General features: G+C 32.3%; 206 protein-coding genes, 2 tRNA genes and 1 pseudogene (2 of these 209 running past the window's edge). 84 read left to right on the top strand and 125 right to left on the bottom strand.

Features of this window, described 5'->3' with window-relative positions; genetic code table 11:
- From MW871_RS02225 to dnaE, 5 genes are all read right to left on the bottom strand, one after another.
- Positions 1-342, bottom strand: partial view of a DUF58 domain-containing protein gene (locus tag MW871_RS02225; protein ID WP_248427402.1) — the 5' portion only. The gene continues 597 nt to the left of window position 1, outside the view; 342 of the gene's 939 nt are visible here — the first part of the coding sequence; it begins with the start codon at positions 340-342; the stop codon falls past the left edge of the window.
- Positions 339-2,909, bottom strand: coding sequence for a M1 family metallopeptidase (locus tag MW871_RS02220; protein ID WP_248427401.1), 2,571 nt, complete (start codon positions 2,907-2,909; stop codon positions 339-341). The genes MW871_RS02225 and MW871_RS02220 overlap by 4 nt, the downstream gene beginning before the upstream one ends.
- An 82-nt stretch (positions 2,910-2,991) precedes the next feature.
- Entirely contained in the window at positions 2,992-3,309 is a 318-nt protein-coding gene (gene trxA / locus MW871_RS02215; protein ID WP_072945763.1) for a thioredoxin, read from the bottom strand.
- A gap of 314 nt (positions 3,310-3,623) precedes the next feature.
- Positions 3,624-4,580: an outer membrane beta-barrel protein gene (locus MW871_RS02210; protein ID WP_248427400.1), complete on the bottom strand. Its 957-nt coding sequence runs from the start codon at positions 4,578-4,580 to the stop codon at positions 3,624-3,626.
- A 175-nt stretch (positions 4,581-4,755) separates the two neighbouring features.
- Positions 4,756-9,306, bottom strand: coding sequence for a DNA polymerase III subunit alpha (dnaE, locus tag MW871_RS02205; protein WP_248427399.1), 4,551 nt, complete (start codon positions 9,304-9,306; stop codon positions 4,756-4,758).
- Between the two features lie 653 nt (positions 9,307-9,959).
- Between dnaE and leuC the strand changes: the two genes are divergently transcribed.
- The 7 genes from leuC to leuB all read left to right on the top strand — a co-directional run bounded on the left by leuC (position 9,960) and on the right by leuB (position 19,494).
- Positions 9,960-11,354 (top strand): 3-isopropylmalate dehydratase large subunit, encoded by a 1,395-nt coding sequence (gene leuC, locus MW871_RS02200; protein ID WP_248427398.1) that lies wholly within the window; start codon positions 9,960-9,962, stop codon positions 11,352-11,354.
- Positions 11,355-11,551: 197 nt separating this feature from the next.
- A complete protein-coding gene (leuD, locus tag MW871_RS02195) occupies positions 11,552-12,148 on the top strand; it encodes a 3-isopropylmalate dehydratase small subunit (RefSeq protein WP_248427397.1) in 597 nt (198 codons plus the stop codon).
- Between the two features lie 338 nt (positions 12,149-12,486).
- Complete coding sequence (locus tag MW871_RS02190) at positions 12,487-14,007, top strand: alpha-isopropylmalate synthase regulatory domain-containing protein (protein WP_248427396.1); 1,521 nt, start codon at positions 12,487-12,489, stop codon at positions 14,005-14,007.
- A 73-nt stretch (positions 14,008-14,080) separates the two neighbouring features.
- The gene (locus tag MW871_RS02185; RefSeq protein ID WP_248427395.1) at positions 14,081-15,379 is read left to right on the top strand and encodes a M48 family metalloprotease; all 1,299 of its coding nucleotides are present in this window, start codon (positions 14,081-14,083) and stop codon (positions 15,377-15,379) included.
- Between the two features lie 24 nt (positions 15,380-15,403).
- Entirely contained in the window at positions 15,404-16,888 is a 1,485-nt protein-coding gene (locus MW871_RS02180; protein ID WP_248427394.1) for a DUF6770 family protein, read from the top strand.
- Between the two features lie 32 nt (positions 16,889-16,920).
- A complete protein-coding gene (locus tag MW871_RS02175) occupies positions 16,921-18,387 on the top strand; it encodes a DUF6770 family protein (protein WP_248427393.1) in 1,467 nt (488 codons plus the stop codon).
- 45 nt (positions 18,388-18,432) lie between these two features.
- On the top strand, positions 18,433-19,494 hold the full coding sequence (gene leuB / locus MW871_RS02170) for a 3-isopropylmalate dehydrogenase (protein ID WP_248427392.1): 1,062 nt from the start codon (positions 18,433-18,435) through the stop codon (positions 19,492-19,494).
- A 190-nt stretch (positions 19,495-19,684) separates the two neighbouring features.
- Here the strand turns inward: leuB and MW871_RS02165 are convergent, their stop codons facing one another.
- Positions 19,685-20,047 (bottom strand): RNA-binding regulator, encoded by a 363-nt coding sequence (locus tag MW871_RS02165; RefSeq protein WP_121924530.1) that lies wholly within the window; start codon positions 20,045-20,047, stop codon positions 19,685-19,687.
- 474 nt (positions 20,048-20,521) lie between these two features.
- Here MW871_RS02165 and MW871_RS02160 point away from each other — a divergent pair, with 474 nt between their 5' ends.
- From MW871_RS02160 to MW871_RS02150, 3 genes are all read left to right on the top strand, one after another.
- The gene (locus tag MW871_RS02160; protein WP_188049482.1) at positions 20,522-21,079 is read left to right on the top strand and encodes a 30S ribosomal protein S16; all 558 of its coding nucleotides are present in this window, start codon (positions 20,522-20,524) and stop codon (positions 21,077-21,079) included.
- Between the two features lie 15 nt (positions 21,080-21,094).
- Complete coding sequence (rimM, locus tag MW871_RS02155; protein ID WP_210645480.1) at positions 21,095-21,619, top strand: ribosome maturation factor RimM; 525 nt, start codon at positions 21,095-21,097, stop codon at positions 21,617-21,619.
- 156 nt (positions 21,620-21,775) lie between these two features.
- Positions 21,776-22,438, top strand: coding sequence for a tRNA1(Val) (adenine(37)-N6)-methyltransferase (locus tag MW871_RS02150; RefSeq protein WP_248427391.1), 663 nt, complete (start codon positions 21,776-21,778; stop codon positions 22,436-22,438).
- Positions 22,439-22,510: 72 nt separating this feature from the next.
- Here the strand turns inward: MW871_RS02150 and MW871_RS02145 are convergent, their stop codons facing one another.
- A complete protein-coding gene (locus tag MW871_RS02145) occupies positions 22,511-24,088 on the bottom strand; it encodes a vitamin K epoxide reductase family protein (RefSeq protein ID WP_248427390.1) in 1,578 nt (525 codons plus the stop codon).
- A gap of 798 nt (positions 24,089-24,886) precedes the next feature.
- Positions 24,887-26,617, bottom strand: a complete 1,731-nt coding sequence (locus MW871_RS02140; RefSeq protein WP_248427389.1) for an AraC family transcriptional regulator — start codon at positions 26,615-26,617, stop codon at positions 24,887-24,889.
- Between the two features lie 393 nt (positions 26,618-27,010).
- On the opposite strand from MW871_RS02140, the gene MW871_RS02135 reads away from it, so the two are divergent.
- On the top strand, positions 27,011-28,189 hold the full coding sequence (locus MW871_RS02135) for an acyl-CoA dehydrogenase family protein (RefSeq protein WP_188049478.1): 1,179 nt from the start codon (positions 27,011-27,013) through the stop codon (positions 28,187-28,189).
- A gap of 71 nt (positions 28,190-28,260) precedes the next feature.
- Here the strand turns inward: MW871_RS02135 and MW871_RS02130 are convergent, their stop codons facing one another.
- From MW871_RS02130 to MW871_RS02095, 8 genes are all read right to left on the bottom strand, one after another.
- Positions 28,261-28,578, bottom strand: coding sequence for a 2Fe-2S iron-sulfur cluster-binding family protein (locus MW871_RS02130; protein ID WP_035668621.1), 318 nt, complete (start codon positions 28,576-28,578; stop codon positions 28,261-28,263).
- Positions 28,579-28,635: 57 nt separating this feature from the next.
- The gene (locus MW871_RS02125) at positions 28,636-28,875 is read right to left on the bottom strand and encodes a NifU family protein (RefSeq protein ID WP_188049477.1); all 240 of its coding nucleotides are present in this window, start codon (positions 28,873-28,875) and stop codon (positions 28,636-28,638) included.
- A 39-nt stretch (positions 28,876-28,914) separates the two neighbouring features.
- The gene (locus tag MW871_RS02120; protein ID WP_188049476.1) at positions 28,915-30,051 is read right to left on the bottom strand and encodes an Mrp/NBP35 family ATP-binding protein; all 1,137 of its coding nucleotides are present in this window, start codon (positions 30,049-30,051) and stop codon (positions 28,915-28,917) included.
- Between the two features lie 345 nt (positions 30,052-30,396).
- Positions 30,397-30,723: an MGMT family protein gene (locus MW871_RS02115; protein ID WP_188049475.1), complete on the bottom strand. Its 327-nt coding sequence runs from the start codon at positions 30,721-30,723 to the stop codon at positions 30,397-30,399.
- Positions 30,724-30,764: 41 nt separating this feature from the next.
- Positions 30,765-31,400 (bottom strand): LysE family transporter, encoded by a 636-nt coding sequence (locus MW871_RS02110; RefSeq protein ID WP_248427388.1) that lies wholly within the window; start codon positions 31,398-31,400, stop codon positions 30,765-30,767.
- Between the two features lie 46 nt (positions 31,401-31,446).
- Positions 31,447-32,124 (bottom strand): tRNA (guanosine(46)-N7)-methyltransferase TrmB, encoded by a 678-nt coding sequence (gene trmB / locus MW871_RS02105; RefSeq protein WP_188049473.1) that lies wholly within the window; start codon positions 32,122-32,124, stop codon positions 31,447-31,449.
- Between the two features lie 118 nt (positions 32,125-32,242).
- Complete coding sequence (locus MW871_RS02100; protein ID WP_248427387.1) at positions 32,243-32,755, bottom strand: nuclear transport factor 2 family protein; 513 nt, start codon at positions 32,753-32,755, stop codon at positions 32,243-32,245.
- Between the two features lie 14 nt (positions 32,756-32,769).
- On the bottom strand, positions 32,770-35,226 hold the full coding sequence (locus MW871_RS02095) for an AsmA family protein (RefSeq protein ID WP_248427386.1): 2,457 nt from the start codon (positions 35,224-35,226) through the stop codon (positions 32,770-32,772).
- Between the two features lie 517 nt (positions 35,227-35,743).
- Between MW871_RS02095 and MW871_RS02090 the strand changes: the two genes are divergently transcribed.
- Positions 35,744-37,333, top strand: a complete 1,590-nt coding sequence (locus MW871_RS02090; protein ID WP_248427385.1) for a L,D-transpeptidase family protein — start codon at positions 35,744-35,746, stop codon at positions 37,331-37,333.
- Positions 37,334-37,480: 147 nt separating this feature from the next.
- Here MW871_RS02090 and MW871_RS02085 read toward each other — a convergent pair whose 3' ends face one another.
- The 7 genes from MW871_RS02085 to MW871_RS02055 form a co-directional block, all read right to left on the bottom strand.
- Positions 37,481-37,795: an HPF/RaiA family ribosome-associated protein gene (locus MW871_RS02085; RefSeq protein WP_188049469.1), complete on the bottom strand. Its 315-nt coding sequence runs from the start codon at positions 37,793-37,795 to the stop codon at positions 37,481-37,483.
- A gap of 382 nt (positions 37,796-38,177) precedes the next feature.
- A complete protein-coding gene (locus MW871_RS02080; protein WP_427854617.1) occupies positions 38,178-40,280 on the bottom strand; it encodes a prolyl oligopeptidase family serine peptidase in 2,103 nt (700 codons plus the stop codon).
- A gap of 138 nt (positions 40,281-40,418) precedes the next feature.
- Positions 40,419-42,626 carry a TonB-dependent receptor gene (locus tag MW871_RS02075; protein ID WP_248427383.1) on the bottom strand — a complete coding sequence of 736 codons (2,208 nt, stop codon included), beginning with the start codon at positions 42,624-42,626 and terminating at the stop codon, positions 40,419-40,421.
- Between the two features lie 127 nt (positions 42,627-42,753).
- Complete coding sequence (locus tag MW871_RS02070; protein WP_248427382.1) at positions 42,754-43,101, bottom strand: hypothetical protein; 348 nt, start codon at positions 43,099-43,101, stop codon at positions 42,754-42,756.
- 77 nt (positions 43,102-43,178) lie between these two features.
- Positions 43,179-44,174: an aspartate-semialdehyde dehydrogenase gene (locus MW871_RS02065; RefSeq protein WP_248427381.1), complete on the bottom strand. Its 996-nt coding sequence runs from the start codon at positions 44,172-44,174 to the stop codon at positions 43,179-43,181.
- A gap of 200 nt (positions 44,175-44,374) precedes the next feature.
- Positions 44,375-44,791: a large conductance mechanosensitive channel protein MscL gene (gene mscL, locus MW871_RS02060; protein WP_188049464.1), complete on the bottom strand. Its 417-nt coding sequence runs from the start codon at positions 44,789-44,791 to the stop codon at positions 44,375-44,377.
- Between the two features lie 94 nt (positions 44,792-44,885).
- Positions 44,886-47,330, bottom strand: coding sequence for a bifunctional UDP-N-acetylmuramoyl-tripeptide:D-alanyl-D-alanine ligase/alanine racemase (locus MW871_RS02055; protein WP_248427380.1), 2,445 nt, complete (start codon positions 47,328-47,330; stop codon positions 44,886-44,888).
- A gap of 222 nt (positions 47,331-47,552) precedes the next feature.
- On the opposite strand from MW871_RS02055, the gene MW871_RS02050 reads away from it, so the two are divergent.
- A complete protein-coding gene (locus MW871_RS02050) occupies positions 47,553-48,158 on the top strand; it encodes a hypothetical protein (protein ID WP_248427379.1) in 606 nt (201 codons plus the stop codon).
- On the opposite strand, the gene MW871_RS02045 is transcribed toward MW871_RS02050, so the two are convergent.
- From MW871_RS02045 to MW871_RS02015, 7 genes are all read right to left on the bottom strand, one after another.
- Positions 48,153-48,854, bottom strand: coding sequence for a porin family protein (locus tag MW871_RS02045; RefSeq protein WP_188049461.1), 702 nt, complete (start codon positions 48,852-48,854; stop codon positions 48,153-48,155). The genes MW871_RS02050 and MW871_RS02045 overlap by 6 nt on opposite strands.
- Before the next feature lie 389 nt (positions 48,855-49,243).
- Positions 49,244-49,328: transfer RNA gene (locus MW871_RS02040), tRNA-Ser, on the bottom strand.
- Between the two features lie 60 nt (positions 49,329-49,388).
- Positions 49,389-50,417, bottom strand: a complete 1,029-nt coding sequence (locus MW871_RS02035; protein ID WP_188049460.1) for an asparaginase — start codon at positions 50,415-50,417, stop codon at positions 49,389-49,391.
- A complete protein-coding gene (locus tag MW871_RS02030) occupies positions 50,407-51,543 on the bottom strand; it encodes a 1-acyl-sn-glycerol-3-phosphate acyltransferase (RefSeq protein ID WP_210645441.1) in 1,137 nt (378 codons plus the stop codon). The genes MW871_RS02035 and MW871_RS02030 overlap by 11 nt, the downstream gene beginning before the upstream one ends.
- A 65-nt stretch (positions 51,544-51,608) precedes the next feature.
- Positions 51,609-52,376 carry a TatD family hydrolase gene (locus MW871_RS02025; protein ID WP_248427378.1) on the bottom strand — a complete coding sequence of 256 codons (768 nt, stop codon included), beginning with the start codon at positions 52,374-52,376 and terminating at the stop codon, positions 51,609-51,611.
- A gap of 170 nt (positions 52,377-52,546) precedes the next feature.
- Positions 52,547-53,269 carry a tetratricopeptide repeat protein gene (locus MW871_RS02020; RefSeq protein WP_248427377.1) on the bottom strand — a complete coding sequence of 241 codons (723 nt, stop codon included), beginning with the start codon at positions 53,267-53,269 and terminating at the stop codon, positions 52,547-52,549.
- Positions 53,270-53,271: 2 nt separating this feature from the next.
- Positions 53,272-53,856 (bottom strand): RNA polymerase sigma factor, encoded by a 585-nt coding sequence (locus MW871_RS02015; protein WP_248427376.1) that lies wholly within the window; start codon positions 53,854-53,856, stop codon positions 53,272-53,274.
- A 169-nt stretch (positions 53,857-54,025) separates the two neighbouring features.
- Between MW871_RS02015 and MW871_RS02010 the strand changes: the two genes are divergently transcribed.
- From MW871_RS02010 to MW871_RS01985, 6 genes are all read left to right on the top strand, one after another.
- The gene (locus MW871_RS02010; protein WP_248427375.1) at positions 54,026-54,337 is read left to right on the top strand and encodes a hypothetical protein; all 312 of its coding nucleotides are present in this window, start codon (positions 54,026-54,028) and stop codon (positions 54,335-54,337) included.
- An 11-nt stretch (positions 54,338-54,348) separates the two neighbouring features.
- Positions 54,349-55,395 carry a hypothetical protein gene (locus MW871_RS02005; RefSeq protein WP_248427374.1) on the top strand — a complete coding sequence of 349 codons (1,047 nt, stop codon included), beginning with the start codon at positions 54,349-54,351 and terminating at the stop codon, positions 55,393-55,395.
- A 101-nt stretch (positions 55,396-55,496) separates the two neighbouring features.
- The gene (locus MW871_RS02000) at positions 55,497-56,477 is read left to right on the top strand and encodes a hypothetical protein (protein ID WP_248427373.1); all 981 of its coding nucleotides are present in this window, start codon (positions 55,497-55,499) and stop codon (positions 56,475-56,477) included.
- A 230-nt stretch (positions 56,478-56,707) separates the two neighbouring features.
- Positions 56,708-58,660: a DUF7849 domain-containing protein gene (locus tag MW871_RS01995; RefSeq protein WP_248427372.1), complete on the top strand. Its 1,953-nt coding sequence runs from the start codon at positions 56,708-56,710 to the stop codon at positions 58,658-58,660.
- Entirely contained in the window at positions 58,648-61,389 is a 2,742-nt protein-coding gene (locus MW871_RS01990; protein WP_248427371.1) for a CHAT domain-containing protein, read from the top strand. The genes MW871_RS01995 and MW871_RS01990 overlap by 13 nt, the downstream gene beginning before the upstream one ends.
- 315 nt (positions 61,390-61,704) lie before the next feature.
- Positions 61,705-62,145, top strand: coding sequence for a retropepsin-like aspartic protease (locus MW871_RS01985; RefSeq protein WP_248427370.1), 441 nt, complete (start codon positions 61,705-61,707; stop codon positions 62,143-62,145).
- A 61-nt stretch (positions 62,146-62,206) separates the two neighbouring features.
- Here the strand turns inward: MW871_RS01985 and odhB are convergent, their stop codons facing one another.
- Together odhB and MW871_RS01975 are read right to left on the bottom strand one after the other, a co-directional pair.
- Positions 62,207-63,436: a 2-oxoglutarate dehydrogenase complex dihydrolipoyllysine-residue succinyltransferase gene (odhB, locus tag MW871_RS01980; protein ID WP_188049449.1), complete on the bottom strand. Its 1,230-nt coding sequence runs from the start codon at positions 63,434-63,436 to the stop codon at positions 62,207-62,209.
- 160 nt (positions 63,437-63,596) lie between these two features.
- Positions 63,597-66,371, bottom strand: coding sequence for a 2-oxoglutarate dehydrogenase E1 component (locus tag MW871_RS01975; RefSeq protein ID WP_248427369.1), 2,775 nt, complete (start codon positions 66,369-66,371; stop codon positions 63,597-63,599).
- Positions 66,372-66,489: 118 nt separating this feature from the next.
- On the opposite strand from MW871_RS01975, the gene MW871_RS01970 reads away from it, so the two are divergent.
- Positions 66,490-67,032, top strand: a complete 543-nt coding sequence (locus tag MW871_RS01970; protein WP_210645421.1) for a hypothetical protein — start codon at positions 66,490-66,492, stop codon at positions 67,030-67,032.
- A gap of 56 nt (positions 67,033-67,088) precedes the next feature.
- Here the strand turns inward: MW871_RS01970 and MW871_RS01965 are convergent, their stop codons facing one another.
- Entirely contained in the window at positions 67,089-67,442 is a 354-nt protein-coding gene (locus MW871_RS01965; RefSeq protein WP_210645419.1) for a hypothetical protein, read from the bottom strand.
- An 88-nt stretch (positions 67,443-67,530) separates the two neighbouring features.
- Positions 67,531-68,505 carry a polyprenyl synthetase family protein gene (locus tag MW871_RS01960; RefSeq protein WP_248427368.1) on the bottom strand — a complete coding sequence of 325 codons (975 nt, stop codon included), beginning with the start codon at positions 68,503-68,505 and terminating at the stop codon, positions 67,531-67,533.
- Between the two features lie 265 nt (positions 68,506-68,770).
- On the opposite strand from MW871_RS01960, the gene MW871_RS01955 reads away from it, so the two are divergent.
- From MW871_RS01955 to MW871_RS01925, 7 genes are all read left to right on the top strand, one after another.
- Positions 68,771-69,292 (top strand): YceI family protein, encoded by a 522-nt coding sequence (locus MW871_RS01955; protein WP_188049444.1) that lies wholly within the window; start codon positions 68,771-68,773, stop codon positions 69,290-69,292.
- A 132-nt stretch (positions 69,293-69,424) separates the two neighbouring features.
- Positions 69,425-70,021 (top strand): TetR/AcrR family transcriptional regulator, encoded by a 597-nt coding sequence (locus tag MW871_RS01950; RefSeq protein WP_188049443.1) that lies wholly within the window; start codon positions 69,425-69,427, stop codon positions 70,019-70,021.
- Positions 70,021-71,385 (top strand): TolC family protein, encoded by a 1,365-nt coding sequence (locus MW871_RS01945; protein WP_188049442.1) that lies wholly within the window; start codon positions 70,021-70,023, stop codon positions 71,383-71,385. Before MW871_RS01950 ends, MW871_RS01945 begins: the two co-directional genes overlap by 1 nt.
- A gap of 4 nt (positions 71,386-71,389) precedes the next feature.
- On the top strand, positions 71,390-72,457 hold the full coding sequence (locus MW871_RS01940) for an efflux RND transporter periplasmic adaptor subunit (RefSeq protein ID WP_188049441.1): 1,068 nt from the start codon (positions 71,390-71,392) through the stop codon (positions 72,455-72,457).
- A gap of 45 nt (positions 72,458-72,502) precedes the next feature.
- Positions 72,503-75,679 (top strand): efflux RND transporter permease subunit, encoded by a 3,177-nt coding sequence (locus MW871_RS01935; RefSeq protein ID WP_210645413.1) that lies wholly within the window; start codon positions 72,503-72,505, stop codon positions 75,677-75,679.
- A gap of 172 nt (positions 75,680-75,851) precedes the next feature.
- Positions 75,852-76,049, top strand: a complete 198-nt coding sequence (locus MW871_RS01930) for a hypothetical protein (protein WP_188049439.1) — start codon at positions 75,852-75,854, stop codon at positions 76,047-76,049.
- Positions 76,037-76,360, top strand: coding sequence for a hypothetical protein (locus MW871_RS01925; RefSeq protein ID WP_188049438.1), 324 nt, complete (start codon positions 76,037-76,039; stop codon positions 76,358-76,360). The genes MW871_RS01930 and MW871_RS01925 overlap by 13 nt, the downstream gene beginning before the upstream one ends.
- A 96-nt stretch (positions 76,361-76,456) precedes the next feature.
- On the opposite strand, the gene MW871_RS01920 is transcribed toward MW871_RS01925, so the two are convergent.
- Complete coding sequence (locus MW871_RS01920) at positions 76,457-76,897, bottom strand: LexA family protein (RefSeq protein ID WP_248427367.1); 441 nt, start codon at positions 76,895-76,897, stop codon at positions 76,457-76,459.
- A complete protein-coding gene (locus MW871_RS01915; protein ID WP_210645411.1) occupies positions 76,888-78,162 on the bottom strand; it encodes a Y-family DNA polymerase in 1,275 nt (424 codons plus the stop codon). Before MW871_RS01915 ends, MW871_RS01920 begins: the two co-directional genes overlap by 10 nt.
- 403 nt (positions 78,163-78,565) lie before the next feature.
- Between MW871_RS01915 and MW871_RS01910 the strand changes: the two genes are divergently transcribed.
- Positions 78,566-79,156, top strand: a complete 591-nt coding sequence (locus tag MW871_RS01910; protein ID WP_248427366.1) for a hypothetical protein — start codon at positions 78,566-78,568, stop codon at positions 79,154-79,156.
- Positions 79,157-79,248: 92 nt separating this feature from the next.
- Here MW871_RS01910 and MW871_RS01905 read toward each other — a convergent pair whose 3' ends face one another.
- From MW871_RS01905 to MW871_RS01880, 6 genes are all read right to left on the bottom strand, one after another.
- Positions 79,249-79,965 (bottom strand): DsbA family oxidoreductase, encoded by a 717-nt coding sequence (locus MW871_RS01905; protein WP_210645408.1) that lies wholly within the window; start codon positions 79,963-79,965, stop codon positions 79,249-79,251.
- Between the two features lie 250 nt (positions 79,966-80,215).
- A complete protein-coding gene (locus MW871_RS01900; protein ID WP_188049433.1) occupies positions 80,216-80,815 on the bottom strand; it encodes a lipoprotein signal peptidase in 600 nt (199 codons plus the stop codon).
- 113 nt (positions 80,816-80,928) lie between these two features.
- Positions 80,929-81,309, bottom strand: a complete 381-nt coding sequence (locus MW871_RS01895) for a TraR/DksA family transcriptional regulator (protein ID WP_188049432.1) — start codon at positions 81,307-81,309, stop codon at positions 80,929-80,931.
- Positions 81,310-81,316: 7 nt separating this feature from the next.
- On the bottom strand, positions 81,317-84,775 hold the full coding sequence (gene ileS / locus MW871_RS01890) for an isoleucine--tRNA ligase (RefSeq protein ID WP_248427365.1): 3,459 nt from the start codon (positions 84,773-84,775) through the stop codon (positions 81,317-81,319).
- Positions 84,776-85,094: 319 nt separating this feature from the next.
- The gene (locus MW871_RS01885; RefSeq protein WP_248427364.1) at positions 85,095-85,619 is read right to left on the bottom strand and encodes a hypothetical protein; all 525 of its coding nucleotides are present in this window, start codon (positions 85,617-85,619) and stop codon (positions 85,095-85,097) included.
- Positions 85,620-85,861: 242 nt separating this feature from the next.
- The gene (locus MW871_RS01880; RefSeq protein ID WP_188049429.1) at positions 85,862-87,754 is read right to left on the bottom strand and encodes an outer membrane protein assembly factor BamB family protein; all 1,893 of its coding nucleotides are present in this window, start codon (positions 87,752-87,754) and stop codon (positions 85,862-85,864) included.
- 270 nt (positions 87,755-88,024) lie between these two features.
- Between MW871_RS01880 and MW871_RS01875 the strand changes: the two genes are divergently transcribed.
- Entirely contained in the window at positions 88,025-89,158 is a 1,134-nt protein-coding gene (locus MW871_RS01875; protein WP_248427363.1) for a WG repeat-containing protein, read from the top strand.
- A gap of 3 nt (positions 89,159-89,161) precedes the next feature.
- Here the strand turns inward: MW871_RS01875 and recO are convergent, their stop codons facing one another.
- The 4 genes from recO to gdhA (MW871_RS01855) all read right to left on the bottom strand — a co-directional run bounded on the left by recO (position 89,162) and on the right by gdhA (MW871_RS01855) (position 95,423).
- On the bottom strand, positions 89,162-89,875 hold the full coding sequence (recO, locus tag MW871_RS01870; protein ID WP_248427362.1) for a DNA repair protein RecO: 714 nt from the start codon (positions 89,873-89,875) through the stop codon (positions 89,162-89,164).
- A gap of 49 nt (positions 89,876-89,924) precedes the next feature.
- Positions 89,925-92,213, bottom strand: coding sequence for a type IX secretion system anionic LPS delivery protein PorZ (porZ, locus tag MW871_RS01865; RefSeq protein ID WP_248427361.1), 2,289 nt, complete (start codon positions 92,211-92,213; stop codon positions 89,925-89,927).
- Between the two features lie 126 nt (positions 92,214-92,339).
- Positions 92,340-93,683 carry an NADP-specific glutamate dehydrogenase gene (gene gdhA, locus MW871_RS01860; protein WP_248427360.1) on the bottom strand — a complete coding sequence of 448 codons (1,344 nt, stop codon included), beginning with the start codon at positions 93,681-93,683 and terminating at the stop codon, positions 92,340-92,342.
- A gap of 396 nt (positions 93,684-94,079) precedes the next feature.
- Entirely contained in the window at positions 94,080-95,423 is a 1,344-nt protein-coding gene (gdhA, locus tag MW871_RS01855; protein WP_188049423.1) for an NADP-specific glutamate dehydrogenase, read from the bottom strand.
- A gap of 277 nt (positions 95,424-95,700) precedes the next feature.
- On the opposite strand from gdhA (MW871_RS01855), the gene MW871_RS01850 reads away from it, so the two are divergent.
- The gene (locus MW871_RS01850; protein WP_210645394.1) at positions 95,701-96,501 is read left to right on the top strand and encodes a THC0290_0291 family protein; all 801 of its coding nucleotides are present in this window, start codon (positions 95,701-95,703) and stop codon (positions 96,499-96,501) included.
- Between the two features lie 76 nt (positions 96,502-96,577).
- Here MW871_RS01850 and MW871_RS01845 read toward each other — a convergent pair whose 3' ends face one another.
- Positions 96,578-97,732 (bottom strand): cystathionine gamma-synthase, encoded by a 1,155-nt coding sequence (locus tag MW871_RS01845; RefSeq protein ID WP_345799444.1) that lies wholly within the window; start codon positions 97,730-97,732, stop codon positions 96,578-96,580.
- 91 nt (positions 97,733-97,823) lie between these two features.
- Between MW871_RS01845 and MW871_RS01840 the strand changes: the two genes are divergently transcribed.
- The 7 genes from MW871_RS01840 (at position 97,824) to nadD (ending at position 102,817) form a co-directional block, all read left to right on the top strand.
- Positions 97,824-98,567: a DUF3298 and DUF4163 domain-containing protein gene (locus MW871_RS01840; RefSeq protein ID WP_248427358.1), complete on the top strand. Its 744-nt coding sequence runs from the start codon at positions 97,824-97,826 to the stop codon at positions 98,565-98,567.
- A 274-nt stretch (positions 98,568-98,841) separates the two neighbouring features.
- Entirely contained in the window at positions 98,842-99,198 is a 357-nt protein-coding gene (locus MW871_RS01835; protein WP_188049419.1) for an arsenate reductase family protein, read from the top strand.
- On the top strand, positions 99,191-100,087 hold the full coding sequence (locus MW871_RS01830; protein WP_248427357.1) for a DMT family transporter: 897 nt from the start codon (positions 99,191-99,193) through the stop codon (positions 100,085-100,087). The genes MW871_RS01835 and MW871_RS01830 overlap by 8 nt, the downstream gene beginning before the upstream one ends.
- Positions 100,088-100,268: 181 nt before the next feature.
- Positions 100,269-101,129 (top strand): YicC/YloC family endoribonuclease, encoded by an 861-nt coding sequence (locus MW871_RS01825; protein WP_210645384.1) that lies wholly within the window; start codon positions 100,269-100,271, stop codon positions 101,127-101,129.
- 128 nt (positions 101,130-101,257) lie between these two features.
- Entirely contained in the window at positions 101,258-101,836 is a 579-nt protein-coding gene (gene gmk / locus MW871_RS01820) for a guanylate kinase (protein ID WP_210645382.1), read from the top strand.
- Positions 101,837-101,957: 121 nt separating this feature from the next.
- The gene (locus MW871_RS01815) at positions 101,958-102,053 is read left to right on the top strand and encodes a four helix bundle protein (RefSeq protein WP_317192519.1); all 96 of its coding nucleotides are present in this window, start codon (positions 101,958-101,960) and stop codon (positions 102,051-102,053) included.
- A 182-nt stretch (positions 102,054-102,235) separates the two neighbouring features.
- A complete protein-coding gene (nadD, locus tag MW871_RS01810; RefSeq protein WP_248427356.1) occupies positions 102,236-102,817 on the top strand; it encodes a nicotinate (nicotinamide) nucleotide adenylyltransferase in 582 nt (193 codons plus the stop codon).
- Here the strand turns inward: nadD and MW871_RS01805 are convergent, their stop codons facing one another.
- Positions 102,818-103,714, bottom strand: a complete 897-nt coding sequence (locus MW871_RS01805; RefSeq protein WP_248427355.1) for a LysR family transcriptional regulator — start codon at positions 103,712-103,714, stop codon at positions 102,818-102,820.
- 86 nt (positions 103,715-103,800) lie between these two features.
- Here MW871_RS01805 and MW871_RS01800 point away from each other — a divergent pair, with 86 nt between their 5' ends.
- From MW871_RS01800 to MW871_RS01785, 4 genes are all read left to right on the top strand, one after another.
- Positions 103,801-104,571, top strand: a complete 771-nt coding sequence (locus MW871_RS01800; RefSeq protein ID WP_188049413.1) for a type 1 glutamine amidotransferase domain-containing protein — start codon at positions 103,801-103,803, stop codon at positions 104,569-104,571.
- A gap of 5 nt (positions 104,572-104,576) precedes the next feature.
- Positions 104,577-105,740: an iron-containing alcohol dehydrogenase gene (locus MW871_RS01795; RefSeq protein WP_248427354.1), complete on the top strand. Its 1,164-nt coding sequence runs from the start codon at positions 104,577-104,579 to the stop codon at positions 105,738-105,740.
- 316 nt (positions 105,741-106,056) lie between these two features.
- On the top strand, positions 106,057-107,052 hold the full coding sequence (locus MW871_RS01790) for an NAD(P)H-dependent glycerol-3-phosphate dehydrogenase (RefSeq protein ID WP_248427353.1): 996 nt from the start codon (positions 106,057-106,059) through the stop codon (positions 107,050-107,052).
- Positions 107,053-107,086: 34 nt separating this feature from the next.
- Positions 107,087-107,302, top strand: a complete 216-nt coding sequence (locus MW871_RS01785) for a hypothetical protein (RefSeq protein WP_188049410.1) — start codon at positions 107,087-107,089, stop codon at positions 107,300-107,302.
- Between the two features lie 111 nt (positions 107,303-107,413).
- Here MW871_RS01785 and MW871_RS01780 read toward each other — a convergent pair whose 3' ends face one another.
- The 3 genes from MW871_RS01780 to MW871_RS01770 form a co-directional block, all read right to left on the bottom strand.
- Complete coding sequence (locus MW871_RS01780; RefSeq protein ID WP_188049409.1) at positions 107,414-107,821, bottom strand: hypothetical protein; 408 nt, start codon at positions 107,819-107,821, stop codon at positions 107,414-107,416.
- Between the two features lie 182 nt (positions 107,822-108,003).
- Positions 108,004-109,023: a phenylalanine--tRNA ligase subunit alpha gene (gene pheS / locus MW871_RS01775; protein WP_188049408.1), complete on the bottom strand. Its 1,020-nt coding sequence runs from the start codon at positions 109,021-109,023 to the stop codon at positions 108,004-108,006.
- 111 nt (positions 109,024-109,134) lie between these two features.
- Entirely contained in the window at positions 109,135-109,491 is a 357-nt protein-coding gene (locus tag MW871_RS01770; protein ID WP_188049407.1) for a hypothetical protein, read from the bottom strand.
- 147 nt (positions 109,492-109,638) lie between these two features.
- Between MW871_RS01770 and MW871_RS01765 the strand changes: the two genes are divergently transcribed.
- Complete coding sequence (locus MW871_RS01765; protein ID WP_248427352.1) at positions 109,639-110,145, top strand: CvpA family protein; 507 nt, start codon at positions 109,639-109,641, stop codon at positions 110,143-110,145.
- A 49-nt stretch (positions 110,146-110,194) separates the two neighbouring features.
- Here the strand turns inward: MW871_RS01765 and MW871_RS01760 are convergent, their stop codons facing one another.
- The 8 genes from MW871_RS01760 to MW871_RS01725 all read right to left on the bottom strand — a co-directional run bounded on the left by MW871_RS01760 (position 110,195) and on the right by MW871_RS01725 (position 119,581).
- On the bottom strand, positions 110,195-110,938 hold the full coding sequence (locus MW871_RS01760) for an SH3 domain-containing protein (protein WP_248427351.1): 744 nt from the start codon (positions 110,936-110,938) through the stop codon (positions 110,195-110,197).
- A gap of 106 nt (positions 110,939-111,044) precedes the next feature.
- The gene (locus MW871_RS01755; protein ID WP_248427350.1) at positions 111,045-112,790 is read right to left on the bottom strand and encodes a BatD family protein; all 1,746 of its coding nucleotides are present in this window, start codon (positions 112,788-112,790) and stop codon (positions 111,045-111,047) included.
- Between the two features lie 20 nt (positions 112,791-112,810).
- A complete protein-coding gene (locus MW871_RS01750) occupies positions 112,811-113,575 on the bottom strand; it encodes a tetratricopeptide repeat protein (RefSeq protein WP_248427349.1) in 765 nt (254 codons plus the stop codon).
- Between the two features lie 46 nt (positions 113,576-113,621).
- On the bottom strand, positions 113,622-114,656 hold the full coding sequence (locus MW871_RS01745) for a vWA domain-containing protein (protein WP_248427348.1): 1,035 nt from the start codon (positions 114,654-114,656) through the stop codon (positions 113,622-113,624).
- 162 nt (positions 114,657-114,818) lie between these two features.
- Complete coding sequence (locus MW871_RS01740; RefSeq protein ID WP_248427347.1) at positions 114,819-115,820, bottom strand: vWA domain-containing protein; 1,002 nt, start codon at positions 115,818-115,820, stop codon at positions 114,819-114,821.
- Entirely contained in the window at positions 115,820-117,451 is a 1,632-nt protein-coding gene (locus tag MW871_RS01735) for a hypothetical protein (RefSeq protein ID WP_210645361.1), read from the bottom strand. Before MW871_RS01735 ends, MW871_RS01740 begins: the two co-directional genes overlap by 1 nt.
- A 129-nt stretch (positions 117,452-117,580) precedes the next feature.
- On the bottom strand, positions 117,581-118,444 hold the full coding sequence (locus MW871_RS01730; protein ID WP_188049397.1) for a DUF58 domain-containing protein: 864 nt from the start codon (positions 118,442-118,444) through the stop codon (positions 117,581-117,583).
- Positions 118,445-118,576: 132 nt separating this feature from the next.
- Positions 118,577-119,581 (bottom strand): AAA family ATPase, encoded by a 1,005-nt coding sequence (locus MW871_RS01725; RefSeq protein ID WP_188049396.1) that lies wholly within the window; start codon positions 119,579-119,581, stop codon positions 118,577-118,579.
- A 211-nt stretch (positions 119,582-119,792) separates the two neighbouring features.
- Between MW871_RS01725 and MW871_RS01720 the strand changes: the two genes are divergently transcribed.
- The 5 genes from MW871_RS01720 to MW871_RS01700 all read left to right on the top strand — a co-directional run bounded on the left by MW871_RS01720 (position 119,793) and on the right by MW871_RS01700 (position 124,590).
- Entirely contained in the window at positions 119,793-120,665 is an 873-nt protein-coding gene (locus MW871_RS01720; protein ID WP_248427346.1) for an aldo/keto reductase, read from the top strand.
- Positions 120,666-120,922: 257 nt separating this feature from the next.
- Positions 120,923-121,675 (top strand): SDR family NAD(P)-dependent oxidoreductase, encoded by a 753-nt coding sequence (locus tag MW871_RS01715; RefSeq protein ID WP_248427345.1) that lies wholly within the window; start codon positions 120,923-120,925, stop codon positions 121,673-121,675.
- An 85-nt stretch (positions 121,676-121,760) separates the two neighbouring features.
- Entirely contained in the window at positions 121,761-122,900 is a 1,140-nt protein-coding gene (locus MW871_RS01710) for an ATP-binding protein (RefSeq protein WP_210645357.1), read from the top strand.
- 424 nt (positions 122,901-123,324) lie between these two features.
- Positions 123,325-124,050: a metallophosphoesterase family protein gene (locus tag MW871_RS01705; RefSeq protein ID WP_248427344.1), complete on the top strand. Its 726-nt coding sequence runs from the start codon at positions 123,325-123,327 to the stop codon at positions 124,048-124,050.
- A gap of 42 nt (positions 124,051-124,092) precedes the next feature.
- The gene (locus MW871_RS01700; RefSeq protein ID WP_210645353.1) at positions 124,093-124,590 is read left to right on the top strand and encodes a DUF6646 family protein; all 498 of its coding nucleotides are present in this window, start codon (positions 124,093-124,095) and stop codon (positions 124,588-124,590) included.
- A gap of 91 nt (positions 124,591-124,681) precedes the next feature.
- Here the strand turns inward: MW871_RS01700 and amaB are convergent, their stop codons facing one another.
- From amaB to MW871_RS01685, 3 genes are all read right to left on the bottom strand, one after another.
- Positions 124,682-126,229 (bottom strand): L-piperidine-6-carboxylate dehydrogenase, encoded by a 1,548-nt coding sequence (gene amaB, locus MW871_RS01695; RefSeq protein ID WP_188049390.1) that lies wholly within the window; start codon positions 126,227-126,229, stop codon positions 124,682-124,684.
- Positions 126,230-126,532: 303 nt separating this feature from the next.
- A complete protein-coding gene (locus tag MW871_RS01690) occupies positions 126,533-127,063 on the bottom strand; it encodes a 3-hydroxyanthranilate 3,4-dioxygenase (protein WP_210645351.1) in 531 nt (176 codons plus the stop codon).
- Between the two features lie 38 nt (positions 127,064-127,101).
- Positions 127,102-128,211, bottom strand: coding sequence for an endonuclease/exonuclease/phosphatase family protein (locus MW871_RS01685; protein ID WP_248427343.1), 1,110 nt, complete (start codon positions 128,209-128,211; stop codon positions 127,102-127,104).
- A gap of 264 nt (positions 128,212-128,475) precedes the next feature.
- Between MW871_RS01685 and MW871_RS01680 the strand changes: the two genes are divergently transcribed.
- From MW871_RS01680 to MW871_RS01665, 4 genes are all read left to right on the top strand, one after another.
- Positions 128,476-129,372: a S66 peptidase family protein gene (locus MW871_RS01680; protein WP_248427409.1), complete on the top strand. Its 897-nt coding sequence runs from the start codon at positions 128,476-128,478 to the stop codon at positions 129,370-129,372.
- 159 nt (positions 129,373-129,531) lie between these two features.
- Positions 129,532-129,891, top strand: a complete 360-nt coding sequence (locus tag MW871_RS01675; RefSeq protein WP_188049387.1) for a YraN family protein — start codon at positions 129,532-129,534, stop codon at positions 129,889-129,891.
- A 110-nt stretch (positions 129,892-130,001) separates the two neighbouring features.
- Positions 130,002-130,658 (top strand): aspartate kinase, encoded by a 657-nt coding sequence (locus MW871_RS01670; protein ID WP_188049386.1) that lies wholly within the window; start codon positions 130,002-130,004, stop codon positions 130,656-130,658.
- A gap of 63 nt (positions 130,659-130,721) precedes the next feature.
- Positions 130,722-131,330 (top strand): hypothetical protein, encoded by a 609-nt coding sequence (locus MW871_RS01665; RefSeq protein WP_248427342.1) that lies wholly within the window; start codon positions 130,722-130,724, stop codon positions 131,328-131,330.
- 54 nt (positions 131,331-131,384) lie between these two features.
- Here the strand turns inward: MW871_RS01665 and mfd are convergent, their stop codons facing one another.
- Positions 131,385-134,753 carry a transcription-repair coupling factor gene (mfd, locus tag MW871_RS01660; RefSeq protein WP_248427341.1) on the bottom strand — a complete coding sequence of 1,123 codons (3,369 nt, stop codon included), beginning with the start codon at positions 134,751-134,753 and terminating at the stop codon, positions 131,385-131,387.
- Positions 134,746-135,351 (bottom strand): hypothetical protein, encoded by a 606-nt coding sequence (locus MW871_RS01655; RefSeq protein WP_248427340.1) that lies wholly within the window; start codon positions 135,349-135,351, stop codon positions 134,746-134,748. The genes mfd and MW871_RS01655 overlap by 8 nt, the downstream gene beginning before the upstream one ends.
- A gap of 221 nt (positions 135,352-135,572) precedes the next feature.
- Here MW871_RS01655 and MW871_RS01650 point away from each other — a divergent pair, with 221 nt between their 5' ends.
- Positions 135,573-136,511: an L-threonine 3-dehydrogenase gene (locus tag MW871_RS01650; protein WP_188049383.1), complete on the top strand. Its 939-nt coding sequence runs from the start codon at positions 135,573-135,575 to the stop codon at positions 136,509-136,511.
- A 318-nt stretch (positions 136,512-136,829) separates the two neighbouring features.
- On the opposite strand, the gene MW871_RS16385 is transcribed toward MW871_RS01650, so the two are convergent.
- From MW871_RS16385 to MW871_RS01635, 3 genes are read right to left on the bottom strand one after another with little or no spacing between them, the layout of a single operon-like run.
- Positions 136,830-137,081, bottom strand: a complete 252-nt coding sequence (locus tag MW871_RS16385; RefSeq protein ID WP_248427339.1) for a transposase — start codon at positions 137,079-137,081, stop codon at positions 136,830-136,832.
- Between the two features lie 18 nt (positions 137,082-137,099).
- The gene (locus tag MW871_RS01640) at positions 137,100-137,678 is read right to left on the bottom strand and encodes a hypothetical protein (protein WP_248427338.1); all 579 of its coding nucleotides are present in this window, start codon (positions 137,676-137,678) and stop codon (positions 137,100-137,102) included.
- 9 nt (positions 137,679-137,687) lie between these two features.
- Positions 137,688-138,749 carry a hypothetical protein gene (locus tag MW871_RS01635; protein ID WP_248427337.1) on the bottom strand — a complete coding sequence of 354 codons (1,062 nt, stop codon included), beginning with the start codon at positions 138,747-138,749 and terminating at the stop codon, positions 137,688-137,690.
- A gap of 538 nt (positions 138,750-139,287) precedes the next feature.
- On the opposite strand from MW871_RS01635, the gene MW871_RS01630 reads away from it, so the two are divergent.
- Positions 139,288-140,493, top strand: coding sequence for an NAD(P)/FAD-dependent oxidoreductase (locus MW871_RS01630; protein ID WP_248427336.1), 1,206 nt, complete (start codon positions 139,288-139,290; stop codon positions 140,491-140,493).
- A gap of 58 nt (positions 140,494-140,551) precedes the next feature.
- Here the strand turns inward: MW871_RS01630 and MW871_RS01625 are convergent, their stop codons facing one another.
- The 4 genes from MW871_RS01625 to MW871_RS01610 all read right to left on the bottom strand — a co-directional run bounded on the left by MW871_RS01625 (position 140,552) and on the right by MW871_RS01610 (position 145,477).
- Positions 140,552-140,953 carry a hypothetical protein gene (locus tag MW871_RS01625; protein WP_248427335.1) on the bottom strand — a complete coding sequence of 134 codons (402 nt, stop codon included), beginning with the start codon at positions 140,951-140,953 and terminating at the stop codon, positions 140,552-140,554.
- A gap of 28 nt (positions 140,954-140,981) precedes the next feature.
- Positions 140,982-142,853 carry a M1 family metallopeptidase gene (locus tag MW871_RS01620; protein WP_248427334.1) on the bottom strand — a complete coding sequence of 624 codons (1,872 nt, stop codon included), beginning with the start codon at positions 142,851-142,853 and terminating at the stop codon, positions 140,982-140,984.
- A gap of 67 nt (positions 142,854-142,920) precedes the next feature.
- The gene (locus tag MW871_RS01615) at positions 142,921-144,543 is read right to left on the bottom strand and encodes a S8 family peptidase (protein ID WP_248427333.1); all 1,623 of its coding nucleotides are present in this window, start codon (positions 144,541-144,543) and stop codon (positions 142,921-142,923) included.
- 73 nt (positions 144,544-144,616) lie between these two features.
- Complete coding sequence (locus MW871_RS01610) at positions 144,617-145,477, bottom strand: MBL fold metallo-hydrolase (RefSeq protein WP_210645330.1); 861 nt, start codon at positions 145,475-145,477, stop codon at positions 144,617-144,619.
- A gap of 245 nt (positions 145,478-145,722) precedes the next feature.
- Between MW871_RS01610 and MW871_RS01605 the strand changes: the two genes are divergently transcribed.
- The 8 genes and pseudogenes from MW871_RS01605 (at position 145,723) to sufD (ending at position 150,618) form a co-directional block, all read left to right on the top strand.
- Complete coding sequence (locus tag MW871_RS01605) at positions 145,723-146,052, top strand: HesB/IscA family protein (RefSeq protein ID WP_188049374.1); 330 nt, start codon at positions 145,723-145,725, stop codon at positions 146,050-146,052.
- Between the two features lie 18 nt (positions 146,053-146,070).
- Positions 146,071-147,519, top strand: coding sequence for a Fe-S cluster assembly protein SufB (gene sufB / locus MW871_RS01600; protein WP_210645324.1), 1,449 nt, complete (start codon positions 146,071-146,073; stop codon positions 147,517-147,519).
- Between the two features lie 25 nt (positions 147,520-147,544).
- Positions 147,545-147,751 (top strand): DUF2683 family protein, encoded by a 207-nt coding sequence (locus MW871_RS01595; RefSeq protein WP_248427332.1) that lies wholly within the window; start codon positions 147,545-147,547, stop codon positions 147,749-147,751.
- Positions 147,742-148,014, top strand: a complete 273-nt coding sequence (locus MW871_RS01590; RefSeq protein WP_210645322.1) for a Txe/YoeB family addiction module toxin — start codon at positions 147,742-147,744, stop codon at positions 148,012-148,014. Before MW871_RS01595 ends, MW871_RS01590 begins: the two co-directional genes overlap by 10 nt.
- 11 nt (positions 148,015-148,025) lie before the next feature.
- Positions 148,026-148,778 (top strand): Fe-S cluster assembly ATPase SufC, encoded by a 753-nt coding sequence (sufC, locus tag MW871_RS01585; RefSeq protein WP_188049370.1) that lies wholly within the window; start codon positions 148,026-148,028, stop codon positions 148,776-148,778.
- Between the two features lie 165 nt (positions 148,779-148,943).
- A pseudogene (locus MW871_RS16380) lies at positions 148,944-148,994 on the top strand (four helix bundle protein); the annotation flags it as partial.
- Between the two features lie 17 nt (positions 148,995-149,011).
- Positions 149,012-149,173 carry a four helix bundle protein gene (locus MW871_RS01580; RefSeq protein WP_370566799.1) on the top strand — a complete coding sequence of 54 codons (162 nt, stop codon included), beginning with the start codon at positions 149,012-149,014 and terminating at the stop codon, positions 149,171-149,173.
- 128 nt (positions 149,174-149,301) lie between these two features.
- On the top strand, positions 149,302-150,618 hold the full coding sequence (gene sufD / locus MW871_RS01575) for a Fe-S cluster assembly protein SufD (protein WP_248427330.1): 1,317 nt from the start codon (positions 149,302-149,304) through the stop codon (positions 150,616-150,618).
- Between the two features lie 67 nt (positions 150,619-150,685).
- Here the strand turns inward: sufD and MW871_RS01570 are convergent, their stop codons facing one another.
- Positions 150,686-152,050, bottom strand: a complete 1,365-nt coding sequence (locus tag MW871_RS01570; RefSeq protein ID WP_248427329.1) for a serine hydrolase domain-containing protein — start codon at positions 152,048-152,050, stop codon at positions 150,686-150,688.
- 164 nt (positions 152,051-152,214) lie between these two features.
- On the opposite strand from MW871_RS01570, the gene MW871_RS01565 reads away from it, so the two are divergent.
- The 7 genes from MW871_RS01565 (at position 152,215) to MW871_RS01535 (ending at position 156,900) form a co-directional block, all read left to right on the top strand.
- Positions 152,215-153,429, top strand: coding sequence for an aminotransferase class V-fold PLP-dependent enzyme (locus tag MW871_RS01565; protein ID WP_248427328.1), 1,215 nt, complete (start codon positions 152,215-152,217; stop codon positions 153,427-153,429).
- Between the two features lie 13 nt (positions 153,430-153,442).
- Complete coding sequence (locus tag MW871_RS01560) at positions 153,443-153,877, top strand: hypothetical protein (protein WP_248427327.1); 435 nt, start codon at positions 153,443-153,445, stop codon at positions 153,875-153,877.
- Between the two features lie 23 nt (positions 153,878-153,900).
- On the top strand, positions 153,901-154,320 hold the full coding sequence (locus MW871_RS01555; RefSeq protein ID WP_210645312.1) for a SufE family protein: 420 nt from the start codon (positions 153,901-153,903) through the stop codon (positions 154,318-154,320).
- Between the two features lie 155 nt (positions 154,321-154,475).
- The gene (locus MW871_RS01550) at positions 154,476-154,889 is read left to right on the top strand and encodes a GxxExxY protein (RefSeq protein ID WP_248427326.1); all 414 of its coding nucleotides are present in this window, start codon (positions 154,476-154,478) and stop codon (positions 154,887-154,889) included.
- Positions 154,890-155,079: 190 nt separating this feature from the next.
- Entirely contained in the window at positions 155,080-155,403 is a 324-nt protein-coding gene (locus tag MW871_RS01545) for an SUF system Fe-S cluster assembly protein (RefSeq protein ID WP_248427325.1), read from the top strand.
- Positions 155,404-155,473: 70 nt separating this feature from the next.
- Entirely contained in the window at positions 155,474-155,986 is a 513-nt protein-coding gene (locus MW871_RS01540) for a DUF2480 family protein (protein WP_248427324.1), read from the top strand.
- A 65-nt stretch (positions 155,987-156,051) separates the two neighbouring features.
- Positions 156,052-156,900 carry a DUF3078 domain-containing protein gene (locus MW871_RS01535; RefSeq protein ID WP_210645306.1) on the top strand — a complete coding sequence of 283 codons (849 nt, stop codon included), beginning with the start codon at positions 156,052-156,054 and terminating at the stop codon, positions 156,898-156,900.
- Between the two features lie 122 nt (positions 156,901-157,022).
- On the opposite strand, the gene hflX is transcribed toward MW871_RS01535, so the two are convergent.
- The 8 genes from hflX to MW871_RS01495 all read right to left on the bottom strand — a co-directional run bounded on the left by hflX (position 157,023) and on the right by MW871_RS01495 (position 168,421).
- Complete coding sequence (gene hflX, locus MW871_RS01530) at positions 157,023-158,273, bottom strand: GTPase HflX (protein ID WP_210645304.1); 1,251 nt, start codon at positions 158,271-158,273, stop codon at positions 157,023-157,025.
- 221 nt (positions 158,274-158,494) lie between these two features.
- A complete protein-coding gene (locus tag MW871_RS01525) occupies positions 158,495-159,361 on the bottom strand; it encodes a hypothetical protein (protein WP_248427323.1) in 867 nt (288 codons plus the stop codon).
- 201 nt (positions 159,362-159,562) lie between these two features.
- Positions 159,563-160,012 carry an FKBP-type peptidyl-prolyl cis-trans isomerase gene (locus tag MW871_RS01520; RefSeq protein WP_248427322.1) on the bottom strand — a complete coding sequence of 150 codons (450 nt, stop codon included), beginning with the start codon at positions 160,010-160,012 and terminating at the stop codon, positions 159,563-159,565.
- Between the two features lie 100 nt (positions 160,013-160,112).
- The gene (locus MW871_RS01515) at positions 160,113-161,468 is read right to left on the bottom strand and encodes a DUF5689 domain-containing protein (RefSeq protein WP_248427321.1); all 1,356 of its coding nucleotides are present in this window, start codon (positions 161,466-161,468) and stop codon (positions 160,113-160,115) included.
- A 10-nt stretch (positions 161,469-161,478) separates the two neighbouring features.
- Positions 161,479-164,316, bottom strand: a complete 2,838-nt coding sequence (locus tag MW871_RS01510; RefSeq protein ID WP_248427320.1) for a carboxypeptidase-like regulatory domain-containing protein — start codon at positions 164,314-164,316, stop codon at positions 161,479-161,481.
- A gap of 436 nt (positions 164,317-164,752) precedes the next feature.
- Complete coding sequence (locus tag MW871_RS01505; RefSeq protein ID WP_188049355.1) at positions 164,753-165,964, bottom strand: MFS transporter; 1,212 nt, start codon at positions 165,962-165,964, stop codon at positions 164,753-164,755.
- Positions 165,965-166,206: 242 nt separating this feature from the next.
- Positions 166,207-167,247: a Gfo/Idh/MocA family oxidoreductase gene (locus tag MW871_RS01500; protein ID WP_248427319.1), complete on the bottom strand. Its 1,041-nt coding sequence runs from the start codon at positions 167,245-167,247 to the stop codon at positions 166,207-166,209.
- A 106-nt stretch (positions 167,248-167,353) separates the two neighbouring features.
- Positions 167,354-168,421 (bottom strand): NADH:flavin oxidoreductase/NADH oxidase, encoded by a 1,068-nt coding sequence (locus tag MW871_RS01495; RefSeq protein WP_248427318.1) that lies wholly within the window; start codon positions 168,419-168,421, stop codon positions 167,354-167,356.
- Between the two features lie 189 nt (positions 168,422-168,610).
- Here MW871_RS01495 and rseP point away from each other — a divergent pair, with 189 nt between their 5' ends.
- The 8 genes from rseP to MW871_RS01455 all read left to right on the top strand — a co-directional run bounded on the left by rseP (position 168,611) and on the right by MW871_RS01455 (position 179,423).
- Entirely contained in the window at positions 168,611-169,954 is a 1,344-nt protein-coding gene (gene rseP, locus MW871_RS01490; RefSeq protein WP_210645287.1) for an RIP metalloprotease RseP, read from the top strand.
- Positions 169,955-170,057: 103 nt separating this feature from the next.
- A tRNA-Asn gene (locus MW871_RS01485) sits at positions 170,058-170,131 on the top strand.
- Positions 170,132-170,540: 409 nt separating this feature from the next.
- Entirely contained in the window at positions 170,541-171,125 is a 585-nt protein-coding gene (locus MW871_RS01480; protein WP_188049335.1) for an NUMOD4 domain-containing protein, read from the top strand.
- A 305-nt stretch (positions 171,126-171,430) separates the two neighbouring features.
- Positions 171,431-172,903 (top strand): PhoX family protein, encoded by a 1,473-nt coding sequence (locus MW871_RS01475; RefSeq protein WP_248427317.1) that lies wholly within the window; start codon positions 171,431-171,433, stop codon positions 172,901-172,903.
- A 67-nt stretch (positions 172,904-172,970) separates the two neighbouring features.
- A complete protein-coding gene (locus MW871_RS01470; protein WP_248427316.1) occupies positions 172,971-174,788 on the top strand; it encodes a cytochrome c peroxidase in 1,818 nt (605 codons plus the stop codon).
- Between the two features lie 298 nt (positions 174,789-175,086).
- Positions 175,087-176,115: a hypothetical protein gene (locus tag MW871_RS01465; protein WP_248427315.1), complete on the top strand. Its 1,029-nt coding sequence runs from the start codon at positions 175,087-175,089 to the stop codon at positions 176,113-176,115.
- A gap of 15 nt (positions 176,116-176,130) precedes the next feature.
- Positions 176,131-176,970 (top strand): polysaccharide deacetylase family protein, encoded by an 840-nt coding sequence (locus tag MW871_RS01460; RefSeq protein ID WP_248427314.1) that lies wholly within the window; start codon positions 176,131-176,133, stop codon positions 176,968-176,970.
- Positions 176,971-177,176: 206 nt separating this feature from the next.
- A complete protein-coding gene (locus tag MW871_RS01455; RefSeq protein WP_210645277.1) occupies positions 177,177-179,423 on the top strand; it encodes an inorganic phosphate transporter in 2,247 nt (748 codons plus the stop codon).
- A 287-nt stretch (positions 179,424-179,710) separates the two neighbouring features.
- Here the strand turns inward: MW871_RS01455 and MW871_RS01450 are convergent, their stop codons facing one another.
- The 14 genes from MW871_RS01450 to MW871_RS01385 all read right to left on the bottom strand — a co-directional run bounded on the left by MW871_RS01450 (position 179,711) and on the right by MW871_RS01385 (position 194,602).
- On the bottom strand, positions 179,711-180,964 hold the full coding sequence (locus MW871_RS01450; protein ID WP_427854613.1) for a murein hydrolase activator EnvC family protein: 1,254 nt from the start codon (positions 180,962-180,964) through the stop codon (positions 179,711-179,713).
- Positions 180,965-180,986: 22 nt separating this feature from the next.
- Positions 180,987-181,775 carry a lipoprotein insertase outer membrane protein LolB1 gene (gene lolB1 / locus MW871_RS01445; RefSeq protein ID WP_210645518.1) on the bottom strand — a complete coding sequence of 263 codons (789 nt, stop codon included), beginning with the start codon at positions 181,773-181,775 and terminating at the stop codon, positions 180,987-180,989.
- A 23-nt stretch (positions 181,776-181,798) separates the two neighbouring features.
- Positions 181,799-183,148 (bottom strand): tetratricopeptide repeat protein, encoded by a 1,350-nt coding sequence (locus tag MW871_RS01440; protein ID WP_248427312.1) that lies wholly within the window; start codon positions 183,146-183,148, stop codon positions 181,799-181,801.
- A gap of 42 nt (positions 183,149-183,190) precedes the next feature.
- Positions 183,191-184,201 carry a sugar phosphate nucleotidyltransferase gene (locus MW871_RS01435; RefSeq protein WP_248427311.1) on the bottom strand — a complete coding sequence of 337 codons (1,011 nt, stop codon included), beginning with the start codon at positions 184,199-184,201 and terminating at the stop codon, positions 183,191-183,193.
- 208 nt (positions 184,202-184,409) lie between these two features.
- Positions 184,410-184,844: a dUTP diphosphatase gene (gene dut / locus MW871_RS01430; protein ID WP_248427310.1), complete on the bottom strand. Its 435-nt coding sequence runs from the start codon at positions 184,842-184,844 to the stop codon at positions 184,410-184,412.
- Positions 184,845-185,058: 214 nt separating this feature from the next.
- Positions 185,059-186,531: a lipopolysaccharide biosynthesis protein gene (locus tag MW871_RS01425; RefSeq protein ID WP_248427309.1), complete on the bottom strand. Its 1,473-nt coding sequence runs from the start codon at positions 186,529-186,531 to the stop codon at positions 185,059-185,061.
- Positions 186,532-186,640: 109 nt separating this feature from the next.
- Positions 186,641-187,012 carry a hypothetical protein gene (locus MW871_RS01420; protein WP_248427308.1) on the bottom strand — a complete coding sequence of 124 codons (372 nt, stop codon included), beginning with the start codon at positions 187,010-187,012 and terminating at the stop codon, positions 186,641-186,643.
- 92 nt (positions 187,013-187,104) lie between these two features.
- Complete coding sequence (locus MW871_RS01415; RefSeq protein WP_248427307.1) at positions 187,105-187,548, bottom strand: GNAT family N-acetyltransferase; 444 nt, start codon at positions 187,546-187,548, stop codon at positions 187,105-187,107.
- Between the two features lie 228 nt (positions 187,549-187,776).
- The gene (locus MW871_RS01410) at positions 187,777-188,361 is read right to left on the bottom strand and encodes a hypothetical protein (RefSeq protein WP_248427306.1); all 585 of its coding nucleotides are present in this window, start codon (positions 188,359-188,361) and stop codon (positions 187,777-187,779) included.
- Positions 188,362-188,912: 551 nt separating this feature from the next.
- Positions 188,913-189,650, bottom strand: a complete 738-nt coding sequence (locus MW871_RS01405) for a DUF542 domain-containing protein (protein WP_248427305.1) — start codon at positions 189,648-189,650, stop codon at positions 188,913-188,915.
- Between the two features lie 20 nt (positions 189,651-189,670).
- On the bottom strand, positions 189,671-190,570 hold the full coding sequence (locus tag MW871_RS01400) for a hypothetical protein (protein ID WP_248427304.1): 900 nt from the start codon (positions 190,568-190,570) through the stop codon (positions 189,671-189,673).
- Positions 190,571-190,615: 45 nt separating this feature from the next.
- On the bottom strand, positions 190,616-192,205 hold the full coding sequence (locus MW871_RS01395) for an MFS transporter (protein WP_248427303.1): 1,590 nt from the start codon (positions 192,203-192,205) through the stop codon (positions 190,616-190,618).
- On the bottom strand, positions 192,205-193,269 hold the full coding sequence (locus MW871_RS01390) for an HlyD family secretion protein (protein ID WP_248427302.1): 1,065 nt from the start codon (positions 193,267-193,269) through the stop codon (positions 192,205-192,207). The genes MW871_RS01395 and MW871_RS01390 overlap by 1 nt, the downstream gene beginning before the upstream one ends.
- 1 nt (position 193,270) lies before the next feature.
- Positions 193,271-194,602 carry a TolC family protein gene (locus MW871_RS01385; protein ID WP_248427301.1) on the bottom strand — a complete coding sequence of 444 codons (1,332 nt, stop codon included), beginning with the start codon at positions 194,600-194,602 and terminating at the stop codon, positions 193,271-193,273.
- Between the two features lie 184 nt (positions 194,603-194,786).
- Between MW871_RS01385 and MW871_RS01380 the strand changes: the two genes are divergently transcribed.
- The gene (locus MW871_RS01380) at positions 194,787-195,584 is read left to right on the top strand and encodes an AraC family transcriptional regulator (protein WP_188049317.1); all 798 of its coding nucleotides are present in this window, start codon (positions 194,787-194,789) and stop codon (positions 195,582-195,584) included.
- 1,052 nt (positions 195,585-196,636) lie between these two features.
- Positions 196,637-196,951 (top strand): hypothetical protein, encoded by a 315-nt coding sequence (locus MW871_RS01375; protein ID WP_248427300.1) that lies wholly within the window; start codon positions 196,637-196,639, stop codon positions 196,949-196,951.
- 174 nt (positions 196,952-197,125) lie between these two features.
- Here MW871_RS01375 and atpG read toward each other — a convergent pair whose 3' ends face one another.
- From atpG to MW871_RS01275, 20 genes are all read right to left on the bottom strand, one after another.
- A complete protein-coding gene (gene atpG, locus MW871_RS01370; RefSeq protein ID WP_188049315.1) occupies positions 197,126-197,986 on the bottom strand; it encodes an ATP synthase F1 subunit gamma in 861 nt (286 codons plus the stop codon).
- A gap of 99 nt (positions 197,987-198,085) precedes the next feature.
- Positions 198,086-199,663: a F0F1 ATP synthase subunit alpha gene (atpA, locus tag MW871_RS01365; RefSeq protein ID WP_188049314.1), complete on the bottom strand. Its 1,578-nt coding sequence runs from the start codon at positions 199,661-199,663 to the stop codon at positions 198,086-198,088.
- Positions 199,664-199,701: 38 nt separating this feature from the next.
- Positions 199,702-200,235 (bottom strand): ATP synthase F1 subunit delta, encoded by a 534-nt coding sequence (atpH, locus tag MW871_RS01360; protein WP_210645248.1) that lies wholly within the window; start codon positions 200,233-200,235, stop codon positions 199,702-199,704.
- A gap of 4 nt (positions 200,236-200,239) precedes the next feature.
- The gene (locus MW871_RS01355; RefSeq protein ID WP_188049312.1) at positions 200,240-200,731 is read right to left on the bottom strand and encodes a F0F1 ATP synthase subunit B; all 492 of its coding nucleotides are present in this window, start codon (positions 200,729-200,731) and stop codon (positions 200,240-200,242) included.
- 82 nt (positions 200,732-200,813) lie between these two features.
- The gene (gene atpE, locus MW871_RS01350; protein ID WP_086453039.1) at positions 200,814-201,017 is read right to left on the bottom strand and encodes an ATP synthase F0 subunit C; all 204 of its coding nucleotides are present in this window, start codon (positions 201,015-201,017) and stop codon (positions 200,814-200,816) included.
- A 40-nt stretch (positions 201,018-201,057) separates the two neighbouring features.
- Positions 201,058-202,200 carry a F0F1 ATP synthase subunit A gene (gene atpB / locus MW871_RS01345; protein WP_248427299.1) on the bottom strand — a complete coding sequence of 381 codons (1,143 nt, stop codon included), beginning with the start codon at positions 202,198-202,200 and terminating at the stop codon, positions 201,058-201,060.
- Positions 202,201-202,333: 133 nt separating this feature from the next.
- A complete protein-coding gene (locus MW871_RS01340; protein ID WP_210645242.1) occupies positions 202,334-202,717 on the bottom strand; it encodes a hypothetical protein in 384 nt (127 codons plus the stop codon).
- The gene (locus tag MW871_RS01335) at positions 202,717-202,941 is read right to left on the bottom strand and encodes an AtpZ/AtpI family protein (protein ID WP_188049309.1); all 225 of its coding nucleotides are present in this window, start codon (positions 202,939-202,941) and stop codon (positions 202,717-202,719) included. The genes MW871_RS01340 and MW871_RS01335 overlap by 1 nt, the downstream gene beginning before the upstream one ends.
- Positions 202,928-203,320 carry a bactofilin family protein gene (locus MW871_RS01330; protein WP_188049308.1) on the bottom strand — a complete coding sequence of 131 codons (393 nt, stop codon included), beginning with the start codon at positions 203,318-203,320 and terminating at the stop codon, positions 202,928-202,930. The genes MW871_RS01335 and MW871_RS01330 overlap by 14 nt, the downstream gene beginning before the upstream one ends.
- A gap of 2 nt (positions 203,321-203,322) precedes the next feature.
- Entirely contained in the window at positions 203,323-205,953 is a 2,631-nt protein-coding gene (gene porW / locus MW871_RS01325) for a type IX secretion system periplasmic lipoprotein PorW/SprE (RefSeq protein WP_345799442.1), read from the bottom strand.
- Positions 205,954-206,152: 199 nt separating this feature from the next.
- A complete protein-coding gene (locus tag MW871_RS01320; protein ID WP_210645236.1) occupies positions 206,153-206,848 on the bottom strand; it encodes an ABC transporter ATP-binding protein in 696 nt (231 codons plus the stop codon).
- Positions 206,849-206,892: 44 nt separating this feature from the next.
- Positions 206,893-208,356: a DUF5687 family protein gene (locus MW871_RS01315; protein ID WP_248427298.1), complete on the bottom strand. Its 1,464-nt coding sequence runs from the start codon at positions 208,354-208,356 to the stop codon at positions 206,893-206,895.
- A 48-nt stretch (positions 208,357-208,404) separates the two neighbouring features.
- Positions 208,405-209,112: a cupredoxin domain-containing protein gene (locus tag MW871_RS01310; RefSeq protein ID WP_248427297.1), complete on the bottom strand. Its 708-nt coding sequence runs from the start codon at positions 209,110-209,112 to the stop codon at positions 208,405-208,407.
- Positions 209,109-209,780 (bottom strand): hypothetical protein, encoded by a 672-nt coding sequence (locus MW871_RS01305; protein WP_248427296.1) that lies wholly within the window; start codon positions 209,778-209,780, stop codon positions 209,109-209,111. Before MW871_RS01305 ends, MW871_RS01310 begins: the two co-directional genes overlap by 4 nt.
- A gap of 3 nt (positions 209,781-209,783) precedes the next feature.
- On the bottom strand, positions 209,784-210,446 hold the full coding sequence (locus MW871_RS01300) for a hypothetical protein (protein WP_248427295.1): 663 nt from the start codon (positions 210,444-210,446) through the stop codon (positions 209,784-209,786).
- Between the two features lie 125 nt (positions 210,447-210,571).
- Positions 210,572-210,883, bottom strand: coding sequence for a GIY-YIG nuclease family protein (locus tag MW871_RS01295; RefSeq protein WP_248427294.1), 312 nt, complete (start codon positions 210,881-210,883; stop codon positions 210,572-210,574).
- Positions 210,884-211,055: 172 nt separating this feature from the next.
- Entirely contained in the window at positions 211,056-211,469 is a 414-nt protein-coding gene (locus MW871_RS01290; protein ID WP_248427293.1) for a hypothetical protein, read from the bottom strand.
- 45 nt (positions 211,470-211,514) lie between these two features.
- The gene (locus MW871_RS01285) at positions 211,515-211,730 is read right to left on the bottom strand and encodes a hypothetical protein (RefSeq protein WP_248427292.1); all 216 of its coding nucleotides are present in this window, start codon (positions 211,728-211,730) and stop codon (positions 211,515-211,517) included.
- Positions 211,731-211,733: 3 nt separating this feature from the next.
- Positions 211,734-212,387 carry a hypothetical protein gene (locus MW871_RS01280; protein ID WP_248427291.1) on the bottom strand — a complete coding sequence of 218 codons (654 nt, stop codon included), beginning with the start codon at positions 212,385-212,387 and terminating at the stop codon, positions 211,734-211,736.
- Between the two features lie 10 nt (positions 212,388-212,397).
- The gene (locus MW871_RS01275) at positions 212,398-212,739 is read right to left on the bottom strand and encodes a PadR family transcriptional regulator (protein WP_072989747.1); all 342 of its coding nucleotides are present in this window, start codon (positions 212,737-212,739) and stop codon (positions 212,398-212,400) included.
- Between the two features lie 314 nt (positions 212,740-213,053).
- On the opposite strand from MW871_RS01275, the gene MW871_RS01270 reads away from it, so the two are divergent.
- Entirely contained in the window at positions 213,054-214,106 is a 1,053-nt protein-coding gene (locus MW871_RS01270) for a ferredoxin--NADP reductase (RefSeq protein ID WP_248427290.1), read from the top strand.
- 272 nt (positions 214,107-214,378) lie between these two features.
- Positions 214,379-214,645, top strand: coding sequence for a hypothetical protein (locus MW871_RS01265; RefSeq protein ID WP_248427289.1), 267 nt, complete (start codon positions 214,379-214,381; stop codon positions 214,643-214,645).
- Between the two features lie 34 nt (positions 214,646-214,679).
- On the opposite strand, the gene MW871_RS01260 is transcribed toward MW871_RS01265, so the two are convergent.
- Complete coding sequence (locus MW871_RS01260) at positions 214,680-215,690, bottom strand: glycosyltransferase family 9 protein (RefSeq protein ID WP_248427288.1); 1,011 nt, start codon at positions 215,688-215,690, stop codon at positions 214,680-214,682.
- A 203-nt stretch (positions 215,691-215,893) separates the two neighbouring features.
- The gene (locus MW871_RS01255; RefSeq protein ID WP_188049294.1) at positions 215,894-216,499 is read right to left on the bottom strand and encodes a DUF4254 domain-containing protein; all 606 of its coding nucleotides are present in this window, start codon (positions 216,497-216,499) and stop codon (positions 215,894-215,896) included.
- A gap of 87 nt (positions 216,500-216,586) precedes the next feature.
- On the opposite strand from MW871_RS01255, the gene upp reads away from it, so the two are divergent.
- The gene (gene upp / locus MW871_RS01250; protein WP_248427287.1) at positions 216,587-217,240 is read left to right on the top strand and encodes a uracil phosphoribosyltransferase; all 654 of its coding nucleotides are present in this window, start codon (positions 216,587-216,589) and stop codon (positions 217,238-217,240) included.
- On the opposite strand, the gene MW871_RS01245 is transcribed toward upp, so the two are convergent.
- Positions 217,235-218,164 (bottom strand): DUF6427 family protein, encoded by a 930-nt coding sequence (locus MW871_RS01245; protein ID WP_188049292.1) that lies wholly within the window; start codon positions 218,162-218,164, stop codon positions 217,235-217,237. The two genes, upp and MW871_RS01245, sit on opposite strands and share 6 nt — an antisense overlap.
- Positions 218,165-218,305: 141 nt before the next feature.
- On the opposite strand from MW871_RS01245, the gene MW871_RS01240 reads away from it, so the two are divergent.
- A complete protein-coding gene (locus tag MW871_RS01240; RefSeq protein WP_188049291.1) occupies positions 218,306-218,536 on the top strand; it encodes a DUF6341 family protein in 231 nt (76 codons plus the stop codon).
- A gap of 32 nt (positions 218,537-218,568) precedes the next feature.
- Here MW871_RS01240 and purD read toward each other — a convergent pair whose 3' ends face one another.
- Positions 218,569-219,843, bottom strand: coding sequence for a phosphoribosylamine--glycine ligase (gene purD, locus MW871_RS01235; RefSeq protein WP_248427286.1), 1,275 nt, complete (start codon positions 219,841-219,843; stop codon positions 218,569-218,571).
- Positions 219,844-219,995: 152 nt separating this feature from the next.
- On the opposite strand from purD, the gene MW871_RS01230 reads away from it, so the two are divergent.
- On the top strand, positions 219,996-221,306 hold the full coding sequence (locus MW871_RS01230) for a phenylacetate--CoA ligase family protein (protein ID WP_248427285.1): 1,311 nt from the start codon (positions 219,996-219,998) through the stop codon (positions 221,304-221,306).
- On the opposite strand, the gene MW871_RS01225 is transcribed toward MW871_RS01230, so the two are convergent.
- The 6 genes from MW871_RS01225 to MW871_RS01200 form a co-directional block, all read right to left on the bottom strand.
- Positions 221,290-222,063, bottom strand: a complete 774-nt coding sequence (locus MW871_RS01225; RefSeq protein ID WP_248427284.1) for a glycosyltransferase family 2 protein — start codon at positions 222,061-222,063, stop codon at positions 221,290-221,292. The two genes, MW871_RS01230 and MW871_RS01225, sit on opposite strands and share 17 nt — an antisense overlap.
- Positions 222,064-222,065: 2 nt before the next feature.
- The gene (locus MW871_RS01220) at positions 222,066-223,415 is read right to left on the bottom strand and encodes an exopolysaccharide biosynthesis polyprenyl glycosylphosphotransferase (RefSeq protein WP_248427283.1); all 1,350 of its coding nucleotides are present in this window, start codon (positions 223,413-223,415) and stop codon (positions 222,066-222,068) included.
- Complete coding sequence (locus MW871_RS01215; RefSeq protein ID WP_188049286.1) at positions 223,415-224,398, bottom strand: UDP-glucuronic acid decarboxylase family protein; 984 nt, start codon at positions 224,396-224,398, stop codon at positions 223,415-223,417. Before MW871_RS01215 ends, MW871_RS01220 begins: the two co-directional genes overlap by 1 nt.
- A gap of 129 nt (positions 224,399-224,527) precedes the next feature.
- On the bottom strand, positions 224,528-226,207 hold the full coding sequence (locus MW871_RS01210; RefSeq protein WP_188049285.1) for a DUF6909 family protein: 1,680 nt from the start codon (positions 226,205-226,207) through the stop codon (positions 224,528-224,530).
- 36 nt (positions 226,208-226,243) lie between these two features.
- On the bottom strand, positions 226,244-227,731 hold the full coding sequence (locus MW871_RS01205; RefSeq protein WP_248427282.1) for a GH3 family acyl-acid amido synthetase: 1,488 nt from the start codon (positions 227,729-227,731) through the stop codon (positions 226,244-226,246).
- A 51-nt stretch (positions 227,732-227,782) separates the two neighbouring features.
- Positions 227,783-228,301 (bottom strand): peptidase, encoded by a 519-nt coding sequence (locus tag MW871_RS01200; protein WP_210645204.1) that lies wholly within the window; start codon positions 228,299-228,301, stop codon positions 227,783-227,785.
- Between the two features lie 212 nt (positions 228,302-228,513).
- On the opposite strand from MW871_RS01200, the gene tatA reads away from it, so the two are divergent.
- Positions 228,514-228,690 carry a twin-arginine translocase TatA/TatE family subunit gene (gene tatA / locus MW871_RS01195; RefSeq protein ID WP_188049282.1) on the top strand — a complete coding sequence of 59 codons (177 nt, stop codon included), beginning with the start codon at positions 228,514-228,516 and terminating at the stop codon, positions 228,688-228,690.
- Positions 228,691-228,764: 74 nt separating this feature from the next.
- Here tatA and MW871_RS01190 read toward each other — a convergent pair whose 3' ends face one another.
- Positions 228,765-230,686: the 3' portion of a Tex family protein gene (locus MW871_RS01190; RefSeq protein WP_248427281.1), read on the bottom strand. It continues 202 nt past the right edge of the window; 1,922 of the gene's 2,124 nt are visible here — the last part of the coding sequence; its start codon lies off the right edge, out of view; it ends in the stop codon at positions 228,765-228,767.

Raw genomic sequence — 230,686 nt, 5'->3', positions numbered from 1 at the left:
AGCTAATACTGAGAACCCTATTTTGTTATCAAAAAAATTTTGATTTTCTTTTAGCTTTGGATAATGCATTGACGATGAGTTATCAATAATAATATGACATCGTAAATTGGTCTCTTCCTCAAAGCGTTTGGCATACAGGCGATCCGTTTTGGCAAAAAGCTTCCAATCAATATGTTTGGTGCTTTCGCCAACATTATACACTTTATGCTCCGCAAATTCAGCAGAAAAGCCATGAAAGGGACTTTTATGCATTCCTGAAATAAAGCCTTCGACCACTTGATTTGCTAATAATTCTAGATGTTGAAAACTGGAGATTTTCTCTATTTGGGATTCGATTTTCATTCTATTTCCTTTTTAATTTCCTGAGCGCGCGCTAAATTATCAGTAGCCTGCAATAATTTTCTCTTTAGAATTGGACTGAAATTAGGGTTTTCTTTCAAAAAATCACTTACGATTTGGAAGGCTTCTACAGAGGAATATTTACCCACACTGTTAACCAACCAACCTTTTGGAAAAAATATATCTCCTGTAAGTTGTACTTCTTCTATTAAATCTAAACACTCTTTTAAATATTTTTTTGAACTATCCTGACGCAATGGATGATGAATATTTGCCAAAGCTATTTGTACCCAAGCTTCTTTTTCTCTATTCTTTTGCAGTTTGAGTGATTGCATAAAAGAATCTCTAACAGTTACATCATTAGACAATGAGGGAAGAAGAAAATCAAAACGTTTTTGTTTATCCGAGCTTGTTATTGCTTGTCTCGTTTTATACAATATGCCATCTGATTTATCATGCTGATATATTGCTAAATCCATAGCCGAATTGGTGTAGTCGTCTTCGTTTAACTTGAGATTTGGAATGTTAACTTCTTTATTCCAAATTTGATATAACTTTTCTTTACCCGATTTAGAGTAAGCGACATTTTCAAACAAACCAAATAATGTCTTTTTGATATTCGAAGGTAAATCAGCTTGCAATCTGTTATAAATCAACACTTCTAATTCTGCTTGCGCTTTATTTTGTTGCTTTACAGTTAGAAAATCCCAAAACAATGTACTCAACTGATTGGACAACAACTTCACAATTAACTCATTTTCCTCTACCGCAATTGCTTTTGAAAAACTATCAAAAGCTATTAAGGGTTTGATTTTGCCAATTAATGTGGTTTCATAGATATTAATATAACTATAAGCTCTAGCTACTTCGTCCTTTGTATTTTGAATTGCATCAATATTTTTAGTATCAACTGGAAAAACACCATAACCTAAACCGTCATAATTGTAAATAATAGAGACTGGTTTTATCATACCAATTGCTTCAGCAACATTTGTAATCCGATCTTTTACATTCACCTTAATAGTTTTGATAGCATCAGGATATACCAATCCAATTTCAAAAATTTGTGGCCATACGTTCTGCGAACCGTCTTCGGCTTGTTGCTCAATTAAGAAATTCTTTATCTCACCAGTTTCACCATATTCAATTTGATCCTTAAATAAAGCTCTACCCGATTGATTTACCCAAACATCACTCCATTTTTTTATATTAATTGGAGTTTCATGGTCTAAAATTACTACTAAATTTTCCCAATCTGCATTTGAGTTTGCATATTTCTGTATGTATTTCTGAATTCCTTTTTGAAATACTTCTTTTCCCATCGTTGCTTCTAATTGTCGCATCATAATAGGAGCTTTATTATAAATGATGTTTCCATAAAGAGAACCTGCATCTTTAAGATTCGCTAAGTTCTGACGAATAGGATGCGTTCCTTTGGTTCGATCTTCGTCATACGCACTAGAGTAATGTGTTGCCAAAAACTGCAACTTGTGATTGATTTTTGGAAAAGCTGGATTCATTATTTTATCGGCCATAAAATTAGCAAACACTTCCTTCATCCACACATCATTAAACCATTTCATAGTGACCAAATCGCCAAACCACATGTGTGAACTTTCATGCGCAATAAGCTTTCCTCTACTTAATTTTTCGCTATCCGTTGCGCTGTTGTCCAAAAACAACTTCGATTCTCTATATTGAATCGCACCTACATGCTCCATGCCACCATATTGAAATACTGGAATTGTAGCAAAATCCATTTTTTGGAATGGAAAAGGATGTTGAGTATATTTTTCTAAAAAGGAAATCGATTGTCGGTGCAAACTAAAAATAGCATCTGTACTCTCGCTAATTTTTTCGTTATTACTTTCTCGATACAACATCGTCATCGGAAAATTATCTAAATTCTGAGAAACACTTTTAAATTCACCAGCGACAAATGAAAATAAGTATGTGCTCATGCTATCGGATTTGCCAAACTGGTATTGCTCAAAATCTCCTTTCTCTATTTTATTGATTAGCGGAGCGCCAGCTAAAACAGACCAACCTTTTGGTGCCGTTATAGAAAGTGTGTAAGTAGCTTTTATATCAGGCTGATCAAAACACGGAAATAAAGTACTTGCTCTATCTGGAACCAATAAAGTGTATAAAAAATCATAGTTTCTATTTAATGATAATTCTCCTGCTATAAAATCAACCTCAACCCTATTTTTACCTTTTACCAAAAACTCTTTAGCTATAATCAAATGCTCTTTTTCGTGAATAATAGCAACTGTTTTTCCATTGACTACAACTGATTTTAGATTTTCTTTCTTTTCATTAAAATCTAAATACAAAGACTGCTGAGTATTGGTAAGATTTAAATTCAAAACAAGATGCGATAGAATAGGGCTTTCTTTCTCTTTCGGAATAGCAAATGCTAAATCATAAGAAACGGCAGACACTTGGCTCTTGCGATAAGTTGCTAGTTCTTTAGAAATTCCAGTTTCTAAAGTTACAGTAGTTTTCTTAACCGATTGACAGGAATAAAATACTAAAACAAAACACAATACAAACAAATTGATTTTCATTACAACAGAGATTGGTGTGGGTTAAAAATAAGAAAAGGCTTGACTTTCGCCAAACCTTTCTATATAAATTATAATCTACCGATTACAACAAAGCGTCTAAACTATCTGCGTAAGTTTGTTTAGGAGCAACTCCTACTTGTTTTCCTACTACTTCTCCGTTATGAAAAACCAATACTGTTGGTATGTTTCTCACTCCGTATTTTGCAGCAAATTCTTGGTTTGCATCAACATCTACTTTCCCAATTACTACTTTACCTTCGTATTCAGTACTCAATTCGTCAATGATTGGACCAACCATTCTACAAGGTCCACACCATGCTGCCCAAAAATCTACCATTACTGGTTTGTCTGATTTCAAAACTACTTCTTCAAAAGTAGCATCTGTTATTGCTAATGCCATATTGTTTTTTTTTAGATTTTAAAAGTCCTGAGCGCGTTCAGAACTTGGATACAAATTTAGAAATTAAAAACAAATCAAACACTATTTAAAAATTAGTTTTGATTATAAGTGTATTGTCATTCTTTATAAAAAATGTTTTTTAAATCTATTTATTCAAAATTAGGAGCTATTCCTGCTCTACGCTATATCTTTTAGTATCTTATTGCTTGTTCCTCGCAACAAGATACTAAAAGGATGCCGCTTCGATCAGGGCTAAAAAAAAGAGGTTGCCAAAAGACAACCTCTTAAATATATTGTTTAAAACAAGTATTAGATTATAGAGTGTATTTCAAACCTAAAGTTAAACCTAAACCTGAAATACCAACATAAGAACTTAGTTCGTCAGTTGGTTTACTTGAATTAAAACCAGTAGCGTTGTATTCTTGATTATTAGAACTTCCGTTTAAACGATCTACGTAATTAGAATGAGTGGCTGAATAAGAAGCTTGTCTGTAATTAGTATTAACATTAAGTTTATCAACACCATTCTCAGTGTAAATTTCTGTTTCTTTAGTTTTACCATGAACAGTGAAGTTACGGTATTCCAATTCAGCATAAGCAGAAATATTTTTACCTAACTTGTAAGATGTTCCTAAAGCAGACATAAAACCAAGAGTTGGATTAGGCTTAACAACATCTTTAGAATATGCATCAGTATTGGCAACCTTATTAGTCCCAACAAAAGTTGAGTAATTTCTATCTGTTTCAATATCTAATGTACCATGCACTGGAACAATTACACCAACTTTAGTATAAGGTTCAAAACCTTTATGTTCTCCTAAAAATAAGACAATTGCTGGAGCAAGGTCAAAAGCTGTAATTTGACCATTTGCAGCAAAACTAAGATAAGTTGCAGCAGTAGTTGCAGGATCATATTTCACTAATCTGTCAGTTGTTTGAGCCATTGTTTTATCATTACTAGAATAGTAATTAATACCCATTTCTACCCCTAAACGAGTATTAAAGCGGTAACCTGCAGTTAAGCCAGTTCTAAAACCTTCTCCAAAAGATCCTGTTACACTTTCTCTTGAAGCTAATTTATTAGACCCAACACCTCCAACATAAACATCTCTGTTGGGCAATTGTCCACCAACAACTGGAAATTCCGTAGCTGCAGTTTGTGTAAAGTAAGATCCGCCTAATTTAAAATACCAGCTTTCTTGTTTGTCAGTTTGCCCCATCATAGTCAAAGAGCAAGCCATAAATCCTAATAAAAAAAGGTTCTTTTTCATAATTTTATTTTTTGTTTAACACAAATTTAATTAATTTCACTCATAGCGCATCTGCATTTACTAAATAAATACACACATAAAAACAAATTAATATGCATGCATATTAAAATCAGCTCTTTAGGTCGAAAAAATTAACATTTACAACTATAAATAAAAGAGCTATTTGCATTTAAAATTAATTTAATTTGAAATTTATTTGCATTTTTTCTAATTCTAATAACAATTCATTAGAAATATTAATTTTTAATTTTCTGCTTGGCATTGCTAATTTAGTAACAACTTTAATCTCCTCAATTTCTTCTACTTTTGCCTTAACTACAGCATTTGAATTTGTCATAATATCAGCTTCAATTTCAGAATCCTCATTCTCCTCCACAAAAACTTCTTCGTCATTTTCTATTTCTGGAGCAGCGACTTCAACAAGCCTTTTCGTTTTTTCGATTTCCATCACTTCAAAAGAAACCGTATTATCTCCTTTATTTTCCTGAAAAAGACGACTTAGTTTATGAATAAATTCTGCTTCTAGATCATTTATATTCAATAGTAAAATTAATTTCTTAGCAAAAATACTTAGTACATCTTGCAACTGTTTTGCATCCGTAAATTGCATTCTTGGTTCTGATTTTTTACCTGTATCTCTGTTTACCCATCCGTCTTTTATCAAAATTTTAAAATAAACAAAATTATTAGGAAGCAAATAGCGGTGAAAATTTAAGTATTCTTCATTAAATATTTTAAACTCAAAACTTTCATCAAAACCTTCTAGATTAAAAATCGCCCATTCCTTTCCGTTTTTAGCAATACGTCTTTGTACATTAGAAACTATACCTCCAAAAGCAAGTGTTTTGCCTACATGAGCTTCCATATTTTTGAGCGCTTCCAATTTAGAATTACAGAAATACTTCATTTCAAATTTAAAATCATCCAAAGGATGTCCAGAAATATAGATTCCAACCACCTCTTTCTCTTTCGCTAGCTTTTCCATAGTACTCCAGTCTTCGCAAGGTGGCACAACAGGTTCCTCAATTTGTACATCGCTGCTTTCGCCAAACAAACTTACTTGAGATGAATTTTCATTTTCTTGGTATTTAGAACCATATCGAATCGCTTTTTCGTAAAAAGTAATTCCGTCGCCATCATCATGAAAATATTGGGCTCTTGTTGTGTTTCCAAAAGAATCAAAACCACCCGCTAAAGCTAGATTTTCAATTGCTTTTTTATTGGCGGCACGCAAATCAATTCGTTTGGCTAAATCAAAAATAGATTTGTATTTACCATCTTTTCTGTTTTCTACAATAGTTGCTACTGCTCCAGAACCTACACCTTTGATAGCGCCCATTCCAAAACGGACTGCATAATCGTCATTTACAGTAAATTTATAAAAAGACTCATTTACGTCTGGTCCTAAAACCTGCAATCCCATTCGCTTACATTCCTCCATAAAAAAAGAAACTTGCTTGATATCACTCATATTATTAGACAAAACTGCCGCCATATATTCCGCAGGATAATTGGCTTTTAAATAAGCGGTTTGATACGCAATCCATGCGTAACAAGTCGAGTGTGATTTGTTAAAGGCATATTCTGCAAAGGCTTCCCAGTCTTTCCAAATTTTTTCTAGTTTATCTTCGGCATGACCTTTGGCGGCAGCTTGATTGATAAATTTGGGTTTCATTTTATCCAAAACATCTTTTTGCTTTTTTCCCATCGCTTTACGTAAAACGTCAGCATCACCTTTAGAGAAATCGGCTAGTTTTTGGGACAAAAGCATTACTTGCTCTTGGTAAACTGTAATTCCGTACGTATCTTTTAATAATTCTTCGCACGCATCTAGATCATAAATAATCTCTTCTTCACCATTTTTTCGCTTGACGAAACTCGGAATATAAGCAATTGGTCCCGGACGATACAAAGCATTCATGGCAATTAAATCCGGAAAAACCGTCGGCTTTAATTCCTTCATGTATTTCTGCATTCCTGGACTCTCATATTGAAAAATTCCCACCGTTTCTCCACGTTGAAAGAGTTCGTATGTTTTTAAATCATCAATAGGAAACGTATCCGGATCAAGATCGATTCCAGTTCTATATTTTACTAATTTAACAGTATCTTTTATCAAAGTCAGGGTTTTCAAACCCAAGAAATCCATCTTCAACAAACCGGCACTTTCTACCACCGAGTTGTCAAATTGTGTTACATACAAATCTGAATCTTTAGCAGTAGCCACAGGAACAAAATTCGTAATATCGCTTGGCGTAATAATTACTCCACAAGCGTGAATACCAGTATTTCTAAGATTTCCTTCTAAAACTTTAGCTTGCTGAATGGTTTCTCCACCTAGATCATCTTCACCGGCAAGACCAATTAATTCTTTAATTTTATCGTATTCCTCTGGACGAACTGCCTTTTTAATTACATCTTCCTTTTCATTTAAAAAACGAGCTAAATTCCATTTAGATGGCATCATTCCTGGAATCAACTTGGCGATTTTATCTGCTTCAAATAAGGGTAAATCTAAAACTCTCGCCGTATCTCGAATGGCAGATTTCGTCGCCATTTTACCATAAGTGATAATTTGTGCCACTTGTTTTGAACCGTATTTTCGAATCACATAATCCATAACGCTGCTGCGACCTTCATCATCAAAATCGATATCAATATCGGGAAGGGACACACGATCGGGATTCAGGAAACGCTCAAAAAGCAGGTTGTACTTTAAGGGATCTATATTCGTAATCTTCAAACAATACGCAACAACTGAACCCGCTGCAGAACCACGACCGGGTCCAACAGAAACTCCCATGCTTCGTGCCTCAGCAATTAAATCCTGTACAATCAGGAAATATCCAGGATAACCAGAATTCGAAATCGTTAATAATTCAAAATCGAGTCGTTCTTGAATTTCTTCTGTGATCTCTGCATATCGTCTTCTAGCACCTTCAAAAGTAAGGTGTCTTAAATACGCATTTTCTCCACGAACTCCTCCATCTTTTGCATCTTCAGGATCATTGAACTCTACTGGAATTTCAAATTTCGGAAGTAAAACTTCTCGAGCCAAGTCATAAATTTCAATTTTATCTACAATTTCTGCTATATTAGAAATTGCTTCTGGCAGATTAGCAAAAAGTTGCTTCATCTCGTCTCCCGACTTGAAATAATATTCCTGATTCGGCAATCCGTATCGATAACCACGACCACGACCTATAGGTGTAGTTTGCTTTTCGCCATCGCGCACACAAAGCAAAATATCGTGCGCATTCGAATTTTCCTTATCTATATAAAAGGTGTTGTTTGTAGCAACAATTTTAACATCATGTTTTTTAGCCAATGAAACTAAAGAAGCATTTACTCGATTTTCGTCTTCTTGATTGTGACGCATCACCTCAATATAAAAATCATCTTTGAATTCGTTCTTCCACCAAATTAAGGCTTCTTCGGCTTGATTTTCACCAATGTTTAAAATCTTATTTGGAATTTCTCCATACAAGTTTCCAGACAAAACGATAATATCTTCCTTATACTGCTGAATTACTTTTCTATCAATTCTTGGAACATAATAAAATCCTTCTGTATAAGCGATCGATGACATTTTGGCTAAATTATGATAGCCTTTTTTGGTCTTCGCCAAAAGTACTATTTGGTAGCCATTATCCTTGACCGACTTGTTTTTATGATCATCACAAACAAAAAACTCACAACCTACAATCGGTTTCATCGTAACTTCTGTAGGTTCCTCACCATTTTCGATTGCCGCTTTATTTTTGGCTTCAGCCGCTTTATTATGGTATAAAATATCACGCACAAAGTGAAAAGCGCCCATTAAATTGGCGTGATCGGTCATGGCAACAGCAGGCATTTTTTGTTGTGCCGCCGCTTTGACTAATGCTGCAATACTAATGGTAGATTGCAATACTGAGAATTGGGTATGGTTGTGTAAGTGCACAAACTGTGTGTCTACCAACACTTTTTTATTCTCCGAAAGCTCTTTCTTTGAAACCGCTGGTTCCTGTTTCTCTCCAAATTGCTGACGAATTTTATCCGAAGCCGCTTTGAGATTGATATGTTTTAAACCAATTAGCTTTATTTCGGAAGGATTTCTGTTTTGAAAGTCTTTGAAATAACCTGGCTCCACATCAAGTTCTTCCTTTGTGAAAATTTCACGTCTTATTAATTCTAGAAAACAACGCGTAGTTGCCTCTACATCGGCAGTAGCGTTGTGCGCTTCACCAAAAGGCTTATTGAATAAATAACTATGTAATTCTGTAAGTGTTGGTAATTTGAATTTTCCACCACGACCTCCAGGTAATTTTAATAAAGAAGCAGTAACCTCCGTACAGGTATCCAGAATTGGCATGGAACTCATTTGGCTTTCTACTCCCAATCTATAGAATTCACAACCCATAATATTGATATCAAAACCTAAATTCTGACCTACAATATATTTGGCTTTGCCTAAAGCGATATTAAATTTCTCTAAAACTTCGGCTAAAGAAATTCCTTCGGCTTCGGCCAATTCTGTAGAAATTCCGTGAATACGTTCGGCATCATAAGGAATATTAAACCCTTCTGGTTTAACCAAATAATCCTGATGTTCGATGAGCTTCCCCATATCATCATGCAACTGCCAAGCGATTTGAATACAACGTGGCCAGTTGTCTGTATCAGAAATAGGTGCGCCCCAACGCTTAGGTAATCCTGTAGTTTCGGTATCAAAAATTAAGTACATAGCTGGAATTGAAGTGATTGTAATTATTTAAAATTACAAAAATTGAATTTCAAATTTAGGTTATTTTTAGACAAAAAACAGAAACCAACTTGTTAATAAAGAAAGAAAAAATACACTGTCTCTTTTGTGACAGATTCTCTGATGTTTTTTAAATCTCTCGACAAAAAAACATACACTTTTAAACCTTGAAAAATAACTATACTATTTTTTCTACAATCTGGATGTCGTAAAATAAAGTACTCGAAAAATAGATTAATAATACAATATTCAAAAAATATCAATGTAACGTAATGAGAAAATATAGAAATAAAAATGACTAAGAATTATCTAATCAAAAAGTGTTTTATTATTAATTTATCAAAAATTTTATTTAAAACAAGTCTAATTATAGCAAATCTCTAAATTTTCAAACAAACACTACATGCCAATAAAAGAAAAAATTCTAGTAATTAAAGACAAAACAAAAAGCATCACAAAACAACATAAATTAAAAAAGCATCTCTAATACCACGTAAAATTAGTTTGGGTATCGTATATAATCAATAATCGAAATTTGCTGCTTTATGTGTTTTTATAAATTTGTTTTTATTACTACAATTCCATAAAATAATTGGGTTGTAAAATCAAGAAATACACTTAAAAAAACAGTTAAAATGAGTACTACATTATTTGATAAAGTATGGGATTCGCATGTGGTGCGAAAAATTGATGATGGACCAGATGTATTTTTCATTGATCGCCATTTTATTCATGAAGTTACGAGTCCCGTTGCTTTTTTAGGTTTAAAAGAAAGAGGAATTACCGTTTTGTATCCGGAGCGCACTTTTGCTACTGCCGATCACAACACACCAACTATAAATCAACATTTACCTGTTGCAGACCCTTTATCAGCGAATCAGCTGAAAGCATTAGAAGATAATGCTGCCGAATACGGCATTTCGCATTGGGGATTAGGACATCAAAAGAACGGAATTGTTCACGTTGTTGGACCTGAAAACGGAATTACATTACCCGGAGCAACAATCGTTTGCGGAGATTCTCATACCTCGACACACGGTGCTTTTGGAGCGATTGCTTTCGGAATTGGAACTTCGGAAGTAGAAATGGTACTAGCCACGCAATGTATTATGCAACCTAAACCAAAGAAAATGCGGATCAACGTAAATGGAACTTTGAGTAAAGGTGTTGGTCCAAAAGATGTTGCTCTTTACATTATTTCTAAACTGACCACTTCTGGTGGAACGGGATATTTTGCTGAATACGCTGGAAATGTTTTTGAAGACATGTCTATGGAAGGTAGGATGACGGTTTGTAATTTAAGTATCGAAATGGGTGCTCGTGGTGGAATGATTGCTCCTGACCAAAAAACATTCGATTTCCTTGAAGGACGATTATATGCTCCAAAAGGAGAAGCGTGGATCAAAGCAGTTGAATACTGGAAAACTTTAAAAACTGATGCTGATGCAATTTTTGATAAAGAATTAAACATTAAAGCAGAAGATATCGAACCCATGATTACTTATGGCACAAATCCGGGAATGGGAATTGGTATCTCAAAAAACATTCCAAAAGCCAACCAAGTAGAAGGCGGGGAAGAAACCTATAAAAAATCATTAGCCTATATGGGCTTCGAAGAAAATGATGTCATGATTGGCAAACCAATTGATTTTGTTTTCTTAGGAAGTTGCACCAACGGACGTATTGAAGATTTTAGAGCTTTTACAGAAATTGTAAAAGGTCATAAAAAAGCAGATAATGTAACCGCATGGTTAGTTCCCGGTTCACATGTTGTTGAAGCTCAAATAAAAGAAGAAGGTTTACTAGACACTTTAACAGCAGCAGGTTTTGTATTACGTCAGCCAGGTTGTTCAGCTTGTTTAGCGATGAACGATGATAAAGTTCCTGCTGGAAAATATGCAGTAAGTACTTCAAACAGAAACTTTGAAGGTCGTCAAGGTCCGGGTTCAAGAACCTTATTAGCAAGTCCAATTATGGCAGCAGCAGCGGCAGTTACAGGAAAATTGACCGATCCAAGAGAGCTTTTTTAAAAGATTTAAGAATGTAGATTAACGATTTTTGACCCGAGCGCTAGCGAATTGGCGTAGCATTTCAGATTTCGTTAGAATACTAAATTTTTTATTAAAGTGACATTTTACAATATATTACATAAAAAATAGCGATTAAAAATAGGTCTCTTCGCAGAAATCAACAATCTAAAATCGTTAATCTAAAATCTAAAATTCCCATGGCTTACGATAAATTTAATATTCTTACCAGTAGCGCAGTGCCGTTACCAATAGAAAACGTAGATACAGATCAAATTATTCCAGCTCGTTTCTTGAAAGCAACAGAGCGTGTCGGTTTTGGAGATAATCTTTTCCGGGATTGGCGATACCATCCAGATGGATCGAAAAAAGCAGATTTCGTTTTGAACAATCCAACTTACTCCGGAAAAATTCTTGTTGGCGGAAAAAACTTTGGCTCGGGTTCTTCTCGTGAGCATGCTGCTTGGGCGGTTTACGATTATGGTTTTAGAGCCGTTGTCTCCTCTTTTTTTGCTGATATCTTTAAAGGAAATTGTTTGAATATTGGTGTTTTGCCCGTTCAAGTAAGCCCTGAGTTTTCTAATAAAATTTTTGCTGCAATTGAAGCTGATCCTAAAACAGCATTCGAAATAAACCTTCCTGAGCAAACAATTAAAATACTACAAACAGGGGAAACAGAAACGTTTGACCTCTCTGGTTATAAGAAAGAAAATATGATTAATGGTTTTGATGATATTGATTATCTACAAAACATAAAAGAGGAAATAGTAGAATTTGCGGATAAACTGCCGTACTAAAAATTACAAAGCAGCACTATTTACTATCTATCTCTTGCCTTGTTGACTAATAAATTGATTGCTTTTTAAAAATAACAAATCAATTATAAAGGAATAAATAGTGGTGTTTTATTACTCAATAAAAATAATAAATCTGGATTTGTTATGCTGTTACGAGCTCGCGTGAGGGATTGCAGTAGAAATCCTTTTTTATAAAATGCAGCCTTTCGGCAAATTTTATAAAAAAGATTGTAGCGGAAAGCCCGACAGCAATAAAAAACGGCTAACGATAATGTGGCTTTTGCCGTTTTTTTATTGGTGACACGCCCCAAAAAAAATAAGTCAATACGAAAACCATAATGGAAAAAAGAAAAATTGAAATAATGGATACGACACTTCGAGATGGGGAACAAACCTCTGGAGTTTCGTTCTCGGCTGCAGAAAAACTAACCATTGCGCAATTATTACTCGAAGAATTAAATGTTGACAGAATCGAAATTGCTTCGGCACGTGTTAGCGAAGGCGAATTTCAAGGTGTAAAAGGTATTATGGCGTGGGCTGAAGAGAAAGGATATAGCAATAGAATTGAGGTTTTGACTTTTGTTGACGGTGGCCTTTCTATTGAATGGATGAAGAATTCTGGAGCTAAGGTTCAAAATTTATTGACGAAAGGCTCGCTAAATCATTTAACGCATCAATTAAAGAAAACACCCGAACAACATTTTGAGGAGATTGCTCAAACCATTGCATTGGCTCAAGCAAATAATATTGACACTAATGTTTATTTAGAAGACTGGAGCAACGGAATGCGTAATTCACCGGAATATGTTTTTCAGTATTTAGATTTTTTGACGCAACAACCAGTAAAACGTATCTTACTTCCTGATACTTTAGGCGTTCTTATTCCTTCAGAAACTTTCAGTTTTATTTCTCAAATAACGACAAGATATCCTGATACTCATTTTGATTTTCATGCACACAATGATTATGATTTAAGTATTGCTAATGTGATGGAAGCTGTAAAAGCGGGGATAAATGGTCTTCACGTAACGGTAAACGGGATGGGAGAACGTGCTGGAAATGCTCCTCTTGAAAGTACTGTTGCGGTTATCAATGACTTTATGCCAGAAATAGAAATGAGTGTAAAAGAGTGTTCTTTGTACTCTGTGAGTAAATTGGTAGAGACATTTACAGGCTATAGAATTCCAGCTAACAAACCTATTGTTGGTGATAATGTTTTTACTCAAACAGCAGGAATTCATGCGGATGGCGACAACAAAAACAATTTATATTTTAATGATTTGCTTCCTGAACGCTTTGGCAGGCAACGAAAATATGCATTAGGAAAAACATCAGGGAAAGCCAATATCGAGAAAAATTTGCAAGAATTAGGTTTGCAGCTTAATCCCGAAGATTTGAAATTAGTAACACAAAGAATTATAGAATTGGGTGACAAAAAAGAAACCGTTACCAAGGAAGATTTACCTTATATTATATCGGATGTTTTAGACAGTCAGACTTATCAAGAAAGAATTGTAGTTGAATCGTATATTTTATCTCATGCAAAAGGAATGCGCCCTTCGACCACTTTGTCTTTAAAAATAGAGGGAGAAATTATTGAAGAACACGCGCAAGGAGACGGACAATTTGATGCTTTTATGAATGCTTTAGCCAAAATTTATAAAACCAAAGATTTAGAATTACCAAAATTAATTGATTATGCTGTTCGAATCCCGCCAGGAAGTAGCTCTGACGCATTGTGTGAAACTATCATTACATGGACAAATAAGGGAAAGGAATTTAAAACAAGAGGACTAGACTCTGACCAAACCGTTGCTGCGATTGTTGCTACACAAAAAATGCTAAATGTAATGTTGTAGCAAAAATCTTAATTAAATTTTAATAAAAATAAAACATTAGTATATTTGCGCTCTTAAATTCTAAATTTAACAAATGAAATACTATTTTTTTACTACTCTTTCTATTTTATTATTTATTTCAGGTCACGCCCAAAATTATACTCCATTTGATACGACTTCCTTTTCTAAACGTAAACTTTTTATCGAAGAATTTTCAAATCGTCATAAATTAAAGATTAAAGAAATTAAGAAAGCTTATTCTGGTAATACGAGTAAAGAGATTCAAGAAAGTTATAGCAACCAATTTGAATACATAAAAAGAAAAATTGACAAAAAAGAACTCTACTTTGATGATAAAATACAAAGCTACATTGATAAAATTGTTACCGAAATCATCAGCAACAATCCTGTTTTAGCTGATAAAAAAATCCAGGCTTATTTTTCTAGGAATTCAGAACCGAACGCTTTTAGCATAGGAGATGGTACTATTATTTTTAATTTGGAACTTTTAAAATATTTAAATGACGAAGCAGAAATAGGATTTGTTTTGTCTCACGAAATAGCACATTATGTTTTAAATCATCGGGATACTAGTATTCAAAAATCGATCATTGCCCAAAATAGTGATGAAAATAAAAAGGCTGAAAAAGAGATTAGAAAATCAAAATACAACAAACAAACTAAATCGGATGCACTTGTAAAAAAATATGTGTACGACGGCAAGTACAAATCTCGTTATCATGAATTTCAAGCTGATTCATTGGGATTAGTTTTCTACAAAAACACCAATTACAATTCTGCCTCAAGTGTTGATTTATTAAAACATCTTTCTAAAACAGATACAGAAAGAGATAGTTTAAGTAGAAAAAGTTACGTTAAAAATTTTACTACCAAAAATCAACCGTTTCTTAAAGATTGGATTGTAATGGAAGATTTTTCTAAATACAATTATTCAAAAGATCATATTTTTAATTGGAATATCGACTCGCTAAAAACCCATCCGAATTGTGATGAGCGAATAGAAAGAATAAGCAGCAAAATTGGAACGAAGAAAAAAGATTTTTATACTGATAAAATATTCTTTACTGACTTAAAAAAAAGAATTGAATACGAGCAGATCTATAATGATTATTACATTGAAAACTATGGAGAAAGTTTGTACAATTGTTTGAAACAAAAAGAAAAAGATCCAAAAAACATTTTCTTAAATAAGATCATTGCCGCTAATCTAGAAGCGTTGGCTAAAGCAAAAAAGGAAATGAGAATAAACACTTATATTCCATCTATAAATCCCAAAGCACACACTAAAAGCCAGCAATACTATTACGGCTTTATGTCTAACTTGACTTTAAGCGAACTTACCCAATTAGCAACTGACTATAAAAATCTATAATCCAAAATTACTTTAATCACAATTATGAAAAATACTTACTTATTCTTTCTTTTCCTTTTAAGCACCGTAAGCTTTGCACAATCTTACGCAATATTGAATTCAGCTGATGGAGAACTAATGACTTTTAAGCCAATTTACGATAAGGAATCGCTGTACGGATATGTCGAGGTTCGAAAAATGAATATAGACGAACAGCGCAATGTCACCTTTAAATATATTGTATTAGATGTAAACTTTAATAAATTATGTAGCGGAGATCTTGTAGAAAAACAATCTCCCAAGGCAACCAAACGCGATTTAAATGATATTAGTTTTAATAATGGTTACTTACGTTTTGATTTCACGGAACGTGTATACGCATTAGGCTCCTATCAATATTCCGCACAAAATATAGATTATTTCTTTAAGACTTATCAAGTGGTTGACATTAAAGAAAATGTCATTGTAAGTAAAGGAGTGTATAATACCGAAGTTCAAGATTTTACTTTTAAAAATAGAAAAAAAGATAACTATGTCTATACTACTTACGATTTACAGAATACTGGCTTTTTAATCGAAAAAGATGATTTTTATGATTTAGGTAAGCCAAATGAAAAAGATACTTATTATGCTGTAAATTATAAAAATGAAAAAATCTGGGAATACAATAGCACTCGTTCATTCAAAAAATATATTTTAAATTATTCCGTTTTCAGTACTTCAGAAAAGTACATCGTACTGAAAGGTTACTTTTCAAAAGGATCAAAGAAAGCAGATATTCATTTTTTGATTTTAGATGCTAAGACCGGAAAAGAGTTACTTTATTTACCGCAAACAAGTAAATATACTATCACCAGCGAATACATTTATTTATTAGATGAAAAACTATATACAGGCGGCTGTTATTACAAGAAAGATAAAAAAGAACAATATAATTCTGATGAATCTTTAGGTATTTATCAAACCGTAATTGATCTTACAAAAAAAGAAGTGATTCAGGATAAATATGTAGCTTACAGTGAATTTCCTAATCTAAAAATAAACAAATACGGAAAGGTTCGAGGAGAAGGATATTTAAATTTCCAAAAAAGAGGAATAAATACGGATGGCACTTTCTTAATCTTAGCCGAGTCGTATTGGCAAAAAAAGACGTACCGCGCCTATACCAATCTTTACACTTTTTCATTGGATAAAGATTTTAATCCTACTAAAACTGTTGAATATGATGTGAAACGAACTAGAGGATATAAATATGATTTTACTCAAACTTTACCAAATAAAACCGGTAGAGCTTATTTCTTTTTTGACAAAAACGACGATAAAGATTTGGAATTAAACATCTTAAATTACTACTATAAATCTAAAAAAGAAGTCATTCAAAAAATACCAATCACCAACGATGATAGTGTAATTTCTGTTTTTCCAGCAAAAACAGGTTATGTCGCAATTGCAGAATATTTTAAAAAACCCAAGAAAAGTGGTAAACATATGGAAATACGCTTGGAAAAACTAAACTATGACCGAGAGTAATCATAATAGAAAAAAAAACAAAAAATTACTTTATGAAAAAAATTATATTTCTATTTATTCTTATAACTCAATTTAGTTTTGGGCAATCCTACTCCGTTCTCAAACAAGCTGATGGTGATTTTGTTTCTTTTGATCCTTTTTACGAAAATACAGATTTATTTGGTTATGTAGAATTACGAGAAATGAATACAGATGAAAATTTAAATGTCGCTTTTAAGTATATAGTCTTAGATAAAAACATGAACAAAATTTGTTCAGGAGAAATAAAACAAAAAAAAGCAGACAACGCTAAAAGTACAAAGGTAATTTTAGATGACATTAATTATGCTAACGGCTTGCTTAGATTTGATTTTTATAATGTTTTTATAAGCGGATCTAGAAATTTTAAAGCCTATACCACACTTAATATAACAACAAACACAATTGTTAATACTGGTATTTACAATCCTGAAATAAAAGCAATATCAAAAGAATATAAAAACAATAGTAGGTCTTTATTTAATACTTCCTCTTTAGGTAAAAATGGATTCTTAATCAATGAGAGGAGACTATTTGCAAGTAATAAAGAACCATTTTATAATAAAATCCATGCCGTAGATACTAAAAATGAAACGATTTGGGAATTTACTAGTAGTCACGTTTTTAAAGATAAATATATTTTATACAAAACTTTAGCCACCGATGACAACTACATTTTGATGGAAGGTCACGCATACAAAGGAAATAACGACAACAATCATAAAATTGTACATTATATTGTTTTAGATTCTAAAACAGGTAAAGAATTACTTTTTGCTGAAGTTAGCGAAAAGTATACTCATATTTTTGATTATCATTTTATTCAAAATGGTCTACTATATATGGGAGGAAAATATTATGAAAAAAACAAAAACAATAATTACAATAGCCTAGCATCAATTGGCTTAAACCAAACCGTTTTTGATATTAAATCGAACTCCCTCTCAAGAGAAACTTACCTTCCTTATGAAAAATTTAAAGATGTAGAAATTAATAAAAGTGGAAAAGTGAGCAAAGAAGGTTATTTAACTTTTCAAAAAACTAGTTTAAACCCTGATGGGACTTTCTTCGTTCTCGCGGAGTCGTATTGGCAAAAAAGTAATTATCGTACCTATACTCAACTCTATACATTTATGATGGATAAAGACTTTAATCCTATAAAAACAGTAGAATATAATGTGAAACAGACAAAAGGATACAAATACGATTTCTCACAACGTTTACCAGATACAACTGGTAGAGCTTATTTCTTTTTTGACAAAACTGATGATAAAGATCTGGAATTAAACATCCTAAACTATTATTATAAATCTAAAAAACAAGTAGTCCAAAAAATGAACATCAGTAATGATAATAGTACAATTAGCATTTTTCCTGCAAAAACTGGTTATGTTGGGATTGCAGAATACTATAAAGATCAAAAAAAGCAAGGAAATTATATGGAAATACGCTTAGAGAAACTAAATTATGAGCGAGAGTAAATTCTTTACGACAAAAACTATTAACTAAACCTAAACTACACCAGCATGAAATTTAAAATAGCGCTTTTAGCCGGAGACGGAATTGGACCAGAGGTCATAAATGAAGCTGTAAAAGTATCTGATGCTATTGCAAAAAAATTCAATCATGAAATTATTTGGACACCTGCCTTAACAGGAGCTTGCGCCATTGATGCTGTTGGTGTACCTTATCCTGACGAAACTCATCAAATTTGTATGGCTTCAGATGCCGTTTTGTTTGGAGCCATTGGCCATCCAAAATATGATAATGATCCAACAGCCAAGGTAAGACCAGAACAAGGATTATTGTTAATGCGAAAGAAATTAGGTTTGTTTGCTAATGTACGTCCTACCTTTACTTTCCCTTCTTTAATCGATAATTCACCCTTAAAAAGAGAGCGTATCGAAGGAACCGATTTAGTCTTCTTAAGAGAATTAACCGGTGGAATTTATTTTGGAGAAAAAGGCCGAAGAGACGGAGGAGAAACAGCGTATGACAATTGTGTGTATACAAGAGCTGAAGTACAAAGACTAGCTAAGAAAGGATTTGAACTAGCGATGACACGTTCTAAAAAATTATGTTGTGTAGACAAAGCAAATGTTTTGGAAACTTCCCGTTTATGGAGAGAAACAGTACAAGCCATGGAGAAAGACTATCCCGAAGTTACCGTTTCATATGAATTTGTAGATGCAGTTGCGATGCGATTGGTACAATGGCCCAACACTTATGATGTATTGATTACAGAAAATTTATTTGGAGATATCTTAACAGACGAAGCCTCAGTCATTTCAGGATCTATGGGACTCATGCCATCAGCATCTGTGGGAGAACACACTTCATTATACGAGCCAATTCACGGTTCCTATCCACAAGCAACTGGTTTGAATATTGCAAATCCATTGGCGACAATACTTTCTGCAGCGATGATGTTTGAAGATGCTTTTGGTTTGAAAGAAGAAGCTGAAGCCATTAGAAACGTAGTTAATAAATCATTAGAACAAGGAATTGTAACAGAAGATTTAGTTGCTAAAGGCGTAAAAGCATACAAAACTAGCGAAGTTGGCGATTGGTTGGTTGCTAATCTTTAATATATATTTAAATTATAAAAGCCATTCGTCTACTCGGATGGTTTTTTATAAATTTCATTCTATCGCTACAAATCACGAAAGTGAGTAGAATTAAAACCGAAATAGTTTTAGCGAGACAAATTAAATTCATAGAAACAAAAAAGGTGTCAATTTGCATTGACACCTTTTTTTATAGTTGTAGAAAAAAATATTAATATCCTCCTCTGTTTCCACCACCACGGTTTTCTCCACCACGGCTGTTTCCACCACCATAACCACCGCGTGAATCTCCACCACGACTGTTATTGTTAAAACTTCTTCTTTCGCCTTCTGGTTTTGGCTCAGATTTGTTTACAACGATTGCACGTCCTTGAACAGTTGCACCGTTCAATTCGTCAATTGCTTTTTGAGCTTCGTCATCATTTGCCATTTCAACAAAACCGAATCCTTTACTTCTTCCTGTAAATTTATCAGTAATAATTTTAACTGAATCAACTGCTCCGTAAGCCTCGAAAGACTCTCTTAAATCTGCTTCCTCAATACTGAATGGAAGGCTTCCAACAAAAATATTCATATGTACTTATTTAAATAATACAACAAATGTAGTGCATTTAATTCGTAATCTACTATATATTAGCTTATTTATGATTTTTATTTAAATTCATACGAAAAACACAGCATCTTTAACAAAAAATTTAGAAAAACTATAACCATTAAAAAAGAACTATTGATGAATTTTATATATTGAAAAGTATAATTTAGCGTAACCAAGTTCTAAATTTAAGATCGCATTTATTAAATAGATCAATTTAAAATTAAGAGTGTAGGATTTATCAAAACGATTTAAAAAATCTAAATCCAAAAAAGACTTCTGTAAATAAAGTAAGAGTACTTAAAAATAAAAAGTAATATAAAAACAATACTTGATCTTTACTAATCAGCCCTTCATAATTAAAACACAGCACGAATTAGTAGATATCAATAAAAAATGTATCTTTGCACCCTTAATTAATCGAGGTCGAGTACCTCAAAATTTAATCACAAGATTATGTCAGTAAAAATTAGATTACAAAGACACGGTAAAAAAGGAAAACCTTTTTACTGGGTTGTAGCTGCAGATGCACGCTCAAAAAGAGATGGTAAATACCTAGAAAAAATTGGTACTTATAATCCAAATACAAACCCAGCAACTATCGACTTGAACCTTGATGCTGCAGTAAAATGGTTGCACAATGGTGCTCAACCAACTGATACTGCAAAAGCGATTCTTTCTTACAAAGGAGCTTTATTGAAACATCACCTTGATGGTGGTATCCGTAAAGGAGCTTTAACTCAAGAACAAGCTGACGCAAAATTGGCGACTTGGTTAGACGCAAAATCTGGAAAAGTTGATGCTAAGAAAGATGGTTTAACTAAAGCACAAGCTGATGTTAAAGCAAAAGCTTTTAAAGCAGAACAAGATGTAAATGCAAAACGTTTAGCTGCAGCTGCACAAGCTGAAGCAGATGCTATTGCTGCTGCAACTCCAGCTGTAGAAGAAGAAGTTGAAGCTGCGGCTGAAGAAACTCCTGCTACAGAAGAAAATAACGAAACAACTGAAGCATAATTTTAATAGCGAGAAATGCGTAAAGAAGATTGTTTCTATTTAGGTAAAATCGCTAAAAAATTTAGTTTCAAAGGGGAAGTTCTTGCCTATTTAGATACGGACGAACCTGAGTTATATCAAAATTTGGAATCAGTGTTTGTTGAATGCAACAAACACTTGGTTCCATTTTTTATTGAAAGTAGCTCTTTGCACAAGAATGATTTCCTCAGAATCCGATTTGAGGATATGAATACCGAAGAAGACGCTGATGCTGTAATAGGCAACGACTTGTATCTTCCATTAAAAATGTTGCCTAAACTTACAGGTAACAAGTTCTACTTTCACGAAGTAATAGGCTTTGAAGTCGAAGACAAACGCCTTGGTGTAGTTGGCAAAATCGAATCTATTAATGACACTACAGCCCAACCTCTTTTTGAAGTTTTAAATGGTGAAGTTGAAATTCTTATCCCTATGATTGATCATTTCTTGGTGAAAATTGACCGAGAAAACAAAAAAGTAATCATGGATTTACCTGAGGGACTTATTGAAATGTATCTTTAGAGAAAATGACAACTGGATCGTTAGTAGCAATTTGTTTTATAAAATCTAAAATGCTTTGCCAGTTCGCTAACGCTCGGGTCACTATCTATTAATCCTCAATATTCAATCACTTTGTTTCAATTCAAACAATTTTCTGTAAATCAAGACCGCTGCGCGATGAAAATCGGGACTGATGGTGTTTTGCTTGGTGCTTGGACACCAATAAGCAACAATCCTTATAGTATTTTAGATATTGGAACAGGAACAGGAGTTATCGCCCTAATGCTTGCACAAAGAAGCCATGCAGAGCAAATTGACGCTTTAGAAATTGACGAAAATGCTTATGAGCAATCTGTAGATAACTTTGAAAATTCCCCTTGGAGTGATCGTTTATTTTGCTATCATGCAGGTTTAGATGAATTTATCGAAGAGCCAGAAGACGAATATGACCTAATTATTTCTAATCCTCCATTTTACAGTGAAGATTACAAATCGGATAATGAGCAACGTGCTTTAGCTCGTTTTCAAGAAGCCATGCCTTTTGAAGATTTAATCGAAGCTGCTGATTTACTATTATCTGAAAATGGAGTTTTTTCAGTAATTATACCCTTTAAAGAAGAGCGTAGTTTTTTGGCTTTAGCCAAAGAATATGAATTATATCCTTTCAAAATTACGCGTGTAAAAGGAACACCAACTTCTGAAACCAAGCGTACTTTATTGGCATTTAGCCGTAAAGAAATTTTAGATTTCGTTATTGATGAATTAATTATTGAAACTGCTAGACACGCTTACACGCCAGAATATATTGAACTAACTAAGGATTTTTATTTGAAATTTTAATCCGCCTTCAGAATATCTTTAAACTGATATAATATTCTTTCTAACAATCTCAAATACTTTAAAATTATAATACTACGCTCTGACTTCTTGAGTTAAATTAGCCAATTGATAAAACTCTCTTTCCATTTCAAAATCATTAAAAAAATACTTCAATTCATTTATTTCATAACCAGAAGGCAATAATTTATTATTTACAATTTTGACTGGGGAATAATTAAATTTATTTTGAAGACACCAATCGTACTGCTTTTGGATTTCATCTTTAAATTTTGTGGTTATAGTTTCTACTCCCCATTTAATTTTCCATTCTTTTAATCCAATTTGTTTCAAATGCCAATCGGTAATCGCTTCATGCATCCTATCCGGATTAACATCATTAATAGCGAGCAAACTCTCGACAACAATAGTATAGGGATTATCGTTATTAAACGGATTAACATTGAACAAAACATTTAAAAAGATCTTTTTTGGATATTTCTTTACTAAATCAAGCCCATCTTTAAAGGCTGCATGACAAAGGCTAGAATTAGGGCTAAGAATCAAAGTAAGTTGAACAGAGGCTTCTTTATTACCAAAAGTTAATCCTTGCAAAACTTCAAATCCTTTTAATGTTGGTACATCTTGTAGTAAAAAATCAAATATCATATAATTCCGCTTAAATTTTTTAAGCTCCTTTATAGATTTTTTACCTTCAATAATATTTTCTAAAATTGGTTTAATAACTATCCAAAAAGAGGAAATAAATATTAAGGAAATAATATAGGCAAAAGGAAACAAAATAGTCTCTAAATTAAAAGCTTCCGTTACAAAAAACCAAGCTAAACCTTGGATTAAAATAATAGACGCCACAACTAAACACAAAACACACCATTTTTCTAATATTAATCTTCTTATCCATAATCTATAAACTATTAATGGAATAGCAAAGAGACTAAGTGCTCCAATTAAAACACATGAATTTGTGGGTTCTAAAACTATTGACAAAAGGTTTATACTAAAAAAAAGCATTGGCAAATCAGAGTAATTTAGCCACTTTCTTATCGTTCTGTTTTTAGACTTGATAGGGGATGTACACGAAGTATTCGAACTTTCATTACAAAATTTAGAGATCAACTCATTTTGGTATCCCAATTTTTCTTGAGTGATAAGAGTGCTGAAAAACAGTCCTACAATACTTGTTGAAAGTAGAAAGTAATCATAAAAAGTATATTTATTGTAGAAAAAAGAAATTGCAATTATTAATAAAACGGGAACAATACATTGGAGTAACTTGACATGAACATTAGATTTTTGGTTTAAAATAATCTCGTTTGGCTCAATGACAATAACTAAACCGCTCCAGCCCTCTATAAATTCATCGAAGGTCAAATGCTTTTTTTCTCCCTTAACATTAAGAAAAACAAGGCTACTTAAAGTTTTAGAAACTAAAACTAAACTTTGTTTGAATACAGCCAAAAAAGAATCAGGTAATTCATTAAAGTTTTCTTTAGGGATAGTATCTACTTTATTGGGGATAGAAAGTAAGGCTAATGAATCCGTTATCGCAAACAAACTTGGAAAATTAGGATGAGACTGAAATAAATCCTCAAATTCTAATTTCTCTTGCGAATAATTATTTCTTTCTAAATACTTTTCAACTAAATTTATCATATTATTCTCTGTCAAAAAAAATAGATTGATACAATGCTTTTTACAAATATGAAGTTTTTTTGTTTTGCTAAATCTATTTATGCCAATAATTCAACAATTTCACACTTACAATTTATAAATTATCATACTGCAATAATACTATTAAATATTTGAAATACAATTACTTGCGGGTAAAAACATAGTAGATAAAAATAATAAAAAATAAAGCAGTCTTTAAAACCAGTAATTTGAAAAAATTTAATAATCTTTCTATTTTTTCATTAAAATACAGTAATAAAAATAGAAGATTAAGTTCAAAAGGCACTATGAAAATTAAAACTCTAATACAATTATTATGAAGTTGATTAAACCAATTTATAAATATAAATTTTGGCAACATCATGAGAATACTTGTAAAAAACAAATCAAAACTTAAAAAATGAAACTCAAAATGAAGTTGTTATTTATTGTATTAACATCATGAAATATAATGTTAATGTAGATTACGGTGATAATGTCAAATAATTATGGAATTCAAAATAACAAAACCAATCATATGATGGATTTTTTAAATATTAATAGGAGGAAACTAAATTTTAAAGAGAATGTAATAAAAGAAAGTTTTCAAAATTAATATTGAAGAGCAAAAAAATGGAAACACAAAACCCTTTATTTTTTTGTCGGTTCTGAATGTCATTATTATATATTCTCTGTAATAATATTATTTTTTAATTAATGATGGAAAACTAAAAGTATTCATTACACGTAAAAACTTTTACAGTAAGAAATCTTGATTAAATCTAACTAATTTTTAACGAATTAAACAATTTCTTTTTCAAGTCCTTTAATAAATTGAATCGGTGTAACTCCTGTTCGTTTATTAAAGGATTTTGTAAATGAAACGGCATTTTTAAATCCTACACTTTCCGCAATTGCTTGAGTAGAATATTTTCTATAAGTTGCATTAGAAATCATTTCCTCAATTACATAATTTATTCTAAGTTCATTTAAATACTCACTAAACGTTTTATTATAATGATTATTAACTACGCTAGAAAGATAAGAGGTGTTAGTTTTGATTTTTTTTGCGGCAGATTGTTGGGTAAAATCAGGTTTTAAATATTCTAATTTTTTTTCTAAAAATTTTAATTTTTCTAAAATTTCATTTTCTTTTTCAATACTAATTACAGTAGAAGTGTTTTTGACAATTTCTTGATTGATTATAATTTCTTTCTCTGAATTAATTCTATTCATTCTGTATTCCTCAATCAAATCAGCTACTTTACGTTCCGCTATTTTTTTCTTTTTGAAACCTCTTACTGCAAGAAAACCTAAAAAAACAACTAAAACACATAAAACTAAAACAACCAAAATAGTAAGATTCTTTTTGTATTTATAGTCTTCTTGAATAATTTTCATTTCCGTTTTTAATTGTTCCTTACTCTTTTTAAAATTAACTTCAGCTATTTCTTTATTCAGCTTAAATTCATTTTTTTCATAGTTTTCTAAATATATTTCCGAATATTTAGCCGCCTCTTCTTGATTTTTTAGAGCTTGGTATATTTTAGCTTGATAATAATTAGATTTTAGGAATTCTATGGGATTCGCTTTATCGGCATAATAAATTGAATCTACTTTTTTAAAATACACTAGAGATTGTTTGTATTCTTTTTTATAATAATACAAATCTCCTAGATTATATATGATCTTAGAATATTCAAGAAAAAAACCATTTTCTTTTGAGCTATTCAAAATACTTTGATATCCTTTTTCGGCTTCTGAAAAATTTTTCTTGAGGTAATAAATATTTGCTAAATTCATCTGAGCTAACATTTTATTATAATCTAAAGATTTAGAATAAATAATAGCTTTAACATAATAAAATTGAGCAGAATCTAAATATTCGGTTTTATCTATTTTACTTTTGTAGAAATCCTCATAATATTTACCTAAATTCAAATTTATTGCACTTTTATACATATTAAATTGCTCATCTGAAAATAGATATCGCATTTTATCAATCATCAGGTCTGATTGTTTAGAAATAGAAATAGCTTCTTTATAATTTCCTACCTCATTATTTATTAAGCCTATGTTTATATTAAATTTGAGTGCTTGTACACGATCATTGATACTGATAGACAATTTTCTCCCTTCTTGAAACTGATCTAATGCATGGCTAAAATCACCTCTTTTCCAAGAACTTAAACCGCCACAATTTAGCAAATAGGCATTCATTTCTATTTTATCTTTAGAAGAAGAAATCTTTTTTAAACTTTCATAGGCTCTATCCAATGAGAATTTTGAGTTCTGAACATCACCCTTAATTTGATACAAGTAGGATTTGGTTCCTTGAGCAAAAGCTTGATGCAAATGATTATTAGAAGTTTCTAATTTATCGGTATAAATAAAAGCGCTATCAATATTAGAACTTGATAACAATCTAATTTTATTTTTAATAATCGTATATTCCTGCTCTGACAAATTAGATTTGCTTTGGGAATACGATACCGTTATCATTAAAAAAAAACAATAAAATAGATAACGCATTTCAGGTTTGGTTTAAAAAAATTAAAACCCAAATGTAAAATTAATAGATGAACAATTGAGAATAAAAATTTCAATATTTTTAAAAATGTCAGCAATAGCAATAATCTATTATATAAAATTAAAGAATAATTTATTTTTTTAGCATCAATCGCTTACTCTAGAAATCCAATAATGAAATTATTCAACCACTATAATTAAAAACAACTTCTATTTTTTTATTAGGAGAAGATTTTTTAAAATTTAAAATTCACTACATTTATATATAGCAATTTTCAAATAGCTTCGTACAAGCTTAAAAAAGCTATGTTTTTCACAAAATAGAAAAAATATAACATTTGTTAATGCATTTGTTATATTTCTTTGTGTAGATTTGTTCTTTTAAAATTAGCTAACATGAAACCAGATTTATTTCAATCCCCTGATTATTACAACCTAGACGATTTACTAACAGAAGAGCACAAATTAGTTCGTGATTCTGCGCGTGCTTGGGTTAAGAAAGAAGTATCGCCTATTATAGAAGATTTTGCTCAAAGAGCAGAATTTCCGAAACAAATCATAAAAGGTTTGGGCGAAATTGGCGGATTTGGCCCTTATATTCCTGAAGAATATGGAGGAGCTGGATTAGACCAAATATCATACGGATTGATCATGCAAGAAATTGAACGCGGAGATTCTGGTGTTCGTTCTACCTCTTCTGTACAATCTTCATTGGTCATGTATCCTATTTGGAAATACGGAAATGAAGAACAAAGAATGAAATATTTACCCAAATTAGCTACGGGCGAATTCATGGGATGTTTTGGATTAACAGAACCTAATTATGGTTCTGATCCAGGAAGCATGATTACCAATTTTAAAGATATGGGTGATCATTATTTGCTAAATGGTGCCAAAATGTGGATTTCTAATGCACCTTTCGCAGATATTGCCATAGTTTGGGCTAAAAATGAAGAAGGTAGAATACACGGTTTGATTGTAGAAAGAGGAATGGAAGGATTTTCTACTCCAGAAACACATAATAAATGGTCGCTTCGTGCTTCCTCAACAGGAGAATTAATTTTTGACAATGTCAAAGTACCAAAAGAGAATTTATTACCAAACAAATCGGGATTAGGTGCGCCACTTGGTTGTCTTGATTCTGCTCGTTACGGAATTGCTTGGGGTGCTATTGGTGCTGCTATGGATTGTTATGATACTGCTTTACGTTATGCAAAAGAAAGAATTCAGTTTGATAAGCCTATCGCAGGAACACAATTACAACAAAAGAAATTAGCCGAAATGATTACTGAAATCACAAAAGCACAATTGCTAACTTGGAGATTAGGAGTGTTAAGAAATGAAGGAAGAGCTACAACAGCACAAATTTCAATGGCTAAAAGAAACAATGTAGATATGGCCATTCATATCGCTCGTGAAGCAAGACAAATGTTAGGCGGAATGGGAATTACAGGAGAATACTCGATTATGCGTCACATGATGAACTTAGAGTCTGTAATTACTTACGAAGGAACACATGATATTCACTTATTGATTACAGGAATGGATATAACTGGAATTCCAGCATTCAAATAAGTCATTCAATATTAGATAATATGCTTATTAATAAAGCAAAAAAAATCCCGATAAATATCGGGATTTTTTATTTAATTTTCTGGAGCTAGTTCTAACTCTAAACCTTCTAGACTTTCAGTAATCGGGATTTGACAACCCAAACGACTATTTGATTTTACATAAAATGCTTCGGAGAGCATCGCTTCTTCATCATCACCCATTTCTGGTAATGCTACATCGTTTAAAACATAACACTGACAAGAAGCACACATTGCCATTCCGCCACAAGTTCCTTCAACTGGTAACTCGTATGCTTTACACAACTCCATGATATTCATCGCCATATCTGTAGGCGCTTGTAATTCATGAACAACTCCTTCTCTATCTTTAATTTTTATTAATACATCCATCAATTGGTTGTGCGTTTAAAGTTTTATTTTTTAATGTATAAAATTCAAATAAACAAATTATAAAATATTTACAACCGTTTCTATTTGTGGCGCAAACTTTTTAATAGTAGTTTCTACTCCAGCTCTCAATGTCATTTGATTTACACTACAACTAGTACAAGCCCCTTCAAGACGCACTTTTACATGCTTGCCGTCCTCGATAGAGATTAATGTAATATCACCGCCGTCAGAAACCAAAAAAGGTCTAATTTCTTCTAATGCTTTTTGAACTTCAATTGTTAATTCTTCTGTTGTCATATTAATTTTATTATTGCTAATTGCAGAGCCATTAATCGATTACTTTTTAACTGATGAGCAACCCGCCATAGTTGTTATTTTTACAGCTTCAGTGGCTGGTAAATTTTCATTTCTGCTAATCACTTCGCGTACTACATTTCGCGTAATTTCTTCAAAAACAGTAGCTGTAACTGAACCAGTTTGCATGGCCGCTGGACGACCATAATCTCCTGCTTCACGAATAGACTGCACAATTGGTACTTCTCCTAGAAAAGGAACCTCAAGATCTTCAGCAAGATTCTTAGCTCCTTCTTGTCCGAATATGTAATATTTGTTTTCTGGTAATTCCTCGGGTGTGAAATAAGCCATGTTTTCGATAATTCCCAAAACTGGAACATTAATCGCATCAGACATGAACATCGAAACTCCTTTTTTAGCATCTGCTAATGCCACTGCTTGTGGTGTGCTTACAATTACAACTCCTGTAATCGGTAAGGCTTGTACAATTGAAAGGTGAATATCGCCCGTTCCTGGAGGTAAATCTACTAGCATAAAATCTAATTCTCCCCAGTCTGCATCAAAAATCATTTGATTTAAAGCTTTAGAAGCCATCGGACCTCTCCAAATAACTGCCTGACTTGGTGAAGTAAAAAATCCAATAGAAAGAATTTTTACTTCATAGCTTTCCACCGGTTTCATTTTTGATTTCCCATCAATAGTTACAGAAACTGGTTTTTCGCTTTCTACATCAAACATAATTGGCATAGATGGACCATAAATATCAGCGTCAAGAATCCCTACTGAGAATCCCATTTTTGCTAATGAAACCGCAAGGTTTGCTGTAACAGTAGATTTTCCAACTCCTCCTTTACCAGAAGCTACTCCGATAATATTTTTTATTCCTGGAATTGCTTTTCCTTTAATCTGATTTGGATTTTCAGCAACTGCAGCTTCTACTTTAGTATTAACCTTAACTTTAGCATCAGGAGAAACTAAATCATGGATGGTTTTCTTGATATCTTCTTCTGCTCTTTTCTTAATGTGCATTGCTGGCGTATGTAACACTAAATCTACCACTACTTCATCTCCAAAAGTGATCACATTTGCAACTGCTCCGCTTTCTACCATATTTTTTCCTTCTCCAGCTACAGTAATTGTTTCTAAAGCTTTTAGGATGTCTTTTCTATCTAATTTCATTTTGAATTTACTTTTTTCTGTTGGTATTTTACACCAAAATATTATCTTTATTTAAACTGATTTCAGATTACAAAGATAACAGATTAAGTTCTTAAAATAAAGGAATTACATCGGATTTATTGATGATAGAATTGCGCGTATTTATTTGATTTTTCACAAGAAAAATAACACGTAGTACTTTTAGAAAAGCAAAAAGGGAAACTACTGAATTTTAATACATTTAAATTTTCAATGTTCATGGATTGGCACTAAAACCCTTATTTAAAAACCATACCTATTGATAAATATATAAAACTATTTCAGAGTACAAGGATTCCAAAAACATCTAAAAAAACAATTAATGTATTACAATCGCACTTCTGGAATCCAAAGCACCTTATCGAAATCCACGATCTGATTGTTGACAATTACTATTCCTTCATTTTCAAGCAATTGTTGCATCAAATTGGTACCGTCAAAGTGAAGTTTACCCGTTAACAACCCATTTCTATTAACAACTCTATGTGCTGGAACATCGTCTAGATTATGGGAAGCGTTCATTGCCCAACCTACCATTCTTGCTGAACGTGCAGTTCCTAGTGCTTTGGCAATAGCACCATAAGATGTCACTTTACCGTAAGGAATTTGTCTAACGACTTCGTAAACCCTTTCAAAAAAGTTGTCGTTTGTCATGGCTTGAGGATTAAAAATATATTGAAAGTTTATTTTAGAAATTAACTCCAATAATACTTTATAATATTAAATAAGGTAAGTGCTGATATTAAACCGGTTATGCTTCCTATAATAGTATTCACATTGCGCATAAAATAATCGGTTTTGTGTTGGATTTTTTGAAAGAAGGTGATGTAAAAATAAAACACTAAAAAAGAACCCAATACTACACCCGTAACAAAAACAAAAATAGAGGTAATATCAAAATAAAATAAATTGTAAGAAGCTAAGGTTACGCTAACAAAAACGTAATAGGGAATGGGGAAAAAGTTTAAAACTGAGAGCAACATCCCTAGAAAAAAACGTGTAGAGGTACTTCTTTTCTTTATTTTACCTTTTTTCTTTTTGGGCTTTTTAGCAATAAACAAAAAGTAAATCGTTAATGCCAAAAATATACCCAATCCTACTTCTCTCAATAAAACAATTACCTCTGGACGGCTTTTGATATATTGTGCGAAAAAAATAGCCAATGTAGCTTGAAAAAAAATCACCAAAATTGCACCTAAAACAAACCAATATGCACTTTTTTTACCTTCTTTTAAATTCACTTTGGTAGCCGTCATATTGATCAAACCTGGAGGCGTAATCCCTATAACAGCAGTAACAAAACCCAAGAACAAAGAAGTGATTAAATTCATAGTCAAAATGCGGATGTCATAACGAAGATATGCTCTTCAAAAAAAATTATTGTTTGATTTTGAATCGAATATACGTAATTGCTTTGTTAACTTCCAAATATTGTTTTTCGTAAAAAGTTTGAAAAGCAGTTACTTCTTCTGGACTTCCTTCGTTAACATAAACATTATGATTGGCGTATAAAACTTCGTGACCTTCTCCATGAAGCAACCCTAAAGTATAACCATGCATAAACTCACTGTCTGTTTTTAAATTAACAACGCCGTCTTTTTTAAGGATTTTTTTATACAATTGTAAAAACTCAGAGTTAGTCATCCTATGTTTGGTACGTTTGTATTTGATTTGAGGATCTGGAAAAGTAATCCAAATTTCGTCTACTTCATTTTCTGCAAAAATATGATTGATCAATTCGATTTGGGTACGAATAAAAGCAACGTTATGTAAACCTGTTTCTACAGCAGTTTTTGCACCACGCCAAAAACGAGCTCCTTTGATATCAATACCAACAAAGTTTTTGTTAGGATACCTTTCGGCAAGTCCTACTGAATATTCTCCTTTTCCACATCCTAATTCTAGGACTAATGGATTTTCATTTTTAAAGAATTCAGAATTCCATTTTCCTTTTAACGGAAATAAGTCTCCCACTACTTCCTCTCTTGTAGGTTGAAAAACATTTGTGAACGTCTCGTTTTCTTTGAATCTCTTTAATTTATTTTTGCTTCCCACTTTTTTATAATATTTCGGCAAAATTAAGGAATTATATATGACTGAACGATTAGTAAGCAAAATTTAATTCCGACTCATAATACTTAACAACTATAAAGGCAGTTTTATAACCAAAAAACTATAGCTTTTTCTTTTCTAATTCTTTTATCAATTGTTCTTCTATACCTTCTTTGATCTTTATAACTTCACGGCTCGTAGCATTAGGAATCGTCATAGAGAGCACATATTGTTGTATTTTCCATTTTTTCCCTATTTTGACTAGTATTCCTGAACCGCGACAAATTTTCATCTGTGTATTTAACAACTCATCAAACCAGGCCGTTTTACCAGAATTATCAAAGAAAACATGACGTTCTAAAGTGGTAAAACCCCATGCTTTTCCTTTATCAAAATGAGGTTTAGCATACGCCTGAAATTCTTGTTTGTTCCAATTTTCTGTAGCATCTGTTCCAATAAAAACAGCATCATCAGCCATCAATTCGAAATAGCCATTATAATCTGCATTAGCTGCAGCTTTATGCCAAGCATCCATAGTTTCGTTAATTTCAACTACAGCAGTTGCTTTATTTTCTTGTTTACTTTTGCAACTTAATACCAATAAAGCGACTAGAATAACACATAATTTCTTCATAATACAATAGATTTTTAGTTGTGGTTTTTATTCCATCTAATTTTAATTTTCCCTCCTTCATCAATAGCTAGTAAATACAGTACGACACCATTATATCGTTTCTCCTCTTTTTCTATATTACTGGTAATGAGTTCATCTTTTTTTGGATTTCTAAGAGGAATAGTCATTGCTAAATTGGTTCCTGCTCCAAAAGAATAGACTCCATCGACATCAAAATTCAGAATATTAGAACTTACCTTCAAATCTTTTACGGTTACTAAATCGCCATTAATTTTAAAATTTCCTGATAAATCGCTAAAAACAACGTTGTTTACCTCTCTAAATGGAAAAGCGAATTTACCTATATTTGTTAAAGGCTTAAAATCAATTAGAGCACCATTTTTCACATCAAACTTGGCTGTTCCTCCAAGAGAATTTGTCTTAAGTTGTCCGCCAGAAAGCAATCTGCCCGAAACAGAAGCGGAGGCATTTAGTAATCCTTTTAAATTTTTTGGTTGAAAGGATTGAATTCCAAAATTATTAAACGCTGCCAAAAATTTAGCAATATCTACTTTATTGATTTGTGCGTTAGATTGCATCAAAAAAGTATCAGAATCAGGAGTTAGTTTTCCATCAAATGTAATCGTTCCACCTGCACTTGCTACCGAACCGTTTTTTACAATTAGTTGATTATTAGCTAATAAAACCAAGGCATTTGCATTCGTAGCCTCTAACTTGCTATAAACCATTTTATCTGCTTTTAGGTTTAATAGCACTTGGCATTTATCAATTACAGAATACATTTTATCAGAAAAATTGTTGTCGTCTTTTTTGGTAATTATTTTTTTATGATTAGCATTCGTAATTACTCCAGCAAATTGTTTCACATCAAGAAATGGAGCATAAATATCCCAATTCACAATCATTTTTTCAGGATTATCGTAATAAAGAGTCAGGAAGTTATCTATTTTTCCATGCATAAAAACGGCGTTGCGACGGTCGTTAAAATTTATTTTTTTTATTATAAGTGCTTTTTCAGTAAAATCAAGATCAATATTGGTTTTTACAAAAGTTAGATTTCTTGGTCCGTAATATATCACTGCATTTTTGACGGTTGTATTTCCGGTAAATAGAGGTTTTTGAATTCTTAAATTGGAAACACCAAATTTAAAATCTAGATTCACATTGGCTTGACCATCAGAAAAATGCATAAAATCTTTGGGAATAATTTCATTCAACCGCGAAACTTCAAAATCTGATTTAAAAGTGCCCGCAACAATTGTCTTTTCAAAATTCGCAATAATCCCAATTGGAATTTTAAAAGGAATCGTTTTGTATTTCCCCTCAAAATTAGTTAATGTAATAGTCGAATTTACATCATTACAAGCGGTAGTTTTTACGTATTGATTGGTAAAGCTAGCCTCAAAACTACAGTCGTTAATTATACCATCTGGAATTTTAAGTTTATTATTTTTTATTTTTGTTATTACCTTAATTTCAGGATCTCCAACAGCATTCATATCACCAATAATAGTACAAAGAACAGGAATTGGCTTTTTTAAATCAAACTGATTAATTCTGTTGCTGATATTTGCACTTAATAAAGCAGAAGCATTCTGCCATAAAATGGTCGTTTTTATAGCAATATCAAACGGTGATTTGTTTTTATCTAAACTAAAATTTGCTTTGATATTAAAGATTTCTTCACCAATTAAAAGTTTATCTGTAGCCACACTAATTTTATTTTTAGCTTCGGAAAAACTAACTTTTAGCACGCCTTCAACTATTTTATCCCTGACAAAACTACCTCTTTGAGTATTGAATGCCATGCTTTTTGCAAGCGTTTTTAAATACAAATTGGTGTTCCAATTTTCGTTATCAAAATCTATTCTGCTGCGAAGTGCAATGATATTAAAATCAAATAATTTATTTCCGAGTTGGTTTTCTGAAATGAAATGAACCTCATCAAAGACAATTTCGTTAAAGGTGGAAGTGGCAGCGCTTTTAGACTTATCAATTTTTGCTTTGGGTCTAAAAATAGCTGTATTTACAATTCCGTCTTTTCCCTTGTACAAATGGATTGTCGCCCTTTGAATTTCAATTTTATCGATACTAATTTCATTATGCAGCAAACCCAATACATTCATTCGAACCTCAATTTCATCTGCTTTCAGCAAAGTGCGTTTATGCAAAAAATACAAACTATCTCTTAATTCTACTTGACTTAAAGCCAAAGTCATATTTGGAAATCCTTTTAGAAATTTATAATTGATATCATTGATGTGAATTGTTCCGGTGATATTATCGTTAATCTTAGCATTAATTTGTGTAACTATTTTTGCTTTATTATGATTAAAATAAAAAGCAAGACCTATAGCAGATAGAAAAAAAAGGAGGACCAATCCTAGAAAAAACAATACAGTGTATTTAATTATTTTTCTAAAACTTGCTCCTTCACTATAAACTGAGCTATGCTTCCAAAATTGTTTCATCGATGCTTGTTCTCTAATTTGAATACAAGGTAGCTAAATTTAGTAGCTTATGACGTTTGAGAGCTAGAAACTGTTCTCTAAAATTATTTTTACCTAAGCTTTTTAATTATTTAATGTCAAAAAACAAATCATGAGTATGACAGTAAATAACTTATTACCAATTAATTAAAACAAGACAAAGTTTTTGCTATTTTTATATCTTTAAAAAAAATGCTGGAATCCGTTTAAATCATTTGAGAGTTATTTTTTTTTTATATAATGTGGAACAGACATTACATAATTATTGGATTCTAAAAACCTAAATGCGCTATTAAACGTATCATTTTCTTGGCTTATTTTTAAAGTAATTATTGATAACCAGTTGCTTAAGTTAAAAAAAACATTCGGATTAATTGGTATTCAATAATTAATTTTTAAGTTGAAAAATTGGCACTATTTTAAACAAGTAATTCAGCACTAGATTTGATGTACTTTTGCTATTGATTTAGTGTATTCTAAACACATTAAAATTAGATTTATGAAGAAAAAAATTACTCCTATACTCCTGATTACTTTTACATTTTTATTTGTTTTGGTTTCTTGTAAAAAGAAAATTGAGAGTCAACCTGCAATAGTTCCAGCTACTATAAACACCATTGAAGTTGCTTTTGATAGCACACAGATTAAAACTTTTTTCCAGAAATATCCGGATCTAATTTCCTATCAAGCAGAAGTAGAAGAGCTTTATCGCAAGCATCAATCTCATTATATTTGGTTTGATAAAGATGGTCTTAACGAATTTTCTGGTTTGCTTTATAACAAAGTAAACAATCTAAGTTCAGAAGGCGTAGAGACTGTGATTCCTTATAAAGAAAAATTTGATGCAATTTATAGCAATCCAGAAAACAATAAAAAAGCCAATGTAGATACCGAGTTATTAAGTTCGTCATTGTACTTTTTCTACGCACGAAAAGTCTATGCTGGTATCGACAATCAAAAAACTAATGATTTAGAATGGTTTTTGCCTCGAAAAAAACAAAGTTATGTTCATTTTTTAGACTCTTTATTAGTAGATCCATCTTTGATTAATAAGGAAGAGAAAGGCGTTTTAAAACAGTATTATCTTTTAAAAGATGTATTGCAAAAATACCAAAAAATAGAAAAAAAAGGAGGCTGGGACACGATCTCGCTAAATCCTAAAGTAAAGTCGTATGTACCAGGCGATAGTGCAACAGCAATTGCACAAATAAGAAAATATTTATTTGTTACCGATGCCATTTCTAGTGATTCTAAAAGTATGGTTTATGATGAAGAATTAGCAGCGGGCGTTTTGAACTTTAAAAAGAGTAGCGGGAATGCTATAAATAAAACGATTTTGCCAGAACATATTAAATACATGAATGTTCCTATTAGCCAACGCATCAAAACGATTATGGTAAATATGGAACGTTGCCGATGGATTTCGAATGATATTACTAAATCGAAAGAATTAATCGTGGTTAATATTCCTGCCTTCGAATTAACTTTTTTTAGAGACGGTAAACCCGAATTACACTCTAGAGTTGTTGTGGGCAAGACTATGAATAAAACCGTTATTTTTAGCGCTCCAATGAAATACATTGTTTTTAGACCTTACTGGAATGTACCAACGAGTATTTTGAAAAAAGAAATTCTTCCTGCTATCGAAAAAAATCCAAATTATTTAGCACAACATAATATGGAATGGAATAATAATTCTGTGAGGCAAAAACCGGGAACATCAAATTCATTAGGATTAGTGAAATTTCTATTTCCCAATTCGAATGATATTTATTTGCACGATACTCCCTCAAAAAATTTGTTTAATAGAGACACTCGCGCCTTTAGTCATGGATGTATCCGAGTGGCAAAGCCAAGAGAACTTGCCGCTGCAATCATGAAATACGACACCAAATGGAATGCAGAAAAAATTAATGCCAAAATGGATAGTGGAGACGAATATTGGTATACGCTTAAGAACAAAATTCCAGTTTATATTGGTTATTTTACATCTTGGGTAGGTGATGATGGCATTATCCGATTTTATGATGATGTGTATAAAAGAGATGATAAGCTAGCCTCCATTTTATTTGAAAATAAAGTTAAATAAGAGTTTTACAATTAATTGAAGAAAAAATAGTGACCAAAAATCTATTTTCTAAAATCTAAAGTTTAATCACTTCTTGATTCCATAAAAAAAATGACACGATCTAAAAGTAAGATCGTGTCATTTTTTTTATACCAAAAACAGTACTTTTTAATACGTTTTCTTTTTTTCAAAAGTGGTTTCTAATACTTTTTTGATTTTATCCAATGCACCATGAAATGCTTTTTCAGTAGTGTCGGCATGATTTGTAACCGCAACAGGCTGCATATTTATCGGACGCGCTTCAATAAGGCAACGTTTATCGTTGGTTCCTGATTTATCACTATTCTCATCACCAAGATGTACTTCTAAACGAGTTATTTTATCTTCAAAACGAGCTAAAGCAGTTTGTAATTCTTCTGAAATATATGCTTTTAAACGTGCGTGTCCTTCTACGTTATTGTCTGTGTTGATTTGTACTGTCATGTTCTATTTATTTAATGTTTGTCTCTCAAATTTACCGAAAAGGTTATCAAAAAACGACTGCATTAATAAAACATTGTGAAAAAATTAAAAGAAAATAATGATTTTTCCGAAAATGAAAAAACAATGCTTATTGTATTTGTTTTAGAGTGTAAATTGGATAATATACCTCAGCTGTTTTAAAATTATAAATAGCTAAATCAAAATAAGAAAGCCATATTACATAAAACAAAAAACGCCATTCTTACGAATAGCGTTTTATTGAAAACTAAAATTGTTTTAAGCAAAAGACCCTAGCCCTGATGGAAACGGCATCCCCCGCTTTTTAGCGGGGATACAGTGTACAGCAGGAAATAGCTCCTTAAAAAAGTAAAACTAAGGAGAATTATTTAGACTCTGGCAATTTTTGAATGCCCATATTATAAAGTGTGAATGCCTGAATGTCTACGTTTTCCTGAATAGTTGCTGCAACAGATTTTCCGGCTCCATGTCCTGCATTGATATCAATACGAATTAGAACTGGATTTGTTCCTGCTTGCTTATCTTGTAATTCAGCTGCAAATTTAAAACTGTGTGCTGGTACCACTCTATCATCATGATCGCCAGTAGTTACCATTGTAGCTGGATATTGAATGTCTTTTTTTACATTGTGAACTGGAGAATAGCCTTTAAGATAATTAAACATCTCTTTGCTGTCTTGGGCTGTTCCATAATCATAAGCCCAACCTGCTCCAGCGGTAAAAGTATGATAACGCAACATATCCATAACGCCCACTGCTGGTAAAGCTACTTTCATCAAATCTGGTCTTTGTGTCATAGTTGCCCCTACAAGCAAGCCACCATTTGATCCGCCACGAATGGCAAGATACTGAGAAGATGTATATTTTTGAGCTATTAAGTATTCTGCCGCTGCGATGAAGTCATCAAATACATTTTGTTTTTGCATTTTAGTTCCTGCATCGTGCCATTTTTTTCCGTATTCTCCACCACCACGTAAATTAGGTACTGCATAAACTCCTCCGTTTTCCATCCAAACGGCATTGGCAATACTAAAACTTGGAGTTAAGCTAATATTAAAACCACCATAAGCATATAGAATTGTTGGGTTTTTTCCGTCCAGTTTTAATCCTTTTTTATGAGTGATAATCATTGGAATTTTGGTTCCGTCCTTAGAGGTATAAAACACCTGTTTTGATTCGTATTGTTCACTCTTAAAATCTACTTTTGGTCGTTGATAAATGCTAGAGATTCCTGTTTTTGCATCAAATGAATACGTAGAACCTGGCGTAATATAATTGGTAAACGAATAGTAAAGTATATTCTCTTTTTTCTTACCACCAAAACCTCCTGCAGTTCCTACTCCTGGCAATTCGATTTGACGAATTAGTTTCCCTGAATAATCATATTGTTTTACTACCGAAACGGCATCTTGCATGTAATTGGCAAAGAAATAACCAGCACCCGTTGAAGTCGTTAATACGTTTTCTGTTTCTGCGATAAAGTTTTTCCAGTTGGCTGGTTTTGGATTATTTACATCAACCGTTACAATGCGTTTGTTAGGCGCATTCCAATCTGTATCTATAAATAATTTTGTGCCTTCGTTTTCAATAATAGCATTACTGCTTTTGAAGTTATCAACGATAGTTACAATAGGACTATTGGCTTTTGTTAAATCTTTAATGTACAATTCGTTACCATAAGTAGAATTTGCTGCTGTAATTACCAAATAATGATCATCTTCTGTAACGCTTCCGCCAACATAACGGCGTTTTTTATCTGCCCCAAAAATAACCTTATCTGTTTTTTGTGCCGTTCCTAATTTATGAAAATACAGTTTGTGTTGATCTGTTTTTGCCGATAGCTCGCTTCCTTTAGGTTTATCATAACTAGAGTAATAAAATCCTTCATTCCCTTTCCAAGAAACGCCGCTAAATTTTACATCCACAATAGTATCTTCGATAATTTTTTGAGAGATTGCATCCATAATAATTACTTTTCTCCAGTCACTACCGCCTTCAGAAATTGCATAAGCTACTTTAGATCCATCTTTAGAAAAGTCTAAACCTCCAAGTGAAGTAGTTCCGTCTTTAGAAAAAGTATTTGGATCTAGGAAAATAGTTTCGTTTCCTTTGGCATCTTTTCTGTACAAAACCGATTGGTTTTGCAAACCATTATTTTTATAGTAATACGTAAATTCACCTTCTTTGAATGGTGCACCTATTTTCTCATAATTCCATAATTTTTCCATGCGTGATTTTAGCGCATCTCTGAAAGGAATTTTAGACAAATAATCGTAGGTAACTTCATTTTGAGCTTTTACCCAAGCTCCCGTTTCGGCAGATTTATCATCTTCTAGCCATCGATAGGGATCAGCTACTTTAGTATCAAAATAAACGTCGACAGTTGTCCCTTTTGTGGTTTGTGGATATTTCATTGTAGTTGCTTTTTGATCTTGACCAAAAGTTGCCAATGTAGAAGACACAGCCATAATTAAAAAAGTTTTTTTCATTAGATTCTGTTTTAGGTTGTTACAAACATAGGAAAATTGTGCCTGCGGTTTGTATGTGAAAGTCTTAAATAAAACCAAAAAGCGCTTTCTTTTGAAAAGCGCTTTTTTTGTATTACTCTATAAATTAAAATTGATTCCCAAAACGATGTTGCGTCCTATATTAGGAATTCCATCGGTTTTAAGACGAGAAAGGTGTGCAATGTATTTTTTATCCAGTAAATTATTACCGTTGATATTGACATCAAATAGTGTTTTTCCTAATTTGACTGTTCCGCCCAATCCTAAATTTACTAAAGTGTAACCGTTTGATTTCGTTTCAAAACCACTCACGTTTTTTTGATTAAAAGTACTTGAAACATTCAACGTAGCAAATCCTTCCTCCAACCAATTCTTAATTTTAAATTCGGTTCTAATGGTATTATCCCAATTATTAGCGGGTATTAATGGCAAGTATTCTCCATTTTCTTTTTCTCCAGTTACGGTTTCAAAACTAGTTTCGAAATGCAACCAATCTAATGGATGTGGATGAAAATGCAAACCTATTTCACCTCCGTACAATTTTGCGTTATTTTGTATGTAATCAAAAACTAAATTAGAATCGATAATTTCTCCTGTTGGAGAGGTATAAATGTAATTATTGATGTGATTGTAAAAACCATTTACAAAAAACTCAAAATGACTGTTTTTATATTCTAAATTCACATCTGTTTGTACGTTTTGTTCTGTTTTTAAATCGCTATTTCCTACTTCATAACGATTGGTTCCTTCATGAACTCCATTAGAAGTTAACTCCGCTAAATTAGGCGCTCTAAATCCAGAAGCCACATTTAAACGTAAAGTCAAATCATCTGTCAAACTTGTTTTGTATCCCAAAGAAGCATTAAAACTATCGTAGCTTTTATTAATCGCTTCAAAAGAGCCCTCTTCTCCTGCAATTCCTTGAGCATCTGTTGTAATGTTTCTATTGTCGAAACGTAATCCTGCTTGCAAGACATTGGTATTCCATTCGTAATTCGCGGTTCCAAAAACTCCAAAATCATTAGTCACAGCATCAGGAATTAAATATTCTTCTCCGGAGTTTCTATTGGTTTGATGCATTCCTTGAAGCCCAACAATCGTTTCTATACTTCCTAGTTTTGGTAAATGATATTTTGCACTATAGTTAAAGGTTTTCAATTTCATGTGTAAGGCAGCTTCATTACTGTCTTCAAACTCGCTTCTGTCATTGGCAATGTAACCCAAGTCAAGATCCAACTTTGAATTTTTAAAATAAAGTATTGAATTTAAACTCAACAAATGATTGAAGATTCCTTGTTTTGGAAATTCTGTTTTCTTACTTGTCGTTTGTTCTTCAATTCCCTCTTCTGGAATCCCTAAGTCCAACTTATTATAATTGTATCGCAATACAGTAGAAAAACTAGAGTTATTATATCCTACACCTGTCTTGAAATCAGTTTCGTTGTATCGTGTATTAGTTACTCGGTCGCCATTGGCAATTTTATAATCAGAATGCGTATTATAACTTCCGCGTGTCATAAATTTCCAATTATCGGTACTTGTTTTTAGTCCCAAAGAAGAATTACTTCCTTGAGTATTAGCAAAATATTTTTGACTAAAGTTGGCTTTAAAAGTATTGGCATTGGCAAATTTTTCTGGGTTAAAATATAAAACACCACCCAAAGCATCAGAACCATAAAGTAAAGAAGCTGGACCTTTGATTACCTCAACACTTTCTATACCCGAATCATTTAAACCCAAACCGTGCTCATCTCCAAATTGTTGGTTTTCTATTCTAACGCCTTGCGAATATACTAGTACACGGTTTCCACTTAAACCTCGAATAACAGGCTTCCCTATAGAAGTTCCTGTTGAAACTTGAGAAACTCCAGGAATGGTAGCCAATCCTTCGATTAGAGTTGCTGTTCCTTTGCGTTGTAGGTTTTTGATGCTTTCATGCTCCACTTTCATCACGTTTTGTGATTGAATCTTATTAAAAGCCGTTGAAACGATCACCTCGTCCATTTGAAAAATTGCTTCTTCAAGTGTTATATTTAGTTCATTTTCTTTAAGAGCAGTTCTTATTGTTTTATTTTGCGTTGCAAATCCCAAAAAGGCAAAAGTGATCCTAAGATTTCTATTGGGTAAATCCGAAATTAAATATTTTCCGTTTTCATCAGTAGTCGCCTCTTTATGCAATTCTGACAATGAAACTGAAACTCCTTTTATGGGTTGGTTTGACAAATCAGTTACGGTTCCAGAAATAGAATTTTGAGCCTGTAATATAGCAGACAGCCCTAAAAATAAGGCTATAATAAATTTTTTCATTAAAATGATTGTAATTTACCTACGATCGAAGTATTCAAAATGTATCTTCGAAGTAGGAATGATTTAGTAAATAATAAAAATATCCCACAAATTCAGAGTAATGATTTTGTGTAGAAATAAAATGATTTTAGCTATTTACAGGAGGACCACGAAGGGAATAGTTGCTACCAGAGAACGAAATAACAGTTTCTATCTTACTTTTAAAATAGGGTATTTCGCCAGCAACAGAATATAATTTATAAGAAAAATCTAAGGGAGTAAGATAGCTGCTTGTAATAAAATGACAAACATAACAATGGTCTGCATTATGATGCTGATGGGTTATTTCTGTACCTGAAACGTTGTATTTATGATCGCAATGCTTTTCTGAAAGTTGTTTTGCAATATGCTCATAGGTATGCACTGATTGAAACAGTATCGAGAACAATACTGTAATAACCAGAGAAAGACTTACTATGAGTTTATTCTTTTTCATGTTTGGCAAATGTAGTAAAACAAAAAACTACAACCGTAAAAGTTGTAGTTTTTTAATATTTTCTTAATCTCGTTGTTTTATACTAACTTGTTTGCAACTAAATATTCCGCAATTTGTATTGTATTAGTAGCTGCACCTTTTCTTAGATTATCAGCAACAATCCACATATTTAATGTGTTTTCCTGACTTTCGTCACGGCGAATTCTACCTACAAATACATCATCTTTACCCTGAGCATACATAGGCATTGGATAGGTAAATGTGTCATTATTATCCTGAACTACAATCCCATCAGTATGATGCAAAATACTTCTGACATCGCTTAAATCATAATCGTTTGCAAACTCTATATTTACAGCCTCACTATGACCACCAACGATAGGCACACGAACAGCGGTTGCTGTTACAGCAATAGTATTATCACTTAGAATTTTTTTAGTCTCACGAACTAATTTCATTTCCTCCTTTGTATATCCATTTTCTTCAAATGAATCACATTGTGGAATTGCGTTTCTGTGAATTGGGTACTTATAAGCCATTTCGCCTTTAACACCTGCATATTCATTTTCTAATTGTTGTACCGCTTTTACACCTGTTCCTGTAATGGATTGGTAGGTAGAAACGATCACGCGTTTGATTTTGTATTTTTTGTGCAAAGGAGCCAGAACTAAAACCATTTGGATGGTAGAACAGTTTGGATTTGCAATAATTTTATCTTCTTTTGTCAATTCACTAGCGTTGATTTCTGGAACTATCAACTTTTTGGTAGCATCCATTCTCCATGCAGATGAATTGTCAATAACGGTTGTTCCTGCAGCTGCAAATTTTGGAGCCCATTCTAATGACGTTTCGCCACCTGCTGAAAATAAAGCAATATCTGCTTTGAGATCTACAGCAGTTTGTAAACCCACCACTTTGATTTTTTTCCCATTAAATTCTATTTCTTTTCCTACTGATCTTTCAGAAGCAACAAGAATTAAATCATCATTATCGGAAATAAAATTTCTTTCGGCCAGGACTTTTAACATTACTTCGCCAACCATACCGGTAGCACCAACAACAGCTATTTTCATAGTATCTTTTTAATTTTGAACATCAATTTAAAAAAACAAAAGTAAGTAATATTAAAATCAAAACAAGGCGGTTAACAAAAAATAACAAATTGTTTAAAATGTAACAACTGGATTTAAATACAGTTTCTCTTACTTATTTAAAAAAGTAAAGCCATCTCGTTGAGATGGCTTTACCAATGCTATTTAGTTTAAAAAAAAGATTATTTTTTTAACAAATCTCTAATTTGAATAAGCAATTCTTCTTGTGTAGGTCCTGCTGGAGGAACAACTACTACAACTTCTTTTTTTCTTGCTTTTTCAGCAGCTCTTAAAACAATAAAAATAAAGAAAGCAATAATTACAAAATTGATAATTGCTTGAACTAAATTTCCGTAGGTAATCACTGCAGCTCCAGCCGTTTTTGCAGCCGCTAAATCTGGATAAGAATTTCCGTCAAGAGTAATAAATTTTTGTGTAAAATCAATTCCTCCTGTTAACAAACCAACAATTGGCATAATAACATCATCTACAGCAGATCCTACAATTTTACCAAATGCACCACCCATTACTACAGCAGTTGCTAAACTTAAAACGTCACCTTTCATTAAAGATGCTTTAAAATCGCTAAAAAATCCCATACTTTTCTTTTTTTTGTTATACCTAAATTTACTTTGCGTAAAAACAAAAATAGTTAAAAATTTAACATTTGATTATTTTATATCTAAAAAAAACCTACTCCCTGTAAAATATTCGCTTAACTCGTTGAGAAATACTTGTCAGAATTTCATAAGGAATGGTATTTAATTGTTGAGCCATAAAATTCACTGAAGGATTTTGTCCGAAAATAATAACTGAATCTCCTTCTTTACAATCTATATCTGTACAATCGACCATCAACATATCCATACAAATGCTTCCAACAATGGTAGCTTTTTTGTTTTTAATAGTCACAAATCCAACTTCATTACCCCAAGCTCTTGAAATCCCATCGGCATAACCAATAGGAATAGTGGCTATTTTGGTAGATTTTTGAGCTCTATATTTCCGACCATAACCCACGCTTTCTCCTTCAGAAACAATTCTAATTTGAGAAATAATAGATTTTAAAGTCCCTACATTCTCCAGTTTTTTTTGCTCTTCTGGATCATTAGAAACTCCGTAAATACCAATTCCTAGTCGAACCATATCATACTGGGAATTCGAAAAATTACTAATCCCTGAGGTATTTAAGATGTGACGAATGGGCTTAATTTTTAATTCCGACATTAATTTAGAAGATAACTTTTCAAACAAATCAATTTGTGATTGCGTAAAGTCTTTTTGTGAAAAATCATCACTTGTGGCCAAGTGAGATAAAATACTTTTTACTTTAACGGTAGCATTTCCTTTTAAAGTAGTGATTAACTCATCGATAGTATTGGCTTCAAAACCTAAACGATGCATACCCGTATCTATTTTTATGTGAATTGGAAATTCTTTCAACTCTTTTTGAGCAGCCATTTTAAGAAAAGCACGAAGCCCTTTAAAACTGTAGATTTCGGGTTCTAATTGATGCTGTATGATTGCACTAAAACTAGTGTTTTCAGGATTCAAAACCATGATTGGCATTTGTATTCCCATCGATTTTAGTGCGATACCTTCATCGGCAAAAGCCACTCCAAGATAATCAACTTTATGATGCTCTAGCAATTTGGCAATTTCAAATCCACCATTACCATAACCAAAAGCTTTTACCATTACCATAATTTTTACATTTGGTTGCAGTTTTGCTTTAAAAAAATTTAAGTTATAACTTATTGCATTTAAGTTTATCTCTAATACAGTTTCATGTGTTTTCTCTTCTAATAGCGAAACTATTGCTTCAAATTCAAAAGATCGCGCGCCTTTTATTAAAATAGTTTCATTATTAAAATCTAAATTATCATAGTCTGCTATAAAATCTGCCGAGTTCTTATAGGTAATACAATTGGCAAATTTGTCTTTAAATTCTGAAATCGTTTCTCCTATTCCTATAACACGAGTTATATTATTAGAAACAATCAAATCGGCGACTTTTGAATACAACTCTTCTTTATAAAGACCACTCTGAAAAATATCTGATAAAATAACTGTTTTATTATCGGACTGTTTTTGGCTTTCTAGAAAATCTAAAGCGATTTTTAGTGATTGAAAATCAGAGCTGTAACTATCATCAATAATATTACAATTGTTAATTCCATTTTTTACTTTCAGTCGCATTTCTACAGGATATAAAAGCTGCATTCTATTTTGAATCGTAATCGGATCGTACTTAAAATACAATAAAACCATTAAACAAGAAATGGCATTTTCTATAGAAGCTTCCTCTTGAAATGGGATGAGCAAATCAAAATATACATTACCATAATAAACTTTTAATTCGGTTTTGTCATTACTCTTTATTTTTTCGATAAAAACGCTAGCCTGATTCTTTTCAAAACTCCAAGTGAATGCATTTTGTTTTGAAAGGATAACCGAAACATCATTCTGTTTAATTTGATATATGACAACCTCTGAGTTTTTGAAAAGCAACATTTTCTCTTTTCTCTTCTCCTCTAAATTGAGAAAACCTTCATCATGAGCAGAACCTACATTAGTTAATAATCCTATGGTAGGTTGAATTATTTTTTCTAAACGACTCATTTCTGAATTAGTAGAAATTCCAGCCTCAAAAATCCCTAAATTATGTTGTTCATTTATTGCAATAACAGATAGCGGAACTCCCACTTGGGAATTGTAACTCTTGGGGCTCCTAATCACATTGTAATCTGGGCTTAACAGGAAATTAAGCCATTCTTTTACGATAGTTTTACCGTTGCTTCCTGTAACTCCAATAATCGGGAAATCAAACAAAGCGCGGTATTGAGCAGCAAACTCTTGCAAAGCGATCAGGGTATCTGCGACAAGATAAAAATTGGCCTTTTTTTCGCATCCTTCCGGAATATGATTAACAACAAAGTTACGAACTCCGTTTTTTATTAAATCATTTACATATACGTGTGCGTTTGTATGTGAACCAACTAAAGCAAAAAATAAAGTTTGGGAGCCATTTTGTAAAGAGCGGCTATCAATAGAAACGGTCTCTAAACTAGTATCAAACTGATTGTCTACAAATGTTGTTGCTATTTTTTGAATGCTATTAAGAATTTTTGAATTCATTACACTATGAGATTGGTGTGTGTGTTTATTTTATAAGAGAAAAAAATTCCTCTTTGAGATCAACTTAAAACTTTATCAAAAATAAGACTTCTTTTTAAAACCAAGACTTACATTTCCTAGAATTACCGTTGCAAAACCTTATTTAACAACTCTAAAGAAGACTCACAAATTGTGATTTTTTTGACAGATTACTTATATTTGCTAGTTAAAGAAACAAAAAGCTTGAAAAAAATACTTCCCTCATTTTCTTATATTTTCCATCCGATATTCATACCGGCTTTGGCAACGCTATTTTATCTTTTTTACAATGATGCTAATTTTGTAATACAAGAAAAAATATTTGTTTTTTTTCAGGTCACAATTGTTACCCTTATTATTCCAGCACTAGTATTTTTACTTTTGCGAGCCACGGGAAACATTGATACAATTATGATTGCCAAAATATCTCAAAGAAAGATTCCATTAATTGTGCATTGCTTCTTGATTATATTATTAGTACGAAAAAGCATTACTATAGATCGCTATCCCGAATTGCATTTTTTCCTATTAGGAGGATTGATGAGTACTCTTTTAGCTCTAATCTTATTATTTCTAAAAAGCAAAGCCAGCCTGCACATGATAGCCATTAGTTCTATAACCGTTTTTGTAATTGGATTGAGCATGCACTTTCAAGTTCAAAGTATAATTTTTATCTCCTTATTAATTTTACTCAATGGCATTATTGCTTCATCTAGGCTAGAGATGAATGCACATACGCACAAAGAACTAGTTGTAGGATTTTGCATTGGCGCTGTACCGCAATTATTGTTATTGCTCCTTTGGTTATAAAATATAGAAAATAATTCCAAAATTAAGTGCCTTCATTTTAAGATCTTCACCATCTATTTGGGCTGATTTAAACAGGGGATTTAAACCATAATACACGTAAAGATTTATTGTGTTATATCCTGATGAAATGTACGCTCCATACTGCAATTTATCAAAATCGCTATTTCCAGTAATTTTGTCTTTACCACCACTACCGTTAAAAACCGACTTGTCGTACAAAAGATAACTAAACTTTATCCCTGTATAAATTCGCCAAAATTTATGACTTTCAAAAGTAGATGTTCGCCATCTAAATTCTACAGGAACATCAAAAGTAAGTAGCGAAAATTTATTTTTAGAGTAATTTACATCACTGTCTATGATGGAATATAAACGAGTATCTGAAGAAGAAGTAATCGATAAATTCTGATTATAATTGGAATAAGAAAGCCCTATTCCAGAAGCAATAGCTACCGTTCTTGACTTATTGATTGGCATGTCTCTCAAAAATCCACCAGAAAACCCAGAGGAGAATTTACTTTTAGACAAACCCGATGGTTTATTAGCTAGCGTGTTATAAGTAACTGCAAAATAAAACTGATCTTCTCTATACAAGGAATCTACTTTGACAATCGGAACCAGTTCAGGAGCTGAATTTTCTTGCGCAAAGACAGAAAAAAAAGAGAGAAAAAGAAAACAACTTATAAATAACCGCATATGTTTATGTTTTTAAAATGATTGATTCTCTTTATAATTCCTTTAGAACAGTACAAATATAAGATATTGGAGTTTTTAAATGGTTTTAAATTAAATATATAAAACTTACTAAGATTGAAGCATTATTTAGAAAACGGCAGTTCAGTAGATTTGGTATTTAAAATTGAAAATTCATGATTTTTGACTTAGGTTAAAGCATTTATTCAACTTTAAAAAGGAAAAGCTTTAAAAGGATTACAGCGTTAATACCACAAAGTATTCTATACCCAATAAATAAAACGTAGCATTCGATACTCAAACCTTTTTAGTCTTATAGTTTTGCTAAACTAAAAAGTTTGACACGTTCTAAAACAAAAAATGCTTCCCTATCAGGAAGCATTTTATCTTTGCAGAGAGGAAGGGATTCGAACCCTCGATATGTTGCCATATACACGCTTTCCAAGCGTGCGCCTTCAGCCACTCGGCCACCTCTCTATTTTATTACGGCTGCAAAGAACACGAAAAAAAATGAGTTAGAAAAGTAAAATCTAATTATTATATCATTTCACCTCTTAACGAAGTTTCAAAAACAGTTTTGAAGTCTTTTACTGCTATGTTCTGACTTAATAAAAACATTAATTTTGTAATTGCAGCTTCGGTAGTAATGTCTTTACCAGAAATCACTCCTATTTCTTTCATTCCTGTACTCGTTTCATATTGTCCCATACTCACACTTCCTGCAGCACATTGCGTAACATTTACCACATACAAACCAGCCGCTATTGCTTTTTTTAAAAGATTTAAAAACCAATCTTCGGTAGGAGCATTTCCTGATCCATAAGTTTCTAAAACAATCCCTTTAAGACTTGGAATATTTAAAATAGCTGACAATACAGCAGTGGTAATCCCAGGAAACATTTTGACAACAGCTACATTGCTGTCTAAAACCTTATGCACTCTAAGTTCACTTATTTTATTACAAGGTAAAAATAGTTCTGAATTCAGTTTTAAATGTACCCCAGATTCAACTAAATCGGGATAATTAGGCGAGGTAAACGCTTTAAAATGTTCTGCATTTATCTTTGTAGTTCTATTTCCTCGGTATAATTTGTATTCAAAATAAAGACAAACTTCACTAACAACAGGCTTGTCGTCTTTTCTTAAGGAAGCAATTTGAATTGCCGTTATTAAATTTTCTTTAGCATCGGTACGTAAATCACCAATAGGCAATTGCGAACCCGTAAAAATTACTGGTTTAGCCAAATTCTCTAGCATAAAACTCAATGCCGATGCTGAATAAGACATGGTATCAGAACCGTGAAGCACCACAAAACCATCAAATGAACTATAATTGTCCTCTATAATAGTGGCAATTTTAGCCCATTCTTTAGGATTCATATTCGAGGAATCAATAGGATGTTTGAAAGAAAGCGTTTCGATCTCACAGTCTAATTGTTTCAATTCTGGTATGCGTTGCAATAATTTACTAAAATTAAAGGCTTTTAATGCACCGGTTTCAAAATCTTTCCTCATACCAATTGTTCCACCGGTATAGATTAAAAGTATCTTAGATTTATACGACATCGTGGTATTTCAATTTATTCACAACAGGATTCGCATACATTGCTAGAAAACCCTCTAAAGCCACTGGATTATCATGATCGATTCGCATTTCTAGTCGGCGTTCGAACAGAGATTTTTCATTTTCAGTGTATAGATGTGCGTATTTATTGGTTTTATTTACAATGTCATAAGCGATAAAATTAGTAGGCCATAATTTATAATTGCTTAATATAGCATCATCAATCACTTGAGCCAAAGTAACTATTTGCTTATTTGAACTTTCGCCAATAGCTTTTATTTCTTCAATTTCCTTATCTAAAACAGTTCCAATGTGAATATGAATTCTTTTCTTTTGGCCTAGAGCACCGCTCAAAATGGTCATAAAGTCTTCATTTTTCTCCTTTACATAAACTTCATTATTGGCTTCTGCCATTAACTGAGGCATCTTTAAAGCGTCTGTAGGATCATATTCATAGGAAATAGAGACAGGAACGATCTTAATTTTCTTAAAATAATCCATCAAGTTTTTCTCATCAGATCCCATTCCAAGCATTTTTAAAATACCAGGATTAGTTTCATCATTTCCATCTTTTGTTCTTCCTTCACGTTGTGCGATCCAAACAGAACGGTTTTCGTGTTGCAACAAATGCCCTATATATTCTGATAAAAGTTTTGAACTTTGTAGCATTTCCCTTGGCGTTAAGCCTCGTTGTACTAAAAAATTTCTGTTTAATTTAGCTAATGTATTCAAGAATGACATTTTAACTAAATTATCTCCAATTGCTGATGCGGTCATCACCAATTTATTCTCAAATAAAGCCGTATTCAATAAAGTGGTATCCAAAAGAATATCGCGATGGTTCGAAATAAACAAATAGGAAGTGTTGGGTTGAAGGTTTTCAAAACCGGAAGTAGTTAGTCCATCCGAGCTTTTTTCTAAAACTCTTTGCACGGATTGATAGATAACATTACACTGAAAATCGCGGATAGAATGCGTTTTATGAAGTTGTTCTTTCCATACTTCATCTGCAACCTCGGGAAAAGTAAAATTCATCAAGGCTTTCATCATTGGATGATTACTAACTTTTTGAAGTGCTTCGTTTATTTCGGAATCATAAAAAGGCCGAATAGCGTCAAATCTCTGCATTTTGGTTCTCAATTATTTAATTGGCAAATGAACAAAAAAAATATCTAAATAATGTCAATTCTACTTTAAATCCCAAAAACAGCTTTGGAATTCTCAGTAGTTTGCAACGCAATTTCATTAGCCGAAAGGCTGTATATTTGCGCCAACTTTTCAACTACAGCTGATATATAACTGCTTTCATTTCTTTTTCCTCGATAGGGAATGGGAGCCAGATAAGGAGAATCTGTTTCTAGAACAATATGTTTTATATCAATTTGATCCAGGAATTGGTCTATTTTACCATTTTTAAAAGTCACCACACCACCAATTCCTAATTTCATATTATAGGAAATTGCTTTTAATGCTTGTTCGTGTGTTCCTGTAAAACAGTGAAAAATACCAAATAGTTCCTCTGACTTTTCATCTTCTAAAATTTGAAAAATTTCATCAAAAGCTTCCCTACAATGAATAACAATAGGAAGTTTGTATTTTTTTGCTAATCGTATTTGACTTCTAAAAGCGATTTTTTGTTCTTCAAGATGCGTTTTATCCCAAAACAAATCAATACCAATTTCTCCGATAGCATAAAACTTTCTTTTCTCTAATTCAGATTCTACATGCAGTAACTCTTTTAGATAATTTTCCTTAACATAGGTTGGATGCAAACCCATCATCAAAAAGACATTCTCAGGATAGTTTTTTTCTAATTCGTACATACTTTCGGTGCAAGTAGAATCTATAGCTGGAATAAAGAAACGGGAAACGCCGGCTGAAAGTGCGCTTTGCATCATTTCGTCTCTATCTTGATCAAATTCTTCGCTGTAAAGATGCGTATGTGTATCGGTTATTATCATTAGGTATCAAAAATATTAGCTTACAAAAATACAACTATTACCTAAAAATTCCCAATGTAATTAAAGGCAAATACTGTTGGTTTATAATTTATACCGAATACAAAAGGCACTCCTTTTTAAATAAAGAATGCCTTTTGTATCTTAAATAATTATTCTTTTATCTTAAAAAATTAATCTAACTTGTTTAATAAGTCTTGTACTTGCTCATAATTCTCATCATCCGAAGGAATTGTCAACAAGATATCTTTACAAACTTTAAATTCTTTTTGTTTTAATTGGATTAATGCCAAACCCCAAAGTGCTTTATTTTTAAACACCGAACTTCCTAATTTTAACCCATTAAACACGCCTTCTGCTTCCTGAATTTTATTAGTTTGTAATAATGAAATACCATAAAAATATTGAATTTCAGCAGTTTTATTCTGTTTTAAAATCGATTCGAAAATCGGTATTGCTCTTAAATAATCTTTGGCATTGTATGCTTCTTCAGCTTGTTTCAAAGATGTAGTTTCATGACCTCTTTCTACAAAATGAGCTGTTTCAAAATGATTGTAATCTTCAAAATTTGGATTTGAATTGGCATTAAAAACAAACAATCCCAACAAAAGAACTACAGAAGCCGCAACTAAATACAACCACGGTTTTAGCTTAATTACCTTTTTATTCGGTTTAAAATGCGTTCTCGCAATTGACTTTACATTTTCTTTAAATGCGTTGCGTTCTGCATCAACTGTAAATTTATTTTCTAATTGGGCTTGTACTTCTTTAAAATTTTGAAAATCTGCAGCAACTTCTGGTTCTTCAGAAAGTTGCTTTTCAAAAGCTATTTTTTCCGTAAGTGTCATTTCATTCTGAAGATATTGATCAAATACAATATAGTTTTCCTCCTTCATAATTAGTTGATTTTAAATGATTTAAAAAGACTGTTTTCTCGAATCCATTGTGTTAGTTGTCCGGTACATAATGATTTTTTCTTGCGAACATAACCATAAGTAACTTGCAATTTTTCAGCTACTTCTTCCATCGATTTTAATGTAAAACTCAACTTTAAAACTTCTTGGCATTTGGCACCAAGCTTCTCGAACATTAGATCAAAAAGTTGCTGTTTTTCTTCAAAGATTTCAGTTTGGGCGAGTAATTCCTCGACAGGTTCGTTAGTAGATATAAATTCATCACTAATTGTTACCCCTTTATTAGAAGATTTTTTCAGTTCATTCAGCCATTTTCTTTTACACAATAAAAAAAAATACGCATCAAACGGACAAGTTAGTTGCAGTTTATTAGCCTTGGCTTGATTAAAAATCACAATAAGAACTTCTTGTATCACATCTTGGGCTTGATCTTCATCTCCTGAATTATTCCTAATGTAAGAAACCACTTTTGGAACAAATTTTTTATAAATAGATTGAATAATTGCCGAGTTATTACTCGCAAGCCCATCTATATACATCTGATCGCTATGAATTATGTTATTCGCCATACAGAAAAATTTTATTGGCTAATGTAAAAAAAGAATCTGAAACAAATCAATAGCAACAATCTGAAATACAGTTGTATTATATTTTTTTTTAAAAAAATGGGGTAACAATTTTTAAACTTAATTGATATTGTAATAACAAAGAGTAGCAAACCTTTTAAAAAAAATAGAAATGAAAAGTCAACAATTAAATTCAGAAGCTGATTTTGTTAAGTTTCACAAAAGGCTTTCTGACAAACTACATTCTGGTTTTAAAATCATAGAACAAAACAACAAATTGCCATATGTGGTTTTAGCTAAAGAGACAAAAAACATTGATCATTCCTTTCATCTTTTTCTTTCCTGCATCACGATGGGAATTTGGTTTTTTGTCTGGATCTATTTAATTATCAACTACAGGCAAAAAAAACAAATCTTGATGGCACTCGATGAAGATGGAAATGTTTTTGAAGACAGATGCTTGCTCTTAAAAAAAAAAAATTAAAATTAAAAATCATGAAAAAAAACAACCACTCTAGGAGTCTTTTACAAATTCGTAAAAATTCTACTCGCCTTTTCTTTTCGCTTATTGTATCCATTTTCTTTTTCAGTTGTGATACAGAAGATGAAAAACCTGCCGGATGTGCCGATGTCGAAATATTAGGTTACAATATAGAACAAGGATCTCAAAATGGTAATTTTGGTTCTTCACTAAATTCTTTAGCTGTACCAAATTTCACAGTACTTACAGCGGTTACACAACCCGTGAGCTTTCAATCTTCGGGAACAAATAATGCCGTTTTTAATCCTTTGACAAATGAATACCTATTAATTTCTGGTGAAAAAGGAATACTAACAAAAGTAAACGCTGCAACAAATACTTCTAGCGCAACTGCTATTCCTTTATATTCAAACACTACCTTATTGTATCGAGTGGTTAATGCACCCGTAATTGTTGGCGGCGTTCTCTACTATGGTTGCTACGATTTTACAAATCAAATCTTCTCCTTGGTAGATGCTAATTTTAATATTATTCCAAGTTCTTCAACTCCAATTCCTCAAAACACATTAGCGGGTTATAATTTGCAAACCTTTACGGCGGCAACAGATGGTGTAAATGCGATTTATTTTTTATTAGGAAACCGAATCATTACTTACAACAATTCAAATATATCAACCGCAATCGTTTCGGCTGCGATAGCCTTACCAGCTGGTGGAAGTAGCGGATTATCCTTTATTTCTTTAGAGTTCAAACAAACAAACATCCTTTATGCCATAATGGAAGACGCCGGAGTATCAAACTCAAAATTGTATGAACTAAATGTTTCAAACCCATTACTAATCTCAAAAACACCTATTTATAGCTTTGCATTTAATATAAATTCTGAATTCTATAGTACCGTTTATGACGACTGTAACAAAATTTTTTATGTTTCTACATTACAAGGAATCTCTGGCTATCCAAACGGACAAATCAGCAAAATTGATGTTTCTGGAACTCCAACTTTGTTAAGCACTACTCCCACAACCTTTGTAGAATTAGGACTAACACTAAAAAAATAAAAAAATGGGGTAACAAAAACACAATGCTATTGATATACCTATATAATTCAAAAATGAGAGTCCTAAGAGTACTCTATAAAACAACCTAAAAACTAGAAATTATGAAATCAAATTTAAAAAACATCAGTCTGTTAATCTTAGCTACTATTCTATCGGTAAGCTGTAATGAAGATAACAATGACACTTTAACGACAGTGCCAACCGCAACAAAATTTGCTACTGTGCGCAAAGCAGCATTAGATAAAATGACCCAAAAATTTACAATTACAGCAGGATCTGGCGTGACTACACTAACTTCGGCTAATGGAGTAAAAATAAATATAAACGGAAATTGCTTAACCAAAAACGGAAATCCCGTGACAGGAATAGTTGACATCGAATATGTAGAAATCTTCAAAAAAGGAAATATGTTAGTGACTAACAAACCTACGATGGGAATTATGCCAAATGGCGACAGAGCGCTACTAATCTCAGGCGGAGAATTCTTCATAAAAGCGACTCAAGGCGGAGTAGATTTAGCCACAGGCTGTAACATGTCGTTACAAGTTTCCACAAATTTAACTGGCGGACTGGATAATGCCATGATATTATGGAACGGAATTATAGATGCTAACGGTAATTTAGCATGGAAAAATGCTGTTAATGCTACAGGAGCAAATGGCGGACAAGGAGGAGTAAAAGGCGAAGGAAATAATTACTTCGTAAGTTTTGGTCACTTTGGTTGGACTAATGTGGATCGTTTTTATAGTGATCCTAGACCAAAAACTACAATTTTAGTAGCTGCTCCACAAGGATACGACAATACAAATAGTGCCATTTATCTTTCTTATGATGGCGAAGGTCAAAATGCTTTAGCACACTTAGACACCTTTACAACCGCAGGTTTGTTTAGCGAACATTATGGTCAAATTCCAATAGGTTTAGCTTGTCACGTTATTTTTGCTACCGAAGATAACGGACAATGGAGATATGCTATCAAAGCCGTAACTGTACAAGCAAATGACATTTACACCTTTACTTTATCCGAGACTACCGTAGGAAGTGAAGCTCAACTAATAGCTGCAATCAATGCAATACAATAACTTACAGTAACATTTTTTTGTAAAGTGGTGATTTGCTCACCACTTTTTTCTATATTTAAATGATTTTCAAATCAATAGAAATTAATTCTAATGAATAAATAAGCTAATTATCTGGAGCTATTCCTGCTATTCGTTACAATCTTTTTAGTAACATTACAGTTCCGAAACCGGCACTGTAATACTACTAAAAAGGATTTTCACTGCTATCAGGGCTAAAAAAACATCCGATTATGAGAACATTTTTAGTAATTTTAATCTGCTTTTGCACTCATACAAGTTTTTCGCAAACTAAAGTAAAAGACACCATCACCCGACGCGCCACTATTCTTTACAATCAAAACGGAAATAGGGTTTCATACAAACCAGAAACACCACCATTAATACCCATTGCTGGAGCGCCAAAACCCAGCTTTTCTTATTTATGGGAACTTGGAGATGGACATTATAGCAAAGAAGCCGAACCCAAACACGTTTATAAAAACAAAGGAACTTATAGCGCCAGACTCACCATAACTAACAATTACGACAATGGGAAACCACCTGCAACGCGACCTAAAAAAGTAGTTATCAACGAGATTTCTAGTACAGAATATAAAGACATCGCTTCGATAGCGGACCAAAACGGATTTTCCATTCAAAAAAATTGCGATCCCATTCCAGAGCAAGAAATAGTTGTAATCCTAAGTTATCAAAATCTCGAAAACTATGTTAGTAATGGTAAATTATATTTGTTTTACAACGAAAAGCAATTCAAAAATAAAAATTTCGAATTAGTCGATTTTAGAGCACATGCTGGCGAGAGAGAAATCAAAGAAAACAACATTGCAGCGATAAACGATCTTGAAAACTCTGGTTCTTATTTAGCTTCTAGCGAAAATTCGGCTCCAGCCAAAAAACACAACAACACATCTACGGAAGAAGACCTAGAGGCCACTTTAAAAACGGCATACGAAAACTTTACAGATGTTTCTATATTAGAATTTGACGACTGCAATCCATTAGAAACGCGAAATATTTTTTATACGTTCCAAACAACCCCCGAAATGATAAAAGATACTAGTGCCACGGTAACCATGCGCGGTATATTTATCCCCAATCGAAGTTTTAAAAACCATAAAATAAAAAACTTAGAAATGGAAATTGTCACTTCACACGATCCAAATAAAATGGGCTCTAATGGCAGTTTTATGAATTATAGATTGGTCCGTTTTAAAAGAGTCAATTTTAAAACTCGTTTTCAAAACAACGGAGAAGGTCCCGCTCGACTAATACGTTTAGAAACTGACATACCTGATATGTTTGATAAAAAAACATTTCAAATTGAGGATATGTACCCCAAATGTCCTATTTGTCCAAAAGATGAAATTCCCACTACAAGTTGTTTAGACACTATTATTAAACAAAAACAAATCATATTTACTTTCAAAAACATCTATTTACCTGGAAGCGAGCAAAAAAATGTAAAAGAAAAAGACAGCACCAAAGGATTTGTAAAATATTCAATGAAATTCAATGAGGATTTCCACAAAATAAAGACAAAGAGTCGAACAGCGATTATCTTTGATAAAAACGAACCAATCATTACTAATTACGCCACTACGCGCTTCCTTCCTGGAATTTCTATTGGTGCAAAAGCAGGTTACAATTTATACCCTAGTTTAAAAAATTCTAAAAGCTATTTTGCTGGCGCCACCATTTCTCCTTTTAAATCGTACCGTTTCTATTGGCAAGCAGAGTTTGTTAACAGTTTGCATACTTATGATAGCAAAATAAAAATAGCCGAAGATTTTTTAGACAATGCTAATGGAACAAGACAGCTACGGCGCACCACAACACAAAATAGTTATAGTAATATAAATTGGGAAATCCCAGTTTTAATACGTTACAACATCAATAACTATGTAGGAATTGGTGCTGGTGTACAAGTAAATACAAATGCATCAGAAAAACAAAAACAAGAAATAACTATAGAAACTTTTGAAAGTGTCAAGGGTAATTTTTTGATCAATACAAAAAATGATTCCGCTTCAAATTCTACTACATTTAGCAATTTCAAAACAGGATTGCTTTTTGACTTAACAATTGGCGCAGCAAGAATAGGCCCTAGTTTAGGAGCGAGATATGTGGTAAATTTCAAAGAAAACTTTAACTATTTTCAGTTTTATGGAATATGGAAATTCTAACATTCTTTAAGCATAACAAAGATTTGTCATTCCTAATAAGGAGGTTTTTCAATAAATGGTATTTTTACTATACTAGCATTAAAACTTACTGCGAATCCATTTTTACTGTTTTCCTATTTCTTATTTCATTTTCAATTTCAGCACAAAAATCAGTTTCTCAAGAAGATAAAATATACTTGGCCGTAGATAGCTTTGTAACAAATCCTACTGAAGAAAATTTAAATGAATTAGTGCTTTTTTCTCAAACTGTTTTTCCAAAATTGGACTTAAAAAACAAAGACGAATTACTGTCTTTCGTTATTTTAAATTGCAATAAAGGGTATTATGAGAACCAATTTGGCAAAATAAACAAAGCAATTTCCAGCTATGAAAAAGCATGGCGAATGTATCAAACCAATAATTTAAAAAACTATGAAATAGTTGAATTCTGTTTAAAGCCACTTGGAAATTTATACACTACTATTGGTGATTATGATAATGCTGAAAACACAATAAAACAATATTATTATATTGCGACAAAAAGCCATAATGAACAACAGCAATATGCGGCAGTACTCAATTTGTCAAATGTTTATCAAAATACAGGAAGAATAAATGAGGCAATTGATTTGCTTGAAAAAACGATTCATTCACAAAAACTAAGTGACAATCAGAAAGGAAATTTATATAATAATTTAGGCTCTAATTATTTATTACAAAAATATAGTCCTGCAAGTTCTGAAAGTAATAACAATGCTGAAAAAGCCTTTTTAAAAGCACTTTCGTTATTAGAAAAAGATAAAACTAACAATGAGTCTTTGGTGAATACCTTTCGTAATTTATCAAACTTAAAATTACAACACAACGATACTAAAACAGCCTTAGCATATTTTGAGAAGGCTAAAAATACCTTTGAAAAAATTCGCAATGACAATCCAAGAAAAAAAGCGCAACTATATTACGACCACGCCAATCTTCTTTTTAGAACTGGGAATATAAAGTATGCTAGCGCGTTAATTTCAGAAATTTTTAGAAATTTAATTCCTAATTATTCCAATCCTGTCAATCAGTTACCGGAACAAAAATCTCTTTATGCAGAAACCGTTTTACTGGATGCTTTAGATTTACAAGCAGCAATTTACGAAGCAGAAAACCAACCTGAAAAAGCACTTCAAAGTTATAAACTCGCTTTTTATATAGAGGAACTCTTTCAGTCCTTACTTATTTATGAAAACTCTAAAATAATTAGCCAAATACGAAATCGGAATCGTACTGAAAAATGCCTTGCTATTTATGAATCTTTATTTAAAAAAGACACCAAATTAATTCACCTAGAAAATGCGTTTTTACTAACTGAAGAGACAAAATCTGCTGTTTTAAGGCAAAGTTTAGTCACTTTTAAAAACCAATCAGCGATTCAAAAACATATTTCTGAACAACTGCAGATAGAAAATAACTTCATCTTAAAGGAACAACAAAAAGGCAATTTAGCTGATATTACAAAAATTAACGAAGCCATTAAAAAACAAAATAAATGGATGTTGCAACTAAAACAAACGACACCAGAAGCAGAAAAAAAAGTAAACCCAAAGCTCCGTTTAACTGATTTGTATAATAAGCTAGAGAAAGACAAAACCATATTGGTTGAATATTTTTCTGGAATTGAAAAAATATATTCTTTTACGATAGAAGATAAAAAAATACACTTCAATTCTTTTAGTAACAACGCCAATACTTCTGCCAAAATCACCCAATTCATCGACTTTTTCAATAATGCAAATGCTATTGCAAATGCACCAAGTAAATATAATACAAGTGGTAATATTGCTTATGAATTATTGAAATTACCGAAAAATTCTGAATATAAAAATTTATTAATAATTCCTGATGGTCTATTGTATTTTTTACCTTTTGAAGCCTTAATTACAAAACCTACTGAAACTACCAATTTCTCCAAAATGAATTATTTACTCCATGATTACAACATTGGTTATCAAAATTCAGCCCAGTTCTATTTAGCTTCAAGCACGAAAAAAAAGCAAGAAAGTGTTCTAGGTATTTTTCCCGTATTTGACAAAACATCTTATGCCTTAACTTACTCCAAGGACGAAATGCAATACATTCAAAAAAAATTTGAAGGGAATTATTTGGAAAACAGCAAAGCTACATTTGCTAATTTCAAAAAAAATGCAAATAACTATTCGATTATACATCTTTCTACGCATGCCTCTTCCGGCGATCTAGAAACTCCCGCTAGTATTAAGTTTTACGATCAAGAAATCCTATACTCAGAGTTATACTATTTAAATATTCATCCCGATTTAGTGGTTTTAAGTGCTTGTGAAACTGGAATTGGAAAATTATTTAAATCGGAAGGAGCCATGAGCGTGGCTAGAGGATTTCAATTGGCAGGAGCGCAAAATTTATTGTTTTCCTTATGGAAAGTAAACGATTACACTACTTCAGTCTTCATGGATTTGTTTTATAAAAACATCAAAAACAAGCAATCTTATCTAGAAGCGAATGCCAATGCTAAAAGAGAATTTTTACAAAACTCTTCAATTTCAAACGCTAAAAAATCACCTTATTATTGGAGTGCATTTGTTTATTATGGTACTATTGAGAGTTCAGAAAATAATAATTACTTATTGTATTCGCTGTTGCTTCTAAGCGGAATTGGATTACTTTTCTGGATCAATTTATTTCTTTCGAAAACAAGAAAAAAAATAGAAAACACTAAGTTAAAATAGACAAAAACACTATTTTCTTAAAGTATCTTTGTTGATAAGCTAGTTAAAATCATAAGGCATATTGATTTTTGGGTAAGGTTTCAAAAATCTTGTAGGTCTATTTTAAAAGAAATACCTACAAGGTCGGAAAAAGACTTTGCACGAAAAAATATATTAGTGAATAATGTGAATTTAAGGTAAAAAACAAAACTTAGTAATCAACCGATTAAATCTATGAATTTTAGAAACCTCATAAGTTTTGACATGAAATTCAACTTTTGATTGGCCTAAAACCTTTAGTGAATTCATACCCATAGAAAAATAATAATACCACAAATGAAAAACCTACACAATATCCTCAAAAAGGAAAACTATAAAAAAGTTAAATTTAAGATTACCAAAACCCAACATCTTTTGATAAAAGCTAAAATAAATGGTGTTTTAGGCAATTTTATCTTAGACACCGGAGCCTCTAATAGTTGCATCGGATTTGAAAGTGTAGATTTCTTCATATTGGAAGCTAAAAAATCAAAAACAAAAGCTGCTGGTGCTGGAGCAACAGGAATGTTTACCCAAATGGCCACAGGAAACCATTTGCAATTAGGCCATTGGAAAGATACTTCTTTTGATCTCGTCATATTTGACTTGTCACATGTTAATGAAGCACTTATGCAGTATAAAGCAAAACCAGTTCATGGCATTATTGGCGCTGATATTCTGATGAAAGGAAAAGCAATTGTAGATTACTACAACCATTATTTGTATTTGTTGAAATAAAAAAAATCCCATTTAACAATTTTTGTCAAATGGGATTTTAAAATTATAAAAAAAACAATTACTACAATTCGAATGCTTTTTTAGGATTGTTATCCAATAACAATTCCATTGGGTTTTCTAGAGCTTCTTTTACTGCTACTAAGAAACCAACTGACTCACGACCGTCAATAATTCTGTGGTCATAAGAAAGTGCTACGTACATCATTGGGTGAATTTCTACTTTACCATTTACAGCAATAGGACGCTCGATAATGTTGTGCATTCCAAGAATTCCTGATTGTGGAGGATTGATAATTGGAGTAGATAACATAGAACCAAATACACCACCATTAGTGATTGTAAACGTTCCACCTGTCATATCATCAACAGTAATTTGTCCGTCACGTGCTTTAATCGCTAATCTTTTGATATCAGCTTCTACACCACGGAAAGTCAAATTCTCAGCGTTGCGAACAACAGGAACCATTAATCCTTTTGGTCCTGAAACCGCAATAGAAATATCGCAAAAATCGAAAGCAATCTTATGATCGCCATCCATCATTGAGTTTACGTCTGGATATAATTGTAAGGCTCTAGTAACTGCTTTTGTAAAGAAAGACATGTATCCTAGACCAACACCATTATGTTTTGCCTTGAAGGCATCTTTATATTCATTACGAATCAAGTTGATTGGCGTCATGTTTACTTCGTTGAAAGTAGTTAACATAGCCGTTTCGTTTTTAGCAGCCACTAATCTTTCGGCTACTTTACGACGCAACATTGATAATTTAGTTCTTTCTGAACCACGAGATCCACCAGTAGGAGTTCCCATTGATGGTACTGCATTTACAGCATCATCTTTAGTAATTCTTCCGTCTTTACCAGTTCCTGTTATAGAAGCTGGAGCTATATTTTTCTCGTCTAATATTTTTCTTGCAGCTGGAGATGGAGTTCCAGAAGCATAAGTTGTAGTGGCTGCTGGAGCTGCTTTTGGCGCTTCTGCTTTCACTTCTGCTTTTGGTGTTTCTACCGCTTTTGCAACTTCAGCTGCTGGTGCATCACCTGATGGTTTTGCAGCTGCTGTATCGATGTGACATACTACTGCTCCTACTGCAACAGCATCACCTTCTTCTGCTTTTAACGTAATAATTCCGCTAGCTTCTGCTGGCAATTCTAGTGTTGCTTTGTCTGAATCAACCTCAGCAATTGCTTGGTCTTTCTCAACATAGTCTCCGTCTTTTACTAACCAAGTTGCAATTTCAACTTCTTTGATTGATTCCCCTGGTGATGGGACTTTCATTTCTAAAATCATGTTCTATTATTTTAAATTATGAATTTTAATTTTATGTAACTGTTGTAAAACAACGTGTATTTACTCTTTATACTTTTTTAGCCCTGATAGTAGCGGCATCCTTTTTCTTTTTCCTTAAAAAGAAAAAGATACAGCGGATAGCAGGAAACAGCTCCTTATATTATCTAAATAAATCTTTATCAAATACCATTTGAATGGCATCTGCATGACGACGTTTTGCACGGGTATAACTTCCTGAAGCAGGAGCAGCATACGCTTTTAATGAAGCTAATCTCCATTTTACAAGGTCGAAATTCATTAACATAAAGCTATAAGCTCCCATATTTTTAGGCTCCTCTTGTGCCCAAACGTAATCATCAGCATTTGGATAACGTGCAATAATCTCTTTTAATTGCTCTAATGGTAGTGGGAACAATTGTTCGATTCTTACAACAGCCACATCTTTGCGTCCGTTATTTTCTCTTTCAGCGGTGATGTCATAGTAAAATTTACCGGTACAGAAAACTAATGTTTTCACGTCCGCTTTATTTACGGTTTCGTCATCAAAAGTTTCTTGGAACGATCCGTTAGTAAAATCTTCTATTGGAGAGACACATCTTGGATCACGCAACAAACTCTTTGGTGTAAAGACAACAAGTGGTTTACGGAAAGTTGTTTTCATTTGTCTTCTTAACAAGTGAAAGAAGTTGGCTGGCGTAGTACAATCTGCTACATACATATTGTGTCTAGCACAAAGTTGCAAGTATCTTTCCATTCTTGCTGAAGAGTGCTCTGCTCCTTGCCCTTCGTATCCGTGAGGCAATAATAAAACAATTCCGTTTTGGTTGTTCCATTTATCTTCTCCACAAGAAATATATTGGTCAATCATAATTTGGGCTCCGTTAGAGAAATCTCCAAATTGTGCTTCCCAAATTGTTAATGTATTTGGATTCGTTAATGCATAACCATAATCAAAACCTAATACTCCGTATTCTGACAATAAGGAATTAAAGACATTGAATTTTCCTTTTTTACCTTCTAGATTATTGATAAGAATTACTTCTTCTTCAGAATCTTCAACTTTTACAACAGCATGGCGGTGAGAAAAAGTTCCTCTTTCTACATCTTGTCCAGAAATACGAACGTCGTATCCTTCCTGTAACAATGATCCGTAAGCTAAGTGTTCTGCCATTCCCCAGTCTAATTTATTGGTGTCAAAAAACATTGTTTTTCGATCGTTAATTAGTTTCTGGATTTTGTTTATGAATTTTTTATCTGTTGGCAAATTACAAACTGCATTGGCAACAGTTGTAAGTCCTTCTTTAGTAAATGAAGTATCTACTTTTTGAAGCATTTCTACATTAGAAACTCTTGTAAAACCTTCCCATTCATTTTGCATAAATGGAGTGATAATCGTTAAATCTTTCTTACGTGATTCTTCAAGATTCACTTCAAGATTAGATTTATATTCTACCTCTAATCCTTTTACAAAAGTAGAATCAATTACTCCTTCTGCTAATAATTTATCTGCATAAATATCTCTTGGATTTTCATGCTTAGCAATTAATTTATAAAGTACGGGTTGGGTAAAACGAGGTTCATCACCTTCATTGTGTCCGTATTTTCTGTATCCTAATAAATCGATAAATACGTCGCTACCAAATTGCATTCTGTAATCTAATGCAAAAGACATGGCGTGTACAACCGCTTCTGCATCATCTGCATTAACGTGTAGCACTGGCGAAAGGGTAACTTTGGCCACATCCGTACAATATTTAGACGATCTAGCGTCTAAATAATTAGTAGTAAAACCCACTTGATTATTAATTACAATATGTATTGTTCCTCCAGTTTTATATCCATCTAACTGTGCCATTTGCACAATTTCGTATAAAATTCCTTGTCCAGCAATTGCAGCATCACCGTGAACGGCAATAGGCAATACTTTAGAAAAGTCATTAGGGAAATATTTATCTTGTTTTGCTCTAGTAATACCCTCAATAACAGCCCCTACAGTTTCTAGATGTGAAGGATTTGGCGCTAGATTAATGTTTATAGTTTTTCCAGATTTAGTTACTTTTTCAGCAGTTAATCCTAAGTGGTATTTTACATCACCATCAAAATACTCTTGATCGTAATCTTTACCATCAAATTCTCCAAAAATATCTTGAGTAGATTTTCCGAAGATATTTGCTAACACATTTAAACGACCACGGTGTGCCATTCCCATAACAAATTTCTCAACTCCTTTTTCAGCTGCTTTTTCAATCAAAGCATCTAGTGCAGGAATGATAGATTCTCCACCTTCCAAAGAAAAACGTTTTTGTCCTACATATTTAGTATGCAAGAAGTTTTCAAAAGAAACCGCTTCATTTAATTTGTAAAGAATAGATTTTTTTTCTTCGCTAGAAAATTTAGGTTGGTTATCATTAACGCCTATTTTCTTTTGAATCCATGACACCACTTCTGGATTACGAATATACATATACTCGACACCAATGTGCTGACAATAAATAGAGTCTAAATGATTTATAATTTCCTGAAGAGTACAAGGGGAAATATTAATCGCTTTAGCGGCATCAAAAACAGTGTTTAAATCTGTTGATGAAAGTCCAAAATTAGCAATATCAAGTGTTGGCGATGCTGAACGTCTCTCTCTTACGGGATTTGTTTTAGTAAACAAATGTCCACGAGAACGATAGCCATCAATTAATTTTAATACATTAAATTCTTTTTGAAGTTTATCAGAAACCAAACTGCAATCGGTATTGCTTGCGGCAAAATTTGCAATCTGCTCTACTTTGTTTTCGTCATTATAAGTTGTCATTCCAAAGTCAAAACCTTGAAAAAAACTTCTCCAACTAGGCTCAACGCTATCTGGATTTTCTAAATATTGATCGTATAATTGAGCGAAAAATTCGGTGTGTGCTGCGTTTAAAAATGAAAACCTATCCATAATATTGAGTGAATATACTTTATTGTTAAAATAGTTTGGCAAAAGTACAATAATACAATAAGTTTATACTTTTTTTTAAGATACTTTTACATTGAATGTTGTTAAAAATTTAAAACTCATGAAAAAGAGATACATTTTAGAGAATTCCAAGTCTTTATTAGTGCTATTAGTGCTGTTTTTTTCCAGTTGTGTTTTTGCACAACAAAATAATACAACTCCAATAATGGAAAATCAGTTTTGGAAAAACGTTCAATTTGGTGGTGGTTTAGGCTTAGGTTTTGGATCTGGTTACACCGATATTTCTGTAGCGCCAAGTGCAATTTATAACTTTAATGAATATGTTGCTTTAGGTATTGGTGCTCAATACAAATACTTAAAACAAAAAGATTACTATGCTTCTCATTTGTATGGCGGGAGTTTGATTGCCTTACTAAATCCTATTAGGGAAATTCAGCTATCGGCTGAATTAGAACAACTAAGAGTCAACGTAAATCTAGAGGGTTCCAATAGCAACTCTTTGGATTATTGGAATACTGGTTTATTTGTTGGTGCGGGTTACCGCTCTGGAAGTGCAACAATTGGTGCACGCTACAACGTTTTGAATGATAAAAACGGGATTTACGGCAGTGCCTTTATGCCTTTTGTGAGGGTTTATTTTTAATAGCATCTTACCGATTAGTAAAAACAAAGGAAAATAGACCATTAAAGGTTTATGCTTTAACGGTATTTATTTCTAAACCATACTTTTTGCCATTCTCTTTTTAAAATTAAAAAAGCAACTTGCTCCGCTAAAACTACTAAATCAGATCCGTCTAGTTTTTTTATTTCTTCTTCAGAAACATCAATTATATAAAGTAAATTAAGGTATTCAGCAAACTTATATTGAATAAGTCGATACACTTTTTCATGCAATTGAATTTTCAACTCACTAGGCGTAATATTCAAAGGAAAATCTATCGCTTCGTTCGCCAGATTAAAATCTTTATTAAGTTGTTCGACTAACTTAAGATATAAAGTTTCTTTTTCTGCTTCTGATAATAAGGAATCCGTATTGATTGGAGCTATATACATGTAATTTTTGATTTAAGATCGCAGTTTTTAGTTTTTTGATTTACAAAATTCACAATCCTAATTAAAATTGATTTTGCTGTTGTTTTATTTACACTTTTCTTCCCATTAAATTTTCACCAAACGCTTTTAACATCTCTTTTTTGTCAGCACTAATGTTCATTTTATCCAAGGTTTGAAAAGCTTTAAAAGTAAAATCGTGAATTGCATCTTGAGTGGACTGAGAAACTCCAGAAGTATTAAAAAGCGCTTTTACAACAGCTATTTTATCTGAGCTATCTTCGGGATGAATAGAAAACAAACGACTTAATTCGGCAGCATCTTCTTCATTTGAAAAAGCCATTGCTTTGAGATACAAATAGGTTTTTTTATTTTCTATAATATCGCCACCTACTTGTTTACCAAAGGTTTCTGGATTACCAAACGCATCTAAATAATCATCTTGCAATTGAAAAGCCAAACCTAAATTTAAACCAAAATCATATATTAAATTGGCATTTTCTTCTGAGGTTTCTGCTATAATAGCCCCCATTTTCATAGCAGCAGCAACAAGAACAGCTGTTTTGTATTGAATCATTTTTAGATATTCCGGAATGGTAACATCATTACGACTTTCAAAATCAACGTCCCATTGTTGTCCCTCACAAACTTCCAATGCTGTTTTACTGAACAATTTTGCTAAATCTCTAAAAACAACTGGTTCATATTGCTCAAAATACTGATACGCTAATATTAGCATTGCATCACCAGATAAAATCCCAGTATTCAAATCCCATTTCTCATGTACTGTTTCCTGACCTCTTCGCAAAGGTGCATCATCCATGATGTCATCATGAACTAAGGAAAAGTTATGAAAAACTTCTACTGCTAGAGCCGCAGGAAGTGCTTTTTTATAATCAGTATCAAATACTTCGGCAGCCATTAAGGTAAGCACTGGTCGGATTCTTTTTCCACCAAGGTCTAAAATATAATGTATGGGTTCGTATAAATTTTTAGGTTCTTTAGATTCGTACTGAGATTGTAAATAATCAGAAAGAAATTCTTGATACTGATAAATAGTATGCATTATTTTTTTGTTTAAAGTTTACAGTATAAAAAAATCAGCAAATGCTACTTCATTTTTACTCTATTTACCGCAAAGAAACTCAAAAAACTTCAAACTTGAAACTTTAAAATTTTGCAAATGTTAAAAAAAATAAAAATACACAGGAAACTTGTTGGGTATTCAAAGTTTCCGTTTTACATTTGCACGAAAATTAACAATTGACCGACTTGCGATTTACTTAAATGAAAGAGTGATCAATTATATGCTAAAATATAATAATGAAATTATGAAAACGAAATGGACAATTGATTCCAGCCAATCTGATGTTTTAATCAAAATGAGACACTCAATAATAGCTTACTTAGCAGGTAATATTAACAAATTTAACGGTCATATCGACATTGATAATAATGAGATAGAAGATGCTTCTCTTGAATTTTCGTTAGATGTTAATAATAAAGACACGAAATTGGAGCAGATTGACACTCACTTGAAAATGAATGATTTGTTTGATGTCAATGAATATCCTATTATTAGTTTTAAATCGACTTCATTTGAAAAAATAAATAAGAATATTAATTTTTTAAAAGGCAACTTAACTATAAAAAACATTACTCGAACAGTAGAACTTGATGCTGAATTTATGGGAATTAATGCCTACAATGGCGACGAAAAAGCAGCATTTGAAATAACAGGAAAAATAAACCGAAAAGATTTTGGTCTTACCTTCAATTCTTTCAACCAAACTGGCGGAATAGCTTTAGGTCAAGATATTAAGCTTATTGCAAATCTTGAATTTACAGTTTAAACTAGCAGACGATCAAATGTTAAATAATTGTAAATTTTACGGAAACTATTTTAGTTTTCAAAGTTTCCTTCTTACATTTGCCAAAGATTTTAACTCAATTAAAAAATACTGAAATTATTTCAGCATCTAAAAATGAAAGAAAAAATTATATCTAAAGCTAGCGAAATGTTTTTAAAATTAGGTTTTAAAAGCGTTACCATGGATGATATTGCAGGCGAAATGTGTATTTCTAAAAAAACAATTTATAAATATTTTTGCAACAAAGAAATACTCATCGCCGAAAGTACCGAAACAGTACACAAACAAATTCATGAGATCATTGACACCATTATTTCAAAAAATTACAATGCAATCGAGGAGAATTTTGAAATTAGAAAAATGTTTAAGGAGATGTTTCAATCCTCAGACAATTCTCCTATTTATCAATTAAAAAAACATTATCCAGAAGTATACACAACAGTAATGGATCGTGAAATTAGAGAATGTAACACTACTTTTGAAAAAAATATAATAAAAGGAATTCAACAAGGGTTGTATAGAGAAAGCATTAATATCAAAAACTACATTCAATTTTACTACCATCTTGTTTTTACTATTAGAGAAAACATAAGCTCTGAAAAAGAAAGTCAGAAAATCGAATTAGAAATTTTAGAATACCATACAAGAGCAATGGCAACCGCTGCCGGATTAATCGAATTAGAAAATCAATTACTAAACTATACTATATAATGAAGAGAATAATTTTAATAACCATACTAACTTTTGCAATTTCAGCTCAGTCTCAAACTGTGACTCCTGCTGAAACTGGTCTTGTAAAGACGCTAACGTTAAAGGAAGCGATTCACTACGCTTTAGAAAATAAAGCGGAAGCTAAAAAATCTAAACTTCAGGTAGAAAACAGCGAATACCAAATTCAGGAAGTACGTTCTAGAGCGCTACCTCAAATATCCGCAAACGGAAGTTTGACTTACAATCCTGTGATTCAAACTACTGTAATTGATGGTGCTGGATTTGGACAACCAGGAACCGTTATACAAGCCGCTTTTGGACAAAAATGGAGTTCGACTGCAGGAGTTTCATTAACACAAGCCATCTTTGATCAATCTGTTTTTACAGGTTTGAAGGCAGCAAAATCGACTAGAGAATTTTATCAAATTAATAATCAATTGACAGAGGAACAAGTAATTGAGCGCGTTGCAAACAATTATTATCAAGTATATGTGCAGCGTCAAAAATTAATTGTTATCGATAGTACTTTTAAAAACACTACTAAAGTAAAAGACATTATAAAAGGACAATTTGATAATGGTTTAGCTAAGAAAATTGATTTAGACCGAATTTTAGTAAAAATATCAAACATCAATACGATGCGTCAGCAAGTATTGAATGCAGTACAAATTCAGGAAAACGCATTGAAATTTTACATGGGTATGCCTATAGAAACTCAAATTGAGATTCCACAAACTGCTTTTGAAGTAAGTCCACAATCACTATCTGAAGTTCCTAACACAGCCAATAGAACAGAGTATTTACTTTTGAAAAAACAAGAAGAGCTTTTAAACTTTCAGAAAAAATCTATCGAAGCGGCTTACTATCCAACATTATCTTTGAGTGCAGGCTATAATTATATTGGTCAAGGACCTAAAATGCCAATTGGTGCTAAACCATCTGATGGCGTATATTGGTCTGATTTCTCGTCTATTGGTTTGAATCTTAGAGTTCCTATCTTTACAGGATTTAGTACTCGTGCCAAAGTAAGACAAGCTGATGTAGAACTAAAATCGGTTAAAGTAGGTCTTGATGATACAAAACTTGCGCTAGATTTGGCTTTTGCTAATGCTAAAACGCAAATTGATAATAGCTTAATCACGATTACCAATCAAAAAGACAATGCACAATTAGCGAAAGAAGTTTTAGACAACACTAGAAATAACTATTTACAAGGTCTTGCCTCGCTAACTGATTTACTAGATGCAGAAAATTCATTAACAGAAGCACAGAACAATTATACCTCAGCAATATTAGATTACAAGCTGGCAGAAATTCAATTAATCAAATCAAAAGGAGAATTAAAATCATTATTAAATAACTAGTAACATGAAAAAAATTATAATAACCGTACTAATAATTGCAGTATCACTAGGAGCAATCGCATTAGTTTTGACCAATAACAAGAAAGAAAACGAAGCTAAAATTGCTGTTGTTGCAGAGAAAAACACAACAGTATCGGTTAGAACTGCTACCGTAAAAACGGAAGAAGTTTCATTAGATTTTACATCAAATGGAAATTTTGAACCTGTACAAGAATTAAAATTTTCTGCTGAGAAATCAGGTAAAATTACAAATGTTCTTGTAAAAGAAGGAGATTATGTTTCTGTAGGACAAACGCTTGCCATTGTTAGAAGCGACGCTATAAATGTAAGTGCTCAAAATGCAAATGCAGTATATCAAAATGCAGCTTCAGATTACAGCCGATTTGAGAATGCTTTCAAAACAGGCGGTGTTACTAAACAACAATTAGACCAAGCTAAACTAGCGATGGTAAATGCTAAATCTCAATTGACTCAAGCTAACATTAACGTTGGTGATACCCGAATTAAAGCACCAATAAGTGGTTATATTAATGCTAAATATATAGAAATAGGATCAATTGTAACAGGAATGCCTGCTACTCAATTATTTGATATTGTAAATGTTTCTAAATTAAAACTAAAAGTAAATGTAAGCGAAAGCCAAGTAGCAAGTTTAAAAGTAGGAAGCGCCACTAATGTAAAAGCAAGCGTTTATCCTGATAAAACATTTTCAGGTAAAATTACTTTTATTGCAGCAAAAGCAGACGAGAGTTTAAACTTCCCAGTTGAAATTGAAATTACCAATAATGCTTCTGCTGACTTAAAAGCAGGTATGTATGGAACTGCAGAGTTTTCATCAAGCAGACAAAAACAATCTTTAAAAATTGTTCCAAGAAATGCCTTTGTAGGAAGTGTAAGTAGCAACCAGATTTTTGTTATCGAAAACGGAACTGCAAAATTAAAAACAGTTACTGCTGGTAGAATTCTTGGTGATCAAGTCGAAATTCTAGAAGGATTAAATGATGGTGAAACTGTAATTATCACAGGTCAAATTAACCTTCAGGACGGAACAAAAGTGGAAGTTATAAAATAAGCTATTGGCTTTGAGCTATTAGTTAGCTACATAAAAAATATAAATATGAAATTAGCAGAAATATCCATAAAACGTCCGTCGCTGATCATTGTATTATTTACAATTTTGACACTTGGTGGGCTTTACAGTTATAGTAATTTAGGTTACGAATTGATTCCGAAATTTGAAACTAACGTAATTTCGATAGCAACCATTTATCCGGGTGCTTCGCCAAATGAGGTAGAAAATTCCGTGACTAAGAAAATAGAGGATGCAATCGCTTCATTAGAAAATATTAAAAAAATAGATTCTAAATCGTACGAAAGCTTATCTACGGTTGCCATTACATTGACTTCTACAGCCGATGTTAACATATCGATGAACGACGCACAACGTAAAATAAATGCCATTATTAGTGATTTACCAGACGATGCTGAAACACCCTCTTTAAGTAAATTCTCTTTGAGTGATTTACCTATTATGACTTTAGGTGCTTATGCAAAAATGGATGAAGTTGCCTTTTACGATTTGATTGATAAAAAATTAGTTCCGGTTCTTTCTCGTGTTCAAGGTGTTGCTCAAGTAAACATCATTGGTGGTCAAGAAAGAGAAATTCAAGTTAATCTTGATGCGGCTAAAATGCAAGCTTACGGACTTTCTATTCCGCAAGTACAACAAAATATTTTATCTTCTAACTTGGATTTCCCAACAGGAAACATTCAAACGCGTGAACAAAAAATATTAATTCGTTTGGCAGGGAAATACAAAAGTGTAGACGAATTAAGAAACCTAATTGTATCGTCTAAAAACGGAATTCAAATCCGTCTGAAAGACATTGCTGATGTACAAGATACTCAGAAAATTACAGAGAAAATAGCTCGTGTAAACCAAAAAAGTGCAATTGTTTTACAAATCATCAAACAATCGGATGCGAATGCGGTTGCAGTAAGTGAAGAAGTAATCAAAACCATTGCTAAACTAGAAAACGATTATAAAACGAGTAGTTTAAAACTACAAGTAGCAAAAGACAGTTCTGTTTTTACGTTAATGGCTGCTGATGCCGTTGTACACGATTTACTTATAGCAGTGCTTCTAGTAGCTTTAGTAATGTTGTTTTTCTTGCATAGTATTAGAAACTCGTTAATCGTAATGGTTACGATTCCAGCTTCGTTAATTGCTACTTTTATCGGTATTTACTTGATGGGGTATACCTTAAACTTAATGAGTTTATTAGGACTATCGCTCGTGGTTGGGATTCTGGTCGATGATGCCATTGTGGTACTTGAAAATATCTACAGGCACATGGAAATGGGCAAGAACAAAGTTCGTGCTGCGTATGATGGAACAGCTGAAATTGGTGGAACCGTGGTATCTATTACTTTAGTAATTGTGGTGGTATTCTTGCCTATCGCAATGAGTACGGGATTAGTTTCGAACATTATTACACAATTTTGTGTTACTGTAATTATATCTACTTTATTATCATTACTTGCTTCGTTTACCATCATTCCTTGGTTGTCGTCTCGATATGGTAAATTAGAACATATTCAAGGGAAAAATCTTTTTGGACGTATTATTCTTGGTTTCGAAAGTTATTTAACTCGTTTTACCAACTGGATTTCTGGATTGTTAACGTGGTGTTTAGATCATTATATTAAAACAATCTTAGTGGTTCTAGTAATTTTCTTTACTTCGACCGTAGGATTATTAGGTGGTGGTTTTATTGGTGGTGAGTTCTTTGCAGCATCAGATAGTGGTGAGTTTTTAGTTCAAATTGAAATGCCAAAAGACGCCTCATTAGAACAAACCAATTTCATGACTCAAAAAGCAGAAGAGTTTTTGAGCAAGGAAGAATATGTATTCAGTCAAATTGCAACTGTAGGTCAAACTAGTGGTGGACTTGGAGCTGCTCAAGCTACCGCTTACAAATCTGAGATCAACGTTAAAATGGTTGATTTAGACAAACGTAGCGAAGCTGCAAATGTGTATGCAGCCAAAACAAAACGTAAACTAGAGAAAATACTAGTTGGTGCCAAAGTTAAAACGGTTCCAGTAGGTATTTTAGGAACGGCAGAAGATGCTACTATTGGTCTGATCGTGACAGGTCCTGATGTAGAGAGCGCTATGAAATTTGCAAAAGCAGCCGAAAAAGAATTACGTACTATTCCGGGTGCTACAGAAATCGAATTATCTGTAGAAGATGGAAATCCTGAAGTAAACGTAAAAGTAGACCGTGATAAAATGGCTGCGCTAGGGTTAAGTTTACAAAGCGTAGGTATGACGATGCAAACTGCTTTTAGCGGAAATACCGATGGAAGATATAGAGCAGGTGAATACGAATATGATATTAACATCAAGTACAATGCTTTCGACAGAAAAAGTATTGCAGATGTAAGTAATTTAATTTTCATAAATGACCAAGGTCAGCAAATTAAGTTAAGTCAATTTGCCTCTGTAAACGAAGGTTCAGGCCCAAGTCAATTAGAGCGAAGAGACAAATCAGCTTCTGTAACCGTAAAATCTCAAAATGTTGGGGTACCATCAGGAACTATTGTATCGCAATGGGAGCAAAAAATTGAAAAATTGAACAAACCAACAGGTGTAAACTACATTTGGGGTGGACAAAAAGAAAACGAAACCGAAGGTTTTGGAACACTTGGAGTCGCTTTATTAGCTGCAATTATATTAGTTTACCTAGTTATGGTATCGTTATATGATAGTTTTGTGCATCCATTCGTAGTATTATTTGCAATTCCACTTTCGTTTATTGGAGCAATGTTAGCTTTGGCTTTGACCAATAATACATTGAATATCTTTACTATTTTAGGTATCATCATGCTAATTGGTCTGGTTTGTAAAAATGCGATTATGCTTGTCGATTATACCAACCAAAGACGTAAGGCTGGCGAGACAATCAGAACGGCATTAATCCAAGCGAATCATGCGAGGTTACGTCCTATTTTGATGACTACTATTGCAATGGTTTTTGGAATGGTGCCAATTGCCTTAGCTTCTGGAGCTGGAGCAGAATGGAAAAATGGATTAGCTTGGGTAATTATTGGTGGATTAATCTCCTCATTATTCCTAACACTTATCATTGTGCCTGTAATTTATGAAATCATGGAGAAAATTATTGCCAAGTTCTCTAAAGATGAAAAAGTAGATTATGAAGCTGAAATGATTGCTGATTATGACCATCAAGAATTAAGTGAAGATGGATTTAATCCGAAACATACGGTGTAAATTTCTTCTTATAAAAATAAAAACGACCTGTTCATCAGTTTGAGCAGGTCGTTTTGTTTATAATTGATTTTCGCAGCATATTATCTTGCGTCTTTTACAATCACTAAGCATAAATTGAAATTCCTTTTTAAAGTACAAAAATTTGTATATTTGTATACTAAATTGAATAAAGATGAGTGTTATTTCACAAAAATCGGAATTAATAAAATGGATTTCTAGCATAGAAGACCCTTTCATTTTGGAGCAAATAAATCAGTTCAAAAAACAAAAGCAAGTTCAATTTGAAAATGAATTGAAAACGGCAATTTCAGGTGAAGAATTAAAAAAACGTACTACGCATTTTTTAAAATCGCTAGATTGGAAAAAATAAGTATTTACTACAAATCAGAAGTTTCAGACTACATCAATGATTTGATTTATGCTGTTTACAAGGAAAAATATTTTAGTTATTTAGAGAATGCAATCGACTACAAAGATAAAATAATTGATTTTATCGAAAATAATATTGCTCAATTTCCGTACAAGAATACTCCTCTAGAGTTAAATCATTTAGGTTCTAAATACTTGTTTTATAAAAGTAATAACCGAACAACTTGGTTTGTGTTTTTTGAAAACCACAATAATGATTATTTAGTAACTTACATTACGAACAATCACTCACCAACTGCTGGAAAATTATAATTTTGTTAGAGCAGAGGAACTTATTATCTTTTTTAAGTTTACTATTAACAAATCCCTCGGTAGCGTTACAGTATACAAGCTACTTCTTCTTAAAATTTAAACTTTCTTAATCACATACGTGACGATTCCCCAGATAATTAATTGATTTTCTTCAGTCACTTTTATTGGAGAATAATTGGGGTTTTCAGGCATTAAGTACAAACAATCTTTTTCTAATTGAATGCGTTTTACGGTAAATTCACCATCGATAAAACAAATCGCAATTTTATTATTTTGAGGTTCTAAACTTCGATCTACAACCAGAACATCTTTGTCATTGATTCCCGCATCGATCATAGAATTCCCTTTGACTTTGATGTAAAAAGTAGCTATTGGATTTTCACTTAACTCCTTATTCAAGTCAATATTCGTTTCCATAAAATCAGCAGCGGGCGAGGGAAATCCTGCCGAAACTCCTTCGTTTATATAAGGAATTCTTAGCTCACTTTCAAAATCAGGTTTGAAAAAAGATATTTTTTGATTTTTATTTATTGACATTTTATTTCGAGAATATCTTTAAAATTAGTAGTGTATTTTGGTGATAAATGGTTCTGATTCATATTCCAAGTCAAACTCAAATTCTGAGTAGCCATTTTTACTTTTTTAGTTCCAATTTTTGTATTCAAACGATCCATTGCTTTCATTAAAGCTAAATGTTTTGGATTTTCCTCATCAAAAAGCTGAAATTGTTTTTGATTCTCATCAATTAATTCGGTCACAATTACGCCTGCTTTTTTAAATTTAAGATGCTCATTTCCTTGGTGTAATTTCTTTAATAACTCGATTGCAGCATTCGAAATCGTCAAGGTTGAACTGGTAGCAAAAGGTAATGTAATGGCACTATTAAAATAATATTTCGCCGTTTCGACCGTGTGCTTATCAATTACGAGCAAAACAATAATGGTATAGCAACAGGAATTTTGTTTACGTAATTTCTCTGCACAAACAGAGGCAAAAGTAGCAACCCGTTCGCGTAATAAATCAAAATCAGTAATTTGTTTGGGAAAACTTCGAGTGGTAGCAATACTTTTCTTTTGGTCCACTACAGGCTCTAAATCCAGAACTGATCTGCCTTCTAATTCGCATTTTAAACGCAATCCAATGACACCCATTTCCTTTTTAATCCAAGCTTCATGTTGGGGTTGAATAAAATCTAAGGCAGTAACAATATTTCTAATTCTTGCTTTTTTTTGGGTCCGATACCCAACGCCCCAAACATCTTCAATCTTTGTCCATTTTAGCGCTTTAATGCGTTTTTCTTCGCTATCAATCACATAAACACCTTGTGTTCTTTCTTGAAATTTTTTGGCAATTTTATTGGCTACTTTAGACAACGCTTTAGTAGGTGCAAAACCAATACAAACGGGAATTCCGGTCCATTTTTGAACTCGATTCTTCATTTGAATACCGTAATTGTGGTAATCGGAAACCTCCAAGCCATCAAAATTCATAAAGGCTTCATCGATACTATAGATCTCCAGATTTGGTGTAAACTGTTCCAAAATTTTCATCACTCTATTACTCAAATCACCATAAAGCGCATAATTTGATGAGAATAATTTGACGTTTTTTTCTTTGACTAATTCCTTAATTTGAAAGGCTGGCGCACCCATCTTAATCCCTGCTGCTTTTGCCTCGTTACTTCTAGATATTACACAACCGTCATTATTTGACAATATGGCGACAGGTTTTCCTGCGAACTGTGGCTGAAAAACCCGTTCACAAGAAGCATAAAAGTTATTACAATCGACTAAAGCATACATGGTGCAAAATTAGCCAATATGCATTGATGCAGGTTGCTTACTAAAGTTAATTTTAGAGGATTGTTGATAAGTAGTTTGGCAATAGAAAGCTAATTCAAATCTAAAACTGATGCTATTATAAAACTTTTTTTCTGTTTAGAACTAAAACAAAACTTGAAAAAAAATTACGGTTTATTAAAAAAAACATAAAAATTCCTTTTTTAAAATAATTTTAGGTGTTTAAAAAACAACTTAACATGCTGTTTTTATGAATTTTAAAAATTAAAAAACAAACTAAATATTATAGTGAAAGATTTACACTTTCAATTTCTGGCATGCTACTTGAATATCCCTAATCAAATAAGTTAAAAAAAGCGAAAGCCGAAAAGCTCAAGAGTAGGCAACAATCCAAAATATATGTATCATGAAAAAAATTACTTTATTAGTAGCTAGTATCTTTCTTTTTGGAGGTAGTATAGCTAACGCAGCAGAAAAAATCGCTTTTTCTGTAGAAAAAAAATCTCTAGTAGATTATAGAAAATTAGAACCAATTGTATTCACAGAAAGAGGCATTGAGTTTTATTTGTTTCCTGACGGACAATTAGATTTTAATACACGTCCAACAACTGGTCGAGATATGCATTACAAATCCAATAGCAGAGGTGACGTAAATAGAACCTATGTAGCATCTAACCCATATAAAAACAAAAATTATGGTGTAAAAGTAGAATACGATAAAAAAGGTAGAATAAAACGTGTTGGAGATGTGTCGGTTAATTATGATTCAAGTGATCGTGTAAAAAGAGTAGGATCAGTGAACATGACTTACAACCGTTATTCATTAGAACAAGTAGGTGGTTTAAAAATATTCTACAACAACCGTGGTCAAATTGTTAGCACTAAAGGTATGGTGAATGGTACAAAAGCCTACGCTTATAACAATAGTAATGATGATTACTACAGAAAAAACAATTCAAGAGAAGAGAAACTAAATGTAACGGTCATTAAAAGATAAAATAATTTTGAATTAGTAATTAAAATTATCAAAAAAATCCCGCTGGTATTCGTACCAACGGGATTTTTGCATTACTATAAGACAGTTAAATTTTAGTCACAACCATCAATCCCACAAGAATCACCTTCTGTTGTATTCAGTAAAGTCACTTTAGAATCAAATTTTCCTTCTTGCCATACTTTTTGTAAAGTTTCTAAAAACGCAGTTGCCGGTTGCGCTCCTGAAACTGCATATTTATTATCAAAAACAAAGAAAGGCACCCCTTGCACCCCAATTGAATTTGCGTTTTCAATGTCTTTCTTAACAGCTGCACCATAAGCATCAGAAAGTAATACTTCATCAATTGCATCCGCATTTAAGCCGACTGAAATGCCCAATTGTTTTAAAATGCTTTTGTCATTTATATTTTTACCCTCGGTCAAATAGGCTTTGAACAAAAGTTCTTCTAAATCATTTGCTAAATTATGTTTTTTAGCCAAATGCAATAATCGATGTGCATCAAAAGAGTTAGCCAAAATTGCTTTTTCGAAATGAAAATCTAATCCTGCATTTTTAGCGTTTTGCGTCATATTATCTAGCATTCCTTGAGCCCAAGCTGTATCTTTTCCATATTTATGTGCTAGATGTTCTACCATATTATCGTTAGGAGAAGCTACAAAGCTGGCGTCTAACTGATAGCTTTTCCATTCAATGTCAACATTATCTTTATGCTCAAAAAGGCTCAATGCTTCTTCAATTCTTCTTTTTCCGATATAACAAAACGGACACATGATATCCGACCAAATTTGTACTTTTAGGGTGTTTTCCATAATTACTTTTTTTTGACAAAATTCACAATAATTCTGTTGCACAAAATTAAGGAATTCCTACTGTAGCTAATTGTATTTTAGCTTTATATTAGCAAATGCTATCGAGTTGGCAATAGAAACACAGCAGTAGTAAGTTTACCAATGATACACGTATTTAAAAATAAAAAGCAAGCCCTCTAGATTTAACTCAAGAAGGCTTGCTTTTTATAGTGTACTATAACCAATCTAAATCTTTAAAAAAGGATTGATTTTATAATTGATTATGAAATGCTTTTTTATTAAAAACAATTAATATTCCGACTCCTGTAGAAATTGCCATATCGGCAACATTGAAGATGGCATTGAAAAAAGTAAAATCATTTCCGCCCCAAAATGGGAGCCAAACTGGTAATTTTCCGTGCCATATAGGAAAATAAAGCATGTCAACTACTTTTCCATGAAACCATGTTCCATAGGGTTGATCTGAAAATAACTTTGCTACTTCATAATGACTATCATTAAAAATAACTCCGTAAAAAACAGAATCAATAATATTTCCAAAAGCTCCTACTAAAATTAAGGAAATGGCAACAATTAAATAATTTGAGGACTTATTTCTTACGGAATCCCATAGCCAATATCCTATTCCTCCAACGGCTGCAATTCTAAAAAGAGTTAGAAACAATTTTCCGTATTGTCCAGGAATTTGAACTCCCCAAGCCATTCCTTCATTTTCTATAAATAAAATCTTGAACCAGTTGAACACCTGAACTTCTTCTCCTAAAATAAAATTAGTTTTAATGTAAATTTTGGAAACTTGATCAACAAGCAAAAGAATAAAAATAAGGAGATACGCTTTTCGTAATGACATTTTATAAAATTTAATGGGCAAAAGTAGGTAAATTCTAAAAACTAAATTCCAAATCCCAATAATTTTATAAGTAAATTATGGAATTTGGAATCTAATACTAAACTATAAATTTCTTATCGTTGCAAATTTTTTGCTTCAATACTCATTGTTGCGTGAGGGACGATTCTTAATCTATCTTTCCCGATTAATTTTCCAGTCACTTTACAAACGCCGTATGTTTTATTTTCTACACGGAAAAGTGCATTTTTTAAATCGCGTATGAACTTTTCCTGACGGATTGCTAATTGTGAATTTGCTTCTTTTGACATTGTTTCGCTTCCTTCTTCAAAAGCTTTAAATGTAGGCGAAGTATCATCAGTCCCATTATTCAAGTCATTCATATAAGCGCTTTTGATTAAATCTAAATCTACTTGTGCTTTTTGAATCTTGCCTTGGATTATTTCTTTGAACTCTGCTAAATCTGTATCAGAGTACCTTGCCGTTTCGTCTACCATTTTCGTATTATTTTGAAATTAATATCATTGTTTTTATTTCGTCAAATTCAATTTCCGTACCGTTTTCTATTTCATCCACAAAAACCAACTCGCTCGTTAATGTTTCGGATTTAATATAATCTTCATTTTTAAGAATGGCAGTTTCTAAAATTCCATCTCTTTTTAATTGTACTTTAATCTTGTCTGTAACTTCAAATCCAGAATCTTTACGGATGTTCTGAATTCTATTTACTAACTCTCTTGCAATTCCTTCTTGTTTCAACTCTTCAGAAATTGTAATATCAAGCGCAACCGTTATTCCGTTTGAGTTTGCTACCAACCAACCCTCAATATCTTGAGAGGTTATTTCTACATCTTCTAGGGTTAAAAGTACATTATTTCCTGCAATAACAACCTCTAAGCTTCCTTTCTTATCTAATGTACTAATTTGCTCTTTTGAAAACCCTTGTATTTCCTTAGAAACCAAGCCCATCTCCTTACCAAAACGAGGTCCTAGTGTTTTAAAATTAGGTTTAATTTGCTTTACTAAAACACCCGAAGCATCATCTAAAAGTACGATTTCTTTCACGTTTACCTCTGCTTTTATCAAGTCAGAAATGGCTTCGATTTCAGCTCTTTGACTCTCGTCAAGTACCGGTATCATTACCTTTTGTAAGGGTTGGCGTACCTTAATCATTTCCTTTTTACGCAATGATAAAACTAGTGACGAAATTGTTTGTGCCTTCTGCATTTTGCTCTCTAACGACTTATCAACAAAGTTGTCAACGTATTTAGGAAATTCGGCCAAATGTACACTACTAAATTCCTCTGATTGTGTTGCCAAAGTTAAGTCTCTGTAAAGTTTGTCCATGAAGAATGGCGCAATAGGCGCTCCAAGCTTACTAATAGTTAGCAAACAGGTATATAAAGTTTGATAAGCTGCAATTTTATCTTGTGCATATTCTCCTTTCCAAAAACGACGACGACACAAACGAACGTACCAGTTACTCAAGTTTTCTTGTACAAAATCAGAAATAGCACGAGCTGCTTTAGTAGGTTCATAATCCGCATAAAAACCATCTACATCTTTTATCAATGTATTCAATTCTGAAATGATCCATTGATCGATTTCCGGTCTTTCGTTCAACGGAATTTCTGCTTCTTCGTATTTAAAACCATCAATATTAGCGTATAAACTAAAAAACGAATACGTGTTGTAAAGCGTTCCAAAGAATTTACGGCGAACCTCAGCAATTCCTTCTAGGTCAAATTTCAGGTTATCCCAAGGATTTGCATTCGAAATCATATACCAACGCGTTGCATCAGGACCATATTCTTTTAAAGTTTCAAAAGGATCGGCAGCATTTCCTAAACGTTTAGACATTTTTTGTCCGTTTTTGTCCAGAACCAAACCATTTGAAACTACGTTTTTATAGGCAACTTTATCAAAAACTAAAGTTCCAATAGCGTGCAAAGTATAAAACCAACCACGCGTTTGATCGACTCCTTCTGCAATAAAATCAGCTGGAAAATCTTTGTTTTGATCAATTTTATCTTTATTTTCAAAAGGATAATGCCATTGTGCATAAGGCATTGAACCCGAATCAAACCAAACATCGATCAAATCAGCTTCGCGCTTCATTGGTTTCCCAGAAGCAGAAACTAAGGTAATTTCATCTACTACATTTTTATGTAAATCAATCAAATCATAATTTGATTCGGCCATATTTCCAATTTCAAAACCTTTAAAAGGATTCTCTTTTTGGAAACCAGCAGCAATAGATTTTTCTATTTCGTTATATAATTCTTCAACCGAACCAATCAAAATTTCTTCTTGTTTGTCTTCAGATCTCCAAATTGGTAACGGAATTCCCCAATATCTAGAGCGAGATAAATTCCAGTCATTTGCATTTTTCAACCAGTTTCCAAACCTTCCTTCACCAGTCGCTTTCGGCTTCCAGTTGATGGTTTCGTTCAAGTCGAACATACGATCTCTAATTTCTGTGATTTTTATAAACCAAGAATCTAAAGGATAATATAAAATAGGTTTATCAGTTCTCCAACAATGAGGATAACTGTGAACATATTTTTCTACTTTAAAGGCTCTATTTTCCTCTTTTAATCGGATGGCAAGTTCCACATCTATAGATCGTTCTGGAGCTTCACCGTCGTTATAATATTCGTTTTTTACATACTTACCTGAATATTCACCTACATGAGAAGTGAATTTTCCTTGTAAGTCGACTAAAGGAACTGGAGTTCCATTTTCGTCTAAAACTAACATGGGTGGAATTTCAGGAGAAGCTTCTTTGGCTACTTTTGCATCATCTGCACCAAATGTTGGTGCCGTATGTACAATTCCTGTTCCGTCTTCGGTAGTTACAAAATCACCTGCAATTACTCTAAACGCATCTTCAGCATTTTGGTAAGGCAAAACAAATGGCAATAATTGCTCGTAACGAATATCAACCAAATCAGCACCTTTGCATTCTGCAAGCACCTGGTATGGAATTTTTTTATCTCCTTCTTTGAAATTTTCAAAATCAGCAGGTTCCGTACTTTCAAAGAAACCTTTACCAAATTGTTTTCCGACTAAATTTTTAGCTAAAATTACGGTTGAAGGACGAAATGTATATTGATTGAAGGTTTTAACTAAAACATAGTCAATTTTTGGCCCAACGGTCAAAGCGGTATTGGAAGGCAAAGTCCAAGGCGTTGTCGTCCAAGCCAAGATGAAAATCTCCTCTAAATCTAATGCATCTAATTTGTAATGCTGTAAATTTTTTGATGTAATATAATCGTAAAACTTAGCAAATACTACCTCTTTGTGCGCTTCAATCACTTTAAACTGAGCTACAACAGTTGTGTCGGTTACATCTCTATAACTTCCGGGTTGGTTTACTTCATGAGAAGACAATCCTGTTCCCGCTTTTGGCGAATAAGGTTGAATCGTGTAGCCTTTGTACATCAAATCCTTATTGTAGATTTGTTTCAAAATCCACCAAACGGTTTCCATGTATTTGGATTTATAAGTCACATACGGATCTTCCATATCCACCCAATATCCCATTTTCTCGGTCAAATCATTCCATACATCGGTATAACGCATTACGGTTTTTTTACACGCTTCGTTATATTCTTCGATAGAAATAGTCTTCCCAATATCTTCTTTCGTAATTCCTAATTCCTTCTCTGTACCTAATTCTACAGGCAAACCGTGAGTATCCCAACCTGCTTTACGCTTTACTTGAAACCCTTTTTGAGTTTTATACCGGCAAAAAATATCTTTAATAGCACGCGCCATTACGTGGTGAATTCCAGGTAATCCATTTGCCGAAGGTGGCCCTTCAAAAAACACGAATGGTTGGTTTCCTTCACGAGTGGTTACACTCTTCTCGAAAATGTTTTCTTTCTTCCAAAAATCTAAAACTTCTGACGCTACTGTAGGTAAGTCAAGTCCTTTGTATTCAGTAAATTTTGTGCTCATTTTATCCTTTTCTTTAATCGATGTGCGAAAGTAATAAATTAAAATCGAAAGTTGAAAGTCGCAGCTAGAAAGTTACGAGTTAACCAACAATCCAATCTCTTAAATCTCTTATTCAAGTTAAAAAAACACTTATTTATTATTTTCTAATTCAAAAAAAATACTGATTTTCCAATCCTTTTTATAATTCCAACAGCCTAATAGCTAAAAATAAAAAAGTCTTAATGGCAGTTTTACAATTAAGACTTCTTATTTAGTTATTTAAAACCTCCAGCGTAAACTTCCTTGATGAAAATCCTATTTGAAAAAGCAGAGTTTATTTCTACTTTTTCCCGAGTTTCTTAATAAAAAGTATCTCCATAAAAATCTTCAAATTCGTACAAATTTTATGTGGTATTTTACCCTTATTTACTATTGTAATTCTTCTATAATATTGATACACTTTTCTTTCGAATGAGTTTCTATTTCCGTCTTCAAATGTTGTTTTTTCTGATGAAACTAACTGAAAATTTTCTTTATCAATAAAAAAATGATATTCTGTTTTTGGAATTACTCTATTTTTAGCATTGACTATTTTTTCGGTATAACTCAAATGATAACAAAGTCTGCCATCCGAAGTTTCATCTGGTAACAATTCTAGTTTATTCCATAAATCAAATCGGAAAGAGGTTACTAAATGAATTAGATCTAGATTATTACTGATGTCCCAGTAATCTGAATTATTTAATTTTATCCATTTTTCTCCTACGTTTCGATTTTGGTAACTCCATGCCTCAGGACCATTTATTATTTCGTAATAATTGTCAGGCATTTTTTCCGAAGAAGATAATTCGTGAGTGTTGCCCATTTTTCTTCAGCTTTCAACTCGCTATCAACTAGATAAATTGTAGTTTTTGTCAATAGGTTATCCAAAAAAGGATATTGCGAATAAGCAATTGCTGGTATGTAAAATTTCTTTTTCTTATAATTAACTTTCTCTTGAGCCTGCATAAACGAAAGTCCAACGAAAAATAAAAGCAATATTATTTTCTTCATGGCAAAAAAAAAGCCATCAAAATAAATCTTGATGGCTTGGTTGGTTTTGGTTAATTATTTTTTGTTAAAAATCTGAATAGAGTTATCTAACACATAAAAAATATTTTGTGTCGCAGGATCTATTTCATAGATTGGTTTGTTGTTTTTAAATATAATTTTATCAACCTCAACACCATCTGCTTTTCTAACTTTTACTAAGACTTTCTCTCCTGTTTCTGCTTTAGCAAAAATATATGAAAAGTCTCTGTTTTGTTTCATCGCATTAAAACGAGAATTAAATTTCGCTGCTACAATTCCCATTGCTGCAGATGCTACAGCTTGATTTTTAGATTTTTTCAATAATTTTTCATCAGCATCTTTGTGAATATTACCCACAATATTGCCTTTTTCATCTCTAACTATCAAATCAATTTCTTGTCCTACTAAACCATTTATTGCAGAGGCCGCTCCCATTGCTAAGCTTCCCGCTCCAGAAACACCTTTTAACAATCTTCTTCCTGTTTCTCCTGGTTGTTTATATACATTATGGTATTTAATACTTCCGTCTAAGGCTACGCCCATAACTTCCACAGGACCAGATATAGCCACTCCCCAAGGATAGTTTTCGATACTATTTAGATCTTTCTCGTTTTTCACATTCACCTTTGCAAACGGCTCAGGTTTATCACTGATACTTGGATCAAATTTGTAAAGTTTCTCATCATTATACACTAAGTACGTATTGGTTGCCTCATCATAAGTAGGTAATACTGGTCTTTTCTCGTTGAATTTAATATTACGTTTCCATAATTTAACTCCCGTTTTGTAATCAACTAAATTACCATACGTTCCCGTTAAGTACATCACTTTATCACCTACTCTGCCTAAATAATAAATAGGATCTTCTTTATCATCAGCAATTTCGATGAATTTTTTCCAGATCTTTTGACCATCTTTATCGATAAGCATCATTTCATTTTCAGCAACATATAGAAAGTCTTGCTCTATAGGAATCACTTTTTTCAATCCGTCACCTCTAGCATCTTTTTTCCAGATTTTCTCTCCTGATTTTAAATCATAAAAGTTAAAACCACCATAATGAGCAATTAATAACTTTGTTCCCCAGTCTTCTAAATAAATTACCTTTTTGGTTTTGATAGATTCCTTCCAGATACTTTTACCATTGTCTGTGCTCAATACATTTAAGTACTCTTTTGAAGACAATAATCCTTTACTATTTACAACAACAATATTTTTGTCGTTTTGAGTTAGGAAAAATTTAGAATAATCCTCTTCTGCTTTCCAGTTCAGTTTACCAGTTTCTCTTTCGAAAGAATATAATTTACCATAAAGCAAATAATATATAACGGAACCGTTTACGCGAGCAATATTAGTATTAGCTGATTCTTTCAAAGAAAAACTAAACAAAGATTTTGCTTTATCAACAACCGTATTCCATTTTAAATTACCCGTTTTCATGTCAATTAAAGCAATTGCCATGTCGCCACCACTTTTTAGCGTAAGCAAATATTCGTCCGTTTCTGGAAGAAAATCAGATTGGGTTACCCAAAAGGATTCTTTAGAAGAGTTGTAAACAACTTTTCCAGTATCTGTGTTTATGATTATAAATTTTGAATTGATATAAGCCTCCACATAAGGACTTCCAGCAATACTTGTTAAATCACTTTTATCTTTAAATATTTTACCAAAATCTGGATCTGATAAAATATCTGCTGCTGAAGTTTTTCCAAAATCTTCGCTAGTTAAAGTCCAGATAATTTTCTTAGTCTCTGGATTAATACCTTTGATGGTATTTCCTTCTTTAAACACAATCACTCCAGTAATCTCATTTTGAACTAAATCTTGAATATTTGATTCTGTTGTAATTTTTTCATCAAAACTCCGTTGAGAATATCCAGAAAAACTTAGCGACAAAGCCATCAAAATTGAAAGGGTAATTTTTTTCATCAATATTTATTAAATTATTTATAATTAAGAATTCTTATTGTTTTGCTTTTAATAAATTCCATAAAAAACAAAAATTTGCTTTTATAAAAGGCCAAATATATGTAAAATTTAGATTTTGTTAAGAAAAAATTTCTTGCAAAAAAAACATTGATTATTGTTTTATAAATTTCCAAATGAGAAATTATAGTATTCTATTTGCTATTTTTAAAGTAATTTGTCCTTTAAGTCCATTTAATTTTGATTAATTTTAATTCTTTAAAAAACACTGTGTTGGAAAAAAAATTTAGAATTTTAATTTTAAGTGCATCACTCTTTGTCCTTCATTCGTGTGGCACGTATCGCGTCAATAAGACATCTGAATTTGTCAAAATAGCTGATTTACAAAGCTTAAACGGAAATTACATTGCTAGATCAAAAGTTACAAAAAGCAACAAAAACCTTAGTTCTCTTTTACAAAATTTTAATATTAATGATGAAAAAGCAGACTTTGTTAATCTAACTTTTAAAGAACCAGATACCGTAAAATTAACTTATTTAGCAGACAGCAAATCGGGCACATTGGAGCGCGAATTAATACTAAAAGGAGTGCGAAAAAGTAAATTTTTAGAAATTTATTTCTCCAAACAGCAATCCTTCATTCCTTTAATTTATAGCACAATAAACGTGCGGAGAATAAGAATTGGCCAGGACAAAAATGGGGAATTACTAATTATGGATTTTTTTGACAATAGCGGGAATTTTTTAGTTTTTGGAGCCGGTAGCAGTTCCGAAAGAGCTTGTCATTATAGCAAGTCCGATAAATATATGGGTTTACTTCCTACGTTCATCAATGGGAAATGGGGTTTTAGCAACAGCAAAAAAGAATTGGTTATTGCTCCCAAATATGATTTTGTCTATGCCTTTAATAATAATACCGCAAAAGTAAAACGCAATGGTAAATGGGGAATTATAGATCCAGACGGAACTGAAATTATCCCACTAGAGTTTGATGTCATTACAGCAGATTATCTTTATAACAAACAACCCATTTATCTTGTAGAAAAAAATAATAAAAAAGGGATAATAGACCTACTTGGCAAAGAAATAGTTCCCACTCTTTATGACGAAATTGACAGACTTTATTATCCTGAATTCAGACTAAAACTTGGCGATAAATACGGTTTTGGTACTAATGAGAAAGTCATTATTCCCGCCATTTATTCTGAAGTTGATTGGTTTGGAACTAGCGATTATGTAGTTGCCAAAAGAAAGGGCAATATTTATTTAGTAGATAAAGAAGGATTTGAATATGTAACAGAACTTTATCAATTGAAAGAGGTTTTATTTAAAAATCAAACGCATGAATATAAACCCATTTTAAGTTCTAAAAGAAAAATAAATTTCGATGAGCAGTTCTCTAATTGATTGTCAAGAAAAAATTTCCTTTAACACATCGAGTGATTTTGGTTTTTTAAAACCACTGAGGTGAAAGCTATAATAATCAATTAATATGCGTAAAATGATTTGCCTTTCAATAACATGAAACGTTTTTTGATTGTTATCGAACTTTAAATCAATTAATTTTTTAAAAAGATTTGTTTCGTGCTCTGTCAACGAATTGATAGCATGAAAAGGAGTGAAAATTCCTTCGGTCATTTCAAAAAACGGCATATCAACATCAGAAATGTCAGGATAAAAACCCAAATACTTTGTAGTTTCCAGCATTAAAATCAGATGAAAATTGGCAATTTCGTCATGATTGTCTAACCATTCTAATGCCGTTTCTAAAAAAGTAAATAAGTGTTCGTTTTCCTCTTCCTCATGAATGGAATGATGCAATATTTCGGAAATAAACATTACAATGGTACTTTTATAAATATCAGAATGGATGGAATGAAAAGGAGAAGCAATTTTAATCTCTTTAAAATTTTCTAGAGTTCCTTTGTTTTTATGAACGGCTTCAATTTCTAAAATTGTCAACGGCTGAAAATAAGCAATTTTTTGATTTGATTTGCGCGATGAGAATGCATCACGAACAAAATAGGACTTTAATCCATGCGAAAGCGTAAAGCATTTCACAATCAAGCTTTTCTCCTGAAACTTTAATGATGAAAGAACAATTGCTTTAGTTTTAATGTGCATTTTTTGAAATTTAAATAGGGAAAATAATATAGACAATCATTTATAATAGCTATCTAATAATCATTACTTTTTTGACTTTTGTCTCGGCTCCATCCTGTGCTGAAATAAAAATCATATATACTCCCGTGGCGACTTTATATTTACCAAAAGCCGTTGTATCCCATTCTATTGTCCCACCTTGAGCAGTAGTTTCATAGACTAGATTTCCGCCAATATCAGTAATTTTTACATTTGCTTTGTCCAACAAACCAGCTATTTTAACGGTTCCTGTATATTCTGGTCTTACAGGATTAGGATATACATAGGCATTACTTAAATCATCATTTGCAGCAGTAGCTGTCCCTTTAAAAGAAATTAACCCTTTGGCAGTGGCTATAAAAACCTCACCGGTAACACTATTTATTGTTATGGCATTTATAGTATTGCTAGGCAACGGAGAATTATTTATTGTAAAATGATATTTAGTTTCTTGACCATTTGGCGAAACTAGAAATACACCAGAATCTGCAGTGCCAATCCATTTATTATTAGCGCCATCTACAGCAATACTAGTGACAAACTGCTCGTAGAGCAATTCTTGGGCAAGGCCGTCCTCTAGAATAATTATTGGCTTAGCAGTCATTTGCCCCTCTGTCTGAAAGCTTCCTACATTAGGCAAAACTCGCAATCCCTTCATTGTACCTATCCAAAGTTGGTTTTTATTATCTACAGCTATGGTTCGGACATTTACAGCGGGTAAGTTGCCCGTATCCGATCCCATTGTTATTTTTTTAAATTTGTTATTACTTTCATTAAAAGCAACTACTCCATCTAAGCTGGTTGCTAGCCATTTTGTTCCATTTTTATCTATGACAATCGCACCAAAATTATTATCAATAGCTGAATCCAAAATACCATCCATAGCATAACTTTGCCATTGTCCGTTGGTTTTTAAAACCTTCAATCCATTTATAATTCGGCTTGTGGTCACCCATAAATTCCCTGATTTGTCAAATGCAGTTCCATTAACACGAATATCAATGTAATTGGCTCCTGCAAAGGTTAAGGATTCTAAACCACTATTGGTTTGATTATATAAAATTGTAGGTTCATCGTTTTCAATTTTCAATAATCCAGAAAAAAAGGAACTCGCATAAACTTGATTTTCATTGTTTGGATTTATGGTGACACTGCTTATTGATTTTGCATTAAAAACTTTTTGATAAGGTATGTTAAGCCAACCTTTTTCAGAAAACTTACTCAAACCATAATTGTCCAATGGATAGGGATTATAATCAACCGAATAATCTCCATATACTGTCCAAAGGGATTTTGATGTTGCTTGAAATGAAAAAATATTATTTCTAGAAGGTCCAGATGGCGTGCTGTTTTCGAAGGCTGCTACTGTCGAAAGTGGGGTTGTCAACATCCCTTCTTCTTTCGTTCCTATAAAAACGGTATCGCCTATGATGGTTGCGCAAGTAAAAGTTACAGTACTTTGCAAAACTTGATTGCTCTTTATTTGACGAATCAAAACCATCTCATTATTATAAACATAAACATTGTTTAACGTGGTTACTATAAAATAACCTGAGGTAAATCTAGTATCTAATGCGGGTTGTGGGAGCTGAGTAATAGCTATGAAATTATTTGAAACTAAATTAAATTTATGAATATTTCCAACGTTATTAATCGCATATAAATCGGAACCAAAAGCAATTACTTTTATCCATATTCCGGTAATTATAGTTGTCCATTGATTAAAATCAATTAAATTTTGATTTTCGATAGCAGCACTTCTTATGCCATTATCTGTCGCTGCATAAATAAAACCATTATAGATCGCTGTTTGGTTTACCTTTGTTTCTAGGCCATTAGCACCCATAAAATAAGTGTCCCCAAATTGCTGGGTGTTCAAATTAAATTGTACAATTCCAAAATCACATGAAATGTAGAGGAAACCTTCATATTCTAAAAAGTGATTTATTTTTTTTATTTCTGACGGAAGTTGCTTGGTTATAATATCTACGAATTTCTTCACTGTTCCATCGTTTTCATTAACGAGTATTAGTAATCCATCTTTATAACCGACTATCGTTTTATTGTATTTTACACTATGGTAAAGTGCCGAAATAGTTTGTCCTGAAAGTCCATCAATAGTATTGGTTGTTTTAAGCAAATTGGTCGTACTATTTTTTGAAAACAATGCATTTTCTGAAGCAGCAAAAACTGTTGTTGCAGATTCTGAAATTCCTTTTATTTCATTATAAGAAAAATAACCCTGCCAGACTGGTTTATTTTGGGCAAAAGAGATTTGCATTAAAAGCAGCATCAAAAAATAGAAACTATTATTTTTCATTATTTGCATAAATATTGGTTTACAAATATAGAACAAACAGAAGTCTTAGCATTTTGTTAGCGCAAAAAAAAGCCTTCGATCTAATGCTCATTAATCGAAAGCTTTTTTTCTCTAAAAACATTGATTTTAAACTACTCCCTGTGCTAACATCGCGTCTGCTACTTTTACAAATCCTGCAATATTTGCTCCTTTAACATAATCTACATGGCCATTTTCGTCTGTACCGTATTTAACACAAGACTGATGAATATCCGTCATAATTTCTCTTAGTCTTTCCTCTACTTTTTCAAAAGACCACTTTAGTCGTAATGAATTCTGAGACATCTCTAGACCTGAGGTCGCCACACCACCTGCATTAGATGCTTTTCCAGGTGCATAAAGTATCTTGGCTTGCTGAAAAACTGACATAGCCGCTGCTGTAGAAGGCATATTAGCGCCTTCGGCAACACAGATGCATCCATTGGCTACTAAAATTCTTGCGTCTGTATCGTCTAGCTCATTTTGGGTTGCACACGGTAATGCAATATCGCATTTTACATCCCAAGGACGAGCTCCTAATACATACTCTGCTTTTGGAAACTTAGCAACATAATCTTTAAGAGTTCCTTTGAGTTCGTTTTTTAATTCCATAACGTAAGCTAATTTCTCCGCGTCAAAACCATCTTGATCATAAACATAACCCAATGAATCGGAAAGCGCTACAACTTTACCGCCTAATTCGGTTACTTTTTCTGTAGCATATTGCGCTACGTTTCCAGATCCTGAAATAACGACAATTTTACCTTTAAAATCATGCCCTTTTGTAGCTAGCATACTTTGTGCAAAATATACTGTTCCGTAGCCCGTGGCTTGTGGTCTAATTAGAGAACCGCCAAAAGACATTCCTTTTCCGGTTAGAACTCCAGTAAATTCATTTTTTATTTTTTTATATTGTCCAAACATATATCCTACTTCTCTTGCTCCTACACCAATATCTCCCGCGGGAACATCTGTATCTGGACCAATATGTCGGCATAGCTCATTCATAAAGCTTTGACAAAAGCGCATCACTTCGATATCTGATTTCCCTTTAGGATCAAAATTAGCTCCACCTTTTCCTCCGCCCATAGGCAAAGTCGTTAAACTATTTTTAAAGGTTTGCTCGAAGGCTAAAAATTTTAGAATACTCAAATTTACAGAAGGATGAAAACGAATGCCTCCTTTATAAGGTCCAATTGCAGAATTCATCTGAACGCGATAACCTCTATTTACTTGTGTTCGTCCATTATCATCAATCCAAGGCACCCGAAAAATTACAATTCTTTCTGCCTCAACCATCCGCTCCAAAAGCATTTTATTTTGGTATTTCTTATTCTTTTCAATAAAAGGAATTACAGCTTCAGCAACTTCCAAAACCGCTTGCATAAATTCGAGTTCATTTGGATTATTTTTAGCAACTTCTTCAATAAAAACGGAGATACTTTGTGACATGGCATTTAAATTATAAGCATTGTTAGCACTAGTTTATAAGATTTACAAAGATAGCCCTGAATACAAATATCGATACCATTATCTAGATTTAGCAAAAGAATTCCCCATTCCATAATTAAGACCAATACTATTTATTTTAAAGCAAAATCGATTGCTGTTTATTATGAAATTCGTAATAAAATAAAAAATGCAATCCTTTAAAAACAAAAAAATAGATAAAATTAAGCTTAGAATCACTCCATAGCAGTCAATTTTGGTCTATTAATTGGTTGTGCTTTGTTTTTTATAAAAAAACTTATTCTTTTTTGTAAAAGTAAAACAGGAATAAAATTCAAAAAAAAAACCTCCTGTCAAGATAATGACAAGAGGCTTTTTTAAGCTATTTTAAAATTGATATTACACCACTCCTTGTGCAAGCATTGCGTCGGCCACTTTTACAAAGCCTGCAATATTAGCTCCTTTCACATAGTTTACATAACCATCTTCATCGGTACCGTATTTTTTACACTGGTTGTGAATACCCGTCATAATCTCTTTTAATCTTGAATCTACTTCTTCACTTGTCCAGTTTAGACGAATAGAGTTTTGAGTCATCTCTAATCCAGAAGCTGCTACACCACCTGCATTTGCTGCTTTTCCAGGAGCAAATAAAACTTTGGCAGCTAAAAATTCTTTAATAGCGCCTAATGTACTTGGCATATTTGCAGCCTCAGTAACACAAATAACTCCATTAGCGATCAATTTTTTAGCATCTTCTTCGTGCAATTCGTTTTGAGTAGCACAAGGAATAGCAACATCTACTTTTACTTCCCATACACTTCTTCCTTTATGGAAAGTTGCATTTGGAAATTTCTCTAAGTACGATTCTACTCTATTATCTCCTCTTGCTCTCATTTCAAGCATAAAGTCTATTTTGTCTCCTGAGATTCCTTCTTCATCATAAATGTAACCGTCTGGCCCAGAAATTGTAACTAATTTTCCACCAAGATCGTTTACTTTTAAAGCAACTCCCCAAGCTACGTTACCAAAACCAGAAATAGCTACTCTTTTGCCTTTGATTGTATGACCAATAGTTTGTAACATTTGTTCAGTAAAATAAACAACTCCGTAACCTGTTGCTTCTGGACGAATTAAAGAACCTCCGTAAGCTAAACCTTTACCAGTTAAAACTCCAGTAAACTCATTTCTAATTCTTTTGTATTGACCAAATAAATAACCAATTTCTCTAGCACCAACACCAATATCTCCTGCAGGAACATCTAATTGTGGACCTATGTGTCTGCATAATTCAGTCATAAATGATTGACAAAAACGCATTACTTCAGCATCCGATTTTCCTTGTGGATCAAAATCAGAACCTCCTTTTCCTCCACCCATTGGTAAAGTAGTTAAGCTGTTTTTAAACACTTGCTCAAAAGCTAAAAATTTAAGTACTGATAAATTTACAGTATGGTGAAAACGAATTCCCCCTTTGTAAGGTCCAATGGCAGAGTTCATTTGAATTCTAAAACCTCTATTTACCTGAATTTCTCCCATATCATCTACCCAAGGAACACGGAAAATAATAGATCGTTCCGGTTCTGACATTCTTAATAGAAGATTTTTACCATCATATTTTTGCTTAGTTGCAATAAATGGAATAACGGTTTCTGCAAACTCTCTTACCGCTTGGATGAATTCTGGTTCATTAGGATTTTTAGCTTCAACTTGAGCCATAAAATCATTAATTTTTAGTGACATAGACTAATATATTTAAATTGTAAAAACGATTTCGTAATTAATCACAAATATACATTTTATAAAATATTCATACTTATTTTTTTTAATATATCAATAGAATAATCTTTATATGAGGATTTCATAATAAGTTCTGCATTTGAGAAACACTTTCAAACGTGCATAACAGCATTTTTTATACTCTTGAAAGAATCAAGCTTACACCTATTATTTTTTAATAATTCTGCATTATGACTGCGGTTTTTATATATTTGTAAGGATTTGAAAATTTTACAGTCTAATGATCAAACAATTAATACTCATATTATTTATTTTTATTGGATTTTCTAATAATTCAAATGCTCAGTTCGACGGTCACTCTCACGAAATAGGAGTTGTTGTAGGGCCGGTCGCTTTTCAATCTGATTATGGGGAAAGACATGACTTGTCTACTAATTCTGGCAACACAGGTTTTGGTGTTGGAATTATTCATTATTTAAATTTTACGTATAATTCTGAATATAATTACACTCCTAAAACGTATTTTAATCAGCATTTTAAATTAAGATCGGAATTATCATTTAATAAAACCAACTTAAAACATTACGGCGAATATGTTTCTCCTGACAAAACTTCTCTTGGAGCAAAGCAACTAAGAGCGATGGAAGGAAGTTCAAGCATCATGAATATAGGAACACAACTGGAACTTTTTCCTTTAAGCATTCGCGATTTTACAGCTACAATTGGTAGTTTTGCACCTTATGCAAGTCTAGGAGGTCAGTTTAGTTATTACAATGCTAAAGCCACCTCGTCATTGGGCGCTTTGGGTAATTCAGCAACTACCTTTCCTAAGTATTTAACCCCTTCTGATGGTCGTGCTCATGGATATTCTAATGAAAGCAAAACTGTTTTCTCAGTGGTTAGTAGTTTAGGAACCCGTTATAAACTAGATGATTCCTCCGATTTATTACTGGATCTCCGCTTTCAGTATTTCTTTTCTAACTGGGTTGATGGTTTAAATCCTAATCCAGAAATTTATAAAGAAAACAAAGCCAATGATTGGTTAGTGTGGCTGAATGTTGGTTACATCTATTACTTATAAACTAAATAGTATTTTATAAAAAAAGCTCCAATTCTATAAATTCAGAATTGGAGCTTTTTTTATAGAAACACCGTTTTTATGCTAATGCTTGTTTTAAATCTTCGATTAAATCGTCTGCATCTTCAATACCTACACTCAATCGAACTAAATCGTCTGTAATTCCAATTTCTTTTCGTTTGTCTTCTGGAATTGAAGCATGTGTCATTAATGCAGGATGATTCGCTAATGATTCTACTCCTCCTAAAGATTCTGCTAAAGTGAATACTTTTACTTTTTCAAGAAAGTCAATCGCATCTTCTTTTTTACCAGAAACAAAAGTAAAGGAAACCATTCCTCCAAAACCACTCATTTGCTTTTTAGCAATTTCATGATACGGATGACTTGGCAATCCTGGATAATATACGGTCTTAACTTTTGGATGATTATTTAAGAACTCAACTACTTTGCCTCCATTTTCACAATGTCTTTGTACACGCAAATGCAAGGTTTTAATTCCTCTTAAAACCAAAAAACTATCCATTGGCCCTAAAGTAGCGCCCGTTGCAAATTGTTGAAAATGTAGTTGTTCGCCCAGTGCTTCGTCCTTTACAATCAAAGCTCCAGCAATAACATCAGAATGTCCTCCTAAATATTTTGTAGCCGAATGCATTACAATATCTGCTCCAAGGTCTAATGGTTTTTGCAAATAAGGAGTTGCAAATGTATTATCGACTGCAAAAAGTATTTTTTTCTCTTTTGTAATTTTAGCAATTTCTTGAATATCTGCTAATTTCATCAACGGATTAGTTGGAGTTTCTACCCAAACCAATTTGGTGTTTTCATTAATTAAGGATTTGAATTTCTCTAAGTCATTCATATCGACAAAATGAAATTTTATTCCTGAATCTTTATAAATACGTGTAAACATTCTATAGGTTCCGCCGTATAAATCATCCATCGCTATAATCTCATCGCCAGATTTAAAAGAACGCAAAACACAATCAGTAGCTGCTAATCCAGAGGAGAAAGCCAATCCTCGTGTTCCATTTTCTATACTTGCCAAGGCGTTTTCTAAAGCACTTCTAGTAGGATTTGCTGCTCTACTGTATTCATAATCTGGGTTTAAAGGTTGACCAGGACTCGTTTGTACAAATGTTGACGTTTGATATACAGGAGGCATTACAGCTCCTGTGCTTGGATCGTGGTGTTGTCCACCGTGAATAACCTTAGTATTGAATTTCATAAGTTGAATTTTAAAGGAAAATTGTTTTGCAAATTTACCCTTTAATTTTATCTAACCAAGAAACAAGTAAGTACCTTTGTTTTTAATTAACATTTTTGACATGAAATACTTTATAATTTACTCCCTACTTCTTTTTTCTGTAGCACAATGTTCTAATGAATTGGTTTTTAAAGACGAATCCTTTCAGAAAAAAACTACTCTGCCTTGCACAGGAGATTGTCCTGCAATAAGTGTGAAAATCCCAGTTGCGGATGGCGTGCCTGTTGTGGCAGATAGCATCAATAAAAAAGTGTTTTCAGTATTAAAGGAAATTGTTTATTTTGGTGAAAAACCCTATACTTCAAAAGATTATAACGGATTGCTAACTTCATTTATCAATTCTTATGAAAAACTTCAGAAAGAATATCCAAATGATAAATTTGGTTGGGAAGCAGACATCAAAGGAAGTGTAAAATACCAATCTGAAAATATATTGAATATAGAAATCAACCATTACACCTACACTGGTGGCGCACATGGTTACCAAGGATTACGTTCCTTACTTTTTGATATAAATACTGGAAAATCAATTTCAAACGATCAATTATTTACTAATAGTGAGGCTTTTAAAGCTTTTGCTGAAAAAAAATTTAGAGCCAAATATAAAATCCCTGCAAACAAACCAATTAATGCAACGGGTTTAATGTTTGAAAAAGAAAAATTTCAGTTACCACAAAATATTTTCTTTACTGATAAAGGATTGCTCTTGTATTACAATTCTTATGAAGTCGCGTCTTATGCGGACGGAACAAAGGAAATACTGTTGTCTTATAAAGAAGTAAATGATTATTTAGCAATTAAATAACTTGGTGACAGAAACGCAGTAGCCCTGATAGAAATGAAAATCCTCTTGTTGATAAGTCTATTTTTTTCTGGTAGAAAAGAGCGACCCTTGGAAGCTCCTTTTATGACATAGAAAAAAAAGGGTTAGCAACATGAGATTGTAATGTAAAGCAGGAATAGCTTCTGAACAAAAAAGAAATACACCTGTTTTACTATTTGTTTTGCATCTTTTTTTATAAAATCAATAATTTTCAGTGTCAAATTATTTTTCTTTGCACTAAGAAAACAACCTTATTATGGACAAAATATACTATCTCGCTTCCTGCGATACTTGCCGAAAAATTATAAAATCATTACCCAAAAATCATGAGTTTAAGTTTCATGATATCAAACAAGATCCAATTACGGTAGAGGAATTAGAACATATGCGTGAACTCTCCGGAAGTTACGAAGCTCTTTTTAGCAAAAAAGCACAATTGTACAAATCGATGGATTTGAAAAATAAATCATTGACTGAGGAGGATTTTAAAAAATATATTTTGGAACATTATACTTTTTTGAGTCGTCCCGTTTTTATTATCAATAACAAAATTTATATTGGTAATACCCAACAAAATATGCATCAAGTAATGCTGGCTTTAGGAAATGTCTAAAAGAAATCTCGCTCTTATAGGAGCCACAATTGTCTCGATCATTTATGGTGTTACCTTTACAATTGCTAAGGATGTAATGCCCTTGTATATTGATGCTTATGGTTTTATATTACTCCGTGTAGGCGGATCAGTGCTTCTTTTTTGGTTGGTTTGGTTATTTATGCCAAAAGAAAAAATAATGCGTTCTGATTTTCCAAGAATTATTGCCGCCGCATTTTTTGGAGTAGCCTTTAATATGCTTACTTTTTTCAAAGGTTTGAGTTTAACCTCACCTATTTCGGCAGCAGTTATAATGGTTTCTACACCTATGATTGTGTTAGCTCTTTCGGCAATCATCATAAAAGAGCGAATGAAAATCCGTATGATATTGGGTATTCTTTTGGGTTTAGTAGGAACTGGATTTTTGATTCTGTACGGAAAATCAATTGGTAATGCAGCCAATGCAGGCTTAGGAAATTTTCTAGTTTTAGTCAATGCTATTTCCTATGGTTTTTACTTAATTATAGTCAAGAAATTAATGAATAAATACAATGCCTTTACGTTTGTAAAATGGATATATTTATTTGGTTTTATAATGGTTTTGCCTTTTGGATGGAGGGAATTCGAAGTAGTAAATTGGTCTGCCATTCCGGATGCAATTGTTTGGAAAATAGCATTTGTGGTCGTGATATCTACATTCTTAACCTATTTATTAAATTTGTTATCAATGAAAGAATTAAAACCAACAACCGTAGCTGTTTTTATATATTTGCAACCTTTTTTTGCGACCGTTTTTGCAATTGGTCTAGGAAAAGACGAACTGAGTTTGGTTAAAATCATCTCGGCTATTTTAATATTTATAGGAGTTTATTTGGTATCCTCTCCACAAAACCCAAAGAAAGAAATCTAATCAAAATTAGAAAAACATAACTTATTTTTGAGTAATTATCTTGATTGAGCATTCTCTTAACAACAGTTTAAAGTGCTTATTCCCCTTTATTTTTAGATTATAATCAATCAAATCTTCAATTTTTACTTTGCGGGTTTGAGGTCTTATTTTTTACTATCTTTGCCCTCTTTTAGAAAATTATATGATACAATCGATGACAGGTTTTGGGAAAGCAAGTTTGCAATTACCATCCAAAAAAATAACAGTAGAAGTAAAATCCCTAAATAGTAAAGGATTAGACCTTAATGTAAGAATGCCTTCGCTGTATCGCGAAATGGAATTGGGTTTGCGCAACCAAATTGCTTTGAAATTAGAAAGAGGAAAAGTAGATTTTTCTGTTTTTATCGAAAGTACTGCTGAACAAACTTCGACAAAAGTAAATGTGCCTATTGTAAAAGGATACATCAATCAATTGCGAGAAGTATATTCTGATGCTGATGAAACGGAATTGATGAAAATGGCGATTCGTATGCCGGATACGATGAAAATAGAACGCGACGAAATTGACGAAAATGATTGGGTACAAATCCAAACAGTAATTGAAGAAGCGCTACAAAACATCTTGACTTTTAGAAAAGATGAAGGAATGTCTTTAGAAAAAGAATTTCAATTGCGCATTGGCAATATTCGACAATATATGACCGATGCTTTGGCTTTAGATCCAGAACGTGTTCAGGCCATTAAAGATCGTTTGCAAACGGCAATTGCTGAACTAAAAGTAAACGTTGATGAAAATCGTTTTGAACAAGAATTGATTTACTATCTAGAAAAACTAGACATTACCGAAGAAAAAGTACGTTTGACAAATCACCTAGATTATTTCCTAGAAACTATCAACGGAACTGAGGCAAATGGTAGAAAACTAGGTTTTATCACTCAAGAAATGGGTCGAGAAATCAATACGATGGGTTCGAAATCCAATCATGCTCAAATGCAAAAATTAGTCGTTCAGATGAAAGACGAATTAGAGAAGATAAAAGAACAGGTTTTAAACGTATTGTAATAATTATATACTAGACGCGATTTACCGCGTCTTTTTTATTACACTCAATTTATAAAATTACAGTAGTAAAACATAAATAAAACAAACTGATTTACAACAATTAGTTAAAAACGCATAAAAAAATAAGCATGAACAAAGGAGGTAAATTAATTGTATTTTCGGCACCATCTGGATCTGGAAAAACAACTATCGTTAAACATTTATTAGCGCAAGATGATTTAAATTTAGAGTTTTCTATTTCGGCTGCATCTCGCGACGCCAGAGGCGAAGAGGTAAACGGAAAAGATTATTACTTTATATCGACAGAAGAATTCAAAAAACACATTAAAAATGATGACTTTCTAGAATGGGAAGAAGTGTACCGAGATAATTTTTATGGTACATTAAAAAGTGAAGTAGAACGTATCTGGAGCCTTGGAAAAAATGTGATTTTTGATATTGATGTGGCAGGTGGATTACGAATTAAGCATAAATTTCCCAACGAAACGCTGGCTGTTTTCGTTAAACCACCAAGTATTGATGAACTCAAAATTCGTTTAAAAAAACGCTCCACCGAAAGTGAAGATAAAATCAATATGCGTATTGCCAAAGCTTCGGTTGAGTTAGCAACTGCACCACAATTTGATGTTGTTATTAAAAATTATGATTTAACTATTGCACTAGAAGAAGCACATCAATTAGTAAAGGATTTTGTAGATAAAAAATAATATTAGCTTAAGATAATAGAAATAAAATCAAATAAAGATTTATTGATTTTGCAAAAAGGAATTAGAATTGTCTGTTAGTATATCACCTATTAATAGCATTCCCTAAGAAAAACTATATGCTTTGGCAAGTCAATTGAAAAGGGCTTTCGTTTCTAATCCATCAAATATTGCAGAAGGTTATGGTAGAAATACTCAAAAATCATTTAGTCATTTTTAGATTTGTGTAGAGGTTTATTATTTGAAATAGAAACTCAGTTACTCATTATTAATGAACTTGGTTTTATAATAGATCAACCTTTTTAGAAAGAAATATTGGGACAAATTGAGGAAGAATCTAAGTTGATAAATTCTTTTCAAAAACGCTCAAAAAATAATTACTAATTACTATTTACTAGGATAATGAAAATAGGACTATACTTCGGAACTTTTAACCCCATTCATATTGGGCATCTGATTATTGCCAATCACATGGCAGAATATTCTGATTTGGATCAAATTTGGATGGTAGTTACGCCTCATAATCCCTTGAAAAAGAAAAGTACTTTGCTAGATGATTCTCATCGTTTGCAAATGGTACATCTTGCTTCCGAAGATTTTCTAAAAATAAAACCTTCCGATATCGAATTTAAATTATCACAACCTAATTATACCATAAATACACTAGCTCATTTACAAGAAAAATATCCCAATTATGAATTTTCTCTTATTATGGGTGAGGATAATTTAAAGTCTTTACATAAATGGAAGAATTACGAAGTCATTTTAGAACATTATCAAATTTATGTGTATCCAAGAATTTCAGAGGAATCTGAAAATTTAGAATTAAAGAATCATCCAAAAATTCACCTTATTGACGCCCCGGTTGTCGAAATATCATCAACTTTCATTCGGGAGAATATTAAAAAAGGAAAAAACGTGCAGCCATTATTACCTAATAAAGTTTGGGAATATATTGATCACAATAATTTTTACAAAAAATAGTTAAGCCAAAGCATTTTTTAATTCTATTTCAATTTTTTCGAAAATAGTATTTAAATTGTCTTTTTTGGCTGATAAAAGAAAAACTTCTGTACTGGGCATTTCTTTACTATTCCACAATAACTGAATTTTTTTATCGGCAATAAAATTCCGAGCATTAATATCCCAAACTACTGAAACTCCCAAATTCCTAGAAAGTATCTCTATCATTTCGTGTTCTGAAGGAATGATATAATTAGGAACCATCGAAGGTCGTTTTTTATTAAAAACATGCAACCAAAATAATTTGATATGCGGAATTCCAGCATCATGACTGAACCATTTTTGATCGTTTAACCAACTTTCGGTTGCAATGAAATCTTTATTCTTAATGTTCTGTTTCAATAAAGAAACCTCGAGAGCCGAAGAACCAACAATAACTTGCTTGATTTTTCCAACATTTTTCTGAATGGTATCAAAAGTGTCATATTGTTTGGTAACAATGGCAAAATCTAACTTCTTTGAATCGACCAATTCGAATAATTGGTCATTTTCATGAAAGCTGAAATCGATAAAATCAAATTTTGAAAGCAGTACACTTCCTAAACTGATCATGAAGTGTTTTGATATCCCTACTGAAATTAATCTATTGGCATTGAATGCTTTCGCTCTAAAACCGTTTTCTACATTTTCCAATCGGTCCAGCGCCTCAATGATCAAATTATTAAGTAACTTAGCATATTCGGTTGGTTCTACTCCTTTAGATTTCCTATTAAAAAGCTTGTAGCCCACGTGCGCCTCCAACATCCCTATTTGCTGACTAACCGCTGGCTGACTGATAAAAAGTTCTTTGGCTGCCAATGAAAAATTACCGTTTTTATAAACTGATTTAAAAGTTCTGTACCATTCGAGATTGACCATGATATAAATATATTTATCACAAACATAATTTAAATTATTTTTACTAATAACATATTCGCTGTAAATTTGTACTTAGAAAATATAACATGAAAAAAATTGCCTTATTTACCATTGTAGCATTAACCGTAAGTTGTCTAAACGCAACTGCACAGAAAAAAAATAAAAAAGATATGAAAAAAGTATTATTTGTACTTACTAGTCACGATAAACTAGGAGACACTGGAGAAAAAACAGGATATTGGACAGAAGAATTTGCAGCACCTTATTATGAATTAGCTGATAAAGGAGTTGTTATAGATATTGCAACACCGCTTGGAGGTCAACCACCAATTGATCCAAAAAGTGAAGATCCAACTGCAGCAACAGAAGACACTAAAAGATTAGACAAAGACACCGCTGTTCTTGCAAAACTAAAAAACACTCATAAATTATCTGATGTGAATCAGGCAGATTATGATGCAGTTTTCTATCCTGGAGGTCATGGACCACTTTGGGATTTAGCAGAAGATAAAACTTCAATAGCATTAATTGAATCATTTTATACCAATAAAAAACCAGTAGCTTTTGTATGTCACTCTCCTGGTGCATTAAAAAATGTAAAAGTAAACGGTGAATATTTAGTAAAAGGAAAAAAAGTAACTGGTTTTTCAAATGCTGAAGAAGAAGCAGTAGGATTAACTAAAGTAGTTCCTTTTTTATTAGAAGACGCTTTACAAGCTAATGGCGCAAGTTATTCAAAAGTTGGAGACTGGCAACCTTACGCAGTAGAAGACGGATTGCTTATCACAGGGCAAAACCCAGCTTCATCTAAATTAGTTGCAGAAAAATTATTAGCTCAATTGAATTCAAAAAAATAATAACTATGTTAAATTTCGAATTATACAACCCAACCAATCTAATTTTTGGTAAAGGACAAATTGAAAAATTAGCGACCTTAGTTCCACAAGGAGCAAAAATATTAATGACTTATGGTGGTGGAAGTATTTTTAAAAATGGAATACATGCCCAAGTTATAGAAAACTTAAAAGGTTTTGAAATAGTTGAATTTGGTGGCATCGAAGCAAATCCTCGTTTTGAAACTTTAATGAAAGCAGTAGCTGTAGTTAAGGAGCAAAAGATTGATTTTATTCTTGCTGTAGGTGGTGGATCTGTAATTGATGGAACTAAATTCATTTCGGCTGCAGCACAATTTGATGGAAATCCAATGGACATTCTTCAAAAACGCTTATTGATCAAAGATTTATCTAAAGTAATTCCTTTTGGAACCATTTTAACTTTGCCTGCAACTGGAAGTGAAATGAATTCTGGATCTGTGGTAACAATTGAGGCTACACAAGAAAAATTAGCTTTTGGTGGTTCAGCATTATTTCCAAAATTCTCTATATGTGATCCAACTGTAATTGAATCTTTGCCAAAAAGACAATTGCAAAACGGAGTTGTAGATGCTTACACCCACGTATTAGAACAATATCTAACTTATGTGCATGAAGGTTTCCTTCAAGATCGCATTGCAGAAGGTATTTTGCAAACTCTACTTGAGGTTGGACCAAAAGTAGTAGAGAACCCTAAAGATTATGCGTTGGCATCTAATTTTATGTGGAGCTGTACTATGGCGCTAAACGGCTTAATTCAAAAAGGAGTTCCTTCAGATTGGGCAACTCACATGATTGGCCATGAGTTAACCGCTTTATACGGCATTGATCACGCTAGAACTCTTGCAGTAGTAGGACCAAACTTATATCGAGTAATGTTTGAAACTAAAAAAGGTAAGCTAGCACAATACGGAAAACGCATATTTAATTTGACGGGTACAGAAGATGAAATTGCTACTCAATCTATTGAGAAAACAGTTGCATTCTTTCATACGATGGGAATGGATACAAACCTTTCTGATTACACAAAGGAATACGATAAAACAGCTGATTTTATCGTAAAACGTTTTGAAGAGAGAGGATGGTTAGGATTGGGTGAAAAACAAAATATCACTTTAGATAAAGTTAAATCTATTGTCGAAATGAGTTATTAACTCGCTTAAATCCTGAGTGTAAATTTCAGTACAAAATAAAAAGGCGTCTTCCAATTTTAATGGGAGGCGCCTTTTAAAATTCAAAATATACTAACTAACTAATTCAATTCGGATTTTTTTGTTAAATTAAATAACAATATATAAAGATAACGAAATATCACTAACTATATTGCTTAAAAAATTGAAAATTAGTGTTTTAAATTTAAAATATTGTGAAATTATACCTTAAACCCTTGTGGTCTCTAGAGTCTCCCTTTCAATTTAATTTGTTTAATTAGTACTTTTTTAATTACTTTTGATTAAATTCAATAAAAAAATGACTGAGAATAAAAAATTTGCAGTAATTGGTGGTGGTAGTTGGGCAACTGCGATTGCAAAAATGTTGTGCGTAAATCTTTCTGAAATTTCGTGGTACATGCGAAATGAAACTGCAATAGAGCATATTAGAACTCACAAGCATAATCCAAATTATTTAAGTTCAGTTGAATTTGACACTAAAAAATTAAAACTGACTAATGACATCAATGAAGCTGTAGCTTATGCTGACTATATCATCTTTGCTATTCCTTCTGCTTTTTTGAATGATGAATTAAAAAATCTAACTGTTTCCCTACAAGATAAAATTATTTTTTCTGCAATTAAAGGAATCGTTCCAGAAACAAGCTTAATCGTTGGAGAACATTTTCATGTAAAATATGATATTCCGTATTACAATATCGGAGTAATAACAGGACCTTGCCACGCAGAAGAGGTCGCTTTAGAACGTCTTTCTTACTTGACTATCGCTTGTGGTGATCCTGACAAAGCAAAAGTGGTTGCTAAAAATTTATCTGGTAACTACATCAAGACTAAAATCACTGATGATATTATAGGAACTGAATATGCTGCAATGCTAAAAAACATTTACGCAATAGCGGCAGGAATTGCACATGGTTTAGGTTATGGGGACAACTTTCAATCCGTGTTGATGAGTAATGGGATTCGTGAGATGAAAAAATTCATCAAAAAAGTGCACAAAATGAAACGAAACATTAATGATTCAGCTTATTTAGGTGATTTATTAGTAACCGGTTATTCTATATTTTCTAGAAATAGAATGTTTGGAAACATGATTGGAAAAGGATATACGGTAAAATCTGCTATGATGGAGATGAGCATGGTTGCCGAAGGATATTATGCCGTAAAAAGTGCTTATAAACTCAATCAAGCTTATGGTGCAAATACTCCTATTATTGATGCTGTATATTCCATTCTGTACGAAGGAAAAGAAGCTAAAACTGTTTTTAAGAAATTAACGGATAAACTAGATTAAATCTTTAAGAAACTAAATAGTAAAAAAAATTAGGATGAGTGAAAGATGGAAATATCAGATTAAAATGGGCGGTATCTGGGGCGTATTCATGTCCTTATTCATGCTCTTATTTGACCTAAAAACAATTTCGGTTTCTGAGCAACTATCTCAACCTAGTTTTTATATTCGCGCTGCAACTTTCATTATCCTAGGGATTTTTGTATTGGGCTATATTACTTGGAAATCTAAAACCAAACAGCAAAATCGCTAGATGTTTTTTTTTATTACTGCAGAAAATAAAACTAAAACAAGATTTTATTCATTTAAAGTAAGAGACGCTTTCAAGTTACAAAATTGTAGAGCATATTTTATTCGAAATAGTCTATCTTACAATAACACCATCAATAAATAAAATAGGCACTTCTTCAACATCGGTCTCGTTGATAGAATTTGCCTTAAAGATGAACTTTTTGTCGTATAGTTTATTGTCCATAAAGAAAGTTACCATAAACTCATTATTAAGTACTAAAACGCTTTTCTCTATCATTTCTATTTTGACTACTGAGACAGCGGGAACTTCAACAAAAGCATGACGCAAGAGCGATGTTTTTTTCATTTCACCGTCAATAGTTCCAAAAGCTTTAGAAACAACCATAACGCTTTCTATAAGAAAATCACTGTCGTTTACCAAATAGGCATACCACACTTTTTCCATAAAATCATCACTCCATTCTTGAACTACAGCAACGAAAACATTTTCTACTTCGGGAATAATGATGTCTTTTTTCATATTGTTTGAGTAAAAGGAAGCAATAAAAAAATTGATTCTTTAATTAATAATGTGAGGTTTTGAAAAGTAAAATTTTCTTGAAACCGAGGTTCCTTAGCCCAGATGGAAGCGACATCCTTTTTATAAGGCGATTTTTATCGCCTTATAAAAAGATATAGTGTACAGCTGGAAATAGCTTCTAATTAAATACTAGATTTAAATTGCTCTAAGAAACGAACATCGTTCTCGTAAAACATACGAATGTCACCAATTTGATACAGTAACATGGCAATTCTTTCGATTCCCATTCCAAAGGCAAAACCGTTGTATTCATCAGGATTGATACCGCAGTTTTTCAGCACATTAGGATCGACCATTCCGCAACCCATGATTTCTAACCAACCTGTTCCTTTGGTAATTCTATAATCAGTTTCTGTTTTCAGACCCCAATAAATATCAACCTCAGCACTAGGTTCTGTAAATGGAAAGTAAGAAGGACGTAAACGGATTTTAGATTTCCCGAACATTTCCTTAGTGAAATATAAAAGTGTTTGCTTTAAATCAGCAAACGAAACGTCTTTATCGATGTACAAACCTTCCACCTGGTGGAAAATACAGTGCGAACGCGAAGAAACGGCTTCATTACGGAAAACTCTTCCTGGAGAAATGGTTCTAATAGGCGGTTTATTGTTTTCCATGTAACGCACTTGCACGGATGAAGTGTGCGTACGAAGCAAAATATCTGGATTTGTTTGTATAAAAAAGGTATCCTGCATATCACGTGCCGGATGGTATTCTGGCAAGTTTAAGGCAGTAAAATTGTGCCAATCGTCTTCGATTTCTGGTCCTTCAGAAACGTTGAAACCGATGTTAGAAAAGATATCTACAATTTGATTTTTTACCAATGAAATTGGGTGACGAGAACCAATAATACTAGATTCAGGAGAACGCGTTAAGTCACCATAAAATCCCTTACTTTCCTCTTTACTTTCTAAAGATTCTTGTATAGATTTTACCTTTTCTTCAGCAGAAGTTTTTAGCAAATTAATTACTTGTCCAAACTCTTTTTTCTGGTCATTAGGAACATTCTTAAATTCAGCAAAAAGTTCTTTTAAAAGTCCTTTACTTCCTAAGAATTTGATACGAAAAGCTTCTAATTCGGCTGTGTTTTGAGTTGAGAAAGCTTGTGCTTCACCAATATATTCTTTTATCTTGTCTATCATTTTCATTCAATAATTGAGAGTGCAAAAATAAGTAATTTGTTCTGAGTTTACTCTTTAAAATTTCTAGTTTTTAAAGTAAAACAGTAATCTATAATCGTTATTCAAAAAAAATTACTCAATTACTTCTCTTTCAAGAAAATAATTGACAATGGCTTCTTTCATCAAAACTGATTGTTCTCCCGCTTTTAGTGGCGGCAACTCCTCTTTTACTTTGTAATGTGGCCAACCTTCCTCATCAAAATATTCGAATTCATAAAAACCATACGGTTCTAATAAGCGACAAATAGCGATGTGCATTAGGTTTAATTTTTCATCTTTTTTATATTCTCTATGCACTTTACCGAGTTCTTGTACTCCAATTAAATAAATAATGGCGTCTAAATCTAAATCTTCTCCTTGTGAAAATTGTTCCGAAAGTATATGTACAAGCTGTTCCCAGCGTTCTTTAAGTTGTGTGTCTCTTGACATGTTGATTTGTGATTGCAGATTAATATTTTTTGAGTTTGATTTTCCAAAAAACAATCTATTATTTGCGCAAAGATAAGAACTTGAAAATTGGCATTTGATGTTGAAGTATTCTTTTATATTTGTGCTCGCAATAAATTATAAATTACAATGGGATTTTTAGATATCATTTTGTGTGCTTTACTAGTATTTGCTTTCTATAAAGGCGTTGTTAACGGTCTTTTTGTCGAATTGGCTTCGCTGATTTCATTAATTCTTGGGATATATTTTGCTATTAAATTTTCTTCTTTCATGAAGAATATCTTAATGGGTTTTGTAAAATGGAATCCCAATACTATTCAGATTGTTGCTTTTGTACTTACGTTTATTGTAGTGGTTCTAGTCATTCATCTTTTAGCAAAATTCTTAACAGGCATAGCTAATTTTGCATTTTTAGGATGGTTAAACAAACTTGGTGGAGGCTTTTTCAGAGTACTAAAAACTATTCTGATTGTAAGTATTGTTTTTTCTGTTTTTGAAAAAATAAATTATAATAATTATTTAGCCAAAAAAGATACGCTTGACAATTCTCTGTTTTACAATCCTATACAAAAAATTGCAGGTTACTTTTTCCCTTCCATTAAAAAAGGATATGAGGAAATGAAGAAGAAAGCTTAGGGTTTAAATTAAAGCTTCCAGCCTTTGAAAGGCTGGAAGCTTTAGAATTTTACTTTACTTCTTTGATGGCGCTACTTTCTATCCAACCCTCTGATCCATCTGTAAGTTGAATTTTTTTCCATTTCCCAATAACTTCCTCTACATAAACTTTTGTTCCTTCATGTAACAAAAACAATGGTTTCCCACCGTCTCGAGGTTCGCTTTTTACATTAGCCATTTCTGCAAAAATAATTGCCGGTTTCTCCGTATCAAAATATTTTTTTTCAAAAATCGCTGAGGATACTGTTATGAGCATGAGTAAAATTGCTAGAAACATTCCTATAAAAAATAGGCGTTTCCATACTGTGATTTGCAAAAAATAATAACCTATAAAAAATAATAAAAATAATGTTGCTAATCCTATGGTTGCCCATGCCCATGTGTTATAATGATAAATTCCTGTAAAGTCACGAACTAATTTAGCAAAGCCAACTTTAGGAATAACTTTGATTTCATCGATGGTTCTTTTATTCGCAAATTTTAAATTATTTTGGCTTTCCTGATCCTTTGGATTCAGCACTAATGCTTTTTCGTAGTAATAAATAGCTGGAGCCACTTTATTTAATTTGTAATAGGTATTGGCTAAATTAAAATAAAGCTCAGCAGAATGTTGATTGCTGTTTAAAACACTTTCATACGCAACAGCGGCATCCGCATAACTCCCTTTTTCATAAAGAGCATTCCCTTTTTCGAAGCCATTTTGAGCAAAGAAAAATTGGGTAGAAAGTAAAAATAGGTATAATATGTTTTTCATTTTATTTCTTTTTGCCACAAAGACTTTATTTCTCTATTTATTTTAATATTCAATTTTAAAAAATAACTTGTATTTACTAAAATCTTAAGACTTAATAGCTAATTCTTTATATCTGTTTTTCTAATTCAGAGATTATTAAAACTGCTTGATCAAAATCATGTTGTATTGTAGCACTTGAGGAAGGCGCATAACGAGCAACCTCGCAATTTTCTGTCAATACAATAAAGGCATTTACGGTTTCTTGATTCGCATTTCGAGATAATAGTAACTCTTGAATATTATCTTTACTCATTTCTGAGGTTTCAATATGTAATTTTGCCTTCAGAAAATTATGCATTGCTTTCTCTAATGCGATATAGAATAATTCTTTGTTCTTAATTTGTTTTTTGGCTTCTGATAAATATTTTTTAGCCAATTTATTATTCATACGAATTCTATTGCCACTAATATCGCCAGCCAATGCCTCTTTTTTATTCTTGTATAAAACAATTAATGGTAAAAGTAAAAACGGTATAAACAGTAATAATAAGAATAAATTTGAACCAAAGAAATCATTTTTTTCTATCGCAATCAATTGCGTCTTTTTCTTAATAGAAGAGAAATGTTCAATTTCAGCAATTTTATTTTTATTACCTTTATTTGATGTCGAATCAACAGGAACAGCACCTTCTAGAACATTAATCATTATCTCAGGAGAAGTAATGGTTTTATACGTTTTTGAACTCAAATCGAAATATGAAAACTGCAATGGTTTTACGGGATAATTCCCTTTATACTGTGGAACTATCGTATAACTATCGGATGATTTTCCGTTCATACCAGAAAGTGGAGTACTAATATCTTCGCTATGCACAGCATCATACATTTCTAGCGCATTAGGCACTTCTGGTTTTGGTAAACTAAATAATTTTAAGTTTCCTTTTCCGGTTACGCTAACTACTAAATCAAGACTTTCGCCATTTTTTAAGTTGTTTTTAGAAGGCGTTACTTTAAAATCAAAGTTCCCTACAGCACCACTAAAATTATCAGGTTTTCCAGCTTCAGGTAATGGTTTTACATTAATAACCTTAGTTCCGGCCGATACTCTTTTGCTCGTTTCAGTCAGCACCATTCTACCAAACATATCCCTACGATTGGAAGGTAATTGCACATCAATCTCTAATGATAAAGGCTCAATTTTAAGTTTTCCTGATTTCTGTGGATATAAAACTACTTTCTTGAGTACCACGTAGCGATAGTTTTGTCCTCTAAACAATCCTTCCTCCGCTTCAAGTTGTTTAATTTCAATATTTTGACTCCAAAAGTCATTGTATTTTGGCTTGCTTAACTCTCTAAAATTAGAAATTCCAACATTTGCAAAATACAGTTTGTAAATTACCGTTGTAGGTTCGTTTACATACAAATTATCTTTGGATACATCTGCAACCAAATATAGATTTTCATCAGCAGTTATTTGTTGCGTATCATTAGGATCTCTTGGCTGTTCTTGAGCAGCAGTAACGATAATTTTTATAGGCGCTGTTCTATAAATTTGACCATTATATTCTATGGCTGCAGGCTTAATAATAAATGTTCCTTTTTGATTTGGCACTAAAAAATAGGAATATGCTTTTTCAAAAGAGCTTCTTCCGTTTACCCATGATTGGCTCACTTGCTGACTAGGTCCGGCAATAATTCTAAATCCCTCGAATGAAGGTTGTACAAAATTATCGCCATCAACATTCATCATAAAGTCAATACGCAATCTTTCGTTTAAAGCTACTGTAGTTTTACTAACTCGAGCTTCAAATTGAACTTGCGCAATAAGAGAACCGCATACCAATAAGACAATTGCTACTAAATATTTTTTCATTTTCAAAGTATGAGATTGAATTACCAATCCTTTTCTGTTTTAACCGGTTTTCCTTTTACTTTCTGAGCGTTCACTTTATCTTGAACTTTCTTTTCTTCTTTATTCACGGCATTCAAAAGATTTTCTAAGCGCTCTTTAGAAATCCCACCTGGAGTTGGCTTAGGCTCTCCTTTATCATCTTGTTTAGGATCATTTTTCTTTTTATCCTGATCGCCTTTATCGTCCTTCTTATCTTTATCCTTATCTTGATCTTTTTTGTCTTTTTCGCCGTCTTTTTTATCGTCTTTCTTGTCTTTGTCTTTATCCTTCTTGTCGTCTTTTTTCTTGTCATCCTTTGGCGGATTATCTTTCAACATTTTTTTTGCTAGAGCATAATTATATCGGGTTTGCTCGTCAGTAGGATCATTTCGTAATGCATTTTTATAAGCTTCCACTGCCTGCGTATAATCTTTCTCATTCATAAAAACATTTCCTAAATTATGAAAGGCGCGATGCTTCTCTTCCCTAGTTTTTGAGTTTTTTAATGCTTTTGCATAAGCAAATTTTGCTTCTGAGGATTGTTTTTGCTTATAAATACTGTTTCCAAGATTGTAAGGTGCAGTTGCTTTACTAGGAAACTTAGAATCTGAAATCCTATAATCTGCCTCAGCGTCTGCAAAATTACTCTCTGCGTATTCCTTATTTGCTTTAGGCAAAACTCGATCTTTCTCTTGCGCATACAATCCAGCAGTTGCCAAACTTGCGAACATAAAAAAAATTAGTATGGTAGTTTTAAATCTTTTCATTTAGTGTGTCTATATGCCTAAAAGAATTCAATCCTTTTAGAAATAATTATTTATTCTCGTTAAATAAATCTAACTTTTTAACCCAATTCGTTTTTCTTTCCAACAGAAAAACATCAGCAAATAACAGCAAAAAAGCAAAACCCAAAAACCATTGAAATTGCGATTGAAAATCAGCCATTTCAGTAGCTTCAAATTCTGTCTTTTGAATCTTATCTAAAGTAGCTTTTATGTATTCTAAAACCTCTTTAGTATTATTCCCGTTTACATAACCTCCTTTAGTCGCTTTTGCAATGGCTTCTAAACTCGCTCTGTTCATCTTGGTGATGACCACTTCATTATTGTTGTCTTTTTGAAAACCTTCAACTACACCATTACTCTTCAACGGAATCGTAGCCCCTTTTTCAGTTCCTATACTTATTGTAATAATTTTTAATCCTGCTTTGTTGGCTTCTTCGGCTGCCGCTTGGGCATCGTCAGAATGATCTTCGCCATCCGAAATCAAAACTAATAATTTACTTGTTTTACTTTTTTCATCAAAATAAGTGATCGCCAGTCGTATGGCATCATCTAGAGATGTTCCTTGCGACGAAACCATTTCGGTATTCATACTTTGCAAAAACATTTTGGCCACACTATAATCACTTGTAATAGGCAACACTGGGAAAGCACTTCCTGCATAGGCGACTATCCCTATTCTATCACTTCCTAATTGATTGATAATTTGGGAAACAATTTGTTTACTCTTGTCTAATCTATTGGGCGCAACATCTTCAGCAAGCATACTCTTAGAAACGTCCATTGCAAAAACAATGTCGATTCCTTCTCGCTTTACCGTTTCCATTTTAGTACCAATCTTTGGATTAACCAAAGCAATAATTAGTGCTAATAAAGCCACAACAAAAACTACTAATTTCAATACGGGCTTAAAAACCGAACTCTCCGGACTCAATTTTTTCACCATTTCTAAATCTCCAAACTCTCGTTTCTTTTTTCTTTTCCAATATAAATTAGCAAGAAAAACTAACACGATAAACGGTAGTATAAAAAGGAGATACAAATATTTTTTTTCGTCTAATTCCATTTATAATTTTAGATTTTTGAATTTAGATTGTAGATTTTACTCTCAACCTTAATTCTAAACTTATGATTTCAATTCTAACATTTTACTCGTAAAGACTCCTTACAAAAATCTTAATATCTGTTCCTACCTCCCTTCCCTTTGGGGAGGGCCGGGGTGGGGATACTAAATAAAACTTCTAAAAACTGTTTTTCTCAACCCAAATTCAGCTAATAATAAAAAACCGGCAAGCCAAACAAAAGTTCTGTATTTTTCATCATAATCATAAAACTTTAATTCTTCTATTTCAGTAGTTTCCAATTTATTGATAGAAGCATAAATCTCTGCTAACTTAGAATTACTCGTTGCTCTAAAATATTTTCCATCGGTTTTAGCAGCAATATTTTTCATTAATTGTTCGTCAATCTCTACTTTCATGTTTTGAAATAAAAACTGTCCATTCGGCGCAACAGCATAAGGAGACATTGCCATACCGTTAGTTCCAATTCCGATGGTATATACTTTAATCCCGTATTGTTTTGCAATATCTGCCGCTGTTTCTGGCTCAATAAATCCAGCGTTATTGACACCGTCTGTCAACAGAATTATCACTTTACTTTTTGCCTTACTATCTTTCAATCGGTTCACAGCAGTGGCTAATCCCATTCCAATTCCTGTTCCATCTTGCAAAACATTATCGTACTTGATGGTTTTGATCGCCTCCAGAATAATTGGTTTATCGCTGGTTACTGGTGTTTTTGTGTAAGCTTCTGATGCATAAATAACTAATCCTATTCTATCATTTGGTCGTTCTTCTACAAAGTCGGCTGCCACTTTTTTAAGCGCTTCGAGTCGGTTTGGCTTTAAATCTTTAGCCAGCATACTTCCTGAAACGTCAATTGCCATTACAATATCAATTCCTTTTGTGGTTTTAGTTTTGTTACTCACATCCACCGTTCTTGGCCTTGCTAAGGCGATAATTAAAGAACACAATGCAACAATTCTAAAGCCGTTTAAAATTGGTTTTAATTTCGTTAAAGTAGATTCTGATCCTTTAAAACCCTGCAAAGAACTTATTTTTAAAGTTGCTGTTTGCTCGTTCTTTTTCCAAAACAACCAAAAAACGGCTACAGGAATGAGTAGAAATAACCAAAAAAATTCTGGGTTTAAAAAAGTTATTTTATCCATTATTTAGTTACTTGTTTTAATTCCACCGAGTTTAAAACTCGTTCTGAAATTTCATTACCGTATTTATCTCCTTCTTCGTGCATTAATATTATTTGCTGTAATCCACCTTCTTGACTAAATAACAAAGCTTCATAATATAATTTAGCACTCGATTTTGTCAAAGCATCCATTTGCGAAAAAGTCCCATACGCTTTTACACCTTTTACACCTTCTTTGGTTTCAAATTCTTCCTGCTTCACAATCATGTTTTGAGCACCTTGCGATTCTAACGATTGTAAAATTCCATCCATTGATTTAGTCAAATCGATTTCTGTTTCTTGCTTGAATTTTAAGGTCGAAACCATTAAATAAAAATGATCTAAAACACTTCCGTAAGCAAAAGATTGCATTTCTTTGATCAAAGCCATACCTTCTTTTGGCAAAGTTTTGGTCAAGTCTACTCTTTTTAACACTTTTGGAGTTTCAATTACAACGCCTGGATTTCCGTATTCACTTTTAACCCATTCTGCTTCTAATAACTCTTTTGTAGGATGTCCCAGTAAATTATCTTTGACATAATCAAATCCCTTGGTAGCAATTAAAAAAATCGTTGTAGCCAATAGCAAAAACAGCACTGAAGCCACTGCCGTAATAATTCGCTTTTTACGCTGCTTTTGTAATTGAATTTGGATCTGTTTTTGTCTTTGAGCTTCATTCAATAAAGTATCTTCCTCAACTTCTACCGCTACTGGAATGGATTTGTCTAAAGTTAAAATTACTTTTTGAATTTTATTTCGATCCTCCGTAATTTCAAAATCCAATGGTTTAGACTTCGCAAACTTTACTAAATCGGCTTGTTTTAAGACGCGTTCTAAGTTTTCAATAATTTCCTGTGAAAGCGTCATTTTCTTTTTGACAGAAGCAGCTCTAAGTCCTTGAATCAATTCGGAAGTCGTACTTTCCATTGCTGGAATTTCAATCGCCTCTTCGATGTAATTCCTGGCAATATCGGTTAACTCACTATAATAGGCTTTGACTTCTCCTTTTTGCCACAATTCTTTTTTCTCCAAAGTATCTAGCAAAGTAGTGGCTTTCTCTATTGGTGTTTTTATGATGGCTTCTTGTAATTTTTTCTCTTGGCGTTTTTTAAGGAACCAATAAATAAAAGCACCAATTCCAATAATTAACGCAATGATTAAAAGGTATTTCCACCAGTTTCCAATAGGATTTTCAGCAGGAGCGATATCCTTGATGTCAAACATTTTTTGTTTTAGAGTATCCACTTGAACATTAGCAACCTCAACCAAAAGCGAATCCGTCATAAACGGTTTGCTATCGATAAAGATTTTGATGCTTGGAACAACATAGCGCCCAGAATCAAACTGAGTCAGTCCGTATTTTTTGATTAATTCATAACGCCCATCAATCTTAGCGGTATCAACAGGATACGAACGAATAACCTCTAAAGCACCCACATTTTTTAATTTCGGAAAAATAACTTTAGACGATGGATCAACCGTTGTTTTTATTGACAGTTTAAACTCCGCACCAATTTTATTTTTAAGCGTATCAATACTTGTAACCACTTGTTTTTGTTGCGCAAAAACAGCTGTGGAAAGCAGTAGAAATAATAAATATATTTGTTTTTTCATCTTCTTATTTTTTCCTATCCACTCCCAACGCTTCAGGACTTTCCGAAGAAAAGGGAGGCGAATGCGAAATGTATTTCTGTCTTATATTCTACTCCAAACTCCTCCCCTTCGGGGAGGTCGGGAGGGGATTTATCTCGATTTAAAATAGCTTAATAATTTCGTCACATAACTTTCGTCAACTCTTGTGTTTACAACACCTGATCCTGATTTACTAAAAGTGTCCTTAAAATAGTTCAGCTTTTCATGATATAATTTTTCGTAATTCATTCGAACTGATTTCGAACCGGTGTTAACCAATTGAATTTCTCCCGTTTCAGCGTCAAGCATAGAAACCATTCCTAAATCTGGCATTTTTTCTTCTCGAATATCGTACACTCTAATTCCTGTTATATCGTGTTTCTTCGCAGCAATCTTTAAAGTATTTTCGTAATTCTCGGACATAAAATCTGATATTACAAATACAATCGCTTTCTTTTTTTGAGTTCCCGATAAGAATTTTAGTGCTTGTGCAATATCGGTTTTGTGGCTTTTAGGTTGAAATTCGATTAATTCCCTAATAATACGAAGTACGTGAGATCTTCCTTTTTTTGGCGGAATGTACAACTCGATTTCATCTGAAAACAAAATCAAACCTATCTTATCATTATTTTGAGTGGCAGAAAATGCCATTGTTGCTGCAATTTCTGTAACAATATCTTTTTTGAATTGATTTTTAGAACCAAAACTTTCAGATCCAGAAATATCGACCATCAACATCATGGTTAATTCTCGCTCTTCTTCAAAAACTTTTACATGAGCTTCATTGTAACGCGCAGTAACATTCCAATCAATTGCACGAATATCATCTCCATATTGATATTGTCGTACTTCGCTGAAGGTCATTCCTCGTCCTTTAAACGAAGTATGATATTCCCCAGAAAAGATATGATCGCTCAATCTTCGGGTTTTGATTTCTATTTTACGTACTTTTTTTAAAAGCTCTTTTGTATCCATGTTTTTTATTGCCACAAAGGCGTCAAGGCGCTAAGTTTTTTTCAAAGCTCTTTTGTATCCATTTGATTGGTGATTAACGACTGATGATTTCAAATCTAAAAATCTAAAATCTTGCATCATAAATCTGAAATCTTAGGGAACTTCAACTTCGTTTACGATTTTGTTTATGATGTCTACAGACGTTATGTTTTCAGCCTCTGCTTCATAAGTGATTCCAATTCTGTGACGCAATACATCATGCACTACAGCGCGAACATCTTCCGGGATTACATAACCACGACGCTTGATAAATGCATAACATTTTGCCGCGTTGGCTAAGTTGATACTTCCACGAGGTGAAGCTCCAAAACTGATTAATGGTTTTAATTCGGCTAATTTATATTGCTCTGGATAACGTGTTGCAAAAACAATATCCAATATGTATTTTTCTATTTTTTCATCCATGTACACTTCACGAACCGCTTCTTGAGCTCGTAAAATTTGTTCAACAGAAACTACAGCATTTACTTTTTCGTAACTTCCTTTTAGGTTTTGGCGAATTACTAATCGCTCGTCTTCCATTTTTGGATAGTCAATCACTGTTTTTAGCATAAAACGATCGACTTGTGCCTCTGGAAGTTGATAGGTTCCTTCTTGCTCCACAGGGTTTTGAGTAGCAAGAACTAAAAATGGTCGGTCTAACTTGAATGTCGTATCACCAATAGTCACTTGTTTTTCCTGCATCGCCTCTAATAAAGCTGATTGCACTTTAGCAGGTGCACGGTTAATCTCATCGGCAAGTACAAAGTTGGCAAAAATAGGTCCTTTTTTTATAGAAAATTCATTTGACTTGATATTGTAAATCATAGTTCCTACAACATCTGCTGGCAATAAATCTGGTGTAAATTGGATTCTACTGAACGATCCTTGCACGGCTTGCGAAAGCGTATTAATCGCCAATGTTTTTGCCAATCCCGGAACTCCTTCTAATAAAATATGTCCTTGACCTAAAAGTCCGATTAACAAACGCTCCACCATGTGCTTTTGACCCACAATGACTTTGTTCATTTCCATGGTGAGAAGGTCTATAAAAGCACTTTCTCTTTCAATTTTTTCATTGATTGCTCTGATGTCTAAAGTAGCCGTATTTTGTTCCATTTTATTATTTTTAAAACCTTGAATTTAATGCCTTTGTTTTGAAGGTGCAAATTGAATTTTTTTTTAGAGGTAAGATGTTAAAAAATGGTTAAAACTTCAGTAAATACCTTAATTTTAAGGATGAATTATGATACAATTTTTATATTTTTAAGAACTTTGAAAAATAAACTTTGAATTAGAGAATTTACGTATTCAACAAAAAATAAAAACAATGAGCAAAACAAATTTATCACCCGTTATAGCTGGTGTCATGAATTGGGGAATTTGGGATAAAAAACTAAATACCAAAGAAATGGAGAATATGATTCATGTGTGTTTAGAAAATAAAGTAACCACCTTTGATCACGCAGATACTTATGGCGATTATACAACCGAATCTGATTTTGGAAAAGCACTTGCTTCCAGCAAAATTGCAAGAGAAAAAATGCAACTAATCTCTAAATGCGGCGTGCAATTAGTAACAGAAAGTCGCCAAAATTCGATTAGACATTATGACTATTCTAAAGAATATATCATTTCTTCGGCTGAGAATTCATTAAAAAATTTACAAACTGATTATCTAGACGTTCTTTTATTGCACCGACCAAGTCCTTTGATGGAAGCGGATGAAATTGCAGAAGCGGTTTTGAAATTAAAATCAGATGGAAAAATAATCGATTTTGGATTGGCAAGTTTTACTGCTTCGCAAACAGAATTAATTCGTCAAAAAACGGAAATTAGTTACAATCAAGTTCAATTTTCGGCAACTAACTTTAAACCGATGGTTGATGGAAGTTTTGATTATATGCAGATGAATAACATTCGTCCGCTTTCCGGAAATCCTTTAGGTTCTGTATTTAGAGAAGATAATTCACAAACTCGCAGATTAAAAAAACTATTGGTTACCTTAATGGAAAAATACCATTTAGGTTCAGATTCCATATTGATCGCATGGATTTTACAACATCCAGCAAAAATAATTCCTATTGCAGGAACAGTAAATGTGGCTCGTATTCAATCGTTAAAAAAAGCGGTAGAATTAAAATTAGACAAAGAAGACTGGTTTGCGATTTGGACTGCAAGCATGGGCGAAGATGTAGCATAAATTGTTTTTATTTAACAAGGATTTCTCCGGGTTTCACAGCTCTATTTTTAACGAATTCGGGTTAATGAATACAGGTTTGCGTGAGGGATTGCAGTGGAGCTCTTTATTTATTTTTTCTCGTTTTTGGACGAGAAAAAATAAATAAAAGCGGGAACGGAAAGCCCGACCTAAAGTTACGAGGAGGAATGACGACGAAATTTTAGGTCACGCCCAAATAAAAGTAGGACTAATTTTAGCATGAAATAAAAAATAAAAAAATGAGTAAAATAGCTTTAGTAACTGGTGCTAGCAGCGGAATTGGGAAAGCAACTGCGCAAATATTAGCCAAAAATAACTACAAAATTATTCTGTGTGGTCGCCGTGAAGATCGTTTATTAGAATTGAAAAAGGAATTGTCCGCGTTTACAGAAGTCTACACTTTATCCTTTGATGTTCGAGATAAAAAAGCAGTTTTTGACAGCATTAATTCCTTGCCAGAAGCATTTTCTAAAATTGATGTTTTGATTAATAATGCCGGAAATGCACATGGTTTGGATTCAATTCAGAATGGAGATTTAGATGATTGGGATGCTATGATCGACATTAATGTAAAAGGACTTTTATATGTTTCGAAAGCTATAATCCCGAAAATGATTGCGCAAAAATCAGGTCATATTATTAACATTGGTTCGATTGCTGGAAAAGAAGTGTACCCAAATGGCAACGTTTACTGCGCCTCTAAACATGCTGTTGACGCATTAAATCAGGCGATGCGAATTGACTTGAATCCTTTTGGAATTCGCGTTGGTGGAATTCATCCGGGAGCGGTTGAAACAGAGTTTAGCGAAGTGCGTTTTAAAGGAGATTCGGAAAGAGCGGCCAATGTTTACAAAGGTTTTGAGCCGTTGCGAGCTGAAGATATTGCTGATATTATTCATTTTGTAGTTTCTAGACCGTATCATGTAAATATTGCTGATTTGATTGTACTTCCTACTGCGCAAGCCTCGGCGACGGTGATGAATAAATCTTAATAAAAGTGAACCGCAGATTATAAAGTGAAAATAAATCTGCGAATCTGCGGTAATTTTTATAACGTGTTTTAAAAAAAAGAATTCAATGATCAACAAACGCATTCTTATTAAAAATCTTCTCGCTCATAATGACGAGAGCAGTTTTTTTGATAAAAAGCGGCAGTTGAATTTACATTCGCAAGAAGGAAAAGCTAAGTTTTTGAAACATATTTGCGCCTTATCAAATTCGAATCCCACAAACAATTCCTATATAATTGTTGGCGTCGAGGATCAAGATAATACAATTGTAGGAGATGATTTTTTTGACGACAGCCGAATTCAGAATTTAGTAAATGCGTATCTAGAAAATCCTCCGAAAATACAATATGAGAATATCCCTTTTCCAAATTTACCCAAGGATAAAGTAATTGGATTGGTTACTATAAGTCCAAAAAGCAATACGTCGCATTTTAAAAAAGGGATTTATACCATTCCAATTTACAGTGTTTATATGCGTCAAGGCAGCAATACCATGCCAGTTATTGGTAAAATTGAAAAAAATTACCAAAATACAGAAACTGTTTTAGGTATCGAGAATAATTCTAGAAATAGTATTGCTTATACGCTTGATGGTGTAATTGATTTCTTGAATTTTCGGCACAAAGACATGGCGCCGAAATATAAAGTATTTAAAGAATTATTTGTAATTTGTTGGGCAGGGATTCCTAAAAGATCGCGCGACAAAACCTATTTATCGCGCGTAGATATTGAACTCATTAATGAACAGATTAAGTTATTTTACTCCGCTCAAGATGTGGTTGAAATTACTTATGATGAGGATAGCTTTACTATTATAGAATATGTTCCTTTGGGATTAAATGACAAAACAAGTTATTATCCGTTAGAAAAACAGACGATTCATTTTCAAGATAATGGGTATTACAAAATTGATAGAGTAATGCTTTTTGAACCACCGAAATTCAATAAAAAAATGCTGTTTCATATTTACAATTCAAACATTGCTTTGTTGAACAAATTACAAAAAGGACATTCATTATCCAATCAAGAACAGAAAGATTTAGAGAACTTACCCTCAACCTTTATGATTTGTTACCTTAACGGTTTTGATGATGCAAAACAAAAACTGATAGATGCAAAAGCATTATTGAAGCCATTCTTATCCGTATACCTATCGTTTAAAGAAGCGTTACGTATTTTAAGAAAAATGAAGTATGATGTACAATAGATAGAAACTCCTCCTATTTTAGAAAGAATGAACATTTAAAATAATAAAGAATTTTTGGTTTTATAAATTCTAAAATAAAGAAATTACTGCTTTTAAAACCAAAGAAATCATTTTAGCTAAAAGTAAGGATAGAGAAAGAAACGTACTCATCTTGAACAAATTTAAATTATTTTTGGTAAAGTTAATTTTAAAAATACTCAAAAACAATCCCCTAAATTAGTGATATTTAACCCTAATTAAAAAATAATTTACAATTGGAATTTGAGTTTAACTAGATTGTATTTTATGTTCACCTTATTGTAATTAATTTTTAAAATATATATTAAAAACACACTGTTTCAGGACTGTTTTACTTATTTTTATAAATTGAAAAATAGCATTTCCTTTATGCTGTTTTTACATTATTAAAAAGACAAAATAGGACATGAGAACACTTGTTATAGGCGATATCCACGGTGGCTTGAGAGCGCTTCACCAAATTATGGAAAGAGCTAAAGTTACTAAAAATGACACTTTGATTTTTTTGGGGGATTACGTTGATGGCTGGAGTCAATCTCCACAAGTCATCGATTTCCTTATTGCATTAAAAACAAAGCAAAACTGCATCTGCATTCGTGGGAATCATGACGATTTATTATTGGAGTGGCTTGATGAAAGTAAAGATAATTTGTTATGGTATAAACATGGTGGAGAAGCCACCGTAACTGCTTATGAATCTGTTAGTTTAATAACCAAAAAAAAGCATATCGGATTTTTAAAATCACTTCATAATTTTTTCTTAGATGAGCAAGGTCGTTTGTTTGTTCATGCTGGCTTTACTAATATGAATGGGGTTGAATATGAGTATTTTCCGAACCAATTTTATTGGGACAGAACTTTATGGGAAACGGCTTTGTCACTTGATAATAGAATGAATTTAGACCATCCATTCTACCCAAAACGTTTTACACTTTATAATGAGATTTATATTGGTCATACTCCTGTTACCCGAATTGGAGAAACAACTCCTGTTCAAAAAGCAAATATATGGAATGTAGATACTGGAGCAGCTTTTAAAGGTCCGTTGACCATTATGGATGTTGATACTAAAGAATTTTGGCAGAGTGAACCCTTACATCAATTATATTTTGATGAGAAAGGAAGAAATTAGATTAATTGAACTAATTTTACGTCAAATTTAAAATTGAAGAGTATGAAAAAGACTATTACATTAGCGTTACTATTCACTATCGGTCTTATAAATGCACAAGCATTTAAAGGAAATGGAGATGTGAAATTTGATATTGGAGCAAACATTCAAAATGGAGGATCTGGAATTAGAGTCTCTACAGATTTTGGTCTTGGAGAAAACATGTCTTTTGGATTCGTTACTTCTTATTTATTATCTGTTTCTAAAGATGAATTAGACAACACACCGTCTTTTGGAGATAGAGTAGATGTTAAAGGTCGTTTTAATGCGAACTTAGGGAATGTATTTCAATTAGATCCAAAAATGGATATTTATCCAGGATTAGATTTAGGGTTAAGAAATTTTGGAGCACATTTAGGTTTCCGTTATTTCTTTACAGAAGGTTTTGGTATTTTTACAGAAGCAGGAATTCCAATTGCAAGTTACAAAACAAATCCTGTTGGCTTTGATCGATTAAACAACCAATTTGTATTTAACATTGGTGCTTCTTTTAATTTATAGTTTTATTTCAACATAAATTTTACAAAGTACTAAGTATAAAAAAAGGCAATTTGAAAATTTCAAATTGCCTTTTTTAGTATTTTATTTTAGACTACAAATCAAATTTGATTCCTTGTGCCAATGGCAACTGTGTACCGTAATTGATTGTATTGGTTTGTCTTCTCATATACGCTTTCCAAGCATCCGATCCTGACTCGCGGCCACCACCAGTTTCTTTTTCACCACCAAAAGCACCACCAATTTCTGCTCCAGAAGTTCCAATATTTACATTGGCAATTCCGCAATCAGAACCCGATTGAGAGAGGAACAATTCCATTTCTCTCATGCTATTGGTAAAGATAGAAGAAGAAAGTCCTTGAGGAACTCCGTTTTGCATCGCAATTGCTTCTTCGATTGTACTGTATTTCATTACATATAGAATAGGTGCAAAAGTTTCAGTTTGAACAATGTCAAAATGATTGGCCGCTTCAATGATACATGGTCTTACATAACAACCACTTTCGTAACCTTCACCTTCTACTAAACCACCTTCTACAATAATTTTTCCACCTTCTTTTTTAGCCGCTTCAATAGCTTCTAAATAATCTTTCACAGCACCTTTGTCAATTAGCGGTCCAACGTGATTATTTTCGTCTAATGGATTTCCAATTTGTAACTGACCGTAAGCATTTTTCAAAACACTAATCGTTTTGTCATACACACTTTCGTGAATAATTAAACGTCTTGTTGATGTACAACGTTGTCCTGCAGTTCCAACTGCACCAAAAACAGCACCCACTAAAACCATACTAATATCTGCATGTTCAGAAACTATAATTGCATTGTTTCCTCCTAATTCAAGAATAGTGTTCCCAAAACGTTCCGCCACAGTTTTTGATACGTGACGACCAATTCTAGTTGATCCAGTAAAAGAAACTAAAGAAATTCTTTTGTCGTTATTGATTAAATCACCTGACTCATTTCCTGTTACTAAACAGCTAACTCCTTCTGGTACATTATTTCTTTTAAGAACAGTTTTGATTATGTTTTGACAAGCAATACCACATAAAGGCACTTTTGAACTTGGTTTCCAAATAGCAACATCACCACAAACCCAAGCAATCATAGCGTTCCAACTCCAAACCGCTACTGGAAAGTTGAAAGCAGAGATAATTCCAACGGTTCCTATTGGATGGTATTGTTCGTACATTCTGTGCAAAGGTCTTTCAGAGTGCATCGTTAATCCGTAAAGTTGACGAGATAATCCTACTGCAAAATCGCAGATATCAATCATTTCCTGAACTTCTCCGTATCCTTCTTGAAGACTTTTTCCCATTTCATAAGAAACAAGTTTTCCAAGAGGTTCTTTAAATTTTCTTAATTCATCCCCCATTTGGCGAACGATATCCCCTCTTTTTGGAGCTGGAATCATGCGCCATTCTAAAAAAGCTTCTGATGCTTTTTGCATTGCTTTTTCATAATCTTCTTTTGAAGAAGTTTTTACTTTTCCAATTAAAGCGCCGTCTGCTGGCGAATAACTTTCGATGATTTTTCCGTTGGCAAAATTAGATTCACCTGTAGATGTTCCTTCATTTATGGCTTCAATCCCTAATTGCTTAAGGGCTTCTTTGATTCCGAATTGATCTGCTATTGTTATCATTGTAACTTTTTTATTAAAAATTGTTATATTTTTATACAAACATACCGATTTAAGGTGAAATAATAATCAGTATTATTTTTATTTTCCTCTATAAGTAAAGGAAATTTAAAATGTATTTTTTTGAATTATACTTCAATTGTGAATGGAATTTAGCTTACCATTATTCTGTTCTGGAATTAGAATTTACTGTTTTTCTATGGATGATTTCTAGCCCTGATAGTAGCGGCATCCTTTTATCTCGTTCTTTAGAGATAAAAGATACAGCGGATAGCAGGAATAGCTATAAAAAAAATTAGAACTTAATTAAACAAACTTAGGATCTGTTTCCATGATAGTTTCACATTTGGAGCACGTTCTCAACTTTTCTGAGCTATAAAAATGCTTGAAATGTGGTAAGAAATCTTTTTCGATATCGTGCAACTCAAAATAAACTTCGTGTAATTTATGATTGCAATTATCGCAAAACCATAATAATCCATCTGTATATCCTAAACCTGCTCTTTTGCGCTCAATTACCAAACCAATTGAACCTTCGGAACGGACAGGCGAATGTGGAGTTTTGGCTGGATGCAAGTACATATCTCCCGCATGAAGTTCCATTTCTCGGCGTTCTCCGTTATCTTGAACAATTACTTTTATAGAGCCTTCTAGCTGATAAAACAACTCTTCGGTTTCATTATAATGATAATCTTTACGGGCATTTGGCCCCGCAACTACCATAATGATATAGTCTCCAGAATCCGTATATAAGTTTTTATTTCCAACAGGAGGTTTTAGTAGTTCCCGGTTTTCTTCAATCCATTTACTAAGGTTGAAGGGTTTTGCTATTGCCATTTTTTTTGTTTTAAACGTAAAGTTATGAAATAATAAAACTAATTTTTTTCTTTGATCAAATAAATATAGACGGGGAAATGGTCGCTAAAACCAATTTCGGTGGTTGAATGTCGCAACGGATATCCTTTGTATTGACCACTATTTTGAATCAAAAAGGGCTTATTGTAAATTCCAGCTTTCCAATACCTAAAACTAGAATAATCGGTTTGAATTAGAGTCTCGGAAACCATTATTTGATCAAAAATATCCCATGCGTCACGGTACGCAATAGTTCCCATTCCGTTTTTAGCCATTTCTTCAAATGGATTGTAGATTCCAAATTCCTTAACTTCTGCTTTTTTTGCTTTGGCTCCAAGAGCAATTTTGACGCTTTTGTTATACGGCCCATCATTAAGATCACCCATGGTAATCACTTTTGCTTTTGGATTTATACGTTGCAGTGAATCGATTATTTTTCTATTTAATGCACCTGCAGCTTCTCTAAACGGACTTGACTTTTTTTCACCTCCAGAACGAGACGGCCAGTGATTGACAATAATGTTAATTTCTTCACCATCTAAAAACCCTGTTACTAATAATTGATCCCGAGTATACACCCTATAATTCTTTGGACTCACTTGCAACTCATCATCCGTAATATCTTGTGGATTAATTTTGATTTCTTCCTTTCTGGAAATCTCTTTCTTATAAATGTACAATGGAATGTTTATGGAACTTGTAGGCTTGAATTTATTTTTTCGATACAATAACGCCACATCAATTCCGCGTTTGTCTGGTGAGTCAAAATGAATAATTCCGTAGTCTTTCTCGATCAGTTGGGGTTGTTTTACCAAGTCTTCAAGAACGTTTCTATTTTCGATTTCGCATCCACCAATAAAAGTGGGAGCATCTGTATTTTCAGAAGAGCCGATTTCAGCTAAAACACGAGCTAAATTACTTAATTTCTTTTGGTATTTATCAATTGTCCAACGTTGTAAACCCGTTGGTGTCCACTCTTCATCAAAAGTTTCTGGGTCATCAATAGTATCAAAAAGATTTTCAAAGTTGTAGAATGCTACTGTGTGAATGATGTATTTCTTGGGTTGCGCATGACTATTTGTGAATGCAAAACATAAAATAAGAAAAGGAATCCAAAATAGTATTCTCATAAATTTAATTATTACAATCATTAATTCGATTTCAAATGAATCAGTTACGAGTAAAAATAGTCAATTGGAATTGGAACTTAAAATTATTTTGGAATTGTCTATCTTTGTTTCTACAATAAAACCGCTTTATTATTCTATTTTTTCAATAAAACACAAAGCATGCTTCATAAAAAAACTCACATTACAATACGCAACCCTTTTATATATCAATTAATTTTTATTCTTTTTATTTTACAATCTTTTAATAGTCAAGCCCAAAAACAGATGATTACACCACCAAAATTACAAAAAGGAGATACGGTAGCTATTTTGGCAACAGCCAGAAAAAATATAGATGATAATTTAAAACCCGCAATTGATTTATTAAAAAGCTGGGGACTTAATGTAGTAATTGGTAGTACAATTGGCTTAGACAATAATCAATTGGCAGGGACGGATGCAGAACGAGCTGCTGATTTTCAGCAACAGATGGACGATCCAAATATAAAAGCAATTTGGTGTGTAAAAGGGGGTTATGGCACAGTTAGAATCATTGATTTACTAGATTTTACAAAGTTTAAACAGCAGCCAAAATGGCTTATCGGTTTTAGCGATGTTACAGCTTTACACAATCATTTGAATACCATGGGATTTAAATCTATTCATGGTATTATGCCAGTAACTGTTGCTAGAGCAACACCCGCAGCCATCGAAACTTTACGAACTGCTTTATTTGGAGAAAAGTTAAGTTATGAGGTACAACCTTTTGCCATGAACAGACTTGGCAAAGCTTCAGGAGAATTAGTAGGTGGAAATTTATCTATTTTATACAGCCTTTTTGGCTCTCCATCAGCCATTGATTGTTCTGATAAAATTTTATTTATAGAAGATTTAGATGAATATTTATATCATATAGATCGAATGATGATGAACTTAAAGCGCAATGGTTGTTTAGAAAGTATCAAAGGAATTATTGTAGGATCGATGACAAAAATGAAAGATAACGACATTCCTTGGGGGAAAAATGCTGTTGAAATTATTGATGATGTTACCAAAAAATACAATATTCCAGTGTTATATAATTTTCCTGCAGGACACATTCAAGACAATAGAGCCTTGATTTTAGGGAATAAAGTGAGTCTTGAAGTAAATAATAAATTGAGTACTGTGGTATTTGAATAGCTACGATTTACATTTCAGATTGCTGATTAACGATTTCAGATTTTATAATAGAAACATCATTAATTGATTTTTAGATTGCGTATTTTAGATTAATTACGAATGATTTCCTTAATTAATTTTTGATTGAACACTAACAACTAAAACTGTAAATTGAAATAAATGGCTGAACACAACGAACTTGGTAAATTAGGGGAAGAAATGGCTGTTGAATTTTTAACCAAAGAAGGGTACACTATTTTAGAAACCAATTGGACTTTTCAAAAAGCAGAGATTGATATTATTGCACAAAAAGAAAATATACTTGCCATAGTCGAAGTTAAAACGAGATCATCCTTAGATTTTGGTCTCCCACAAGATTTTGTTAAACCCAAAAAAATACAACTTCTCGTTAAAGCTGTTGATGCTTTTGTAAACCAAAAAAATATCGACCTCGAAGTTCGTTTCGATATCATTGCCATTCACAAAGAAGACAAATCTTTTGTTATTGAGCATCTTATCGATGCTTTTTATTACTTTTAAAGGCTTTTGCTAATGTTATATTTGTAACAAATTGTTTTTTTATTTATATTTGCGTTTTGTTTCACTTCGGAGCAAAAGCATTTTTACTTTAAATAAAAAAATAGTTCCTTATGAAAACGGTATCTTCCATTGTAGAAAACTACATTAAAACCAAGCCTTTTTTATTGAATGCCTTATCACTTGGTATTATCAATTTGACCTCATTATCAAGAAATATAATGACCGAATTGGAAAATGATTTTGGCAAAGAAGTAAAACAAGGTGCTGTTGTAATGGCTTTAAAAAGACTTACAGAAGAACTAGATTTTCGATTAAATCATAAAATTAATAAAGTCATCAAAAACATCGGAGAAATAACCGTTCGTTCTGCCTTGACTGATTATACTTTTGCAGCATCTGATACTGTTTTAAACAAACAAGCCGATTTAATTACAGATATTAACTCTTTTCCTGACATTTTTTACACTTCTTCAAGAGGAGTAAATGAAACCAACATTGTCGTAAGCAATAGCGTTAATCATTTGGTTGACAAACACTTTGCTGGTGAAAAATTGATTCAAAAACTGGACAATCTAGCCTCGATAACGGTAAAATTACCTAAAGAAAATATTGTTGTCCCTGGTATTTATTACTTCATTTTTCAGCGTTTGGCTTGGGAAGGAATTATAATAAACGAGGTTATTTCCACTTCTAATGAGTTTACGATTTTAGTGAGTGAAGAGCAAGTTGATGTGGCATTTAAAGTGATAAAGGATTTGAAGAATTAATGACATTTAATTATAAAGCTTCCAGCCTTTGAAAGGCTGGAAGCTTTCGAAAAATAAACTCTTATGAATCCAATTCCTCTACAAAACGGTAGATATTATCACATTTATAATAGAGGCAATAATGGTATTGATTTGTTTTTTGAAACCCAAAATTACAATCATTTTTTAAGATTGTACACAAAATATATTGATCCAATAGCAGAAACTTATGCTTGGTGTTTAATGAGGAATCATTTCCATATTCTGGTTTATATAAAAGAAATCGACGAAATTGATGTTTCAACATTAGAATATTCCTCTACTGATAAACCGAAAGCCATAAGCGCTTCAAAACAGTTTTCGAACTTATTTAATGCTTATACCTTAGCAATGAATAAACGATATAAAAGAACTGGTAGTTTATTTGAGAAAAATTTTAGGAGAAAATTAGTTAGTTCTGATGCTTATTTCCAAAAACTTATTTTTTATATTCATAATAATCCTGTGCATCATAAGTTTACAGAAACGATAATTGAATATCCTTGGACTTCGTACGGTACTGTTATATCAAAAAAAACAACCAAATTACAAAGAGAAAAAGTAATTGAAACTTTTCATGATTTGGAAAACTTTATTTATTGTCATAGTATTGATCAGGATTTAGGTGAAATCGAAGATTTGATTATAGAATAAATAAATTTAAAGCTTCCAGCCTTAGAAAGGCTGGAAGCTTTAAACACTAAATTATTATTTCCCTCCCAACATTTCCATATATTCTAAAGCAGTCCTTGTATTCTTAACATTTTCAAAAGTTAATAAAAGCTTTAAACCTGTTGGGGTTTCTTTTTCTTTTATTTTACAAATCGCACTATTCTTTTGAACGAATTGTAACATATTAGTAAATCGCTTCGATTGGTAATAATCGGATTGCTGATCGGATACAAAATAACCAATCATTTTTCCTTTCTTCATTACTAATTTCTCAATTCCTAATCGAGTTGCGATCCATTTGATGCGAATACTATTCATCAAAGCTTTTGCTCGTGGCGGCATCGGACCAAAACGGTCAATCAATTTATTTTGAAAAACAATCAATTCTTCTTCGTTTTTTACCGCTCCTAATTCATTATATAAACTCAATCGTTCCGATACATTATTGATGTATTCATCAGAAAACAATAACTCAAAATCCGTGTCGATTTGCAAGTCTTTTACATATTCTTTTGTTTCAATATCATTTTCTTCTGGATATAAATCCTTGAATTCATTTTCCTTCAATTCATCAATGGCTTCGTTTAGAATTTTCTGATAGGTATCAAAACCTATTTCATTAATAAATCCACTTTGTTCACCACCTAATAAATCTCCAGCACCTCGAATCTCAAGATCTTTCATGGCAATATTAAAACCACTTCCCAATTCACTGAATTGTTCCAAAGCTTGAATTCTCTTTCTAGCATCATCTGTCATCGCAGAATATGGCGGACAAATAAAATAACAAAATGCTTTCTTGTTACTACGACCTACTCGACCACGCATTTGATGCAAATCAGACAAACCAAAATTATTAGCATTATTAATAAAAATCGTGTTTGCATTAGGAACGTCCAATCCACTTTCAATTATTGTGGTAGCCACTAAGACATCAAATTCACCGTTCATGAAAGCCAACATCAACTCTTCCAGTTTTTTTCCATCCATTTGTCCGTGACCAATTCCCACTCGGGCATTAGGGACCAAACGCTGAATCATTCCAGCAACTTCTTTTATATTTTCGATTCTGTTATTGATAAAGAAAACCTGACCGTTACGCTGAATTTCATACGAAATCGCATCCCGAATTAACTCTTCGCTAAAACCAACAACGTTTGTCTCTATAGGATATCTATTGGGTGGCGGAGTTGTAATTACTGACAAATCACGAGCCGCCATTAATGAAAACTGTAAAGTTCTCGGAATTGGCGTAGCAGTCAATGTCAACGTATCAACATTAGCAGCAATCGTTTTTAATTTATCTTTTACGTTGACACCAAATTTCTGTTCCTCATCAACAATCAACAATCCCAAGTCTTTAAAAACTACATTTTTGTTCACTAACTGGTGTGTGCCAATAACAATGTCGAGTTTTCCGTCGGCTAAATCTTTTAAGGTTTCAGCTTTTTGTTTCGCCGTTCTAAATCGGTTTAAGTAACCAATTGAAACCGGCATATCTTTCAACCTTTCGGTAAAAGTTCTGTAATGTTGATACGCCAAAATAGTCGTTGGGACTAAAATGGCAACTTGTTTGCTATTATCAACTGCTTTAAAAGCAGCGCGAATTGCCACTTCGGTTTTACCAAATCCTACATCACCACAAACTAAGCGATCCATCGGGCGATCACTTTCCATATCGGCTTTTACTTCAGCAGTTGATTTGGTTTGGTCTGGCGTATCTTCATAGATAAACGAACTTTCTAATTCGTTTTGCAAATAACTGTCTGGTGCAAACTGAAATCCTTTATCCAAGCGTCTTTTAGCATAGAGTTGAATCAAATTAAACGCCACGTGTTTAACTCGAGCTTTGGTTTTTTGTTTTAAAATCTTCCAAGCATTCGAACCTAACTTATATATTTTAGGTGGCGCTCCATCTTTTCCGTTGTATTTCGAAATTTTGTGAAGCGAATGAATACTCACGTACACAATATCATTATCAGCATAAACCAATTTGATGGCTTCTTGCGTTTTACCTTCTACTTGTATTTTTTGCAAGCCACCAAAACGCCCTATTCCATGATCAATATGCGTTACATAATCACCTACGGATAAAGTCGTAAGCTCTTTTAAAGTGATATTTTGTTTTTTTGAATAGCCACTTTTGATATTAAATTTATGGTAGCGCTCAAAAATTTGATGATCCGTATAACAAGTAATTTGGTTTTCTTCATCAACAAATCCTTGGTACAAAGGCAGAACAACGGTATGATATTGCTTGCGGATGTTCTCAGAATTGGCTTCGTCTAAAGTTTCGAAAATATCGTGAAATCGCTTTGCTTGCGCTTCATTCGAACAGAACAAATAATTCTTATAGCCATTGAAATGGTTTTCACTCAAATTATTCAATAATAAATCAAATTGTTTGTTGAAGGAGGGTTGCGGCTGAATGTGGTATTCGAATTTTTTAGTAGTTCTAAAAATAGGTTTAGAACTCACCTCAACAACAGAAAAATCCAAAGCTCGTTTTATAAAAGAAGCTTGATTCAAGAACAATTGGTCTGGTGTAGAGCGTTTTATTTCTTGAGATAATTTAGAAAAAGCTTCTTCTGCCTTTGCAAATTGTTTGTCTAATTGCGATAAAAAATCTTCGGTGTTTTGGATAAAAATTACTGTTTTCTCCGAAATGTAATCTAAGAAACTCTCTCTATTTTCCTGAAAAACTTTGTTTTCAACATTGGGAATTATAGTAATTTTCTTTTGCGTTTCAATGGATAATTGTGTAGCAACATCAAAACTACGAATGCTTTCTACTTCATCGCCAAAAAATTCTATTCGGTACGGATTATCATTTGAAAAAGAAAAAACATCTACAATTCCTCCACGAACGGAGAATTCGCCGGGTTCTGTAATAAAATCGACTCTCTTAAATTCATATTCAAATAAAACTTCATTGATAAAATCGATAGAAATTTTATCGCCAATAGCTACTTTCAAGGTGTTTTTATCCAATTCTTTTCGAGTCACCACTTTTTCAAAAAGTGCTTCGGGATAAGTAACAATAATAGCTGGTTTTTTTCGCGAATTAATACGATTTAAAACTTCGGCACGAAGCAAAACATTCGCATTGTCCGTTTCCTCGATTTGGTACGGACGGCGAAAGGATCCCGGATAAAAAAGTACATCCTGATCGCCAATCATTTGTTCTAAATCGTTCAGATAATAGGCAGCTTCCTCCTTATTGTTTAAAACTATTAGAAAAGGAAGTTCTGCTTTTTTAAAAATAGAGCGAATTACAAATGAAAATGCTGATCCTATCAAACCAGAAAGATGCATTTTTACTTGATTATTTTCTAGCAAACTAGCAGCTATTTGCTGTGTTTTTGGAGAATTATCGTAGGTATTATATAAGACTGTTTTACTCAACTCTAGGTGTGTTTGGATCTGTAATTGGTGTGTTTGGAATAGCTCGCGAAGCATCCATCATTTTTAATAAATCAGATTCGCCTACTTCGACTGGAATCTTACTTTTATCAATCGTTTTTTCCATTTGTCTCTGCAAGGAAACTAGTTCTGTATTGATTTCTGCAATAATACTAGCCACTTTTTTTTCTGGTATCACATCTAAATTAATATATAGATTCAGCATTTGTACTTTAGCTAATACAGTAGAAATTCTACTTTTTATAGGAGGGATATTAAATTCAGCAGGAATATTATTGTTTAAAGCCATGACTTTTGTAGTTAGCACTTTTGATTTTTGTTGAAAAGCACCGAGTGTTTTTTTGGGCTTTTGAGCTAATTCATTCAAAAAAAGGCGCCATTCGTTCCAATTAGCCATGCTTTTTTCAGAAGCTTCTGTTATCGGAGTATCATAAAAAACCCAACTTTTTTCAATGTTTTTAAATTGAACTTCCTTTCTCTGAATCTCTTTATTGTTTTCTGCAATTCGTTTTTGATCGTCATTTTGACAAGAAGAAAAAATGAAAACCAAAAAAAAGAAGATTGCTATTTTATTTATCATTTCGATTTGAATTAAAACACAAAGTTACAAAGTAAATTTACAATTACGAATTCACATCTAGGAATAACAATCTAATATTAATATCGCTTTTTTTATGACTAAACGAGTGAAAATTAAGAGAGAAAGTTCGTGATTACTATTCGATTTGTGAATTTATAAATCTTTTCTTGAAAATAAAGATATCTACGAAAACATTATATTTGTCATTCAAAATAGACAAAATGAGTACTAAAATATTGATTATCGGCGCTTGCGGACAAATTGGGACAGAACTTACCCATAAATTACGTGAGATATATGGAACCGAAAATGTAATTGCATCAGATATCAGGAAACTGAATACCGATGTTGTTAATTCCGGTCCTTTTGAAGTAGTAAACGCATTAGATTTCAATCAAATTGAGCACCTTGTAGAATTGCATCAAATAGATGAAATTTATCTAATGGCTGCCTTATTATCGGCTACAGCCGAAAAAAACCCTGCATTTGCGTGGGATTTGAATATGAATTCTTTATTTCATGTTTTAAATTTAGCCAAAGCTGGAAAAATTAAAAAAATATTCTGGCCTTCTAGTATTGCCGTTTTTGGTCCAACTACTCCAAAAGAAAATACGCCTCAATATACCGTTATGGAACCTTCTACAGTTTACGGAATCAGTAAACAAGCTGGTGAAAGATGGTGTGAATACTATCATAATATTTTTGGCGTCGATGTGCGAAGCATTCGTTATCCTGGCTTAATCAGCTGGTCATCGCCTCCTGGTGGCGGAACTACTGATTATGCGGTGGATATTTTCCATAAAGCACTTTCTGATAAAACATATGAATGTTTTTTATCTTCTGAAACTAAAATGCCAATGATGTATATGGACGATGCAATTGCTGCAACGATTCAGATTATGCAAGCGCCAGTGGAAGAAATAAAAATTCGTTCTTCCTATAACTTAGCTGCAATGAGCTTTACGCCAACAGAAATTGCTGCTGAAATAAAAAAACATATACCTGAGTTCACTATCACATACGAACCTGATTTCCGTCAAAAAATTGCGGATAGCTGGCCGGCAAGTATTGATGACGCTGAAGCTAGAAAAGATTGGAATTGGAAACACAAATTTGATTTGGAAACCATGACAACGGATATGCTAGAACATTTAAAGTAAAAACTTAAGTGTCACAAAAAAGAGGCTGTCCGAAAAAACAGCCTCTTTTTTTTATTTATAAGTTTTGATTTCTAAATAATTTTTAGAATATTCTAAATTTGGTATCAAAAATTGTCTTAAAAGATTAGTGAGTTGGTTAGTAAAGTTAAAAAATGGTTTAAAATTCTGTGACCATACTTTTGCTATCCATTTAGAAAAATTGTGAGCAATGGCAATCAATCCAAATTCAATGTTTACTTTGGTTATTTTGGTTATTTTGGTTAAGGTAAATCTTTTAAATCCTTTGTTTTGCTCAATACTTCCAAAAACAGGTTCTGGTTAAATACATCTTTTAGAATAAATTTCCTTTCCTAATTCAATTTTTAAATTTTCTCTTGCTTTGGTTTTAAGTTTTTGAAGATTATGATTAATTTCTATTCTCCTGTTTCCTTGTGCTTTAAAACACTGTCCTCTCACGGAGAAATCATTACAATTAACCTCTTGACAAACAGAGTGGTATTGTATGAATACTGTTGTTGTTTGTGATTCTTTGTATAGATTTTGGTCATTTTTTGTCAATAAAGTCGTCATCAAAGAAGTTATAAAGAATTAATTAATTTCACTGACATTATTATAATGATAGGATTCTACCCAAATACCGTTTACCTTTTTTAATAATATAGCTTTTTCTGTGCTAAATCCTATTTCAATAGCAAAAGATCGATAAAATAGAAAGGCATGTTTTTGGTCTAAAGTAATTAATGGTTGCGACATATAAAAACCGTACCCTCCTAATTCACTACTTCCGCGCTTACGTAAAGTTTCGTAGGGGAAAATTTTAAAGTTATGGTTAATAAAATCAGATTTTTTCCACTTATAGGATAATTTGTCATTCTTATATTTCTGTTTTAATGTAGCGATTTCAACTGAATCAATCTCCCACGAATATGGAGGAGCTCCGTTGGGCATAAAACTCTTTACCCCGTCATAAAGATTTCTTTGATTATAAGCATTTTCATAGTACTGTAGGGCCATTGTTCTGGGCAAAGCCTCTTCAACTAAAATGTTACTATATTTATCATTTATAAATTGATTTTTTATAAAATCGTTTATAATTTCTTTTTCAACTTTTGTAGAGGAGCACGAAATAAATAACGTTATAAAAACTGCAATTATCGTTTTTTTCATGATTTCGATTTATTGACAAGGTTTTCCTTTTGGAGAATAACTAGGGTCATTACTACCATTATTTTTTTCAGTGATATAATTGTTTTTAATTCTATTATACTCAGCACTACCTTCATTGTATTTACTTTTAAAAATATTAGTAGTCATCAAAGTCCCCATCATAATATCTTGATAAAACTGAGTAAGAGAATCGGTCGGTATTCCAGTGTTAAATTCTTGTAATGAAGATGCCATAATTTTAATAAAACTTTTCCAGATTTGGGCGTGTTGAGCATCATCTGCCCCTACATATTGGTTTGACACATATTTACTGTATAAAATATCAAAATTGTCAAGTGCTTTGGGAACTCCATTATTTTTGTTATCATCAAATAGACTAAAAAAATAAGTATGAACCATCTCATGAATCATTACTGCTGCAATTGCAAGATTTGTGGGAGGCTTATTTATACCTGTTCCATCTATACCATATAAAAAATCGCTATCCAATGTAGTAGAATAATTATTTGGAGCGGTTTGTTTAGTTGAACCTGGATTACCATTGTTAGGTTTTATTTCGTAAGTTAGATTATAAACAGTTGAAGTTTTTCCAAGCTTTTTAAATATATCTGCAATATCACTTTGTGTTAGTTTTTTCAATTTATCTAAAACTGCTTTCGTACAAGGATCGAGTTTGCTATCATCAATTTGGTCTTCAATAGCTTGTGCTGTTAACTCATCTGTAGCTATAACCCCACTCCATGTATTTATTTCAGACTCAAATGTATAAACCATTCCATCGTTATAAACTTTTTGCTGATTAACAGGATAATTAAAAATTAAAAACGAATATTTTGCCGGTTTTGATTTAACAATAACATCAGCAAGATTTATGAGCACTATTTTCCAAATATTATTTATAAATTGGTATCTAATGAATTTACCTTCAGGCGATAAAAAATCAATAATTTGATTCTCAGTGGGAAATTGAGGAAAACTTGGTGTTTCTCCATTTCCACCTGCTCCTCCACCTTCTATTCCGCAAGTGCTTACTCTATAGATGTTTTTTTCACAAGAACAAGTGGTGTACATATAATCCCAAATTTGCCTACCGCTAGCATAAATTTTAAAATAGAAGCTTTAAAAATATATAATTCACTTTTTTAAGATATTTCTTAAATTAAAGAAGGGGGGAGGGGATAATTTTCTTTTTCATGCTTAATATCTTGGTTATAAGTCAATAGTATTTAGTTTATGTTTTAACGAAAATACTAAATAATAATTTAAAGTAAGTTATGTTTTACAATTATTTAGTTAATTCAAAAGATAAAAAACTTCCTTCCGTCAAAAAATTGCGGACAGCTGGCCTGCCAGTATTGATGATGCTGAAGCTAGAAAAGATTGAAACTAGAAACACAAATTTGATTTGGAAACCATGACAACGGATATGTTGGAAAACCTTAGTGAACCTAAAAAATAATATTTATAATATTTTGGCAGTTGAGCTTATAAAAATTAGACAAAAATCTGATTTTTATAAGCTCATTTTTTTTAATTCAATCTCTTATTCTATCATTATGTAATTTATTAAAAAGATTTTTTTTACTAAATTTGATAAAAAAGAAGCTTTATGAAACTAAAATCTAGTGAACCTTTTTGGTTAGTAAAAAATGGAATAATCAATTCCTATCCTTCCTTGAGAGAAGATTTAGAAACTGAAGTTTTAATTGTAGGTGGCGGAATTACAGGAAGTCTAATTGCCCATCAATGCATAAAAGACGGCTATAAAACTACTTTAATAGATCGCAGAGAAATTGGGCATGGTAGTACATCAGCTACAACATCAATGCTTCAATATGAGATTGACATTCCGCTTTATCAACTTACAGATCAAATTGGTAAAAAAGCTGCCGAAGAAAGTTATTGGGCGTGTTATAAATCTATTGATGCCTTAGAGCAAATTGTTAAAGACATAAAATCTGATTGTGGTTTTAAGAAAAAAGAATCCCTTTATTTTGCGGCTTTCAAAAAAGATGTTGCTGGATTAAAAAAAGAATTTGAGGCCCGAAAAAACATTGGAATGCCCGTTAAGTGGCTTGAAGCTGATGAGATTGATAGTCAATTTCAAATTAAAAATTCATATGGAGGCATCCTTTCTGAACAAGGAGGAAGTATTGATGCGTTTAAATTAGCTCATGATATTTTAGCCTTTAATCATAAAAAAGGATTAAAGATATTTGATAAAACAGACATCAAAAAAGTAACTTATCTTGAAACTGGAGTTGAAGTTTTAACAGAACATGGCACTACAATTAAGGCTAAGAAACTAATTTATTGCAATGGTTTTGAAAGTACCGAGATCATTAAAGATGATTTCGTGAAGCTTTTATCTACTTATGCAATGGTAGGTGAGAGATTCGAAGATGATCAATCTCATCTTTCTAATACTCTTTTTTGGAATACTGCAGAGCCCTACATTTATATGCGAACTACCGATGACAACCGGTTGCTGATTGGCGGTGAAGACGAAGAATTTGTAGATGCACATAAAAGGGATTCACTACTTACTGATAAGGCAACAAAATTGACGAAGTATTTAAACAAAATTTTACCAAATTATGACTTTCGCATGGATTTTGTTTGGGCAGGAACATTTGGCGAGACCAAAGATGGATTGCCTTATATAGGAGAACATCCAAATTTTAAAAGCACCTATTTTGTTTTAGGTTTTGGCGGAAATGGAATTACTTTCTCCGTAATTGGAATGGAGTTAGTCTCTAAAATGCTAAAAAACAAGAAACATGCTCTTTCTGATTATTTTAAATTTAGAAGATAGCTCTGGTATTTACAATAAATAAAAAAGGGTGCAAATAAATATTTGCACCCTTTTACATTTAAACTTGTATATCATTTTTTTGAAGCATCTTTTTCAATTGCTTAAAATCTGATTCTGATTTCACCTCTAAAAGATCCCGGTTTTTACCGTTATTCAATTCTAAAAAGTATTTCTTTCGACCCATGAAAATTCGTTCCTTTAATCCTTTTATTTGATCGATAGGAACTTTCTCTAAAGAGGATTTTTTTACAATAAACTTATACAGAATTACAATTGATATAGCTCCTAAAATGGCCCAGATTATTTTTATAAATCCAAAGTTACCACTATTCAAATCAGATAAATTTAGGACAGAATTAATCAAATTTAAAATCATTAGAAACTTGATTAAAAATACATTTTTTCTTAGTCCATCTTTTATTTCGAGAGTTTTGTCTGCTTCATTAAATTTAATGTCCATAAATCAATCTTGAATTTTTAGAAAATTTTTATTGTTTGTAAACATTATTTTCTTGTTTTACATCCGCCATTAAACCACTTGGGTCTATAGTAATTTTCTTAATTGAACTCTTTGCTTTTGCAATGGTAAATTCTTTGGTAGGAAACGCCCAAGCCCAATCAGAAAGAACCGTTCTCTTAATTGCTGGCGTTGGATTTTCTTTTTCAAAATTCATCATTCGCAAGGGAATATAAAAACTCTCCATTGTTCCATCTGTATATTCTACTAAAAGATCTATTGGCATAGCCATTCTACCGATTCTTTCCAGACTAATTTTCGTTTGATCTCCGTTTTCTTCAACTGATTTTATACCATAATCTATAGTATTGGTCGTTTTTGTCCAATCTGTCAAATACCAATCTAAATTTGCACCAGAAACTCTTTCTGCAGATCTTTTAATATCATTTGGAGTAGGATGCTTAAATTTGAAATCACTATAATATTTCTTTAAAGTTTTCATGAGATTTTCTTTCCCAACCAAATAAATTAATTGTGCTAAGAAAACTTCTCCTTTACTATAAGAGGTAATACTGTAAACTCGATTTTCATCAAAGCGATCAGCATGAGTTGTCTGTGGCAATTCCTTACCTGAATTTGCCATCGAATAATAATTTTTATACGCTCCTGCAAATGGATTTTCTACTTTTTTATCTGCTATTTCATTAGATCCAAAATCTTCAAGGAATGAAGTAAATCCTTCATCCATCCATCCGTGCTTTAATTCGTTAGAAGCTAAAACGTGCTGAAACCAAGAGTGTGCCATTTCATGAGCAGCTACTCCAAGTAAACCTTCAAAAGTACCTTGTCCTAAGATTAAAGTACACATGGCATATTCCATTCCGCCATCGCCACCTTGAATCACTGAATACTGTTTGTATGGATAATCTCCAACTGTTTGATTGTAAACATTCATTAACTCAACCGTTTTTGGTTGCAAATTTTTCCAATTTTGAATGTATTTCGGGTTGTTCTTGTAAAGAAAATGCAAATCAACATTATTTGGTCCTTTTACTACATCGTGAATATACTCTTTATCTGCAGCCCAAGTAAAATCATGAACCATTGGTGCATTAAAATGCCAAGTTAAAGTCTTTGTTTTCTTAGGAATAGATACTATAACTCCAGCGTCTTGATATCCGTGTCCTATTTCGTTTTTGTTTTGTAAATATCCTGTTCCACCTAAAACATAATCTTTGTCAATGGTGATTTTTACATCAAAATTTCCCCAAACCCCATGAAATTCTCTCGCTATATAAGGATCTGCGTGCCAACCTTCAAAATCAAATTCGGCCATTTTTGGATACCATTGCGCCATTGACAACTCGACACCTTCAACATTGTTTCTTCCAGAACGACGAATTTGAACGGGAACTTGACCAGCAAAATCTAATGTAAAAGTAGTTTTTGTATTAGGTAAAATTGGTTTAGCCAAAGTAACTTCAAGAATTGTCCCTGCCGTTTTTGTTGCAGCTGTTACACCATCTTGTTTGAAATTAGTAATGTTCAAATACCCTATTTCATTTGGTTTTAAAGTTTTGATTCGGCTTTCTTTAACGTCTTTTCCATCTACTTTTATTTTATTTACCATTCTTGCATCCGGATCTTTTATGGTTTGCACTCTGGCATCCATTTCGCTTCCCGGTTGAAAAGCATTATTGTACAAGTGATAATAAACTTTCTTTAAAGTATCCGATGAGTTATTGGTGTAGACTAACTCTTGTTTCCCGTTGTATTTATAATTTTTAACATCCATTGTCACGTCCATTTTGTAATCAACGTGTTGCTGCCAATAGGCATTATTCTGAGCGAATGCAGTTCCAAAACTTAGAGTAAGAAATGCGAATACTATTATTTTTTTCATATTAAATTAAAATATAAATGGAAGGACAAATTGCCCTTCCATTAAGTGAATGATTTAACTATTAGTGTTATTTAGACATTTTTTCTGCCATCAATAAAGCATTATAGGCATTTACAATTTTCCCTGATTTAGATAAAACCGTAAAAGGACGAGTGTCATTAGCTTTTCCTCCTACAATTACATTAGTTGTAATAGCCACTCCAGAATCCATCAAAATTTGTTTTACTTGTTTTGCTGATAATTTTGGATAATAAGAACGGATCAATGCAGCAACACCAGCAACATTAGGTGCAGCCATTGAAGTTCCTTGTAAATACTGGTAAGTATTGTTTGGCGTAGTAGCATAAATTTGTACTCCTGGTGCAAAAACGTCTACATTTATTTTTCCGATATTAGAAAAACGAGCCACTACTTTATCACCGTATTCATAATTTAAAGCTCCAATAGTGATTACATTATCTGCATATTCCGTTTTTTTATCATCTGCGTCTGTTGGATAATTATCTGCATAATCAATATCTTTTGCGTCATTACCAGCTGCATGAACAAACAATACATCTTTTGATTCTGCATATTTTATAGCGTCATAAACCCATTGTTTGTGCGGAGAAAAACTTTTTCCAAAACTTCCATTAATTACTTTAGCTCCATTATCTACTGCATAACGAATCCCTAAAGCAATATCTTTATCGTACTCATCACCATCTGGCACTGCACGAACAGTAAGAATTTGAACATTATTAGCAACACCATCTCCACCTAAATCATTGTGTCTACTTTGAGCTACAATACCTGCAACGTGCGTACCATGAAGAATTTCTTTCTTGTCTGGACCCATTACATTATTGTTTCCGTATTTCACATCTTTAATATCGTTTGGATTATCTCCTAACACTTTACGGTAATCTGTTTTAAGATTTTCTCCACTAACTAGTGCTTTAGAATCCTCAAGATCTTTTTCGATTGCCTCTTTTAATTCAGCCACAGGCAAACCAAAAGAAAGCATTCTTTGCATGACTGTTTTGCTTTTTTCTACTGCAGCATCTTTTGAAGTTATTGCTTTAACATCTTCAATAGTATATACAGGTTTACCAAAATGTTTTACCAAAACGGCATCACCTTCTTTTATAGCAGCTAGCATTTCTTCTAAACGAGATTTACCCATAACTGCTTCAGCAACTTTTTTATCATTCGTTGCTTTTGCTGCTTGATAAGTTGCATCATCTGCTATGCTTTTATCTTTTATAATCCTTTCGTATTCTAAATTTTCCTTAGTGATGTCACCCAGAAAATTCCAACCGTGAATGTCATCTATATAACCATTATTATCATCGTCTATTCCGTTACCAGGAATTTCTTTAGTATTAGTCCAAAGTACTGATTTAAGATCTTCGTGCTCAATATCTACACCTGAATCTACAATTCCAACAATTACAGGCACTCCTTTTTTATCTTTTAATAATTCAGCATAAGCTCTATCTACACTCATACCAGGAATGGTATCGTTTACGATATCTAAATGACTCCATCGTTTTAGTTGCATTTCGGTTAATGGTGCCTTTTTATGAACATTTAAAGGAGCAGTTATAGCAACATGATCAGTAGTTTTTACAACCTGTTTTGTTGTACCACATCCTGCCAAAATTAATAAAGCGAAGGCAGATATGTAAATGGGTTTAATGGTATTCATTTCGTTTCTATTTAATTTTTGAAATATTTGTCTAAAATAATTTTTTTTGTTACAACGTCAACTCTTATTAACACTACATTAAGACTTCTTCGCAGCTAAAAACCTCGTTTAATCGAACGCCTTTTTCGGTGTGCTGAACTGTTATAATTTCATTGTGTGCATCATGCTCTAAGAATAAAAAATAATTATTATCTGCAGCCGCAGTAAGAAATTTTGTTTTCTCTGGCATGGTTAATAAAGGTCGCGTATCATAACCCATTACATAAGGTATAGGAATATGCCCTGCTGTAGCCAATAAATCAGCACAAAAAGCGATAGTTTTATCTTTATATTTTATATGCGGAATCATCTGTTTTTCAGTATGTCCGTCGGCAAAGAAAATACCAAAACCAAGTTCTGATTCCGCTAGAAAATCTCCTTCTGGTTTCTCAATAAAATGCAACTGTCCACTTTCTTGCATTGGCAAAATATTCTCAGACAAAAAAGAGGCTTTCTCTCTCGGGTTTGGTTTTGTAGCCCATTCCCAATGGCTTTTATTGCTCCAGAATTTAGCATTTTTAAAAGCAGGTTCATAACCTGTCTTAGCTGAGTTCCATTGTACGCTTCCTCCACAGTGGTCAAAATGCAAATGCGTCATAAAAACATCGGTAATATCATCTCGGTGAAAACCGTATTTTGCTAAAGACTTATCCATCGAATGGCTTCCCCAAAGAGAATAATAACCAAAGAACTTTTCCGATTGTTTGTTACCCATTCCAGTATCTATCAGAATCAGTTTATTACCATCTTCAATTAACAAACAGCGAGCGGCAATATCAATTAAATTGTTTTCATCTGCTGGATTTGTTTTATTCCAAATCGTTTTAGGCACCACTCCAAACATAGCGCCACCGTCCAATTTAAAATTTCCGGTTTCTATAGGATATAATTTCATGTATGTTGTAAATTTTGAAAGAATTCAAAGTTAAGGAATTCAAATCCGATTCGCCCTTACAAATAACTTTTTTCTATTTGATGATTAGTTATAAAAATGTTATCCGTTATGGAAAAAGCATTTTATATACTATCTTTGTGCTTAATTTAGACAAAATCAATATAAGGTGCGATAGTAAATTAAAAAATCGAACTAAATTGATTTTTTGAGCTACAGAACTTATAAAAACAAATAAAAACGAACTTATGATAAAAGTTTCTGACACTGCAAGAAAAAAAATCATCGATCTAATGTCAGATGATGGTTTTGATGCTGCAACAGACTACGTGAGAGTTGGTGTAAAAAGCGGCGGATGTTCTGGATTGTCTTATGATTTGAAATTTGATAAAACCAAAAATGAAGATGATAAGATTTTCATTGACAACGACATAACCATAGCTGTAGAAAAAAAATCTTTTCTATACTTGGCTGGAACAATTTTAGAATTTTCAGGAGGAATAAATGGCAAAGGATTCGTTTTTAACAATCCGAATGCCAACAGAACTTGTGGATGCGGAGAGAGTTTCTCTTTGTAAAACATTAAACAAAAAAATATGTCAAAATATACCGAAGACGATTTAAAAATCGAACTCGAAACTAAAGAATACGAGTACGGATTTTACACGGATTTAGAATCTGAAACATTTCCTATTGGTTTAAATGAAGATATTGTTCGCGCTATATCACAAAAAAAAGGTGAACCGCAATGGATGACGGATTGGCGTTTAGAAGCTTTTCGTGCTTGGGAATTGATGACTGAGCCAGAATGGGCAAATGTGCATTACACCAAACCCGACTTTCAAGCTATTTCTTATTATTCAGCTCCAAAAACTATTGACCCTAATAAAACATTAGATGATGTAGATCCGGAACTTTTAGAAATGTATAAAAAGTTAGGAATCTCTGTTGATGAGCAAAAAATGATGAATAATGTTGCAATGGATATTGTTGTAGATTCCGTTTCTGTAGCGACAACATTCAAGAAAACATTAGGCGAAAAAGGAATTATTTTTATGAGTATTTCTGAAGCGATCAAAGAACATCCAGAATTAGTTCGTAAGCATTTAGGAACTGTTGTACCGCAAAAAGACAATTTCTACGCGGCGTTAAATTCAGCTGTTTTCTCTGATGGATCTTTCTGTTATATTCCAAAAGGAGTACGTTGTCCAATGGAGCTTTCGACTTATTTTAGAATAAATCAAGCAGGAACAGGACAGTTTGAAAGAACTCTTTTAATCGCTGACGAAGGAAGTTATGTAAGTTACCTTGAAGGATGTACCGCTCCAAGTCGTGACGAAAATCAATTACACGCAGCTGTTGTTGAATTAATCGCAATGGAAGATGCTGAAATAAAATACTCAACCGTTCAAAACTGGTTCCCAGGAAACAAAGAAGGTATCGGTGGAGTTTTCAATTTTGTGACTAAAAGAGGAATCTGCGAGAAAAACGCTAAAATTTCTTGGACACAAGTAGAAACTGGTTCTGCTGTGACTTGGAAATACCCATCAGTTATCTTAAAAGGAGATAATTCAGTAGGTGAATTTTATTCGATTGCTGTCACTAATAATTACCAACAAGCAGATACGGGAACAAAAATGATCCATTTAGGTAAAAATACTAAATCGACTATTATATCTAAAGGTATTTCAGCAGGAAAATCGCAAAACAGTTACCGTGGTTTAGTGAAAATTGGACCTAATGCGGATAACGCGAGAAACTTTTCACAATGTGACTCGTTACTTATGGGTAACAATTGTGGAGCGCATACTTTCCCATATATAGAAACTAAAAATCCAACGGCTAAAATTGAGCACGAGGCTACAACTTCAAAAATTGGTGAAGACCAGGTTTTTTATTGTAACCAACGTGGTATTCCAACTGAAAAAGCAATCGCTTTAATCGTAAATGGTTTTAGTAAAGATGTTTTGAATAAGTTGCCAATGGAATTTGCAGTAGAAGCTCAAAAATTGCTAGAGATTAGTTTAGAAGGTTCAGTAGGTTAGAAAATTTATTTAAATTTATATAGCTATGGATATTGTTTTAAAAAATGTGAAGAAGAAAGATTTTCCAGTGTTAAAATCATTGGCAAAGTCGCTTGGATTTGAAATTATTGAAAAAATTGAAAAGCCCTACAACCCTGAGTTTGTAAAAGAAATTTTAGAAGCAAGAGAAGAATTAAAGCAAGGAAAAGGAATAAAAATGTCATTGGAAGAAATAGACAAACTATGGAAATAGTTTTTTCTAAAAAAGCGCAAAATGACATATTACTTTGGAACAAATCAGGTAAGAAGAAAATTCTAAAGAAAATATCTGAATTATTACGAGACATTCAAAGAAGTCCTTATGAAGGCATTGGAAAACCAGAACAGTTGAAACATAATTTATCTGGAGTATGGTCTCGAAGAATTGATAAAGAACATAGATTAGTTTATGAGATTATAGACGAAAAAACAATAGAAATATTAAATATCCTTTCAGTTAAAGGTCATTACGAATAAATAAAGACAACATGTTATCAATAAAAAATTTACATGCCACAATTGGCGACAAAGAAATATTAAAAGGGATTAATCTTGAAGTTAAAGCAGGAGAAGTTCATGCGATAATGGGACCAAACGGTGCTGGTAAAAGTACTTTAGCTTCTATCATTGCAGGAAACGAAAACTACGAAGTAACAGGAGGAGAAATTTCATTAGATGGAGAAGATCTTGCTGATTTGGCACCAGAAGAAAGAGCGCACAAAGGGGTGTTTCTTTCGTTTCAATATCCAGTAGAAATTCCAGGAGTTTCAGTAACAAACTTCATGAGAACAGCTATAAATGAAACTCGTAAAGCACAAGGTCTGGAAGAAATGCCAGCAAACCAAATGCTAAAAGTAATTCGTGAAAAATCAGAATTATTAGAAATTGACAGAAAATTTTTGTCTCGTTCTCTTAACGAAGGTTTCTCTGGTGGTGAGAAAAAACGTAACGAGATTTTCCAGATGGCAATGTTAGAACCAAAATTAGCTATTCTTGATGAAACTGATTCTGGACTTGACATTGATGCCTTGCGTATTGTTGCTAATGGTGTAAACAAATTGAAAAGTGATAAAAACGCTGTGGTTGTAATTACACACTACCAACGTTTATTAGATTATATCGTTCCTGATTTTGTTCACGTTCTTATGGACGGAAAAATTGTAAAATCTGGTGATGCTAGTTTAGCCCTAGAATTAGAGGAAAAAGGATACGATTGGATCAAAGCTGAAAATTTAGTCTAAGGTCATAAAGTAAAAAGAAAAAGAGAATAGGTAAATTTAATTCTTTCGAAGAAATTAATTCTTGGCAAAAATCAAGAGTTTTTTAATAGAAGAATATATTCAAATACCGATAGCTTTAATTTTAGAAAAGACTTTGACTTAGTTAGACAGATTAGACGTGCATGAATCTCTATATCCTCAAATATTACTGAAGGCTTTGAACGAAATACAGATAAAGAGTTTATTTACTTTTTATATGCAGCGCGAAAGCATCAGCTGGAGAAGTCCGTTCTCAATTATATTTGGCGTACGATTTAGAATATATTACAAAAGAAGAGTTTGAAATTTTATTAGAATGCCTAACTGAAATATCAAAGTGGTTAAGTGGTTTTATTAAATATTTATCAAAACTCTAAAAGTTTTAAATCTAAATTAGAAAAGGGAATTCCTCTCTAATTTATAATTTAGAACACTCAAAATAACATTTCGTTGACTATCTTAAGTCTTTTGGCTTTTGAGTTTCAACTTTAAGACTTAATTAAAAATGGAATTAAAAGAAAAATTACTATCGTCTTTTATGGCTTTTGAAGAGCAAATTGATGTTCACTCTGAACTTCATGATCTTCGAACTGCTGCTATAAAAAACTTTGAAAATAAAGGATTCCCATCCAAAAAAGAAGAAGCTTGGAAATACACTTCATTAAATGCCATTTTAAAAAATGACTTTACTGTTTTTCCAAAGCATGAAAATTCAATCGAATTTAGCCAAGTTAGTAAGTACTTTTTAAACGAAGTAGACACTTATAAAGTGGTTTTTGTTGATGGTGTTTTTAGTTCGCATTTATCGTCAACAACTCATGAAGGAATTGACGTTTGTTTGATGGCTTCGGCATTGAACAAACCAAAATACAAAATGGTTATTGACAAATATTTTAATCAAATCGCGAATAAAGACGATAGCTTAACTTCATTAAATACGGCTTTCGCCAATGAAGGTGCTTACATCAATATTCCGAAAGGTAAAGTAGCGCCAAAACCTATTGAAATCATGTATTTCTCTACAGGCAACGAAGCTGCACTTTTGGTGCAACCAAGAAATTTAGTGATTGTGGGTGAAAACTCGCATGTTCAAATTATTGAACGTCATCAAAGTTTAAATGAAAATCCAGTACTTACGAATTCTGTTACTGAAATTTTCGCCGAAAAACGCGCTATTGTAGATTATTACAAAATTCAAAATGATACTCATGAAGCGAACTTGATCGATAATACTTTCGTTTCTCAGCAACAAGAAAGTCATGTTTATGTACATACTTTTTCTTTTGGAGGAAATTTAACTAGAAACAATTTGAATTTTTATCACTTTGGTGAAAGATTGACAAGTACGTTAAACGGAATTACAATTATTGGCGAAAAGCAACATGTGGATCATTATACTTTAGTAAATCACGCCACTCCCAATTGTGAAAGTTTCCAAGATTACAAAGGAATTTACTCAGATCGTTCAACGGGAGTTTTCAATGGTAAAGTATATGTAGAAAAAGAAGCTCAAAAAACAAATGCTTTCCAAAAAAGCAATAACATATTATTGAGCGATAAAGCAACTATAAATGCTAAACCACAGTTAGAGATTTTTGCAGATGATGTAAAATGTTCTCACGGTTGTACGGTTGGCCAATTAGACGAAACTGCTTTATTCTATATGCAACAACGTGGAATTCCTCAGAAAGAAGCTAAAGCATTATTGATGTATGCCTTCTCGAATGCGGTTATCGAAAACATAAAAATACCCGAATTAAAACAAAGAATCACCAAAATTATCGCTACCAAACTAGGCGTTAAAATGGGATTTGATTTGTAGTTTTAACCACAAAGATTAAGCAAAGGTCACAAAGTTTATAACTGAACTTTGTGACCTTTTTGTTTTTTTACTTTGTGCTCTTTGTGGTTAAATTCAAACTCCCTATTATTCCTTTCAACATTCCGTTTACATCAAATTTCGCATCTTCCGTCAATCCCATTCTCACGATTACTAAATCGAGTGACGGAATAATAAATACTTTCTGTCCTTGAAAACCGTTACAAGAATACAAATCTCGAGGTGCATCAGGATATCTGCCGCCAGCGTTTAGCCAGAAATGTCCACCATAATCACCTTTAGATCCATTTGTAGGAGTTGCTACATATTTTGCCCAACTTTCATCAAAGACTTGATCGCCATTCCAGTTTCCTTTATGTAAATACAATAAGCCAAACTTAGCCCAATCTCTTGTTGTTGCCCACCCATAAGACGAACCCACAAAATTCCCTTTCATATCAGTTTCAATAACCATCGAGTTCATTCCTATTCTGTCAATCAAATTAGAATACCAAAAATCAAGATATTCTTGTTGGGTTTTAAATTGCTTTCTCAAAATTCCTGATAACAAATTGGTAGTTCCTGAAGAATAATTCCAATGTGTATTCGGTTTAAAAGCCGCTGGTTTTAGTAGTTGTGATCTTGACATATCTTTCTCTTGAAAAAGCATATTAGTAGCATCGCAAATTGTGCTATAATTTTCCTCCCATTCCAGACCGGAATTCATATGCAATAAATCATTAGTGGTGATTATTTTACGATCATCATTTTGCCATTCATTTATAGGAGCTGGTTTGTAAATATCATATTTTCCTTGTTTTTGAAGAATTCCAAACATCGTAGCCGTAATACTTTTTGTCATGGACCAACCTAAAATTTTACTATCTTTTGTAAATCCTGTATCATATTTTTCAGCAATGATTTTGTCTTTATAAATTACTAAAACAGAACGTGTTCTTTTATTGATTTCGCCTTTTTTATCAAAAGCATTGGCAACAGCAGCATTCAATTTAGTATAATCTACATTATCAAAAATAGTGTCTTTCGGTTCCAAATTCTCATAAGGAAATGGTAAATTGCTACTTGTTTTAGTTCTTTTTGGAACTTCATAAGGCTTACTCTCATCAAAATCAGCTGTAATTAATGTTGCGCCTAAACCTTCGCGATAAATTGCTTTTCGTTCTTTTAAACCATAAACGGAAGCTATTGCAAATTTCCCTGCTTCATTAATAGTATTCTTTGCCAAATCAATCAATTTGATATCATTATCTCCTTTCTCAATCATTTGTTGAGAACGACCATCAATAAAATGTCCCGAAGCAATACTTTTGGCGGAGAAGCCTGAAATTAAATCTAATTTAGGATAAATAGTAAATCCTAAATATACTATCGCTATAAGTAAGGCAAGAACAAGGAACTTAAATAATTTTTTCATATTGGTAAACAATTAATTTAATGCAATTTAATAAAATAATCAAACTAAAATTCAATAAAATATTTCTATTAAAGTATAAGAAACAATCATAAAAATTAATTAATTCATAGCTTAAACGGTACGGTTTTTCATTACTTTTGTATTTAGAACTTTTCTAAATAATTATGCTAGATATAAATAAAATTAGAGCAGATTTTCCTATTCTTTCTCAAAAGGTAAATGGTAAACCATTGGTTTATTTTGATAACGGAGCCACTTCGCAAAAGCCACAAGTAGTGATTGATGCGATATCCAAATACTATCAAGAAATTAATGCAAACATTCATCGTGGCGTACATACGCTAAGCCAGTTGGCAACCGATGCCTATGAAATATCCCGTGGTAAAATTCAAAACCATATCAATGCAAAATTCTCACATGAAGTACTTTTCACTTCGGGAACAACGCACGGAATCAATTTAGTTGCTAATGGATTTGCTTCGTTACTGAAAGCAGGTGATGAAATTTTAGTTTCAGCATTGGAACATCATAGTAATATTGTGCCTTGGCAAATGTTATGCGAGAAAACTGGAGCTATCTTGCGAGTGATTCCTATGAATGAAAATGGCGAATTGATAATGGCTGAATACGATAAATTACTTTCGGATAAAACCAAAATTGTTACCGTAAATCATATTTCGAACGCTTTAGGAACGGTCAATCCTATTAAATATATGATTGATGAAGCACATAAATATGGAGCTGCTGTTTTAATTGATGGTGCTCAAGCGGTCCCACATTTAAAACCAGATGTTCAAGAATTAGATTGTGATTTCTACGTCTTCTCAGGTCATAAAATATGTGGACCCACCGGAACCGGAATTTTATACGGAAAAGAAGCTTGGTTGAATAAATTACCGCCCTATCAAGGTGGTGGTGAAATGATCAAAGAAGTAACTTTCGAAAAAACTACTTATGCTGAACTTCCTCACAAGTTTGAAGCCGGAACACCAAACATAGCGGGTGGAATTGTTTTAGGAACAGCTGTAGATTATATGAATGAAGTTGGTTTTGAAAATATTCAGAAACAAGAATTAGAATTATTAGAATACGGAACCAAACGATTATTAGAAATTGAAGGTTTGAAAATCTTTGGCACAGCGAAAGAAAAAACTTCCGTAATTTCTTTTAATATAGAAGGAATTCATCCGTATGATATTGGCACCATAATTGACAAATTAGGAATAGCAGTTAGAACTGGGCATCATTGTGCACAACCAATTATGCAGTTTTTTAATATTCCAGGAACCATCAGAGCTTCTTTTGCATTTTATAACACCAAAGAAGAAATTGATAGTATGGTGGAAGCAGTAAAAAAAGCACAACTCATGCTCTCTTAAAAAAAATAAAATTATGAAATTACTTTCCTTATTAATTTTGACCGTTGTATTTGGTAAAGGTTGCGATAGCCCAAAAAATCAAAACATGGATGCAGTAGTTTTAGAATATACCGCAAACACTAGAGGTTTTTACCAACAAATAAGCATTAAAAATCAAGAAATTACGGTTTCTAATGATAGAGATAATAATAAAAAACTTGTTCCTAAAAAAATAACAGATGCTGACTGGAATGAGTTAGGGCTTTATTTTAAGGAAACGAAATTAGAGGAATTGGCTCATTACAAAGCTCCCACTGAAAAACGTTTTTATGATGGTGCTGCAATTGCTAATTTAAAAATCACTTATAAAGACAAAACCTACGAATCTACAACTTTTGATCATGGTTTTCCACCCAAAGAAATTAAGAAATTAGTCGATAAAATAAACTCATTTGTTAAAAAAGAATAATACTGAAATAAATTCAGATTACTATGAAAATTAAAGAAATACAAGAAGAAATCGTTGATGAATTTTCGATGTTTGATGACTGGATGGAGCGTTATGAATATATCATCGAACTTGGAAAAAAACTTCCTTTAATCAAAGAAGAATTCAAAACAGACACTAATTTAATCAAAGGTTGCCAATCTAAAGTGTGGTTGCAAGGGGAACAAAATGATGATAAAATAGTTTTTACAGCAGATAGCGATGCTATTTTGACAAAAGGAATTATCGCTATTTTAATTCGTACGTTCTCCAATCAAAGTGCTAAAGATATTTTAGACGCAGACATGAATTTTATTGACGAAATAGGCTTAAAAGAGCATTTGTCTCCAACAAGAGCCAATGGATTGGTTTCGATGATAAAAAACATTAAAATGTATGCTTTGGCATTTAATACCCAGAAATAAAATAGCTTTAAAGATTATTCTTAAACCATATAAGAGGTTTAAGAAAATTTAAGAAAAATCAACTTATATTTTAGGAATTCAGAGTCTGTTGAATTTATGTATTACTTCGTAAACAGTTAAAAAACTATACCTTAGTACTATAAAGATTTCCACACATGATGACAAAGAAAAAACTAAAAGACATAATTTACAAAGTAATTGGTGCAACAATTGAAGTTCACAAACAGTTGGGACCTGGTTTATTGGAGAGTATTTATCACAAATGCTTAATTCAAGAATTGACTTTGCGAGGAATAAATTTCAAATCAGAATTAGTAATTCCAATAGAATACAAAGGAATATCTTTAGAATCCGATTTAAGATGTGATTTATTTATTGAAGATATTTTAGTAGTAGAATTAAAAGCCACAGATAAAATAATACCAATTCATGTAGCTAAAGTAATGTCATATATGAATCTTTTAGAATCTCCTATTAGTTTAATTATTAATTTTAACGTTACTAATATTTACGAGCATGGTCAAAAAACTTATGTTAATTATAGATATAGTGTCTTAGATGACGAATAAAAATTACTATAATAACTGTGCAAAAATAAATAAGTGATTTAAAATCATAAAACTTAAATGTTCTTACATCTCTTACATGGTTTAAATAATATAAAATAAATACGATATTAATATGTTCTAAAATCTATTAGTCATTAAACATATTGGTATATTTTTAAAAAACAACAAAACAATAATAACAACAACAATAATGGAACAAGAAATAGACACCACCGAGTTAGGAGAATCAATCGTAAAAATATTAAAAACAATTTACGATCCTGAAATACCTGTAGATATTTACGAATTAGGATTGATTTACGACGTAATGGTAAATACTGATTTGGAAGTTAAAATCCTGATGACACTTACTTCTCCAAACTGTCCTGTAGCGGAAAGTTTACCTAGAGAAGTCGAAGAGAAAGTAAGATCGATAGAAAATGTGAAAGACGCTGAAGTAGAAATTACATTTGATCCGCCTTGGAGCAAAGATTTAATGAGTGAAGAAGCAAAGCTTGAATTAGGAATGCTATAATTATTTAAAAAATAAAAAGTCATAAAGTCTACAAAATTTGCTTTATGACTTTTGTGTTTAAGACTTAAATATGGAAGAGATAATAAATAAAGTAGCCAATAGTGTTTTAGAAATTTTTGATCTCGAAGATTATTATCCCAAAGGAATTCGTGCACAAATAGACATTTCTCAATGGCTTATAGAAGGCTTTTTGCTCAAAGAAAAAGATTTCAGAGAAGAACTTAAAAGTTACGATTGGGCACAGTATAAAGACCAATTTGTGGCTATTAATTGCAGTACGGATGCAATTGTTCCCGCATGGGCTTCTATTTTAGTTGCGATACAATTGGCACCATTTGCAAAAAAAATAATTAATGGAACTATTGAAGATTTAGAAGCGTCTCTTTATGAGGAACTGCTCTCTAAAATCGATTATTCAGTATATACAAATAAACCCATTATAATAAAAGGATGCTCTAGAAAGCCAGTACCTATGCGCGCTTATGTATTAGCGGCTCATTATTTACAACCCTTTGCCAGAAGTATTATGTACGGAGAAGCATGTTCGGCTGTTCCTTTATATAAGACTAATAGTAAAGTTTAATTTCAAAAAATATAGTGTTCCCATAAAATTATTTAATTTTGGTAAAACTTTTAAATAGCACTTTCATGAAAAAAATAGCATTTGCTTTACTCTTTGTTTCTGGTTTTATGTCCCTTCAGGCACAGGAAACCGAGAAAGACACCATCAAACTTTGGACTAAAAAAGGAAATATTTCTATACTTTTTAATCAATCAGCTTATAACAAACAATGGTTAGGTGGTGGAACTTCAAACATAGCTGGAAATTTAGGTATCAACTATGACTTCAATTATAAAAATGGAGACGTTGTATGGGACAACAAATTTATTTTAGCTTATGGTTTAAGCAAAATAAAAGGAGATGCTAAAACAGCTAAGACAGATGATCGCTTAGAACTAAATTCACTTTGGGGTAAAAAAGCAAGTGGTGAATGGTATTACTCTATGTTTTTTAATTTTAAAACTCAGATGGATACTGGTTTAGATAAAGAAGGTGTGAAAATTTCTCATTTCTTTTCTCCTGCTTATTTTCAGTTCGGTCCCGGAATTTTATGGAAGAAAAATGATAATTTAAGTGTCAATTTTTCACCTGCAACTGCAAAACTAATCGTTGTACATCCTCATTTTACAGAATTAGGACCTTCATTTGGCGTCTTACAAGGGGATTCTTCAAGATTTGAATTTGGTGCTAGTGTTTCAGGATACTATAAGCTCAATTTAATGACTAACGTAAGTATTGAAAACAGATTAAATTTATATGCTAATTATCTTGATAAACCTCAGAATGTAGATGTTGATTACCAGATGAATGTAGTAATGAAAATTAATAAATACTTATCTGCCAATGTTGCTGTTCAAGCTATTTATGATGATAACTCAATACAAGCAGTACAAGTTAGAGAGGTTTTTGGATTAGGAGTAAATTACGGTTTCTAGAAAAAAAACATTAAAAATGCCCTTAAGAAATTTTCTTAAGGGCATTTTTTTTATAGGTATTTCAAGATAGTATTTAATTGCTGGCAAAAAAAATAGGAATCTAGTGTATAGAAAAACTTTTATTATTCCTCTTCATTATCTTCTTTTTCATCTTTCTCCACTGCATCTTTATAATCTGGATATAAGAATTTATTATAAGGAAAACGCGTAATGTGAATTTGTCTCACAGCTTCGTATACACGTTCTCTGAATTCTTCAAAATTTTCTTTATTAGTAGCCGATATAAACAAAGCATTTTGTTCTCCTACTCTACTCATCCAAGTTGATTTCCACTCTTCCAGCGTGTAATGTCTGGTTGTTTTTTCAGTCATCAAATCATCTTCGTCAATAGTCAAATGTTTGTAAGCATCAATTTTATTGAAAACCATAATTACTGGTTTATCATTGGCTTTGATATCTAAAAGGGTTTGATTTACTGATGCAATATGGTCTTCAAATTCTGGATGCGAAATATCAACTACATGTAATAGCAAGTCGGCTTCCCGAACCTCATCTAATGTGCTTTTGAAAGAATCTACTAATTGTGTTGGCAATTTTCTGATAAATCCAACGGTATCGGATAATAGAAAAGGTAGGTTTTTAATAACCACTTTGCGAACGGTAGTGTCTAAAGTGGCAAAAAGTTTGTTCTCTACAAAAACGTCACTTTTACCTACAGCATTCATTAAAGTTGACTTACCTACATTCGTATAACCCACTAAAGCCACACGAACCATTGCACCACGATTGCCGCGTTGCACACCCATTTGCTTATCTATTGTTTTTATTTTCTCCTTCAATAAGGCAATACGATCCCGTACAATACGTCTATCGGTTTCGATCTCCGTTTCTCCAGGTCCACGCATTCCAATTCCTCCTTTTTGACGCTCTAAGTGCGTCCACATTCCGGAAAGTCTTGGTAATAAATATTGACATTGTGCTAATTCTACTTGGGTTCTAGCATATGAAGTCTCTGCACGCTGAGCGAAAATATCAAGAATAAGGTGCGTTCTATCTAGAATTTTACATTCCTCAATTATTTTAGAGATATTTTTTTGTTGTGAAGGTGATAATTCATCATCAAAAACTAAAGTCGAAATATCATTCTCTTTTACAAATTGATGAATCTCTTCAATTTTTCCTGTACCCACAAAAGTTTTGGGATTAGGGCGTTCCATTTTCTGAGAAAAACGTTTCACTACTTGGCCTCCCGCGGTAAAAGTCAAAAATTCTAACTCATCAAGATACTCATTTAGTTTCTCTTCGCTTTGATTTTGAGTTACAATACCAACAATAGCCGTTTTTTCGAAATTTATTACTTCTTTTTCTAACATGTCTTTGAATAAGTTACAAATTTAATGATTTGTAAGGGACTTATGAGATTCTGAAATAATAAAAAAATCACAAGCTTTTAAAAAAGTTTTAAAACCGAATTTTAAATACCAATAAATGAAATGAATATTGAAGACTATTTTTGCATTCTAAAGACATATCAGTATTTTATTTTTTAGAATAAATGCTCTATTTAAAATCGTTTTTTGATGATTAATACACTCTATTCGTATAAATAATTAACCTCTGTTTTTACTATTCCATTTTCTTCAATTATAGAACAAGCACTAGGATAATTAAACGTATTGTATTTGTATTTTTTGGTTTTACCAATAGCATTTAATGCTGTCGAAGCAAAACTTAATTCGTTATTAACGGATATAGAACCTAAAGCAAACTCATCTTCATGAAACGAGATCAGAGGAACAATAACTTTATAATTTTTTCCAAACAAATTTTGAACTATTAATAAATCTGCTGAATTTTTATCATCAAAAGTATAATTATTCATTGATTTATCACCAATCATTACTTTGTGTCTAATGATATTATCTTTGAAATATACATACTCTATTTTATTGAAAATTTGCTTGTTTCTATCTCTCGAAGAGCGTCTAGCCACAAGTCCATTTTCGACAACATATTCAATATCATCTATTAAAGTTTGATGGCTATTGCTTTTTTTAGTTATTGCTTTTACTCTTGAACCTTCATAAGTTACTGCAACTGTTTTAGTAACGAGTTCGCCGCCTTCTTCGTATTTTTTTACAAACTTTACTAACTGATCTTCATTGTTATAAGTGTAATTTACAACCTCTTTCCAGTTACTAGCTTGTCTCTCCTTTACTGTCATGTCTAATAATCCTTTTGGATTATAAAAAAAACTTTGAATAACATCTGATGTTTTTATGGATTGAATTTTACCATCATTAAACAAAATTGTTTTGTTTACAATTTCACCACTTTTTAAATTGCGAAAATTGGTTTTAATAATATTAATTTGTTTTAACTTCACGGAATTATCCGAAACCTGACTGTGCGTCAAGTAAGGATATACCATTAAAAATAGAGCAATAATGTAGGTTTTCATGTGGTATTTATTTCAATTTTTATTGACCTAATCCTAAGACCAATTTTTTCAATAACAGTACTAATTTAAATTTGGGGAAATTGTTGGGCGAAATTGTCGAAGATTTATAAATTTTACTGCTTGTTGTGTCATTAATTAACAAGCAGTAAAACAAATAGATGTTTATTAAAATAGTGTTTTAGGTTAAAAAACTATTTTAGATTATTGTACAGAAATCAGCTTGACATCAAAAATAAGTACTGAACCTCCAGGTATTCCTGATCTTCCTTCACTACCATAACCAAGATTTGAAGGCACTAAAAGTACCCCGCTACCACCTTCTTTAAAATAAGCAATCCCTTCAGTCCATCCTTTGATAACTTGTTGCAATCCAAAAGAAATTCCTTCCGGTTTGCTTTCATCAAATGGAGATCCGTCAGTAAAATAACCTTTGTATGCAACCGTTACTGTCGAATTTGCATTAGGTTGAGCACCGGTACCAGGCTTATTTATAACATAATACAATCCAGAAGCACTTCTTTGAGCGTTCAACTTGTTCTTGGCTATATATGCTACTATTTCTTTTTCATTTTTAGCAGTATAATCGACTTCTTTCTCTTTTGAACAAGAGATAAAAAGCATAAAAATTAAGGCAAACAGAGTATATTTCATGATTTTTTTATTTATTCAAGCCGCAAATATAGTAAAACTACACACTGTTCCAATAAGATAAAAAATTTTCCGAGAGATGTAAATTTAATTCATCTTAAAATTACTTCTGACCATAAATATGAATATCGTCAAGTCTAAAAGAACCATCTAAAGCCAAGTCTTTTCCTGAACCAATGTACTTAAATGCAATATTGATTTTGCCTTTATACGAAGATATGTCTACCGCACCACTTCCTACAAATTGATACCACGGTGTTGCTTGTTTTGGTAAATTAACTACTAATGGAATCCATGTTGCTTTTGCCACATTTAAACCATCAAAATTGTTAGAAATATAAACTTCTATTGTATTTAAAGGGGAATCGACATCTAAATGATGTTGTGCTGTTCTAAAAGTTAAGGTTTCATTATTGTATAGATCCATGTCAATTTTTGGAGAAATGAGCCAAGCAACATTAGAAATTACTTTAGTGCCAGAAATAGTAAACTCAGCGCAACCATTTCCTGCGTAAACGCCACCTTTCCAAACAGTTTTACCATTTTGAACAATATTTGCCCAACCTGGAAGACTTAAATTGGACTTGTCTACAACAGTTTCAAAATCTTCAGAGAAAAACGATACTGTTCTAGGAGCAGTCATTACAATGTCTTTTTCGGAACGTGCTAACAATTGATAGTCATTACCATATTTTGTTAAAACTCCTCTCACTTTCCCTCTTCCTTCAGGAACTAATTTTGTAGCGAAATTTGCAAAACTACTTGTTCTAAAATAGACTTGGTTACCCGATTTATCTTGTAAATCCCAATTGGTCGCACCACCTACATTTTTCCCTTCTTCAAAGTAATGGCGTCCTACCGCAGATGAAGCAAACTGAACATCCAAAACTTCTACTAATGTATTTAGATAAGCATCATTTAGCAAATCTTTCATCGTAACCTTATTGACTAATTCGTCTTCTTTAAGATTGGTACAAGAAGCATTCAAAACTGCCTTGTAATCATTCTGCGAAATTCGTCCAACTCCACCATCATTATAGGAACTTACCGTGATCCCACCAATTCGCAAAGCACCAAATGAAATATCAGTGAATTGATTTTTTAGCTTTACAAATACTTTATTTCCTGGTCTATAGTCTACATAAAGATTCGTAGCATCTACCGGAACGCTAAAACCAATAGCAGGATTTGTGGCGGTAGCCAAAGTTTGAAAAGAAATAGTTTTGAAAAAATTTCCCGCTTCATCACTCGAAACTACGTACGCCTCAATGACATCATCATATTTGTATTGGGCTACGATTGCATTAGCATTGGTGCGTACTTGACTTACCTGCATATTGGTGCGTAAATCTGGTTGGGTACAAGTGATTTTTGGAGCGTCAAGAGTATCACTCGCACAACTGTAAAGTATAAGAAGTAGCAGTAAAAAAAAATAGGTTTTTTGAAATGTAGCTTTCATCTTTTTTTATTTATAAATTAATGTATAGATTCACAAAATAGGTTCTACCGTATCCATAGAAGTATTTATTACCAAATGAAGGAGTGCCACTAGAAAAATCTTGGTTCATTCCTCTAAAATTAGCATTTCGAGATTGCTCATAACCGCCTGATTTATAAGTAACATCAAGCACATTATTAATACTAGCAAAAACCCCTAAATTCTTTCCGTATACGCGCCAAGATTTTCCACCAACTAGGTTCAAAAGCATTAATGGATCAAATTTTTCTTGTTTCAATAACTCTTTTGCTCTCTCCTCTGTTGCTTCTGGAAAGTTGAAACCAGAAGCTGGATTTTTGTAGAATATTTTAGTTCTAGAAATCGCTGCTATATCAATATACGTATTAGTGAGATAATTTATGTTTGCACTCAGCCACCAATATTTTGGATCTCTATATTCTAAACCAAATGAATAAGCTCGCTGTGGCATTCCGGCTTGTTTGTAATTTCTAAGGGAAGCTGTTCCAAAATCAAAAAGCGGATTTGTATTTTCTAAAGAGGCTTTGGCGTCATTAATCAAAGTAACATTGGGATTACTCGCATAAGTATACTCTCCAAAACCGGCAGAAAAAGTAGTCTTGAAAGTAGCGCTTAATTGGTATTCTAAACTCAATTCGGCACCAATATTTTTCTTGCTTAATTGAGTTAATGTTTGGCTTACAAAAGCATCCGTGTTTAAATATCCCGCACCATTATCAAAAATTCCTTCGGCATAAAAAAAGGAAATTTGAGTACTATTTTTTATTAAAGAATAGTAGGTTGTTAATCTCCCTTTTAATTTTGGTGATCGATATACATAACTTATATCAGCACTATTTATATTCTCACTTTCTAAGTCATTGACTAGTGAATTATTCAAACGAGAATTTGCAAAAGTATTTCGTAATGAAGGTGCTTTGGTCATATGTGCCGTATTGAAAGCAAGCAATTGTTTGCCAGAAATTTTAAAGTTCAATCCGCCTTTAAAACCAAAATCTTCATAGGTTACTTTTTCACTTTTCCCAAAAGAATTAGTTTCATAAATTCCGTTTTTATATAAACCTTCTCTTTGATAATCTCTAACAGAAAATTGTTGGGCTAGATAAAAATCGACTTTGTTATAAGTAAATTTAAATTGAGTAAAAGCTTCGATTACAGTAGCCAAATAATTAAAATTGTATCCGTAAGTATCACCAACTACTACTTGCCTGTCCGGATTATTAAGATCCGATTGAGATTGTGTGCCTTTATAAAAAGGATCTATGTCATCAAAATATAATCCACCCAGTAAGTCTAATAAATGCTGAGAATAATGCGATTTTAATTTTTTGAATGAAGCTCCGGCATTCAGAAATATATTGTCAGAGAGTTGCGAACTCAAATTAGTGTTTAGTGCAAGGGTTTGGTCTTCTACTCGATCTTCGTATAAAACATATTTACTTTTTTTTGGTTCATACCCTAATATAATGCCATTAGAATCTAGAATAGGATTTTGATTGGCTTTATATATTGCATTCCAATCTATTTGTGAATGAGCTAAAAATAATGATTTACTTTTCTCGGCATTTTCATAATCTGGTATAAAAGCACCAGAAAATTCTCCGTTATCTTTTGCATATAAAGAACTAAAATAACTAGGCATTTTTCTGTAATAAGATGGATCTGGACTATCCGCATTTTGATAATCAATGTTACTATTTCCTATTTTTCCAAACTGGTAGGTTGCACTAGAATTTAAGTTCGTTTTATCATTGATTTTAAAATAGTGATTGAGCATAATTGTGGGCATTTCAATTGTTTTCACACGAGCATTTCTTTTTTTATCGTCTTGATAACCCCAATAGGAATTGTATTTCACATTAGTTAACGCTGTCACTTCTGCAGTATTAGGAGAGTTTTTAGCTCTTGTGTTGGGCGTGTAGATTGCAGTTAAATTCATAGAATGATTCTGCCCCAATTTCTTTTCAATGCTTATAAAAAAGGAATTAGCATCATAATTCGTCCCTTCAAAATAGCCTTCTTGTGCCCAACGTTTTCCTGCCGAAATAACAAAAGCCCAACCATTAGCATACATTCCAGAAGCATAAGTGGCCATAGTACGCCAACTGTAATTGGTATTAGTTCCTGAAAAAGTGATTCGGGAGCCAGGTCTGTATATTGAAGCGCGAGTATTTATTTGTTGTGTTCCTAAAATTCCTCCAAAAGCATAATCAGAAGGAGCCGTTCCTAATGTAAATTCTTGATTACGCAAGGCGTCATTTAATCCGCCCCATTCTCCCCATTGTGGTCTGCCATCATACATTTTATTCATGGAAACGCCATTGATCATCAATGTAGAATATTCACTATCTAATCCCCGAACTCTAAAACGAGCTTGTCCCCAATTGAAAGCGGCTGCTTGCAAAAAAGCATCTCTTGAGGATTGCAAAAGTCCCGATGTGCTCTCAGAACTACTATTTTCATCACTGAAATCACTTTCTAAAAGTGTAATTATACTGCTTTGTTGTTCTAAGGTCTGATCTTCTTCTAATGCTATAATTCCTAAATCTAAGTTATCTCCTTGGTTCATTTCTATTGGATACAAACCATCTTTGAATCCTTGACTGCGAACAAGGATCAATAAGTGACCCGAAGGAACGTCATCAAAACTAAATTGGCCATCCGTCTTAGTAAGTTGCATCAAATTCGTATTTTGAATACTAACTACTACGAAACTCAATGGTTTTTGAGTTTTAGCTTCGATAATTTTTCCAAAAAAACTATTGCTATTTTGTGCACTTGAAAACCAAAATTGCATTATAAAGACAATCGTAAAGTAAAATTTATTCATAGTATCAAAATGGTATTAATGAGTACGTTTAGAAAAATGCCAATAAAAAAGATTACAATATTTGCAACAAAAAGTTCAACCCATAAAATAGAATTACAGGTTGAACTAAAAGTTTAGTGGTATTTTTTTTTGAAAGAAAACAACACTAAATAATTAAAAATGTGATTTGGAAAAGTGGCAAAAGCCTTCTATATACTATTGCTGAAAAATGTGGTATTTAAATTCAGCACTTAATAGATTCAATTGAAAGAATAATAAGGTTAAATATAATAATAAAAACTATAACTTATTGATTTACAATAAAATTATTTTTTACAAATATCTAATATGATGTTTTTACATTTGATTTTAAAACAAAAAGAAATACAATCCCACAATAGTTTTGGAGCGAGACAATGTGGATTTTCTAAAATAGAATCATGTTCGTTCAATAAAATTATTCTATTGCTTCGATTTTAGAAACCATAAATGCGATTAGAACTCCAAAAACACCGATGAATGCGAATGAAAATCGCAGGTTAGATAATTCAGCTATGTAGCCAATAATAGGTGGTCCTAGTAAAAAACCTAGGAAACTAACGCTCGAAACGGTAGTTAAAGCAATACTTGGAGAAACATTTGGATTTTTTCCAGCAAGGCTATAAACCGTCGGCACAATCGTGGAAACTCCGAGTCCGACTAACATAAAGGCAAGAGTTGCAGGAATGATAAACGGAAAAAACACCGCTATAAAAAGTCCAGTCGAAATCATTATTCCACTGATTTTTAGCACATTTTTTCTTCCAAATTTACGAATTAAGCTGTCTCCAAGGAATCGTCCTCCAGCCATCATAATCATAAATGAAATGTACCCTAAAATTACTAATGGTCCCGGCGCCTTAACGACATCTTTGAAATAAACTCCACTCCAGTCAAACATAACTCCTTCGCTGGCCATGCTACAAAACCCAATTATTCCCAACCAAATTAAAGCAGAATCTGGTTTTGAAAACATTTTTTTCTTTTTGACTTTGATGGTTTCTTTAGCCTTTATTAAAAATTTAAAATTGAAAGCCATCATTAAAAATACTACTCCACCCACAATGAGAAAGTGAATGTATGGAGTTAAATCGAAGGCTAGCATTACTAATCCTACTAAGGCACCCATGAATCCTGCAAAGCTCCACATACCGTGAAAAGAGGACATAATAGTTTTTTTGAAAAGTACTTCGGTATAAACGCCTTGAGTGTTTACAGCAATATTAGAGAGATTCCCGAAAATCCCAAATACGAATAATGCCGCTGATAATTGCCAAGCGTTGTTTGCCAAACCTATATTTGTTAAGCTAAAAACGTAAAATAACAATGAAAACACTAACATGCGATGACTCCCAAAACGACTCACTAATTTTCCAGAAAATGGCATAATTATTAATTGTCCAAATGGAAGCGCAAATAAAATGGTGCCTAAATCTCCTTCACTGAGTTGCAAAGTTGTTTTGATATCTGGAATTCTACTCGCCCAAGTAGCAAAGCACAAACCCATTCCAAAATAAAACATAGAAACTGCCCAACGAATTCGGTTTAAGTACGAAATCTTAATGTCTCTATATTGCTTTTTGAACTTTGCTTTTGTTTTTGACTTTCCTAAGAAGTTTAAATCTATCAAACTGATTTTTTTTTAAATTTTAATTGGCAAAAATACCACAAGCAATTGGCAATTCAATCAAAACTAACGAGCCTAAAAAATTTACAACGTTATTGTTTATAAAATTAAAGGCTTGATCTTGATTAATGCATAACTAAAGATTTTTAAAACTGGAGAAATAATATTTGATTAAATACACCTACAAGGTTTTTAAAATCTTGCAGGATAATAGTCATAGACAAAAATTTATTTCGTGTAAAACACTATAAATCAACCACTTTTTTCTGAGAACTACTTTCAATTGAAGCTTCGATAATTTGCATTACATGAACGCCATCTTTTGCAGTTACTGGCTCTAAACTATTATTTATGATCGAATTATAAACACCATCAAAAAAAGTATAATAATTTCCTTGAAGTGTAGAGATACTTTTTTTTACAATTTCACCATTGATCTCCGTGTGTAATAACCCTTCTTTTTCAAGTGGTTCAATTCCCCAAGTAGTTAGATTTGGTTTTTTTCCTAATTTTAATTCGTCTTCTTGAATATCGCCCCGATGTTTTAAGAATGAACCCTTTTTTCCGTGAATAACATACGCTGGATTTGCTTCTCGAACAAAAAATCCTGCTTTTAAACGGACCCGAAAAGTAGCATAATACAGTACAATATCAATATAATCATCTACTAAGGAATGTTCCCGAGTAATACGAATATCAGCAAAAACGGAATTTGGTAAACCAAACAAGCACAAAGCTTGATCTATAATATGAGGACCCAAATCCTTCAAGATTCCCGATCCAGAATTAACAGTTTCTTTATGCCGTTTCGGACTCAGCGACGGATTGTATCTGTCAAAATGAAATTCAGCTTCTACAATTTCGCCAAGAACCTCATCAGAAATAATTTTCTGTACGGTTTTAAAATCGCTATCCCATCTTCTATTTTGAAAAACGGCTAATTTTAGTCCTTTTTCTTTGGCTAAAGCCGATAATTCCTGAGCTTGAGCAACGGTTGTAGTAAATGCTTTTTCGACAATCGCGTGTTTGCCTGCGAGTAAAACTTTTTTAGCATAATCGTAATGCGTTTCAACGGGCGTGTTCACGACAACTAAATCAACATCATCTTGCAGAAGTTCTTCTATTGTAGCATAGCTTTTTACTTCAGGAAAATCGTGATTTATTAATTTTTTACTTCTTTCCCAAGAACCAATAAGTTCAAAACCAGCATGGAAACTTAGAAAAGGAGCATGAAATACTTTTCCAGACATTCCGTAAGAAAGTAAGGCTGTTTTTATTTTTTGCATAATAAAATAGTAGAATATTTATTTGAAAAAAGTAAAACACGAATTTCAAAAGCTTGGACTAAATTAATTAGTGTAAATTCGTGAAATTCGTGTTTATGTAGCCAAGTTATATTTTAGCTCTTTCGTATTGTTTTGGCCATTGCACATCAGCCTCTAAATCATCAGCGAATGTTAATCCTAAATTAGGATTTCTAAGCGATTCTCTAGCAAACAAAACTAAATCTGCTTTTCCAGAAGCCACGATTTCCTCTGCTTGAGTTGCATCGGTAATTAAACCTACTGCTCCAGTTAATATTCCAGATTCCTTTTTTATACTTTCCGCAAAAGGAACTTGGTAACCTGCACACAATTTAATTTGTTGGTGTGAAACTGCTCCTCCTGAAGAAACGTCAATTAAATCGACACCTTTTTCTTTTAGTATTTTAGAAAGCTGAATTGATTCTTCAAGATTCCATCCGCCTTCGGCCCAATCTGTTGCTGATATTCTAATGAACAAAGGCAAGTTTTCCGGCCATTCTGATTGTACTGCCGCAACTACTTCAAGGGTTAATCTTATTCTATTTTCAAAACTTCCACCATATTCATCGGTGCGAAGATTAGATAAAGGCGACATAAACTGATGTAACAAATAACCGTGAGCTCCATGAATTTCGAGTACTTGATAACCTGCTTCAAGAGCTCTTTTAGTCGCTGATTTAAAATCTGAAATCACTTTTTGAATTCCATTTTTATCCAATGCTATAGGTGCTGTTTCATTGTCATGGTAAGCAATAGCACTTGGCCCAACGGTTTCCCAACCACCATTATCATTAGCTACTTTTCTACCACCGTTCCATGGGGAAGCAGCACTTGCTTTTCGTCCGGCATGTGCCAATTGAATTCCGGGAACTGAATTCTGACTTATAATAAATTGGGTGATTTGTTTTAGTTTTTCAATTTGTTCGTTTTTCCAAAGCCCTAAATCTTCAGGTGAAATTCTACCTTCTGGAGAAACAGAAGTGGCTTCTTGAATGATTAAGCCTGCACCACCACTGGCACGACTGCCTAAATGAACCAAATGCCAATCATTGGCAAAACCATCAGTTGCTGAATATTGGCACATCGGAGAAATGGCGATTCTATTTTTGAGTGTGATACTTTTTATCGAAAGAGGAGAAAATAATTTTGAGGACATCATGATGTTTTTAAAATGAAGTTAAGACGAAAAATTTGTTTAGAAAAGTAAAGTTACACGACTACCCTGAAACACTATATTCATTTTATAATAATTAACAAAGTTTTAAAACGTTATGGAATAATTATTGTAAATTAAACAAATAGAAAACCTTACTTTTGTGAGTTAAAAAAGAACTAAAATTAAAAAATGGACATATTTATAAAGCTTTCTCAATTTTTATTGAGCTTATCATTACTGATTATACTTCACGAATTAGGACACTTCATTCCTGCAAAATTATTCAAAACCAGAGTCGAAAAATTTTACTTGTTTTTTGATGTTAAATATTCCCTTCTAAAAAAGAAAATTGGCGAAACCGAATACGGAATCGGTTGGTTGCCTCTTGGTGGTTATGTAAAAATATCTGGAATGATAGACGAAAGTATGGACAAGGAGCAAATGGCATTGCCACCTCAACCTTGGGAATTTCGCTCTAAACCAGCTTGGCAACGTTTGATAATTATGTTAGGTGGAGTTACGGTAAACTTTATTTTAGCATTCATCATTTATATCGGAATGGCATTTGCTTATGGCGATACTTATATCGCTACTTCGGATATGAAAGATGGCTTGTTGATTGAAAATAAAGCTATGATGAATATTGGTTTTAAAACTGGCGATAAAATCTTGGCAGCTGATGGCGTGAAAATACCAAAATTTGACAATGACATCACCATGAAAGTTATTATGGCAAAACAAGTCTTAATAGAAAGAAATGGAGTAGAACAAACTATAAAAATACCAAGTGATTTTGTAGATCAATTGTCAAAACATGAAAAAGGTCCGTTGATGAGCATCAGAATGCCATTTGTGGTAGCGGCCATTTCTGAAGATTCAAAAAACACCGCTTTACAACCAAAAGATGTTGTATTAACCTTAAACGGACAACAAGCAAAATATTATGATCAAGCAAAAGCAATACTGGAGAGCAATAAAAACAAAACAATTCCAGCGACTGTATTAAGAGATCAAAAAGAAGTTGAAGTTCCTGTTATTGTATCTAATGATGGTAAATTAGGAATTGGTGTTGGAGGATTAAGTATGAGTAATCTTGAAAAACTAGGTTACTATAAAGTTAGCAAACAAGAATTTGGTCTTTTAGAGGCAATTCCTGTTGGAATTACAAAAGGGAAAGATCAATTAGTAGGTTACGGAAAACAATTAAAAATGATTTTTAGTCCAAGTACCGGTGCATACAAACAAGTAGGTGGTTTTAAAGCCATATTTGATATTTTTCCTAATACTTGGAGCTGGGAAACGTTCTGGAATATCACCGCTTTATTATCAATAATGCTTGGTGTAATGAACTTATTACCTATTCCAGCCCTAGATGGTGGTCATGTTATGTTTTTATTATACGAAATTGTTAGCGGTAAAAAACCGAGTGACAAATTCTTAGAGAATGCGCAATTAGTTGGTTTTGTTTTACTTATAACTCTATTACTATTCGCAAACGGAAACGATATTTATAAAGCAATCGTCGGCAGATAAAAAAAATAAAAAAAAGTTGGTTTTTTATTTGCACAAACCAAATGATAGCCTATCTTTGCACCGCTTTAAAGATGTAACGCAAGTTGATTTTTACTGCTCAGTTTCCTTCTTAGCTCAGTTGGTTAGAGCATCTGACTGTTAATCAGAGGGTCCTTGGTTCGAGCCCAAGAGAGGGAGCTTTTACAAAAAGACTTTACAGCAATGTAAAGTCTTTTTTTTTGGAATAAAGTGAATACCCTTATTTTCTAATGCGAGTAATATCGTTCAAAACTAGCTTGAAACACCCAATTCAGTAGCTTTTAGTATGATTCATTATAAATGTCAAGCTTTTTTTATTAGATTTGAATCAGTTGCTAAAGTGTACATTTTATTTACATCACAAATTAAACTCGTTTTGCGTTTTAAAAACTTATGATTTAGAAATACTATTGTTACATAGTATAATAAATACAGCAGATAATATATTAAATAGCAGATCTAGCGTTTAATTTTATAATTGTACTTAAATTATCCGGCTTTTGACGGGACTCCTGAATAACAAAGAAAAATTTAAATTTATAATAGACTTATTATGAAACTTGAAGAAATGAAAAAGATAATCGTTTACCCAAACGAAGAGTTCAAAGAAATAGAAATCGAGGATAAACTCAAATTACGTTATGCAGTGTCAAACAAAGGACGATTAATTAGTTTTGTTGACAATATAAAAATAGGAAGAGAATTAAAAGGAAGTATTACCGACGGCTATAGAATGTTTAGGTATAAAATTTACGGCGAAGAAAAAATTAAAAACAAACACAAATTTATTTATAAACTTGTAGCAGAATATTTCATTCCTAAAACATCCGAAGATCAAACTTACGTTTTACATTTAGACAGAAAACGCGATAACGACGACTATAGAAATCTAAAATGGGCAACCAAAGAGGAAATGGAAGAGCACAGAAGAAAAAGCCCTTTTGTAAAACAAGCACAAATCAATCTGATAGAACATAATTTACAGTCGGATGGTAAAAAATTGACTGTTACAAAAGTAATGAGAATAAAAAAACTTTTGGCAAAACCCAATCAAACTACTAGAATAAAAATGATTGCCAAACAGTTTGGTGTAAGTGAAATGCAAATTAGAAGAATTAAAACTGGTGAAAATTGGAGCCAAGTAAAAGTCTAAATCAAACCAAGACATATAATTTATGTGAAATTTTTGAAAATTCAAAAAGCTTTCAAATCATTATAAAAAAAGACTATCTCAAACAGATGGTCTTTTTTTTTTGCTAAATGACAAATAAAATATTTCCCTTAGAACTCATTATCTATCAAGTTCTATTATTCACTGTCTTTTCTTTACTTAAAATTAACGTACTAACATTGCCATTACTTACTCTTAACAAAATGGTCATTATTTACCTAAACTACTTTAACCTCATTACAATTTGTTCAGTGTTTATTTGTCAAAAATAATTTAAATAAAGAATCATGAAATTTAATTACCTGAAACAACTCGGAATTTTATCTGCAGTCAGCTTATCAGTTGTAAGTTGTCAAAATGACTCAAATGAAGAGAAACCGAATTCATTAATAGATTTTAATACGTCTTCAATGCCTGCTCTAGTAGTACCAAAAGAAGGTTTTGAAAACTTAAAAATTAATTCGCTGATCAGTAGTACTGATGTTTTATCGCAATCACCTTCATTTGTCTATGGCGCGCAACCGGACGGAGCTGGATTCATGAAAGATCCAAATGGAGAAGGATATATGATGATCACCAATCATGAGATTTTAAAATCAGTTTCAAGAGTCTATTTTGATAAAACATTAAAGCCTGTAAAAGGAGAGTACATCGTTGACGGAATTGGAGGGATGACCCGATTGTGCTCAGCAACATTAGCCACTCCAGCCATTCACGGGTTTGGACCAATGTTTTTAACAGCTGGAGAAAGTGGAGAAGAAAGTATGGTGCACGGGATTGATCCATTTAGTTTAAGTAGCCAGAAAAGTAGAACCGACCGCGTATTACCTGCTTTAGGAAAAGCAAGCATGGAAAACGCTGTTCCGCTTACAAAAGCTGCTTACTCTGGTAAAACAGTAATTTTGATAGGAGAAGATCAAGGATATGCTACAGGACACACAAGCGCAGGACAAGTTATCATGTATGTAAGTGATGTTGTTGGTGATCTTAATAACGGTAAATTATATGCCTTAAAAAGAAATGATGGGGTTCAAGTAGAAACTACAATGAAAGTAGGAAGTTCCTTTGAAGTATCATTTGTAGAAATTCCAAATGCAAAAAACTTAACGGGAGCTGCTATAAATAAAACAGTAAACAACTTAGGAGCCATCCGCTTTTCGAGAGTTGAAGATATCGATTATAGAAAAGGATCTGCTAAAAATAATAGAGAAATTTACTTTACAGCTACAGGACAAGCAAGTAATAATGCTCCAGTAGAAGGATATACCATGTGGGGAAGAGTTTATAGGTTAGTACTGAACGATACTAACCCATTAATAGGAAAATTAGAATTAGTAGTTGAAGGCGACTCTACTCCTGGAACTGGAATTATAAATCCAGATAACATTTGTGTAACAGAAAACTATGTTTACATCCAAGAAGATGGCGATTCTTACTATGCAGATGCAAAACACGATTCGTACATCTGGCAATACAATATCGCAACCAAGGCAAATAAGCCTTGGATGACTATGAATCACAAAAGAGATGATGCAGTTTGGAATGCCACTTACAATCAAACCAATACTACTAAATTAGGAAGTTGGGAATATGGTGCAATGGAAGATATATCTGATGTAATTGGAGTACCTAATACATTTATCCTAAACATTCATCCACATACTTGGCAAAAAGAGGCTTTCCTAAACCCTGACGGAAGCGGTGTTAATACCAACAAAGAAGGTGGACAAACTGTTATAATAAGAAATGTACAACGATAATATTTGATTATGAATTATACCAAGACAACCTTTACTAGGTTGTTTTGGTATATATAATTACCTCGAAATGAAATTCAATCAAAATTGTATTCTAAAAATTAGTCTTATTCTGTGTTGCAGTCTGGTAATGATGTTACAAAGCTGCAAAAAAGAATACACTCCTTTGAAAGTTCAAAAAGAGTTATTAGCTGATATTGAAAATCTAGAGTTAAAAACGAACTATTTTCAGAAACTGGCTGAAAAAGAAACGGATCTAAATAAATTAAAACAGGCTTTTGCACATACACGCCTAGCTTATAAAAAAATAGAATGGGCGGTAGAATATTTTACTCCTGATCCAGCACGTTTTATAAATGGTCCTGCATTAGATGAACTAGAAGTTGCCGAAAATAAGTTTTTACCGCCAAATGGTTTTCAAGTAATTGAAGAAATTCTCTATCCAGAATATGATTCTAAAAACAAAACTACTTTAGTTCGAGAGATAAAAATGATCAAAGCAAATTTGAATCAGGTTAAACAAAGTATTAGTGTGATAACCATTTCTGATGATTTTGTTTTGGACGCTATAAAAATGCAAGTAAATCGCATTCTCGCACTTGGAATTACAGGATTTGATTCTCCGCTTGCACAATTATCAATTCCGGAAGCCAATATAGGTTTGAATTCTATTAGCAATTTGATTAGCAAAATGGATTATCATGGAGACGAATCTACTAAACTAGTAAAAGAAATAGTAAATAGCTGTAGTGAAGCATCTAAGTATTGCCAAACAAATAATGATTTCTTCGCTTTTGATAGAATTTACTTTATTACCAATTTCTTAAATCCAATCTATAAAAATTTGATTGCTTTTCAAAAAACAAACGCAATAAAAAATATAGATCAGAATAGTGTAGTCAATCCTGAGGCAACAACTATTTTTGATAAAAATGCGTTTGATGTAAATGCTTTTATTCCTTCAAAAGAATATCAATATACCGCTGAGAAAGTGGCATTAGGTAAAAAGTTGTTTTCAGAAAATAGGTTCTCAAAAGACAATACTAGAAGTTGTACCTCTTGTCATAACCCTAAATTAGCTTTCACAGATAATTTAAAAACCAATGTTTCGTTGCAAGGCGGGAAACTTGCTCGCAACACACCTACTCTGACTTATGCTTCTTTACAAAATGCACAATTTTGGGACATGCGACAATTGGATTTAGAAAAACAAAGTTCAGATGTTATTCAAAATAAAGAGGAAATGCACGGAAATGTGTCCAATATTATTGGATTTTTAAATAAGGACAAAGCCTATTTCAAATTATTCCAACAGGCATTTCCAAAATCAAAACAAATACAAGAATGGCAAGTTCAAAATGCTTTGGCCAGTTATGTACGTTCCTTAAATGCATTTGATAGTAAATTTGATAAGTATATGCGAGGAGAATCTAATGATTATACCAACCAAGAAAAACTAGGTTTTAATTTATTCGCAGGCAAGGCAAAATGTGCCACTTGTCATTTCATTCCGCTTTTCAACGGAACAGTTCCGCCAAAATTCAATAAAACGGAGCATGAAGTTATTGGCACACCTGAAAATCAAAACAATTTGAAAATAAGTCCCGATTTAGGAAGATATAAACAACATCAAATGGAACAATTAAAAAATGCATTCAAAACGCCTACTTTAAGAAATGTTGCTATAACTGCACCGTATATGCACAATGGCGTATTTTCGAGTTTAGAACAAGTAATTGATTTTTATAATAAAGGTGGAGGAATTGGTGTTGGTTTAAAAGTTGAAAATCAAAGTTTAGCTCCTGACAAATTAAATCTTAATGACAAAGAGATAAAAGCGTTAGTTGCTTTTATGGAGACCTTAACAGATGATAAATACGTAGAATAGATAGTATAAGACATCAAAGTCTAAACCGAAGTTTGTTTTTGTTTTTTTTTACTTCTCTTTATCCTAAGAGAAGTTTTTTGAGAGACCACCCTTATGGATGGTCTCTTTTTTTTATCAAAAATTCCAAGGGTTATTGTAATGAAATGTAATTGTATCAAAAACCGTAAATTATATAAAAAATACGACATTCAGAAACAAATTTATACCATTAGGCATTCTTTTAAAATCATATCTTTGTACGCTATTTAATAATAAAAACTTACTTTTTACTTTTACTTAATACTCAACAGTACTACCTATGAAAAAATCAATTATTGCATGTATCACTCTTCCTGTAGTACTATTAAGTATGATGGCTTGCGACCGCAGTAAAGCAGCAGATCCTAAAGAGAGTTTAGATAAAACCGAAACGATAAAAGCAGATTCTATACAGAAAATAAAAGCGCTGACTATTGACACAATTGATTTTGATAAAAGAAATGCTGCCTTAAGTGTTAATGACACAACCGGTAAATGGCCAGTAAAAGCTCCTTATCCTTTACCAGGTGCTATTTTGCCTTACAATAGAATCATTGCATATTATGGGAATTTATATTCAACCCGAATGGGAGTTTTAGGAGAATTTCCTCGTCAAGAAATGTTAGAAAAATTAAAAGGGGAAGTCGCTAGATGGCAAGCTGCAGACCCAACTATAAAAGCAATTCCTGCTTTACACTATATTGCAGTTACCGCTCAAGGTGCTCCAGGTAAGGACAATAAACACCGCATGAGAATGCCTTTTAAACAAATCGATACCATTATTAGTTGGGCAAAACCAATTAATGCACTTGTTTTTTTAGACATTCAAGTAGGACATAGTACTGTAAAAGAGGAAGTGCAGCAACTGGCTCAATATCTTTCAATGCCTAATGTACATCTTGGTATTGACCCAGAATTTTCTATGAAAAATGGAGAACGTCCGGGTTCTAAAATTGGAAATTTCACAGCTCAAGATATCAATGATGCTATTGACATTTTAGTAGACTTAGTTCGCAAAAACAACTTACCTCCAAAAGTGCTAGTGGTACACCGTTTTACACAAGGAATGATTAAAAACTATAAGGATATCAAAACAGTTCCTGAAGTTCAAATCGTGATGCACATGGATGGTTTTGGCAGTAAAGTATTAAAAAGGTCAACTTATTTGCGTTATATTTATAAAGAACCTGTTCAATTCACTGGTTTTAAATTATTCTATAAAAATGACAACAAGAACGATTGGGAAATGTACACTCCAGAAGAATTAGTAAAATTTACTCCAAAACCAGTTTATATTCAGTACCAATAATTTAGTTTTTAGATTATGAAAAAAATTATTATTTCTATTTTTTTAGGCATTTTTTTATTTATAAGTTGCAAAAAAGAAACACCTGAGGTCAAGTCAGAAGCAACAAGTGACACTCTTTCGGTAAAAAAAACTATTGATAAAAAAGTCATAGGAGACGCCGCAACGATTCTCTCTAAAAAAGAAGTGCCCATATTATGTTATCACAATATAAGGGAGTTTAAAAGTACTGCTAGCGATGTGATGAAGACCAACACGGTAAAACCTGCCGCATTTGCTGAACAAATGAAAACTTTGTCTGAGGCTGGTTATCATACTATTTTACCAGAACAATTATACGACTATTTAGTATTTGATGGAAAGCTACCAGAAAAACCAATCATGATTACTTTTGACGATACAAGAGTGGATCAATATAATATTGGTGCGGTAGAAATGAAAAAATATGGTTTTAAAGGAGTCTTTTTTGTAATGACAGTAGCTATAAACCGTCCCGGTTATATGACTAAAGAAGAAATAAAAACTTTATCGGATGAAGGACATGTTATTGCATCACACACTTGGGATCACCACATGGTAACAAAATATGCTGATGAAGATTGGAATACCCAATTTGTAAAACCAAAAGCAAAATTAGAGGCAATCATTGGTAAACCTGTTACTGACTTTGCTTATCCTTTTGGTCTATGGAATACGGCAGCAATTCCAGAATTAAAAAAGAGTGGTCATAAAATGGCTTATATCTTATCTACCAAAAGAGATTCTATAGATCCTCTTTACACCATAAGAAGAATTATTATCTCCGGAACCTCCTCTCCACAAGGAATGTTGAAGTCTATTGAATCTTCTTTCAAATAAAGCAGTCAAATTACTCGTCCTAAAACATAAAATAAAAAAGCAGCTATCTCGGCTGCTTTTTTATTTTATGTCTATTTTTCATGCTCCTTTTACTTCAAATTTGTACTTTAGACACTTATAGCTGGCATAACTTTTTAATAACATTAAGTTAACATGCAAACAAAATTCTTAAAGGACTTTTGTAAAAATTAAAAACGCAAAGTACTATGGAGCAGATATATGTTATAATGTTAATCGTATTAGGCGTTTTAGCTATTATAGATCTAGTAGTTGGAGTCAGTAATGATGCCGTAAACTTCTTAAACTCCGCTGTAGGTTCTAAAGCAGTTTCTTTTAAAACCACTATGATTGTGGCTAGTCTTGGTGTATTAGTGGGCGCCATGTTTTCTAGCGGAATGATGGAAATTGCTCGAAGCGGTATTTTTGTCCCTAGTATGTTTAGTTTTAATGATGTCATGATTATTTTCTTGGCCGTTATGATATCCGATATTTTATTGTTAGATGTTTTTAACTCTTTGGGATTACCAACTTCCACCACTGTTTCAATTATTTTTGAATTATTAGGCGCAGCTGTTTGTTTGGCTCTTTACAAAATTTACACTTCCGACGAGACATTAGATCATTTAGGAATGTACATCAATACCAAAAAAGCCTCTACAATTGTTTACAGTATTTTACTCTCCGTAATTCTGTCCTTCTCTTTGGGAAGTTTTATACAATACATTTCACGTCTTATTTTTACTTTTCATTATGAGAAAAAGCTAAAATATTTTGGCGCAATCTTTGGCGGAGTAGCCATTACAGCGATAACCTTTTTTATTTTAATCAAAGGACTTAAAGGTGTTTCATTCATCTCTTCTGAACAATTTGAATGGATTGATAAACATCAGTTTTTAATTCTTGCCGTAAATTTTGCTGTATTTCTTATACTTTCCCAAATACTAATAAGTTATTTCAAAGTCAATATTTTACGTGTTATTATTCTCATCGGAACATTTGCTTTGGCTTTGGCCTTTGCAGGAAATGACTTAGTCAACTTTATCGGAGTGCCAATTGCGGCTTTTAATTCCTATCAAATTTTTCAGGGAAGTGGCGTTTCTGGCGATTCCTTTATGATGGGCGCTTTGGCTAATGACGATATTGTTGCTCCATTTTATTTCCTATTATTAGCTGGAGTAGTAATGGTTGTGACTTTGTGGACTTCAAAAAAAGCGAAAAGTGTAATAGAAACAGGTGTAAATTTATCCAGACAAGGTGAAGGTGATGAGAAATTTACACCTAACACGGCTTCTCGATTTATTGTACGATTCGGAGTGTATATTGGTCAAGCTATAAATGTTTTTCTTCCTAAAAAATTACAGATTAAAATTGACAAACGATTTGAAAGTGTAAAGAAAACAACCAAAAAAACTGATGACGAGCCCGCTTTTGATATGGTTAGAGCTTCGGTAAACTTGATGGTTGCCAGTATATTAATTTCAATAGGTACTTCTATGAAATTACCGCTTTCTACTACTTATGTAACCTTTATGGTTGCAATGGGAACTTCCTTTGCTGATAGAGCTTGGGACAGAGAAAGTGCTGTATATAGAATTGCAGGTGTTTTCAAAGTAATTGGTGGTTGGTTTTTTACAGCAATTATTGCCTTTGTATTGGCCTTTATAATGGCTTATATTTTAAAAGTAGGTGAAATATTCGCTTTTGTTGGTTTGTTACTTATGTTAGGAATTATGTTGTACAACAGTTCTAGAAAACACAAACAAAAGATTAAAAATGAAGAGGAAATCAAAAGTTTGCGTAAGGAAGATATCGGAACTGTAAAAGAAATGATTACCGAGAGTTCTGCACAAATTTCAAAAGTATTTCGCAAAACCAGTGCTTTATATTCAAACTTAATTGATAATTTAAGTATGCAAGATTTAGCAAAATTAAAAGAAAATAAGAAAGATCAAAAAAAGTTAGAAAAAGAAATTGATGAGCTAAAAAGTAATGTGTTTTATTTAATAAAAAACCTAGATGATAACTCCGTTGAAGCAAGTAAATTTTATATTTTAATTTTAGGATATTTGCAAGATATGGTTCAATCCATCGATTTTATTACCACCAATAGTTATTTGCACGTTAATAACAATCACAAAAAATTAAAATTCAATCAGATAAAAGGGCTTAAAAATATTGATACCCAATTACAGCATTTGCTACAATTATTAGAAGAAAGTTTTAAGAATGAAGACTTTCATCAAATTGATACAATTTTAAATGACAAACAAGCATTATTAGACACTGTTTCAGATTTGATAACAAAACAGATCAAAAGGATTAGAACAACAGAAACAAGTCCTAAAAATAGTAAATTGTATTTTGCGCTATTACTTGAATCTAATGATCTCGTTAAATCATTAATGAATTTATTAGAGTTATTCAAGGAATTTAATAATGTTAATAAAGAGTAATTACTGATTAATCGCACTTCAAAAAACGAATAAAATTTTAGCTTTTTAATACGCCTAGAATTTGATGTTTTTAAAAGTTTGAGCAATGAAAATCTCCATTTCTACTCAAAGAATTTTAGAACTTTCAATCACATTTTATGTAATAAGATGATTGAAGATTTATTACTCTTGGTATTTTAAAAAACTCTAATTTCAGGAATACGTAATCACTAAAATTAAACCCATAAAAAAAGCACTATCAAATTCTTAATAATTTGATAGTGCTTTTTTGTATGTTGTCGGATTGCTTATCTTCCAGACAACCAATTATCAGGGTCATTATAAGTCGTATTTTGAAGAATCAAGAATTTAAGAACGGTTTTCCCAGTCTCTCCATTGGTTCTAACTGTTCCAATACTTTGCTTAATGCTTACCTTATCTCCTTTGCTTACGCTCACAGAACTTAAGTTTTGATACACCGTAAAATAATCACCATGTTGTATCATTACCGCTTTATTTACCGGAGACAACACAATTACACTTGTGACCTCACCACCAAAAACGGCTCTAGCATTCGCTCCTTTATCCGTTGTGATCTCAACACCACTATTGTGAACTGTAATTGTATTAAAAAGTGGATGGGTTTGATTTCCGTAGCCTAAAGATATGTATCCCTTTTCCACAGGATAAGGTAATCTACCTCTATTGGCTCTAAAATTGTCTGCTATTATTTTTGCTTCTGGAGTTAGTTCTATAACAGATGATGAAACTGCTGCTGTAGAAACTGGTTTACTCGGATTCGCTTTTGCTTTTTCTAAAGCGGCTTTTCTATTCGCAGCTGCAATAGCCTCTCTAATTAATTTATTAATTTGTCTATCTACAAGTCTATATTCTTGTTGCTTTTTACTAATTTCTTTAGAGATCTTATTTTTATCTTTTTTGATAACATTAACCAACTTTACTTGCTCTTGTTTCTCTTTTTCTAATGATATTCTTTCTCTTTCATTTTCAGCAATCAACTTTTGTTTGGCTGTTTTTTGAATGTTAAGTTTATTATTAAAATCAACTAGTTTTGTAGATTTTGATTTAATTTCTTCTCCTTGCATTTTTCTATACCCAGTATATTGCTTCATGTACTGCGCTCTTTTATAAGCTTGCAAAAAGTTTTCAGAAGACAATAAAAACATAGCTCTACTTTGCTCCGATCTACTTTTATATGATTTTACAATCATTTTAGCATAATCCTCTTTAAGAATCTCTAGCTCTTTTTTGAGTTTATTAATCTGAACTTGATTAATATACATATCATTACTCAACAATTTAGTTTGCTTTTCAGTAGTATTTATTAATTTCTCTTTCAGTTGTATCTTTGTGTTTTGAATAATAACCACATTAAAAGCAGACTTTTCTTTTTTCTTTACGCTCTGCAATAGCTTTTCATTGTCTCGAATTTCTTGTTGAATTTGAGCTTTACGTTGTTCTAATTTTTCTTGTTGGGATTCCTGACTCCATAGCAATGAAGTCATACAGATAAAAATTAGGGTAAGGAGAAATTTTGGCATATTAAAAAATATTTTTGCAAATTTACTTAATTATAATTCTTTTGTAGCCTTTTGGAACACTATAAGGAAAAGAAAGTTCTTCATTAAAAGTAATCGAGTTGTAATCTAGATTAATTTCGATATTTCCTTTCTTCTGAAATGTATTAATCTGTACAGCTGTAGGCAATGTTCCCTCGTTATAGACTTTATTGTCTGCATAAGCTACTTTTATAGTACGCTCTTCTGCCGTTTGTGTGATTTCTTGTTTCTCAATCAAGAATTTTGTAGCATCCAAAAAGAATGATTTTTTTGTATTTTTATTGGATGCATCCTCTAATCGGTAAGTCTGCTCCAATAGTGATTCTAAATATTTACCTTTTGTTAAATCATCAATAGCTTGTCCTAACAACATATTTTGAATTTTACTATAGTCCAAATCCGTACCCAACCATTCGCTTAAACTACTAAAATCTCCTTCAAAATACTTGCTATTTATCTTTTCATAATAATTAACAGACGTAGGAGTAATCAAAGCTTTAGCCATTGTTATTCCCAAAAATCGAATGCTTACTAAAATCTGTTCGTCTTTTTTTATTCTGATTTCGGCTGTTACATTTTGGGTTTGCTTGTCATCCGCATAACGCACATTAGACTTAATATATAATGTAGAAAATTGAATTTTATTGTTGTAATAATTTTCAATTATTTTTTTGGCCGTCATATAATTTGCTTCTTTTACGGGTTCATTACTTGCCGCAACTGCAATCGCTTTTGATTTACAAGAAACTAATGCCAATGAACTTACTAAGCAAATTAGTATTGCCGATCGCATTCTTGTTACTGTTGTATTTTTCATTATTTTTTTTCTTTTAATAATTGATTGGCTTTAGAAAAATACAATTCTTTTTTCTTAAAATCTCCTAAACCATTATAGGATTCTCCCAATTGAATGTTGAAATTTATTTCTAATTCCTTATTCTCCACTACATAATCCATGCCCATTTCTAGTAAGTCCTTTGCTTTTTTATAGTCTTGCAACTGATTTTTAGCCAAACCTGCGTAATAATAAAACTCCGGCTGTGTGGGAAAACTCTCGATCATTTCTGTTGATTTTTTGGCAACAACATCAAATTGTTTCATTTCGGTAAAGGCTTGCAACAAAAGTAAATTAGTCTCTAAAGCTTCCTCTGGCCGACTAACTGCCGATTTCTCATAATATTTTATAGCGGTAGCCCATTCTTTTTTTGCATGAAAAAATCTCCCGATCTCTTTTGCAACATCAACAGATTTATCCTTGTCAAAATAATTTACCGCTTTCTCTAAATCAGTAGCATATTGTGGATTTTTGAAGCTAAAAATCAAAAACTCATTGAGTATTCTATGTTTAATTTTAGAGTCAATTTTAGAACTAGCCAAAACAACATTCATCGCATTAATTGCTTTTGGAGCATCATTTGCTTCTAAATAATCTTTGAATAAAGTGACTTGCGCCCACTCTGAATTCGGAATTGCTTTTTCAAGCTTTTTTACAATTTCAAAAGCTTTAGTTTCCTCTTTGTTTTTAGAATACAAAAAAATCAAACTCAAATAATTCGATTCTTCTTTTGGATACTTTTCAATTTGAGCAATTAAATTGGTAATCTCTATGTTTTGAAACTTTCCTTGAGAAAGAATCTGACTTTTGTATAATTCTCTTCGCTCCGTTTTGCCGATATTTTCCTCCAACTCCTGAATTAAAACTAATGCTTTTTCAAATTGATTGGTTGCCATATACAAAGACGTTAAATCTTCCTTGTACTTCGGATCAAATTCAATTAGTTTTTGGATGACAATAATTCCTTGATTAAAATTTTTAGTTTCGTAACAAACATCATACATTCCTACCCAAAACCATTTATTTTTTGGATCAATTTTAGCAGCACTTTCAAAATAATTATAGGCATTTTTATAGTCCTTTAAGGCTAAATAATTTTTCCCTAATTCAAAATAAATTGATGCTTCATTGGGTTTAATTTTATTGGCTTTGTCTAAAACGACTATTGCTTTATCATAATTTTCAATTCCTTTTTGAAGCAAGGATTCGTAAAAATAATCTTGAAATTGATCTGCATTTGACTTGATTTCCTCGGGTTCCGTTTGTGCCCACAGCAAAGCTGAATTGCATTGCAAAACGAATAATAAAATTATGTAAAACGGTTTTTTCATAATTTCTTTTTTATCCTACCCTTTAATGAGACAGTGTATCGATTATTCTAAAACAGAATAATCTCCTATGCTAATGTTTGTAAAGTTACCATCAAAACTGGCGTGATTTCCAATCATTGCATTGTCTAAATTGGCATTTTTTACATGGGAATGTGTTTGAATCAAAGAATTTTTTATTGTGCTATTTTGCACATGGCAACCGTCTCCTAAAGAAACATTAGGACCTACCGTTGCATTAATTAAAACTACATTTTTACCAATATAGCAAGGTGCAACAATAGTTGAATTTTCCTGTTTTACATCATAGTCAACTAAATGTTCTCCATCATTGTGCAAGAATCCTAACATTCTAGAATTGGTTTCTACAGTTACATTTTTGTTTCCACAGTCCATCCATTCCGCTACTTTTCCCGGAACAAACTTCATCCCTTTGGCCATCATTTGCTTGATACCATCATTGATCTGGTATTCACCACCATGAATAATGTTGTTGTCTAATACTAGTTGTAATTCGTTTTTTAATACGGCAATATCTTTGAAATAATAAATTCCAATTACAGCCAGATCGGATACAAATTCGGCTGGTTTTTCGACCAACTCTACTATTTCATTAGCGGCATTTAGTTTTACTACACCAAATGCTTCTGGTTGATCAACTTGTTTTACCCAAATTACACTATCAGCCTCTTGGTCTAAATCAAAATCAGCTCGAATTAGTGTATCGGCGTAAGCTATAACTGCTGGTCCGCTCAAAGAATCTTTAGCACACATAATTGCGTGACCGGTTCCTAAGGCTTCGTTTTGGTAATAAATAGTTCCTTTAGCGCCTAATTTAGTAGCAATTGCTATTAATTCTTCTTCAACTTTTTTGCCAAAACTTTCGTGAATAATAAAGGCAACTTCCTCTATATCTTGTTGTAAAACACCTGCAATATCTTCGACTAAACGATGTACAATTGGTTTTCCGGCAATAGGAATTAATGGTTTAGGAATAGTTAATGTATGTGGGCGAAGGCGTGATCCACGACCTGCCATAGGAACGATTATTTTCATATTATTTTTTTAACCGCAAAGTTCACGAAGGTTTTTCGCAAAGTTTACGAAGGTTTTAATTATTATTTTTAGCCTCAGATTAAACTGATTTCCGAGGAGTTTTATGTTATTGCAAGGCACGAAGCAAAGTAATCTCAACCTCTAATTAATAATTTATATAACATCTCGACTGCGCTCGATGTGACAACTGTTTACTGAAAGCTGAAAACTACTTTACTCCAGTACTACCAAAACCACCTTCTCCGCGAGAAGTCTCTGTTAGTTCTTGTACTTCAATCCATTCTGCGCGTTCGTGTTTAGCAATAATCATTTGCGCGATGCGCTCTCCATTTTGAATTACGAAATCTTGATTGGATAAATTTACTAAAATCACTCCAATTTCTCCACGATAATCCGCATCAATCGTTCCAGGCGAATTGAGAACAGTAATTCCGTTTTTGGCAGCGAGACCGCTTCTGGGACGCACTTGCGCTTCGTAACCAATTGGCAGAGCAATAAAAAGACCCGTTTTTATGATGGCTCTTTCTAAAGGTTTTAATGTTATCGGTTCGGTTATAGTAGCTCTTAAGTCCATTCCTGCTGAAGCTATGGTTTCATAGTTTGGTAAGGCATGTCCTGATTTGTTAATGATATTTATTGTCATTCTATTATTTTTTTGAAATTGAAATGTGTTTTTAAAAGAATATTTCTACTGTATTCTAAGTCCTAGCCGTGATGGAAGTGGAAAGCCTTTTTTTATAAAATTATATTTTTTTTGGTACAAAAAGAGCGACTGGAAGAAGCTCCTTTTTGGTGCCTAGAAAAAAATAATTTTAGGAAAAAGCTTGAAACGTACAGCGCGATTAGCTCCCAGAAATTTAAATTTTATTTGGTTTTCGTTTTAAAATTTTAGTTAATAATTCTTTTTCGTTGTGGTATATAAAATACATGAATAAGAGTAATAACGGGATTCCGACGAAATAATTCTCTCTAAATCCGTAAAATGATATCGCAGAAAAACCGATGGAAACCAATAGATATATCGCTATTTTATTGATGTCGTAAGGGATTGGATAATACTTATTTCCAAAATAATAGGAGATTCCCATCATACTGCCGTACGCTGCAATAGTGGCAATTGCGGATCCGTAATAACTCATCGTTGGAATTAATAAATAGTTGAGCGCTAATGTTATGATAGCTCCCACAATTGAAATATAAGCGCCATAATGTGTCTTGTCGATGAGTTTGTACCAAACCGAAAGATTGGTGTAAATTCCGAGAAAGAAATTTGCCAAAATGATAAGCGGCACCACTTTCATGGCTTCCCAATAAGAAGAGTTTTGAATCATTATTATTTTTAGAATATCTGCAAAAACGATGACCGAGAGTAAGATAAAAGAGCCAAAAATGACAAAATATTTGGTAATGGTCGCGTAAGTTTGTGGCGCATTTTCATTGGATGCATGGCTAAAAAAGAAGGGTTCTATTCCTAAGGTATAAGCAGTGCGATACAAAACCATAAATAAACCTAGTTTGTAACAAGCCGAATATACTCCGACCTCTGAGGCTGCAATGTTTTGTGGTAACAAATAGCCCAATAAAATTTTGTCAAACTGTTCATTGATGGCAAATGCAATTCCAGCAATCATGATAGGCATTCCGTACTTCATCATTTGCTTCCACAAATTATAATCAAACTGCCATTTTAGTTTGAAATAATTGGGTGAAAGCACTAGAAATGTCAATAAACTAGCAACAATATTAGATACGAAAATATAGCCAATCTGGAAATTCTCGATATAAAAAGTACTTAGGAAATGGTCTGGATTTGATTTTGCAATCGCGGGTAAGCTAATCAAAAAGAAAATGTTTAGAAATAGATTGACTGCTACATTTCCTATTTTTATTATGGCATAACGTATCGGTTGTTGATTGACCCTTAACTTAGAGAAAGGAACAATTACCAAAGCATCGAGCACGAGAATCCAGATGGTGTAAGTAATAAATTGCACATCTATTCCTGACCATCTTGCAATAGTATTTTGGGTTAATAAGGACAAAACTAAAAATATAAAAGAGGTCCAGAATATAGAAACCGAGGACGTCTCTACTACAGCATTTTTATTTTTTTCTTTATTGTAAAATCTAAAAAAGGCAGTTTCCATTCCGTATGCGAGAATTACATTGAAGAAAATCATACCAGCAAAAATGATGGAGATTTTTCCGTATTCCTCTTTTGGCAGTAAATCGGTGTATAAAGGAACTAATAGGAAACTAAACATTCGCGGAATTACCGTTGCCAAGCCGTAAATAGCAGTTTGTTTAAAAAGATTTTTATATAATCCCAAAATGGTGTGTAAATTAAATTAAAGGAACAAAAATAACTATTTCTTTGATTTAATCCTCCGTTGTGTCTAATTGTTTTAGAAGAGCTCTAGTCGAACTAATAACATAAAACTATCGGACTACTCTTTCAATTACATTTGTAATTTTGAAATAGTTTGTTTTGTTGTTAATTTGATATTCTAGCACCGCTTCATTAGATTTTAATTCAAATTTTGATTTTGCTATAACCGGAGGTTTGTTTGCATATTCCTTGGTACTATGTGAATCTAAAATTAAATCTACTTTTTTAGAGTTCGCAGTAAAATGAGCTACAAATTTATTAGTATTTATGGCCTCAATAACAGCCTGCTGATTGTGAAAATAAACTTTTTTTAAGTGGATCGTTTTGGCTAGCGGTATTTGGAACTCTATGCAAAATTGAATTGTACTTTTCTCTATATTTTTTTGATAGGAAACAGATTGTATTTCTTGAGGAAATTCCATTTGAAGTTCTTGTTTAATACCACAAAATGTTAGAACAAAACAAAGAATAAAAAAGGAAATTATGGTAAAGATTTTTTTCATTAGCATAAACGTTAACTTAGTCCTTCTTCGTTTAAGATTTTAAGAAAATGAAATCCCTTTGGCACATATCCTTGATTGTAATAAAACCGATGTGCGGTATAATTTCCGGTAAAAGCATCGAGAACAATCATGGTGCAACCCGTCTCTTTTGCTTTAGCATCAATATAATCTGTCATCATTTTTCCGATGCCTTTGGATCTATGATCAGGATGTACAATAAAATTATCTATTTCTAAATATTTACCCGACCAAAGTTTTGTTCCAGACCATAATCCTGAAATTCCTACGCAAACACTACCTTCAAAAACAGCTACTTGCCTGTAATTGTGCGGGATCATTTCTGTAAGATACGAATCGTATTTTTCTATCGTAAATTTAGAATATAAATGTTGCATGACTTCAAATTGAGCCAGCATTTCTTGCTTTGTGGTAAGTTCTTTAAGTTCTATTTTCATGTGTAATTTAAAAAAGATAAAATTAACCAAAAAATCGGTACGATAAAAAAGTACTCAAGGAATAAAGCTATTTATAGAATTAGCTTGTTAGAAAATGGTATAAATTATAGTTCTCCTTAAATTTATTTAATGATATCAAAATTAAATCTAGTTCGTTGAAATACAATACTTAGAATTACTAAAAAGGATCGGCAGTACCGATCCTTTTCTACATAAATTATTAAACTATTACTTCATGGATTCAAAATAAATCACCTCTCCTTCGGTTGTTATTTGTAACACACTTTTTTTTCCGTTTTTCAAAATTTCGAGGAAATAATTATCTTTATCAAAAGGTTTTCCGTAAAAAAGCATATTTGTTACATTCTCTTCATTATCATCATAATAAATTACACTTCCTTTACTGTATTCTTTATACTTTTCATTAATTTTATTTTGAGCATTTACAGGTAAATCACTGTATTTTTTAATTGTGGTGGTTCCTATTAATTTTGAATCTTGGTCATAAAAAGCAGCCATTGCATATCCTTTTTTCATAAAACTTGCTTGGTCAAAACTATCAGATTTTTTCCATTTTGCATTAGTTATACCTTTAAAATCTTTGATAAACTGACTTTTTGATTGCTCGCTAACCTCTTGCGATTTTAGTTTATGAAGTTCTTTTCTAAGAACCTTTTTCTCTTGTTTTTCGTTCTTGTCTTTTTTGTCTAACGATTTTATTTCGCTTTTCAATTTTTGTTCCTGAACTGTTTGCGCTTGAGATACTGCAAACGTTAACATAACAGCGCCAACTAATAAAATTACTTTTTTCATGATTTTTTAAATTTAAATGGTTTGTAATTCTTTATTAAAATTGATTTTAGGGCTGTAAAAATTGGTTATGTATTATTGCAAATCGATTGGTAAAAGTGAGTTTAATTTATAAATCATTTGTATTAGAAATAATGAAATGACAATTGAAAAATTCTACTAAACTGTATTTTTAAAAAAGCTTTCTATAATTAAAATTGGTTTAAAAAATTATAAAGTAGCGCAATTATTAAAATAGTATCCAATATAGCTTATAGATAAATTGACCAATCCTGATGCGTTGCTAATGTGATTAATTCTACTCTTTTACATTATAAAAAAGACTAAATTAGTGTTGTCCTAATACTGAGAGTACTGTAAAAATTGAGGCGAAAAAATAAAGCGATAATCCATTAAAGATGAGTATATTAATTAACAATTTAGCCTATCAAATTTACGTTATAATTTAGTGCAGAATTTTACTTTAACATTATCTTATAACAGAAAAGTACCAATTAGCTCGAATTTGAATTTTGATTCAATACTTATGTGTTATTTTTTTAAATTCAATTATATCAAAAACAGCGATTTTTTAATAAAAGAGCTTCAACTTCAAGTGCTTTTGGATACAATAAGTTGTTTTCTAAATGAAGTTGTAATTCTAACTTAGTTTCAAAATCATTAAGCAATTCCATTACAACCTTGTAAGCATTACATTCTTTGTTTTGCACTGCATAATTATTACATAATTCTCTAATTTCTAGAAAATGTTGGCCCTCAAAATTATTCTCTTGAATAATATTCTGGCTATGAATTTTAATGATTCCTAGGTATTTACAATCAATAGTTTCTTTGTTTTCGATCAAGTTTCCCATTTTTCTTACGTAAGGAAATAAGACAAAACGCTCTTTGTTATTGTGGTTTTCAATTTTCTTAAAAACCTTAGTAAAGAGTTCCATAATACAAGTAAGTTCTGGTCTTAAATCTCCGTATTCCTTGCAAAGAACAAACAAGTTTTCAATAATCTTTGGCGCCCTGTTTTTGATATAAGAATGGTGTTTTTCCTCTATGTAGCAAGCCAACTCACTTATCGACCAACTATGAAAATCCAATTGTTTTGTATCAGTTACAGCTATCGCATTTTGCAGATCTTGAACCAGTATTTTACTTGAGATGTTCTTACTTTCACACACTTCTTGAAGGGTTCTTTCTCCTCGGCAATAATAATCAATTCCGTACTTTTTAAAAACTGGAGCCAATCGGTAATCCTCTGTTACTAATTCACTCAAAGTATTGTTTTTTAGACTAAACATATCGTAATGTTTTAATTTATTTATAAAATAAGATTATAATCGCTCTCTAGATTTTTAATCATTGTGGTAACTGCATTTTTAAAATGAACATCTTCAATTTCTTTGTACTTGACCTTTTCCTTACAGTTTAAAGGTTTGATAAAAAACAAATAAAATAACTGACGCCATTCCTGATCTGTTCTATCTCTATTTTCTAAAAATTGTTGCAGGTAAGCAGTAAATCGAGATTCAAAAAAAAGATCGATATCTTTGATATGATTTATTATTTGATGTTTTTCTAAATAAAATAATAACAGCGAAATAATTTCAGTAGTTTGCTCTTGTTGTTTATAACCAACAGGTGTTTTACTGATTAGTAACACACAATTAAACAAAAGCATTTCAAATCTTCCTTCACTATTTGCATATTTATACCTCGGAAATTTCTTGACACCATCATAGGCTTTACAAAATAAAATTTGTGCCCTTTTATTTTTAACTCCTAAATGATTTTTTGAATCGTTTACAAAATCACTAGAAATTCCTTCTAGTTTTAAGAGTGTTATCTCTTTTAATACACCTGATTTTGTAGCAATAATATCGGATACCATTTGATGAAACATTTTTTTTTGATTTTCATTTTCTAAAAAATACCATTCTTGATTATCAATAATATTTTCAGAATTGATTCGTTCGATTTCAACGCATAAAATTCCATCAAATTGGGTTAAAACCAGTAGTAATGAACCTCTATGATTTAAAATTTCAAAGGTTAATGAATCTGCACTTTCATGCTCAAGTCGAATATTCTTATCAATATGTTGGCATAATGCTATTAATTCTGAATAGATGTATTTAATATTTTTCTTTTTACTCTGTAGGAAATTGTAAAATAATAGTCCAAAAATAATGACTGTTCCGGCCAAATAAAATATCCACATAATGCTTAATTTAAAAATAAAATAGCCTACCAATCCTTCAGTGTATTAAAAAGGAGAGGGTTGGTTCTTAGAAATAGTCACAATAGTTCGATTGATGTAGGGAAATAAAGCAACTAGTAATAGAGTCACTACAAGTAACGTACAAATCATTTCATAATAATCTATCCCAAATCGGATGTGGTTTTGCACATTTACTGCGTTTACAACTATTTTGTTAGAGAGTTTAGTAGATTTTCCTAATGCAGAACCATGTACTATTAAGGAATTGCTATACTTTACTAATTGTTGTTTTGCTATAGGATTCAAAACACTAATTTGATTCTGAAATGTATTAAAATGTTTGCTTTTTGAAAACAGTTCATAATAATTCATCAGGCCTGCGCTCAAATAAAAACCCAAGCAACGCATCAGTAAACAAATTCCTGCTGAAGTAACACCAAAGCGCTCTGGAACTGACGAAACCATAAAAATGATAGACGGAGTCATTAAAGTTCCTACACCAAGTCCTTGAAGGAATAAAGGCAAATAAAAATAACCTTCGTTAGCCTGTGTTGTAAATAGAAAAATCATCCCTGCATGGTAAATTAACAATAGTGAGAATCCATAAAGCCATAATAGCCTAATGGGACGATGTTGCAGAATATAAACCCCAGCACTGATTACACCAACTACAATTCCTAGAATATTCAGTAATGTAATATCGCCGATATGCAGCGGGTCTAGTTTTAAAACCGTTTGAAAATAAGTGGTTGTAACACCTAAAGCAAACCTGCAGATATAAAAAATAAGAATGACCGCACCTCCAATATAAAAGTTTCTATATTTAAAAACGGCAAGATCGAAATAAGGACGTTTGAGGCTGGATTGTCTGAGCAAGAATAAAACCAATAAAACGAATATTGATACAATACTCCAGAAAATTCTAGGATCTTCTAGCCAATAATATTCTTGTCCGTAAACCATAATGTAACCTATTAAGCAAACAAAACATGCATAGAGAATAAAACTTGCCCAATCCAATTGATATAAAGGAAATTTTACGTCTAAGTGAACATTGTTCATAAATAAATAGATAAATACTAAACTTGGGAAATACGAAAATATAGCGCATTTGTATAAAAAGTTGAAGTTGAATGAATCTACAATATTGGCGGTTAGGAAATTATTGAGTGGAATCATACAAACTAGCATTCCAAAAAAAATAGAATATCCTATAATTCTAGCCCTTTCAGTTCGAAGCTGCGAATAGATTAAGGATAAAGAAAGATTTACAGTCATTGTAAAAGCCATTCCTTGTATGAATCTAAAAACAAAAAGGATAGCAACTTGCTGTGTGCTGTAACAGATATAGGAAGTCACAATTTGGATTATTGTAATGATGATAAAGTATTCTTTTGCAGCTAAAAATCTAAAAAAACGCCTTTCTAAAGAAAAGAAACTCACATAGCCTGCATAAAACAAGGCAACCGAATAAATAACATCATACGTCTCAATTCCAGTATTTCCTGCTGCGGCAGCTACATTTGTCATCGGAAGAAAGAAAAGCACAAGACTAGGCAAGAGTACTATAAAGAGTACTATTTTTATGAGCCAGTTGGGCACCCAATCTTTAAATAAGAAAATTTTAGGAAGCATCAATTCTGATTTTTAGCAATCGAAACATTTACGTTCATTCCTGCTTTTAGTAATTCAATATCCTTTTTAGATCCTGTTACTCTAATTCTTACTGGAATTCGCTGAACAATTTTTACATAGTTTCCAGTAGAGTTGTCTGGTGGTAATAAAGAAAAACTAGATCCAGTAGCAGGTGAAAGTGAAATAACAACACCTTTGAATTCCTTTTTAGAATACGCATCGGCTGTAAAGCGTGCCGTATCACCAATTTTCATGGTTTCTATTTGAGTTTCTTTGTAATTGGCGACAACCCATTTGTCTGTTTCCGAATTAACAATATAAGCCAGCACTTCTCCAGCATTGATCATTTGTCCTTTTTCAACGGTTCTTCGCCCCATAACGCCATCATAAGCAGCTCTAATAATAGTATAAGAAACATCAAGCTTATGACGATCTAATAAGGCGCTCAATCGCTTTATCTCGGCTTTTACAACTTCTTCTTGCGCTTTTGCATCATTAATTTCTGAAAGCGAAGCACTGTATTTATCATTTGCAGATCGTTGTTCTGCTTCGGCTATTTTATACGAAGCTTCTTTAGATTCAAATTGTTGGTTGGTAGCAGACTCTGAAGCGACTAATTTTTTATATCGCGAATATTCGAGGTTTTCTTTCCACAATGCCGCTTTGGTAACCAAAATTTTAGACTGATTTACTTGTGCAGTTTTACTTAATGTGGCCACTTTACTTTTCCACACTTCCAGTAATGCTCTAGCATTAGACAAAGCCGCTTCTGTTTGTTCTTCCTGAATTACGTATTCCTGATTATCAATTACTAATAAGGTATCCCCTTTTTTGACTGCTTCATTTTCTTCAAATTTAATGGCTACAATAAAACCTCCTGCTCTAGATATTACGGGATTTATATATTCTTGTACTTGAGCGTCATTAGTGTTTTGATTAAAGTAAATGTCAACCATCGTAATCACGCCCCATATTGATAAAACGATTGCAATGCTTCCAGCAATCCAGGCTGTTATTTTTGTGATGAGTTTATCTGTTACTGTATAATTATTTTTGTGTCTCATTTTAAAGGGTTCCTAAGATATTTTGAAGTTGATAATAATTTATTTGAGCATTTATTTTAGAGGAGGCGTAATCAAATTGGCTTTGTAACAATTGTACGTTAGCATCCAGAAGATCTGTGATTAACGAGGCCTGATTAAAATAGTTTTCATTTACAATTCGCGCATTTTCTTTAGACTGATCTACATCTGTTTTGGCTACATCAATTCTAACAAGGCCTTCTTTAAAACGCAAATACGATTCATAGACTTGTTGTCTTATTTTATCATCTGTATCGTGATGTTCTAATTCTTCTTTTTCAAGACTTAATTTTGCAGCTCTCACTTTTGGCTTATTCAGGTACAATTCTGATAAAGGAAAAGAAGCTTTTACTCCAAAAATTCCTAAAGTATAATTGCTTGGTGAATACGGATATAAAAATATTTGAGGATTAGCGAGATAAAATTCGCCATACAAACCAATTTTAGGACGAACATTGGCTTTGCTGTTGTTTAATTCTATTTTAGAGAGTTCCGTTTTACTTTCAGAAATATTATACTCGTAAGAATTGTGTTTGGCTATTTCTAAATATTGATTGTAGGGTTCTAAAATAAAACTTTCAGGTTCTAAAATTTCATGAGGATTTATGAGTTCTTCATCCGGAAGGCCTATTAAAATATTTAATCTCTGGTTCGCAATTGCAATATCATTTTCAATTTTTACAAGCATCATTTTCTGATTAGATAATTTCAGTTCAACTCGTAAAACATCACTTCTTAAAATGACCCCATTTTTAAATAAAGATTTAATTTCTGCAAGTTGCTTTTCTTGATTTGCTATATCTGTGATCATTAAATCTCTAAAAACAGTACTTCTTTGTAAATTGAGATAATAAATAGCCGCTTCTAACTTAATCTCAGAAGTAGTCATTTTTTGCTGTTCTAAAGCAATCGAAGCTAGTATTTCTTTTTTGTCAATTTTTAAATTCAGCTTATTACCATCATAAACATTCAGATAATAACCAGTGCTCACTTTGTACAAAAGATGAATGACTTCGTGTTGTGTAGGTTTATGAAACAAACCGTCTTCATAAACGGGAATATTTGTAGCATATTCATAATTTCCTTTAATCTCTACCTCCGGAAGTCGCTCCAATTTACTTTCAATAACTTCTTCCTTATTGATGCGATATTCTAATGTACTAAGTTGAATTTTTTTGCTGTTTTCAATCGCTTTAGACCAAGTCTCATTAAGGTTTAAAGGGATTTTTGAGTTTGTATTGTTTTGTGAGTAAATAAAACTAGAGAAGGTAATGAGTAAAATTTTTAACAGATTTCGAAAAGTAAAGCGGATCATTTTTTTATAATTTGTGGATACAAATATAAAGTCGAGATGCTAGGATCGATTTGTAAAAAATAGTCTAAAATTTGATGAAACCAGACATTTTAAAACAGGAAATCGGTAACTTTGAAAAATAAAATAGCGAACCCTAACTCCATACTATTGTTTAGGATTAGTTAGTTTCTAAAACCTTTATTTCATGAGTCTGATAGCCTCTCTACCAAACATTGATAAAATAGCTGATTCTGTCTTTGTAATGCACGAACGCTCTGAAAAATTTATACCTTATCACAGTCATGCAAAAGGGCAACTTTCCTATGTTGAAGGAGGATTAGCCTATTTACAATTAAACGATAAAAATTATGTTATTCCAGCTCGACATTATTTTTGGGTTCCATCTGGATTAGAACATATTTTAAAAATTGGACATTCAGGTACTATTTTGCGTTCCATTTTTTTTTATACCTATGATGATAATAAAAATTTATTTTTTTCTGAAGTAGGAATATATCCAATCAATGCTCTTTTGCTACAAATGATCAAATACACGGAGCTTTGGGATGGTCCAATAAAATCCGATGATAGCAGGTATCAATTCTTATCGGTAATCAAAAATATCCTCCCCGAAATCAGCAACAAGAAACTACCTATAAGTTTACCTTTTACTGACCACGAACGCATGCAACCCATTTTAGAATTTATTGCAAATAACATAACGGCTAATCATACCTTGGCCAGTTTGAGTACTCATTTTGGAATAGGTGAACGATCCTTGTCTAGATTATTTCAAATTACTTTAAAAACCTCCTTCCTACAATATTTAAAATTATTACGAATGGTAAGGTCGATAGAACTGATGTTGCAAAGTGATATATCAATTAGTGAAATTGGATATGCGGTAGGATATGATAGTTTATCTTCTTTTAGCAATACGTTTTATCAAATGACCAATTACAGACCCTCAGATTTTAAACGCGAAATAGCTGCTAGAGAATAAAATCACTTTTAAAAATTAGAAAGAAAAAGTTCAAGTATCCTATTTATTAAGATTCAAATGGTAAGAAGTGATATTGTTTCATTTATCTAATATTTTTAGCCGATCGAGAGTTATGATGTATAAAATGTATTATTAGCATTCTTTTTAAATGGTCAAATTAATGCAGTATAACTAGCTTAAAGCCTTTATGACTTTAAAAAAAGTAGATAAAGCATTTTTTATCATTAAAAGTGAAAAAAAAATGAAATATCACTAAAAGTGGGTATTGCAGATATGTTTTAATTAATTGAAATTTGTCGAAGAGAAAATCAAAAAAAAGAGGTGTATAAAGCTATTGAACCTCGTAAAAAAAACAAAGCAGGGTAAAGCTAAATTTCACCCACAAAAAAGGAGCATCGGGTAATAAAGCTAATTGACCCTTAAAAGAAACAAGCAGGGTAAAGCTATTTTCACCCATAAAAAAAGAGCATCGGGCAAATAAAGCTAATTGACCCTCAAAAAAACAAAGCAGGGTAAAGCTATTTTCACCTACAAAAAAGGAGCATGGGTAAATAAAGCTAATTGTCCCTTAAAAACAAAGCACGGGTAAAGCTAAGTATAACCCATTAAAAACAGAGCATCGGGAGTATAAAGCTATTTGACCCTAACAAACAAAGCCACAGGTAAAAGCTAAGAATGCCTTACAACACAGAGCTACAGGACTATAAAGCTACTTGTTCCTTAAACAAAGCAAAAAAAAGAGCCAATAGGCTCTTTTTTGTTTTTTATACTTTTTTTAAATCTTAAAAAGAACTTTTTACAAGACCAATAGTTAGTAGCTGCTATGTTAAACGAATATGCTTTTGAACAATAAAAAATATTTAAATTAATTGAAATAGGAAAATAGAGTTGCTTTTAAATAATTAAAAAAAGTTTTATACTGAGGAATAAATACAGATTTATTATTAATCATCAGCAGATCGAAAATACTTAGCTCGCTTTTACTTCTTTTTAAATCCTATAATTACATTGTTATCAATAGAAAATACTCAATCACTCAAAATAATAGATAGATGAATATGTATTTTATTGCTTTTTTAATCTTAATTATTCCCCTATTATTACAAATTATAGTAGGCACCATGGCTATAATAAAAGTCATTAAATGGAACTTTGATTTAATTTGCATCATCACTATGTTTAGTCAAATTGGTTTGATATTTCTAACTGTAAATAGGATTGCAATAGAAAATCAAAATGTAAAATGTGGAATGCCTCAAGTAGCAATTATTATTTTGGGAATTACATTCTTAATCACTCTTTTAATAACAATTGGAATCCAAATTCTGATTAGAAAGCTGATAGCTAGAAAAGCTAAACTGAAGTAAATTATAGAAAAAAATTATCTAATAAGAATTAGTTTTAAAGAAATATGTATTCAATATTAGTTATTCAATTGCACATAAAAGCGTTATTATAATGTCCAAAAAAAAAAGTTGAAGAAAACTAAAAAAGGCGATTGAAACTAAATTCAATCGCCTTTTTTTATAATATAAAATTCCTTATCCTTTCAACGCTTCTGCACCACCAACGATTTCTAAAATCTCGTTCGTAATTGCTGCTTGACGTGCTTTGTTATAAGTTAATTTTAATTGATCTCTTAACTCGGTTGCATTATCAGTTGCTTTGTGCATTGCGGTCATACGAGCACCATGTTCTGAAGCAAATGAATCGCGTATTCCTTTATATAATTGTGTTTTCAATGATTTTGGAATCAATGTCAAAACAATTTCTTCTTTTGAAGGTTCAAAGATATAATCACCAGGAGTAACGTTTAAATCAGATTTAATTGGTGCTAAAGGTAAAAATTGTTCTGTTTGAACGATTTGTGTAGCTGCATTTTTAAATTGATTGTAAATCAATTCAATTTTATCATACTCACCAGAAACGAATTTCTCTGTTAAAGTATCAGCAATTTTAGCGACATTATCAAAAGTTAATGCATCAAAAACTGGACTTTCATTCGCAACAACATTAAGCGTTTTACCTAAAACATCATTTCCTTTTTTTCCTATAGCAAAGATATCCACTTGTTTTCCTGCATAATATAATGCACGACTTTTAGCTTCCTTAATTGCATTGGTATTAAAAGCTCCTGCTAAACCTCTATTAGAAGTAACAACAACTAGTAATACTTTCTTGATTTCACGCTGTGTTGTATATTCTTCACCAGCATCACCTTCAAGAGTAGCAGAAAGATTTTGCAACAACTCCGTTAATTTTTCGGCATAAGGGCGCATCGCTGTGATTGCATCTTGTGCTTTCTTTAGCTTTGCTGCAGAAACCATTTTCATCGCAGATGTAATTTGCATCGTAGATGAAACGGAAGTAATTCTATTACGGATTTCCTTTAAATTTGCCATTTTATTTTAGTCTAATGCCTTAAAGTGATAAAGTCTAAAGTCCTTGAAAAGCCGAATTACTGACTTTAAGACTTTGGACTTTATAACTTTGGACTATTTTTAGTTATATTTTGCTGATAATTCTTTTGCAACAGATTCGATTACATCTGTAATTTCGTCTGTCAATTTTCCTGCTTTCAAAGCGTCAAGAGTTGCTCTGTGTTTGTTGTTTAAGAATTCTAAGAAATCTTTCTCAAATTCTCTTACTTTATTCACAGGAACATTTTTCAACAAGTTTTTTGAACCAGCATAGATAATTGCAACTTGATCTTCAACAGTATAAGGATCGTTTAAGCCTTGTTTTAAGATTTCAACGTTTCTTTTTCCTTTTTCAATTACGTTCAATGTAACCGCATCAAGATCAGAACCAAACTTAGCAAACGCTTCCAATTCACGGAATTGTGCTTGATCTAGTTTTAATGTACCTGCTACTTTTTTCATTGATTTAATTTGAGCATTTCCTCCAACACGAGATACAGAAATACCTACGTTAATTGCTGGACGAACTCCTGAATTAAACAAATCTCCATCCAAGAAAATTTGACCATCCGTAATCGAAATTACGTTTGTTGGAATATATGCAGATACGTCACCAGCTTGAGTTTCAATAATTGGTAATGCAGTCAATGAACCACCACCTTTTACAATTGATTTCAATGAATCTGGTAAGTCATTCATATTTTTAGCAATTCCGTCATCAGCAATTACTTTACAAGCACGCTCTAATAAACGACTGTGTAAGTAAAAAACGTCTCCAGGATATGCCTCACGTCCCGGTGGTCTTCTTAACAAAAGAGAAACCTCACGGTAAGCAACAGCTTGCTTAGATAAATCATCATAAACAATTAAAGCTGGACGACCTGAATCTCTAAAATACTCACCAATTGCAGCACCTGCCATAGGAGCATAAACTTGCATTGGAGCTGGATCAGAAGCATTAGCAGCAACAATAATGGTATACGCCATTGCTCCTTTTTCTTCTAACATTTTTGCAATTCCTGCTACAGTTGACGCTTTTTGCCCAATTGCAACATATATACAAAATACTGGTTTACCAGCATCGTAAAATTCTTTTTGATTTAAGATGGTATCGATACAAACAGTTGATTTACCTGTTTGACGGTCACCAATAACTAGCTCACGTTGACCTCTACCTACTGGGATCATAGCATCTACTGCTTTGATACCTGTTTGTAATGGCTCAGTAACTGGTTGACGGAAGATAACTCCAGGAGCTTTTCTTTCTAATGGCATTTCGTATAAGTCTCCACCAATTGGTCCTTTTCCATCAATAGGAAAACCAAGTGTGTTTACTACACGTCCTACCATTTGTTCTCCTACTTTAAGAGAAGCAATACGTTGTGTTCTTTTTGCAGTCGATCCTTCTTTGATTCCTGTAGATGGTCCTAAAAGTACCACACCAACATTGTCTTCTTCAAGATTCAAAACAATAGCCTCAAGACCATTTTCGAATTCTACTAACTCACCGTATTGAACATTTGAAAGCCCGTAAATACGAGCAATACCATCTCCAACTTGAAGTACTGTTCCTACTTCCTCTAGCGTAGCGCCAGATTCAAAACCTTCTACTTGCTTTCTTAATATTGCTGATATTTCAGCAGGTTTAATTTCCGCCATCTTAATTTATAATTTAGACACTTTAAAGTGCAATAAAACTAGTTACTTAACTCTCTTTTTAATACTTGTAATCTATTAGCAATAGAAGCATTATACTCCTTGTCACCAATTCTTAAAATAAATCCTCCAATAATAGCAGGATCTATCGTATTTACTATTGTAATTTTCTTATTTGAAAATTCTTTTATTTTTTCAGAAACTTTCGCTTCTAATGCAGAATCCATTGCAATTGCAGTAGTTACTTTTACTACTTCAAAGCCATTCATTTCATCTGATAAAAGAACGTATTGCGAAACAATATCTTCTAAAATTTCAAATCTTTTGTTTTCGAATAACAAATGGAAAAGACTTTTAGTCAATTTAGTTGTACTTGCGAAAACTTCAGTTAAAGCACTTTCTTTAACACCAACAGCAATAGTAGGGTTTTGAATAAAACTATTCAGTTCCTCATTTCCATTTATTGTTGAAGAAATCAAAGCCATGTCTTTATAGACTTCTTGCTCATTTCCTGCAGAAATAGCTAAATCTAAGAATGCTTTTGCATAACGAATTGCTGCTCTAGTTCCTGACATAATTTTAGTTTAATTTTACGTCACCTAACATATTCTCAATCAATTTAGCTTGAGCTTCTTTATTAGATAATTCGTCTTTCAATAATTTTTCTGCGATACTCAATGACAAAGTAGAAACTTGCGTTTTCAATTCAGCCATAGCTGCATTTTTCTCTGCTTCAATAGCAATTTTTGCTTGAGAAATCATTCTTTCTCCTTGAATTTGTGCTTCTTTTTTAGAATCAGCAACCATCTTCTCTTTCATTTCACGCGCTTCTTTAAGCATGTTGTCACGCTCCATTCTAGCTTCTTGTAAAATGCGTTCATTGTCTGCAGTTAAATTCTGCATTTCTCTACGCGCTGATTCGGCTGAAGCCAAAGCATTGTTTATAGATTCCTCACGACCTTTTACGGCTCCCAAAATTGGTTTCCAAGCAAATTTTCTCAAAAGTAGAAAGAAAACAAAGAAAATTATCGTTGTCCAAAAAATTAAACTCTCCGGTGCTGTTAAATTCATAGGTATATATTTAAAATAGTTTTTTTGTTTTAGAAAGAAAAACTTCCTGCAGCCAACCGCTACAGGAAATTTTAATTTTTAATTATGCTTTTGCGATTAAAGCAACAACTACTGCGAAAAGTGCAACACCTTCAATAAGTGCAGCAGCGATAATCATAGCAGTCTGGATTTTTCCAGCAGCTTCTGGCTGACGAGCAATTGCATCCATAGCAGATCCACCAATTTTTCCAATTCCAAGACCTGCTCCAATTACTGCTAATCCAGCTCCGATTCCAGCTAATACCATAATGATAAATTTATATAGTTAATAATTATTAAAACTCTAATTAATGATGATCGTGCTCTGCAACGGCCTGACCAATAAATAATGCTGATAACAACGTAAACACATACGCTTGTAAGGCAGCTACTAACATTTCTAATACACTCATAAATAAAACAAACGCTCCAGAAATAGGAGAAACCGCTACCGTTTCAAATATAAATATTAACGAAACTAAACTTAAAATAATGATGTGTCCTGCTGTAATGTTAGCAAATAAACGAATCATCAAGGCAAAAGGTTTAGTCAACATTCCTATTAATTCAACAGGAATCATAATTGGCGCTAACCAAAACGGAACTCCAGGTGTATTAAAAATATGTCCCCAATAATCTTTATTTCCACTTAATGTTGTAATGATGAATGTAATCAACGCCATTACAAAAGTAAAATATATATTTCCAGTTAAGTTCGAGCTAAATGGGAAAAACGGAATCAAACCAATAAGGTTGTTAATCCAAATAAAGAAAAAGATAGTTAATAAATACGGCATGTATTTTTCATATTTTTTCTCTCCAATATTTGGTCTAGCAATATCATCTCTAACAAATGTTACTAATGGTTCTAGAAAACCAGCGATCCCTTTTGGTGCTAATTGATTTTTCTTGTATGATCTCGCTACCGCTAAAAATAATAAAAACATTATTATAGCAGAGATGAACATTGAAAAAACATTCTTAGTAATCGAAAAGTTTAATGGTCTTGCATCAAATTCAAATGCACCATTTTTTCTTTCCTCTACAGTTAGTTTTTCAAATTTATCAGCGTAATAAATCACTTCATTGGAACGAACTAATTTTTGACCATTTACATCAATAATATGTTTCGCTTCATTGTCATGATGAAATCTCTCAGAAGAGAAAATTTCTAAACCAGTGTTGGTCCATAAAATTACAGGCAAATAAAAAGAAATGGGATGTCCGCCCCAGTCTGCAATATGAAATTCATGAGAATCCCCAATGTGTGTATTAATTAATTCTGTAGCGTCGAATGGCTTCTTTTCAGGAGTCGCTTCTGCATGATGCTCTGTTACTGCTACATTAGCAATAGAAAGACTATCAACCGCAGGATTTGCAAATCCGAAATAAGGAATACTGGCTACTAAGGCAACTAATAAGAACTGAACAGGTTTATTTGAAAATACCATTATTAAATTGTGTGTCTAATTTTACGTTTCAAAATTTTTTGCAAAGGTACATAATTTATTTACAACTGAAAATATATCATTTTGTTTTTAGCAGTCATATTGTAATTAATTATGATTTTCATAAAAAAAACATTTATTGTTTACTTATTAAACGAACAGCAAAAAAAGTTTCGAAGAATAAGAACAGAAAATAGGGAATAAAAAATGCACTAACATCAGGAATTTGGCTCTTAAGGTCTGATTGAAGCAAAGGAATTAGAAAAACGATAGAAGCCATCATTTTAATTAAGCTAAATCCCATAAAGGCAAATCCCGTTTTATCAGCAAATGTTTTATTAACAAAGAGTAAGAAACTATAGCTTAATAGCGTAACTACAAGATGAAAAACATAAATACTCCAAGTTGAATAATAAAAAGAAATATTTTTAAAAAAAGTCTCTATTAGATAGTATTGTAAGATAAATAATACGATTGAAAAAGGAATTATTATCTTTAAAAATTTATAAAATTGCTGCATTATTCTTCTTTGTTTAAATTTTTAACTTGCCTAATTACATTATACAATGCAATGAAAACAGCTAAAAGTGATAGTATAATTGTAAAAACGGAGGAATTAGTATATTTTTCATCCAGCCACATTCCTAGATAGGTAAAACAAAAAATAATTACACCCATCTGAAAAGGGATGTTCATCATCACCAACCATTTATTGGTTTGTTTAAGATTGTTATTTTTGCTCATTGGTAGCGATTTGATTTTTTACAACAGTTGTGTTCATAACACAAGAAGCGCTAAAATCAGCACCTGGTTCTACAGATAACTTACCCACGCTAACTTCTCCCTGAATACTTGCTGTAGCTTTTACATTTAAAACCTCAGCTACTTTGATACTTCCATTAAACTTACCTTCAATATCCGCATTATTGCAAATGATATCACCCGATACACTTCCTGAAGCGCCAATAACTAGTTTAGCTGTAGATTGAAAATTCCCAATTAAATTTCCATCTAATCTAAAATCGGCTTCTGAAATAATATCGCCTTTTATTGTTGTACCACCAACAATTCTGTTGGTTTTACCAAGTAAATCAGTGTAGGGCTTCTTTTTTTTATCAAACATAATTATTTCTTTTCGAGTGCTAAATAGGTTTCTAGATTTTTCTTGATTTGAATTACTTTGTAATTTTCTCCAGAAATTATGATTGCTGGGTTTGCAATTTTAAACTTAGGTTTTTCACGCAAAACATATAAAATATCTTCTGCATAAGTTTTTGATGTGATACCATGAATGGTAATAAAATTTTCTTTTTCTGTATAAACATCATAAGAATAACGCAATTGTTGGTAGTTTTCTTCTGTGTTAAAAATTTTAATTTTATCTTCAATTTCTTTTGTGTTTGCATCGTCACGTGAACCTACTTTAAACAAAATCTTCCAACTTTTAGAGTTTTGTTCAACCAATTCCATTTTGTCAATAAGCGGAATCTGCTCCGTAATTATAACTTGTGCATTTTTACCTTCTTCTGTATTTGGATAATTGTCCGCTATAAATTGCAATGCTTCTTTGTAGGCAGTTACTCCTCGCAGTTTGGCAATCGTATTGGCTTTGAGCAATTCAAATTTAGAAACAATCGTTTCTCCAGAAAATTGGGTAATCAATTGATCTATGTTTTCTAAAACTAATACATATTGCTGTTGCTCATAAAGCTTGTACCATTTAGTATAAATGCCTTCTGGAGATAAATTTTCGTGAGAAACATTTAAATCATTATTATTCAAAATTTGAGTATAACGCGATTCAGGATATTCGGCCGTTATTTTTTGTTTTAAAGCAACTGCTTTACTACTATCTGTAATTTCATATAATTTATATAAATTATACAAGGCAGGAAGTACTAATTTGGGTTCTGGATTATTGTTTAATAAATGCTCTAATTTTGCAATAGCCAACTGATTTTCTTTGAATTTTTCTTTATATATAATTCCGAGTTGGTAATTAGCAAAATTACGTTCTTTTTGAATACTATCAATTGCTGAATCTTTTTGTGGCAGTTTTTTCAAATAAAACTCTGCCGTATATTCAGGCACTATTTTAGCAACTTCAGATGGCTTTTCTGCAAGATTTTTATTCCCATCTTCTGAGGAATCAGCATTTATATTGGTAGTACTAACAGATGAAATTCTCCAATTTCCCTCTGCAGCTCGATCACCCCATATTTTTTTAAATTCTAATTTACCAAAAGCAACCGTAGTTGGATTATAAAAATAAAAAGCACTTGTTACCGTAGCGTTAGGATTTCCTGGCATTGATGGCGGCATCATTATAGATTTTGTCTTGCCTATTGAAGGATTTTGTTGTGAAACAATATCATTAGCGCCAGTTGTATTATTTCGTTTAATATTATCTTGAATCGTTTGATTTTTCTCTTCTAAAAGGCGTTTTTGATTGTCTTTTTGTTTTAGTTGCGTAATATAATTTTCATAATAAGCTATTTTATCAGCGGGATTTAAAGCAACTACATTTAATATACTATCGTTTCTTTGAGCTATCGCTTCGTATAAAATTACGTCATTAAGATCTCCTCTAATTTTTTTAATTTTTAAAAACTCTCTTGACTTTGTATCCAGTTTTACTAAGGTACTATCGTAGTACTTTGCAGCTTGAGTATATAGTGCCTCTCTAAAATACATATTACCTATATTTCTGTAATTTGAAGCTACTAAGTAAGTGTCTTTAGAGTTTGACCGTAAAGAGGCATTATATAAATGTAAGGCTTCTTTCTGCTTATTTTGTTTATCAAAGAAAAGTCCATAATGGTAATAAATAAGGTCTTTGTAAGGACGGTTTTCTCTGTCTTTTATAAGTTTATCAAATGTTTTTTGAAACGCAACAAAATCTCCATTATTGTAATCAAATAGGTATGCTTTTTTTGCCTGTGCATGGATCACAAATTTCCGATCTGCCTTCCTATTCATTTTTATGACAGACTGATACATAGCAACCGCACTATCTTTATATCCCAACTGTTGGTATAATTGTCCCAAAATAAAACGATAACGCGCTTTCTCTTGACTAATTTTGGTGAAATCGATAGCTAATTTTATTTTTGCAATAGCGCTATCCTTTTCTTCTAAATTTAAAAATGAAGCTGTTAATAGTGCATTTGCATCAGCAAAAACCTGATGACTCATTTTGTAATCCTCGATTAACTTGCTAATATTTTTTATTACTAAAGCATCGTTTCCTAAACGCATATTAGTTTTTTCGCGCCATATTTTTGCTTCGTAAATATTGCTGCTATTGGGATATTTATACAATATGTAATTAAAAGCATCAAGCGCAGGAATAAAACGTTGATCGTAATACCTCGCTTTTCCGAGCATCAAATAAGCTTCATCAATTTGGGTGTTTTTCTCTCTTCCTTCAATATTCATTGAATGTTTCTGAATGGCTTTTGTCGCTTTGTTTTCGGCCAATTCAAAATCGGGATTGCTTGACTTTTTGCTGGTGTTGATTTCGTCTTTGATAAGCATTTTTTCAATCGGAAGCAACTGCCAAAAATCATCTTCATTATTAGACTTTATTGTCTTTACTCCTTTATCATAACCAACACCTCCATTATACAAAATGTTATATTTAGTGCTGAGTGCGTGCGAATTTCTAGACATAAAAGTGTCTTTTTTAGTAGAACAGGCTACTAAAAAAGCAAATAACAGTAAGAAAAATGAAGATTTAAATATATTGATTTTCAATGGAAAACGTTTTTATCAATTAACTATTAAATATAGAATTTAGTATAATGACTGGTAAAAATACATTTCTTTTTGATATCGTGGTAATTATAGCGCTATAAATGAGTGGTTTCATTAAAAGGAAAAACCGCTACTTTATAAATTACTGTTGCTTATTAAGCATTTGCAATCTATAAAGTAGCGGTTCTCTAATTTTTTACTATACAGCAAAGAACAGTTCAAGCTCCTTCAATGTTTCCTCAGAAGTTTGAATGTCTTTGACTACTTCGCCTTTGTGCATCGCAACGATTCGGTTACTAACCTCAACGGTATGCAGTAAGTCGTGGCTGGAAACCAATACCGTCACATTAGGATTATCAGCGAGATCTTTGATGATTTTTTTTAATCGAAATTGCGTTGTTGGATCTAAATTAGCAAAAGGCTCATCAAGAATAATTACCTCTGGATTTCCAATTAATGTAGCAATGATTCCCACTTTCTTCTGATTCCCTTTTGACAAGTCACGTAAATATTTTTTGTTTTTAAGAATTTCTCCATTAAAAAATTCCTCATGTTTTGCTAGTAAAGCATCAACATCCGCTTTATTTTGTCCGCGTAAATCGCCTATGAAATAAAAATATTCCTCTGGAGTTAAATAACCAATCAAGAAACTCTCGTCTAGAAAAGAAGCCGTAAAAGGTTTCCAAGCTTCACTAGTATTTACCTCAACTCCGTTGTTTATTACATGACCTGTTGAAGGTTGGATTAAATCCAATAAAAGGCTAAAAAAAGTAGTTTTTCCTGCTCCATTATTTCCCACAAGACCAAAGCTTTCGCCTTTTTTAATTTCTAAAGAATCTATTTTAAGTACGGTTGTTCCGTTATATGTTTTTGAAAGATTGTTTACTTGTATCATTTTATAAAAAATTAATTTGATGAATAGTTTGATGAATAGTACCGTTATCCTTTTTGTTTGTAAGCGGCTATTGTTGCATATTTCTCTGATTTATAGACTCTTTCAATCAAAGAAAAAGCTTTATTTTTAAGAGCAAAACCAATTACTCCTGCGCTAGCCACTAAAGCTAATGCTACGTTAGGAGTGGCATATTTTAAACCTAACCAATAGAGTAAAACAGGCAAACCTAATTGTGGAACAGAGATTAGCATGGTTTTAATATTAAACGCTTTTTTATCTCCAAAAGCGCCTTTTCCAGAACTCAAATCAATTGGCGTTTTAGTATAAGCTCCACCTAATAAAACTAAATGCGAATTAACGCCAATGTTATAAATAGCACCTACGATAATGACTAAATACGTTTCCCAACCAAAATAAAGATAAAATGACGCAACAATAGTGGTTAGTATAGTAGCAATAACCATCAACCACCATTTAGAACTCAAATATTCTTTATACGGAATATTTTGTGTCATCATTAATTGGTAATAGGCACTATCCCAACTGGGTACAAATTGTCCAAAAGTGATTAGAAAGCCTCCAGAAACAAAGATTCCGGCAAAAATATGCATTACTGGTCCATAAAAAGCAGTGGTAGAGAAAAACAGAAGTCCATAAAAAAGAAACATAACACTTAACCCGACAGTAGTCTTCGATCTTTTGTTCCTTTTTATTAATTTAATGTCATTTTTCAAGAAGGTACCAATAGTTCCAAATTGATTTAACCAAGTTAAATTTTCTGTTTTAGCAACATCATGCTTATTTGTAAGTCCTGCATCTAGATATAAGTTATTTTTAAAATAGATAAAAGTCAAGTAATACAAAACTATTAAAGCGATAACTGGAATTGCAAAAGCCCAATACGTGTTGAAAATAGCATTAAATAGAGGTGCTGTATAATCCGTAATATTAAATAATCCATAATACTGTAAACCCGCTAATACAGTCGTGAATACAAGGAAAATTCCAAATAAATTATCCTTATTGCTTAGTATAATATTAATAAAGTTGTTGATGTACAATAAAGAATAAATACCAGTAAACCATAATAGTACATGCACAACATCATATCCTTCGATCATTAAAACAATACTGAATGGAAGTAAGAAAAAACCATGAACTAAGTTAAAAAATGATAAAATTGTTTTTCCTAATGAGAAATGAACAATCGTAGCTTTTTTTATAGGAAAAATTAGCATGGGACGAATGTTCATTACTGGAATTTTCTGCACCAATATTCGAACGAGTAAATCCATTACTACATAATAAATCATGAATTTATTCACTGTTGTGATTGGGTCCATGTTCATTTTCTTGAGGATATAGAAAACCCCAATACCCATTCCTAAAAATAGTAAGATAAAATAGGCGGCAAGAAAACCAATTAGGATTTTCAAAGCTAAGTTGGTAGCGAAGGAAGCCGATCTAAAAAATGCTTTCCATTCGAGATAAAGGAATTTTTGAATCATAGTTTGGTTGTTTAGTTTTTTTAGTAGGTAAGAGAAAGTAAGAAAACGTTACAGTTTTTCTAATTTATATTCAGGATAGGTTTCTTGTAAATAAAAAGACGCCTTGGCAGGAATAATTTTGAATACGATAAAAAGTAACAAACTAAATAATACAAAAAGAAAACTAATTCCTAATATCCAATAGTCGTTCGTTAAAAAGTTATCACCAAGATTGATTAATTGAAACAACAAATTAAGAGGCAGTATTATTGTTGCAGAAAAAGTGCCATATTGATTGATAATCTCTTCGAACAGCCACTTTTTCTCATTTAATTTCTTTTTTTCCTTTCTTGTTTTTCGGTTTTTAAACATTTCATAAAATGTAAAGCCTAATAAGAGGATATAAAAACCAACTAGAATACATACTTTATATAAACTTAATTTTATGAAAGTAAAAAGCAATAAAGTCATTGCAATAGTTAAGACAATCTTTGGGATACCAAAAAAATCTTTAAAATGTTGCCAAACCAAACCGTTGTATTTTTTTCCAAGTGCTACTTGTCTTTTTTCCACAACATCCATAAAACCAAAAACGCCAAACTTCTTGAACTCAATATGTAAAGCTTCTTCAAAAGAACGATTGGGATTTTCCTGCCATTGGATTTCAATAGCATTAGCCAAATGATCGACTAGTTCTGATTGCAAATCATAATATTCCACATAATGCTGTTGAGTAAAAGTGAAAAGTTGGTCTATTTGTGAAGTGGTTAGTTTCATGAATTAGAAATTGATAGTTTTTTCTCGAATTGAAAATGTTTATAGACAAGTTGCAGATAAATTCCCGTATACACCGTGTAACTTATTGCAAAAAAAATAGATATAAAAGCAATTTTAATATCAGCATGATTTAACCGTACTGGAAATACACCAATGCCAAGCAAAAAAAGAAAAATGATGAGATTTATACTTTTTTTCTTCATTAAATAACTGTAAGTCGTTTGATGTCTTGATTTCCAGACAAAAAATAAAGCTGAAAGTACCAAGCAAAGCTCTATTAGAATAAACGGTTTTAAAACTGCTTGAATATTTATTAATAAACTAGTATTGTTTGAATTTCTAAAAAATAGTACTGATATTATTGCCATCAAAAAAGATATTGAAATAAAATTTAAAAGTTGTTTTCTTAATAATTTATGGCATTTATTTGTCATTATTCTGGGATTGGTAAAGCCAACTAATCCAGAAAACGACGGCTGTAATTCTGGCTTCCATTTCTCAAAAATAGTCTTTAAATTATCCTCAAATGAAAGTGTATTTTCCTCCATCAAAACTTCAATTTCTGAAGCAATATGATCCGTAACTTCTAGTTTTAAATCTTCGTAATCAAGACCATTCAAAACTAAAATTTCATTTATTTGGGTTATTTGTTGGTTGGTTAAGTTCATGTTTTAAATTAGTTTGTATTTTTTTATTATTCTAAAATGCTCTGCTGCAAGCGCAATTAAATAGACACTTATAAAAAAGAAAAAACTAGTAACAGACCACTCCATAAAATTGCTAAACAAACTGCCTCTGTGATAATGGCGATAATTTCCATTTAAAAGTGTGTAAATCATATAAAAATTATACGGTAGCAAACAGGAACTTTTTAGAAAAAAGAATCCATAAACCGTTTTAGATTTTAATTTCCAAACAAAAAACATAATGGTTAGTATGACCGTACAAGATAAAATATATATTGACGATAAAAAGGATTTCAAAATAGTATAAACGTATTCTTGCGGATACATTATTGTAATCGTTGTCATCAAAATGCTAAAAAAAAGAGTTGAAAATAAACTCGATTTAAAAATTTTTGATCCCGCAGCAACATATCTGTCGACAATTATTTTTGGTCCAACAATTCCCCATCCAAAACTTTTTGTTTGTTTCAACAGTGATTCCCACTTTTTTAAACTCTTTGCAAAGGCTTCTTCAAAAGTAGATTCTCGTTCTAATTCAATCTCTGACGCAATATGATCAATCAATTCTAATTTTACATCTTCATAAATTACATCCTTTGAAATTAAGGATTCATTTATTAATTGGATTTGGTCTTTGGTTAGTTTCATTTTATAAAATCTAAAATAAGTAATGATGTTTTTTAATTTTTTAAAATATTCTTTTGAAATTACATTTCAGTAAATACAATTTTCTACCTTATTTGTCATGCTGAGGAACGAAGCATCTCTTCCTACTATTCAAACAAGTCATTAAGAAAATTCAGGTCAGGATTAATTGTTTTTATTAGTGTGATTTTCTTGTCTTTCTTCCATCCCTTAATTTCTTTTTCTTTAGCAATTGCTATTTGTATCCATGTGAATTTTTCGAAATACAATAAATAATGAACGTTATATTTAGCTGTAAACGAATTGGGATTCAAGGATTCTTTGTGCTGCTGTAATCGCGTTTTTAAATTATTAGTAACGCCAGTGTACAAAACTGTTTTCGCTTTATTGGTCAGAATATAAACATAATAAGTATGATACCCTTCTTGAAATTCTATCATATCATTTATTTTAAAGATGATTTCAAAATTAGTGGTGATGCTTCGTTCCTCAGCATGACAAAGTATTTGGTTTGACTAATAAAATTCTATCATGTTTTTTATTTTAAAGATGATTACATATTTTATGGCGATGCTTCGTTCCTTAGCATGAAATAATAGTGAATTAATAATGCTAATTTAGTTCGTATTGTTTTTTAATCCTTTTGATTGTTTTATTTTGCAATTGGATTCCAGTTATTACGCATAAAACCGTTAATGCCCACAAACAACAAAAGAGAAAAAGTACTAAAGGATATTCATCAATTTCTTCTTTAAAAACATTTGCTAAATTAAGTCCTAAATTAATAAAACCACCAAAAATTATTGGAATTGGATTAATTATCTCAATTTCCAAAAAGCGATTACCATCTATTTTTCTACTCTTCAAATAAGTATATAACATAAGTATAGCTGCAAAAAGTAAAAAAAGAAATAATACTGCTACAAACTTTCTTGGCTCTTCAAAATACAAAGAAATTTTAAATGTCAAAGCAAGCAATAAAATACTACTTATGATTTTAGGGAATTTTAAATACGCTGCAATCATTTTCCATTGCGCTTTGTTATATTCTTTTCTAAGAACCTTTGTTTGTTACTTTTCAATAGATTTAAAACTAGAGTCCCCAGTAAACTTATTCTCAGCATATTGTTTTACTTGATGAAAAGTGAGTTCAGGATCTTTCTCCCAAATTTCCTCCATGCTAGAAACCATGTGATCCGTTAATTCTACTTGTAACTCATACCATTTGATATCTTTGGATTCAATGTAATCTGAGACGTATTTTATTTGTTCGGCTGTTAATTGCATAATTTATTGAATTGGTAATTTTCTTTGAAATTGTAAATGCTTCACTCCCAAATATAATATCGAAAACAAAAACACAAAAAAACAACCTATTGTTGCTACAAATAAGTTTTGATTCCTTAAATCATGAGGAATGCTTGGATTAACAATGATTGATAAGAAAATAATAAGAATTGTAAAGCGACTATCAAACAAATGCTTGTATGTAGAAGTAGCTTTAGACTTCAAATTCCAAAATTTGATTAAAAGTGCTAAAGCTCCCGTTGTGCAAAAGGCGTAAAACAAGAAATCTTTAATCAGAAGAATATATTCTAATTTTTCCTTTGTGTTATCGACCAATTGAAAAATAATAATCAATATGATTGATGTTATTATTGATATAATAACTTCCTTTTTCATCTGATTTTTTAATTTACTATGAACTAGTTTAGGATATGTTGATTGCAATGAAAAAAAATCTCTTGTCAATTTGAACTCCTCACCCCATTTATTAAGAACCTGATTGTAAACTACAGGAAATTCATTGTTAGTAACTTCCATTTCATTTTCAATTTCACTAGCAATATGATCTAAAACTTCAAGTTTTATATCGTCAAATTTTATCCCTTTTTCATTTAAAGTCTGGTCTATACACTCTATTTGTTCGGCGGTTAACTGCATCTCCTTAAGATTAAAATTCTAATTTTGGACTTGGGTTTACTAAACTCTGCATGTTTCTAATAAAATCTTCCAATTCTGAAAGTCGGTTTACGGTTTCGGTAGTTCCTTTTTCAGTAAGTTTATAATATTTGCGCATTCTATTGTCTACTTTTTCCATCTCTACATCTAGAATTCCTTCGGCTTCCAATTTATGTAAAGCAGGATATAAAGCGCCTTCGGTAATGTTAAGTTCACCGGATGTAATTGCTTTTACTTTTTGAGTAATTTCATAACCATACATCTTGCCGTTTTCCTCCAGCAACTTCATGATGATCGTATTTAAACTTCCCTTATATAATTGTGAGTTTTTCATTTTTTTATAATTTCTAAAAACAAATATACATAAGAATCTTATACATAATACTATTAGGTATATAATTTTTAAAGTAAACGGATCATTTAACTAAAAATTAAAACAAAAAATAGCCTAATTAACACTAATAAAAACTATTTCTCATTTTAATACTTTTTAGAAAGCTAAAATTCGGAACATTAAATTTTTAAAAAAAATATGATTCGTGTCATTCGTGTCAAAAAATATCCACTAGTTTTCCGCTATTATAAATTTTCAAACACTTTGATTTAAGAAACCTAATCTGTTTATTATCTTTGTCAAAAAAAAATCTCATGTCATCCTTTTTAAAACTAATTATAAAAGAAGTAAAACGCGAAACTAAAGATGCCGTTTCTATACTTTTTAACGTACCGGAAGAGCTAAAATCAAATTACAAATTCATTGCAGGTCAATACCTAAATTTGAAACTAACGCTAGATGGTCAAGAAATTCGCCGTGCCTATTCTATTTGTTCATCACCCGACAGTGGCGAACTTCGCATTGCAGTCAAAGCGGTAAAAGATGGTGCATTTTCTCAATTTGCCAATACAAAACTAAAAGCCGGTGACGCCATTGAAGTAGGAACTCCTGAAGGAAAATTTACTTTTGAACCACAAGCAGAACGACAAAAAAATTATGTTGCTTTTGTTGCAGGAAGCGGAATAACACCCGTAATGTCGATATTGAAATCAGTATTGAAAAACGAATCTAAAAGCTCTTTTGTACTGGTTTATGGCAACAAATCTCCCGAGGAAACGATTTTTCATCAAGAATTACACGATTTGCAATTGCAATATGTAGGTCGTCTTTTTGTACATTATGTATTCAGTCAAGCCAAAACAGACAATGCATTATTTGGTAGAATTGAGAAAGCAGCAGTGAACTTTGTTTTGAAAAACAAGCACAAGGAACTCGAATTTGATAAGTTCTACTTGTGTGGTCCTGAGCCTATGATCAATCTAGTTTCTGATGTTTTAAAAGAACACAACGTAAAGGATACTGCTATAAAATTTGAATTATTCGCAGCTTCTATCGTAGAAAACACTATAGAAAAATCCTTAAGCGGACACTCTAAAATCACCATTATGGTTGATGATGAGGAAACTACTTTTGAAATGTCTCAGAAACAAACCGTTTTGGATGCGGCATTAAAACAAGGAATCGACGCACCTTATTCTTGCCAAGGCGGAATTTGTAGCAGCTGTCTGGCTCGTGTTACCTCTGGAACTGCCGAAATGAGTAAAAATTCCATTCTTACCGATAAAGAAATTGCTAGCGGATTGATCCTTACCTGTCAAGCGCATCCCACATCAGAAAGCATTTATATTGATTATGATGATGTTTAATCGATAAATAACTACTAATTTAAAATTCCAAACCCAACTTATACCAATTGTGTTTTAAATTTACTGTTTTGTCTCTTGTCAAATCGAGCGCAGTCGAGATTATAAATAACTTGTAAAAAGGGTTTCGACTGCGCTCAACCGGACAAAAAAAATCAGCAGACTTTTACAGTATATTCAAAAGATGAAGTGGTATTAATCATTGGGCTTTGGAATTTTTTATTTCAAACCAAATGAAAAAACTACGGGAAATTTTTAAAAAAAAACCTAATCTTATGGAAGAAACAGAAGTCGAACAACTTTTAGACTACTGTGAAAAGTTGCAAGACGAATTAGTCGATTTAAAATTTCAGCAAAACGAAAACAAGCAATTGATAATGCTGGACATGCTCAAAGAAATTGTAAAAGCGTGTGAAGAAACCGAAAAACAACAAAAAGAATCGATACGCTTTGGTTTAGAATCTCCTGATTTTGAAGTATCTATTTCTAATTTAAAACGATATTTGCAGGTTAGATGTAGAGAAAATGGAATTTGGCTGTAAGCCAAATTAAATTGCCTGCATAATAGTTTAAAAACTACAGTAACGACTGAATACGAAAAACTACACTCTCTGGCAAAATAGTTCGCATTACCTCATCATATCCTTCTACTTTTTTATTGCCATAAACTGATGTTGGTAACATAGGATACTTTTCTCTATCTGAAACCAAAGCATTTTCTATGGGTTGATTAAATGGTGAAAAACCAGCAAAAGGATGTGTTGCACCCCAAAGTGTTACTACTTTTACACCAAGCATTGCTGCAATATGAGCATTACCAGAATCCATAGAAAGCATTACATCTAGATTACTGATCAGTTTTAATTCCTGTTGAAATTTAATTTTTCCCGCTACATTTATTACATTTTTAAAAGGAGTGGCAAGTGAATCTAAAATTTCGATTTCTTTTTTTCCACCGCCAAAAAGTAAAATAGTATGCTCTTTATTTTCGGACAATTTTGCGATAACTTCTTTCATTAAATCCAAAGGATACACTTTAGAATCGTATTGTGCAAAAGGAGCTATTCCGATTAATTTTTGATAATTTTCGCCAATTAAGTCTGTAATTTCTGCACTTAAGACCGTTTTTTGGGGAAATTCTAGCTCAAGAGATAAATCTATTGGATAACCAAGTGTTTTAAAAACCTCAGCATGCCTTTCGAACATGGTTGGTAATTGCTGTAATACTTTGTTGTCGGCGCGCGTTAATTCTTTTTTACCAGCACGACCTTTATCTACCGCAGCTACTTTTTTTCCTGTTACTAGAAAAAGATTTCGGATAATTTGAGAACGCAATACATTGTGCAAATCAGCAAAAGCGTCAACGTGAAGCGCTCTTACATCTTGAAATAATCGAAGTAATCCCAAAAAACCTTTGTGCCTTTCTTTTTCGTCGAAAGCAAAAAAGGAAACATTAGGAATTCCGTCAAAAAAAGGCTTGAAGAAAGGTCGCGAAATTACGGTGACTTGAACCGATGGATATTGTTTTACAAAAGCGCGTAAAACAGGAACCGTCATAGCCACATCTCCCATTGCGGAAAGTCTCATGACAGCGATATGTTTGGTGTTTTTGGACAAGTATAAATATTTATTCTTGGGATCTTAGCCCAGATTGAAATGAAAATCCCGGAACAAAAAAAGTAACGTTTCTGGTTCTAAAAAAGCGACTAGCGGAAGCTCTTTTTAGGACCATAGAAACGGTACTTTTTTTGTGAGGAATTGTAATGGAAAGCTGGAAAAAGCTCCTGAAATTACTTCTTATTTTGGTACAAAACAGGATTTAAGTCGTCGTCATTGTACATTTTCATTTGCTTGTACACTTTCATGAATTTATCACCTTTTTCGATATCAGTCAATAAATCATCGATAGCTGTTGATAAATCAGTTCTTTGCTCTAACAAAATATTCAGTTTTACTTGACATTTGTCTCTGTGGTCTTGAGAAGCTTCTGCGCGAGTCGCCTCTTCATTCATATGATAAATTTTAAGCGCCAAAATAGACAATCTATCAAAAGCCCAAGCCGGACTTTCAGAGTTGATTTTTGCATTGTCTTTGATGACTACCGTGCTGTATTTTTGTAAAAAATAACTATCAATATATTCTACCATATCGGTACGTTCTTGATTAGAAGCATCAATTCTTCTTTTTAGAGTCAAAGCTGCAACGGGATCAATGTTTGGATCTCTAATAATATCTTCAAAATGCCATTGTACGGTATCAATCCAGTTTTTATGATACAACAAATGTTCAAATTTATCTTTTGGAAACGGATTGTTGATGGGTTGATCTACATTATCAAATTGATGATAATCCTTAATACTTTGTTCGAATACGGAATAAGCTAATTTTGAAAACATATTTTTATATTTAATAATTACAAAGATACTTTTTATACTTTTATGGTTTAACAAAAACTGTAGAAGTTTAATATCAAAAAATAAATCATGCAAATTCATATTTTATCAGAAAACAATAGTATCCTGAACCATTTTTTAGGACAAATTAGAAATGTTGATGTTCATAAGGACAGCATGCGTTTTCGAAGAAATATTGAGCGAATTGGTGAAATCATGTCGTATGAATTAAGCAAAGAACTAAGTTATAAAAACGTGGAAATCCAAACCCCACTTGGTATAAAAAAGACTACCGAAATTAATGACCCAATAGTTTTATGTTCTATACTACGGGCTGGTTTGCCTTTGCACCAAGGTTTTCTAAATTATTTTGACAGTGCCGAAAATGGTTTTATTTCGGCTTTCAGACATCATCCAAACAACGATGATTATTTTGAAATTAAAGTCGATTATCAAGCCGTAGCAGACATCAATAAAAAGAATGTATTATTACTTGACCCAATGTTAGCAACTGGTCAATCTATAATTGCGGTTTATAATAAATTAATGGAAAGAGGAAATCCAAAGGAAATTCATATTGCTGTTGTGATTGCAACCCCTGAAGGTATTGCCCATTTAGAAGATCATTTACCAGAAAATTGTCATCTTTGGATTGCTACTTTAGACGATAGTCTAGATGCTAAAAATTATATCGTTCCTGGGTTAGGAGATGCTGGTGATTTAGCGTATGGTCCGAAATTATAACTGACTAAAGAAAGCAAAAACACTACAAATAATAAGTACATACAACACTATTTCCTGATTCAATCTAAGTTGTGGCATTTCTATATGACTGGTGGTCATAATGGCCAAAGGAGCAATGGTAAAAATTAACAAGTCATTGCTTTTCTCTGGTGCAACCAAGAAAATTATAACTCCGATGAAAAAAGATGCTATTATTTTTTTGAAAGAGGTATGAGAAACTTGAGGTTTGTTAGACATTGTTGAAAACATTGATACTAAGAAAAACAGCGCAATTGTAGCGTATATAGAAAATGCCGCGTTTTGGTAATTATTAGTAAAATAGGATATTTCAAAATTGGTATGTACGGTTTTAATAAAATAATCAAATCCGCTTAGATTAAAAAGAGTAACATAGAGGGAGTATAATGTTCCGACTATAAAAAAAGCAATAAATGGCAGTATCCAGTTTCTATAATCTCTGGAAACATGAAAAATGATCGATATAAAAACTAAAATTATAAATAGAACACTCCAAAAATAGAATAAGGAGGCCATAAAGATCCAAAAAGAGGCATCAAATATTTTTTCCTTAGAGGCTTTTAGCGATTGTAAAGAAAGTAATCTTCGTAAGGCAAGCAGAATAAAAAAATTAGCAATAATTAGATTCGTATTGCTAAATACCGATGGAAAGAAAAGCAGAAACAGAAAGGAAAAAAAGATCGTAAAGGTACTGTCCTTGGTAAGTACATTTCGCTTTGCTATGAAATTGGATACGAATAAAGAAGCCAACAAAAGACAAAACAATCCTATCTTTGTTAGTATTGAAAAAATAGATTTTGTCCATGACAAATCTTGAAATTGAAATATTAAAAAGAAGAACAACATTAAAATTCCAACAAATAAAAAATTTAATGGTGTAGATTTTCTAAAAACACTTGTTATCATACGGATATTTTATACTTTTGTGTCGGTAAATATAAGACTTGTTTAAAAAGTAAGCCCTGCTAGTCTGAAAAGATTCCTAAAAAGTCCCTTTTTAACTCGTCCTATCACAAAAAACAACTACTAAAATTAATTTTATACATTATGAAAGCATTTTTCGAAGCAATACAATACTTATTTGTAGACATCTTATTTGCTCCTCAAGATTTTTTACGCTCATTAGAGTTAAGATCTTGGTTTGCAGCAAATACAATTAACTGGATTTTCATGATTATTTGTGCGGCTGCAATGGTATATTGGATCAAACAATTAAAAATGTTTGAAGATGCAGGTACTGAAAAGCAAGATACTACCGCTCACTCTTTCTTTAAATAAGATTTAAACAAACAGTGAACGATAGCTCGAAACTATTTTAAATCGTTTCCAATATCTTTTCTAAAATACATCTTATCAAAATTTAGTTTATCTATATTTTGGTAAGATTTTTTTATGGCCTCTTCAAAATTATTTCCGTAAGATGTAATTGCTAAAACTCTTCCTCCATTAGAAACAACATTTCCGTTATCTAATTTGGTTCCTGCGTGAAAAACAATTGAATCTTGGATGGTTTCTAATCCCGAAATTACTTTTCCTTTTTCAAAATCCTCTGGATAACCTCCAGAAACAACCATAATTGTAGTGGCACTTCTTTCGTCTACTTCTAGTGTAATCTCATCCAGCTTTTCATTGGCTACAGCCAAAAATAACTCGACTAAATCGGTTTTCAATCTCGGAATCACTACTTCTGTTTCTGGATCACCCATTCTCACGTTATACTCGATCACAATAGGTTCGTTATTAACATTGATTAATCCGATAAAAACAAAACCTTTATACGGAATACCATCTTTTTTAAAACCATCAATTGTTGGTTTTACGATGCGTGTTTCAATCTTTTCCATCAAAACAGCATCAACATAAGGAACTGGAGAAACGGCTCCCATTCCGCCTGTATTCAATCCTGTATCGCCTTCGCCTATGCGCTTGTAATCTTTAGCAGTAGGTAGAATTTTATAATTTTTTCCGTCTGTCAAAACAAAACAGCTCAGTTCTATTCCGTCTAGAAATTCTTCAATTACCACTTTTGAGCTCGCATTACCAAATTTTTGGTGCACGAGCATATTTGTTAATTCCTCTTTGGCTTCAGCTAAATCTTGAATGATCAAAACTCCTTTTCCTGCTGCTAATCCATCTGCTTTTAATACATAAGGCGGTTGCAATGTTTCTAGAAATTCACATCCTTTTTCTACCGTTTCAGCAGTAAAACTATCGTAAGCAGCTGTTGGAATATTATGTCTGATTAAAAATTCCTTTGCAAATTCTTTACTTCCTTCTAATTGCGCACCTAATTTAGAGGGACCAATTACTGGAATGTGTTTTAAGGCAGCATCATTCAAAAAGAAATCATAAATCCCTTTTACTAAAGGATCTTCAGGACCTACTACGACCATAGCTACCTTTTCTTGGATCACAAATGATTTAATAGCATCAAAATCTGTAGGATTCAAAGCAACATTTGTGGCTATTGTAGCAGTTCCAGCATTTCCGGGTGCTACAAAAAGAGTCTCGCAAAGTGGACTTTGAATCATTTTCCATGCAAAAGCATGTTCTCTACCTCCTGAACCCAATAGTAAAATTCTCATTTTGTGTGTTTTTTAGTTGTGTGTTTCCCTTTTTCAAGGAGGTGCAAAAATAATTGCTTTTGGACGTAAAAAATAATTAATTTTCAAAAATTTGCCACTTCCTGATTATTAGTTGGTGGTATATATTATTTTTGATAAAATATCCTTGTAAAATGTTTCGAATTTTTGACTTATCGCTGTTATTAAATGGTTTTCCTATAGAGAAAGCTAAAAAGGAATTGCGAGAAATTCTAGCATTGTCTGAACAAGAACATGCCCTTTTTATAGAAAATAAAAAACAAGAAATTGTCACTTTTCATTTAGAAAACAATTCTTTTTATCAGGAATTAGTGGGTATAAAAACTTTTAAAAATTGGAATGATTTACCCATTTTAAATAAAAAAAATTTACAAAAACCATTATTAGAAAGGTTTTCTAAAGGATATTCTTCAAAAAATAGTTACATCAATAAAACTTCTGGTTCTAGTGGCGAGCCTTTTGTTTTTGCAAAAGATAAATACAGCCACGCTTTAACTTGGGCTTCAAATATATACCGTTTTAGTTGGTACGGAATTGATTTTAACACTTCCTTTCAAGCGCGTTTTTATGGAATTCCGCTGGATTTTTTAGGCAACAAAAAAGAAAGAGTCAAAGACTTTTTAAGCAATCGCTATCGTTTCTCTATTTTTAATTTATCAGATCCAGCATTAGAAGTGATGTTGAAAGAGTTTGAAAAAAAGAAATTTGATTATATTAATGGTTATACGAGTTCTATCGTTTTATTTGCAAAATTCCTCCAGAAAAAAAATATAATTTTATCGGATATTTGTCCCACTTTAAAAGTTTGTATTGTAACATCTGAGATGCTTTTTGAAGAGGATAAAATTCTATTAGAAAAGCAATTTGGCATTCCTATCGTCAATGAATATGGAGCTTCAGAACTGGATTTAATAGCTTTTCAAAATACGGAACAGCAATGGCAAGTAAATGCAGAAACACTTTTTGTAGAAATAATAGACGAAAATGATCAACCCGTTCCCTATGGTGTGTCGGGCCGAATCGTAATTACTTCCTTATTTAATAAAGCACATCCGTTTATTAGATATGATATTGGTGATATTGGAATACTAGATGAAAAAAGCACCTTACAAAAACCTATTTTAAAGAAATTATTGGGTCGTACTAATGACTTTGCCGTTTTACCTAGCGGCAAAAAAACGCCTGGTTTAACTTTCTATTACATTACAAAAAGTATTATTGAAGATGATGGAAACGTAAAGGAATTCGTGATTAAACAAACCAAATTAGATTTATTCGAAATCGAATATGTTAGCGAAAAAGAATTGAATTTAGAACAAATAAATAAAATTAAACAAGCTATTGATTTGTATCTGGAGCCTGATTTAAAATTTAAATTTACCAGAAAACGAATTCTAGATCGAAGCAATAGAGGAAAATTAAAACAATTTAAATCATTGCTTTAATATATCGTGGTTTTATCAGCAATTGTGTAAATAAAAATCCGGTCATACACAATAATGAAACGACTAAGTTATACCCATGAAAGGTTCTATAAACCTTAAAATTATGGTACACTAAATCAAATTTTGAAGCAGAGATCGAATTTTTTCGAATGCGATAATAGGCCAAACTTTCAGGAATTACTGGAGCTGATTTAATTTTTTGTAAAATCGTGAGCCACAACATCCAATCTTGACGCTTTCTGATAGACGAAATACTTATTTTTCCAAAATAATCAACATCATAAATTCCCGTGAGATTTCCAACATAATTACAAAAAAACAATTGTTGGTAACTCAGGATTAAAGGTGATTCGATTCTTTTATTCAATGCTTTTCCGTTTTCATCTATAATTTCGTAAAAAGAAAAAGTGAAAGGGATATTATTTATTTGGAGAAAATGTACTTGCTTTTCTAATTTTGTTGGTTTCCATACATCATCTGCATCTAAAAAAGCAATGTATTTTCCAGAAGTTTGACTCAAAGCTGTATTTCTAGCAATTCCGGTTCCTGCATTCTCATGATGTTTACAAATTTTTATCCGATTGTCTTTTTTAATAAATTCTTCTATAATCGAGATTGTAGTATCACTAGAAGCGTCATCTACAATAATCATTTCCCAGTTTTGATAGGTTTGATTTAAAACAGATTGAATTGATTCTGTAATGTATTTTTCAGAATTAAAAGCAGGCGTAATTATAGAAACCAATGGATTTTTCATGTTTAATAAGCTTTATCGTCGCCACGCAAAATATGGAATATCGTGATGAAAATGATTTTTATATCTAACAAAATAGACCAATTTTCAATATAAAAAATATCATATTTTACTCTATTAATTATATCAGTATCGGTTTCTACTTCGCCTCTATATCCTTTGGTTTGTGCTAATCCTGTGATTCCTGGTTTTACAAAATGTCGAACCATGAATTTATCGATTTTGGTAGCATATAAATCAGTAACACTGATCATATGTGGTCTTGGACCAACAACAGACATTTCTCCCAAGAAAACATTAAAAAACTGTGGCAATTCATCGATACTTGTTTTACGAATAAATTTTCCCACCTTAGTGATTCTAACATCATTTTTAGATGATAATTTCATATCGGCTGCATCGTTTAATTCCATCGATCGAAATTTATAACAATTGAAATTCTTAGAATTGATTCCGCTTCTTTTTTGAACAAAAAATAATGGTCCTTTCGATTCTAATTTTATTAAAACAGCCATTATAGGAAGCAACCATGACAATACGGTTATTATTATAAAGCAAGAAAAAACAAGATCAAAAATTCGTTTTATTACTTTATTAAAATCTTCTTCCTGCAAGATATTCCTCAAGGACATGACAGGAATGTAATCGTAAAATTCGAACTTTACATTGGAGGATAGGATTTGCTTTTCGTCGGGAATAAATTTTAATGTTTTAAAATTATTATCAGCAAAATCAATAATATCTGCAATTTGCTCTGGCGATAAATCGGCGATAGAACAATAAATTTCATCAATATTTTCTTCTGTTACAAAAGAAAGACATCTCTTTATACTTTCTTCATTTGCTTCTTTCAACAAAAAAACTTGGGTTAAGTTATAGCCATAATCTGGGTTTTCGGTAAAGAAATGTTTCAAAGGATTAATCCTTTGCTCATTCCCCAACAATACAACAGTTCTAAAATTTCCGCCGTACCAAACTCTATATTTTCTTAAAAAATAATAAATAGATACTTTGACAAAAAAAACAAGACTAACCGCTACAACTATGTAAAAAACAACTCTTTTTGGAGGATTAGATTCTGAATCAAACAACTCCAGAATCAAACAAAATAAACCAAACAAAGCAGCCTGTTTTATGGTTTTATTTGCAATTGCAATGCTCTTTGTATAGCGATATATTTCATAAAAACCGAGATAAATGGCAGTAAGTATCCATGCTGCGCTTATCAATATAACATACCAAAACTGATTGTCGTGAGGTATTAAATAAATACTCAAAACATTAATGATTATTAAATCAATCCAATATGAAAAAGGGCGAATGTAAACTGAATATCTTCCTACTTTTGTTTTCACTACTTGATATAGCTTGAAAAATCTTTATGCTCTTCCTTAGATAATTCTTCTTTTGACAAAGATCTAAAGTAATCATACGTTATTTTCATTCCTTCTGCACGACCAACTTTAGCTTCCCATCCTAGTAACTCTTTAGCCTTAGTGGTGTCTGGACGGCGTTGCAAAGGATCATTTACAGGAAGTTCATGATAGACTACTTTTTGATTGGTTCCGGTTAATTTTATAATTTCTTCGGCAAAATCTTTAATCGTAATTTCATCTGGATTTCCAATATTTACAGGATATACATAATCTGAATGTAACAATCTAAAAATTCCTTCTACTTGATCATCTACATAACAAAAAGAACGCGTTTGCATTCCGTCACCAAAAATGGTTAAATCTTCACCTCTTATGGCTTGGCCTATAAATGCCGGAATAACACGACCATCATTGAGTCGCATTCTTGGACCATAGGTATTAAAAATGCGAACAATTCTAGTTTCTACACCATGAAAAGTATGGTAGGCCATTGTAATAGATTCCTGAAATCGCTTGGCTTCATCATAAACACCTCTAGGACCAATCGTATTTACATTTCCATAATATTCTTCGGTCTGAGGATGAACTAGTGGATCACCATAAACTTCAGAGGTCGATGCAATAAGAATTCTTGCTTGCTTTACTCTAGCCAATCCTAAAAGATTATGTGTGCCTAAAGAACCCACTTTTAAGGTTTGAATCGGTATTTTTAAGTAATCTATCGGACTTGCGGGCGAAGCAAAATGAAGGATATAATCTAAATTTCCAGGAACATGAACAAACTTCGTAATATCGTGATGATAAAACTCGAAGTTTTCTAATTTAAAAAGATGTTCTATATTTTTTAAATCTCCTGTAATAAGGTTATCCATACCCATTACAAAATAACCTTCTTTTATGAAACGGTCACAAAGATGAGAGCCTAAAAATCCTGCAGCTCCAGTAATAAGTATTCTTTTCATATATTGATTATTATGTTGGATTTCTTCCTTAATTTACTAGGATTTGATTCTCCAATAAAGGTTTTACAAACTAGGGTAAGTTTGCGATATTCTGTTATTTTACTTCTTTAATACAGCGAATTGAATGTACTATTTAACCTGGAAAATTTGTTCCAATATTTTAATAGTAATCAAATAGGTTGGTTTTACTCCTGTTGTCCCTAAACCACCCGAAGCCAATGTACTTCCGGTTTCTAATGGATTATCTGAGGCGTAATACGCGTATCTTACCTTGACGTCATGAGGAACACTTTTTCTGATTTTAGATGCCGATTGTATTGCTTTTTGATAGTAAGAACCTTCCATTTCAAGACCAATAATTCCCCAAGTAGATTCATGGAAAAATTTTAGTAAATCTCTATTTTGTAATGAGGTTCCAAGTACTGTAACCATTGGTCCAGCAAAAACGGCAATGTCATTTCCTTCAAACATTTCTGCTGATAATTCATTTTCGAAAAAATAATTGTCTGCCGTACCTTCATTAATGTGGGCATTCGGAATCATAATATCTCCTTTTCCACCTTCTAGAATTCCTGCTTTCCCCATTATTGAAACCGACTCCACGTTCAAAAGAATGTCTTTTTTATAAGGCTTTAATAACTCGTCAATCGTTTCATAGGCTTGTTCACCAAAGGCATAATCCATAACAATAAGTACGGGTTTTTTATCACCAATAGTTGCGTTTGCAAATGATGTTTTAGACCAGTTTAATTTTGCTGTATCAAAAATCTGAACGTCAATATTAGTTCCAGAAGTATCTGGCAAAGAGATCATTCCGTGCTTTAAGGCTACATCCGAAACTTCATTTCTTAAAACATCTGCTCCAGATTTACTCAATTCCTCATAAATAAAGAAATCTGATTTGTCTTTGAACTTCGTTTTTAAAACCTCTGTTGCAAAAATAGAGTTCATAACCGAGTGCATGTTAGCACTAATAACATGAATAGGACGGTCTAAAAGTTTATTTTCTTCTAAAACCTTCTTAATATTTGTAGCCCAAACTTCACCGTGAATGTGATGTCCTAAGCGTTCTCTTAGAATAGGACTAAAGGTGATTGTTCGTTTATTATCATCAACAATTTCCTCTATTGCTAATTTTCCCAACCAAAAAATAACGTGCAAAAATCGGTCTGGCGAAGCGGTTGAACCAAAAGCATCATAAATATTTAAAACTTCCTCGAAAGTTCTACCTAAAATGTTTGCCGCATGCGAAATTGCTTTTTCTTTTTCTACAAGAGTCAGTTTTTTCTTTTGCGAAACAGCTTGCTCTAATTTAAACCAATCACGAGAAACTTCGCCTGCATCATCTAGTAAAACTCTATTTCTAATTTTATGAGATTCAATAAAAATAAATGTCAAATGCGTTAAAATATCATAAATATCAGATCGACCTCTTGTAATTTCAACATTCATTTGTTCCTCATCGATACGGTAACAATTGCGACGTCTTTTAGGCGGTACAATAGCCTGAAAATGGGATTTAGAATAGCCTTCATCCGAAGTTAAATTAATAAATCGGCATTCCTCTATTCCTACCGGAAGACGCTCAATTACATATAAAAGTCCGTTTAACTCTACCTTTTCTTCTCCAATGTTTCCGTAAATTTCTGGACGCAATGCCAGTAAAGCTTCACGTAACGTATCTCCAGAAACTCCCATAGGTTTGTAAAATCCTCTATTAAAAAGATGACGCATCGTAATGTACATTTTTTCAATAGCTGCTGATGATTCTTGTGCTCTCGAACGAGATATATTTTTTGTTTCTTTCATTTTCTAATTATTTTCTAACCTTCAAAGGTAAGACATTTATTTTCTTTTTAATAAATCGACAATCTTCCTATCGTTTGAAAGACGAGGAATTTTATTCTGGCCACCTAATTTACCGATCGATTTCATATAGTCTTGAAAACCATTTTTAACTACTGGAGTGACCACCAATTTTTGCAACACTTTACCAACGATCAAATCATCGTAATACATATTTTGCTTGCGCATCGCATTATCAATCGCTTGCGCAAAAGTTACGCTGTCTTCTGGTTCGTTCTCATACTCAATAAACCACTCATGATAAGGCAAACCAGTTGTTGGTGTAATTTGAGGAGCAACCGTAAATTCATTAATACGAATTGTAGTTCCTAAAATAGCTTCTTGCAAAGCACTTTCTACTTCTTTACCAATAACATGCTCTCCAAAAGCCGAAATATAATGCTTAATCCTACCTGAAACGATGATTCTATACGGTTTTAAAGATACAAATTGAACGGTGTCACCAATATTATAACCCCAAAGTCCGGCATTGGTTGAAATAATTAAAACATAATTCACATTTAAAGCTACTTCGCCAATCGTATACCGTTTAGGATTTTCTAAATGAAATTCGTCACTTTTTATAAATTCATAAAAAATACCACCATTTAAAAGCAATAACATTCCTTTTTCTTTCTGCGAATCTTGATAAGCAAAGAAACCTTCAGAAGCTGGAAATAACTCGATGCTATCTACTTTTCTTCCAATTAAATTTTCAAATTTAGCGCGATAGGGTTCATAATTGACACCGCCATAAATGAATAAATTAAAATTTTTGAAAATTTCACCAATATTCTTCCCTCCTTTTTCCTGCAATTTTTCAAAATACATTTGCACCCAAGAAGGAATTCCTGAAATCACAGACATATCCTTGTCAAAAGTTTCCTCTACAATTGCATTTACTTTGGTTTCCCAATCTTCAATACAGTTGGTTTCCCATGAAGGCATTCTATTTTTTTGAAGGTATTTGGGAACAAAATGAGCTACAATTCCAGATAAACGACCTAGTTTTACTCCATTTTTCTCTTCTAAAATTGGACTTCCTTGTAGAAAAATCATTTTTCCATCAACAAAATCAGATTTTCCCGTTTCATGAATATAGTGCAGAATGGCATTTCTAGCCGCTTCAATATGATATGGCATGGATTCCTTTGTTAACGGAATGTATTTGGCACCAGAAGTAGTTCCTGAAGTTTTGGCAAAATATAACGGCTTGCCTTTCCAAAGAATATTTTCAGCTCCGTTAACCACTTGATCTACATAAGGTTTTAATGCTTCGTAATCCCGAACGGGAACTTGTTGAGCAAAATCAGTTGTAGTTTTTATTTTTTCAAAATCATGATCTTTACCAAACTGTGTGTTTTTAGCCTCTTTGATTAAATGCAAAAAAACTTTTTTTTGTGTTTCCACAGGATTATTAACCCAAACTTGTGTTTTATTGTATATTTTTTGTGCAAACAATTTTGCTGCGATAGATTTTATAGACATAGTTGTTTTAGTTTTGCCAAAAAGGCACAAAGGCAGAGGATATTGCTTGTTTTATTTCTTATTCTTTTCTTTCTTAGAAACTGGCTTTTTAGTTAATAAACTAGTTTTTTCTTCTTCAGAAACCTCTTTTCTTAATTCTAATTCTTCCTTAGAGGCTTTTAATAATTCGGGTTCAACCAATTCATCAGTAGAGGCTAGTATTGAATCTTTATTAAATTTGGCATATTCTAATTGACCTGTAAGTACTTTTTTAATCGATAAAATATAGGCTTCATTTTTCTTTAATGCGGTAGTCAAAGAATCCGATTTTAAAGCCAATTCAGTAGCATCTTTTTTTAGTTTAGAAGAGGAATAACCGGGTATAAATTCTCTAAGAGGTGTAAAAGCAATAATAAAAGTAGTCACTGTAATAATAATTACCGCTCCTAAAGTGGCAAATATAAACACATTCATCAAGGTAAGTTTAAAAGAAAATGTTTCTTCAAAAGTATCTTCGTTTAAAATAATTAAACGTCTTTTATTGAATAAATTTTCTTTGATTTTACGTCTCTTGAGCTTCTTTTTAGGCATCGTATTTTATTATTGAACAAATATAACAATTATTGTTGTTGATTGTATTCGTAAGTGTTTGTCACAATGCTCTTACCTAAATTTATTTTTAATAAATTTTTAACGCTTTTGAAACCAAATAAATGCATTAAAATACTTTTCCATTAAGGAATTCTATATACCTTTGCCCAACGTTTTAGTACAAATTTGCTGCGGCAATAAATTATTCAATCATGGGAAGATTAGGTGTTACAGAAATCCTGGTTATATTAGCTGTTGTTTTATTACTTTTTGGAGGTAAAAAAATTCCAGAATTAATGAAAGGTTTAGGAAGCGGAATTAAAGAATTCAAGAATGCCGCTAAGGATGACCAACCAGCAAATAAAAAAGAAGACGAAACAAAAGAATAAATTTCTTTAATTTCAATATTAAAAAAATCCAAATTACATAAGGTAAACTTATGTAATTTGGATTTTTTTGTTGGTTATAGTATCATCGTTAATTGAATCCTTTTTCTATCCTCATCAACCTCAGTAACTTTTACCTGAACGTGTTGGTGTAATTTTACTACTTCATTTACATCGCTTACAAAACCCGCTTTGAGTTGTGAAATATGAACTAAGCCACTTTCTTTCACACCAATATCAACAAAACATCCAAAATTGGTAATATTATTGACAATTCCCGGCAAAATCATTCCAGATTTTACATCTTTTATTGATTTCACATTGGGATCAAATTCAAAAACCTTAGCCGACTTTCTAGGATCTAATCCTGGTTTTTCGAGTTCTTTAATAATATCTTTTAACCCTAGTAAACCTATTTCTGGTGTACTGTAATTTTCTGGTTTTATTAAAGCTGTTTTTTCAGGATTAGCAATTAAATCATTGACTGTCAATTTTAAATCCTTAGCCATTTTTTCAACAATTCCGTAGGCCTCAGGATGGACTGCCGAGTTATCTAGCGGATTTTTAGCATTCGAAATTCGGATAAATGCAACACCTTGTTGGTACGCTTTTTCTCCTAATCTTGGCACTTTTTTGAGTTGCTTTCTGTCTGTAAATGGGCCATTTTCCGATCGATATTGAACGATATTCTCGGCCAACTTCTCTCCTATTCCACTCACATAACTCAATAAGTGTTTACTGGCAGTATTGATATTAATTCCAACCGAGTTCACGCAACGAATTACGGTATTATCCAATTCTTCTTTTAATTTATTTTGATCTACATCATGTTGGTATTGTCCAACACCAATCGCTTTTGGGTCAATTTTTACCAATTCAGCCAACGGATCCGAAAGTCGCCTACCTATAGAAACTGAACCTCGAACCGTAACATCATAATTAGGAAATTCGTCTCTGGCAATTTTTGAGGCTGAATATACAGAGGCACCAGCTTCACTGACAATAAAAACTTGTACGGGTTTATCAAAAGCAATTTTCTTAATAAAAAATTCTGTTTCACGAGATGCGGTTCCGTTTCCTATAGAAATAGCATCAATTTTATAGGAATTCACCATCGAACGAATTTTTTTCATCGCCATCGCTTCCTCTTTTTGTGGTGCGTGCGGATAAATCGTTTCATTGTATAACAAATCTCCTTTTTCGTCTAAACAAACAATTTTACAACCACTTCTAAATCCTGGATCAATCGCTAAAATTCGTTTTTCTCCTAAGGGCGGTGCCAATAATAACTGTCCTAAATTATTAGCAAAAACCTGAATAGAATTGGCATCAGCCTTAACCTTTGCTTCTTGCAAACTTTCATTTGAAATGGCAGGATTTAAAAGACGTTTAAAACTATCCTCAATAGCAAGCTGCACATGAGAAGTTGAATTGCTTTGTTTTTTTAAAATTATTTCATCAATTAAATCGTAAACTTCCTCTGTATCTACTTCGATTTTCATTTTTACAAAACCTTCGTTTTCAGCTCGAAGCATCGCTAATAATCGATGGGAAGGTGTTTTACTTAAAGGCTCTGACCAATCAAAATACTGATTGAATTTTTGAGCATTTTCGTCCTCTTTTTTAGATTTTACAACTTTTGTGGTAATACTAGCTTTCCTTTGATACAATCTACGCAATTGCTTACGCACATAAATGTTTTCGTTAATCCATTCTGCAATAATATCTCTAGCTCCTTGCAAAGCCAATTCTTCATTGATTATATTGTCATTCACATATTTTGTTGCCAAGAAATCGATATCTTCATTACCTTGAGCCATAATAATCTTAGCTAAAGGTTCTAATCCGTTTTCACGAGCCACATCAGCTTTTGTTTTTTTCTTCTTTTTAAAAGGCAAATAAAAATCTTCTAATTCCTGTAAATCAAAACTTGTTTCAATTTTAGATTTTAATTCAGGGGAAAGTGCTTTTTGCTCTTCAATAGATTTTAAAATAGCCT

The sequence above is a fragment of the Flavobacterium pygoscelis genome (assembly GCF_023162025.1).
GTDB lineage: Bacteria > Bacteroidota > Bacteroidia > Flavobacteriales > Flavobacteriaceae > Flavobacterium > Flavobacterium pygoscelis.
This window is presented reverse-complemented; position numbering and strand designations above follow the sequence as displayed.

Excerpts from the sequence above, each read along its gene's own strand:
- MW871_RS02055 (WP_248427380.1), bottom strand. The coding sequence starts at position 47,330 with ATGAATTCAAAAATTCTTAATAGCATTCAAAAAATAGCAACAACATTT.
- MW871_RS02015 (WP_248427376.1), bottom strand. The coding sequence starts at position 53,856 with ATGGCGAATAACATAATTCATAGCGATCAGATGTATATAGATGGGCTT.
- MW871_RS01245 (WP_188049292.1), bottom strand. The coding sequence starts at position 218,164 with ATGATAACAAGTGTTTTTAGAAAATCTACACCATTAAATTTTTTATTT.
- upp (WP_248427287.1), top strand. The coding sequence starts at position 216,587 with ATGCAAATTCATATTTTATCAGAAAACAATAGTATCCTGAACCATTTT.
- MW871_RS02025 (WP_248427378.1), bottom strand. The coding sequence starts at position 52,376 with ATGATAATAACCGATACACATACGCATCTTTACAGCGAAGAATTTGAT.
- MW871_RS01275 (WP_072989747.1), bottom strand. The coding sequence starts at position 212,739 with ATGAAAAACTCACAATTATATAAGGGAAGTTTAAATACGATCATCATG.
- MW871_RS02140 (WP_248427389.1), bottom strand. The coding sequence starts at position 26,617 with ATGCGTTATCTATTTTATTGTTTTTTTTTAATGATAACGGTATCGTAT.
- MW871_RS01975 (WP_248427369.1), bottom strand. The coding sequence starts at position 66,371 with ATGGATAGGTTTTCATTTTTAAACGCAGCACACACCGAATTTTTCGCT.
- MW871_RS02185 (WP_248427395.1), top strand. The coding sequence starts at position 14,081 with ATGAAATACTATTTTTTTACTACTCTTTCTATTTTATTATTTATTTCA.
- MW871_RS02020 (WP_248427377.1), bottom strand. The coding sequence starts at position 53,269 with ATGAAGGAGGAAAACTATATTGTATTTGATCAATATCTTCAGAATGAA.
- MW871_RS01745 (WP_248427348.1), bottom strand. The coding sequence starts at position 114,656 with ATGGAATTAGACGAAAAAAAATATTTGTATCTCCTTTTTATACTACCG.
- MW871_RS01725 (WP_188049396.1), bottom strand. The coding sequence starts at position 119,581 with ATGGAACAAAATACGGCTACTTTAGACATCAGAGCAATCAATGAAAAA.
- MW871_RS01400 (WP_248427304.1), bottom strand. The coding sequence starts at position 190,570 with ATGTGGATATTTTATTTGGCCGGAACAGTCATTATTTTTGGACTATTA.
- atpG (WP_188049315.1), bottom strand. The coding sequence starts at position 197,986 with ATGGCAAATTTAAAGGAAATCCGTAATAGAATTACTTCCGTTTCATCT.
- MW871_RS01335 (WP_188049309.1), bottom strand. The coding sequence starts at position 202,941 with ATGAGCAAAAATAACAATCTTAAACAAACCAATAAATGGTTGGTGATG.
- MW871_RS02030 (WP_210645441.1), bottom strand. The coding sequence starts at position 51,543 with ATGCAGAGATTTGACGCTATTCGGCCTTTTTATGATTCCGAAATAAAC.
- MW871_RS01705 (WP_248427344.1), top strand. The coding sequence starts at position 123,325 with ATGAGAACACTTGTTATAGGCGATATCCACGGTGGCTTGAGAGCGCTT.
- MW871_RS01525 (WP_248427323.1), bottom strand. The coding sequence starts at position 159,361 with ATGAAAACCTACATTATTGCTCTATTTTTAATGGTATATCCTTACTTG.
- MW871_RS01475 (WP_248427317.1), top strand. The coding sequence starts at position 171,431 with ATGAAATTTAATTACCTGAAACAACTCGGAATTTTATCTGCAGTCAGC.
- MW871_RS01500 (WP_248427319.1), bottom strand. The coding sequence starts at position 167,247 with ATGCAAAAAATAAAAACAGCCTTACTTTCTTACGGAATGTCTGGAAAA.
- MW871_RS01990 (WP_248427371.1), top strand. The coding sequence starts at position 58,648 with ATGGAAATTCTAACATTCTTTAAGCATAACAAAGATTTGTCATTCCTA.
- MW871_RS01780 (WP_188049409.1), bottom strand. The coding sequence starts at position 107,821 with ATGAAAAAAGACATCATTATTCCCGAAGTAGAAAATGTTTTCGTTGCT.
- gdhA (WP_248427360.1), bottom strand. The coding sequence starts at position 93,683 with ATGTCACAAAGTATCTCCGTTTTTATTGAAGAAGTTGCTAAAAATAAT.
- MW871_RS01840 (WP_248427358.1), top strand. The coding sequence starts at position 97,824 with ATGAAATACTTTATAATTTACTCCCTACTTCTTTTTTCTGTAGCACAA.
- ileS (WP_248427365.1), bottom strand. The coding sequence starts at position 84,775 with ATGAGCACAAAATTTACTGAATACAAAGGACTTGACTTACCTACAGTA.
- MW871_RS02115 (WP_188049475.1), bottom strand. The coding sequence starts at position 30,723 with ATGACAAACGACAACTTTTTTGAAAGGGTTTACGAAGTCGTTAGACAA.
- MW871_RS01225 (WP_248427284.1), bottom strand. The coding sequence starts at position 222,063 with ATGAAAAATCCATTGGTTTCTATAATTACGCCTGCTTTTAATTCTGAA.
- MW871_RS01515 (WP_248427321.1), bottom strand. The coding sequence starts at position 161,468 with ATGAAAGCTACATTTCAAAAAACCTATTTTTTTTTACTGCTACTTCTT.
- MW871_RS01230 (WP_248427285.1), top strand. The coding sequence starts at position 219,996 with ATGTTTCGAATTTTTGACTTATCGCTGTTATTAAATGGTTTTCCTATA.
- MW871_RS01905 (WP_210645408.1), bottom strand. The coding sequence starts at position 79,965 with ATGGAAAACACCCTAAAAGTACAAATTTGGTCGGATATCATGTGTCCG.
- trxA (WP_072945763.1), bottom strand. The coding sequence starts at position 3,309 with ATGGCATTAGCAATAACAGATGCTACTTTTGAAGAAGTAGTTTTGAAA.
- MW871_RS01320 (WP_210645236.1), bottom strand. The coding sequence starts at position 206,848 with ATGATACAAGTAAACAATCTTTCAAAAACATATAACGGAACAACCGTA.
- leuC (WP_248427398.1), top strand. The coding sequence starts at position 9,960 with ATGAGTACTACATTATTTGATAAAGTATGGGATTCGCATGTGGTGCGA.
- MW871_RS01740 (WP_248427347.1), bottom strand. The coding sequence starts at position 115,820 with ATGGATAAAATAACTTTTTTAAACCCAGAATTTTTTTGGTTATTTCTA.
- MW871_RS01435 (WP_248427311.1), bottom strand. The coding sequence starts at position 184,201 with ATGAAAATAATCGTTCCTATGGCAGGTCGTGGATCACGCCTTCGCCCA.
- mscL (WP_188049464.1), bottom strand. The coding sequence starts at position 44,791 with ATGGGATTTTTTAGCGATTTTAAAGCATCTTTAATGAAAGGTGACGTT.
- MW871_RS02145 (WP_248427390.1), bottom strand. The coding sequence starts at position 24,088 with ATGATAAATTTAGTTGAAAAGTATTTAGAAAGAAATAATTATTCGCAA.
- MW871_RS02130 (WP_035668621.1), bottom strand. The coding sequence starts at position 28,578 with ATGGATGTATTAATAAAAATTAAAGATAGAGAAGGAGTTGTTCATGAA.
- sufD (WP_248427330.1), top strand. The coding sequence starts at position 149,302 with ATGGAATTAAAAGAAAAATTACTATCGTCTTTTATGGCTTTTGAAGAG.
- lolB1 (WP_210645518.1), bottom strand. The coding sequence starts at position 181,775 with ATGCGATCGGCAATACTAATTTGCTTAGTAAGTTCATTGGCATTAGTT.
- atpA (WP_188049314.1), bottom strand. The coding sequence starts at position 199,663 with ATGGCGGAAATTAAACCTGCTGAAATATCAGCAATATTAAGAAAGCAA.
- MW871_RS01260 (WP_248427288.1), bottom strand. The coding sequence starts at position 215,690 with ATGAGACTTTCCGCAATGGGAGATGTGGCTATGACGGTTCCTGTTTTA.
- MW871_RS01650 (WP_188049383.1), top strand. The coding sequence starts at position 135,573 with ATGAGTACTAAAATATTGATTATCGGCGCTTGCGGACAAATTGGGACA.
- MW871_RS01940 (WP_188049441.1), top strand. The coding sequence starts at position 71,390 with ATGAAAAAAATTATAATAACCGTACTAATAATTGCAGTATCACTAGGA.
- MW871_RS01935 (WP_210645413.1), top strand. The coding sequence starts at position 72,503 with ATGAAATTAGCAGAAATATCCATAAAACGTCCGTCGCTGATCATTGTA.
- dnaE (WP_248427399.1), bottom strand. The coding sequence starts at position 9,306 with ATGTACTTAATTTTTGATACCGAAACTACAGGATTACCTAAGCGTTGG.
- MW871_RS01805 (WP_248427355.1), bottom strand. The coding sequence starts at position 103,714 with ATGGTCAATCTCGAATGGTACAGAACTTTTAAATCAGTTTATAAAAAC.
- leuB (WP_248427392.1), top strand. The coding sequence starts at position 18,433 with ATGAAATTTAAAATAGCGCTTTTAGCCGGAGACGGAATTGGACCAGAG.
- MW871_RS01265 (WP_248427289.1), top strand. The coding sequence starts at position 214,379 with ATGGAAGAAACAGAAGTCGAACAACTTTTAGACTACTGTGAAAAGTTG.
- MW871_RS01605 (WP_188049374.1), top strand. The coding sequence starts at position 145,723 with ATGATAAAAGTTTCTGACACTGCAAGAAAAAAAATCATCGATCTAATG.
- MW871_RS01240 (WP_188049291.1), top strand. The coding sequence starts at position 218,306 with ATGAAAGCATTTTTCGAAGCAATACAATACTTATTTGTAGACATCTTA.
- MW871_RS01615 (WP_248427333.1), bottom strand. The coding sequence starts at position 144,543 with ATGAATACCATTAAACCCATTTACATATCTGCCTTCGCTTTATTAATT.
- MW871_RS01415 (WP_248427307.1), bottom strand. The coding sequence starts at position 187,548 with ATGAAAATAGAACTTAAAGAACTTACCACAAAGCAAGAAATGCTGGCT.
- MW871_RS02135 (WP_188049478.1), top strand. The coding sequence starts at position 27,011 with ATGAAACCAGATTTATTTCAATCCCCTGATTATTACAACCTAGACGAT.
- MW871_RS01330 (WP_188049308.1), bottom strand. The coding sequence starts at position 203,320 with ATGTTTGATAAAAAAAAGAAGCCCTACACTGATTTACTTGGTAAAACC.
- dut (WP_248427310.1), bottom strand. The coding sequence starts at position 184,844 with ATGACAATAAATATCATTAACAAATCAGGACATGCCTTACCAAACTAT.
- MW871_RS01535 (WP_210645306.1), top strand. The coding sequence starts at position 156,052 with ATGAAAAAAATAGCATTTGCTTTACTCTTTGTTTCTGGTTTTATGTCC.
- MW871_RS01655 (WP_248427340.1), bottom strand. The coding sequence starts at position 135,351 with ATGATAAATAAAATAGCAATCTTCTTTTTTTTGGTTTTCATTTTTTCT.
- MW871_RS02070 (WP_248427382.1), bottom strand. The coding sequence starts at position 43,101 with ATGAAAAAGAATAAACTCATAGTAAGTCTTTCTCTGGTTATTACAGTA.
- MW871_RS02165 (WP_121924530.1), bottom strand. The coding sequence starts at position 20,047 with ATGAATATTTTTGTTGGAAGCCTTCCATTCAGTATTGAGGAAGCAGAT.
- MW871_RS01380 (WP_188049317.1), top strand. The coding sequence starts at position 194,787 with ATGAGTCTGATAGCCTCTCTACCAAACATTGATAAAATAGCTGATTCT.
- MW871_RS01620 (WP_248427334.1), bottom strand. The coding sequence starts at position 142,853 with ATGAAAAAAATAATAGTATTCGCATTTCTTACTCTAAGTTTTGGAACT.
- MW871_RS01635 (WP_248427337.1), bottom strand. The coding sequence starts at position 138,749 with ATGTACACCACTTGTTCTTGTGAAAAAAACATCTATAGAGTAAGCACT.
- MW871_RS01545 (WP_248427325.1), top strand. The coding sequence starts at position 155,080 with ATGGAACAAGAAATAGACACCACCGAGTTAGGAGAATCAATCGTAAAA.
- MW871_RS02035 (WP_188049460.1), bottom strand. The coding sequence starts at position 50,417 with ATGTCGTATAAATCTAAGATACTTTTAATCTATACCGGTGGAACAATT.
- MW871_RS02005 (WP_248427374.1), top strand. The coding sequence starts at position 54,349 with ATGAAAAAAAACAACCACTCTAGGAGTCTTTTACAAATTCGTAAAAAT.
- MW871_RS01590 (WP_210645322.1), top strand. The coding sequence starts at position 147,742 with ATGGAAATAGTTTTTTCTAAAAAAGCGCAAAATGACATATTACTTTGG.
- MW871_RS01880 (WP_188049429.1), bottom strand. The coding sequence starts at position 87,754 with ATGAAAAAAATTACCCTTTCAATTTTGATGGCTTTGTCGCTAAGTTTT.
- rimM (WP_210645480.1), top strand. The coding sequence starts at position 21,095 with ATGCGTAAAGAAGATTGTTTCTATTTAGGTAAAATCGCTAAAAAATTT.
- MW871_RS01685 (WP_248427343.1), bottom strand. The coding sequence starts at position 128,211 with ATGAGAATACTATTTTGGATTCCTTTTCTTATTTTATGTTTTGCATTC.
- MW871_RS02090 (WP_248427385.1), top strand. The coding sequence starts at position 35,744 with ATGAAGAAAAAAATTACTCCTATACTCCTGATTACTTTTACATTTTTA.
- MW871_RS01985 (WP_248427370.1), top strand. The coding sequence starts at position 61,705 with ATGAAAAACCTACACAATATCCTCAAAAAGGAAAACTATAAAAAAGTT.
- nadD (WP_248427356.1), top strand. The coding sequence starts at position 102,236 with ATGAAAATAGGACTATACTTCGGAACTTTTAACCCCATTCATATTGGG.
- MW871_RS01390 (WP_248427302.1), bottom strand. The coding sequence starts at position 193,269 with ATGAGACACAAAAATAATTATACAGTAACAGATAAACTCATCACAAAA.
- sufB (WP_210645324.1), top strand. The coding sequence starts at position 146,071 with ATGTCAAAATATACCGAAGACGATTTAAAAATCGAACTCGAAACTAAA.
- rseP (WP_210645287.1), top strand. The coding sequence starts at position 168,611 with ATGGACATATTTATAAAGCTTTCTCAATTTTTATTGAGCTTATCATTA.
- porZ (WP_248427361.1), bottom strand. The coding sequence starts at position 92,213 with ATGAAAAATAATAGTTTCTATTTTTTGATGCTGCTTTTAATGCAAATC.
- MW871_RS01830 (WP_248427357.1), top strand. The coding sequence starts at position 99,191 with ATGTCTAAAAGAAATCTCGCTCTTATAGGAGCCACAATTGTCTCGATC.
- MW871_RS02045 (WP_188049461.1), bottom strand. The coding sequence starts at position 48,854 with ATGCGGTTATTTATAAGTTGTTTTCTTTTTCTCTCTTTTTTTTCTGTC.
- MW871_RS01900 (WP_188049433.1), bottom strand. The coding sequence starts at position 80,815 with ATGTCATTACGAAAAGCGTATCTCCTTATTTTTATTCTTTTGCTTGTT.
- leuD (WP_248427397.1), top strand. The coding sequence starts at position 11,552 with ATGGCTTACGATAAATTTAATATTCTTACCAGTAGCGCAGTGCCGTTA.
- MW871_RS01915 (WP_210645411.1), bottom strand. The coding sequence starts at position 78,162 with ATGTATGCTTTAGTCGATTGTAATAACTTTTATGCTTCTTGTGAACGG.
- MW871_RS01520 (WP_248427322.1), bottom strand. The coding sequence starts at position 160,012 with ATGAAATATACTCTGTTTGCCTTAATTTTTATGCTTTTTATCTCTTGT.
- MW871_RS01960 (WP_248427368.1), bottom strand. The coding sequence starts at position 68,505 with ATGCATACTATTTATCAGTATCAAGAATTTCTTTCTGATTATTTACAA.
- MW871_RS02180 (WP_248427394.1), top strand. The coding sequence starts at position 15,404 with ATGAAAAATACTTACTTATTCTTTCTTTTCCTTTTAAGCACCGTAAGC.
- MW871_RS01470 (WP_248427316.1), top strand. The coding sequence starts at position 172,971 with ATGAAATTCAATCAAAATTGTATTCTAAAAATTAGTCTTATTCTGTGT.
- MW871_RS01495 (WP_248427318.1), bottom strand. The coding sequence starts at position 168,421 with ATGTCCTCAAAATTATTTTCTCCTCTTTCGATAAAAAGTATCACACTC.
- MW871_RS02125 (WP_188049477.1), bottom strand. The coding sequence starts at position 28,875 with ATGACAACAGAAGAATTAACAATTGAAGTTCAAAAAGCATTAGAAGAA.
- MW871_RS01440 (WP_248427312.1), bottom strand. The coding sequence starts at position 183,148 with ATGAAAAAACCGTTTTACATAATTTTATTATTCGTTTTGCAATGCAAT.
- MW871_RS02100 (WP_248427387.1), bottom strand. The coding sequence starts at position 32,755 with ATGAAGAAATTATGTGTTATTCTAGTCGCTTTATTGGTATTAAGTTGC.
- MW871_RS01460 (WP_248427314.1), top strand. The coding sequence starts at position 176,131 with ATGAAAAAAATTATTATTTCTATTTTTTTAGGCATTTTTTTATTTATA.
- amaB (WP_188049390.1), bottom strand. The coding sequence starts at position 126,229 with ATGATAACAATAGCAGATCAATTCGGAATCAAAGAAGCCCTTAAGCAA.
- MW871_RS01850 (WP_210645394.1), top strand. The coding sequence starts at position 95,701 with ATGATCAAACAATTAATACTCATATTATTTATTTTTATTGGATTTTCT.
- MW871_RS01670 (WP_188049386.1), top strand. The coding sequence starts at position 130,002 with ATGAAAACGGTATCTTCCATTGTAGAAAACTACATTAAAACCAAGCCT.
- MW871_RS01835 (WP_188049419.1), top strand. The coding sequence starts at position 98,842 with ATGGACAAAATATACTATCTCGCTTCCTGCGATACTTGCCGAAAAATT.
- MW871_RS02150 (WP_248427391.1), top strand. The coding sequence starts at position 21,776 with ATGAAAATCGGGACTGATGGTGTTTTGCTTGGTGCTTGGACACCAATA.
- MW871_RS01375 (WP_248427300.1), top strand. The coding sequence starts at position 196,637 with ATGAATATGTATTTTATTGCTTTTTTAATCTTAATTATTCCCCTATTA.
- MW871_RS01310 (WP_248427297.1), bottom strand. The coding sequence starts at position 209,112 with ATGAAACTAACCACTTCACAAATAGACCAACTTTTCACTTTTACTCAA.
- MW871_RS01640 (WP_248427338.1), bottom strand. The coding sequence starts at position 137,678 with ATGAAAAAAACGATAATTGCAGTTTTTATAACGTTATTTATTTCGTGC.
- MW871_RS01630 (WP_248427336.1), top strand. The coding sequence starts at position 139,288 with ATGAAACTAAAATCTAGTGAACCTTTTTGGTTAGTAAAAAATGGAATA.
- MW871_RS01735 (WP_210645361.1), bottom strand. The coding sequence starts at position 117,451 with ATGAAAAAACAAATATATTTATTATTTCTACTGCTTTCCACAGCTGTT.
- MW871_RS01405 (WP_248427305.1), bottom strand. The coding sequence starts at position 189,650 with ATGTTTAGTCTAAAAAACAATACTTTGAGTGAATTAGTAACAGAGGAT.
- MW871_RS01290 (WP_248427293.1), bottom strand. The coding sequence starts at position 211,469 with ATGATTGCAGCGTATTTAAAATTCCCTAAAATCATAAGTAGTATTTTA.
- MW871_RS01555 (WP_210645312.1), top strand. The coding sequence starts at position 153,901 with ATGAAAATTAAAGAAATACAAGAAGAAATCGTTGATGAATTTTCGATG.
- MW871_RS01790 (WP_248427353.1), top strand. The coding sequence starts at position 106,057 with ATGACTGAGAATAAAAAATTTGCAGTAATTGGTGGTGGTAGTTGGGCA.
- MW871_RS01765 (WP_248427352.1), top strand. The coding sequence starts at position 109,639 with ATGGGATTTTTAGATATCATTTTGTGTGCTTTACTAGTATTTGCTTTC.
- hflX (WP_210645304.1), bottom strand. The coding sequence starts at position 158,273 with ATGTTAGAAAAAGAAGTAATAAATTTCGAAAAAACGGCTATTGTTGGT.
- MW871_RS02160 (WP_188049482.1), top strand. The coding sequence starts at position 20,522 with ATGTCAGTAAAAATTAGATTACAAAGACACGGTAAAAAAGGAAAACCT.
- MW871_RS01270 (WP_248427290.1), top strand. The coding sequence starts at position 213,054 with ATGTCATCCTTTTTAAAACTAATTATAAAAGAAGTAAAACGCGAAACT.
- MW871_RS02110 (WP_248427388.1), bottom strand. The coding sequence starts at position 31,400 with ATGAATTTAATCACTTCTTTGTTCTTGGGTTTTGTTACTGCTGTTATA.
- MW871_RS01285 (WP_248427292.1), bottom strand. The coding sequence starts at position 211,730 with ATGCAATTAACAGCCGAACAAATAAAATACGTCTCAGATTACATTGAA.
- MW871_RS01750 (WP_248427349.1), bottom strand. The coding sequence starts at position 113,575 with ATGAAAAGATTTAAAACTACCATACTAATTTTTTTTATGTTCGCAAGT.
- MW871_RS02010 (WP_248427375.1), top strand. The coding sequence starts at position 54,026 with ATGAAAAGTCAACAATTAAATTCAGAAGCTGATTTTGTTAAGTTTCAC.
- MW871_RS01710 (WP_210645357.1), top strand. The coding sequence starts at position 121,761 with ATGATCAACAAACGCATTCTTATTAAAAATCTTCTCGCTCATAATGAC.
- MW871_RS01665 (WP_248427342.1), top strand. The coding sequence starts at position 130,722 with ATGAATCCAATTCCTCTACAAAACGGTAGATATTATCACATTTATAAT.
- MW871_RS02190 (WP_248427396.1), top strand. The coding sequence starts at position 12,487 with ATGGAAAAAAGAAAAATTGAAATAATGGATACGACACTTCGAGATGGG.
- tatA (WP_188049282.1), top strand. The coding sequence starts at position 228,514 with ATGGGAAGATTAGGTGTTACAGAAATCCTGGTTATATTAGCTGTTGTT.
- gmk (WP_210645382.1), top strand. The coding sequence starts at position 101,258 with ATGAACAAAGGAGGTAAATTAATTGTATTTTCGGCACCATCTGGATCT.
- MW871_RS01945 (WP_188049442.1), top strand. The coding sequence starts at position 70,021 with ATGAAGAGAATAATTTTAATAACCATACTAACTTTTGCAATTTCAGCT.
- MW871_RS02220 (WP_248427401.1), bottom strand. The coding sequence starts at position 2,909 with ATGAAAATCAATTTGTTTGTATTGTGTTTTGTTTTAGTATTTTATTCC.
- MW871_RS02095 (WP_248427386.1), bottom strand. The coding sequence starts at position 35,226 with ATGAAACAATTTTGGAAGCATAGCTCAGTTTATAGTGAAGGAGCAAGT.
- MW871_RS02080 (WP_427854617.1), bottom strand. The coding sequence starts at position 40,280 with ATGGCTGTGTCTTCTACATTGGCAACTTTTGGTCAAGATCAAAAAGCA.
- MW871_RS01930 (WP_188049439.1), top strand. The coding sequence starts at position 75,852 with ATGAGTGTTATTTCACAAAAATCGGAATTAATAAAATGGATTTCTAGC.
- MW871_RS01255 (WP_188049294.1), bottom strand. The coding sequence starts at position 216,499 with ATGTTTTCAAAATTAGCTTATTCCGTATTCGAACAAAGTATTAAGGAT.
- MW871_RS01680 (WP_248427409.1), top strand. The coding sequence starts at position 128,476 with ATGATTACACCACCAAAATTACAAAAAGGAGATACGGTAGCTATTTTG.
- MW871_RS01385 (WP_248427301.1), bottom strand. The coding sequence starts at position 194,602 with ATGATCCGCTTTACTTTTCGAAATCTGTTAAAAATTTTACTCATTACC.
- MW871_RS02120 (WP_188049476.1), bottom strand. The coding sequence starts at position 30,051 with ATGAAATTAGATAGAAAAGACATCCTAAAAGCTTTAGAAACAATTACT.
- atpB (WP_248427299.1), bottom strand. The coding sequence starts at position 202,200 with ATGGTATTTTCAAATAAACCTGTTCAGTTCTTATTAGTTGCCTTAGTA.
- atpE (WP_086453039.1), bottom strand. The coding sequence starts at position 201,017 with ATGGTATTAGCTGGAATCGGAGCTGGATTAGCAGTAATTGGAGCAGGT.
- MW871_RS01300 (WP_248427295.1), bottom strand. The coding sequence starts at position 210,446 with ATGAAACTAACCAAAGACCAAATCCAATTAATAAATGAATCCTTAATT.
- MW871_RS02175 (WP_248427393.1), top strand. The coding sequence starts at position 16,921 with ATGAAAAAAATTATATTTCTATTTATTCTTATAACTCAATTTAGTTTT.
- MW871_RS01450 (WP_427854613.1), bottom strand. The coding sequence starts at position 180,964 with ATGCCAAAATTTCTCCTTACCCTAATTTTTATCTGTATGACTTCATTG.
- MW871_RS01315 (WP_248427298.1), bottom strand. The coding sequence starts at position 208,356 with ATGATTCAAAAATTCCTTTATCTCGAATGGAAAGCATTTTTTAGATCG.
- MW871_RS01595 (WP_248427332.1), top strand. The coding sequence starts at position 147,545 with ATGGATATTGTTTTAAAAAATGTGAAGAAGAAAGATTTTCCAGTGTTA.
- MW871_RS01885 (WP_248427364.1), bottom strand. The coding sequence starts at position 85,619 with ATGGGCAACACTCACGAATTATCTTCTTCGGAAAAAATGCCTGACAAT.
- pheS (WP_188049408.1), bottom strand. The coding sequence starts at position 109,023 with ATGATAGACAAGATAAAAGAATATATTGGTGAAGCACAAGCTTTCTCA.
- MW871_RS01355 (WP_188049312.1), bottom strand. The coding sequence starts at position 200,731 with ATGAATTTAACAGCACCGGAGAGTTTAATTTTTTGGACAACGATAATT.
- MW871_RS01510 (WP_248427320.1), bottom strand. The coding sequence starts at position 164,316 with ATGAATAAATTTTACTTTACGATTGTCTTTATAATGCAATTTTGGTTT.
- MW871_RS01730 (WP_188049397.1), bottom strand. The coding sequence starts at position 118,444 with ATGGATACAAAAGAGCTTTTAAAAAAAGTACGTAAAATAGAAATCAAA.
- MW871_RS01340 (WP_210645242.1), bottom strand. The coding sequence starts at position 202,717 with ATGCAGCAATTTTATAAATTTTTAAAGATAATAATTCCTTTTTCAATC.
- MW871_RS01540 (WP_248427324.1), top strand. The coding sequence starts at position 155,474 with ATGGAAGAGATAATAAATAAAGTAGCCAATAGTGTTTTAGAAATTTTT.
- MW871_RS01570 (WP_248427329.1), bottom strand. The coding sequence starts at position 152,050 with ATGAAAAAATTATTTAAGTTCCTTGTTCTTGCCTTACTTATAGCGATA.
- atpH (WP_210645248.1), bottom strand. The coding sequence starts at position 200,235 with ATGTCAGGAACTAGAGCAGCAATTCGTTATGCAAAAGCATTCTTAGAT.
- odhB (WP_188049449.1), bottom strand. The coding sequence starts at position 63,436 with ATGATTTTAGAAATGAAAGTCCCATCACCAGGGGAATCAATCAAAGAA.
- MW871_RS01715 (WP_248427345.1), top strand. The coding sequence starts at position 120,923 with ATGAGTAAAATAGCTTTAGTAACTGGTGCTAGCAGCGGAATTGGGAAA.
- MW871_RS01950 (WP_188049443.1), top strand. The coding sequence starts at position 69,425 with ATGAAAGAAAAAATTATATCTAAAGCTAGCGAAATGTTTTTAAAATTA.
- MW871_RS16385 (WP_248427339.1), bottom strand. The coding sequence starts at position 137,081 with ATGACGACTTTATTGACAAAAAATGACCAAAATCTATACAAAGAATCA.
- MW871_RS01770 (WP_188049407.1), bottom strand. The coding sequence starts at position 109,491 with ATGTCAAGAGACACACAACTTAAAGAACGCTGGGAACAGCTTGTACAT.
- MW871_RS01920 (WP_248427367.1), bottom strand. The coding sequence starts at position 76,897 with ATGTCAATAAATAAAAATCAAAAAATATCTTTTTTCAAACCTGATTTT.
- MW871_RS02210 (WP_248427400.1), bottom strand. The coding sequence starts at position 4,580 with ATGAAAAAGAACCTTTTTTTATTAGGATTTATGGCTTGCTCTTTGACT.
- MW871_RS01610 (WP_210645330.1), bottom strand. The coding sequence starts at position 145,477 with ATGAAATTATATCCTATAGAAACCGGAAATTTTAAATTGGACGGTGGC.
- MW871_RS01795 (WP_248427354.1), top strand. The coding sequence starts at position 104,577 with ATGTTAAATTTCGAATTATACAACCCAACCAATCTAATTTTTGGTAAA.
- MW871_RS02065 (WP_248427381.1), bottom strand. The coding sequence starts at position 44,174 with ATGAAAATAGCTGTTGTTGGTGCTACCGGTATGGTTGGCGAAGTAATG.
- MW871_RS01825 (WP_210645384.1), top strand. The coding sequence starts at position 100,269 with ATGATACAATCGATGACAGGTTTTGGGAAAGCAAGTTTGCAATTACCA.
- MW871_RS01625 (WP_248427335.1), bottom strand. The coding sequence starts at position 140,953 with ATGGACATTAAATTTAATGAAGCAGACAAAACTCTCGAAATAAAAGAT.
- MW871_RS01550 (WP_248427326.1), top strand. The coding sequence starts at position 154,476 with ATGATGACAAAGAAAAAACTAAAAGACATAATTTACAAAGTAATTGGT.
- MW871_RS01395 (WP_248427303.1), bottom strand. The coding sequence starts at position 192,205 with ATGCTTCCTAAAATTTTCTTATTTAAAGATTGGGTGCCCAACTGGCTC.
- MW871_RS02085 (WP_188049469.1), bottom strand. The coding sequence starts at position 37,795 with ATGACAGTACAAATCAACACAGACAATAACGTAGAAGGACACGCACGT.
- MW871_RS01965 (WP_210645419.1), bottom strand. The coding sequence starts at position 67,442 with ATGTATATAGCTCCAATCAATACGGATTCCTTATTATCAGAAGCAGAA.
- MW871_RS01970 (WP_210645421.1), top strand. The coding sequence starts at position 66,490 with ATGAAAAAGAGATACATTTTAGAGAATTCCAAGTCTTTATTAGTGCTA.
- MW871_RS01995 (WP_248427372.1), top strand. The coding sequence starts at position 56,708 with ATGAGAACATTTTTAGTAATTTTAATCTGCTTTTGCACTCATACAAGT.
- MW871_RS02000 (WP_248427373.1), top strand. The coding sequence starts at position 55,497 with ATGAAATCAAATTTAAAAAACATCAGTCTGTTAATCTTAGCTACTATT.
- MW871_RS01955 (WP_188049444.1), top strand. The coding sequence starts at position 68,771 with ATGAAAACGAAATGGACAATTGATTCCAGCCAATCTGATGTTTTAATC.
- recO (WP_248427362.1), bottom strand. The coding sequence starts at position 89,875 with ATGCACATTAAAACTAAAGCAATTGTTCTTTCATCATTAAAGTTTCAG.
- MW871_RS01760 (WP_248427351.1), bottom strand. The coding sequence starts at position 110,938 with ATGAAAAACATATTATACCTATTTTTACTTTCTACCCAATTTTTCTTT.
- gdhA (WP_188049423.1), bottom strand. The coding sequence starts at position 95,423 with ATGTCACTAAAAATTAATGATTTTATGGCTCAAGTTGAAGCTAAAAAT.
- sufC (WP_188049370.1), top strand. The coding sequence starts at position 148,026 with ATGTTATCAATAAAAAATTTACATGCCACAATTGGCGACAAAGAAATA.
- MW871_RS01280 (WP_248427291.1), bottom strand. The coding sequence starts at position 212,387 with ATGCAGTTAACCGCCGAACAAATAGAGTGTATAGACCAGACTTTAAAT.
- MW871_RS01895 (WP_188049432.1), bottom strand. The coding sequence starts at position 81,309 with ATGGTAGACGAAACGGCAAGGTACTCTGATACAGATTTAGCAGAGTTC.
- MW871_RS01560 (WP_248427327.1), top strand. The coding sequence starts at position 153,443 with ATGAAATTACTTTCCTTATTAATTTTGACCGTTGTATTTGGTAAAGGT.
- MW871_RS01755 (WP_248427350.1), bottom strand. The coding sequence starts at position 112,790 with ATGAAAAAATATTTAGTAGCAATTGTCTTATTGGTATGCGGTTCTCTT.
- MW871_RS01800 (WP_188049413.1), top strand. The coding sequence starts at position 103,801 with ATGAAAAAAATTGCCTTATTTACCATTGTAGCATTAACCGTAAGTTGT.
- MW871_RS02075 (WP_248427383.1), bottom strand. The coding sequence starts at position 42,626 with ATGAAAAAATTTATTATAGCCTTATTTTTAGGGCTGTCTGCTATATTA.
- MW871_RS01210 (WP_188049285.1), bottom strand. The coding sequence starts at position 226,207 with ATGAAAGAAACAAAAAATATATCTCGTTCGAGAGCACAAGAATCATCA.
- MW871_RS01565 (WP_248427328.1), top strand. The coding sequence starts at position 152,215 with ATGCTAGATATAAATAAAATTAGAGCAGATTTTCCTATTCTTTCTCAA.
- MW871_RS01675 (WP_188049387.1), top strand. The coding sequence starts at position 129,532 with ATGGCTGAACACAACGAACTTGGTAAATTAGGGGAAGAAATGGCTGTT.
- MW871_RS01910 (WP_248427366.1), top strand. The coding sequence starts at position 78,566 with ATGAAAAAAATTACTTTATTAGTAGCTAGTATCTTTCTTTTTGGAGGT.
- MW871_RS01455 (WP_210645277.1), top strand. The coding sequence starts at position 177,177 with ATGGAGCAGATATATGTTATAATGTTAATCGTATTAGGCGTTTTAGCT.
- MW871_RS01200 (WP_210645204.1), bottom strand. The coding sequence starts at position 228,301 with ATGCCTAAAAAGAAGCTCAAGAGACGTAAAATCAAAGAAAATTTATTC.
- MW871_RS01700 (WP_210645353.1), top strand. The coding sequence starts at position 124,093 with ATGAAAAAGACTATTACATTAGCGTTACTATTCACTATCGGTCTTATA.
- MW871_RS01305 (WP_248427296.1), bottom strand. The coding sequence starts at position 209,780 with ATGAACTTAACCAACCAACAAATAACCCAAATAAATGAAATTTTAGTT.
- purD (WP_248427286.1), bottom strand. The coding sequence starts at position 219,843 with ATGAGAATTTTACTATTGGGTTCAGGAGGTAGAGAACATGCTTTTGCA.
- MW871_RS01690 (WP_210645351.1), bottom strand. The coding sequence starts at position 127,063 with ATGGCAATAGCAAAACCCTTCAACCTTAGTAAATGGATTGAAGAAAAC.
- MW871_RS01480 (WP_188049335.1), top strand. The coding sequence starts at position 170,541 with ATGAAAAAGATAATCGTTTACCCAAACGAAGAGTTCAAAGAAATAGAA.
- MW871_RS01465 (WP_248427315.1), top strand. The coding sequence starts at position 175,087 with ATGAAAAAATCAATTATTGCATGTATCACTCTTCCTGTAGTACTATTA.
- MW871_RS01205 (WP_248427282.1), bottom strand. The coding sequence starts at position 227,731 with ATGTCTATAAAATCTATCGCAGCAAAATTGTTTGCACAAAAAATATAC.
- MW871_RS01420 (WP_248427308.1), bottom strand. The coding sequence starts at position 187,012 with ATGGAATTTCCTCAAGAAATACAATCTGTTTCCTATCAAAAAAATATA.
- MW871_RS01720 (WP_248427346.1), top strand. The coding sequence starts at position 119,793 with ATGAGCAAAACAAATTTATCACCCGTTATAGCTGGTGTCATGAATTGG.
- MW871_RS01410 (WP_248427306.1), bottom strand. The coding sequence starts at position 188,361 with ATGAAAAAAGTAATTTTATTAGTTGGCGCTGTTATGTTAACGTTTGCA.
- MW871_RS01215 (WP_188049286.1), bottom strand. The coding sequence starts at position 224,398 with ATGAAAAGAATACTTATTACTGGAGCTGCAGGATTTTTAGGCTCTCAT.
- MW871_RS01295 (WP_248427294.1), bottom strand. The coding sequence starts at position 210,883 with ATGATAGAATTTCAAGAAGGGTATCATACTTATTATGTTTATATTCTG.
- MW871_RS01785 (WP_188049410.1), top strand. The coding sequence starts at position 107,087 with ATGAGTGAAAGATGGAAATATCAGATTAAAATGGGCGGTATCTGGGGC.